The sequence below is a fragment of the Lentimicrobiaceae bacterium genome, assembly GCA_020636745.1.
In the GTDB taxonomy this organism is placed as follows: Bacteria; Bacteroidota; Bacteroidia; order Bacteroidales; family Lentimicrobiaceae; genus Lentimicrobium.
Genome location: JACJXH010000001.1, coordinates 576,715 through 741,509 on the forward strand (window position 1 = coordinate 576,715; position 164,795 = coordinate 741,509).

Here is a 164,795-nt window from a genome sequence, read left to right on the forward strand (position 1 = left end):
GATGTGGTGAGGCTTCAGCCCAAAAAAACTTGCAGTTTGCTGAATGTCTTGGAATTGATAACATCGGTAAAGCTGAAATTAAAATTTTGCCAAATCCCACCAATGGATTATTTAGTGTTGAAATTAGTGGAATGCCTGAATTGCTCAAATTCAGAATATCTGTAACTGATGCCAGAGGTGAAGTAATAGTTGATCAAGCACACCAGAGTAATGGCAGTTTGTTCAAAACCAAACTTGATCTTTCAAATTACGCCAAGGGAATTTATCTGCTTAAGTTATCGGCAGGTGTAGAAGCCACAGTTGTAAAGGTAATTGTTCAATAATTTTTTTTCTATTTATTCAAAACCCCGTTTCACATTCCTGAAGCGGGGTTTTTGTTCATTTAGCCAATGCAGGAAGTGTAATTTATATGAATTCTAAACAAAAGCCTTGTGGTTTGATTATCAGTGCATAATAAATATTCTTTTTTAGATAGTTATTGTGTTGTAATTGTATGTAGTTGATATACAGGCTATTGTGGCATGATCTAAATTATGTTTGTTTCTGGGTGTTTTTTTTAATTGTTGCTACATTTGTCATGCTCTGAAGAATAGCCTTCAGAAAACGGACAAAACGCCATTAAAAAAGGAACAAACCGTGAACGAAACCCTTGTTTTTGCTGTAATTTCATTAAGCGCAATAGGCGTAATTTCTGCCATTATTCTTTACTTCGTCGCTCAGAAATTTAAAGTTATTGAAGATCCTCGCATCGATATTGTTGCAGAATTACTTCCAGGTGCCAACTGCGGAGGATGTGGCCTTGCAGGATGTCGGGCATTTGCTGAAGAATTAGTAAAAACGGCTGATTTATCAGCCCTTAACTGCCCTGTAGGTGGCAGTGACACCATGAAGCAGGTGGCCGCAGCATTAGGTCTTGAAGCTGAGGAAAAGGATCCGATGATTGCAGTGGTTAGATGCAATGGAAGTCGCACAAATGCACCGCAAAAGGTGAAATACGACAGTGCTGCATCCTGTGCTTTTGCTCACTCGCTTTCGGCCGGTGAAAGTGGTTGCCCCAACGGTTGTTTGGGTCTTGGCGATTGTGTGGTATCATGTAAGTTTGACGCCATTTATATTGATCAGGAAACAGGCCTGCCAGTGGTTAGCAATGAAAAGTGCGTGGCTTGCGGGGCTTGTGTTTCGGCATGCCCAAGGCACATTATTGAGTTGCGGCTAAAAGGCAAAAAGGACCGCCGTATTTTCGTTTCGTGTGTGAATGTGGAGAAAGGCGGGCCTGCACGCAAAAATTGCTCAGTAGCCTGCATTGGTTGTGGCAAGTGTGTGAAAGAATGTCCTTACGAAGCCATCACATTAAAGAATAATCTTGCCTACATCGATTATTCAAAATGCAGACTTTGCCGCAAATGCGAACCGGTTTGCCCAACAGGAGCCATTCAAGAGCTTAATTTCCCTGTTCGTAAAGAAAAGCCTGGTCAGCCTGAGGTTGTTTCAGATGCTGCTAAAGAATAAAATTTTCATTCCAACGATTTTTATAAACCAAATCTCTGGAGGATTTATAATTTGAAGACATTTAAACTTGGCGGTGTTCATCCTGAAGAAAATAAACTCTCGGCAGGGGCTGTAGTTGAAACATTGCCTTTGCCCGAAAAAGTTTGTATTCCTGTGTCACAAAGCCTTGGCGCACCCTCAAAAGTAGTGGTTGAAAAGGGTGAACTGGTAAAAACCGGACAACTGATTGCTAAAGGCGAGTCCTTTATTTCGTCAAATGTACACGCATCCGTATCAGGTAAAGTTGTTAAAATTGATGAAGTTATTGATGCTTCAGGTTACAGACGACAAGCTGTTTTTATTGATGTAATTGGAGATGAATGGGTTGAGAATATCGATCGGACTCCTGCTCTTGTGTCAGAAATTACAGCAACCAAAGATGACATTGTAAAGAAAATCAATGAGATGGGCATTGTAGGGCTGGGTGGCGCTACTTTTCCTTCTCACATTAAATTGATGGTTCCTGAAGGGAAAAAAGCTCAATATTTGCTGATAAATGGAGTTGAATGTGAGCCCTATCTTACATCCGATCACAGGCTCATGCTTGAACGTGGGAACGAAATGCTGGTTGGTATCAAAATTCTGATGAAAGGATTGGATGTTACCAAAGCCTATATTGGAATTGAAAGAAATAAACCCGATGCGATTGACCATCTGCGAAATCTTTGTAAGGATTTTCAAGGAATTGAAGTCGTTGAATTAAAGGTGAAATACCCGCAGGGTGGCGAAAAGCAGTTAATCAAAGCTGTTACCGGTCGTGAAGTCCCTTCAGGCAAACTTCCTATTGAAGTTGGCTGTGTGGTGAACAATGTGGGTACTGCTTTAGCGGTGTATGAGGCAGTACAGAAAAATAAACCGTTGATTGACAGGATAGTAACTGTTACAGGCAAGTCTTTGCAAAAACCATCCAATCTTCTTGTAAGAATTGGTACTCCTATTAGCAGTTTAATTGATTTTGCCGGTGGCCTGCCGGAAAATACCGGAAAAGTAATTAATGGCGGACCCATGATGGGAAAAGCCCTGACTTCGCTTGAGGTGCCTGTGGTAAAAGGAACTTCCGGCATTCTTATAATGTCAGAACAGGAGAGTGTAAGGGTACCGGTTTCTAATTGTATCAGATGTGCCCGTTGTATTTCGGTTTGTCCAATGGGGCTTGAGCCGGTTTTACTTGCACAGCTGGCCGAAAATCAAGGGTTTGAACAGGCCGAAAAAGAGCATATTATGGATTGTATTGAATGTGGCTCCTGTCATTTTACCTGTCCGGCAGGAAGACCATTACTCGATTATCTGAGGCTTGGCAAAAATAAAGTTGGATTTATAATCAGAACCAGGGGAAAATAATATGAGCATGTTAACTGTTTCGGGTTCACCCCATGTACATGGCCATCAGAATGTTAAGTCAATTATGTATGGCGTGGTGGTTGCCATGCTTCCGGCAATCTTTGTATCAATTTATTTCTTTGGTTTGGATGCTGCCAGGGTTTTCTTTGTTTCAATCGCAGCCTGCCTGTTTTTTGAATGGTCTATTCAGAAATATTTGTTAAAGGGCCCTCTAACCATTAATGATGGAAGCGCACTTGTAACCGGTGTGCTCTTGGCTTTTAATGTGCCCAGTAGCTTACCCGTTTGGATGATAGTGGTGGGAGCTTTGGTTTCTATCGGAATTGCTAAAATGTCGTTTGGCGGCTTGGGCAAAAATCCTTTTAACCCTGCGCTGGTTGGCCGTGTTTTCTTGTTGATATCTTTTCCTGTACAAATGACTTCGTGGCCGTTGCCCAAAGCTTTGTTTAATTCGGCAGTAACTGATGCCATTACCGGGCCAACTACCCTCGGGATACTCAAAGAAGGAATCAGTGCCGGAAAAACGGTGCAGGAGTTAATGTTATCGCCCAATTTCCCCGGCTATTTAAATGATTTTATCGGAGCTCAAGCCGGTTCAATGGGCGAAATCTCTGCCATTGCTCTTTTATTAGGCGCTGCATATATGTTTCTGCGAAAAATCATTACCTGGCATATTCCGGTTGCATATATTGGTTCAGCCGTTGTTTTTTCCGGAATTCTTTGGCTGGTGGATCCTACGCAGTTTATTGATCCCCTTATGCATTTGCTGGCTGGCGGTATGATCCTGGGCGTGTTTTATATGGCCACTGATATGGTGTCTTCGCCAATGTCGCCCAAAGGACAAATAGTTTTTGGGGTTGGCGCCGGGTTGTTAACGATTATGATAAGGGTATGGGGTGCTTATCCTGAAGGTGTATCTTTTGCTATTCTTATTATGAATGCTTTTACACCTTTGATTAATAAAGCATTCAAACCCGCAAGGTTTGGTGAGAATGTTCCGGTAAAGAAATAAATTTTTAAATCAGGATAACCTGTTGTAATTCAGGTGGTCTTAAAGTATTTCGTGGGTTTATTACTGAAATAAAGAAATTTGAAATGGCAAAAACAGAATCGTCATTCAGAAATATGGTGCTAACGCTACTGGCAATTTCTTTGGTAGCATCACTGTCTCTGGGGGCTGTGTATAATCTTACTAAAGAACCTATTGCCAAAGCGCAGCAACAGAAAAAAGAGAATGCAATCAAGCAGGTTGTTCCGGCTTTTGATAAATTGGAGCAGGTTTCAGTTATCCCGGAGCCTGGTGCTGACCCTATTCTCATCAATAAGGCTATCAAAGGCGATTCATTGGTTGGATATGCTGTTGAAACATATACCGACAAAGGCTTTGGTGGACGCGTCATGCTGATGGTCGGTTTTGATCCGGCCGGTACTATTATCAATACGGCTGTGTTAAAGCATACCGAAACTCCTGGTCTTGGAGATAAGATGGATATTGCTAAGTCTGATTTTTCGGTGCAGTTTAAAAATAAAAACCCCGAACAATTCGTGTTGAAAGTAAAAAAAGATGGCGGACAGGTTGATGCAATTACTGCCGCTACCATTAGCTCGAGGGCTTTTTGCGATGCAGTTCAAAAAGGTGTGGATGCGGTTAAAAAAGAAGGAGGTGCCAAATGAGCCAGTTGAAAAATTTTACAAAGGGACTTCTTGTTAGCAATCCTGTTCTGGTGTTATTGCTGGGGATGTGCCCTACGCTGGGTGTTACTACTTCTGCCATCAACGGTATGGGTATGGGCCTGGCTACCACTTTTGTCCTGGTTGCATCCAATGTAGCCATTTCGTTGGTTAAAGATTTAATTCCTGATAAAGTCAGAATTCCTTCATTTATCGTAATCATTGCCTCTTTTGTAACCATTGTCGACCTAATTATGGCTGGTTACGCTCCTGCACTGCATGCACAATTAGGATTGTTTATTCCTTTAATTGTGGTCAACTGTATTGTGTTAGGTCGTGCAGAAGCTTTTGCCTCAAAAAACGGGGTGTTCTCATCAATGATTGACGGGTTAGGTATGGGCATTGGCTTTACCTTCGCTCTGATGATGCTTGGAAGTATCAGAGAACTTCTGGGATCAGGCGCTGTATTTGGATTTAAGCTTATTGCAGGTGATGCCATTCTGGTGTTTGTTCTAGCTCCAGGTGCCTTTATTGCACTCGGTTATCTGATTGCTCTTATCAATAAGTTGCGCAAAGTCTGAGTCCTGTTTTCTAATTCATCTAAAGAAAAGCTATTATGGAATATATTATTATTGTCATTTCAGCCATTTTTGTTAACAACATCATTTTTGCTCAGTTCCTTGGAATCTGTCCTTTTCTGGGCGTTTCCAATAAATTGTCCACGTCTGTGGGAATGGGCGGAGCGGTTGTTTTTGTGATGACGCTGGCAACCATAGTGACCTACCTGGTTTATCAGTTTATTCTATTACCTCTTGGATTGGGCTTTTTGCAAACAATCAGTTATATTCTGGTGATTGCCGCCCTGGTGCAGATGGTTGAAATCATTCTTAAAAAAGTTAGCCCTGCCATGTATCAGGCCTTAGGTATTTTTCTGCCATTGATCACTACAAACTGCGCCGTTTTAGGTGTGGCTATTCTTGTGATTCAAAAAAAGCTGAACCTGATGGAAAGTGTGGTTTTTGCCGTGGCAACTTCTATTGGCTTTACACTGGCTCTCGTTATTTTTGCCGGTATCCGCGAACATCTCGACCTCATGGGCGTGCCTAAAGGTATGCGCGGTATTCCTATAGCCCTGGTTGTTGCCGGATTGCTTTCCCTTGCATTTATGGGTTTTGCCGGTTTGGTTTAACTGTTTCAAAGTCTTAAAAAAGCCCGGGTATTTATTGTATCCGGGCTTTTTTTAGTTGAGAAAGTCAGTTTTTGGATTTGATAAATGCCTAAGGTTAACTTCAATGCTTTGGTAATGAGTGTAATGCGAAAATGTAACCAGGGTGATGTAGTTGTGATGTAATAAAAATCGGGGCTGGAATTATGATTATATCTATGTTTGTATTGCGACTTTTGATTGGCCAAAGCTGTTGGAAAACTCAACTTTGGTCTGTTTTATTCTTTATACCTTGTTTATATGAAAACATTAATGCTGAAAATCATTTTACCAGTTTGTCTGCTGTTTTATAGTTCAGCAGCTACATTCGCACAAGGCTATCTTCATGCCAATGGGAAGTTTATTGTTGATGCCAATGGAGATGAGGTAATTTTACGTGGAATTGGCACTGGCAACTGGATGCTTCAGGAAGGTTACATGATGAAATCTGCATCATTTGCCGGTACTCAGCATGAATACCGCCAAAAACTTATTGAAACCATAGGAGAAGAAAATACCAATACTTTTTATCAGTCATGGCTCGATAATCATTTTACACGTACCGATGTTGATTCAATGAAAAGATGGGGTTTTAATAGTGTGCGTGTTGCTATGCATTATAAATGGTTTACATTGCCCATTGAAGATGAGCCTGTTGCTGGGCAGGATACCTGGCTGGAAGATGGTTTTGTCAGAATAGATAGCTTGCTCGATTGGTGTGGTGATAACCAGATGTACTTGATTCTGGATTTGCACGGTGCTCCCGGGGGGCAAGGTCATGATGCCAATATTTCTGACTATGACCCTTCAAAACCTTCACTTTGGGAAAGCGCTGAAAACAGAAGAAAAACGGTAGCTCTTTGGGCGCGCCTTGCTCAACGCTATGCTGATAAACCCTGGATGGGTGGTTACGACCTGATAAATGAACCTAACTGGGATTTACCGGGAGGTACCTTACTCAGGCAGCTGTATCAGCAAATTACCACTGCCATTAGAGCTGTTGATGCCCATCATATGATTATTATTGAAGGTAACTGGTTTGCCAATGATTATACAGGACTTACACCACCCTGGGATAATAATATGGTTTATAGCTTTCATAAATACTGGAACTTCAATACACAGGGTTCTATTGACTGGATGAAGACTATCAGAAATACTTATAATGTGCCTATTTGGCTTGGCGAATCGGGCGAAAATTCAAATACCTGGTTTACTGAAGCCATCGGACTTTGCGAGAGTAATAAGATTGGCTGGTCATGGTGGCCGGTTAAAAAAGATGGTATCAACAATGTGCTGGAAGTAACAGCTGGTCGTAATTACGATAATCTTATCAGTTTTTGGGAAACAGGCAGTCCGGTTATGAATTCTGAACAGGCTTTTGCTGCTGTCATGGAATTTTCAAACAACCATCGTATTGAAAATTGCAAGGTGAAATATGATGTGATTGATGCCATGATGCGCCAACCCTTTACCACTGAAACCCTGCCTGTAAAAATTTATCATCCAGGTGAACCGGTGCACGCTGTTAACTATGATATGGGACGCAGCTCAATCGCATACTGGGATGCCGATTCAGCTAACTATTATCTGAGCACAGGCGGCGATCGCGTTAACTGGAACCAGGGTTGGGAATATCGCAACGACGGAGTAGATATTGAAAAATGTACCGATGTGAATGCCGGTAATATCGGTTACAATGTTGCCTACACCTCTGATGGAGAGTGGATGCAATATACTATCCAGGCTGATACTACTGCAGCATACACTGTAACTTATCGTTCGGCATCTTCCGCCACTCCCTCTGTAGTTCATCTGCAAATTGACGGAACTGACGCCGGAAGTTTACACACCCTGCCTTATACCGGTGGCTGGCAAACATGGAGCTCTTCTTCTCAAAATAACATTATTCTTCCGGCCGGAACGCACAAAGTCAGGTTAGTGATTGATAGGGCTGGTTCTAATCTGAGCTTTTTTAGCTTTACAAACCCTGTTTCGGTCAATACTGTGCCTTTTGAGTTTGTATCGGCATGCACTTCAACCGATGGGAATTTAATTTATTTAACTGTAAACAAGGGCGTTACTGAGCTTAATCAACAGCCTGGCGATTTTCAGGTAACTGCTAATGCCATTTCGCTGGGCGTTTCATCTGTTACCATCGACCCTGAAAATAACAGAAAGCTAATACTTGCATTGAATGTTCCTGTTAGGTTTCAACAAGTGGTGAAACTTTCATACAGTGGTACATCTGTTGTTTCTGATGGCGATTTTCTGACCCCATTTTCTGAAAAAGATGTAAAGAATAATCTGTTGCCGCGTTTTACCATTCCCTGTTTGATTCAGGCTGAAGAGTTTTATGTGAACAATGGGTTTCAGCTTGAGAATTGTTCTGATACCGGAGGTGGACAAAATATCGGTTTTGCCAATCCCGGAGATTATCTGGATTACTTAATTTACGTACCTGAAGCCGGCGAGTATAAGCTGGACTTCCGGTATGCAACACAATCAACCACAGGGCGCATTGAAGTGCGGATTGGCGATGGCAGTGAATTTGTTAACCATGGCTCTGTTTATTTTCCGTCGACTGGCGGATGGCAGGTATGGAAAAATCTTTCAGTCAACGTGAACCTGCCTCAGGGAAATCAAACATTGAGGATTTATACCGTTTCGGGCGAATTTAATATCAACTGGTTTAGTCTGGCTACCCCAAATTCAGTGGAAAACTCCAGGCTGAAAGGTTCATTGCAGGTGTATCCGAATCCTGGAAATGGCCTGTTCAGAGTGAATGCTAAACTCGATAAATTTGCCCCGGCTACCATTGAGATACTTGATGTGAGCGGTAGAGAGCTTATGGTGTTTAATTGCAAAAATGCTGATTTTGTTGACGAAACATTGAATATTCAGCATTTTTTACCGGGAATTTATATGGTAAAGATTAAGGCAGGATTTGAGTCAGCTCAAACCAGAATTGTGAAGTACTAAAATGCTAAAAATGCTTTCTGCCTGAAGGAGTTTAATTGTTTATTTCGGGCAGAAACACCCTTGTTTCATGGGGGTCTTCCTTGAATCATAACCTGTTTTGTTCAGCAACGGGAACTGCTTCATTGTTAAACTTTTATAGGAGATTGTTGTTATAACCTTTCCGGGATATTATACTGCTTTTACTGCCTACCCTTTTTGTTGAGTGAGGTTTGTTATCGCCTTATAAATGCCGTAGTGAAAACCTGGTGGTTTTTTCTGCAACTTATCCACCATTTTTGTAAACTTAAATCCTTGAAGCCTATGAAAATTCTCAGGAAAATCTTATTTGTGCTGGGTAGCCTGATTGCCCTGGTGTTGATTGTGGCACTTTTTGTCAAAAGTGAGTATGCGGTAGAGCGTCAGACAGTTATTGACAAGCCGGCTGCTGATGTTTTTAATTATGTAAAATACCTTAAAAATCAGGACAACTACAGTGTATGGGCTTCAATGGATCCTCAAATGAAGAAGGATTATCGTGGCACTGATGCAACGGTCGGCTTTGTTTCTGCATGGGATAGTGAGAATAAAGATGTAGGCAAAGGAGAGCAGGAAATAACTAAAATTACAGAAGGTCAGCGCATTGACTTTGTAATCCGGTTTATCGAGCCATTTGAGAGCACCGATTATGCTTACATGACCACGCAAAGTGAAAACGATAGCACAACTCGCGTTACGTGGGCATTCAACGGTAAAATGAAGTATCCGATGAACATGATGCTGCTTTTTATGGATATGGAAGGGATGCTCGGAGGTGATTTGGAAAAAGGACTGGCCAATCTGAAAGGAATTATGGAGAAATAATACCTTGTAAGTATCTTTCGCTTCATGTAAAATAAGCCTGCCGGGCAATTTCTGGCAGGCTTATTTTTTTATTGGTTCTGGCAGAAGAGCTTGAAACCCAGCTGCAATTTAATTATGGTGCCAAATTTACCTGTCTTCATATTTGCGTTCACCTGAATCAAGCAACATGGACATATTATTGCTGTCAGGCGGTATTATGCTGTAAATGGCGCTGTTATAAGCATTGTAAGGATTAAATGCTAAATTAAAATCAATGACCATGCTCCCGTTTGCTGCTGCTTCAACCGGAACATAACGACCTGTAGCCGATGTTTCTTTGCCTGATGTAAGATCTGTAATTGGGATAAACAGCTGTTGACTTCCACTCTGAAATTCAGGGAGGTTGTTGTTTACAAATACATCCAGAGCGTATGATTTTCCTTCATAATTAAAGGTTGCTGTCCCATATTTAACCAATTCATATTTTCCACCGGCAGTGGTACGCATACTCACTTTTGTTTGGGCCGCAGCAGGCGCAAACTGCGCAATAATACGGTATTTGTATTCAACCGAAAAGTATTTGAGCCCCGTATATTTTTCAATTTGCGATGATGTCAGGGGTGTGGTTGCCGGATTGATTAACTGTTCGTTTCTCATCTCCCTGTAATTTTCAACCTGCTGGCTGTGTTGTTGAATTGTTTGCATATCTGTTTGAGCTTTAAGGTGATTACTTATAAATAGTCCCACCGTCAATGTCAGAATGATTGTTTTCATTTTCATTGGTCAGTTTTTTTGTGGTTAGGCATGGTAATTTGAATGAATGGATTGTAAAACCTTTGATTGATTGTCTTGTTACCTGTGCACCTTTTTGGGGCTTTTGCTCCAGGGTAACCATCTCTCAATTCAGTATTTTTTTGCCCTTTTATTCACAAAGATAGCTTATTATTTAGAAAGATTATAAATAAAGCTTATATTTGTGTTTCAGCCCAAACCCGAAAATGGAATGAGAAGGTTAATGCTTACATTGATTTATTCTGTATTAGTACTGTTCAATTCTGCGATTTGCAGTAGTGCTGATGCACAAAACAATGATATAGATAGCCTTTTCAGGATGTTTGAACTGAACAATGGGAATGCTATAGTTTTTGATAAACTGGATGCTGCCATTACCGGATTATTTCATAACGATACTGATAAAGCCATGAAACTTGCCGGCAAAATGCTTGGTTATGCCCGCAGGTCGAAAAATAATTATGCTGAGGTAAAAACAATGCTAAACATAGGCATTGCCTATGATTTAAAAGGGAATTATAAGTCGGCATTAAAGCAGTACAATGCAGCTTTGATTTTAGCTAAAAGTTACAAGCTTAAGAAGCTTGAGGGAGATATATATAATAACTTCAGCATTACCCAGGCAGTGATCGGAAATATGGAAGAGTCGGTTTCCAATGCGTTAAAGGCTATGGCAATATTTGAAGCAGAGAACGACAGTTCGCGCATGGCTAAAATATACAATAACCTTGGTTCCAGATATTCCGAAATGGGGTATTTGGATGAAGCACTTTCGTACTACCAAAAAGCGGCCTTATTTAACGAAAAACTAAATGATCAAAAGAAGCTCGCTTTTAACTATGGCAATATTGGATTGCTGCTGATTGAAAAGAAACAAAGTGAGAAAGCCCTTGAGTTTTTCAAAAAATCAATGATTCTTCAGGATACAGTAAGTGATAAGTATAATTATGCCATTGTATTGCATTATCTGTCACTCGCTTATCAGCAACTGGCGAAATTTGACCTGGCTTTAAAATATGAAGAACGTTCCTTTGAACTGGCTTCTGAAATTAACGACGATTTGGGGAAAATAACCAGTTTAAACGGATTGGCTTCCATCAATGCTCAAGTGGGGGAAAAGAGACGAGCCCTGCAGTATTATCAGCTATCAGCTAAAATTGCAGAGCAAATTGGCGCACGATATTATCTGATTAATATTTATGAATCTATCGCCGCTATTTATGCTGAGTTAAAATTGTATCGGGAAGCCTTTGTCTTTAATGAAAAATATACCGACCTCAAGGATTCAATTATGACCAGTGAAAAAGATAAGGCTGTTCAAAAAATCAAAGAGTATGAAAATCAGAAAACAAAGCAGGAAATAGAATTGTTAACTAAAGATTCGGAGATTCAGAAACTGAAGATCAGGCGACAGAAAATTTTAAGAAATTCTATTTCAGCGGTTGGAATTTTGATTCTGATGCTTGCTATCGGTTTATTGCACAGGTACAGATATGTGCGCAAAACAAGAAATGAGCTTTCCGAAAAAAATATCATTATCCATAAGGAGAAAGAACGTTCAGACGAATTATTGCTGAATATTTTGCCTGCTGAAACCGCTGAAGAACTAAAGAATAGCGGAAAATCAGCAGCCCGGCATTTTGAACAGGTAACGGTGATGTTTACTGATTTCAAGGGGTTTACATTCATGGCCGAGAAATTGTCTCCTCAGGCCCTGGTTGATGAAATAGATTTTTGTTTTCGGTATTTTGATCAGATTATGTCTAAATATCAGGTCGAAAAGATTAAAACTATTGGCGATGCCTATATGTGTGCAGGCGGGTTGCCAATTCCCAATACGACAAATCCACATGATGTTGTGATGGCGGCCATAGAAATTCAGCAGTTTATGGAAAAGCTAAGGGCGGAGAGAAAAAAAGAGAATAAACTGTTTTTTGAATTAAGAATAGGAATTAATACCGGACCGGTTGTGGCCGGAATTGTTGGGACCAAGAAGTTTCAGTATGATATTTGGGGAGATACAGTAAATGTGGCAGCCCGCATGGAGTCGGGCGGAGAGGTTGGAAAAGTAAATGTTTCACAATCAACTTATGAATTGATTAAGGATAAATTTATTTGCAAGCACAGAGGTGAAGTTGAGGCCAAAAATAAAGGTGCAGTGCATATGTATTTTGTTGATGGTGTCAGAGTTTAAGGTCGCGGGGGATTCTGAAATTTCCGGCTCATGATTGGGTGTTTTTTTTGTTGTGAGTGTATTTTTTTGGTCATTTACAGTGTGCGGTATTTTATTCAAGGCTAAGTCCTATTCTTAAAACGCCCGCCAGCGCATTAGGTAAGTTTGTGTCAAACCCGGCAGGATGAATGATGTATTGCAGGTCAGCCTGTATGAATAGTCGGGGGGTGATGTATTTAATGTAAAACGATTCAATCGTAGTTTCACTCTTTTTGTTATGGGCGCTGAAACCTGCATTTGCTATGGCAATTCCTACGGCATCTTCAGGTTTTCTCCTTGAAAAACCGGAAAATGTGAAACCTGCTCCGGTGTAGCTGTTATGAGCATTTACGCTGGATGTGCTTGTTGCCAGCTGATAAAAGAAATTCAGGGTCCGATGGCTGGTTTTACTTTTCAGTATGGTTAGGTCAGATATTAGGTACAGCCCATAATTCTGATGAGATTTTCTGATATTTATCCCTGAATCTGGTTGAGCTTCTGTTAATCCGGTGTGATAATAATATCCGGTTTTTATGTTTCCCGGTAAGTTCTTGAAATTGGTGCTGAATTGAAATTCTGAAACAAACAGTTTTCCGTCTTCCGGTTGAAGATGCCATCGCAGGTTGAATGTGTTTTGTTCAAATGCAGTCGGGCAGCCATCGTAAACAGCAGCCAGCAGGTTGATGTTGTTGTTTAAGGCAGTTTTTATGGTAATTCCCGGTGCTGTTAATGGGAATAATGGTGCGGGAATGTTATTGGATATAACCGGCGGTATCCCAAATGAGCTATTGATGAATAAACTTCCTGTACTGTTTCCTGCAAATTCTATATTCATATCCTGCAGTCCGATAGTTATCTCAGTTTTCCTGAACGTTTGCTTATACCAGCATTCCTGCAAAAAAAGATGATTGCCGCCATCGATGTTGGAAATTACCTGAAAATCGCCAGTGAGGTTTTCTGAAGGTGATTTGCCATTTATAGCAGCCATATTAACAAATAATTGACCTCCTCTCCATAAACCAGCATGTTGTGTTTCAAGACTTGCATTCAGGTTGAGCATCCAAAGGCAGGTGGTTCCTTGTTTGAGCCCTCCGGCCAGATTGGTGCATGCATCTCCTGTTACTGATGCATACGTTGTAATGATTTTGTGACGAATAGCTTCCCTTGATATGGAGTTTGCAGGCTCATTACTGCTGGTTGAATCATTTGAAATTATGCTGCTGCCAGTGCAGGTTAATGTATAACTGATGCATATAAAAAACAGGAATAGTTGCGCGATTTTCATGCCGTTATTGGTTAATTGCTTTCGTATGCAAATTAACTGCTAACTCAAAAAGGTGGCAATCGCGTGTATTTGTGAATGTGAAGGTGCCTTATCCCCGATAAAGGGGATGCCTGATTATTTTCCTATGTGCGGCAATGTGTCAATACTTACTATCTTATGCGAAATGGCGTAAATAGCCAATCCTGCCTGACTCTTGATTCCGGTTTTCTGAATGATGTTTTTTCGGTGACTAACCACTGTGTGAATACTGATATTTAGTTTGTCTGCAATTTCTTTATTTGAAAGGCCATGCACAAGTTTTATCAATACATCCGTCTCTCTTTCAGTAAGATGCTCGTTATGTTGCGTGTCTTTGATTTCACTGCTGCTTGTAAACAGGTGATAGATAGAAGTAACGATGTTTTCAGGCGAATCATTTATTTGCAGCACTTTGTCGAAAAGCTCAATAACTTCCTTGTCATAATATGAATATACAAGTGCTGCCCAAATAACCCGGCTGTCAGCTCTCTTCATTTGTTTGAAATTCCTGATGTTGTGCTGAATTTGAGAGGGATTGATTAAGACGATGTCTATACTTTGTTTTATCCCCGACTGCTCGTATTCAGCAATGTTTTCGGCGCGTATAATGTGAAAATGATAGGCTGATTTGAGTAAAATAGAGGCAAGTCCCTCAAAAATGATGGAGGAGGGTTCAATAATGGCAATATGAATGGTAGGTTTAACCAATTTTTACTTCTTTTTCACGGTTTATTACCAGGGGGATAAGCACTTCTTCCTCAATTATAGAATGAATATTTAATACATATTCCAGTTCTATAAGGCTGAAGATTAACTTTCTCCTGAGTTCAGGGCTGTTTTTAAGCGAAATATGCTTCAGCAGCAGATTTTTTAAATCTGTTAGTTTCGACTCTATATCAGTATGATGCTCAAGGTATTCCGTGCTTGAAAATTTAAGGCCGATTCCGGCATCTTCCGCAATCTTTGTCTTCAGCAAACTTCTAAAATAGGGAAAAGCCACTTTCTCTTCATAATTTAAATGTTCAGTTACTTCCATAAAGTAATCATTAAAAAAGTAACCAATCATTTTTATTTCCGCCGAAGCGTCTGTTTGAAGTAAATCGCTTATATAGCCTTGAATTTCAGGGTATTTATCGTTTTTAAAATACTGATGGCTATTGTTCAAAAAGTGAATTATGGTTTCGATATGATGATAATCAATTTTTTCGATGCCCGTGGCACTGTAGCCGTTGTATAAATTGGCAAATAATATAAAAGTATTTTCGTCAATTTCGTTCTCACGGCATATTTGCGAAACTGTTTTATCATGCATTACCAAATCCAGGTTGAAGTGCTCCAGCAAAAGGAGCAAATACGGGTTTTCAAATATCAGGTCTGCAATTTTAATTTCGGGCCTGATGAAAGTTCTGATGGTCTGATACATTTGGTTAAATTGTTCTGGTAAAAATAGTATAAAACCTTTAAAGTTTGATTTCTGATGCTGTAATAGCTGCCTTCATTTCAATTCGATAACTAATTAAATCAGGCCGGAATGTGTAAATATTCATGGTTGGCTGCGAGCATGATTTGTATTTTATTTTCTTTTTGAATCCGATTGGCGTACCTGATGTGTGCTGCAATCATTTACTTTTGCATTTGCACAGGGCAGCTAAAACAGGTGATGAATTTAAAAATTACAGGTCTGCATCCTGCCTGTTGTTGTATGAGTTTAATCAAACGATATGATTTGCGATGGAGAGTAAAGTACAGCTGGCCAGGTGTTTTGAGAATCTGAATTATGTTCATAAAATGACCCGTAATGTTGAATTTGAACAATGTACTTTTATTCATTGCGATTTTTCAGACGGAGGCTTTGCTTCCTGTAAGTTCGTGGATTGTACATTTACTCATTGTAATTTTTCAAATGCCGGATTGGGCAACAGTCAGCTGAAAGGCGTTTCATTTGTCGATTGCAAGTTAATGGGCGTGAATTTTGGTGAATGTTCTGATTTTCTCTTTAGTGTTGGATTTAAAGGATGTATGCTTGATTATGCATCATTTACCAGAAAAAAGATGATGAAAACTGTGTTTTCTGATTCGTCATTAAAAGGTGTGGACTTTAGCTTTTGTGATCTCTCAAAATCGAAATTTGATCAGGTTGATTTAATGGATGCCATTTTTGAAAAGGCTATATTGAAGGAAGCTGATTTGAGATATGCCATAAATTTTATCATTGATCCGGAGCAAACAAATTTACGCAAGGCAAAGTTTTCTCAGCAAGGTTTGGCAGGGTTACTCTCTCGATACGATTTAATTATTGAATAGCCGGTACTTATAAATGGCAATAGTTAATAGTGCTCAGCAGCATTCAATCATTAAAAATATCTGTCATTTTCTGCTTACTTCTTATCTTTACACACTCAAATCAAAATTATTATGGCCCTCGACACCATCATCAGGCTTGCCAATCTTAATGTATATCAGCGAAATATTCTTGTTTTGTCGGAAGTTAATCTGACCATTTCAAAAGGAGAGTTTGTTTACCTGATAGGGAAAACAGGTACTGGTAAAAGCAGCCTGCTTAAAACATTATATGCTGATTTGCCTGTAACTGAAGGTGAAGCCGAAGTTGCAGGTTATAATCTGTTATCCATAAAAAGGCGCGAAGTTCCTTTTTTGCGCCGAAAGCTGGGGATTGTATTTCAGGATTTTCAATTGCTGTCAGACAGAAGTGTTAGCGATAATCTGTTGTTTGTGCTTAAAGCTACTGGCTGGGACGATAAGAATGCCATGCAGGAACGGATAAAAGACGTGCTCGAAAAAGTTGGATTGGGCACCAAAGGTTTTAAAATGCCTCATCAATTGTCAGGAGGGGAACAGCAAAGGGTGTCAATTGCCCGCGCGCTTTTAAATGATCCTGAGCTTATTCTGGCCGATGAGCCCACGGGTAATCTTGATCCAGAAACATCAAAAGGTATTATGGAGTTGCTTATCGATATTAGCAAAGCCGGCAGGGCAGTGTTAATGGCTACACATAACTATTCGCTTATGGAAAAATATCCGTCGCGCACGGTTAAATGTGAAGGGGGAAAGGTATCAGCTTCCGAAAATAATTTTGATCAGTTTGTCGGCATTCCTGCTGTTTGAAAAGTTTTGAGAAAGAATTTCAAGTCTGTTTTCGGCATCCTGATGGCTGAAGGGCTGATGTTGCAGCTTTTCGAGAGCAGAACGCAAACCATGGGCTTCTGAAGCTATACAGCACAATTCGTCTAACCCGGTTCCGTTAAGCATAGGTGGATTCACCAGGCAATGCCTTCCGTTGTAGAGTGTATTTAAAAGCTTTAGTTTAAGCCCTGTAGCTTGAAAAGTAACAAGGATGTTCACATGTGCATTCCGGATAAGAGAGAAGAGCGACTCATCGTCAGGGTTGGCTATGATCTCTATATTCGGCTGGCTGGCGGCCATTTGAATAATTCGTTGAGGTGGATTCATGCCGGCAATTATCAATCTGAGTGGAGAGCCGGCAAAAACTTTTGAAATGAGGTATGCGGCTGCGGCTTCATTTTCAGGTACTTCAATGTTGCCGTGGTAAAGTGCATAGTCCCCCGAACCCTCAGCAATTGTAATTTGGTTGTTGGCATGAAAACTTGGCAGAAAATGCACTGACTTGCCAGGGAAATGTTTCTGCAAATATTCCGTGTCCTCTTTTGAAACAACCAACATAGCTCCGGCATGATTTAGAATACGCTGGAAAAGTAAAAGCTTCAAACTTTCAATCAGAAAATATGCTTTTTTCCCTAAGCGATGCTCAGCTTTGAAGAGGTTAAAATAATACTGATGTTCAATATTGCTCTCTCTGTATACCAGTAGCCGGCCTTTCAGTCTGTGATCATTCATATAATAGCACGAATGCAGTCCTTCAAAGAGTATGGGATAATCATCTTTTAAAAGGTTATGCATCATTTCCTCCGAACGTCTGCTTTTTACAATGTAAGGAACGATGCTGAAAGCTGAGATCAGGCCTGTAACACGCGGGTAATAGAATATTTCTTCACACAGGCTTTCCAGTTCCGGCGCCCTCTTCCGGCCCGGATATTCAATAATATGAAGGTGCAGTTTAATGCCTTTGTGATGTAATTCGCGAATCTTATAAAAAACATCAATGACCCCGCCATAGTTAGGAGGGTAGGGGACATCAAATGAAACAATATGGAGGTGACGTTCAGACATATTTTTGATAGATAGCCATTAAGACTTTTTCTTCGTTTTCCCAGGTTAGTTCAGAGGCCGCTTTAGCCAGATTTATCTTCCAATTTGCCACACTTTTCTCATCGCTCAGCATCAAATTTATTATTCGTGCAATTTCAGTTGGTTCATGGCTCTCGGTTATCATGCCAATCTGGTAGCTTTCAATAATCCGGCTGATTTCGGGTAATCGTGATGCTAATACTGGTATTCCGGCATGAATGTAATCAAATAGTTTGTTAGGCAGGCTAAACCTGTAGTTAATATTGGTGTCTTTATCAAGTGTTAGTCCCAAATCGGCCAGCCTTGTGTATTGCATCATTTTCTGATAGGGCATTTTAGGCAAAAACATTACCCTGTCTTTGTATTCAGGGGCAGCAGCTTGTTGTTTGAGTTGTTCTATAACATCTCCTCCACCAATAATCAACAATACAGCATTTTCAATATATCTGATTGCTTCTATGGCTTCTTCGGCACCACGCTGAATATTGATGCCGGCACCCTGCATCAGTACAATTTTTTTATCATCAGGCAGCCCCAGTTCCTGGCGGGTTATAGTTGAATTGCCCTTATAAGCTCTTGGTATATTGCGGACTATATGCAGTGTTTTACCATATTTATTTTGGTAAAGATTTGCAATAGAGGTGTTTACTGTAAAAATATCGTAAAGCCTGGGAAAGATAAATTGTTCAATCTTAAGCCATATCCATTGCACACGGGGCCTGTTAACCAACTCAGGAGTTTCAGTGTAATATTCATGGCTATCGTAAACTATGGGTACTCGCTTGAGAAGGCTGGCAGTATAATTTGCCAGTAAGGTGTCAAGGTCGTTTGCTACCAGTAATTTGCAAGGGTGAGTAAGTAAATAGAAGAGCAGCCTGATGTTGTATTCAGCATAAAAGAGCGGCCCTTTTTTGAAAGCCAGATGCATCCTGTGTGTGGCATAAGGTCGCTGTTCCAAAGGAAGGCTGTCGGGTAAGGCACGCCCAACCAGCAATACCTTGAACCCCATCCTGGTAAGGCTATTGCACACTTTATCAACACGTTGATCGGTGCTTAAATCATTTGTAACAGAAACAATAACTTTAGTCAAGGCCGGAATCTACAATCAAAAATGGTTTACAAAATTATCTGATTTTTTAATACAAGCCTCATAAAGTATGAGAAATCAGTGATGCCGATTCTTATCTTTCAAATGAATGGCTTTCCTTGCTATTTTTCAACAACAGGCTTGTATTAACCAAATTGCAATATCCTTACCTTTGTGTCATGAACACAATCCCATCCTTAACGCTTCAGCATAATGTTAATCTGAAGTCTTTCAATACATTCGGCATGAATGTGAGTGCGCTTGATTTTGTCGAAATCACTGACGAAACCCAACTTCCTGCGCTATTGCGTATGATAAATCAATACCAGGGAAAGGTTCTTTTTATGGGAGGAGGCAGTAATATGCTTTTTACAGGGAATTTCAATGGCCTTGTGGTAAGAATATTAACCAAAGGAATTGAGATTGTGGATCAGGACGATGAATTTGTTTACGTGCGGGCTATGGCAGGTGAAGTATGGGATGATTTTGTCCAGTATTGTGTCAGAATGAATTATGGTGGCCTTGAAAATTTGAGTCTGATTCCTGGTAATGTTGGAAGTAGCCCGCTTCAGAACATCGGAGCCTATGGTGCCGAAATAAAGGATACTTTTTATATGCTCGATGCTGTGTCATTGCGCACCGGCGAGTTTCGTGAGTTTTATACTGATGAATGTGATTTTGGATACCGCAGCAGTGTATTTAAGCATGAGCTCAAAGGGCAATATCTGATACTTTCAGTGACTTTCCGATTGAGAAAAAACCCATTGCTGAATGTTTCCTATGGTGCTATTGCTGCCGAACTTGAGAAAATGGGCGAGAGCCCGTCGGTAAAATCAATAGCCAGGGCAGTGTGTAATATTCGTAGAAGCAAGTTGCCCGACCCCCTTGAGATTGGCAATGCCGGAAGTTTTTTTAAGAATCCGGTGGTAGATAAGGCTATGTTTGAAAAATTAAAACTTGCTTTTCCTGATATGCCTGCTTATCAGGCCCCTGAAGGTTATAAACTGGCTGCCGGATGGCTCATTGAAAAGTGCGGATGGAAGGGGTTTCGCAAAGGAGATGCTGGTGTTCATGCACATCAGGCTTTGGTGCTGGTTAATTATGGAAATGCCGGTGGCATTGAAATTCTGGAACTTTCAAGGCAAATTATCGATTCAGTAAGTCATAAATTTAATGTGATACTCGAACCCGAAGTTAACATTATTTGATTATGATCTTTTTTTTGCACATACAGCATTAGAAGTCCGGCATTGCCGGATTTTTTTTTATCCCGTATATTAGCATTCCGGTTTACGAAAGTCTCACTAAATACTTAAGCCATGAATCCTGCTCTGGTTGGTTTTATTGTTTACTTGCTGGCAATGCTGGCTATCGGATTGATTACATATGCCAGCAATGAGTCTAACCACGATTACTTTTTGGGAGGACGTAAAATGAATCCCTGGGTGGTGGCGCTTTCAGAGCGCACTTCGGGTGAGTCGGCCTGGCTTTTGCTCGGACTTCCGGGTGCTGCGCTCGCTATGGGCATAGTTGAACTTTGGACGGCTCTTGGATGCTTGTTGGGAATTTTCTTTTACTGGTATGCCATAGCCTTCAGGTTGCGAAGACTCTCAGAGAGTTTTAATGCCATAACATTACCTGATGTTTTTGCCAATCATTTTCAACAAGGTGGTTTCATCATTCGCTTTGTTGCTATGGTGATTATTGTTTTCTTCTTTACATTTTATCTTGCTGCTCAATTCAACGGAGCAGGCAAAGTGTTGTTTGTGACATTTGGAATTCCGCCTCTGACCGGAATGATAATAGGAGCATCGGTGATAATTCTTTACACGATGCTGGGCGGTTTTCTGGCGGTTGTGTGGACTGATTTTGCACAAGGTATATTGATGTTTGTTGCACTGGTAATTCTACCTGTGGCAGGTTTGGTTGAAGTTTATTCAGGTGGTCATTCGCTGAACCAGGCTTTAAGTGGTTTCGGAGGACATTATCTGAGTATTACAGGCGGTAAGTCAGGATGGGCAGCGGTTGCAGTAGTAATTGGCGGACTAAGCTGGGCTTTCGGTTATATGGGCCAGCCTCATTTGCTAACGAAGTTTATGTCTATCAAAGATCCCGACAAACTGAAAACAAGCAGAAAAATTGCATTTATCTGGGCTGTGCCCGCATTTTCGGGAGCCATGGTGATTGGCCTTGCTGGTTTGGCTTTATACGGGCAAGGTTATTTTACCGATGTTGAGCAAGTTATGCCTCATCTGGCAACCAGTCTGCTTCCTCATTGGATTGCCGGTATTCTTATTTCAGCAGCTATTGCCGCTATGATGTCAACAGCCGATAGTCAATTGCTGGTCATCTCTTCAACTGTTTCTGAAGATTTTTGCCATCATATTCTTGGGCTCCATCTTTCTTCACGAGTTATGGTCAGACTTAGCAGAGTGGTGACTCTTTCGGTAGGGCTTGTTGCTTTTTTAATTGCCATTACTTCAGATAAACTCATATTTTCAATGGTTTCTTACGCATGGTCGGGCCTGGGAGCTTCTTTTGGGCCTCCCATACTGCTGATGTTGTGGTGGAATAAAATTACCTGGAAAGGGGTGCTGGCCGGAATGCTAACAGGCTCAGTATCAACTGTTGTCTGGTCGGAAATCAGCTGGCTTGATCAATTAATTTCTGTCAGATTTGCATCTTTCATACTGGCACTGGCAGCTGTGGTTCTGGTAAGTTTATTAACAGGTAAAAAATCAAATCTGTCTCATGCATGAGCTATGGTTTTCCTGATGGATTCCCAAAGTCGTTCGGCTGATTTGTCCCAGGTAAATATTTGAGCTCTGACCGAACCAGCCTGAATGAGATTCATGCGTAAAGATTCATCTGTTGAAATTTTTTCCATCGCCATTGCGATGTCTTCAGGGTTAAACGGATCTATCAGCAAGGCTGCATTTCCTGCAATTTCAGGCATGGAGGTCACATTAGACGTAATTACCGGCACTGCACATCGGAAAGCTTCAATGATGGGGATTCCAAAGCCTTCAAAATAAGATACATAGGTGAGTGCTGTAGCCGAACCCATCACATTGCGCATGTCGCTTGATTCTAATCTGCCAGCGAAAATAACGTCATTCTTATATTTCATCTGGTTAAAAACGGAAGCAATCTCGCCTGTCCACCACTTACGGGCACCTCCAATCAAAAGCTTTGTATGACTTCTGTCCTGCTCTCTGAACAAATCATATGCCCTGAAAAGATTAATCAGGTTTTTGCGAGGGTGTAAGGCTCCTATGAAAAAGAAATATGGATGCCCGTTGGTATATTTGTCGCGTGTATGAAGTTTGGTTTCATCACTCACAGGTAAGTAACTTTCATTGGCGCCATTGTATACCACATCAATTTTATCAGCATCAATGCCGTATTGTTGGGAAATGTCTTTTTTTGAGAATTCAGATACGGTTGCAATCCGATTTGCTTTTTTTGCGTATTTTCTGAAAAAATGCCGGTAATACAACCGTTCGGCTAAAGGAACGTCTTTAGGATAATGTTCAAAATTCAAATCGTGAAAAACAGTAAGTGAGGGTATTTTTGAGCCTAAAGAAAGATATCCGTCAGGTGAAAGGAAAATATCAGGCTTTATACGCTTTAAAACAAATCTTACTGAAATCTCAAACCAAATATAATATAAAAACGGATGACGAGCCTGAGGTCCTGTAACAACCGGATGAACATTGTTTCCAAAGATAAACTCCTGATGAAAAGGTCGGTCAAATATGAAATAGAATTCATGCTCAGGATGAGAAATCACCATCCTTTTGAGATTCTCAAATGTAAACCATCCTATCCCTTCAAGCCTGCCGTTCAATAACAAACGCGTGTTAACTGCAATTTTCAAAATGTTCCGTTTTACATCCTTTCAGCATTAATATTGCTGCAAGAGATGAAATGATAAAATAATAATGATATTTTTGCGCAAATTTATAATTAATACGATTCAGATGCAGGGTAATCATTAAAACCTGTATAGTAAAGTTCACGAACTTATTCAGTTCATCATTAAAAGGCATGCAACGTAAGTTTTTTACCAACCTTGGTTTTCTTCTTTTTCTGAATCTGCTGGTTAAGCCATTCTGGATTTTTGGCATTGACAGAACTGTGCAAAACGTGGTTGGTGCCGAGGATTTTGGGTTTTATTTTGTCGTTTTCAATTTCTCCTTTCTTTTTAATATTCTCCTTGATTTTGGAATTACCAATTTCAATAACAGAAATATTGCGCAAAATAGTCAGTTGCTGAATAAGCACTTTTCCAGTATTCTCATTATGAAGATATTACTGGCGGTGGTGTATTTTCTCATTACTTTTGCAGCCGGATTGTTATGGGGATACAGGGGGGCAGAATTGCGCATGCTTGCCTTCCTGGGGTTCAATCAATTTTTGATTTCTTTTGTGTTGTACCTCCGGTCTAATATCTCAGCGCTCTTCCTTTTTAAAACTGATAGCATTATTTCTGTGCTCGACAGGATTATCATGATTGGCATTTGCAGCGTCTTGTTATGGGGCAGAGCAACGGGATCCGTCTTTAAAATCGAATGGTTTGTATATGCCCAAACCTCTGCATATGTATTGACTGCGCTTGTGGCTTTGATCATTGTTGTTAAAAAAGCCTCATTCAGAAGATTAAACTGGAATTTTCCCTTCTTCATGCTTATTATGAAGCAAAGCCTGCCATTTGCTATATTGGTGCTGCTCATGACTTTTTACAATCGCATTGATTCTGTGATGATTGAACGTTTGTTGGGAGGTGTTCAGGGAAAGGAACAGTCCGGAATATATGCGCATGCATATCGTTTGCTCGATGCTTCCAATAATATTGCCTATTTGTTTGCCATTTTACTTCTGCCTTTGTTTGCCAGACAGATAAAGTTGAGGGAGAAAGTTGATAATTTGGTGAAACTTTCCTTTACATTGCTTTTTGTTGTTTCGGTAATTCTGGCCGTGTCTTCCTATTTTTACAGTTTTCAGATTATGGATTTGTTGTACGATCATCTGATAATGGAATCGGCTTCCGTTTTTGCTGTATTAATGGGGTGTTTTGTTGCCATTTCAACCACATATGTTTTTGGAACTCTGCTAACAGCTAACGGAAATCTCAAGCAGTTGAATTTGCTGGCTGGCGGTGGAATGTTGTTAAATCTGGTACTGAATGTTTTGCTTATTCCGCGATATGGCGCACTGGGCTCAGCATGGACCAGCCTCATTACTCAAAGCCTGATGGCTGTTTTGCAGGTTATTCTTGCTGTTGTTTACTTTAAAATGAAACCGAATTTCAGATATTTAACTTCTCTGGTTCTTTTTGTGATAGGGGTCATCGTTATCAACATTTTCTCACTTCAGCTTCATTTAAACTGGGTACATGCATTTTTTCTTATGCTGAGTTTATCGTTTTTACTGGCTGTCAGTCTGCAATTGCTCAATATAAAGAATTTTATAAAAATTGTGGCCGACAATAAGAAATGAGCGGTATTATTGTGAAAAATGGATAACAATTATGAAAAAAAAATCCATACCTTTGGCCCTCTTTAACAAACCAACATTCCAATATGCAGGAGAATAAGTTTGCAGAAATCAGGGATTTTGACTCTTCCAGCCTGGGGATGTTTTTATTCTCTTGGCGTAAACACCTGATCATTGTTAGTATAGCAGCCGCATTACTTGCTCTTATTTTTTCGTCACCGATCTTTATTACGCCGCTGTATAAATCAACCGTAGTATTGTTTCCTGTGTCTAGCAATTCGGTTTCAAAAGCCCTGTTGACTGATCAACCCGCTGCCAAATCCGATATTCTTGAGTTTGGAGAAGATGAGCAGACCGAACAAATGCTGCAGATTCTTAGTTCCAGTCAGATTCGCGATAAAGTCGTGCAAAAGTTTAACCTGATGGAGCATTACCAGATTGATGCTAAATCAAAATATAAATATACCAGTCTATATCATCAATACGACAACAATATTACCTTTCGTCGTACTGAATTTATGGCAGTAAAGATTACGGTGCTTGACCGCGATCCTCAGATGGCTGCCGATATTGCCAACACTATTTCAGAACTGCTGGATTCTACCAAGAACAATATGCAGCGGGAACGTGCATTGAAAGGCTTCAAAATTGTAGAGCAGGAATATAACCGCCTGCAAACTGAAATCAATACCATGGAAGATTCATTGCGCAAAATACGCGAAATTGGTGTTTTTGACTATGAATCGCAGTCTGAAATGATCAATCAGCAGCTTGCTATTGAAATAGCACATGGGAATACCCGTGGTATCAATGCATTAGAAGATAAACTTTCATTGCTGGCCAAATACGGAGGTGCTTATGTGTCTCTCAGAGATATGCTCGAACATGAGAAAAAGCAGCTTAGCTATTTGAAAGCACGTTATGAAGAAGCTAAAGTTGATGCTGAAGAAAATCTGCCTCAGAAATTTATTGTAGAATCAGCCTACAAAGCTGAACGGAAATCATACCCGGTTCGCTGGATTATAGTTTTGGTTTCTACCATATCTGCTTTTCTGTTGTCAATACTGGTAATTATTAGTATTGATAAGTTCGGGAAGCAGAAATCAGTTAAAAAAAAACTCTTGAGTGGAGCAAAGTCAGCCTAAAGCTCAATATAATGGATAATATCAAGCCAACTATGGACAATTATTTCAATAATATCCACCTGATGAGGATATTCATTAAGTGGAAATGGCATCTGCTAAGTATCGTTTTATTTGCAGCAGTGCTTGCTCTGATATTTTCGGGCTCGTTTTTTATTAAGCCTAGGTATAAATCTTTTGCCTTGGTTTACCCGTCCAATATTGCTCCTTATTCTGATGAAAGCGAGTCAGAACAAATGCTGCAATGGCTTCAGTCTTCTGATATCAAGGACAGTATAATCAAAAAATTCAATTTGTCGAAGCATTATAAGATTGACTCTTCTTATAAATACTACTATTCTACAATGAATCACCTTTACAGGCAGAATGTAGAGATTAATAAAACTCAATGGGAGTCTATTGAAATACAGGTAACAGATACTGACCCTGTAATTGCGAATGAAATGGTTCTTTCAATCATCGATTTTTGTAATAAGAAAATCAGAAAGATACACAGAGATAAATATTTTGAGGTTGTGTTAAGCCTCGGCCGCACACTTCAGGAAAAAAAGGCGGAGTTAGACAGTGTTGAAAAGCAACTGGCTGACCTCAGGGTCAATTATGAGTTAATTGATTATGAAGCTCAATCGCGGGAAATTACCAGAGGATATCTTAGAACTGTTGACGGATCAAATTCTACCAACATTAATATGAAGGATGTCCTTCGTATGAAGTCAAATTTTGAGCAAAAGGCCGGTGAAATGGCTATTCTTACACAACGCAGAAATGATATTCTGCATATTTATGCCGAATTTGAACTTAAATACGATCAGGCATTTTATGATGCTCAAAAAGAATTTACTTTTACCAATGTTGTTACGCCTCCTGTGGTCGCCGATAAAAAAACATATCCGGTCAGGTGGTTAATCATGTTGTACTCTGTGGTTGCCTCTCTCTTCTTCGGAGTAGTGGTTATCTCTGTGATTGAGAATCGCCATATCAACGAAGAATTTAAAGCCTCAACCAAGGCTTAATTGATTATCATTATAATCAGCTCAAAGTGTTGGCAAATATTAAAGTCAAGTGGTTTTATATTTTAAGCGGATTATTTGTTCTGCTTAACTCCTTATTGATTATGAAGGAGTTCTATTGGGGAATTATCATTCCACTTGCAATTGTTGTTGCTTTGCTCTATATTTTTTGGCTCGATAAACTGTTGCTTCTTATCGTATTGGTTACTCCGTTATCCATTAATCTGGCTGACTCCGAACTGGGCATTGGCATATCACTGCCTTCTGAGCCTCTGATGGTAGGCGTATTGTTACTATTTCTGCTTAAAACGATGTTTCATGGCCATTATGATAAGAAAATACTGAAACATCCGGTTACTATCGCTATTTTCTTTAATCTGATATGGTTGCTGATTACCAGTATTACCAGCCAAATACCCATTGTTTCATTTAAATTCCTGGCAGCCCGTTTGTGGTTTGTTGTACCCTTTTATTTTCTGGGCATTGTATTGTTTAAAGATGTCAAAAATATCACCCGCTTCAACTGGCTATATGTGGCTTCTTTGATTATTGTTATCATCTATACTACTGTTCAACACGCTTCTTATGGCTTTGCTGAAAAGCAAGGGCATTGGGTAATGAAGCCTTTCTATAACGATCATACCGCTTATGGAGGCATTCTGGCTTTCTTTATTCCTGTTATGATTGGTTTTGCAATGGATAAAGCACGCTCACGTACTTACAGACTATATGCTTTACTTGCTTCTGCAATCATTTTTATAGCTTTGTTTCTCTCCTATAGCAGGGCGGCCTGGGTTAGTTTAGCTGTAGCTTTTATTGTGTTGTTTCTGATTGTTTATAAGATTAAATTCAGATGGATTATTTCAGGACTGTTGGCCCTGGTGGCTTGCTTCTTCATGTTTAAGTCTGAAATCTTATATGTTCTGGAAAAAAATAAACAAGATTCCTCGGCCAATTTTATTGAGCATGTGCAGTCTATTTATAATATTTCCTCCGATGCTTCAAATCTGGAGCGAATCAACCGGTGGCAGTCAGCATTCAGAATGTTTGCCGAGCGGCCTGTCTTAGGCTGGGGGCCTGGTACCTACCAGTTTATTTATGCTCCGTTTCAGCGGTCGAAAGAGCGTACCATTATCAGCACCAATGCAGGCGATTTGGGGAATGCACATAGTGAGTATATCGGGCCGCTTTCTGAACAGGGCTTACCAGGCTTGTTAAGCATTCTTTCCCTGATTGCAGTTATAGTTTGGACAGGTATCAGGGTATATATCAAAGCCCGAAACAGGGAAATTCGCCTATTCAGTATCATACTCGTACTTTCTCTTGTTACCTATTTTATTCATGGACTTTTGAATAATTTTCTGGATACAGACAAAGCTTCGGTTCCATTCTGGGGTTTCTTTGCCATGCTGGTGGCCTTGGATCTTTATCACAAAGACAAGACTGACGACGTGGTTGTTACTACCGATGAACCGTCTGCTGATTTAGAAAAATGATTATTCCTTCCCACACAGGCTATTTATTTTTTCTTTCATTGTAACTCTTGAGCAATTATCCCGTCTAGTTGTTGTCAACAAGTGGCTCTTACGTTTGATTCCGGACAAACCTGTGTACAATTATGGACATCAGTAAAGCGTGATGAAATTGAGAGGAACTGGCTAATAATCAGATTAACAGGTGTTTAATTTGTTGGCACGTAATTTGAAAACAAATATTTTATCCTAAGACATTGAGTTATGAAAATAGAATTAAAGGCAAATGAGGTTGTTGTGAGGGCAACAGATACGTTTCACTGCTCCGGTTCTTCTGAAACGAAAGGGAAGCTGATTATTACCAATCAGCGTATATATTTTAAGTCGCTGGAAAACGAACAGGCGCTGCCCGATTTTGAGTTATTGCCAAAAGAAATTAAGGATATTCTGTTTTACAATATCCTTAAGTTCATTCCGCGTGGTTTAGATGTCATAACAATTGACGGACGTCAATTCAGGTTTAAAGTAAAAAACCGAAATGAATGGTGCCGGCATATTGCCTCGATGTGTTAAAAAATCGAGAATTACTCAACACTATTCAGCGAGCCAATAATAGAGGGCAATTGTCTTAAAGCAGCGATTTCGCGCCATTTTTTTCTGGCTTCATCAGCCGGAATGCCAAAATATGTTTTGCCGCCTTCGAGGCTTTTTCCGACACCGGAAGTGGCCAGTATTATAGCTCCTTTGCCAATAACCAGGTCTTTGTTGATAACAACCTTGCCCCACAGTATTACATCGTCTTCGATACGGGTTACGCCTGCAATAGCGCAATGGGATCCAATGAGGCAATTGTTGCCGATATAGGTGTCATGTCCAACCTGCACATGATTGTCAAATTTGGTACCTTTCCCGATGAATGTATCTCCGGATACGCCTTTATCAATAGTGCAAAGTGCTCCCACTTCAACATTATCGCTGATAACAGTACGTCCACATGATTCAAACTTACGGTAACCTTCGGGTTTCCGTTGAAAATAATAGGCATCGGCTCCAATCACTGAATTGGAATGGATAATGACATTGTCACCCAGCACGCAATGATCATAAATGCTTGCATTAGCATGAATAATGCAATTGCGGCCTATAGTTACATGGTTTCCGATAAACGCATTGGGCTGTATGATGGTTCCTTCTCCAATTACTGCTGAAGGGCTGATAGAAGCTGTTGCTGGTTCAAAAGGTCTGAATCGTTTAACTAACGATACATATGCTGCAAAAGGGTCGGAGTGGAAGATGAGTGCTTTTCCAGCAGGGCAGGGTACCTCTTTGTTGATAATGATAGTTGTCGCCTTAGAGTTCAGGGCTTTATCATAATATTTTGGATGGTCAACAAAGGTGAGGTCGCCAGCTTCGACCATGTGAATTTCATTCAGGCCTGAAATAATGAATTCAGGGTCGCCAGCATATTTGGCGTCAATTAACTGTGAAATTGAACTCAGTGTAAATGCAGGAGAAAGTTTCATTGGATAAATTGTTAAGGTAAAAAAAACCGGGCTGTTGCAAAGCAGGCCCGGTTAAAAGTTTGTGTGTTAAATCAGGATTTTACTCTTTCTGAATACTCACTGGTGCGTGTATCCACTTTAATCCGTTCACCTTCATTGATAAACAAAGGTACGTTAACAATAGCTCCGGTGTCTACTGTAGCTTTTTTCAACGTATTGGTTGCGGTGTCGCCACGAAGTCCGGGTTCGGTATAGGTAACAGTAAGTTCAACAAAAGGAGGAAGGTCGCAATTCAGGGGAGTTTCAGTTTCAGCATGAAACAGAATTTCAACGCTTTGTCCTTCTTTAAGGAATTGCGGGGCATTGATAATAGCTTCTTCAATTGAAACCTGATCATAGGTTTCACTATGCATAAAATTATACCCGTTATCATCTTTATAGAGATACTGATATGGCCTGCGTTCAACACGGGCGATATCAATTTTTACTCCGGCACTAAAAGTATTGGGTATTACTTTGCCTGTTTTAAGATTTCTGAGCTTTGTTCTTACAAATGCAGCGCCTTTGCCTGGTTTAACATGCTGAAATTCTACCAATGAGTATAATTCACCGTTAAATTCAATACAGATGCCGTTTTTAAAATCAGCGGTTGTTGCCATAAATTCTGGTAATTGTTATTTTTGGTACAAAGGTAGCCTTTTTATCCAATTCCGCAATACCTTATGGCTTCATTTTAAAGCAGTCAGCTAAAATGATGCCCGGGTTTGCTTTATTGAAAGATGGTCGAATTTTCAAATTGCCTGGCTTTCTTGTAATCTTCAATGTTTATATTTGATGTGCAAAAAGAGTGCTCAGCAGTAATTGAATTGGAGCTTACAACAATTAAACGATCGCGCATTGTTTTGGAAACCATGTCATTATACCAGTCAATTCCGTTGTGGTCAAGATTGGTAATAGGTTCGTCAAGCAAAAGCACAGGGGTGTCGCTCATTATAGCCAGGGCCAGTTTTAGTCTTTGCTTCATGCCTGATGAAAAGTACTTTAACGGTTTGTCTGAATTCTTTTCGAGCTGGCACATTCTGATAAGTTCCGGGGTCGACATATTACGGACCAGTGGTTTCATTCTGCGGTGAAAGCAAATCATTTCAGTCAGCGAGAATTCCTCAATAAGCTCTATGTAAGGTGCCGCAATTGACATTAGCCTGAAAGCCTGCTCAGGCTTGATTTCAGCCCCTTTGAATAAATAGGTTGCTTTGCCTGTGGTTGGCATAATGGCAGATGCAATGACCTGAAGAAGTGTAGATTTTCCAGAGCCATTTGATCCCAGAATAACGACTGACTCACCTCCGGAGAGCGTGCAGTTCAGTTCGGAGAAAATCCAATCGTTGTTATATTTCTTGCCTGCTTTTTCAAGCGTGATGGTTACCATTTCAAATAGTTGTTCAGAACAGAGTTGGGTGTGTGGCTTGTTTTGCTGTTTGTATGTGCAGTGCGTTGCAGTTAAATTTGTTTGGTGTATCCTTTCATGATACCCCTGCTCGAGTTAGAGATAAACGAAATAATTTCATCACGTTCTGAAGTTGCCGGAAGATTGGCTTCAATATACTCAAGTGCCTGACTTACATTGTTTCCTTTCAGGTAAATATACCTGTAAATATCCTGGATTTCTCTGATTTTTTCAGGTGTGAATCCTCTTCGGCGCAAACCGATGGAATTAATACCAACATATGAAAGTGGTTCCCGCGCAGCTTTGGTAAATGGGGGTACATCTTTACGAACCAATGAGCCTCCTGATATCATTACATGCGACCCAATGTTAACAAACTGATGTACAGCCGATAACCCGCCAATAATTGCCCAGTCGTCAACTGTAATATGTCCTGCAAGAGTTGCTCCATTGGCCAGAATTACATTGTTTCCAACCACACAGTCGTGTGCAACATGCACATAGGCCATAAGCAAACAATTGTTTCCGACTACGGTTTCATAATTGGCTTTTGTTCCGCGGTTAATGGTCACAAATTCGCGAATCACAGTGTTGTCTCCAATTCTGACAATACTGTCTTCGTTGTTGAATTTTAAATCCTGCGGTACTGCTGAAATAACGGCTCCCGGAAATATTTTGCAGTTTTTGCCGATGCGGGCTCCTTCCATAATGGTTACATTTGAACCAATCCAGGTGCCTTCACCAATTTCAACGTTTTTTTCAATATTTACAAAGGGCTCTATTACAGTATTCTTGGCAACAATTGCCTGTGGATGCACGTAGGCTAAAGGTTGATTCATATCAGCATTTGGGTTTTTTGGTGATTTGTGCCATTAGTTCAGCTTCAGTCACAATTTTGTTGCCTACATAAGCTGTTCCACGCATATGGCTGATGCCCCTGCGAAATGGAGAAATTAGTTCGAGATGGAAAATGAGTGTGTCGCCGGGAACTACTTTTTGTCTGAAGCGCACATTTTCTATTTTCAGAAAATACGTAATGTAGTTTTCAGGATCAGGTACTGAACTCAATACAAAAATTCCGCCTGTCTGTGCCATTGCTTCAACAATTAAAACACCAGGCATTACAGGTTCGTCGGGAAAATGTCCCACAAAAAATCCCTCATTCATGGTCACATTTTTTAATCCTACAACATCGTGATCACTCATGTTGAGGATTTTGTCAACCAACAAGAAAGGAGGTCGGTGCGGAAGAATTCTCTTAATGTCGTTGATGTCGTATAAGGGAGCTTTCCTCAAATCGTAAGCCGGAATAACGGGCTGCGCATTTTCGCTTTTGATGTGATGCTTTAATAATTTGGCAAACTCGGTATTGGCATGATGTCCGGGCCTGCTGGCTATTACATGGCCTTTTATGCGGGTTCCGACTAACGAAAGATCGCCGATGACATCCAGCAGTTTATGTCTGGCTGGTTCGTTCGAGAAGTGCAGCTCGAGGTTGTTCAGTATGCCTTCTTTTAATACTTCTACCCTTGGTTTGTTGAAAAATTTGGCTAAGCGATCTAACTCATCCTGTTCTATTAGCCGGTTGACAAAGACAATGGCATTGCTTAAATCGCCACCTTTAATCAGATCGTTCTTTATCAGGTATTCAAGCTCATGTAAAAATACGAATGTGCGGCAGGCGCTTATTTCTGAGGCGAAATCGTTGATATGACTCAAATGGGCATTTTGAGTACCTAAAACTTTGGTGTCATAATCAATCATTACCGAAACCTTGTATGTTTCATCCGGCAGTATCAGCAATTCGATATTCTTTTCAGGATCGGAGTAACGCAGAACTTCTTTGATTTTGAAGTATTGCCTCTCGGCATTTTGCTCAACTATACCTGCTTTTTCAATGGCTTCAACATAAAATCTCGAACTGCCGTCAAGTATTGGTGTCTCGGTACAATCAAGATCTATCAGCACATTGTCCAAATCCATACCAGTGAGGGCAGCTAATACATGCTCAATGGTACTTACTTTAGTGCCGTTATGTTCCAGACTTGTACCGCGCGATGTATCCACTACGTGGTCGGCATCGGCATCAATAACAGGCTGACCAGGCAGATCAATTCTGCGAAATTTAAATCCATGATTTTCCGGAGCAGGTCTGAATGTTAATGTAACATCTTTTCCGGTATGAAGTCCTGCACCTGATATGGTTGCAGCTTCTTTTAACGTTTTTTGTTTTTCTGACATACGGCTGGCAAAATTACAAAATTTTATTATACAGAAACTCTTATTTATTTGGTTGCAAATCAGCGCATAAGGGAGAATAGTGGCAATGAAACCGCTATTTTCCTAGCTTTTTTTCCAGTTCGCTTACCCTGTTGGCAAGTTTGGGGAGGTTCCTGAAGTAGACATATGATTTTTTATATACCGAGATGTCAAATGCAGGGCTGCCCATCATAATCGAATCAGCCGGAACTGTTGACGAAATGCCCGATTGTGCTGCAATTTTTACATTATCACCCACCTCGAGGTGGCCAATTATCCCAACTTGTCCGCCTATCATACAATTTTTGCCCACTTTTGCCGAGCCGGCAACGCCTGATTGTGCAGCTATTACTGTGTTTTCGCCAATTTCAACATTGTGTGCTATCTGAATCAGATTGTCAATTTTTGCTCCTTTGCGGATAATGGTCGAGCCCAGTGTTGCCCTGTCAATGGTGGTGTTGGCTCCAATTTCAACGTTGTCTTCAATGATAACGTTTCCAATTTGGGCTACTTTTTGGTAATGATTGTCGCTTTGAGGGGCAAAACCGAAGCCATCAGCTCCAATCACCACTCCGGCATGAAGAGTGCATGATGCGCCTATCTGGCAATCATGATAAATCTTTACTCCTGCATAAATAATGCTGTCTTTCCCGATTGTCACATTGTCTCCAATTGTGCTGTTGGGGTATATTTTGGCATTGTCGCCAATCACTACATTTTCTCCGATACTGACAAATTCAGCAATGTAACAATTGGCTCCTGCTTTTGCGCTTTCAGCAATGTAAGCATGTTTTGAGATGCCTGTTTTGTTTTGTCTTATCTGATTGTAAGCTTCAAGCATCTGCGCAAATGCATTATAGGCATTTTCAACCCTGATTAATGTGCAGTTAAGAGGGCGCTCGGCCATGAAATCAGTGTTTACAATAACGACTGAAGCTTCAGTGGAATAAATGAAGTGCGTGTATTTGGGGTTTCCTAAAAACGAGATGGAGCCAGGTTCGCCCTGTTCAATTTTTGAAAGTTTATACACTTCGGTTGATGGATTGCCGTCAACTTTTCCGTTGATGAGCGCTGCAATTTCGCTGGCGGTGAATTTCATAATTGGCTTTAAGGTTATGGTGTTTGTGATAGTTGATGGTGCTCGGTTGTTGTTTAATGCCTGATATTAGGTATTTTATCTATCAGACTAAAACATTTTTCAAGACTTTATAGTTTTCGGATAACACACAAAGTGTTTTGTTACGGTGCTGGTAAGCAATGAAATGTTTAATTGGTCTGACGATTCTGCAATATCACTCACCTTACCATCGCGTTGAAGCAGGCTTATTTTATCGCGTTCAGGAACATAGGCATTGTTGGTAATGATTCCGCTTGCAAAAAGGTAAGAGGTTTCTTCAGGAGTGATTTTAGGAAATGCACGGGCAATTGACTGGTTAATGGAAAGAATTTCTGAGCCTGAAAACGCCTGGTTGCGAAGTTCAATTTTAAATAAATGACGGTTAACCAGTGCCTGGCTCAGGTATGACAGGATAAAGTCAGGATGATGCATCCAGACTTTTATGCTTGTAAATACATCATGATCGTCTAACTGTGCAAATTTTTCAAGCAAATGCGCATTCCCGGCAAAATCGTTGTATGTGTAGTGATGTTGCAAAAATTCAGTAAACACAGGTGTTGCAAATAGAGATACGCCTGCTTCGACAAGTTTTTTTGCTCTTTTCAAAAGATTGATCAGTACATTTTCTGCCGCAACAACTGTTTTGTGATAATATACCTGCCAGTACATTAAACGGCGGGCAACAATAAATTTCTCAATGGAATAAATACCCTTGTCTTCAACCATCAGCTCGTCATCGTGTATGGTTAGCATTTTAATAATGCGTTCGGTATTAATCACGCCTTCTGATACGCCTGTATAAAAACTGTCGCGTTTCAGATAATCCAGCCTGTCCATGTCAAGCTGACTGGAAACAAGCTGATGCAAAAAGTGTTTTTTATAGCTGTTGGTAAATATGCTCAGAGCCAATTCAAGCCGGCCGCTAAATTGCTGGTTAAGGCTTTGAATCATAAGTGCCGAAAGTTCCTCATGACTGATTCCTTCCGCAATGCTATGTTCCAGTGCATGTGAGTAAGGGCCATGTCCAATATCATGCAATAAAATAGCAATGAGCGTGGCTTCGGCTTCTTCATCTGTAATTTTAAAACCCTTCAGTTTGAGGGTGTCAATGGCTTCCTGCGTAAGATGCATGGCGCCCAGCGCATGATGAAAACGGGTATGTAAGGCTCCCGGATATACGATTCCGGCCATACCAAGTTGTCTGATTCGGCGTAATCGTTGAAACCATGGGTGTTCAATTAAATCGAACAACAACTCTGGCGAAATGGTGACAAACCCGTGAACGGGGTCGTTGACTATTTTTCTTTTGTTGCGGGAATTCTGGATCACGATTTGCCTTATCTTTGTAGATGCGAAATTATGTTAAATTATATGCCGGTTACATACTAAAAACCAATTATCGGCATTATAATTGAGATCATAAAACGACCGGGCAAATTTACTGATTTTACAAGCCCGAAACTCAAACAATTTACACTTATAATTCTTGACATGGAGAATATAACCATATTATGGGCCGATGATGAAATTGACCTTTTGAAACCACATATCATGTTTCTTAAAGATAAGGGATATGATGTTTATACAAGTAACAATGGTGTTGAGGCTATTGAAATCCTCAAATCCCGGCCTTTTGATATTGTTTTTCTTGATGAACAAATGCCCGGCTTGTCAGGTATTGAAACTCTTCTTCAAATGAAGAATGCTTTTCCCAACTTGCCGGTTGTTATGATTACAAAAAGTGAAGAAGAGTCGATTATGGAGGAAGCCATTGGTTCGAAAATTTCAGATTACCTGATTAAACCGGTAAATCCCAATCAGATATTGCTTAGCCTCAAGAAAAACCTTGATAACAAAAAGTTAATCAGTGAGAAAACTACATTCAACTATCAGCAGCAATTCAGAAATATTGGCATGGAAATCAGTAACCGGCTGAATTTTAATGAATGGATGGATGTTTACCGGAAGCTGATTTATTGGGAACTTGAATTGGAAAAATCAAAAGACAGCGGCATCATTGAAGTGCTAAAAATGCAGAAGGATGAGGCGGGTCAGGTTTTTAGCCGTTATGTTGAACAAAATTATATGGAATGGATACAGGGTAAAACGCAGGATCACCCTGTTATGTCGCATACCTTACTGAAGGAAAAACTGATGCCTTTGGTGGAAGAGAACCAAAGCCTGTTTTTTATCCTTATCGATAATCTGCGTTACGACCAATGGAAGATTTTGCAGCCAATAGTTGAAGAATATTTCAGGGTTGAACGTGATGATATCTATTTCAGCATTCTGCCTACTACCACGCAATATGCACGTAATGCTTTGTTTTCAGGACTCATGCCAACCGAGATTGAGAAAAAGTATCCGCGCTATTGGGTGAATGAGGATGACGAAGGCACTAAAAATCAATTTGAATCTGAATTGTTAGGCGAGCAATTGAAAAGGTACGGACGTGACATAAAGTATTCTTATCATAAAATTCTTAATCTGGCAGCCGGCCGAAAATTGGTTGAAACAATGCCCAACCTGCTGGGGAACAGGCTGAATGTTATTGTTTACAATTTTGTTGATATGCTTTCTCATGCACGTACCGAAATGGAAGTAATACGTGAATTGGCTGATGATGAAGCCGCTTATCGTTCAATTACCGTTTCATGGTTTGAGCATTCACCGCTTCTGGAGATTATCAAATTTTTATCAGACCGGAAAATTACGACAGTTATCACCACTGATCATGGTTCAGTAAAAGTTGATGCCCCTGTTAAAATTATAGGAGATAAAGCCACAAACACAAACCTGCGTTATAAAACGGGAAGGAGTTTAAGCTATAATCGTAAGGAAGTATTTGAAGTGAAGAATCCGGCTGATGTTTATCTGCCAAAAACCAATGTGAGCTCAAATTATGTTTTTTGCCGGAATTCCGATTTCTTTGCATATCCTAACAATTACAACTATTATGTTAACTATTATCGCAATACCTTCCAGCATGGAGGTATTTCGATGGAAGAAATAATGGTGCCTTTTATCACCTTAAAACCCCGATAAAACACAATGAGTACTCATGAATTTCACTGTACTGATCTTCTTCAACTTGACGAAGTAGCCTCCGCCATCATACGGCAATATCCCAATGGCAGAATTTTTACTCTTTCAGGGCCAATGGGAGCCGGAAAAACCACTTTTATACAAGCTGTATGCAAGGTTTTACAGGTTAAAGATATTGTAAACAGTCCTACTTTTTCAATTGTAAATGAATATCTTACTGAAGAGGGAAAAAGTGTTTTCCATTTTGACCTGTACCGCTTACGTAAGCAGGAAGAACTGATGGATATTGGCTATGAGGACTATTTTTATTCAGGAAATATTTGTTTTGTAGAGTGGCCCGAGATGGCTGCCGAACTTATTCCTGAAGATGCTGTACAGATCAGCATCCGTGTAAACGAATCGGATCAGACCAGAATGTTTCTTGTAAATGCTCCTGTCATTAAATAGCGCAATTGTCTCTTTTTTTTGTAAATTAGCCATTGTATCAGGAGGTATTAATCAGGGAAAATGGAAGAACAAAAGCGGGATTTTATTATGTTTCCGGCGCACTCAGCCGGATTGATGCCACAGGAGGAGAGGCTTGAGATTCCGAATAAAGCCTGCAAGCTCAGCATTGGTATTCCCAAAGAAACAGCATTTCTCGAAAATCGCATTTCTTTGGTTCCTGAAGCTGTTGCCTTATTGGTAAACGAAGGGCATAAGGTTATTGTTGAAAATGATGCCGGAGCTGCAGCACATTATTCAAACAATCAATACAGCGATGCAGGGGCTGAAATTGCATACGATTCCTCAACGGTATTTCAGTCAGATGTTTTAATAAAGGTAGCTCCGGCTACTTTAACTGAAATAGAGATGATGAAAGGCAAACAGGTTTTACTTTCGTCGTTGAATCTGGCAGGTTTATCTGATGGATATTTCAGGCAACTGGCAGCAAAAAGAATTACTGCAATTGCTTTTGAGTATATAAAAGACAGGGATAGCAATTATCCGGTCATCAGAGCCATGAGCGAAATTGCCGGAAATACTTCTATTCTGATTGCTGCCGAATACCTGAGCCACCCTGACTATGGCCGTGGACTAATGTTTGGAGGGCTCAGCGGAATCTCTCCAACCGAAGTGGTTATTTTGGGCGCCGGAACTGTTGGTGAATTTGCAACCCGTGCAGCTATGGGTATGGGTGCAATGGTTAAGGTCTTTGACAGCTCTGTTTACCGGCTCCGCAGGTTGCAAAATAATATTGGTACCCGGATTTTTACCAGTGTTATTCAACCTCAGCCTCTTAGCGATGCCTTGCATACTGCTGATGTAGCCATCGGAGCTATCCGCTCGCAGGCAGGTCTTTCTCCTGTGTGTGTGTCGGAAGGAATGGTTCAGCAAATGAGAGCCGGCGCAATAATTATAGATGTGAGTATTGATCAGGGCGGGTGTTTTGAAACTTCAGTACTCACCGATCATAAAAAACCCGTTTTTGAAAAATATGGTGTAACGCATTATTGCGTTCCGAATATTGCATCAAAAGTGCCCCGCACTGCCTCGCGCGCGCTCAGCAACCTGCTTGCTCCCATTATCCTTAAAATTGGTGAAGAAGGAGGTATCAGTAATATTTTACGGGCTGACAGCGGGGTGCGCCATGGAGTTTACCTTTATAACGGGATTTCGACCAATCGTTATATCAGCGAATATTTTCATTTGCCACACAAGGATATTGAATTGCTTATTGCTGCTTTTCACTGATGAAAAGTGCGTTGGGTGCACTTTGATTGCTTCATCGTAAAATATAGAATTAAGAAAGGGTGTGTTGAATTTATTTCAACACACCCTTTCTTATTGTTTTGAATTTTCGCTGCTAAATTGTAAAGTGGCCAATATAGTTGTGAGGGCTTAATGCTCTCAATTCGTTTTTGATTTTATCGTTCACATTAAGACCGTCAATAAAAACAGCGATGGTTTCAGCTGTAATTTTACTGTTGGTACGGGTGAGTTCTTTCAGTGCTTCATATGGTTTGGGGAATCCTTCGCGCCGCAAAATTGTTTGAATGGCTTCTGCAACTACAGCCCAATTGTTTTCAAGATCGCTGTACAATTTCTCTTCATTCAGCACAAGCTTGCTGAGGCCTTTAAGAATTGATTTAATGGCAATAATGCTATGAGCTACAGGAACTCCAATGTTTCTGGTAACAGTTGAATCTGTCAGGTCGCGCTGCAGGCGTGAAATGGGTAATTTAGCTGAAAGATGCTCAAACAGCGCGTTGGCAATACCCAGATTGCCTTCAGCATTCTCAAAATCAATTGGATTTACTTTATGAGGCATGGCCGATGAGCCCACTTCTCCGGCTTTGATTTTTTGTTTAAAGTAATCCATTGATACATATGCCCAAATGTCACGGCTTAAATCAATCAAAATAGTATTGATGCGTTTAAGTGCGTCAAATAAAGCTGCCTGATTGTCATAATGCTCTATCTGGGTAGTTACTTTTTGTCTTTCAAGGCCTAAATGATTGCGGGTGAAATGATCGGCAAAGGCAAACCAGTCAATTTCAGGATATGCAGCATAGTGTGCATTCATATTGCCGGTTGCGCCTCCGAATTTTGCCGTAAAAGGAACCGCTTTTAATTGTTTTATTTGTTGTTTCAGTCGTTCGGCAAATACATAAAATTCTTTTCCAACAGTGGTAGGAGAGGCCGGCTGACCGTGTGTGCGAGCCAGCATGGGTATCTGTTTCCAGCTTTTGGCCTTGATGGTCAGTTTTTTAACCAAATCTTCAAGAACCGGCAGAATTACATCGTCAAGTGCAAGCCTGAGCGCATAAGGGCTGGCTGTGTTGTTAATGTCTTGCGATGTTAACCCGAAATGGAGGAATTCTTTATACTTTCCTAGTCCTATCTTATCGAACTTTTTCTTTAAATAGTATTCTACTGCTTTTACATCATGGTTGGTGATGGCTTCAATTTCTTTAACATCAGCAGCATCCTGAAATGTGAAATCGCGGCACAATGCTCTCAGGTTATCGTAATCAGCAATAGTAATAGCTTTAAGCTGAGGCAAAGGAATATTGCACAGTGCAATAAAGTATTCAACCTCAACAAATACACGATAGTTGATTAATGCAGCTTCTGAAAAAAAATAGGTCAGGCCTTCTACCTGTTTTCTATAACGACCATCAACGGGTGATATCGCATTTAATGTAGTTAATTCCATGGGGTTCTTATTTAAAGCAATGGTCAAAAGTAAGCAAGCAATGTTAACTAATGCAATTTTTTTTGTTTTTTTTTAGCTTAAGCAGCTCTTTATTGCGTTAATGTATTGTTTTTGAGGCTCTCCTATGATGAGCCATGCGCTTTATTTTACTTAAATTGACTATTTGAGGGTGTATATTTTCATTGTATCAGGCATTTTGCTCACATTCCCAAAGGTTCATCTATAATCAGAACCTCAGTTGGTGTATGCACTGGCCTTTTACGGATGATGGTATATGCGCGGCAACCTCTGGCTGCAGATTGGCAATTATGACAAATGCCGTCATGTGTGCAGGGCGTTTCACGTTCAAGCCGTTTCATATTCATGGGTGCTGCCAATTGCTCAATTCTTTCAAAAGCGGCGGCTTCGTCTTTTACAACTTTATTTATGCCTGCTACCACAATTACTTTTCGCGGGCCAAAAATCATAGCGGCCACCCGGTTGCCATAGCCATCAACATTGATTAGGGTTCCTTCTGTTGTGATAGCATTACTGCTGCAGATAAAAATATCACTGGTGAGTTCCTGTCGCATGGTTTCCAGTTTTTCCTCGTCGTTAAGTTCCGGATTTCCATGATCAATCAGTATTGCGCCCAGGGCTCTGGCTTTCTCTCTGATTTCCATTGATCTGATGGTCATGGAACCTCCAAAAGCTATTTTCATTCCGGGTTTTATCTGGTTGCAGATATGTGTGGTGGCATCAGCCAGATGGTCAAAGAATTTTGCATCAAACTGATTGCGGTTCAGGCTTTCAACTGTTCGCTTGCCTATGGTTTTTGTGTGCCATTGATGATAGTGCTCCATCGCTGTTTTTTTTGCAAATATACTCCCCAATTGCCAGAATAAAAAAGAGCCGGCTATTATGCCGGCTCTTTAAAAGATAATATTGAAGATTATGAAATTTTACTGAAAACATCGCGGATAATTTCGCTATAACGGTCGTTGTACAGAATTACACACCATACCTGAAGCAAAATAACCTCTTCCTTTTTAAGCCAATGCAATGATTTGATTAACTCTTTCTTAAAAAGTTCGCGATTGAAACTAACTTTTTGAAGCACTGTTTTTGTGTATTCCAACATCGTTTAGTGTTTTTATAAATGAAACAACTTTCTGAGTGCAATCGTTTGAAATATTAACGCTATCGTTGCTGTCTTGTTGTTTAAAAACCTGATTTTAACATTTTTTTAGCATTGGTCACACATGGCATAAGCCTCGGTCTTTAGTTTAGCGGCTTTGTGCAATGGTATGACTTTTATAGAGCGGGTAAGTAGTAAAAAAACCGATGGCGTCGTGGCTGATGTTGCCTGAAATATTAGATGGAGGACCGCTGAAAAGTGGTGTTTGAAATCCTGATTGCATTTGAAGCTGCATAACAAATGTGTAATATTCTTCAGTAATGCGTGAACTTTCAACACTCATTTGATCGCCTGGCTCCACTTTTTCAAGGGGGTTTGATTGATCCAGAAATCCTACGCCAATACCGTTGGTGTAATTGCCATTGAAAAATCTGTCATCGGTTACCAATACTTTATTCAGCGAATCAGATAATAAAACCCCATTCCTGTAAATCCGGAACATGTAAAAATCTTTGGTAGGAGGATCCTGTGCATAACATTTTATTTCATAATACCCCTTACTGCTGATATCGTCGCGGTAGACAGCTTTTATAGAATCGAGCACGAGGCCGGGGTAGCAATATGATTGAGCTGAATAGTTCTGTTGGCCACTAATAGGTGAGTCCAGGCTGATGTTCAGTTTGTAGGTGCGGCCGGGAATGGCCTTGTAATGCAGTGGCGTTTGATAAACGCCTGGCTCTGATTCGCTTAATGTGATGGTTGATTCGCCGTCATCAATGGTAACAACTGCGTTACTAACTGCCGGTGGTTTTTCTGAATAATAATAGCTGCTGGTTTTGGTGAGCTTAATAAAATGAGGAGTGGAGTCGGTTGTGATAATTCCTTCAACTACCAAACGGGCATAACTGTCGTCCAACTCTATATCAATACGCTCAGTGCAGGAAGCTGCCATAAAGAATAGGGCGGATATCATCAGCAGCACTTTGATCCGTGATTTTATGTTGCGATATTTCATTTTATTGCCAGATTAAAATTTGAAATTGTAAGTGATAGCAGGTATTATGCTGAACAGGTATGTTTTTTCAGCATAGGTTTCGGCAGTATTGCCTTGTTCCTGAACAAAATTTATTGCCCAGGCGTTTTTACGGCCATAGGCATTGTAAACAGAAAAATTCCATTCGCCCTGCCATCTGCGTTCCTTTTTATTTTTTCCTTTAACAGTGAAAGAAAGATCAAGGCGATGGTAATCAGGCAAGCGATAGGCATTGCGGGCACTGTAAACCGGCACAATTACATTTCCTATGACAGCCCGGCCGGTTGGAAAGGTTACCGGAGCTCCTGTTGCATAAACCCAGTTTGCCGACAAAACAGCCCTTTCATTAAATTCATAGTTCAATACAACGGAAATATTGTGAGGCTTCTCATAAGGGGCTCTGTATGAATTCCCGTTGTTAATTGCTGCAATTTTCCTGCGTGTGGCCGACCATGTATAGCTTACCCATCCGTTAAGTTTTCCGCTGTTCTTTTTTGCCATCAATTCCAGACCATAGGCCAGTCCGGTGCCGGTTCGAAGTTCACCCTCTAACTCCGGATTAAGCAAAAGTTCTGCATTGTCTTTAAAATCAATAACATCTGTCATGGTTTTATAATAAATTTCAGCAGAAGTTTCAATCGTATTCTCTTTCAGATTTCTAAAATATCCGATAGCAAACTGATTGGCTTTTTGAGGTTTTACATTAGGGCTGCTTGGAAACCATAAATCAAGCGGGGTGCCGGCTGTTGAGTTTTGTGCAAGGTGAATGTACTGAACTGTACGCGAGTAACTTGCCTTTATTGAGGCCTTGTTTGAAAGCATGTAGTTGATGCCAATTCTGGGTTCAAGAGCTGCGTAAGTGTTAAAAATTTTTCTTTTACCATATGTAGTAGAATCGGTAACGATGTAGTTGTTATAATTGTAAACAGTACCCGGGCCGATATTTTGAAAGGCTGAAAGCCTTACTCCGTATTTGATCAGCAAATTGTCAGTGATTTTTTGTTCATTGCTGGCATACAGGCCGTATTCCAATGCATAGTTGCGTTCAAGTTTAAATTCGGTGTACAAACTCTCACTTCCTGTGCCTTTTGCGTTTCCAGGGTCAAATGTATGTACAATAGCCGAGGCTCCAAAACGAATGGAATTCCGAGGGCTGGCATACCATGAGAAATCAGCTTTTAAACTTTGGTTCTGCATTTTTGATTTCCACAGAAAAGAGTTGGCGTTTCCGTCGGGTGTACCCAGTTGATAATCATACATACTGTGTATGAAGGTAAAATTGGAGAATAGCTTTTGCGAAAAGAGATGGTTCCAGCGCAAAGTACCGGTTTGGTTGCCCAAACTCATGCGTGCAAAATTGTTGCTGAATACGTCGCGACCAAAATAACCTGATAAAAAGATGCGGTTACGGTCGTTAATTTTATGATTTACTTTTGCGTTAAAATCATAGAAATACAATATGTTGTCCCTGATGTCCTTGTTTTTGGCGAAGGGGAGGAAAATATCTACGTAAGTCCTGCGACCTGCTAATAAAAATGAGGTTTGGTCTTTTTCAAGCGGGCCTTCAACGGTTAGCCGGCTCGATATAGTGCCAATTCCGCCAGTTGCAGTGAGTGTTTTTTGATTTCCATCTTTCATGCGGATATCAAGCAGCGATGATAAGCGACCACCGCTTGATGCCGGAATGTCGCCTTTGTAAAGGGTTACATCTTTTATGGCATCGTTATTAAAAACCGAGAAAAATCCAAGCAGATGTGAAGCGTTGTAAACAATTGCTTCGTCGAGCAATATCAGGTTTTGGTCAGGGCCTCCGCCTCGCACACTGAATCCTGATGAACCTTCGGCAGTTGACTGCACTCCTGGAAGCATCTGAATGGCTTTGATAATGTCTACTTCGCCCATCAGTGCCGGAATCCGGTTGATGGTTTTTATATCCATTCTTACAACACTCATTTCCGGTTTGCGAATGTTTTCATCGGGCCGTTCTCCTGTTATAATAACTTCCTTTAACTTTTGTTCTTTTGTTGAAAGTTCAATATTGATAGTTGTATTCTCTTGCAAATCAATTGCTTTCTCAATCGGAGAAAATCCAATAAATGAATAAATAATGGTATATCGACCCGGATTCAGACTAATAGAATAAAACCCGTATACATTGGATGTTGTACCTGTTTTGATTTCTTTGATATAAATTGTTGCTCCGATCAATTCTTCACCGGTTTGTTTTTCTTTTATATTGCCGCTTATGGTAAATCGTTTGCCCCCTGTTTCATCCGGAAAGGTAAAAGCCATTGCTGTGTTAAGCAAAATAAGTTGCAGAGATATTATAATCAGGTATTTGAGTTTCATTTGTAAATAGTGGTATTTAAGCGTGAATTTTACCAGGTTTATTGTTTATTTTCCAAATCCGCCAAAAAGCAAACCTATGGTTGCATGAGGTTGAGAAAAATCGGTATTTTGAAAATATTTTTTTTCCTGCCCCAGCTGGTTTACGTATGTTTTATCCAGGCCGCTGACAAACCTGTATCCTACGCCAATATTAAGTTTAAACCAGCGGTAAAGATTTAACTCAATTTCAGCCTGAGGATTAAAAACAAACACAACATCGTTCATAATGTTGTCATGCCAGTCAATATGATAGTCTCTTTCAGCCAGGCTTATGCTACCCCATCCGATTTTTGTACTTAATCCAAAATGAACCGCATTTTTAGGTTGATGAATGTAACCCAGCCACAAGCCTCCATATCCGAAGTCGGTTCTTACATCATAAAATGTAGAGATGTTGCCAAAATCATTTTCCATCTGAAGCTGTTTTAATCTGTGATCAGAACTCAGCCCTTCACCAAAAATGCCGGCAAAAAAAGTTTGATTAAAAAGTACGGCTCCACCGCCACCTGTAAGAACAGCCGGCTCGTTTGTTATTTGCGAAAAACTTAGGGTAGGCCCTCCAAAACCACTGATTTTGATGTTTTTTCCTGATAGGAGATATTGGGTTTCCTGGTTATTCTGCCCCAAAGCAATTACTGTGTAAAGCAGCAGAAAGAAAAATATCAGAATGGATGCAATGGTGTTGAGTTTTTTTAAGGATATCATCAGTTTTGAGATTAAGTTTACTTGTGCAAAAATAGATCTCAGTAATGATACCCCCTCATCAGAATCGGTAGAAGGGCATTTTGGCAGGATGAATTACTCAATCTGACGGATGAATTGTCAGCGCAGAGTGTATAAAAACGCAAATCAGGCGAGTTTTCTTCGCTTTAATTCGGTTTGAATAAGTAAAAGCTCCCGGCTGGTCTGACCAGCGATGGAGGTGTTTTCTTCGGCCCGGCGAATAAGGTATGGCATCACTGATTTAACGGGCCCATAAGGGACATATTTGGCCACATTAAAACCTGCATTTGCCAGATTGAAGCTGATGTGGTCGCTCATGCCAAATAATTGTGCAAACCAGATGCGCCTGTCATCACGGGGAATGTTTAGCCTGTCCATTTCGTTTGCCAGCAACTGATTGCTGTTTTCATTGTGCGAACCGCAAAAAATTTCAACAACATCAAGGTTGTTCACTGAAATGTTTAATGCTTCATCAAAGGCCTTGTCAGTGGCAGCTTTGTTGGGATGAATTGGAGACGGATAGCCCATTTCTGCCGCCCTGAACCGCTCTTTTTCCATGTAGGCGCCTCTCACAAACTTCACACCAAGAAAATATTTCCCTTCTTTTGCCTTGCTGATGCTTTTTTTCAGAAATGCAATCCTGTCATGCCTGTACATCTGCAGGGTATTAAATACAATGGCTTTTTCTTTGTTGAATTTTTGCATCATGCTTTCAACAACTTCATCAACCAGATGCTGATACCAGCTGTCTTCCGCGTCAATCATAAGCGGCACCCCTGACTGACTGGCTGCACTGCAAAGTATTTCTATTCTGTTTTTAAATTTTTCAAACTCGGCCAACATGATATTGTTCAGTGGCTTATCAGGAGAGGCTTCGTCAAGCAATTTGTGAGAAGCAAATGCCGTGGGCTTGAAAACAGCAAAAGGAATGTGTGGGTTTCCGGCGGCATTTTTTATAGAGCGCAATGTTTCGTCAAGCGTAAGCTGCATGCTTTTTTCATCGTGTTTTCCTTCAACAGAATAATCGAGAATGGAATGTACCCTGTAATTTGCCAAATTATTGACTACAGGTTCACAGTCGCTTAGGGTAAATCCGCCTACAAAATGACTGTAGATGGTTGGTTTTACAGCCCAGTCAACTGGAATGCCGGTTTGAAGTGCGAAATTCATTAATACTTTGCCGGTTTTAACAATCCAGGGCTTCGATAAAGTTTGAAAGAGCAAACGGGCTTTGCGTAAATCATGCCCGGAATAGTGCCTGAAGGCAATCTCAGTGTTGTCGAATCCGGAAATCAGAGGCTCCATAAATGGCTGCTTTTTTTTGCCAAATGTACAAATTCACATTAAATATTATGGGCATGGATAAACGTTTTACATTTTTTACTGTTTAATAGTAAAAACTTGTAAGTTTGCAATATGGCGAAGAAATTGCATACACTTGAGATAGCAGGAAGCCCCGTTTATGTAGGTCAGGGGGTGTTTGAAAAGTTACAGACCAACCTCAGTTCTGAATTGTCGTCAAAAGAAACCTTTTTTCTTTTAGCCGATGACAATACAATGAGAGATTGTTATCCGCTGCTGGTAGAAATGGTACCACAGCTTGAGAAGGCCTATAAAATTATTATTTCACCCGGTGAGGATCAGAAAACTTTGCAAACCTGTGAAAAAATCTGGAATCAGATGGCTGTAGCTGGTGCAAATCGCAATTCGTTGCTTTTTAATCTGGGTGGAGGTGTGATTACTGATATGGGAGGATTTGCTGCTTCTGTGTTTCACAGGGGTATGTCCTTTATCAACATCCCTACAACGCTTATGTCCATGATTGATGCTTCTCACGGTGGAAAAACTGGCGTTGACCTTTATTCATTGAAAAATCAAATAGGCTTGTTTTCGAAATCGGCAGGGGTTTATGTGTGGCCCGGTTTTTTAAATACATTGCCTCACAGGCAGATGCTTTCAGGTTATGCCGAAATGATGAAGCATGCGCTTATTGCTGACGCCAATTTCTGGAAAAGACTTACTCGCCTGCCCATGGCTGTCATCAGCAATTGGGAGGAATTTATTCTGGAGGCCATTCAGATAAAAAGCAAGATTGTGAATCGGGATCCTAACGAAACCGGGGTGCGCAGGCTGCTTAATTTTGGTCATACAATGGGGCACGCTTTTGAAACATATTCATTACGTCATGACGAATCGTCGTTAACTCATGGTGAAGCCGTGGCTATGGGAATGATATGTGAAGCATATATTTCATACAGGATTCTCGGATTTGACCATACACAGCGCGATGAACTTGTTAAACAGATTTTGCTGAATTTTAATCACTATAAAATCCCGACAACGGCCATTGATGAGCTGGTTGAAATAACCAATTATGACAAAAAAAACCGCAAAGGTCGTCTGAATCTTACTTTACTGCGTGATATAGGTAAAGCGGTTGAAGGTCATCATTGTGAGCTGGCTCTTGTTCGCGAATGTCTTTTCAGGTATACCGATTTTAGCCGGCATGTTCCTGTTGAAGGATAAGCTCACTGCTTAAATCCATTGAATTGGTTGTGGATGCAATTGAGAGTAAAATTTATTTCTCCGGGTAGATTCGGCTCTGCGATAGAATGCGTCTGGTAATGAGCGTTCTGAATCTGGAATCATCCTCTTTGATAATGTCAATGTTCATGGCAAATATCCAGGTGTTGTCAGCAGCTTTCACAAAGCCGGTGTACCAGCCAATTTGATGGGCAATTCTGGCTGCCCAGCCGGTTTTGGCATACAAACTGCGCCCTGGAACTGAGTCAACAAACATCATGTTTTTTACCTGTTTTTGCACTGACTTGTCAAATGGCAGCTCTTCCAGATAAAGCGACTTGACAAAGGCTAACTGTTCCATAGCCGAAATGGCAATATCACCTTCCAGCCAGAAATTATCTATCTGAGGCCCGGTTTTCATGTTTCCATATCTGCATTTTGTAAGCCAGTTTTCTATGGCTTCGCGACCTGAGCGGCGGGCCAGCTCCTGATAAACCCATATAGCAGATACCCGGAAAGCCTCCTCTAAGGTAAGATCGTGATTCCAGGCTTCAACACTGCGCTTTGTGCCATCCCATTTGAAAATTTCGTCTTTTCCGTTTACTGCTTTTTCTTGTAACCCAATCAAAGCATTCATTATTTTAAAGGTAGATGCCGGCAAATAAGGCACATTGGCTCTGGATTGATTTAAAATTGTGTATTCCTCAGATTTTACGTTATAAAGCACAAATGTTCCGCTTACACCAAACTCTTTATAAATCATGCCCCATGCAAGTGTGTCTGATGCAGTTGATTGTGCTTTCAGGCCCGAGAATGCAGATAAGAGCATTAATAAAACAGCGAATTTTACGATAGAGTCTTTTTTCATGATTCTGCAATTTCCGGGGTTTTGAGATTATAATCTTTTTATGCCCTAACACAAAAATCCGGGAATTAATTGTTTGTTTCTGAAATTGACTGCTTCAACTCCTGAAAGACAGATGCATTCTTTGCCGGATTCAAATTTTTCAATTTCGTTGATAATTCCGCAAATATAGCGTAGGTTTGTTCTAAAATTGCATATTCATGATTGTTGATATTTTTATCCCCTGCTTTATTGATCAGCTTTACCCTGAAACCGGTTTTAACATGGTAAAAGTGCTTGAAAAAGCGGGCGTTGGCGTTAGGTATAACAAAAACCAGACTTGTTGCGGGCAGATTGCTTTTAACAGTGGTTTTTGGGATCACGCCAAATCGATGGGCGAAAAGTTTATTCATGATTTTAAGGATTGTCAGTATGTGGTGGCTCCCTCAGCTTCCTGTGTGGGCATGGTAAGAAATTACTACGATGAGATGTTTTATAATTCAGCTTTGCACAATGAATACAGATTGCTGAGGAAGAATATATTCGAAATATCTGATTTTCTGGTCAATGTATTGCATGTCAGAGATGTTGGGGCTACTTTTAATCACCGCATTACTTATCACGATAGTTGCGCTGCACTGCGCGAATACGGCCTAAAGGATGAACCACGAATTTTGTTAAGTCACGTGCGTGGTATCGAATTGATTGAAATGGAGGAGACGAATGTTTGCTGTGGTTTCGGAGGCACTTTTTCGGTAAAACATGAGGCTGTTTCAACGGCTATGGGCGATCATAAACTTCAGCAGGCGCTTAAAACTGGTGCTGAGTATATTGTTTCAACTGATGCTTCCTGTCTGATGCATCAGGAAGGAATTATTCAAAAGCAGAATTTACCATTAAAAACCATTCACCTCGTTGATATACTTGCTTCCGGCTGGGACGAATTATAATTCTATTCGTTTTTTCATGTGTATCCATGAACGGATCTGGGATTGAATAATGCCTTGTCTGTCAATTAAAAAAACGATTGGCCCCTCGCCGTTTTTAATCATTTTATGAAGTTTTTTCTTCTCTTTCTCAGTCAGTACTATTCTGGTTGTTGTTGCCGGCATTGAATCACTGGCCAGGATAGAATCCGTTAAGATAAGCATTTGCCAATCAGCTGCAGAAAGACTACTGCCCATTAATACCAACTCAGACTCCATTTTTTTGCCCCATTCGCATGCCGGCAACGAAATCAGCAATGCGGTTTTTTTGTCTTTGCCGGGTATTCTTATTTCCTGCTGGTTGATTTTATACCTTGACACAGGGAATTTCTCTCCAACAAAACTTTCGTGTTGGGTGTACTCAAAAGGTAAGGGCAGGGTTGATATTTCCCTGGCTAATTCGTTGTATCCAAGCTTTTTAAATCCTTCTGACAGGTATTCCCGGATGAATTTATACATGGGTTGGGATGGCTCTGCGGCAGCCAGCAGATTTAATGCAGCATCTCTGAATTTTTCTGAGAGACTGTCAGCATTTTTATTCATGGTAATTACCAGTGACAAATAGGAAATGATTTTGGCAGAAATCGCATTGGTTCGTAATAGTGTCGTATCGTCAAAAGGCCCTTCGTCAAGATAATGGAGGTAAGAGTATGATGTTTTTTTCTGGTTATCCCATAATGGGTCTGGTGTTGGAGTCCGGTCGATGCTGATAAGCTTAGCCGTTAAGGAGGAGGGAAGGGTTTGGATTAAATGCGAAGTAAAATCAAGTTCCTGTTGCTCAAGTGAGAGGATTTCATCACGTAAAGCCCTGCTGTGCTCGTTGTTTACTGGTATTTCAGGAAGCTTTCTTCTTAATATCTGCAGGCGATATTGACTGTTGACTCTGTATTTTAAATATTGATAATAAAGCTTGTTTTCGCCTGATTGCGAAATCTTCATACTGTCAAGCAGATGATTTATATCAGTTGAAAAAGAAATTGCTTCGCCCGTATAAACAAAGTCGAGAAACCGTCGGTTTTCCAGCAGGATTCTGTACAAACCAAAAGGTTTGGGGCCAGCTGAAAGCATATTGAAATGCCCGTGAACATCTGTTACAGCAGAGTCGCAGATTTTTGCATCTGCACCCATGAACGCTTGAAGAAAAACTGTCTTGTCGCTGTAGTTTTTAAGCGATCCATCAATAGATAGTTGCTGCGCTTTAACTTGCCCGGTTAACAAGGCCGTAATGAGGAACAGCAATGGCAACAGGCTGAATCTTGCATGCATTATTCAGGACGTGTGGTGAACTTTCTGATATGTCCCAGGACGTAATTTCCTGAATCATCGCGGGCAGCTATCTGCCAGTAATAGTCGCGGTTGAGCGCAAAATAATCGGTAAGTGTGGTTTCGTATTGAACTTCGCCGTCTAAAAGGTTAAAGGTTGTAATGTTGGAACGCACAACGTGCATTGAACCAATATCAGTGCCAATGAGAATGTCAAAGTGAAGAGCATCTTCTTCGGGATCCGCACATGTCCATTTAAATATTATGGTCGGTTCCATCCAAATCTGATAATCAGGTGGGGTGAGATACGATAAATTATAAGGAGGCAGATTTAAGGTGTCACTAACAACTACAACCAGCTTTTTCAAAGTATCTGTCATCCCTTTGGTGTCGCGTACTTCAAGTTTGGGAAAATATACGCCTTTTGAAGCGTATTGGTGGGTTATTGTTTTCGTAGTGGAGAACTCAGTGTCAAAAATCAGATCATTGTCAAAATCCCATCTGACTTCAAGCTGATTGTAAGGGTCTTCAAAATCAGATACACTGTCTGCATCAAAATAAACGGTAGTGTTAGGCTCAACTCTTACTGGAGTGACCGTAAATTTTGCCTTTGGTAGCCGGTTTTCAGTATTATCGCCTCCTTTTTGACAACCGGTGAACAGCAGGATGCCTGGTAGTAAAATGATGAAGAATATGGCCGGATATTGTCGTTGAAATCTCATGTTTGAGTCTCTGATATAAGATGTTGTATTTTGTATTGTCGTTTGTACTGTGCAAAAATAACGAATATTTGACCACCAAAATTGCCCAGGTAGCCGCTTGTTTGCAAGATCAGTATAAATTTTATCTTCCGGCGTCTTTTTTAAAAAGTCAGTTTACGAAAAAAGGTGTATTATTGCAGGCATTTTGCATAGTTATGAAAAGTGCCGGTATGTTTAATTTCTGAGCTATTTTTCTGATTATTGCTTTTTGTTTTGATTACCTGAGCTGTATGGTATAACTTTCGTTTTTTACGGTAATAGCATACAGTTGTTGCATTTTTTTTCTGTCAATGGTTCGGGGTTCTTTAATTTTTTGTTTTTCTTTTATCCCGCAATTCAAAGCGGTTTTGCCTGTTGGGCGACTTCTTCTGAATAGGGGATAAGTATAATTTGAAAGCCGGAATATAGATTGACTAATTTTTAAATTTTAAAAAGTATTTTTCAGTACAAAACTCATTTACTCTCTCTGCTGCCTTTTTTGTTTGCTAACTTGAACTGAATTTATTTAAGAATAAGAACAGGGTTTAACATTCAACTTGTCACTGAGTAACAGTGGCCTTATTATTTATTTATCCAGGGAGGATATTTATGACTTTCAGATTTAGAGAATTGCTGGCACTTTGTTTGCTTGTGGCACTTGCTTCAACTTTAAAAGCTCAGATATATGCCGGCGAAGATGTAACGATGTGTCAAAGCAGTACTGCAACATTAAATGCCAGTGCCACTGGTGGTTATGGTACAGACAGTTATTCGTTTGAAGTGTACCCTTATCAGCCCGAGTCCTACACTGGCGGAACTCCGGTAACTTTTGCAGGAAATCAGGATGATCAGATTGCCGGTCCTTTTTCAATCGGATTTCAGTTTTGTTTTTTCAATACCTATTACGATCAGTTTTATATTGGAAGCAATGGTTGGGTAGGATTTTCGACAAACACTTCCTGGACAACCTATACCAGTCAGGCAATTCCAAGCACAGCATCAAATGTACCTAAAAACTGCATCATGGCTCCCTGGCAGGATTGGCACCCCGGGTCAACGTCAGCTAACGGACCTCCATACGTTTTTTATAAAACAACAGGTACTGCGCCTAACCGAAAGCTGGTTGTTTACTGGTACCAATGCCCTATGTTCAGTTGTACCAGTAGTTATGGTACTTTTCAAATTGTGTTGAATGAACAAAGCAGTGTTATTGAGAACCATCTGACCCAAAAGCCGAACTGCCCGAACTGGGGTGGGGGTACTGCTACACAAGGTGTTCATAATAACGATGGAACTGTAGCATTTACAGCTACGGGACGTAACTCAACCGCATGGACTGTCAGTAACGAAAGTACGCGGTTTGTGCCCAGTGGTATCAAATGGTATTCAGGTGGATATCCGGGTGGTACTATTGTGGGTTATGGTCCTGAACTGGTTGTTAGCCCTGCTGTTACCACTGTTTATACAGCCGTTGTTAACCTTTGTGGCGGGCAGGTATTTACCGATGATGTGACGGTGAATGTTATCCCTATGGATGACGCATCATTTTCTTATAGTTCGTCTACATTATGTCAAAGTGGATTTTCAGGAGTTCCCAATGCTCCTTTCCCGGGAGGAACATATACAGCCACACCTGCCGGATTGGATATTAATGCAACTGATGGCAATATCAATCTGACCACCAGTGTAGCCGGAACCTATACCATTACACATCTTACCAATGGTCCTTGTCCTGATACTGAATCAATTACTTTAACAGTAGTGTTATCGCCATCGGCCTCGTTCAGTTATCCGGCTAACTCATTTTGTACTACAGCATCCAACCCTTTGCCTGTATTTCCTGTGGGATCTTCTGCTGGTACTTTTTCAGCAACACCTGCCGGTTTGGTTTTCGTCAGCACTTTTACCGGTGAAATTAATCTTCAGGCAACAACGCCGGGTGTTTATAGTGTTACCAACACCATAGCAGCTTCGGCTGATTGTCCGGGTTCAAACTATACAGCTACAGTTGAAGTGCTTGCTCTTCCTGCTGCAGCCAGTGTGCCGCAGGGCGAAACCAATTTGTGTGAAAATCCATCAGATGTACAATATACTACCACGGCGCAACCCAATGCAGTATCTTATACGTGGAGTTTATTGCCTGCCAGCGCAGGTGTTATTTCAGGTACAGGTTTAACTGCGACAGTTAACTGGAACAATCAATATATAGGTGAAGCGGGCATTCAGGTTTCAGCAACCAATCCTTGCGGCGATGGATTGGTATCTCCAACGCTCACTGTAAGAATTAACCCATTGCCCAAAGAAACATCCCGGCCTGGCGGAGCCGAACTGGCTTGTCAGGGCTCTGTAGGTAATGATTATGAAACATCAGGATCTGCCTATGCTACCTCTTACGAGTGGGTTCTTACACCTGCAAATTCAGGTACAATTGTAGGGAGTGGACAACGGATTATAATTAATTGGTCTGCTACATATTTAGGGCCGGCCGAGCTTAAAGTGCGGGGGGTAAATGATTGTGGAACTTCTGCCTGGTCTCCGGTTTTAAATATTCAGATTGTCCCGATGCCGGGGATTGCTACACAGCCTTCAGGACCTTCCAGTAGTTGTTCTGGAGGAGCTGCTGTAACTTATTCCACAAACCCTGTGGCCAATGCAGTTTCTTATGAGTGGAATCTCGCACCTGCCAATGCAGGAATTATTACAGGAAACTCCACCTCGGTTCAGATAGCCTGGAGTCCTGTATTTTCAGGGACTGCAGCTTTAAAAGTCAGGGCTGTGAGCGATTGTGGCCCTTCTGGTTGGTCGCCGGCACTTCAGATTGATATACTACCCATTCCATTACCTCCGGGAATGCCGTTGGGACCTGCTGTTTACTGCTCAGGTGGGGGTAGTACTTCTTATCATATCCCTCCATTGGCCAATGCCAATACTTATGAATGGATACTTACACCTGCCAATGCAGGAACAATAAACGGAAATGCAAATAATATTCAAATTGCCTGGAGTCCTGCTTTTACAGGAATGGCTACGCTTAAAGTCAGAGGTGTAAACGATTGTGGTGCCTCGGCCTGGTCTCCCGTGCTTGAAATTCAGGTTTTGGTTATTCCTGTGCCAGCTTCTAAACCAGCCGGACAGGAAGTTTACTGTAATGCTGGCGGCACCGGAACCTATACTACCACACCTTTAGCCAATGCAACCTCCTATGAATGGGTGTTGACACCTCCCAATGCAGGAAACCTTAATGTGAGTGCTAATTCAGTAAATATCAACTGGCAAGCAGCTTTCACGGGAGAGGCCCATCTGAAGGTGGCCGGAGTGAATGATTGCGGACAGGGCGTTTTCTCGCCGCCGCTTAATATTTTGATTTCCAATGCAGTATTGCCCAATGCCGGTAATGACACCGTTGTTTCAACAGAGGCTGTGATTACCCTTAAAGGGAGTGTTTCAGGTAGTTTACAGGATTTGCAGTTTCATTGGGAACCTGCTGCTTTGCTTAATAATCCTGATGTGCTCAGACCACTCACTGTTGCTTTGCAAAATACAACCAATTTTGTGCTCACAGTAACCAATGTGGCAACGGGTTGTCAGTCGACTGATGAGGTACTGGTTGAGGTTTCGGGCTCTGCTCTTTTTGCTGTGATTTCAGCAACCCCATCGGCTATTTGTACTGGCCAGACCTCACAACTTCATGCCCAGGCTTATGGCGGATTAACCGGAAATTATCAATACACCTGGATGCTGAACGGGGTAGTATTCAGTAATCAGCAAAATCCGGTAGTGAACCCTCAGATAACCACAACTTATCAATTGTCGGTTTTTGATGGAATCAGCAGCTTCAATTCAAGTATTACGATAGAGGTCTGGCCATTGCCTTTCGCAGATGCCGGAGATGATATTTCGGTAAGTTTCAATTCTCAGGCGTTGTTGCATGGTGATGCTTCTCCCGCAGGGACTTATAGTTATCATTGGAGTCCCGATGAACTTCTTGAAAATCCATTGATACAGAATCCAACTACGCTGCCACTGACGGAAAGTTCGTTGTTTATGCTCACTGTTACCGATCAGAATGGTTGTGTAAGTCAATCAGATAATATGACAGTGCTGGTTGAAGGTGGCGAACTTACAGCTAACCCTGTAGCAACCCCTGATACAATTTGCTTTGGCGAAAGTGCAACTTTAAGTGCATTGCCTTCAGGTGGCATGGTGTCGGGCTATACTTTCGGATGGATTGAAGGGAGTAGTTTTATTTCAAATGAGCCTACACTTGTTGTATCGCCTTCAGAAACCACCATTTATAAACTTCAGGTGAACGACGGGTTCTTTACGGTGAATAAGGAAATAAAAGTTACTGTAAATCCTTTGCCTGTAGTCACCTTAATTGGCGAGAACGTTCCTCATAACGGCAATACCATCCTGGCCTGCGTTTATGATACAGTTAGAATTATCCTTAACAATGCAAATTCAACCTTCCTGTGGTCAGATGGATCAACAGGTAAGACATTTGAAATATGGACCAGCGGGCTTAGTTTTGATATGCGGAATATCTGGGTTGAAGTTGCCGATAATACAACCGGATGTGTGACGAGAGCTGAAGCGGGCGTTTATTTCAATTTTGCCAACTGTTCTTATGGCATCAGTGAGAATAACCTGCTGAATAATGTGATTGCCTATCCGAATCCTGCCGGAAATAAAGTTCTTTTGAAACCAGTGCATCCCTTGAACGGAACTTATCGTTTAACTATGTTTGGTATACGGGGAGAATTGGTCATGGAAAATTCGGGTGTTTGGTCTGACGAAGGTATTGAGCTTGATCTGCATCATGTGAGTGAGGGAATGTATTTGCTCCGCTTGATTTCCAATGATGAGATATCTGTTGTTAAGCTGATGGTTTCAAAAGCTATAAATTAATGTCAGAAGTTTAAAATATTTCATTTGAAATGTCCTGGCCTCTTTGAAATTTGACCAGGACATTTTTTTTTGATTGAGCCTTCTTATAGGGCAAAGCGCCAGATGTTGCTTTTTGTTTGCATTTCAGGTGTTTATGGCAAAAAGCTTATTTCTTTAACGGCGTAAAAAGTTTCCCTGACATGTAATGCAGTTTTGGTGTTTGATGGTATTTGTTTGCATTGGGTTGCATGATTTTAATAAAATTCTTTAAGATCTTTCATTATTATTGTCGGGCTAATCAATTAGTTTTTAATTTTGGGAACTTAATCTTCAATTATCCGGGATTTTATTGCTTCCAACGGGAAATTGGCAGCATGTCAATTACATCTATTCTTGTAGTTTGTTTGAATCCATTGCGGGATTGTCTTTTGTTTTGTTTATGCTTTTGCTTTTTAAGAAAGCGGTTTTCAAAGGCCTGTGCCAGTAATAATCATTCCGGGTGATTGTTAAAAAAGGAAAAAAATGCGCTCTTTAACTGTGAATGTAAGGCATTGGTCTGGAATTGCTTTTCTGCTCTTTTTCATGCTTTGCAATTTATTGTCTCTACAGGCTCAACAGGTTGTAAGTGAAAATGACGGAACAAAGTTTATCAGGCTTGATTTAGATGGGCACTCTTATTTCAGCCGGATGTTAATGGTAAATGATTTTAAGAAATTAAGCGATACCAAGGTTGCATTGTCTGATGAAACCGGCATCATTTATTTTTATACAGACAAGGCTAACTTCGATAATTTATTACAAAAGGTAAATCTGATTGTAGCCTCGGCGGAAGCACTGGAGCAAAAGTACGATAAGCAACAGGAGACGGAGGTTATTCAGAATCTGGTTGCTGAAAACGGCAACTGGCTTGAATCCTATGCTCTGTCAGGGCAAAGAAGTACTCCTAATGATTCCTGTCATAAATCGCAACCTTTTTGTACCAATACGATTTATACATTTCCGGCGGGTACCAATACGACATCGCAGGAAGGGCCTGCTTATAACTGCCTGAGTACCCAACCCAATCCTGCATGGTATCATCTGAAAATACTGGATCCCGGGCCTATCAGTATTTACATGTTCAGTACCCCGTCTGTGGATATTGATTATTGTCTGTGGGGGCCTTTTACCGATCCGTTGCTGCCATGCCCTATGTCAAATACGAATGGAGGCCTCACAAACTCCAAAGTTGTTTCCTGCAGTTATTCTGGTAATCCGACTGAAACTGCACAGATATCAAGCGGACAAACGGGTCAGTATTATATTCTGGTTATTACTAACTATTCTAACCAGCCCTGCAATATTACTTTTCAACGAAGTGGTGGTACTGGAACTACGGATTGTACCATTTTGCCGCCGCCAGCTTCAAGTAATTCGCCTGTTTGTGTAAACGGAACCATTCAGTTAACTGCTGCATCGGTTATCAATGCATCATACCAGTGGACAGGCCCTGCCGGTTTTACAAGTACTCTTCAAAACCCGCAGATCCCCAATGCACAATATGGTAATTCAGGGGAGTATTCCATGACTATAACTGTAGATGGTCAAACCAGTGCTCCAACAACTACTCAGGTATCGGTAATTGATCCTCCTACAGCTTCTATCTCAGGAACCGCTTCAATTTGTGCCGGTGATTCAGCGCAAATAACCATCAATGCTACAGGACCCGGGCCATTTCAGGCTGCTGTAAGTGCCGGTTCCGGCATTCCAATGGTTGTTCATTTCCCTCAAAGTCCTTATACCTTTTGGGTAAAACCAACAAATACCACCACTTATACTCTTTCCAATATCAGCAATCCGGGTTGCTCCGGTCAAACAAGCGGAAGTGCCATGGTTACTGTGAGGCCTTCGCCTGTTGCGGCTTTTTCTGCAGCTAACCTTTGTACCCGGCTTCAAACACAGTTTGCCGATATGTCGGCTATCAACTCGGGAAGTATAACCTCCTGGGCCTGGAGCTTTGGCGATGGTGGAACCTCCAACCTTCAGAACCCGCCGCACGTTTATACCAATGCTGGTACTTTTAATGTTGGTTTAACGGTTGTTTCAAATACCGGATGTCCGAAATCAATTACACTTCCGGTAATTGTTAAACCTACTCCTGTGGTGAATGCTGGCCCTGATAAAACCATCCCTTACGGAACATACATCCAACTTGAAGGAAGTGCATCGGGCGGTAGCGGAAATCATACTTACCAATGGACTCCTGCCGATTTGGTTGATAATCCGACCGTTGTTGATCCTACTACTGTGATTTTATCATCATCAACTGATTTTACTTTAACGGCTACCGATAATGAGAATGGTTGTGAGACCAGTGACGGGATGAATGTAACCATAACCGGTGGTCCCCTTTCTGTGACTATTGTAGCTAATCCGGCTCAAATTTGTATTGGATCAAGCACCCAGCTGAATGCTTTGCCTTCAGGAGGATCTTCTGATTATACTTTTACCTGGACTTCTGAACCCGCCGGTTTTAATTCCAACCTTGAAGATGTTACGGTTAGTCCCCTGGTTACAACTACTTATAAGTTAACAGTTTTTGATGGTTTTACCATCACAGAAGCGCAGAAACAGGTGGTTGTTAATTATTTACCGGTTGTTGATTTGGGCGACGATTATGGTATCCCTCACGGAACCAGTACTCCAATCAATGCAACTGTCACTGGCGGTTCATCAGAATATCCAACCTATCACTGGACCCCTGAAGCCTTGTTTGTTGATCCGCATGCTGTTATTGGCCAAACCAATAATTTGTATCAATCTCAAAACTTCAGCCTTCAGGTTACCGACAGCAAAGGATGTGTTGATACAGACGAGATTACCATTACACTCGAAGGCGGCCCCCTGCAGGTAAATCCAATGGCTGAACAGTCTGTGATTTGTCTGAACGAAAGCACCACGCTAAGGGCCGTTCCGGGCGGAGGCTCAAATAATTATGTTTCATATACATGGACTTCTATTCCGGCCGGATTTACTTCAAATCAACCAGAACCAATGGTTAGCCCGGCAACAACAACACAATATAAAGTGGTTGTTAACGATGGATTTAATTCGGAAGAAGGTACAGTCACCGTTTCTGTAAATCCTTTGCCACTGATTGATCTTATTCCTGTTGATCCGCGGGTGCAGTTGATTGACGAGCATACGATTGGTGTTTGCGTGTATGATACAGTATTTCTTAATGCCGGGAATGAGGGTTTCGATTATCTATGGAGCAATGGAGCTGAATCTCAAATCATCCATATTGAAACTTCCGGCGTTAGTTTTGACCAACAGCAGTTTCAGGTGGTGGTTACCAATCCTGAAACCCAGTGCAGCAACAGTGCTGATATCACGGCTAATTTTACATTTGCCAACTGCAGCTACGGGATTGAAGAAAACGGATCAGACAACCGTTTGAAAGTATACCCAAATCCTTCAGCTGATGGCGTTTTTAAAGTTGTGGCTGAAGGTTTAGACGGAGAATTGCAGTTGGATATTTATTCTCCTTCAGGAATGAAACTGGCTTCTCAAACTATGCAAACAATGGGAAATCATCAGCGGGAAATCCAAATTGATTTAAGGCATCTGAGTAATGGCGTTTATTTCCTGAGGCTCTCGGGAGAAAATACTGTGATTCTGAAACGGATGATAATTAGCAAACTTAATAACTAATCAGGATTAAATAAGGGGCTTAACCAAAGCCATTGTTTAATTACGAACTAACATTTCAGTAATTGATGAAGATTTTTTCAGCTGTGGCTCTGCTACTGGCACTAACAGGTGGCATTGCCAATGCACAGGACCTTAAAAATGCAGATTATAATGCGAATCCAAACAGGTGTTCTTATGTTCCGCCTCGTCAGGCTGATAACTGGTTGTTTTATCAGAATGCCGGTTTGAAGTTTTCGGATCAGGGGGTTGCTGTGAATCATCCGGTTGTTGCAAATCTTCCAATTGGTGCCGGTACCGCTTCAATATCTGATGAAGATGGGAATCTGATTTTGTATACCAACGGCTCAAATGTATGGAACAGCAATCATCAGGTAATAGCTACCGGTTTGGCAGGCAACCTGTATTCAAACCAGAATTCAATTATTGTACCCAGGCCGGGGTCTTCCAATCTGTTTTATGTTTTTACCACCGATCTGATTGATTTTTTCAATACTTCCAAAGGTTTGAACTATACCCTTATCGATATGGCACTGAATAACAATGCAGGTGGAGTGGCAGAGGTGAATGTGAACCTGATGGCTAAGTGTACCCAAATGATTTCAGGCGTGCAAAGCGCCAACGGCATGGATACCTGGGTGCTGGCTCATACATTGGATTCCGATGAGTTTTATGCCTATAAAATTGACTCTAATGGGGTGAATCCAAGTCCGGTAATCAGCAGGGTGGGTGCTGTATTCAACAGTAATCCCAACGGTCGTGAGTATTTGGGGACCATCAAATTTTCGCCCAAAGGTGATAAACTTGCCTATGCCTCATTTGGAAAGGGTATTGTAGAGCTGTTTTCATTCAATAACGAAACAGGCGAGGTGGGCTACACAGGTTCTGTTTCTCCCACTGAATCCGGCCCAGCCCAGGGCCCGTATTATGTGGAGTTTTCGCCCGATGGCTCTAAATTATATTATACTGTCCCTAATCTGAACATTTTAACCAATAAACTTTATCAGTATGATATTTCTTCGGCAACTGAAACTGTTTTAAATACGGGTACCATGGATCAGGATGTGTGGGCTTTGCAACTGGGACGTGATGGGAAAATTTATGTGACACACGACCAAAAGTCGACTTTGGGTGTAATTGAAAATCCAAACCGTGCAGGCACTGACTGCAATTACAATGAAGCCGGACCTGAAATGAGTACTGCTACTGCCAAACTTGGTCTTACCAATTTCAACCAGAGCTATTTTGATATTCCGCCCGTTGATTACGATACCAAATGCGAGGGAGATGCAACTGAGTTTTACCTTTTAAATATTTCAAATATTACATCAATTGATTGGGATTTTGGCGACCCGGGCAGTAATGGCAATATAATTACAGGAGCAGATCCAACAGTTGTGCAGTCGCATGTTTATAGCACCACCGGAGTGTTTAATGTTTCAATGACTGAGTATTATTTATCAGGCCCCGCATTGCAAAGAACATTTACTGTTCAGATTAACGCCTTGCCGGCCGAAGCATTCGAAGCTGAAAAAATTTACCTCTTCCCGGGGTCAACCATTCCTTTGTCGGCGCCTGAAAATATGTACAGTTATAACTGGCTTGCCGATGGCAGCAGTAATCAAACATTCAATGCCACAGAGCCTGGCAATTATACGGTGCAATACACCGACATCAAATGTTGCTCAAACGAAGATGCCATTGAAGTGCTTGAACTGGATATAAGGCTTCCGAATGCATTCAGGCCTGTTGGCAGTATTGTTGAAGACAATAAAACCTTTAAGCTGCTGGGTCCGACCGAAGCAAACGATGATGTAATTGAAGATGTGACCTTTTTGATTTACAATCGTTGGGGGCAGCTGATGTGGGAAGCCCGGAATGCTGATGATGCCTGGGACGGTACTTTTAAAGGCCAGATGCAACCCGCCGGTATTTATATATGGGATATGTCGTTCAAAGCCAAAGAAAATGTGATGGCTGTGAGCAAAGCTAAATACAGAGGTGTTGTTACTTTGTTAAGGTAAGCGCTGCATACGTTATGATTTTAAAGGCCGGCTCACCCGGCTTTTTTTATCTTTGCATAAAGCATTAAAGATGAGTTTTATTGACGATCCTCTCCGGTATCTCGGAAGTTTTGCAGGTGAGCAAAGGGTTGATGTTTATAAAAGCCTTGTTGGCCCTGATATTGAAGTGAGCCTTATCAATGGCAGATACCAGCTGAATGCCGGTTGTGTCAATTATTCATATGGCCCTCTGCACGATGCCTTCAGACGATATTTTGCAAAGGATAAACCTCGTTTTGTTGAAACGGATCCAATTTTGATACTGGGATTCGGCGGTGGCAGTGTGGCGGTTATTCTTCGCGAAGAGCTGGGCTTTAACAATCCCGTAACCGGTGTCGAACTGGATGAAGCTGTTTTAAATGCCGCATATGATCATTTTAATATTGACAGACTCAAAAACCTCGAAATTGTCAGGATGGATGCGCATGATTACATAAACACCTGCCAGCAGAAATTTGCTTTGATTGTCATCGATCTTTATGTAGATGAATTTGTTCCTCCGGTTTTTGAATCAACTGGTTTTTTGCAAAGAGTACACAACTGTTTGCTTCCAGGAGGAAAGGTTGTGTTTAATAAACTGGAGTCAGATGAAAAAACCTGCGGGGAAAGAATAGCGCTTGAAACAATCTTTAACAATATATTTGCACGTTGTATCACATTCAAAATTCCGGTAAATAAGCAAAGTCCCAACTATATGATTACCGGATTTGCAGATTGAAAAAGATGAATGATTTGGCCATGAACGAAAACGAAAATATTTTTTCAGAGAAAATTGCCCGCGAATTAAATTTGCAAGCCTGGCAGGTGTTCAATACCATCAAACTGATGGAAGGCGGAGCTACAATTCCCTTTATTGCCCGTTACCGGAAGGAGATGACCGGAAGCCTGGATGAGGTGCAATTGGCCTTAATCCGCGACCGGCATGAAGTGTTGGTTGAAACAGAAAAACGTCGCGCCTATATTCTCAGTTCTATCATTGAGCAGGAGAAATTGACGCCTGAACTGGAACGCCAGATTTCTGAAGCACTCACGCTTACCGAGCTTGAAGATATTTACCTTCCATATAAACCCAAGCGTAAAACCAGGGCTACCATTGCCAGGGAAAAAGGACTCGAACCCCTTGCGCAAATTCTGATGGCTCAGCAACCCATCGATCCGGAACTGAAAGCAGAAGCTTTTATTGATGAAGAAAAATCGGTGACTACTACCGGGGATGCATTGGCCGGAGCCCGTGATATTATTGCGGAGTGGGTGAATGAAAGCAAAACTTCGCGCGAGAGGGTCAGAAATTTATTTACCAGAGAGGCAATGATAGTTTCCAGGCCTGTGAAAGGGAAGGAACTTGATGGAATGCTGTATCAGAATTATTTCGATACCAGAGAAAATATCCTGAAAGCACCTTCTCACAGGGTGCTGGCTATGTTCCGCGGCGAGGCTGAAGGTTTCCTGAGGTTGTCAGTTGAGCCCGAAGAAGAAAAAGCAGTGGAAATGCTCGATCGCATATTTGTAAAGGCTGAAAATGATGCCGCTTTGCAGGTGAAAGCTGCTGTAAAAGATGCTTATAAGCGATTGCTGCAACCCTCAATGGAAACAGAAATACGGCAATTGGCCAAACAAAAAGCCGATGACGAAGCCATTAAAGTTTTTGCCGGAAATCTCAGGCAACTGTTGCTGGCTGCTCCATTGGGACAAAAAAACATCTTGGCCATTGATCCCGGTTTCCGTACCGGGTGCAAGGTAGTGTGCCTCGATCGTCAGGGGCGCCTGTTGCACAATGAAACCATTTATCCGCATCCTCCGCAAAACGAAGTAAAAGAAGCAGTCGCTAAAATCAAAAATCTGGTTTCAGCCTATGGTATTGAAGCCATTGCCATCGGAAATGGAACCGCCGGCCGCGAAACTGATTATTTTATCAGCAAAATACCTTTCGACCGCGAGTTAATCTCCATTATGGTTAACGAAAGCGGAGCTTCGGTTTATTCGGCTTCATCGGTGGCCCGCGAAGAGTTTCCTGAGTACGATGTAACTGTCAGAGGTGCAGTTTCCATTGGTCGCCGCCTGATGGATCCACTGGCCGAACTCGTAAAAATTGATCCCAAATCGATTGGTGTAGGCCAGTATCAGCACGATGTAAGTCAACCTGCCTTGCAGCGCAGTCTCGAAGATACCGTGGTAAACTGTGTGAACCAGGTAGGAGTTGAACTTAACACAGCCAGCAAGCAGTTGTTGAGCTACGTTTCGGGTGTGGGACCGGTTCTGGCTCAGAATATAGTAGACTACCGGAATAAAAACGGGGAATTTAAAACCAGAAATGAACTGCTTAAAGTAAAACGTTTGGGCGACAAGGCGTTTGAGCAGGCCGCAGGCTTCCTCCGGATTAGGAATGCCAAAAACCCACTCGACAGAAGCGCTGTACACCCCGAGAGCTATCCAATTGTTCAGCGAATGGCTCAAAAACTGAATTGCAGTGTAGAGGATTTGATTGAAAAAGAAGAATTGCGCAAAAATATCAATCCGCGGGAGTTTATAACCGATAGTGCCGGTTTGCCCACCATCAGCGATATTCTTCAGGAATTGTCAAAACCCGGCCGCGACCCGCGTGAGCAGTTCGATTTGTTTGAATTTGATAAAAATATCAACAGCATTGCCGACCTGAGGCCTGGGATGGTGCTCAACGGCATTGTTTCAAATATCACTGCGTTTGGCGCTTTTGTCGACATTGGAGTGCATCAGGACGGACTGGTGCATGTGAGCCAGCTGGCCAACCGGTTTGTAAAAGACCCCAACGAGGTGGTTAAGCTTACCCAGCATGTGCGTGTTAAAGTGATGGATGTTGATGTTCAGCGCAAGCGCATTGCATTATCTATCAAAGAGGCCGCCAATCAATAATTTTTATACTAATTTGGCCTTTAACCCGTTGTTGAATACATGACCAATCAAGATTTGCTACTGATGTTTAAAAAACTGATACTACTTGTCCTTCCATTTTTCGTTTTGTCTGTTCATCACACCTATGCCCAGCGTATCATGGGGGCTGTAATTGCCGGTGTAAATGCCACACAGGTTGATGGCGACGAAGTTTTTGGCTACCATAAGTTTGGTTTAAATGCCGGCGCTGCAGCAATTATTCCTTTCAACAACAAGTGGTCGGTAAGTATCGAAAATATATACAGCCAGAAAGGCGCTCATCAGCGCAGCGTTTATCTTGATTCACTGGATGGTTCATATGACTTAAAGCTGAATTATCTGGATGTGCCGGTGCTGGTGCAGTTTACCGACAAAGATATTGTAACCTTCGGGGCTGGCATGTCATGGGGGCGATTGGTGGGTATTGCTGAACAGCGCAATGGATATGATTTGAATGAAACCACGCTCGAAAGCGGAATTTACCGCAGCAGCGACCTTAATCTGCTTATTGATGTTAAATTCAGGTTGATTGACAGGCTACGGTTTAATGTACGGTATGCTTATTCTGTCAGACCCATTGCTACCCGCGAAATCATTGATTCAAAAACCGGCAAACCCAATATCCGCGATCAGTACAACGGAATGTTTACTTTCAGACTCTACTATGTGTTTAACGAAAGATTGAGTCGCGAAAGCCGCAGCCAAACGCCGCAAATCAGATAATCATGAAACCTTCTTCCTATTTTGTTGAACATCTTGGCCTTCAGCGTCATCCGGAAGGAGGCTGGTATAAAGAAGTTTACCGTTCTCCCTTTATTCTGGCAAAACAGGCCATCAATGATTCTTTTTCAGGAGATCGGAACCTCTCAACTTCTATTTATTTTTTGTTGGAAGGTGATGATTTTTCAGCTTTTCATCGCATAAAATCTGACGAAATATGGAATTTTCATGCCGGTAGCTCCCTGGTTATTTATTGGATTGATTTGAATGGTCTTATACAGATGCGCCGACTGGGAGAAGAGTTGCATTCAGGCGATTCGCCTCAGGTGGTAGTGCCGGCCGGATGCTGGTTTGCTGCCAAACCAATCAGTCCCGATACTTATTGCCTTGTTGGCTGTTCTGTGGCGCCTGGTTTCGATTTTGCCGATTTTGAAATGGCCAAACGAAATTTGCTTCTCCGCGAATATCCCGAGCATAAGGATATGATATTTGAATTTACAAGGGATTAGAACAACTGAATTTCTGATTTTTTTGAATTTGCTATGAATTTGATGGCTTTACAGGACGATTAACCGGCTTTTTTCGGTTGTTCTTCTGCTTAATAAACCAAATGAATTTTACTCCTGTTTTTCCAACCGGCATCATATCGGTTTTCAACAAAAAAAATCAATAAGTCAGCATCGTATCTGTTGGCTGCAAACCATATAATTTTGTCGGCATCGTACCGGTTTTTTGCAAAAAACCAACGGCCATCCTTGTCGGCATCATACCTGTTGTCTGTTTTATAAACCAGCAAATCGGCATCATACCGGTTTTCCACAATAAACACTTTAAAATCGGCATCGTATTGGTTTTCGCATGAAAATACAATCTGTGCAAAAAGGCTTGCAGAAAGTCCCAGGCAGAAATACAAAATGATGAGGAATGATTTCATGATTTATGGTTTTTGATATACGCAACAAAAACAATGCCTGTTATTGGTCAGAAATGAAGATAAAAAGCAGCAGTCAGGCTCTTATATTCATCGGTGTATTCGCCTGATTGATGGCGGATTGATAATTGTTGTGCTTGCAAGGGCTGTTGTTGGTTTTTGCCAAATTCAAAAAGAATTCTGTTGGCAGGTTTCCCTTCGCGTGGAATAATATCAAGTCTTCTGTTCAGATGCAGGTGATGGACTTCTGCCTGAGCAAGGAAAATGGCCGCTTCCTTTACTGGCAGCACCATGCTGAGCAAACCTCCTTTGGCAAGCAGGAGTGAAGCACAAAAAGCAAGGGCTTCAAAGGAAAGCAGGTCGTTATGGCGGGCATGGCTCCGCGTTGGTTCCGGCGACTTTAATGAGTTAATGAAATAAGGCGGATTGGTAATAATATGGTTGAAACTGCCGGGGATGGCTTGCCGGCAAAAGTCCTGAAGGCTAATGTGAAAAGTGCTGAACTTATGAGGCCAGGGGCTCGTTTGAAAGTTGCAAACAGCTGTTTTTACGGAAGATTCATCTATTTCAATAGCCGTAATGTTACTTTGGCTCTGCTGGGCAGCCATTAGCGCCAGCAGACCGCTGCCTGTGCCAATGTCCAGTATTTCTGTACTTTGCGAAAAGTCGGCCCATGAGCCAAGCAAAACAGAGTCTGTGCCGACTTTCATCGGGCAAGCTGAATCGTCAATTGTAAATTGCTTAAAACGGAAAGCCATCCGGTAAATGTATAAAAAGCAGGGGAGGGATGTCGCGTATTTTTAATCCAGATAGAGCTCTATCAGTCCTTCTGGTGCGTCGGTATAGACTGTTTTTTTCTCTCTGTCTACATCCAGAATTATCTCATCTGTAATCGGAATCAGAATTTCTTTTCCTTTCAGCATACTTCTCAGCACAGCCTGGTGGGGGTATTCCAATACCTCTTCCACTATTCCGGCTTCTCCAAAATTTTTGTCGAGTACTGTAAAGCCCTTCACCTCGTGATAATAAAACCGGTTGCCGGTTAACGGGGGAAGCATGGAATTGGGCAGATAAAGTTCGCAATTTACCAGAAGGGAGGCCATGGCAACATCATCCACATCCAGAAAGGTAACCACTGCATTGTTATTGTGCCTCAGGTCAATGGATTCAATAAAAAATGGAATCAGCTGGCCGTTCATCTGAACGAAAACTGATTCCATTTTAAGGTAATTTTCAGGATTATCTGTATCGAGATATATCTGGAGAGCTCCTTTGGCTGCAAATAATTTGGTTATTTTGCCGAGGTAAAAATAGCCTTCCATCATTTCCTGTAATACTGTAGAATTATTCTGCAGCAGGTTCTTCAGTGGCTTCGGCTGAGGCTTCGGCGTCTGTTTCAGCTACAGGTTCTTCTGTGGCTTCGTTGGCAGCTTCCGCTTCTTTCTGAAGTTTTTTAGCAATCTCAGCAGCGCGGGCTTCATTTACTTTAATTTCGTCAGCCAGGCGCTTTTTCATTGCCTCTTTTTCGCTCAGTTCAACAGCTTTCTCGGCGCTGGTGATTTTGGCCTGTTTGGCTTCTTTCCATTCGTTGAAACGAACTTCAGCAACTTCTTTGGTAAATGCACCTTTAGCTACACCTTTCATCAGGTGATTGTAGTGCAGGATACCTTGCTCAGAAAGAATTGCTTTTACGGTTGGCGTGGGATCGGCTCCTTTTACAAACCAATCGTAAGCTTTAGCAAAATCAAGATCGATTTCTGCAGGTTTCGCAACAGGGTTATACGTGCCAATCTTTTCGATGAATCTTCCATCCCGGGGTGCACGACCGTCCGCAATTACAATGTGATAGAAAGGCCTGCCCTTTTTACCATGACGTTGTAATCTCATTTTTGTTGGCATAAACTTTAATTTAAGTAGTTAAAATTATGTTTTTAAACAGGGGTGCAAAGTAACGCATTTATTTTGAGATAAAAAAGCGGTTGGAGAGGAATTTTATCAGTCCCAGAAATTCAGAATTACAGAATTACAGGATTTTACTATTACAGGATTTCAGGATTTCAGAATTTCAGAATATTGGATTACAGAATTAGATAATTAAACGTTGCGGGATATCTGAGTTTTATAATTCGGTATAGAAAAAACGCGATGTTCGCGTCTCAGGCGGTTTACCATTGGTTATTATGCTGAATGGAAATATAATTTATCTCTTGTTTACAATAACGAGGGTCGCTATCACGACTTGTATCCACCCTGCAATGGTAAGCGGCACTATATTCACATTCGATTCTAAATCAACGCCATGCTATTTTAAATTTGATTTTGAACAGACGCTTAGAGACTATCTGAAATTTAATTCATGTGAAGAATTCAAATACTGGCATTACCGATATTTTATATTCCCCGATTTCAAGGGAATCCTTCTGGTTTAGTGTCAGGATATAGCCTTCAGCCATCTTAAAAAACTTCATAGCTTCCTGCAATCCCTCCACTTCGCGCTTAAAGGTATCTTGGTCAAGGACTTCACATACCTGAATCAACTGCCTGCACTCTTTCTGCCTGAATACAATAAAATCACATTCACGTTCTTCACGGAAATAGAAAAGATCACTTCCCTGACGTCGTAAATACTGATAGACAGCATTTTCAAGCATCCGTCCGCGATCAGCGCTAAAACTAAGGGTGTTTGCATTCACTAAACCATTGTCTATGGCATATACTTTTCGTGGATTCGCTGCAATGCTTTTAGCCGACCAGCTAAACCGGGGAAGAAAAAACAGCAGGTAGGCATCGGCAAGCCATGAAAGATAATCAGAAACAGTATTGGCTGAACCCACCGAAAAGGTTTTACGAAGGTTGTTGAATGAGATTTCTTTACCAATATTTGACAGCAAATACAGAGTTATGTCCATCAGGCTTGTGGTGTTTCTGATGGCGTACCTTATCGCGATATCCCGGAAAACAATGTCTTTTAGCAGGTTTTGAAGCACTTCCTTTTTGAGTATTTCCAGATATTCCGGAAATCCCCCCTGCAAGAGGTACATGTTTAAGGAATCAAGGTTGTTTTCGATTCCCTTGTAGCTTAAAAACTCTTCGAACGAAAAGGGAAACAATTCATGACGGATATGCCGGCCGGTCAGTCGTGTTCCCAGTTCCTTACTCAATAAGGTTGCATTAGATCCGGTCAGATATACTTTTTCATTTCGGTCATGTAACTGCCTGATGAAGATTTCCCAATCAGTTACATTTTGTATTTCATCAAAAAAGTAAGCCTCTATGTCTTTGCCAATTACCTCATCAAGCTTTTGAAAATCGCTTACTTCAAATCCGTATACCCTTGCATCTTCAAAGTTGAAATAGGCTGTTTTCTGATATCTGGCCTGAATAAGTTGTTTCATCAGGGTGCTTTTACCACATCTTCGAATCCCCGAAATTACCTCAATATGCTTACCGGCCGGGATGAACCTTTGCATAAACTGCCTTTCAATAAACCCATGTTTTGTTTCAACTTGTTCATGCTGCTCATGATAGGCCATTTCTATGTCCCTTTTTAATAGCATCTTGTGAATTCTTTAAGTTTGCATTACAAATATACAATAGTTTATATTGCTAATGCAAACTTATTTCCCGGGTTTAGGCTTGAATATCGTCAAACCACAAAAATTAATTGTAGCTCCGGCGAACTTGTCAGTATAATATAACTTTGAGATTGAGGGTTTATATAAAATCAGCGCTTGTTTACAATAATCAATGCCGCTATCACCCCAGGAATCCATCCGGCAATGGTTAGCAAAAATACAATCAGCACCGAACCACAGCCTTTGTCAACCACAGCCAAAGGCGGAAAAATTATACAGAGCAATACCCGGAGAAGCGACATATGATAGGTTTTGAAACGATAAAGATATAAATTCTAAAGACCCATAAAGCTAAGCGGGGCTGAACTTTCTGTTTCAAAATCCGGCAGATCTTCTACGGGTATTGAATCGGCCGGCAAAACAAGCTCACGCGCCGGACCTTTCAACTCAATTTCAGGTTTTAGCTTGTCAAATTCATCCTGGGTTATCCATTCTTTCCGCAGCATTTTGCCGGAAACCAAACTATAATATGATTGCAGGTTTTCACGCAGTGTTCCATCCTTATTAAATGAATACCTGAACCATTTAGGCTTTGGAATGATGCTGGCCAGATAAATACTCTCTGCCAGACTTAGCTTTGATACATCCTTATTAAAGTAAAAACGGGCAGCTTCGTTTACGCCATAAACCATTGGGCCGGTTTCAATAATATTCAAATATACCTCAAACATTCTGTCTTTATTTACCAGCTGCTGCGATTCAATCAGCCAGGTAATCAGCATCTCTTCCAGCTTTCGGGTAATATTTTTGTTCCGGTTAAGGAATACATTTTTAACCAGCTGCATACTTATTGTGCTGCCGCCCCGGGCAAAGCGCTTCTCTTTGATATTGGTGATGATACTGGCACGGATGGCATCGGGTATAAATCCCCGGTGGAAATAAAAAGAACCATCCTCCGATGTCATGATGGCGTTTTTGAGATAAGCCGGAATCTGTTCAATGGTTCTGAAATCGGGATTTCCGGGCCCTACTTCGAAGGTTCTGACCGGCTGTCCTTTTTCAAACGCCGTGTAAGTAAAAGGTAAATTAATGTAAGTGAAATTTGTATTTCCAAATTGTTCCACCCTGAATCCCTTTGATTTAAGTGCTGCATTAAACAGGAGTGAATCCGGTTGGTTAAAGGTATAGTTAAAGTCAAGATTAAAACTAAGCCTTCCTTTTACCCTGATTCCTTCGAGGTTGGTGAACAAACCTTCCGGCAGCGACCCGAAAAAGTCCTGTGCGCCAAAATCGGGTTTATGAACACTGATTTTGATAGCCTTTTCAGGCATTATTTGGTAGCGGATGTACGGATTGAATTCAATTTTATTAAACGATATAACGGACGAACTGTCGAGTTCAATGGTTGATTTGCCGAAATTTACCAGGTATGCTATTTCGCTTTTTTCAAACTTTACATCTGAAGGCGAAATCTTCGGGTGGTTAAATAGTGCATTGTAAATATTGGTTTTACCTGAAATATGAGCTGTGCCCGAATCAGATAAAGTAAATGCCAGGTTAAGGCTGGCCGAGTCAAAGGCCACCACTGTATTCCAGCGCTGATGAATGTATGGAATCATTAACCTGCCTGAATCCTGCTTTTTTATCTCCATTGCAACCCTTTTTTCAGAGGTGTTCAGAATTCCCGAGAGCAGCCAATGTGCCGATAAGCTGTCGTCGGTAATGGTTGCTGTTGTGCTGAACCGGCTGTTGTTGATATCGAGCCTGGGAAAACTGAATGAAAATGTGTGGTGGTCAATGTCGGCGCTTATGCTAAATTGCTCAACTTTGATTGATGAAGGAATAAAATTGAAAAGCATGCCAAATATTCTGGAAACCCTGCCGGCGTAATCCTTATCACTGTTTTTTGTTGTATTTATTTGGGTGGTGTCACTTGTTTTTCGGTCGAGCAGAAACAGGTAATTGCTTTGATGGCCAAGCCTTTTTAATTGAATGGAAGGATGGGTCATAACTGCATCGCCAAATCTGATTTTTAGCCCCAGCAGGGCCAGCGGTTTGATAGTGATGTTCAAATGTGCAATGCTGAGCAACGTGTCACCACCCGGGGGTATCATACTTAGCGAATCGATATTGATGGTGCTCCATCCCGAGAAATAGGCTTTTTTGTAACTGATTTCTGCACCTGTTTTCAGACTGAAGCCTTCAGTTTTTTTATCAATGGCATACCTGAGCAACGGGTTTCTTACCATGAAAAGCAACAGCAACAATGCCGTTATTAAAGCTCCGGTGTACAGTGCTGTTTTGCGGGTAATCCATATTTTGTTCACTTGCGGATTGTGTAAAGTAAAAAAGTGTCAACTTTTTAAGCGCTGCAAAAGTACAGTATTTTATATATGCCACAGGTTGTTGCTTATACTCCGGTAAACTATTTTAAACTATTCCATGGGAGCAGAAAAGAAGTTTTCAGGAGTTAATTTTGTTAAAACTTATCAACATTCAGGGCTTTCAGCAGGCTTTTGAGTAATTTTACCTCACAGATTTTTTTTGATATTTATTTCTCGATTGTGAAAATCTGAATCATATAATTCACTGATAACATCTGAGTTATAGGTTGGTAACCAACCGGTTTATGGAATCCGGTTTCATTGTTTAATATTACGCATGAGCAAATTTACACACTTACACGTCCACTCAAAGTATTCAATACTTGATGGTGGCGCAGAAATCAGCGACATGTTTTCTAAAGCTGTCAACGATGGTATGCCCGGCATCGCCCTTACCGATCATGGAAATATGTTCGGAGTTTTTAAATTTGTAGCCGAAGCCGGAAAATACAACAAAAAGGGGCAACCTCCTGTTATCAAGCCGATTGTTGGCTGTGAGTTTTACCTGGTACAGGATCGTCACCGCAAACAATTTACCCGCGATCTAAAAGACCAGCGCTTCCATCAGCTATTGCTGGCCAAAAATACTACCGGTTACAACAATATTGTAAAGCTTTGTTCCCTGGGTTATATGGAGGGGTTTTACAGCAAATATCCCCGTATCGACAAGGAACTGCTGCTGCAATACCACGAAGGCCTTATTGCTACCACTTGCTGTCTGGCTGCCGAAGTCCCCAGGGCAATTATGAATGGAAGTGAGGACGAAGCCGAAAAGTTATTCAAGTGGTGGCTCGATTTGTTTGGCGAAGATTACTATGTTGAGCTGCAACGGCACCATATTCCCGACCAGAATACAGTAAATGAGGTTCTGCTGCGGTTTGCCAAAAAGTACAATGTAAAAGTGATTGCAACCAACGATACACACTACGTTGAGCAGGACTTTTACAATGCACACGATATTCTGCTTTGTGTCAATACCGGCGAAAAGCAGAGTACTCCTACCATGAAGGATTACAACGATGATGATACGTCTGTCAAAGGCAAAAGGTTTGCTTTCTACAACGACCAGTTTTATTTTAAAACTACGGCAGAAATGTCGGAACTTTTTTCCGATTTGCCTGAAGCCATTGACAATACCAACGAAATAGTTGATAAGGTTGATTTGCTGAATCTGCATAAGGAGATAATGCTTCCTCACTTTGCCCTGCCTCCCGGTTATCATGATCAGTTTGATTATCTGAAAGATATGACTTACGAAGGGGCCCGGCGTAAATATGGAGATATCACCCCGCAGATTGAAGAACGACTGGCTTTTGAGCTGGGCACCATTCGCGGGATGGGATTTACTGGCTACTTTCTGATTGTTTCCGATTTTATCAAAGCCGGACGTGATATTGGTGTGTTTATTGGCCCGGGCAGAGGCTCGGCAGCTGGCTCGGTGGTAGCATACTGTATAGGCATTACCAATATTGACCCCATGAAATACGGCTTGCTGTTTGAAAGGTTCTTAAATCCCGACCGCAAAAGCATGCCCGATATTGATACTGATTTTGATGACAAGGGACGTCAGAAGGTGATTGATTATGTTGTTGAAAAATATGGCAGAAATCAGGTGGCTCAAATTGTTACTTTTGGTACAATGGCTGCCAAAAGCTCTATTAAAGATGTGGCTCGTGTGCTCGATCTGCCGCTCAACGAATCAAATATGCTTGCCAAGCTGGTGCCCGATAAGCCCGGAATTGAACTCAGGCGGGTGATGCTGGCCCCTATGGAAGGACCCAAAAGCCTCAAAGAGAAGGAACAGCTTACTTCTGAAGACCTTGAGGACGTAAAAAAACTGCGCGAAATTGCCAGGGGTAATGATTTACAAGCCGAAGTCCTTAAAGAAGCCATCTCTCTGGAAGGTTCAGTCAGAAGTACCGGTATTCATGCAGCGGGCATCATTATTGCACCCTGCGATCTTACCGACATTATTCCGGTAAGTACATCCAAAGAAACTGAATTGCTTATTACCCAGTTTGAAGGGAAAGAGATTGAAAGTGCCGGAGTTATCAAGATGGACTTTCTGGGGTTAAAAACCCTTACAATCATTCGCGATGCCTTGCAGATGATTGAAGAAAACCACGGATTGAAATTTGATATTGATGAAATTCCGCTCGACGATAAAAAAACACTTGAACTCTATCAGCGTGGCGAAACCAATGCCACTTTCCAGTTTGAGTCGGCTGGAATGCAAAAACATTTACGTGAGCTGAAACCCGATAAGTTTGAGGATCTCATAGCCATGAATGCCTTGTATCGTCCGGGCCCCATGGAGTACATTCCCAACTTTATCGCCCGAAAGTTCGGACGCGAACCGGTTACTTATGATGTGCCTGAAATGCAGGAATATCTGGAAGAAACCTACGGTATAACCGTGTATCAGGAACAGGTGATGTTGCTCTCGCAGAAGCTGGCCAACTTTACCAAAGGCGATGCCGATACCCTGCGTAAAGCCATGGGTAAAAAGGATATTATTACCCTTAATAATAAGAAAAATCAGTTTATGGAAGGGTGCAAGGCCAATAACCTTGACCTGAAAGTTTGTGAGAAAATATGGGTCGACTGGGAGGCCTTTGCTGCTTATGCCTTTAATAAGTCGCATTCTACCTGTTACGCTTTTGTAGCGTTTCAAACCGCATGGCTTAAGGCGCATTACCCGGCCGAATACATGGCTTCGGTGATGACTCACAACTTAAGCGATATCAAGAAAATAACTTTCTTTATTGACGAAACCAAAAGGATGGGAATTCCTGTTCTCAGTCCTGATGTGAATGAATCGGGGTACCATTTTAAGGTGAACAAAAAGGGCGAAATACGTTTCGGAATTGGTGCGATTAAAGGAGTTGGTGAAAATGCTGTAAACGCACTTATCGAAGAGCGGCAAAACAACGGCCCTTTTGAAAATATCCTGGATCTTACGCGCCGTGTAAATCTTCGTACGGTCAACCGCCGCAGTCTTGAAGCCCTGGCTATGGCCGGAGCTTTCGATACTTTTTCCAATACTCACCGCGCCCAGTATTTTCAAAAGGACAATGGTGATGGCCTCTCTTTTCTTGAAAAAGTGCTGAAACACGCAGCCGATTATCAGGCCCAGGCTTCGGGTATTCAGGCCAGCCTGTTTGGCGGCGATTCAGATGTGGAGATGCCTGAAATTAAAATGCCTGTTTGTGAACCCTGGAGTAATCTTGAACAACTCCGTAACGAAAAGGAAGTAACCGGCTTTTATATGTCGGGTCATCCGCTCGACGATTATAAGGAAGAAATGGCCGCTTTCTGCAAAAATACAATTGCCAACATCAAGGAGGATGAAATTAAAAAGTTCATTGGTCAACAGGTTGTTTTTGCAGGTATTGTCTCATCGGTTAATCATCGTATATCCAAACAAAACAAACCATTTGGCAACTTTGTAATTGAAGATATTGATGACTCTATTCAGTTGACACTCTTTTCGGAAGATTATCTGAAAATGAAATATATGCTGGAAGAAGGTCTGGCATTGCTCGTTACAGGAACTGTTCAAAAGAGATTTCGCGACTCTGATCAAATTGAGCTGAAAATAAGTTCAATGAGCCTACTGGCAGAAGCCATGGAAAAAATGACCAAAAAAATTGTGTTGAGCATCAGTATTTACGATGTGAATACCGAAATGATTGACCGGTTGCAGGGAGCTGTTTACGAATTCAAGGGAAATTGTCCTTTTTCCGTTAATTTGATGGATAATCTGGGCCGTATTTCGGTGGAACTGCCTTCGCGCTTGCGTGTTGATCCGCGCCGTTTTACCGATTGGCTGAAAACCTGCCCTGAAATTGGATTCTCCCTTTTATAGATGAACAGTTTCATATATAGATTGTAATATGGTTTTGTGGCTTTTAAATGGTTTATGTTTTCAATGTATTCATTGTCAGGCACGAAATTCATGATGAAAAATAGGGATAACCCGGCTGATAAGCGAAAAAAAACATTTACCTTTGGGCGCACGCAGATAATGTTAAACCACCAAAAATAAAAATTATGGCACTTGAATTAACCGATGCTAACTTTGAGGAACTTGTCCTTAAATCAGATAAACCTGCAATTGTTGACCTTTGGGCTGAATGGTGCGGTCCTTGTCGTATGGTTGGCCCACTGGTTGAAGAAATCAGTCATGAATACGAAGGACGTGCAGTAATTGGTAAGCTTGATGTTGACAGCAATCCTGGAATCACAGCCAAATATGGTATCAGGAATATTCCTACTATTCTGTTTTTTAAAAATGGTGAAATTGCCGATAAACAGGTGGGAGCTGTTCCCAAATCAGTGCTTGTGGCCAAGCTTGAAAAATTACTTTAATCACTGTTTTTATTCTTTCCGGGATGCATGACCTTGGGCATGTATCCCGGTTTTTTTTAACATTGCCAAAATTCAATACAGTGCCAATCACCATTGAACAGGCTCGTTTTGATGATTTTAGCCCGCTTGAACTTCTTGCACGTCAGGTGGTTGAGGGTTTTATTACCGGCCTGCATAAAAGCCCTTTTCATGGTTTTTCGGTTGAATTTGCCGAACACCGGCTCTATAATCAGGGCGAATCTATTAAGCATATCGATTGGAAGCTTTTCGGCCGTACCGACAGAATGTATGTTAAACGTTACGAAGAAGAAACCAATCTCCGGTGTCAACTGGTAATTGATGGTTCTTCTTCTATGTATTTTCCACGCAGGAAAGAAAACGAAAATAATCAGTCTGATAAAATGACTTTTTCGGTTTATTCTGCTGCTGCTATTATGTACCTGCTTCGCAAACAGCGCGATGCAGCCGGGATAAGTGTATTTGATACAGATGTGAGGTTGCATACACAGGCGCACAGCAATGCTACGCACCAAAAGTATCTCTATTCAGAGTTGGAGAAACTGCTGAATCCTGCTGCTGAAATAAAGGGAAAATATACTTCTGCAGCCAAAGCACTTCACCAGATTGCTGATAACATTCACAAGCGTTCGCTGGTAGTTATTTTCAGCGATATGCTTGATAACAGTGAGGCACAGGATGAACTGTTCCCGGCATTACAGCACTTGAGGCATAATAAACACGAGGTGATACTTTTTCATGTGGCTGATAAGCGACACGAAATTGATTTTGCTTATGATAATAAGCCCTACCGTTTTGTCGACCTTGAATCGGGTGAAGAACTTAAGGTAAAACCGCATGAAATAAGAGCCGGATACATGGAGCGGATGCAATCATTTAAATCAGCGCTGGCTGTGAAATGTGCAGGTTACCATATCGATCTCGTAGAAGCAGATATCAACGAGGGCTACCGGCAGGTGCTGCTGCCATATCTGCTGAAACGGGTAAGGATGCATTGAAATAAATTTTGGATTTAGCTTCGCTGAGCCTGTCTGCCAGGTTGCCCTTACAGTCAGGCAGGCCTGCTGCTATGCACAAGCAGACAAGCTCCCTTCGGTCGGTTTGGATTTCGGTACCGAAAGGCCATCGGGAACGAATTTCTTACTTCGACCTCTGACCTCTGACTACTTAGCCATTTCCACCCACTTTCGCACCAGCCCGATCTCCTTGCGGATAAGGAGCGTTTCCGGCGCCGCCTGCCAGTCCCCCAGTGTAACCAATACCTCCGGTTGTAATTGAGACAGGTCATTCTGACTGAAGTAAAGATACAAAACCATTACTCGTAACCCGTCAAGACGCTGAGCGTTATCGGCGTTGGTTGTGTTTTTGGTAAGGTAATTCTCAAAAATTTGCAACAAGGTATCTTTGGCCGGTAGTGACGGCACCATAATATTGAGCTTGCGTAGGACAACAAAGGTTGGCATACGCGGAATGGTAGTCCGGTGATTAAAGTAGCTATCAGGAATATCAATAGTGATCGATTCTTCCTGAAAATTCACCCAGAGGTAGAGCGAGTCAATGGGTTGTTGGGCATATGAAATGTTGCTCAGTGCGATAAAGAAAATTAGTATGATTGTTTTTTTCATTTTTTAGACAGGATTAACAGGATTAACAGGATTTTTTGCTTATTTGCCTTTGCAACGTGATTTAACCAGCATGTACCGGAGCATATTACTATAGGGACACGACATGACGTGTCCCTAAAGTAATATGCTATTCCACCACAAACTTCGCCTTTCCCATCTGTTTGTTTCCAGAATAAACCACCGCCATATACAATCCTGGCCGCCAACCTGTTATACTGAGCCCGGTTTCGTTTACGCCTGAGTTAACATGCATTTCAGCCAATTGCCGGCCAAATATATCGTAACAGACAACCTGTATATTCTTATGGTATTCTGTATTTTCAAGTAAAAAGCGGATGTAATCCTTTGCCGGATTGGGTGCTGGTATTATGGGTATCAGGCTGATGCGGGCCTCATACTCACTACGGGTAGGAATATCCTCCACATTTACAATTACATCGCAGTCGCTCAGATCAATGGTTTTTGAAACAATCGGATCGGGGCAGAGGTAATCGTACTCCCGTGGGGCGGTGTAAATGCTGTCGTACGCAAGGCTAGTGTTGAATTTCATCAGGATAATGTCCTGATCCAATTCACTGCCAACCACAGCCCCTGCCAAAAGTTTGTTGTCTGACGTAACCATGAGGCCAACCGGAGCATGTGCAGTCCGGTGTATTATTGAATTGTGCCAACCGCCCAGGGAATCTAGCTCATGCAGGCCAAACCAACCGGGATAAGGTGTGTTTTCATCAACAAAGCGGGTACATGCAAATAATTTTCCATCTTCGGTAAAGGATGGATTTACCATAAAACCCTCGGCCCACTTATTATCAATCAACGGAATATCAACAAGTGAATCTGCCAGTAGATTCCCGTTTATATCATACTTAAGTAGCCTTGGCAGTGAACTTGGCCAGATGGACTGATCAACAGCGCCTACATAAAAGCTGCCGCTTTCATGCTGGGTTGCCCAACCGGCTATGGAATAGGCTAAAGTGTCGGTTGCTTTGTAAACACTTACCCATTCCTCCTGGCGGCTGCTGTCGGCAAGGATGGCCATGGCTTTTAACCTGCATCGGTTATTTATCCCGCCCGTAGCTACTGAATCATCGCACCAATAGCACAAGCCGCCGATAAAAAAGTCTTCGTCAGGGGTGACAACCAAATCATAAGGTTCATTATAACTTATAAAGGGATGGTTTGCAGTTAGAGCATAAGGCTCAATCCAAAGCACATCACCCGTAGCGTTTAAACGGAACAGATGTATTCTAGGGTTGTTGCTGTTGGCACTATATCCCATGGTTAGCATTATATAGCCACCATCCTGCAATTGTTGAATTTCAACTCCCCAGTCGGGACTATTATCATCAGTGCGAAATACTTTACACCATTCAAGATCGCCACAGGCATCGTGTTTTGTAATTCCTATATCATTTACTGTCCACCGGTCATGGCTGCCGCAAATGATAAAGCCACCGTCAGATGTTGTAGAAAGAAAGGAAGGATAATTGAGATTTCCCAACCCCGACCCCGGCATTCCAATGGTTAAATCATATAGTACGTTACCATTAATATCTGTTTTTATGATCCATCCACGGGTGTCGGGAAAAAAATCGTAAGACCCAAGAATAATATTGCCTCCATCATAGCTTTCGATTAGGCTACGGAAGTTTTCTCTTCTATTAGACATACCAAATGTGTGTTCCCAACTCTGCGAAATACAAATTTGATTGTAGATTAAAAGAAGTAACAAGAGTATCTTTCTCATAATAATCTGGTATTATGCAGGGAATCCGGATACAAAATCCAGTTTCCCTGCAAAGTTTATTTTAACGAGAAATGATGACATTTGCATTGCCAAAATATTTATCTCCGGATGCTAATCTGACAATGTAACTACCTGATTTAAAATCTCTGGTATCAAGAATAATCTGGTCAAACTGACGATTGAGGTTTCTACTAAATACTTTTCTGCCATACTCATCTATAACCTCAATTACACCCTGAGTTTTATAATTGTAAGTATTATATTCTATGGTGATAAAATCCTTGGCGGGGTTGGGGTAAACCTTCAGGTAAGTTAGCGCAGGAAGTACCGGTTTTACCCGTGGGTTTATTACTTCAGCACTTTTGGTTAAATCCGGTTCAAGATATGGTTCGTAGTATTCAAGCAGGTTGTTGGCAACCAACATCCCTCTTGCACCTGCAGAGACAACCGGGCTGCTATACAGAAGAAAGTTGTTCAATGGCTCCGTATCAAGGGTGTCTATCGGTTGGTTTTCTATAAGCCATTGCATAAATACCTGTTGCTGGCTGAGTTCTGAGAGTTCTGCTTCTGTAAGTAGAATTTCGTTGCTAATAGTATTCCATTTATTTAAGGCTGAAGTGGTATCACCGTTTTCAAGAAGCAGCCAGGCCTGTTTCATAAGTGAAACCGCGCTGCCATCGGCAGCAAGCAGGGCTATGAGCGTATCGGTTGGAACAGGTATGGAATCTGTAAGTGAAACTGAAAGTAAGCGATTGAAACCATAATTGTAAAACTGCATATCCATGTCCCTTTTAGCTTCCATCAACTCTTTGGCAGATAGTAAAAATATCCCTTCAAGGATTTCGTCTTTCATGTAATCGGGCATAGGCTCAAGGCGCATATCCAATTCCTGCATAATGATTTCCGATTTCGCACTATGAGGATTGGCCACCATTATATCTCGGATCATGGCATTGTTGAGCAATTCTTCGCGGTTAATGGATGATTTAAGCACTGTGTCTGAAACAAAAGGAGAATACTCTAATATTGAATTTCTAACCTCCAGCGCTTCTGAGGGTGATGCAAGGTTTACTTCTAGAACTTTATCGGAAGTTTCTCCTTCATCAATGAGTGTAATTAGTGTTTCTGAAGTATTTACAGATTCCGCTTTTGATGTTTTTTTGTTCATGTAATACGAGACCTTCATCATGCGGGTTTTTAAAGTTTATAAAAAAATCGCATCTCAAAGCAGATGCGCTACTTTGTTAATTATTCCCGGTCTGAATGTAATCCCCAACCGTCTGGCAACGGTACATTATAGTCGCAAATGTACTGACTTTTTGTTATCAGGACTTAGTTGAAATCTGATATCTCAAAAAATATTATTAATTTAACATGGCAGGTTTATTGTTTCTTAGTCATAATTGAGGTAACGTTTTGCTTATAAATAAATTAAGTACTCCTTCCGGATGAATTCCGGATTTCGGTTCCATATTTAGCTTCGCTGAGCCTGTTTGCCAGGTTGCCCTTACAGTCAGGCGGGCCTGCTGCTATGCACAAGCAGACAAGCTCCCTTCGGTCGGTTTGGATTTCGGTGCCGAAAGGCCATCGGGAACGAATTTTTGACTTCTGACTTCTGACTACTGACTTTTGCCCTCGACCTATTTGGGAATGTGTTTAAGAAAATTCATAAACAATCTTGTCAGCGACTTTTCTGCTATAGCTGCTGTTGCGATAATCTCTGCGAGCTCAACCGGTTTCAGGTTGTCAGGATCACATTCATCGGTAATCACACTAACGGCTGCGCAGGGAAGCTGCATATGGTTGCAGGCAATGACTTCGGGCACGGTTGACATTCCCACCAAATCGGCGCCTATTGTCCTCAGGTAGCGATATTCTGCAGCTGTTTCAAGGTTAGGGCCTGACACAGCGGCGTACACCCCCTGGTGCAGGTTAATTTGCTCAGCTTTTGCCGATGTCAGCATCCTTTGCAACATTTCGGGATTATAAGCCCTGCTCATATCTGGAAACCGCACACCCAGACTTTCATCATTAGGACCAATCAATGGATTAGTTCCTAAAAGGTTAATATGGTCGGTAATCAGCATCAGGCTTCCTTTTTTAAATGAAAGATTGATGCCACCGGCTGCATTGGAGAGCAAAATCTGTTTTACGCCCAGTAGTTTCATCACACGGATGGGGAACACAATCTGTTGCATTGAGTAGCCTTCGTAATAATGAAACCGCCCCTGCATAGCCAGCACCTGATGGCCATTAAGTCGTCCGTAAATGAGCTTGCCCTTGTGAGTCTCCACTGTTGAAACCGGAAAATGAGGAATGTCGCTATAGTCTATTATTTTATCGGCAACTATCTGATGGGCCAGATCGCCCAATCCTGTGCCCAATACCAGTCCTGTTACCGGTGAGTCAATTCCTTCTTTTCTTAAAAAATCTACAGTTTCTGTCAGCAGTTTCATGTTTATAGTTATTTTGGATGGCTGGTTTTGAGCAAACGGAATAAAGCGGCAAATTAAATAAAATCTGTGTACAAATAAAATTCAGGACGGTGGGAAAACAACAGAATGAGGAATTTTTTATCAGGCTTCATGAGCAATTAAATAAGCATGGCATCTGGCCTTCGGTGTATATGTTCAAATTTATTATTCCTGACAATAACCGCGATTATGCGATGTTACGCAGCCTTTTTGGAGATGAGTCGCGTGTTTTTACCCGACATTCATCGGGGGGCAAATACATTTCAGTTACGGTGAAAGAGTTGATGCTGAATCCGGAAGAAGTGATTGAAAGGTATAGGTTGGCTTCTGATATTGAAGGGATTATATCCTTGTAAATTTTCTAAAATTTCAAGTAGCCTGACCAATAAAAAAGCGCTGCATCAAATGCAGCGCTTTTTTATTGGATATTGCACTGTGTTACTTGGCGAAACTAATGGCTCTGGTTTCGCGGATAACCGTAATTTTAATCTGGCCGGGATAGGTCATTTCGTCCTGAATCTTTTTGGAAAGATCGTAGGAGATTTTGTTGGCCTCTTCGTCAGACACTTTATCGGCACCAACCATTACCCTGAGTTCGCGGCCTGCCTGAATGGCATAAGTTTTAACAACTCCAGGGTAGGAGAGGGCGAGTTCTTCAAGATGGTTAAGGCGTTGAATGTAAGCTTCAACTACTTCGCGGCGTGCTCCCGGGCGTGCTCCGGAAATGGCATCGCACACCTGAACGATAGGAGCAATCAGGCTTTCCATTTCAATTTCATCATGGTGAGCACCAATGGCATTGCAAATATCTGCAGGCTCTTTATACCGTTCGGCAAGTTTCATGCCCAGGATAGCGTGTGGCAATTCCGGTTCATTGTCGGGAACTTTGCCTATGTCATGCAGCAATCCGGCACGTTTGGCTTTTTTGGGGCTGAGGCCAAGTTCGGCTGCCATGGTGGCGCATAGATTGGCTACTTCTTTCGAGTGTTGCAACAGATTCTGACCGTATGATGAGCGGTACTTCATTTTACCAATCATACGTATAAGCTCAGGATGAAGTCCGTGTATGCCCAGGTCGATGCTGGTGCGCTTACCGGTTTCAATAATTTCCTGTTCAATTTGTTTTTTAACCTTGCCAACAACTTCTTCGATACGGGCAGGGTGGATGCGACCATCGGTAACCAGTTTGTGCAGAGACAGGCGGGCGATTTCGCGCCTTACCGGGTCAAATCCCGAAAGGATAATGGCATCTGGTGAATCATCAATCACAATTTCAACTCCGGTGAGTGCTTCAAGGGTACGTATATTGCGGCCTTCGCGACCGATAATGCGGCCTTTAATTTCTTCACTTTCAATGTTGAAAACCGAAACACTGTTTTCAATCGCATGTTCAGCGGCAGTTCGCTGAATGGTTTCAATTACAATTTTTTTGGCTTCATTGTTGGCTGTAAGCTTGGCGTCTTCCACAATGTCTTTGATATGAACCATTGCTTCGGCTTTGGCTTCATCCTTAAGGGTTTCAATCAGCAACGATTTGGCTTCGCTGCCCGACATGCCCGAGATGGTTTCAAGTTGTTCAACCTGCTGCTTTATGGCTTTGTCAAGTTCGGCTTGTTTCTTGTTTAAGAGTTCAAGCTGTGCAGTTAGGTTGTCTTTAACGACGCTGACTTCTTTTTGTTTGCGTTGAATTTCTTCAAATTTTTGAGATACGGATGCTTCTTTCTGTTTGAGTCTGTTTTCGTTTTTTGCAATTTCCTTGTTTTTTTCCTGAAAAGTGTTTTCGTAGTCGGCCTTCAGTTGAAGAAACTTCTCTTTGGCCTGTAGCATTTTATCCTTTTTTATCATTTCGCCTTTTTCTTCGGCGTCTTTAAGGATTTGTTCACTCTTTTTTTCGATGGCTTTTCTTAGCAGAGTGCTGGTTATCAGCCCTCCAACCACAAGACCAACCATGGCGGCAATGATTATAAGTAATGTCTCCATTGGGTAATTTGATTAGTTTGAGATATGATGAATGGAGGAAAAAAGAGACAAAAAAACCCGCAAAGATTCAGTGTTTTGGTAAACCCCAAAACGACATAAATGAGGCTGCCAGGGACATCAAACTTCCAATGCTCTCCTGAGAGAGACCCGGCCGAAACCGGGGTAAGGCCTGTTCTTAATCCTGTACTGAGCTTTGCCCCAAAGTTGAAAATGTTGAGTTTACAAACTTGGTGAATCAATGCGGGATATCGTAAATTTTTTTCAAAGAACTTAGCAAAACTCTGTATTCAATTAAACATCTGTTAATATTTCATCAATTTCTTCCAGCTTTGACAGTAACCCCGAGTCAGAAAACTTTTTCTGGGTTTCCAGATCTATGGCAGTGGTCGAAAACTGCAAAGCCACCATGGCCAAAAGGTCTTGTTTGTCTTTATACTCAAAGTAGCTTGCATACTTTTTTATTTGTTCATCGATAGCTTTGGCTGCTGCTCTCAGTGTTTCTTCTTCGCTCCGGCTAATGGTAAGCTTGTAAGATCTGTCGGCAATCATCACCGTTATCGATATTTCATCCATTTGTTAATTAACAGGTTTTATTTATTTAAGAGTCCGATGCAATGGTCAATTTCCCGCACAAGTTCATTAATTTTTAGTTTTACTTCTGTCCGGCTTTCTTCCTTGTTTAATGTTTTTGCCAGTTTAAGCGTTGTAAGTTTTTCATTCAATTCAAAAATTCTCCGTTCAAGCTTTTCAATGTCGTTTTTCAATCCGGCTACCTCTTCGGCCAATTGCTTGTTTTCCCGATGAAGTGCTCCGTTTTTTTCAATAAGCCTGCGCACTTTGTATGCTATTCCGGCTACGAGTGTTTCGGCATTTTTCATGAAAACCTTAGTTAGAAGCAGCAAATATATGTTAAAGTTTCTTACATACAAACTGCCCGTTGGGCTTTACACGGCCATTTTTCTTCAAATATAATCATTTATTGGGCGCAAAAGGTGATTTTTTATAATTTTAATAAAATTTTCAGTTGTGACCGAAGCCTTTTTACACTACCTCTGGAAGTACAGGCTGCTCAGTTCAGGCCTGTCAACCATCAGTGGCGACCCCATTGAAATTCTCAATCCCGGTTTCCATAACCACCATGCCGGGCCCGATTTTGGCGATGCCCGTCTGCGCATTGCTGATACTATCTGGGCTGGCAATGTCGAAATACATGTGCATACCTCCGATTGGTTTAAACATGGCCACCACAACGACCCGGTTTATGACAATGTGGTGCTGCATGTTGTTCTTCATCATGATATGGATCCTGCCGACGAAAAAATACCGGTTCTTGAACTTCAGCATAAGTTTGATCAACGTATTTATGAAGTTTATAAAGCGTTTATGAACAGTCGCCGTTGGGTGCCCTGTATCAATCTGATTCATACGGTGCCTGAACATGAAATTAACCTGTGGCTCGAACGTATGCTGATTGAAAGACTGGAGCGTAAAGCTGATATTATTCAGGGCTTCCTGGCATTGAATGATAACGATTGGGAAGGTGCTTTTTACTTTTTACTGGCCCGAAGCTTCGGATTCAACCTGAATACGCTGCCTTTTGAAATGATGGCGCGCTCATTGCCCTTTCGCATCCTGGCCAGGCATGCTGAAAACCCGATGCAGGTAGAGGCGCTTATTTTTGGTCAGGCTGGCTTGCTTAGCGATGAATATACCGAACCCTGGCCGCAGCAGCTCTTTGCCGAATATTCATTTTTGCGAAAAAAATATCAGCTGGTGCCCATTGCTGCTCACCTGTGGCGGTTTATGCGGCTACGGCCTGTGAATTTTCCGACCGTGAGACTTGCACAGTTTTCGTCCCTCATTGCCGGAAATGCAGCGCTGTTGTCGCAGGTGCTTGCCTGTGAGACAATCGATGAATTAAAACTTTTGTTTGATGTCAGTGGCTCTGTATTTTGGGATCAGCATTATCATTTTGGCAAATCTTCGGTAAAACGTAAAAAACATCTTGGCGAAAATTCAGTAATGTTGCTCATTATCAATGCGGTGCTTCCTTTTATGTTTGTATATGGAAGATCACTTGCGCAGGATGATTTGTGTAACCGGGCTCTTAGTCTTTATCATGATATTTCAGGTGAGTCAAATACAATTATACAGCATTGGCAAGCAGCAGGTTTAAACGTAAAGGATGCCTTTAATACTCAGGCACTTATTGGTCTTAAAACTGATTATTGTGATAAGAAGCGCTGCCTGGAATGCCGGATTGGCAACATATTGCTGAAAAATCCTGATAACTTTACAAATGCCGGTTAGTAATTTTTTTATAATATTGCATATAGCCATGTATGGTTAAGGGCAATGGATGGAGGTAAGCTGAGAATGGGTCTGCAATAAATCGTTTTTTACTCAAAATATCAAATACTGTTTAAATGACTGCAAATACTGAAACATGGGGCTCGCGTGTGGGTCTTGTACTGGCTATGGCCGGAAATGCTGTAGGATTTGGAAATTTTCTTCGTTTCCCTGTACAGGCTGTTCAGAATGGGGGAGGTGCCTTTATCATTCCTTATCTGGTTTCTTTCCTGGTGATGGGCATTCCCTTGCTCTTTATCGAATGGTCATCGGGGCGTTTCGGTGGTAAATTCGGGCATCATTCCACCCCTTTTATCCTGCAGTCAATGGACAAGCGTTGGATTTGGAAATATGTGGGGGTCTTTGGTATTTTTTCTAATATTGCTATTGCGGCTTATTATTGCTACATCGAAAGCTGGACAATATCTTATATTTTTCATTCCCTTTTCGGTACGTTCAATCATCTTGATCAGCATGCAGTTGCTGCTTTCTTTACAAATTATCTGGATGTAACAACCTCTACCACCGGCATTCCCTATGAAGCCCTTGTCTTTTTTGTGTTCTGTATTGCTCTTAATACCTGGATTCTGAGCAAGGGTTTAAGCGCTGGTATTGAGAAAGTGGCTAAAATCGGGGTACCCATGCTTATTGTTTTTGGCATTTTCCTGGCTGTGAAGGGGATAACACTTAAAGCAGGGCAAAACGGAGCTGTGCACGACGGAACTGTTGGTCTTAATTTTTTGTGGACGCCGGATTTTACTTCGCTGTCAAACCCTAAAGTTTGGCTGGCCGCTGCCGGACAAATATTCTTTACACTTTCGGTTGGCATGGGCTCTATTCAATGCTATGCTTCCTATCTGAAAAAGAAAGACGACGTTGCCCTCAATGCAATGTCGGCCGGCTGGATGAATGAGTTTGTGGAAATAGTTTTGGGTAGTGCTGTAATTATTCCAATAGCCATTGGCTATCTTGGAATTGATAAAGTGGTGGAGTTAACAGGCATTGGTGGCCTTGGTCTCGGCTTTCGTACTATGCCTTTCCTGTTTGAACAATGGGGGCCTGTGCTTTCGGCCGTTGCAGGTACAGCTTTCTTCGGACTCCTGTTTTTTGCTGGCATTACATCCTCGCTGGCCATGGGCACTCCCGGCATGGGCTTTATGATGGATGAGTTTAAGTGGTCGCGCAAAAAGTCGGCTGCGGCTTTTGGCATGGTGGTGCTCATCCTGGGGTTGCCTACTATTTTCTTCTTCAACGACGGAGTGTTTGATGAATATGATTACTGGGCCGGTACAGTTTCATTGGTGGTGTTTGCCTTGCTTGAGTCTATTTTGTTTTCGTGGGTTTTTGGACTTAAAAAGGGCTGGCGCGAAATTACCGATGGCGCTGATATTCAGGTTCCTGTAATTTATCGGTTTGTGATTAAGTACATTACACCTGTTGCGTTAATTCTCGTTTTTACCGGCGCTCTGTTGCGCCCGGTGAATGATGATTGGTCGCGCATTAGTTTAAAAGGCTGGGAACTGCATAAAGAAAGTATTCTTGGTCAATTGCAGCACAAAGGAATCGGTCCCAATAAAGATTGGATAGCACCCGCTTTTTATGCCGAAGCAGCCGGCGTGGTTGACTCCGTTTATCAGGTTAAAAACCGGAGTTATGTCAGGACTTCTGCTTATGACAATCAGGGGAAACTTATATCACAGGTATACCAATACAAAGCCAGTAAACACATTCTTGCAGTTGATACAGGCGAAGTGGTCACTGCCGGCCAGGTGATTTATACGGGTAAAGTTTTAAATAAGGTTCTGTTTGTTGATATGGCCAGGTTGCTGCTATTGCTTGTTTTTCTGCTCATTTCGGTACTGGTTTATATAGCATGGAATAAAAGAAGTAATGAAAGGAGAACTGAAAAATGAATGCAAGTGCACTGATAATGATGATAACGGTTGAAACCATTGTTATCCTGTTTACCGGATGGTTTTTTTATAAAGTTTTGACTACCAAGCCTAAACCTGAGCCTGATTCTTATTCAGAAAATGACGGGACCAACAAAAGCTGATGCGACTTGAAAAAGTTTCTGAAGGAATATTTCAATTTTGGGAAAGCAGAGAGTATGGCCATTTTTTTTATTCTGCTGCTTATTCTGTTTTTGATTTTATTGCCCCGCATCTATTCCAGTCGTGCGCCGGCAGGCCTGACGGATGTTTCTGAATTTCAGCAGGAAATTGCTGAGTTTCGCAAATTGCAGGAAAGCCAGCCAGCCGGCGAGCAGGGTAGTTTTGATTATAATAATCCCGATAAATCTGTGGCCCGTGCTATCTTCAGGCCTTTTTTGTTCGACCCCAATACCCTTGATTCAGATGGATGGGTTAAATTGGGTTTTACTGAAAAACAGGCTGCCGGCATCCTTAAATTCAGGGAAAAAGGGGGGCGTTTCCGCGATAAGGAGGATTTGAAAAAACTCTATGCCGTTACTGAAGAAGTGTATGATTTGCTTGAACCTTACATAGATATTCCTGCTCAGTCTTTGCCCTTAACTGAAACTAAAACCGAAAAAAAAGGAACCTACCCGTCGGAAACTCCTTCAAAGTACAATCCCACGTTAAATAAGGTTGAACTTAACACTGCCGATTCGGCTGCATTGGTAAAAGTTTATGGCATTGGGCCTGCAACAGCCCGGCGCATTATGAAATACAGAGCCAAACTGGGTGGGTTTACCCATGTTGAACAACTGCAGGAAGTGTACAGCATTGATAGCGCCCGGTTTTCAGGAATTCGCAGGCAGGTGTTTGCAGATGCGTCATTGATAACGAAAATCAATATCAATACTACCTCCCTGGAGGAAATGAGGAAACATCCTTACATTGATTATTACATTGCCAAAGCCATTGTTGACAAACGCATCAAAAATGGAGCCTATCATTCGCCTGACGAAATCAGGAGCATAGCTCTGATATATGATGAGTTATATCTTAAACTAAGACCTTACCTGACAACCGACCCTCAATAATGAACACTGCCTGTCAATATATGCTGATACAATTACGAATCCGGATACGGAAATTGCCTGCTGTTACAGGTGTTTTTATACTTGGGTTACTGCTGGTTGCTGTTATTCCTGCTCCCGCACAGGTGTTACCATCGGTTGAAGCCCTGGTGAAGCAAGCCGAAGAAGTGCGCAATACCAATCCTCCTCAGGCGCTTGTTTATGCGACGCAAGCTCTCGAGCTTGCCCGCAAAACCAAGCATAAACCATCTCTGGCAAGAGCGCACCGCTATATTGGCGTAATTTATTTTATGACCGGCAACCTTGATGTGGCAAGGCAGCAGTTCGATTCGTCGTATGCACTGTATACAAAGCTGAAAGATCAGAAGGGGATAGCTGCCTGTCTCAATAATATCGGCGTTATCTATCAGGAAAAAGGCGAATATCCCGAGGCCATCCGCTATTTTGAGCAATCAATTGCCTTAAAAACCAAACTGGGCGATATTGCCGGAGCTACAAGCGGCATGCTTAACACCGGTACTATCTACAGCTATACTGGCGAAAACAGAAAAGCCATTCAGGCATTTGAGAAAGTGATTGAAATTGCAGGAGAAAGCAAGGATACGTCCCGTTTGATTGATGCCCGTATCAACCTTGGTACAGTGTATATCAATATGAAAAGGCTTGAGCAGGCACTTGAACAACTCAATATAGTATTGGAAATGGCAGAAGCTACAGGTGATGACTACAGCAAGGCTTATTGCCTGAACAATATTGGAGGAGTGTATCAAAACGCCGGAAATACTGCCAAAGCTATTGAATATCTGAATCAGGCGCTGGTATTGCGCGACGACCTTGATGATGTGGCCGGCCTGGCAACTACCCTTGACAATTTGGGTAAGCTGTATTCTAAAACCGGAGATGCAGAACTGGCCGTCAGCTATTTTTTTCAGGCTCTTCAATATAGTCAGCAGTTAAATGATAAGAGAAGCGCTGCCATTACGCTTAACTCAATGGGGGAGTTGTTCAGAAAAACCGGCGATTTTGAACAATCAGTTGAGTACTTGAAGAAGGGCGTTGAAATTGCCCGTGAAATAGGCCTTAAACAGGATTTAAGAGGGATGTACGGGAATTTAATTATTTCTTATTCGGCTCAAAAACAGTTTGACAGTGCTGAAGTTTACCTGGCGCTTTACCGTACCATGGCCGATTCTCTTAAAAGAATAAACACTGAACAGCCTGATGATGAACAGATGGAAGATGTGGTTTCGGAAGGAAATAATTTGCTGACTTCATTCGAAGGCAGCTGTCTGTATTGGTTGGTTATGGCCAGCCTTGGAACTGTATTGGTTGTTATTGTTGCCAGATCTTTTTGGAGAAAACGGAAATCCTGATTATTCAGGTGGTTGTTGAGTGATAGTCAGAGCTGTCAGCCACTGTTTTTTTATCAGAGCCGGGCGCGTTCATATATTTCTCATCATCATATGGCAGATCTGTCTCGTCGTCATCATCCCATTGGTATTCTTTGGCTTGTGGTCCCTGGTCGCGGTAATAAACTGCCAGCACAAGTCCGGCCAGAGCTCCCATCAGGTGCGATTCCCATGAAATGTTTTCTTTAGGGAAAAAATCAGGGAAGAATCCCCAGACCATACTGCCATAGAGAAAAATTACCAGCATACTTAAAGCCATAAGCCGGGGCTCGCGCCTGATTACGCCACTGGCAAAGTGGAAAACGGCCAGTGCATAAACTACACCACTGGCACCAATATGATAAGCCTGCCCGCGTGCAAACAACCATACCCATAATCCGGTGAGCAGCCATGATAAGGAGAAAATACTCAGTGCATTTTTAGGGTAATAGTATATAAGAAGTGCTCCCAGAAAAAACAGAGGTGCTGAATTGGCGGTCAGATGCGCCAGATTGGCATGAAGCAACGGGGCGAACAGGATTCCCGGAAGTCCTTTTGCCTGTAAAGGTAATATGCCAAATTGTGCCAGAGAAATGCCGGAAATCATTTCAAAGGCTTTAACAGCCCATAAAACAGCAACAACAGCTGCAAAAATAATGGCAGCTGTTATCAATCTTCTTTTTTCTTCCTGCATGATATACTGGCTTTGAAATTGTATCTGCCAATTATCCTCAAAAACTGTTCCTGATTTTTAAATATAAAATTGAAGGATGTGTTTATTCCTGAAAAGCTGCCGGCTTTTTAAGGGTGAACACCCTGCTGATATTGAATCCAAAATAAATGTCACCATTGGTCCATTTTCCCCTTGTTTCAGTTATAAAACCTCTTTCAAACATAGGTTGGGCATTGCTGAAATGAAGTTGAAATACATGCCCTCCGGTTTCAATGTCAACGCCAATTGATAAGGGATTTTCAAAATTGTCGGCAACAGTACCCGGCATCACATAAAAATATTCGGCATTGAGGCTGAGGCGCGGCGATAACTTTAACCGGCCTCCAATACCTGCTGCATATGTGTCATTGTCATCAACTGCACTGGTTACCATGTTTTTGTGGATATAGGTGGGCGAAAACTGAACAGAGATGCGGTCGTTGAATTTTCTGGCTATCAATAACTGATGCACAAAAGTCATACGTGAAGTAAAGTAGTTTTTGCGCTCGGTATTTTGCCATTTGAGCGAAAAGAGATCCATTGATGAGAACAGCGTAAGGGTAAATGGCATGGTGCGGTCTCCGCTACTTTGCCGCAAAACTTTAGCTTTTATAAAGCCATCGTAGGTTTTTTGATAGGAACTGCGGCCCACGCCCACACTCAAAAAATCGTTTACTCCATATTCCAGCCCCAGCCTGATGGTGGCCTGGTCAAGGCCAAAAAAATCATAAGCACCCGAATTTACTTTGCCAAAATGGTGCGATATCATAAAAAGAAGCACACCGTTGGCTGGATTTTCAACCGAATGTCCGCTTACAACCCTTGTTGTTTTAAATGTGGCATAAGTGTAATTGGTAGTTGGTGGTTCATCCCCGAATACATCCATTAAATCCTGGCTTCGGGCTCCCGTGGATAATAAAATGCAGAGGGAAAACAGCAGACTGATGTATAGTACAGATTTTTTCATCTTCATGTTTTTTAAGTGCTTAATTCTGTGGAGCTCCCTGATTTATCCATGCGTCAATTTTAAGTAACTCACAGGCTGGTAGCTTATTGCCGCCCTGTGGCATGGCTGAAGCACCGGCTTCGTGGTTGATGGCCTTTCTGAACTGGCCACTGTTTACAGCCACTTTTAATCCGTCGTAAGTGCTTGTAATTACGTTGCCCGATGGCGAGGCCTGACTATGACAGCTATTGCAGCTGGATGCCATTATCGGAGCAATTGTTTGTGAGTATGTTACGCCGGTTGTGTCGCACACACCTCCGGGCAATTCGGGGTATAAATACTCCTCATTGTCATAATAGCAGGAGGTTAACATGGTTGCTGCGAAAAACATGGCAACAATCTGCATAAAGTGTTTTTGATTGAGTTTAGTTGTTGGGTGCGCCATTGTCTATCCAGTTTTTAATTTGACTGAGGTTGCATGTTGAGAGTTTATTGCCATCTTTAGGCATGGGAGAGTATCCTGCGTCATGAGATACTGATCCATAAAGGCTTCCGTTGGTGGCCGATATTTTTACCGAAGCATAATCTTCGAGCCGCACTCCTCCATTGGGTTGCGAGCCACTATGACAGCCTTTGCAATTGGTTTCAATAATCGGAAAAATGTCAGCAGCAAATGTGAAAAGTTCCGGATTGCAGGCTTCTGTGCAGTAGTTGTTTTTGGCTCCTTGGTTTATCCACTTGGCTATCAGTGCTTTTTGTTCGGCCGTAAAGCCGTCGTTGGGCGATGGAGGCATTTTTGATTCACCCGAAGCAGAAAGTACCTTGTAAAGCTTGCTGCCCGAAGCATTGCCCGGCTTTACATCCCCGGTTATTTTTATGCGGTAATAGTCGGTCATTATCACTCCATGACTGGCCGAACCGGCGTCGTGGCAGCCTGACCTGGCACACGATGATTGCAACAAAGGCAAAACACTGTTGACAAAATATGCTGTATCAGGGTCGCAACTGGCTGTTGGAATGGGAGGTTCCGGATTGGCCGGAAAATCTGAAAAATCGGTTTCATGTTTGCATTGCAGTGCAATTATAGCCATCATTATAATTGCTGTAAGGAATATGGCTTTTCTGATCATGTTGCTGAAATTATGGTGTCTTACAGATGGGGTGAGTGATTGTTTCTTTTGTGAATATGGGTTTGGAAGTTGATTTAACAGTCAAATACCCGTGAGTTCATTCTCATGCAACTGATAAAGTACTGATTTCAGGCTTAACCCATCTTTATGATTTATCATATCAAAGATAGTATTTTAAGCCGGGTTTCAATTTGTTATTGTGTTGCTTAGCCATCCATTGTCAAAAAGAGTTTAGTTGTCAGCACGTTATTATTTTTTCGAAAATTAGTCGTTCCCGGCTCCATTCTCCATCCATTTTTTTACTTGTGTGATGGCGCAATCGGAGAGCTTGTTTCCGCCTTTGGGCATTGGCGAATAACCCTGCTGATGGCTGATTGCTCCTAAAAGACTGCCGTTGGCAGCGGCCTGATGGATGGAGGTGTAGTCGTCAAGTCTGATGCCGCCGGAGGCTTGACTTGCCTGATGACATCCCTTGCAGTTCGTATTGATTAAAGGTTGAATAGCCTCTGAAAAGGTAAAAATGTTGGTGTCACAGGCCGCGTCGCATCGGTTGTTGCGGGCGCCCTGTTCAATCCATTTTCGGATTTTAAGAATCTGATCGGTTGAAAGGGGAGCATTTGGTGCAGGAGGCATTCTGTCGTCCGGCTCATTGTCAGTTATCACCTCGTATAACTTACTGTTTCCGGGATTTCCGGGTCTGATTTCACCTGTTGTTATAATTGAATTGTATGAAGTTAGCAGAACACCTTCCTGAGCCGTTGCTGCGTCATGACATCCCGACATGGCACATCCCGAAAGAAGGATGGGCAAAATGTCGTTCTCGAAATAAACGGTATCCGGATGGCAACTTACTTCTGTGAGCAAAGAATCGCCCGGTTGATTGTTTGAAGAATTTGGTAAGGATTCCGGTTCATGTTTGCACGAATAAAATGTAAATGCCAATATCCATGAAAGTAAAAGGCCTGATTTGATTTTTGTTATTTTCATGTAATACGGGGTGTTAAATTATCATAAAAAGCATGTGCCGGCTATGCCTTTAACAGAGCCTGGTTGAGGGACAGAAATATCTGATATCCTTGCTAAATCAATTCATACGGGCTTGTTCAAACGCAATAAATTCAGAACTAAACCATAACCGCACATCGATTGTTCACTAATCAGGCAATAAAAATGCTAACTTTGCTATTCATTTAAACTGTGGTTAATTTTTCAATTTTCTAAAGATGACTTATAAAAACGTTCACTGTTTCCGCTCAATCATACTTATTGGTCTGATGCTTTTGGGTGGTTCTGTTCAGCTTCAGGCCCAGCAGAGGGCCGACAGCCGCTCAACAGTTCAGAAATTTGCCTCTCTGCTTCAGTTAATTAACTATTATTATGTTGATTCAACCAATCAGGCTGAATTAACCGAGCAGGCTATTGTGGCCATGTTGAAAGATCTTGATCCCCATTCGGTTTATATTTCCAAGGAGGAAGTTAAAAAAGCAAATGAGCCGCTTGTTGGAAATTTTGACGGAGTAGGCATTCAGTTCCAGATTTATAGCGATACGATACTGGTTGTGGCCGCTGTTCCGGGAGGCCCCTCTGAAAAGCTGGGGATTATGGCCGGTGATAAAATCATTACCATTGATGGTGAGCAGGCCTATGGCCCCAAGATAACCAACAGTTATGTGATGGAACACCTGCGCGGCCCCAAAGGTACAAAGGTTAAAGTTGAAATTTTCCGCAAAGGCCGCAAAGGGCTGATTGATTATACCATCGTAAGGGATAAAATTCCTTTAAACAGTATTGATGCTACTTTTATGGCCACTGAAGATATTGGCTATATCAAACTTACCCGCTTTGCACGCACTTCCATGAGCGAAATGCGTGAATCGATAGCAGCGCTAAAAGCCCGGGGAATGAAAAACCTGATTCTTGATTTGCGCAATAACTCCGGCGGTTTTCTGGATGTAGCCATTGATTTGGCCGATGAATTTTTGCCGTCCGACAAACTCATTGTTTACACACAGGGGTTGCGAAGCCCCAGAATGGATTTTAAGTCAACTTCGCGTGGCGGATTTGAAAAAGGAAAACTGGTCGTAATTGTGAACGAAGGAAGTGCCTCAGCCAGTGAAATTGTTGCTGGTGCTGTGCAGGATTGGGACCGCGGATTGGTGCTTGGGCGCCGGTCATTTGGTAAGGGCTTGGTTCAGCGCCCGTTTGAGCTCCCCGACAGTTCAGTGGTTCGTCTTACAACTGCCCGGTATTATACCCCGTCAGGTCGTTGTATTCAGAAACCATACGAAGAAGGAGCTGAAGATTACTATGCCGACCTTACCCGCAGGTTTAAACATGGCGAATTTGTTTCGGCTGACAGCATAAAATTTCCTGATTCGCTCAGGTATTTTACACCGGCTCACAGGGTGGTTTACGGTGGTGGCGGTATTATGCCTGATGTTTTTATTCCCATCGATACCACCTTTAACTCAAAATATTATACCGATCTATGGCGCAAAGGATTGTTTAATGATTTTGTCATGTCATACATGGAAAATAACCGCAAAATACTGAAAACAACTTATCCTGATATCGCCGGTTTTGTAAAGGACTTTAAGGTTGAAGGTGATTTCTTTGACGAATTTGTTGCTTATGCTGCCTCTAAAGAGGTGCCTGCTGATGAAGAAGGGCTGGCAAAATCAGGGAATGATATCAGGTATATTCTCAAAGGAATGGTTGCCCGCAACCTGTTTGATGTTAGTGCTTATTTTGAAGTGATTAGCCCTATTGATAATGAACTCAACCATGCTATTGATGCCATTCACGACGACCTGTTGTTCCGTAAATTAAGTATTGCGCAATAATTTCTCATTTTTGAAGATGATTTAGCCGTGGTGCCATTGTGCATCACGGCTTTTTTATTTGGTTTATGGCCTGTTGATAAACTGCCCGTTTCAGGCGGGTCAATAGATGGTTCTGTTTTTCAAAATCACTGTGTGCCGGACGAAAAACAGGGAGATATATGTAATGGTTTAAATATCAGGTTTTTCTGTTGGTAAAATAAAATGAACATAGTTTTTAGGTTTTTTAAAATCTATCTTTAAATTTGTTAACCGGATTTTTATTCGTATTTTCATCAGATTCAACCCGTATTCAAGCCTCAGTGATTATGGCAAACATTCAGACAACATACATGGGACTTACACTTGGCAGTCCTGTTATTATTGGTAGTTCAGGGCTTACCAGCTCCATTGACAATATCATTGAATTTGAGCGTCGTGGAGCCGGTGCTGTTGTGCTTAAGTCATTATTTGAAGAGCAGATTCGTTATGAAGCCGCTCACGCAGTTTCAAATCATATTGAATCGAACTATTACCCTGAAGCACAGGATTATATAGCCAATTATAGTCACAACCACAGGGTGGATGAATATCTTCAGCTCATCAGAAAGGCCAAAGAAAAGGTTAGTATTCCCATTATTGCCAGCATCAATTGTGTAACCGCTGATGAATGGGTTTCATTTGCTTCCAAAATTGAAGAAGCCGGTGCCGATGCGCTGGAATTAAATATCTTTATTTTGCCCAGCGATCCGGCAATGGGAGCTGAGCAGAATGAAAAAAGGTATTTCAGTATTCTGGAAGAAGTGAAAAAGCAGGTGAAAATTCCGGTGGCTTTAAAAATTAGCTATTATTTCTCCGGACTTGCCAAAATGGCCTTGAAATTATCGTGGGCAGGAGCTAATGGAATCGTTCTGTTCAACAGGTTTTATTCTCCTGATATCAATATTGATACAATGAAAGTTGTTCCGACCAATGTTTTTAGTACACCAGCCGAAATTTCAACTTCGTTGCGCTGGGTGGCTATGCTGAGCGACAGATTGTATTGCGATGTGTGTGCCTCAACGGGCGTGCATAACAGTGAAGGTTTAATTAAACAGTTGCTTGCCGGAGCCAAAGCTGTTCAGGTAGCCTCTACTTTGTATAAAAACGGATTTGAGCGCATCAATGAAATGAATGATGGATTGAAAACCTGGATGGAAAAACAAGGCTTTGAGAAAACAGAGGATTTTATTGGTAAGATGAGCTTTAAAAAAGCCGAAAACCCCGCTGCTTACGAACGTGTGCAGTTTATGAAACACTTTGCGGGTATTGAGTAAGCTTTTGCTGTTGCTATAATAAAAGGCATTTATCTATTAGGTAAATGCCTTTTTTATTCAGCTTTATTGATAGATTGTGCGGCCAGAAATGCGGTTGAAAAGGCTGCCTGCAGGTTGTAGCCTCCCGTGTCGCCGTCAATATCAAGTACTTCGCCTGCAAAGTAAAGGTGGGGAATAAGTCGTGATTGCATGGTTTTGGGCGAAATTTCTTCAGTTGAAACTCCACCTGCCGTTGCCATCGCTCGTTTATAACCGGCTGTTTTTTCAATCACACATGGAAATTCACTGCATAACTTTACCAGTCGGATTCTGTCGGATTTTGAGATCTCTGCCAGCGGCTTTTCAGCATGTATACCTGCCTGCTCAATTATCGTCAGCATCAGGCTTCTGGGCATACCGGTTTTTTTCAGAAAGGTATGTAGCGGTGTTTTACCGGCTGAGTCAGCCGTTTGTTTAAACAACTGCTCCAAATCAGGGCCATTCATTCCGCATAAGTTTATTTTCAATGTGTCGCCATCTTTAAAATTTCTCGAAAAATCAAGAATTCCCGGTCCGGTCAGGCCATTCAGCGTAAAGCCAATATCTCCCTTATGACTTTTGATTTTCTGATTGTTTCTGTAAATGCTTATTTCTGCTGCATCTATTGATACACCTGAAAGTCCGGCAAAAGAATACTGGTGAATTATAACCGGACACAAAGCCGGACGGGTTTCAATAATCGTGTGGCCCAGTAAGGCTGCAAAACGGTAGCCGTCACCTGTTGAACCTGTTGATGGATAGGAGAGCCCTCCTGTGGTTATGAGCAGGTTTTTTGCCTGATAAATGAAATCCTGCGTTTTTACAATAAATGCATTTTCAGTTTTTTCAACTCCTTGCGCCGGGGTAGCTGTTGCTATCACGACCCCTTTTCTATGGCAAATATTCAGCAATGTGTTAAGAATGTCGCCGGCCTTCAGGCTCGAAGGGAATATTTTGCCATTTTTGTCTTCAACTGCTTTGATGCCATGCTTGCCGAAAAATGCAATCAATTCATGATTGTTAAAAGCCGAAAAAGAGGGCTTTAAAAACCGGTAATTATCGCCATAGTGATCAAGAAACTGATGAATAGGTCCTGCATGGGTGAAATTGCACTGCCCCGTCCCCGAAATCAATAGCTTTTGACCTGGCTGGCGGTTTTTTTCTAATATCAGGCATCGACCTTTATTCAGCATCGCTCCGGCAAACAAACCTGACGGTCCTGCTCCAATAATTATCGTATCGTAAAACTTTGCGCTGTCCATATTCTGCGGCGAAATTAATTCATTTTTACGGTATGCAAACACATATAGGTTGTTTTGGCTTTTGTTGCAATCTTTGATTCAACGTTTAATGTCATTATATTCAGTAAAATAGATGCCAAATCCAGTATATGCAGCATTCCTGAAACTGTTTTCGTCTTTTAATAAAATATGTTATTAAGTTGTTAGTAAAATTAAGCTTGTTGCATCGAAAATATTTTGTTTTTACTTAAATTCCATGCATCTATCATTGGCATGCCATTTTTAAGAAAGTGGCCAACCTGCGCGTTGAAAAAGACGGCTTAAGTACACAATGGTGCATGCTGTAGAGTGATAAAAGTATTGGCTTGTTATATTTTATATTGAACAACTAAGATTTAAAAATCTGAATGTATGCTAACAGATCATTCCCTTCGCGCCAGGGTGGAACAAACCATTCTTCATTATAACCGACCGAATCTGTCCTCAGGTGAAAAGCAATTGTTTGAGCTGGTAAGGGAGTTGTGGTCAGAGCTGAATAAATCTTCATCAGAGGAAGTTCCGGTTGTTGAAAAAGGTAAACAAAATGCTTCACGCGATAGTTGTGTCGAGGAGTATTACGCCATGCTGAATGAAACTTTCAGAATGCTGGGAGCTGATTATCAGGAAAATATAACGCTTTTAACTCAGTTGCTTGGAAAATTGTTTGGCGCTACCTGTGCTCTTTATAATCGTCTTGATGGTGATATTCTCAGTTCAATAGGTCAGTGGTCTGTACCTGAGGGGTATAATCCTGTTGACCGCCCCGAAGGCCATATTTGTTATGATGTTATTCAAAATGCAAAAGATCAGATGCTGGTTATCAGCAATTTACCTGATACTATTTATGCTGTAAGTGACCCGAATGTAAAACAATACGGACTCAAGACTTACATCGGAAAGGCAGTATTCTCCAATGGGAATGCTGTTGGTGCCTTGTGTGCCCTTTACCAGGGTGATATGGTTCCAGGAGATAGTTTTCAAACGTTGATGAATATCATCAGCAATGCCATAGGTGTAGAAGAAACCAGAAGAAAATCAAACCTAAGTCTGATTGAAACAGAAGAAAAACTAGAAGCGTTAATCAATGCTACTCCTGACGTGATTTGTTTCAAAGATGGCAATGGCAGATGGATTCAGGCCAATGACAGTATCCTGAAACTATATCATCTTCAGCACATCGATTACCGGATGAAAAACGATTCGGAGCTTTTGCAGCATACTTCAGGTGTTTTTAAACAAGCCTTTAACGATTGTGCTTCAACCGACGAAATGGCCTGGAAAACTGGTGGCCAGATAAGAGTTGAAGAGCTCGTTTCAGATATTCATGGCAATCACCACCGGTATGATGTGATAAAAGTGCCTTTGTTCAATGACGACAATTCAAGAAAAGGACTGGTGGTCTTTGGTCGTGACATTACTCAACTGAAAGAGGCTCAAGTAAGTGATGAATTTCTGAGTCAGGCTTCGCTGGCATTTCTTGAAATGGACGACAACGAGAATATTTATGATTTTATTGGCTTAAAAATTGCCGAGTTGGCTCAAAACTGCATTGTTCTCGTTACTTCATTCGATGAAAATACACAGGTAATGACTTCACAATCCTTATTTGGCATTCATAAAATGCTGGATAAAGTGTTGAAAGTAATCGGGCAACATCCGGTTGGAATGAGTGTTAAACTCACTCCGGAAAGAAAGCAGGAAGTGCTTCTTCAGAAACTGACTACACGCAAAGATTTATTTGAGTTGTTGTCAGGAGCCTTAAATAAATTTACCTGCAATGCCCTCGAAAAAATATTCGATATCGGAACTATCTATGAAATGGGTTTTGCCAGACGTAATTATCTGCTTGGCGATGTAACCATTATTACTCCAAGCAACTATCAACTCGAAAAAGTTAAAATCATTGAGTCATTCGTAAAAATTGCTTCTGTCGCATTGCACCGCAGACTTGTGATAAAAGACGTGCAAAACAGCGAGGAAAGTTACCGGGGATTATTTAACAGTATTACAAGTGCAGTATATATCATGAACCGCCAGGGAAATTTTCTGGATGTGAACAAAGGTGCTGAAGCTATGTACGGGTATCCCAAAGAACGCTTTATCGGACATACTCCTGCATTTCTGTCAGCGCCCGGAAAAAACGATTTGGTTGATGTTCCGGGAAGGCTGATGCGGACTTTTGAAGGTAAATCTCAGGTTTTTGAATTTTGGGGACTAAGAAGCAATGGTGAAATATTTCCTAAAGAAGTTCGGTTTTATCCGGGTAAATATTTTGGACAGGAGGCTGTTATTGTGGTTGCCAATGATATTACAGAGCAATATCAGATGATCTCTCAATTAGTCAAATCCAAAGAAATAGCTTTAGAGAATCTTCAGAAAACCAACAGTATTATTAAAGCCTTCCCTGATTCGGTTTTTATTTTTAATAGTAAAGGAGAGTTACTTGAGTCGTTTTCCGATGACGAAAAGAACAAGACGCTTACTCAGGCCATGAACTTTTATTCCGCTCCTCATGCTGACATCCGTTTGCAGGAAGTGGTTGCTCTTACTTTGTTAAATATCAGTCAGGTATTAAAAACCGGCCAGCTTCATAAGTATGAATTTACGCTTGAAGAAAATCATACCCTGAAGTACTTTGGAGCAACTATGGTTAAGTTAAATGATGAAAAAGTGCTTTCGGTAGTGAGCAACACAACCGAAAAAATGGAGCTCATTGATGCATTGTTTAAAGCAAAGGAAAAAGCAGAAGAGAGCGACCGTCTTAAAACAGCTTTCCTGCATAATATTTCTCATGAAATAAGAACTCCAATGAACGGAATTGTGGGTTTTTCAAACCTGATTACACAACCAGGAATCAATGAAAACGATTTACATGAGTACAATGCCGTAATCAATAGTTGTAGCAATCAGTTGTTGTCTATCATTACAGATATAGTGAATATTGCCACCCTTGAAGCCGGACAGGAAAAAGTGAGTGAAAGCGTGGTGAACCTGAATGAAATGCTTCATCTTATTTATTATCAGCTCATTGCAAAAGCTTCGGAGAAAAATATTCAACTGGCTTATTCAACGGCACTCAAAGATGCAGATGCTCTTGTTATTACAGACGAAACCAAACTAACCCAGATATTGTCTAACCTGATTAACAACGCAATTAAATTCACCGATAAGGGAAATATTAAGTATGGTTACGTGAAGGATGGCGACTTTTTAAAATTTACCATTGAGGATAATGGAATTGGCATACCTGAGGATATGCATGAGGCTGTTTTTGAACGTTTCAGGCAAGCCACCAATAATCTTGCCGGTAATTTTGGAGGAACAGGTCTTGGTCTTTCAATTTCTAAATCCTATGTCGAACTGCTGGGCGGAAAAATCTGGCTCGAAAGTGAGCTCAATAAAGGAACTGTCTTTTATTTTACCATTCCTTACAAATCAGCGACTCATGCGGTCTATCATAATGAGGAAACCAATGATTCAGCCATGAACAATATTCCGTCTGGTGTGACCATTCTGATTGCTGAAGATGAAATCTTTAATTTCAGACTGCTTGAAGCTATGCTTAGCCCCTTTGAATTTCAAATTCTGCATGCTGTGGATGGAACAGAAGCCGTACAAATGTGCCGTGAGAATGATGCAATAGCACTTGTACTGATGGATTTGAAAATGCCGGGTATCAGTGGTTTTGAAGCCACAAGGCAAATCAGAAGGATAAAACCCGGTTTAACTATAATTGCGCAGTCAGCGCTTACCCTTCAAGGTGACAAAGAGAGTGCTTTAACGGCAGGGTGCAACGATTATATTGCCAAACCTATAAATCAGGATGTGCTTATTTCTTTACTTGGCAAGTATCTGAAATAGAATATTGTCTGCTGGCCGGTTAGCCGTATATGCGCAAAAATGCCCTGAAAAGTTTAAAAATCAGTTTAACTTTTTAACTTTGCTGAATACAACCCGTAGTTTCAGTTAAGAATGAGAAAAGTATTAATAGTTGATGATGATGTGACTTTCTGCCTGATGCTGGAGACCTTTCTGCGTAAGAATGGTTTTGATGTCGAGCAGTCGTTTTCATTTTCTGATGCAGTTAAGAAAATTAAATCATTTGTTCCTGATATCATTCTTACCGATTTGAGGTTACCTGATCATGACGGGCTGGAAGTGCTTCATTTATCCAACCGTGAAGCACCAAATACGCCGGTGATATTGATGACGGGTTATGCCGATATCAAAACAGCTGTGCAGGCCATAAAATTAGGCGCTTTTGATTACGTAGCCAAGCCGGTAAATCCTGATGAAATTCTGCTAACCATTAAACGCGCACTGAAATCGCCTGGTAATGAGGCTAATCAGGAAGAGCCTGCTGCCGATGACAATCTTTATGTAGAAGGTACAAGCCAGGCAGCCCTTAAAATTGCCGAGTATGCAGCTCTTGTAGCCCCTACGGGTATGTCGGTTTTGATTCTGGGCGAAAGCGGAACCGGCAAGGAGTTTATAGCCCGCAAAATTCATCAGCTTAGCGCACGAAACGATAAACCTTTTGTGGCCATTGATTGTGGTGCTTTGCCCCGCGATTTGGCCGGCAGCGAATTTTTTGGCCATCTCAAGGGTGCATTTACCGGAGCCTTCAATGATAAACAGGGCCAGTTTGAAGCAGCCAATGGGGGTACCATCTTTCTCGATGAAATTGGTAACCTTAGTTATGAAATTCAGGTACAGCTGCTCAGGGCTATTCAGGAACGCAAAATCAGACGCATTGGCTCAACGGTTGAAATCCCGGTGGATGTCAGAATTATTACAGCTACCAATGAAGATCTGAAACAAGCTGTTGCAAAAGGTGAGTTTCGCGAAGACTTATACCATCGCATCAATGAATTTGCCGTGCAGGTGGCTCCCTTGCGCGACAGACCGGAAGACCTCATCCTGTTTGCCCGTTATTTTCTGAATCAGGCAAACAAAGAGCTCAATAAACAAGTGGCTGATTTCTCGTCCGAAGTGGAGCATATTTTTCTGCATTATTCGTGGCCGGGAAATTTCAGAGAATTGCGAAATATTATCAAAAGGGCTGTGCTCTTGTCGAAGGGAAATGTAATTGAAGCCGAAACACTCCCCGACGAACTCGCTGCTAATCAGATTCAACCAGCAACAGGCCAGCCATTCCAAACGTATGAAGCTGGCGTCGAAGAGGATAATGCAACAATCCTTCCTGAGCAGGCTTTGGATCTTAGCCTGAAAGATACTTCGCAGCGGAGCGAAAGAGAATTGATTGTGGCTACACTCGAAAAGGTGAGATTTAACAAATCAAAAGCTGCCAGGCTTTTGAATGTGGATCGCAAAACTTTATATAATAAAATGAAACAATACGGAATCCCGCTTTAAGCTGATGTCCTTTCTCTGAGTATGGTTTCAATTTCTTTCATCCCCAATCTGAGTTGATGCAGCTTTGTGCCAATGTTTTCTATATTGGGATTGCTTTGAGTTCTGAGCGATTCAAGTTCTTTAAGCAGGCTTACTTCTTTCATTGCTCCCAGGTTTCTCACATTGGGCAACATGCGGTGTGCCAGCAATGCCAGTTCGTTTATCTGCTCTTTTTCAAAAGCTTCCTGCATGGCAGCCGATGTTTGCTGAAGGCTGTCTGCCAATGAGTGAAGAATGCGGTTTAATGCCTGGGTGTCATTCCCGGCAAACTGCATGAATGTGTCATAATTCAGAGTGTCCTTATGCTCGTTTTTACTCATTATCGGTGCCGTTTTTACGATAGAGTTTGTTTCAATCAGCTGATTAATTATATCCTCAAGCTGCGCAACCCTGAATGGCTTGATTAGTACGGCATCAATTCCGCTCGCTTTAAAAAACTGAAGATCTTCCTGTAAAGCATGTGCTGTTAGTCCCATTACAGGCGGCCTTGCAATGCCTGTTTCTTTTGCCTGTTTGTCAATAAGCGAAGCAAGTTCAGGGCCGCTTATCTGCGGCATCTGAATGTCAGTCATCACCAGTTGGTACCCCTCTTTCCTTGCCAGGTAATACTTCCAGGCTTGTTCTCCGTCAATGGCTACATCAACAGAGGCGCCATACGATACCAGTGAATCATTCAACAGAATCCGGGTAGTAGGATCGTCTTCTGCCAGCAGGATGTTTACTCCGGTAAGTTCAGGCTTTGCAACCTTGTGATGGTATTGTTCGGGTATATATTCGCCCTGATATCTTTCCAGTGGAATGGCCACAGTTACGCAAGTGCCTTCTCCTGTGTTGCTTTTCAGCTGAATATTGCCATTCATAAGTTCGGTGAGCTTCCTGCATATGGCAAGGCCCAATCCAGAGCCTCCGTATTTTCTTGTTATCCCTGCATCAACCTGTGTAAATTCCTCGAAAATCTCTTGCTGTTTTTCAGCTGGAATGCCTATTCCTGTATCGGTTACTGAGAATGATAGCCTGGTTGTGTTGTGGCCTTCGGATTCAGCTGTTGCTTTTAAAATGATACTGCCTTTTTCAGTGAACTTGAGGCTGTTGTTCAGCAGATTGTAAATAATTTGCCTCAGCCTTAACGGGTCTCCTGATAAGACCAGTGATTTGTTGATGTTTGATTCGAAAATCATGGTCAGCCCTTTGGTTTCTCCTTTGTGACGCAAGGTTTCAAATGCATGAGTCAGCAGGTCGGCAGGGGCAAAGGGAATAGATTCGAGGTTGAATTTGCCGCTTTCTATCCTCGAATAATCCAGCAAATCGTCGACCAGGCCAAGCAAATGTTCTGATGAGGTGTTGATATAATTCAGGTAGTTGCTTTGCTCTTTTGACAAACGGGTAACCGAAAGCCTTTCGGTAAATCCGATGATGGAGGTGATAGGCGTTCTGATTTCATGGCTCATGTTGGCCAGGAACTGTTCCTTTACTTTAAGCAATTGCTCGGCCAGTTGTCTGGCTTTTTCGAGTTGTTTCCGGTAAAAAGCCGAACGGGCCAAATCTTTCCATATCAGGATGACAAAAACAAGCATCGTAAACAAACCTGCAGAGGTAAGTGCCAGGGCAGTGTACCAAAGCCTTTTTAGTACAACTTTACTGTTTTCAGCACCTTCAATGGCCCGGCTTATTTCTTCTTTTTCGAACAAAAACAGTACTTTTCTGATTTCATCCATAATCACCTGGTTGGTCTTTAATAAAAGAAGTTCACGTTCTACATTCATCTGCCTTTCAAGTCTCTCCTTCGCACCCATACGTTGAAGCTGCGATTTAACCATTTCAAGTGTTGTGTCATTTTTTGCGGTGAATACACCAATGGTGTCGCGCAGGGGAGGGACTAATACCGGTTGGCTTTGTAAGGAATCCTGCTTGCTTTTTTTGCCGGTTATATTGTTCCATAATTTCTTGAAGATATTGCCTGAGCCCTCTTTTTGCCCTTTTTCTACCCCTTGTTTTGTTGTAACCGGCTGAGGAATTGAAGTGGGTTTTACTTTGACTGAATCAGAGATGCCCGAAGGGCTTTTGTGTATGACCGGTTTTATACTGCTTATGGTGTCGGGTACAATGCGCGTTCTGAAGAAATTCTCCATGGTGGTTTTCTTCAGCTTTAGCAAACTGTCAACAGCCAGCATTCTTTTGTATTGCTCGGGTTGTAATGTGCTTGAGTATTTAAGAGAGTCGGCCAGCTTTTTTATTTCCACAAATTGCTTGCGATACCGGTATAGATAGCGTTTTTCACCAGTAGTAATATACGCCCGCGCCTGTCCGTCAGCTTCAATTTGTTTCGATAGCATATTGCTTACCAGCGTAAGCTTAATGACCGATTGTGATATTCCTGAGTCAGGAGGCGTTAGTTGGCTGGCCAGTTGTATAACAGCCAGAACGGCTCCCAATGCTATAATCAGCAACAGAAAGAAGCCTGATAATACTTTCCCTTTAACCCCCTCTGATTGTCCTTGCTTTTTCATCTACTGCAAAGTTAAGTGCATTTGTTTAATTATAAATGACTCTGCTTTACGTTCTGCTGCTTTTGCTGCCATTAAGTTGGTTTTTGCTTTCAATCAGGATGAATAATATCATTGAAAGTCCAAAAAAAAAGCTCCCCGGCACAAGTTGCGTGAGGGAGCTTTATATTATTTCCTGTCCTGCCGGAATTCTTTATTTTGATTTAAATCTCGGTGGAGATAACCAGCATACGCGATTTCTGCCAGAAAAGTGCAGGGTCTTTAATGATAAGCTCTTCCACTTTTTTGTTATTCATCACCAACTCGTATGAACCTGCAGGATGAACCGAAATAAGATTGGCTTTTTTAACTCCCAAAGGAATGTTTTTCAACTGACGGATGTCAACTTGAGTGAAATCAGAAAGATTTACATCGCCTGATAATTTCTGCGTTTTTCCTAATCCAAGAAATCCACCTTGTTTGTTCAGTATTTTTTTCTCAATCAGCTCTTTGCGAGGGCCAACTACAAAGTAGGCAGTGTTTATTTCATTGGTTTTATCAAGCACAACTCCCTGAAGGGTTTTGTTCTGGTTTCTGATATTCGAAATGGTATCATTCAGCATAGCCACCGAAAAATTGAGGTTAGCCAATTCTTCTTTAAGTCCTGCAATTTGCTGATCGCGTTCGGCCAATTGCTGGTTGGTTAATTCAATCATGTTTTTAAGCTCAGTTTCAAGCTCGGTAATTTTGGCTTTTGAACTCTTGAGTTTTGAATTGAGAGATGCAATTTTTTGCTTGTTTTCTTGCATCAATTCGTTGATGAGCTTGATGTTTTCGTTTATGCGCTCGCGGGCAGGTTTGTTTAGCTCGGTGCCTGAGGCTGTTTCCTGGCTGATGAGTTTTTCTTTGGTTTTGATTTCGGCCAGATTACTTTCTATCTGGTTCAGGGTTTCCAAAAAATCGTTGATCAATGAATCCTTTGCTGATGTCTGACTCATCTGTTTCATTAAATCCTGTTCTAATTCAGCTATTTTGGCGGTTTGTTTTTTGTTTTCACAGGAAGTAAACAGCAAGGGAAGCGCAATAAGGATTAAAATCAGTTTTTTCATGGTGATATTGGTTTAAATTTTACACTTGATTGGCAAAATATAAGCCATTGTTCCAATAAATTTACAAGTGATTGATATATAGAGATATAGATGCTATTGTGTATTTTTAGATGTGTGTATGAATGACCCCATTTTGGGCAATGTTTTAATCTTATCGGGTTGTTTTATCACAAAAAAAATCAATTACGTGATTAGAAATCCTTATCAATAAAGGGTTTTTCCCAAAACAAAAGCGCATTTACTCCTGGAAGCGTGCTGCTGGATTTTTAAGGGTAAAAACAGGTGCAGATGTTAAACTTTGGCCATTGCCCTTCTGGCCATCAGATTCTGTTTTAACAAAACAAGCGACCGCGGAGCTCCATGCGAAGGTAAGAGCAGGGTGCATTTGAACTTTATTAATTTTCTCCAGCTTTTTATCAGTTCCTCAACATTGTCGGCAAAAGGAGGGAAGCATTTGTTGGGGAGAACTCCGATAAGCGTGTCACCGACCAGAGCTATTTCGTTGTCAATCAATATGCTTACCGAGCCGGGTGAATGTCCGGGAGTGTGAATAACCCGTGCGTCAATGCCACACACAGAAAGGTCAACCTCTTCATGAACATGAATGTCAACGGGGCAGGGTTTATATCTGGCCATTTTTCGAACCGGATTACTGAAGGTTTTTATCAATTGCCGGGTAAAAGTATTGGTGCCTGCAGGCAATGGACTGTCGCCCGATAGCAAAAAAGCGGCCTCTGAATCGTGCACAATAACTTTGGGGTTAAACTTATCTTTTATCGCACTGGCATTGGCTGCATGATCAAAATGCGTGTGTGTAAGAATAAGATATTGCAGGTTCTCAATTTTCATTTCGTCAAGCCTTCTGATAAGTTTCCGTCGCATAAAATCCATGCCCGTATCTACCAGTATATGGGCTCCTGCTTTTGATATCAGAAATATGTTACACCGGCCTCCGCATACTTTTCTGACGAGAGTACCGTCCGAAGTCAGCCATTGGTTATTCGCCTTTTTTATTTCTGAAGTATTCATGATGCTGGCCGTTTGTGTTTCTTTTTTCGCTGAGGGTTTAAGTGCTCATTGTTAGAAAAAAGAATCTTATGATGAGCAATGTGAGCAGGTGTGTTTGAAACAAAGCTAGTTTTTTATTTGGACAATCATGCAGAATGAAAGAACAAAGATAGTGATTTGAGATTTTAACCCAGACCTGAAAGTTATTCTTTTTTAATTGATTACAGATGTCAAAAATAAGAACTTATGCGAGTCAATGTGGAAATTATGAATAATCGGGATACTTTTTACAGTACTGAAGTTTAGCAAGATGTTTTATGGTCCTCCTCTTTCCCATGTTTGTGAGGGGGAGCGCCAACATTGGCAAAGTTGAATACTCGTCTGAAGGTTGTTTGTGACAATCAAATTTAATTTTCGAAACCATCGAAAACGCTTTGCTCCGTCATAAATCATTTTACACGATGTCAGAAATACTATGCTTTTTGCGGGTTAGTGAGTTGAATCTGGCAAACAACCGTAATCTAAAATCTTAAATCTATCATTCTGAATCTGCAATCCAATAGCTTTTTTCTATCTTTGCCCCATGCAGGAAACCATTCTTATTCTAGATTTCGGGTCGCAGTACACCCAACTCATCGCCCGTAGGGTCAGGGAGTTAAATGTATATTGTGAAATATATCCATACAATAAAATTCCGGAAATTACACCGTGGATCAAAGGCGTTATCCTCTCCGGAAGTCCATTTTCGGTCAGAGATATGGATGCTCCATATCCTGATTTAAGCGCTATTCGCGGAAAAGTTCCCTTACTGGCCGTGTGCTACGGTGCGCAATACCTGGCTCAAACTTCAGGAGGCGAGGTTATGCCTTCAAAAATAAGGGAATATGGCAGGGCCAATCTGGGGTTTATTGATATTACTAATCAGCTGATGGCCGGAATGAGTAATGGCAGTCAGGTGTGGATGTCGCATGGCGATACCATTCTGAGTAAACCCGATAATTTTAAAATCATAGCCAGCACCGCCGATGTGGAAATTGCCGGGTTTCAGGTGGACAATGAAAAAACCTGGGGCATTCAGTTTCATCCTGAGGTTCATCACTCATCCGAAGGCGCCATTCTGCTCAGGAATTTTGTTGTCGGTATTTGTGGCTGTCAGCAGCTTTGGACTCCGGCTTCGTTCGTTGAATCAACCATTGCAGAGCTCAGGCAAAAGCTGGGCAACGATAAAGTGGTGCTTGGCCTTTCAGGAGGAGTGGATTCATCGGTGGCCGCTGTGCTGCTTCATAAAGCCATAGGCCAAAATCTTCACTGCATTTTTGTTGACAATGGGCTGTTGCGCAAGGATGAGTTTGCCAAAGTGCTCGATTCGTACAAGCATATGGGCCTCAACGTAAAAGGGGTGGATGCCGGCGATAGCTTTTTGGCCGCACTGGAAGGCTTAAGCGATCCGGAACAAAAACGTAAAGCCATTGGCAAAACTTTTATTGAGGTTTTTGACCACGAAGCTCACTTAATCAGTGATGTAAAATGGCTGGCACAGGGGACTATCTATCCTGATGTGATTGAATCAGTTTCTGTAAATGGCGGCCCGTCTGCTACTATCAAATCGCATCATAATGTGGGTGGTTTGCCCGACTATATGAAGCTAAGCATTGTTGAACCTCTCAAGAGCCTTTTTAAAGACGAAGTGCGCAGGGTGGGCAAAAGCCTTGATATTGATCCCGATATCCTCAGCAGGCATCCATTCCCGGGTCCTGGTTTGGGAATTCGTATCTTAGGCGAAATTACACGCGAAAAAATCAGGATTTTGCAGGAAGCCGATGCTATCTTTATTGATGGATTAAAGTCAACAGGCTTATATCATGATGTTTGGCAGGCTGGTGTGATGTTGCTGCCTGTAAAATCAGTTGGGGTCATGGGCGATGAGCGTACTTATGAATACGTTGTTGCCTTGCGCGCTGTTGGATCTACTGATGGAATGACTGCTGATTGGTCGCATTTGCCATATGAGTTTCTTGCCCGTGTGTCAAACGATATCATTAACAGGGTAAAAGGAGTAAACCGCGTGGTTTACGATATCAGCTCCAAACCTCCTGCAACTATCGAATGGGAATAGGCAGGTTTTGAAGTGTTTGTTCAATATAATTCCGATGACGTGAAAAGATTAACCCTACTGATTACCGGCTGTCTGCTTTTTGTTTTTTTGCTCACTGCGCAGGCTCAAAAAATTACGAAATCTGATATTATAGAGACATATAAAGGTGTGCCCTGTTATATCCATTTTGTTCGCGACGGAGAAACCCTTGCTGAAATTTCACGTGTGTATAACGTTACAGATGCTGAAATCGTTGGCCTGAACCCATATATCAAAGACGGGCTTCAACCTAATCAGGTTATCAAGATTCCGGTAAAGTCGGGAATGCCAACCCGGGATAAGGCAGAAACCAGTGCTCTGGATTCTGCTGAACCTGTTGCCCCGAAAGCTACCCACGCCGGCAACCGTTTACATACCATCGAGCCCAAAGAAACATGGTATGGGCTTTCCAGAATTTATGAAGTACCGGTGAAGGAGTTGCTGGCTGCCAATCCTGGTGTTGATACCCTTCGAATTGGTATGCAGGTTATAATTCCTGAAAAAGCTGCCTCTGCCAACGAAACAATTGCTCCGCTTGCTGATAATTCAATCACTGTAAAATCAGCAAAGGAAGGATATGCTTTGCATAAAGTACTGGCGCATGAAACCCTTTACAGTTTATCCAGAACATTCGGCATTACAGTTGAAGAGCTTCAGCGCTTAAATCCTGAACTGGCCGGCGGATTAAAAGCTGAACAATTGATTTATGTTCCGCTGCAGAAAGAACAGACGCAGGCTGTTGTGCCGATTCCTCAAAAACAACCGCAAGCTACTTATAAAGAGCATAAAGTTGAACGTAAAGAGACATTGTACAGTATTTCAAAAAAGTACGAAATAAGCATCAGCGATTTGCTTAAAGCCAATCCGGGGCTGGGTGGCAGTCTGCGAAAAGGGGATATTGTGAAGATTCCTCAGCAAAATCAAGTAGAAGAGGCGAAGCCTGAAGTGGTGCAACAAAATGAAATACCGGCTGTTGAAAGTACAAAGGTTAAACCCGCAGGTCAGCCATGCAGTCCTTCAGCCGATCAGGATAAGGAACTTCGTATTGCATTGCTTATTCCTTTCCAGCTTGAAGAAACAGATAGTATCGCTATTGTTGACCCTGTTGAACTGAAGTTGCCTTCTGCTTATGAATCGCTTGATTTTATTCAGTTTTATGAAGGAGCCATGCTGGCTGTTGATTCCCTCAAAAATGCGGGTCTGCATTGTAAATTGTATGTGTATGATGCTGATGCCGGAGAGCATGTTTCTAAAATGCGCAGAATTATTTCAAACGATGGATTGAGCACAATGGATTTGATTATTGGCCCTTTTTTCTCGAAAAGTTTTGAAATGGCTGCCGATTATGCCGCAAGCCACTCCATCCCCATTGTCAACCCGCTGTCGCAAAGAAGCGAAATCCTGAAAGACAATCCTTATGTTTTTAAAGCTCAGCCATCTTTATGGACTCAATACAATGAAACGGCAAGGTATATTGCCGATAAATATGCCGATGCCAATGTGATTATTTTGCGTCGCAATAGTGAAGAAAACAAGAGTATGGCTGCTGTATTGCACACGGCTATTGGAAAACACAGTAGTGGAGCCGTAAATCCAAAGGATTTGATTTACAGCGAATCGCATGATGCCGGCCTGATGAAAAGCATGGTTGCCGGACGTAAAAATGTAATTTTTATGCTTACTGCCGATAAGGCCTTGTTGCCTGCTTTGCTGCGAAACCTGAACGACGACAGGGAAAAGTATGATATAACTGTTTTTGGTTTGCCTGAGTGGGAAAATATGGATTTGGACGTTTCCTATATGCTGAATCTCGATACGCACTTGTTTAGTCCATGGTTTGTCGATTACACCAAACCTGATGTTTGCCGCTTTGTTGAGCGTTTCAGAGAAAACTATAAAACAGAGCCCGGCCAGACAGAATTGGCTTATTTGGGTTATGACCTCAGTTTTTTCTTTATTCGGAGCCTGATGAATTATGGAAGAGACTTTCAGGAGTGCCTCAGTCACGCTGCCCACAATGGTCTTAGCACTGGTTTCAGGTTTTGGAAAACTGAAAGTGGCGGATATGAAAATACTGCAACCTCAGTCTACAGACTCAAGGATTATAAAAGATATCTGGTCAACAGGTAGTTTCCTTCTTTTTTATTTTTGCCTTCAATGGGCATCGTCGCAGTTGTATTGGTCAGCTGCTTCACCGTTCAAGTTTCTTGAAGCGCAATATTCTTCATCTGTCAATCGGGGATGATGAAGTTCATCGGTAAGCGGTCAAATGTTTAGGCCGGCCATGTTTACTGTCTTTATACATTAGCTTTTTACCTGCCTTTTAATCGACAATTTTACCGTAAGGGTCTTAAATAATTTGGAAAGGCCAAATATAAGCACGAAGGCAAAAATGATGGTTGCCCCGGAAGGAATGTTCAGATAGTAGGAAGCCAGCAACCCGGAAACAGACCCCAGTATGCCTATGAGAATGGAAAGAAAAATGATTTTACTGAAATTGTGGGTAAATAAATTAGCTGTTGACTGAGGAATGGTAAGAAACGAAATCACGAGGATAATTCCTGCTATCCTGATATTGAGCACAATTGTAATGGCTACCAGGCTGATGAGCAGGTATTTAAATAGTTGAACCGGTGCCCGGTGCGAGCGGGCATATTCTTCATCAAAAGCAATAAAAAGAATAAGGTGATAGAATTTAGTAAAAAATAAAGCCAGAAAAGCAGCCAGTGCAGCCATTAACCATAAATCGGTTGTGCCTACCGTGAGTATACTGCCAAACAGATATGACATAAGATTGGGCGCATAGCCGGGTGTCATAAAAATAAAAATAATGCCAACAGCCATGCCCAGCGACCAAAGGATACCAATGGCTGAGTCTTCGCGGATGTTTGTCCGGCTGGCTGTGAGTTCAATGCCAATGGCCGATAAAACGCTGAACACTGCAGCCCCAAGCACTGGATTGAGCCCCAGAAACCAGGCAATGCCTATTCCTCCGAAAGAGGCATGGGTTATGCCTCCGCTTATAAATACCATTCGCCTGGCAACAATATAAGAACCGGCAATTCCGCAGCTGATACTTGCCAGCAGTGCTGCCAACAATGAATTGGTGAAAAAACTGTAATTGAACAGATGAAAAATGCTGTTATTCATGTATATGCGTATGAATGTGTTCGCCCAATACCGTATGTGGCACTTCGCCATGGGTAATCAGTTGTATGGGGCAGTTATAGGATGCCAGCTGGCTTTCAGTGATGATATTTGACCGGTGATAATGAAGGTTGCGGTTAACACAGGCAATGGTTTTTACATAACTGGTGATGGTTCCCACATCGTGTGAGACCATCAGTATGGCCATTTTTTGGTTAAGCTCATTCAATAATTCATACAAATCATGCTCAAATTTATTGTCAACAAAGGTATTGGGTTCGTCCAATATCAAGAGGCGGGGCTCGGCTACAATTGCCCTGCCCAGATATACCCGCTGCATCTGCCCCCCCGACAATTCACCTATGCTTTTCGACCTCAGGTCAACAATGCCCATCAAATCTAACGTTTCTAATGCTGTAAGCTTGTCGTTGTAGGTGTACGAGCCAAACCGCCCTTTTGCTGACATCAATCCTGAAAGTACCACTTCAAGCACCGTAATCGGAAATCTTTTGTCAATCTGACTAACCTGAGGCAGGTAACCAATCAGGTTTCCGTTGTCTTGGTTGTAAAATTCAACACTTCCCTGTATGGGTTTGATAAGGCCGAGAATAAGTTTCACCAGGGTGGTTTTACCGCCACCATTGGGGCCAATCACCCCTATATAATCCAAATCTTCAATGCTCAGGTTAATGTTTCGGAGGATCAACTCGTCGGCATAACCCGCACTGGCATTTTTTATATTGAGTATCTCAGCCATAATACAGAAACTTATTTTGTTTCATGCGTTGATTCTGCCAGTTTCCCTGCTATTGACTTCATGTTATTTATCCAGTCAGGCGCTGTAGGGTTAAACTCTTCTACTTTTGCGTGTATCTGTTCTGCAATAGTTAACGCACTTTGTTTGCTGAATTGCGATGAAATAAAAATTGTGCTGATATTTTTTGCCTCAGCCAAATCAATCAGGTTTTTCATATAGGCAGGGCTGGGATCCTTTCCTTCCTGCTCAATGGCAATTTGCTCCAGTTGATAGTCGCGGGCAAAATAACCTAATGACGGATGATATATCATAAAACTCCGCGATGGAATAGATTCAAACAAACGGTGAATTTCAGCATCCAGCGAATCAAGGGTAAGCATAAACTTTTGGTAGTTGGCCTCATAATATTTGCCGTTAACCGAATCAATTACCTTTAGCCCTTCCAGTATATTTTCGGCCTGTATCCTGACCGCTGATACCGATAGCCAAATGTGGGGGTCAATGCCGCTTTGGTGCGTATGGTCGCCGTGTTCATGTTCTTCTGCTGCAATTAAATCAATGCCGGTTGAAGTGTCAAAAATTTTCATTTCAGGATTGCTCTGATGCAGCTTGTTCAACCAGCTGTTTTCAAAATCGAGATGCCCCAGTGAAAAATAGGCCTGCGAATTTCCAACTTCAACCATCTGTGCAGCCGTTGGCTCATAGGTTTCATGGTTGGCGTCTTCAGGAACCAATACATTGATTTTTACCTGTTCACCTGATATTTGCGTTACAATAAACTTTTGAGGTAATATGCTTACAGTTATTGTTTTAATGTCTTTATTGATGTTGCTACTCTGCTGGCATGATAAAAAGCCTATGGTGAAAATCAGGGAAAATAAATAAAGAGAACGGCGCATAAAATTGTCTTATTTTTCTGGTGAGATTCCATTCACAGCGTGTTTTGAACCTCTTTGCAAAATTACAAAAATTACAAGGATACTTAACAATTGGCATTCACGTTTGTTTAAGAGCCGAAGCCTGTTGAATGAAACCCCCGATTTGACTGATGATTTGAACATTTTCGGTGATAATTTATCAGGTGTAAGTATTTTGTTTCATAGAAAAGGCAGAAGAGCAAATGTTATTTTTTGTTAATTCATTAACAATGAGTAAAATTGTTTAATTAAAAGTGAATCAGTAATATGGCTGTATTTCAATTTGTAATTTAATTGTTGTTCCGGAGCAAATATATTTTCAGGATTGAAAATATCTATTATTTTTGCTTCACAAATTTTGATAACAAATCTCCAATATGGAAAATAAACTTCAGGAGCTTACCCGTAAAATTTACAACGAAGGAGTTGAGAAAGCAAACCAGGAAGCTGCCTTAATTATTGAGAGTGCACAAAAACAGGCTGAAGAGATTATGCGCCATGCCCGTCGCGAAGCTGACGAATTGCTCAAACAGGCTCAAAACAGTGCTGCCGACATGCAACGCAATGCCCAGTCAGAGGTGCGGATGTCGTCAAAACAAGCTATCAGCGCTATCAGGCAGCAAATAGCTGCGCTGATTACAGCCAGAGTGGTAGATGCTCCGGTAAAAGAAATTACAGGAGATAAAGCATTTATCGGAAGTCTTATTCAGAAAGCCATCGAGAATTTTAACAGTGACGCTTCGCTTGTATTGCCGGCTGCAGATGAAAAGCAGCTTGAACAGTATTTTGGCAACCGCCTTCAGCAGGTGATGAGCGCAGGTCTTGAAGTTACCTTTGATGACAAAGTTAAAGGTGGATTTAAAATCGGGCCTAAAGATCACAGCTATGTTATCAGTTTTACTGATGATGATTTTGTGAGTTTCTTCAGGTCGTTTATGCGTCCCCGTACCATTAACCTCATATTCGGGGCCGAATAATGGGAAGACAAAATTATTATTTCCTCGTTGCAGGTTTGCCCGATATTACTATTGAGCAAGGGAAATTGCAAACAGGTGTTGCTGATTTTATTGAACAGCTCCGGCAGGGGCTCAGTAAAAATGACGCCGCTTTGCTTGAACCCTTCCTGCTGCCTGTCGATAACCTCAACCTGCTTGCGCTTTTGCAAAAGCAGGAGGCAGAGCTGTTAAATCAGGGCTTGTACCCACCTGCATTCCTGACAGAAGAAGTGAAGGAACCATTAAATCTGAAGCCCTATATGCTCAGGTTTATCGAAAGTTTCAGAGCTGAAACACGGCTTTACCCTCAGCTGAGTCCCGAAAACGAACTCGCAACACTTTTCTATGCCGAAATGCTCGAGTCAAAAGCTGAGTTTATCCGGCATTGGTTTGAGTTTGAATTAAATCTAAAGAACGTACTGCTTGTTCTTGCTGCACGCAAAAACAATATCCCTTACGAAAATCAGGTAATCGGGTCTCATCCGGTAGCGGAAATCATCCGCAAAAGCAACGCGCGCGATTTGGGCATTTCTGCTGAATGGCCCTGGATTGAAAAAGTATTACAGATTGCCGATACCGAAAATATTCTTGCCCGCGAAAAAGCCATAGACCAACTCAGGTGGACTTACCTCGATGAGTTGAATACCTTCAACTACTTTTCAGTTGAAGTACTGATTGCATACCTTATCAAACTGGGCATTATTGAACGCTGGCTCAAACTGGATCAACCCACCGGCGAAGAAATGTTTAAACGCCTGCTCGGCGATTTGCTCAACAGCTATGAATTTCCTAACGAGTTTTCAGTAAAAGATGGAAAAAAATAAATTGACCACCGGAAAAGTTGCCGGTATTATCGCCAACCTGGTTATCGTTGAAGCCGACGGTCCGGTTTCTCAGAATGAAATCTGTTTTATCAACCTGAGTGGTGTTAACCTCATGGCTGAGGTTATCAAAGTGATTGGTAACAAGGCTTACACACAGGTGTTTGAAAGCACACGCGGCCTTAAAGTAGGTGAACCGGTTGAATTTATGGGCCATATGCTTGAGGTTACGCTGGGCCCTGGTATTCTCTCGCGTAACTTCGACGGGTTGCAGAACGACCTCGACAAAATGGAAGGTACCTTCCTGAAACGTGGTGAATATACAGCACCCATCGACCTGGATAAAAGCTGGGACTTTACACCGCTTGCCAAAGTTGGCGATGTTGTTGAAGCCGGCGATTGGCTGGGTGAAGTAAAAGAAAACTGGATTGGCCATAAAATTATGGTGCCATTTAAGTTTGAAGGAAAATTTACGGTTAAAAGTGTGAATGCTTCCGGATCATATAAAGCATCGGATACTATTGCTGTGCTTGCCGATGCCGATGGCCGCCAGGTGAATGTGAGTATGGTGCAGAAATGGCCCGTTAAAGTTCCCATTAAAGCTTATACGGATAAACCACGGCCTTACAGGCTGATGGAAACAGGAGTTCGTATCATCGATACCATGAATCCCATCGTTGAAGGCGGAACAGGTTTTGTGCCCGGCCCCTTTGGTTCAGGCAAAACAGTTCTTCAGCATGCACTGTCAAAACAGGCCGAAGCCGACCTGATTATTGTAGCTGCCTGCGGTGAGCGTGCCAATGAGGTGGTTGAAATTTTTACTGAATTTCCCGAACTGGACGACCCTCGCACCGGCCGAAAGCTGATGGAACGTACGACCATTATTGCCAATACATCCAACATGCCGGTTGCCGCCCGCGAAGCTTCCGTTTATACTGCCATGACCCTGGGCGAATATTACCGCTCAATGGGCTTAAAAGTACTGTTGCTGGCCGACTCTACTTCTCGTTGGGCGCAGGCTTTGCGCGAAATGTCAAACCGCATGGAAGAATTGCCCGGCCCTGATGCCTTCCCGATGGACCTCCCGGCTATTATTTCCAGCTTTTATGCCCGTTCAGGTTACGTATTTCTGAATAATGGAAGCACTGGCTCCATTACCTTTATCGGTACCGTGTCCCCGGCCGGTGGTAACCTCAAGGAACCTGTAACTGAATCAACCAAAAAAGCTGCCCGCTGCTTCTTTGCGCTTTCGCAACAGCGTGCTGATAGCAAGCGTTATCCGGCAGTTGATCCTATCGATAGCTACTCAAAGTATCTTGAATATCCTGAACTTCAGGAATATCTGGCCGAAAATATTGCTCCGGACTGGCTGGCTAAGGTGCTTGAAGCTAAAAATATTCTGCTCCGTGGTAAAGAGGCCTATGAGCAAATCAATATCCTCGGCGATGATGGTGTGCCCATTGATTATCATCTTCGCTACTGGAAATCAGAAGTCATTGACTTTGTGATTCTGCAGCAGGATGCCTTTGATAAAATTGACAGCTCAACACCCATCGCCCGTCAGGAAGAGATGCTTGGCAAAGTGCTCGAAGTTTGCAATACCAACTTTGACTTCGATGGTTTCGAAGCTGTAAACCCATACTTCAAGCAGGTGATTAATATTTTCAAACAGATGAACTATTCTGTTTATCAGTCTGATGACTACAAAAAATACGAGTCAGAACTTGCAGCTATTATTAAAGAAAGGAAAATTGCATAATGGAAACCCAGGCATTTCAGAAAATATATACAAAGATTACCCAGATAACCAAAGCCACCTGCACTTTGCAGGCGCAGGGTATTGGATATGAGGAGATGGCCATTGTGAATGGTCGTTTGGCTCAGGTGGTAAAAATCAATGGCGATATGGTTACCCTGCAGATTTTCTCAGGCACCGAGGGCATTCCAACCAATGCCGAAGTGGTATTTCTGGGTCGCCCGCCCGTACTGAAGGTGGGTGAAGAACTGGCCGGCCGGTTTTTTAATGCCTATGGTGAACCTATCGACGGCGGTCCGCAAGTGGAAGGTGAAGTACGCGAAATCGGCGGCCCTTCGGTAAATCCGGTGCGCCGCATGCAGCCTTCAGAACTTATTGCCACCGGTATTGCCGGCATCGACCTTAACAATACCCTAGTAACCGGACAAAAAATACCTTTCTTTGCCGATCCTGATCAACCTTTTAACCAGGTGATGGCTATGGTGGCGCTACGTGCTAAAGCTGACAAGATTATTCTTGGCGGCATGGGGCTGACGAATGACGATTATCTTTATTACAAGCATGTATTTGATAATGCCGGTGCACTCGACCGTATCATCAGTTTTGTAAATACTACTGAAAATCCGCCGGTTGAGCGATTGCTGGTGCCTGATATGGCGCTTACCGCTGCCGAATACTTTGCCTTCGATAAAAAAGAAACTGTTTTGGTGCTGCTCACCGACATGACCCTTTATGCCGATGCGCTTAGTATTGTTTCCAACCGTATGGACCAGATTCCTTCAAAGGATAGCATGCCGGGATCTCTCTACAGCGATTTGGCAAAGATTTACGAAAAAGCCGTACAATTCCCTGACGGGGGATCTATTACCATTATTGCCGTAACAACCCTTTCCAGTGGCGATATTACCCATGCTATTCCCGATAATACAGGGTATATTACTGAAGGTCAGTTGTTTTTGCGCCGCGATTCGGACATCGGCAAAGTTATTGTTGACCCGTTCAGGTCGCTTTCAAGGCTCAAGCAACTCGTTATCGGTAAGCAAACCCGCAAGGATCATCCTCAGGTAATGAATGCAGCCGTGCGCCTTTATGCCGATGCTGCCAACGCCAAAACCAAACTGGAAAACGGTTTTGACCTTACCAATTACGACGAACGTACGATGAATTTTGCCAAAGAATATTCCAATGATTTGCTGGCTATTGACGTGAATATTGACACCGATATGATGCTCGACAAAGCATGGGAATTGTTTGGCAAAAACTTTTCAAAGGCCGAGGTAGGTATCAAACAGGAATTTGTGGATTTGTACTGGCCAGCTTCCTGATTGGACAAGAATGCGTTTGAATAATTTAAATTTTTGTTTGCTAACGCAATTGATGAATATTAACAGATGGCCATAAAATTTCAATATAACAAAACCTCGTTACAGGATCTAAGCAAACAGCTGAAGGTGCGTGTACGGGCTTTGCCTACCATCAAGAATAAAGAGTCGGCGCTGCGTATGGAGGTGAAGAAGGCTAAGGATATGGCCGGGGCACTCAGCCAGAAGCTTGATGCAGCCATTGAAAGCTACAGCGCAATGGTAAGAATGTGGGGTGAATTTGACCTCAGCCTGGTAAAAGTAGAGGATGTGGACCTGAGTGTTCGCAAAATTGCCGGTGTTAGAATTCCTGTTCTTGAAGAGGTTAAATTTTCTACCGCTGAGTTTAGTCTGTTTAACCGGCCTGCATGGTTTGCCGATGGTATTGGTATTGTGCGGCAACTCGCCAGCATTGGCATCGAAAGTGAATTTTATAATCGTAAAATGCACCTGCTCGATCACGCCCGCCGCAAAACAACCCAAAAAGTGAACCTTTACGAAAAGGTGCAGATTCCCGGCTACGAAGATGCCATCCTTAAAATCAAACGGTTTATGGAAGACGAAGAGAATCTCTCCAAGTCGGCTCAGAAAATTGTAAAAGACCGTCAGCAAAGAATGGAGGAAGAAGGATGATAGTTCCCATGAAAAAATATGCCTTCCTGGTTTACCACAAGGAGTATGATGCTTTTCTCAGGAAACTTCGTGAACTTGGCGTTGTGCATATTGTGGAAAAGGAAGGCGTGGTTACCGAAAGTATCCGGCAGCAGTTTCAGTTGGCCGATCAGCTCGATAAAGCTATTCGCCTGCTTACAGGTCGTGTGGCCGAAACCGCCACTCCGCTTCAGGATGCTGATGGTGAAATGCTGTTTGATGAAGTCAATGACATTCAGAATCAACTGTCAGCTTTGGTACAACAAAAGGCTGCCCTTCGCAAAGAAACAGCTGAAGTTACACCATGGGGCGATTTTTCACCTGAACAGTTGCAATTACTCGCCGATAAAAATATCCGAATCAGGCTCTTTACTTGTCCGGTCAGAATCTGGAATCCTGAATGGACTGAAAAGTACTATATTTTTGAAATCAATCAGTTGGCTGGTCAGGTTTACTTTGCTCTGGCCGATACCGGAGAAGGACTGCCCGATATAGATGCTGATGAAGTAAGAATGCCAACAGAATCTATTGCCTCACTCCTGAAAAAGGCCGAAAACCTGCAACAGGAAGAGGCACGGCTGAATGCCCGGCTTGACGAGATTGCCCGCACTGCTGTTCCTGCACTGAAACAGTTTAAACAGCAGCTGATTCAGGATGCTGAATATGATAAAGCAGTGGTAACTACCTCACGTGAAGCCGACGAAAACCTGATGATTCTGGAGGGATGGATTCCTGCGGAGGCTGGCGAGGTGCTTAATCGTTTTCTGGATGCCGAAGGTGTATTTTACCTGTCCGATTCACCAACCCCGGGCGATCAGGTGCCCGTATTGCTTAAAAATAAAGGGTTTGCCAGTAAATTTGAAGTGTTGGGCGAGCTTTACTCATTGCCCGGCTACTCCGAACTCGACCTTACTCCGTTTTTTGCACCGTTTTATACCATCTTTTTTGGATTCTGCCTGGGTGATACCGGTTATGGGGTCTTGATTGCCTTGGCAGCCTTGTTTGCCAAACGCAAAGTTGGTAAAGAACTTAAACCCATTGCATCGTTGGTTGCCTATCTTGGACTTTCAACTATTGTGTTCGGGCTAATCAGTGGTACTGCTTTCGGTATCAATTTATATGAAACCAACCTGCCTGTTTACAGTCAGTTGCAGCAGATGTTCAAGGCCAACAATACCGACATTAACAACCTGCTCTTTGTACTTGCACTGGTGCTTGGGGGAATTCAGATTTTGTTTGGAATGGGTATCAAAGCGGCCAACGAAGCCATTCAGTTCGGCTTTAAGTATGCGCTTGGCACCATTGGCTGGATTGTTATTCTGTTGGGTGTTTCCATCGTTATGGGCATTAGTAAACTGGGAGGTGTTCCGATGGTAACCATTCAGCCTTTACTTTATGCAGTGCTTGCCATCGGTGGTATTTTGGTGCTCTTCTTCAATTCACCGGGTAAGGGTATTCTCCTTAACTTCGGACTGGGACTGTGGAACAGTTACAATATGGTGACTGGTGTGCTGGGCGATTTGCTCTCTTATATCCGTCTTTTTGCTCTCGGAATATCAAGTGCCATTCTCGGATTTGTTTTCAATAGTCTGGCATTGTCGCTTGGAGGTAGTGTCATTGGCATTTTCTTCATGGTTATCATTCTGGTGATAGGCCATGGTATCAATATTTTTATGGCAAGTTTGGGTTCTTTTGTACATCCAATGCGTCTGACTTTTGTTGAGTTTTACAAAAATGCCGGTTTTGCAGGCGGCGGCAAAAAATACAAGCCTTTCAGAAAATTAATTTAAATCAATTTTAATACTAAATAACATCACTATGGAACCGATTATTTTAGCTTACATTGGCGTTGGACTGATGATTGGATTGGCCGGTATCGGCAGTGCTTTAGGCGTATCTATTGGTGGCAATGCCTCGTTGGGCGCCCTGAAGAAAAACCCTGATGCTTTTGGTAATTATCTTGTGTTGAGTGCGCTGCCCGGTACCCAGGGTCTTTATGGATTTATGGGCTACTTTATTCTGCAGGGCTTTCTTACCCCACAGGTATCATGGCTGCAGGCCGGTGCTATTTTCGGAGCCGGACTCGCGCTGGGCTTTGTTGCCCTGATTTCTGCCATTAAACAGGGACAGGTGTGTGCCAATGGTATAGCTTCAATCGGCGCAGGTTACAACGTTTTCGGAAATACCCTCATTCTGGCCGTATTCCCCGAATTGTACGCCATTATCGCTTTTGCTGCTACTTTCCTTATCAGCTCCAGTCTCTGATAAACTGCGCAAAAGCCGATGTTCAAAATTTAGCATTGCCGGTGTGTAACCGGCAGTGCTTTTTTGCGTTTAATAAGTAAGGTTCGGTGGGCTTCCTTCCTTTGGTGACAATAGAGCCGGTTTTGGGGTAAAGCCGTTAATTTGATAATGGTACTCCTTTCACTGCATACAAATGAAATAAATCATGGAAACAAGAAACGAATTTAAGGTTAAAGGCGAAGAGTTACTTGCCAAAATTAAAGAGCTAATTCATCAGGGTAATATTTCGCGCATTATCGTGAAAAACGATGAAGGCAAAGTGTACCTTGAAATTCCTGTTACAATTGGTCTTATTGGCGCTTTGGTTGTGCCTGTTTTGGCTGCAATTGGTGCCCTCGCTGCTCTGGCCGCTGATTTTACCATCGAAGTAGTCCGAAAAGAGGATTAATCTGTCATGCTTCTATAACCCGGGATTCTCCCGGCCAAACCGGATAATAAATATGCTTGTCGGTTCAGTGGGGAATCCTGCTACTGCTTATGTATTAAGTAAATATTGTTGTTTAAAATTGCTGGGTTCATATACATTCTATCTGTTTATTTTGTATTTTAGATCATATTTTTAGTTGGGCTGAATTGATGAGCAATCTGCTCATAATGTTCTTTACTAACGCTCTTGGTTAAATTACTGGTTGGTTAGCCCATAATTTTATAAACCAATTAAATGATAATACTATGAGATGTTATTCCATATTTTCTTTATTGCTGTTCTGGTTTTTATGTAACAACCTGATTCTGGCCCAGCAACTAACATCCGGTAAGGCCCGGGGCGTGGAACTTGACAAATATGCAAGGATTACAAAATCTGCTGACGGTCAATTGCTAAACTACAATCATGAGTTAAGTATCAGTCCTGATGCCAGTCAGTATCTGTTCAGAAATCAGACAAATAACTCTCCCGCTTATACTGAAACGGATTGTCAGCCGCTATGGAAGCAGGGTATTATGGGTACCTGCATTGGCAGCAATTCATTGACTTCAAAAGATATAGACAACGACGGGCTAACGGAAATCATCTGTTCGGGCGGTGCATATTTTGGCTCCGGTAATTTTTGGTATGTACTCAGGTATAATCCTGAAACACAGCAGTATGATCAGGTGTGGATAAGCCCGTGGTATGATAGCTATTCAGCCAAAATTTCTGTGATTTCAGTGCTGGATATAAATAACGACCAGATTTCTGAAATTTTTGTAGGGTTTACCAACGGCAACATCGAAGTGTATAATGGTGAATCTATGGCGCTGATGCAGCTCATCTCAGGCATATCATCATCACCTGTTTTTCAGATATTGCTGGCTGATGCTGATAATGACAATCAGCAAGAACTGGTTTATTGTTCAGAAGGGGAGACCTGGCTGCTTAACAGTACTGACTTTTCGCTTAAAAGCTATTTTTATTACGGTGCAACCAGCATGCGGTGTGGCAATGTTGACGCAGAACCCTCCAATGAATTGGTGTATTCGGGTGGCCAGGTCGTGCGTATTTCCGGTCAGTCGGCCAGTATTATCTGGACTTTTTATGAAAATTTATGGGGTGGCGGGCTCGTTGAATTAACTGACCTTGACGGAGATTTAATTCAGGAAATTGTATTCGCCCAGGCCTGGAATTCTATTGAGGTTTTTGATGCCGATATTCAGTTGTTAAAATATCAGATTTCTACCGACCTTGATATTGATGCTTTGTCGCTGGCCGATGTGGATAATGATGGTTTGAATGAAATTCTTTATGGTGACGGGCAGTGGGGGAGTATATACTGCCATAATGCCGCCAGTGGCCAGTTAATGTGGTCGGTTAATAATCCGGAGCATGGTACAACAGCCATCAATGTTGCAGATACCGACAATGACGGAATACCTGAACTCGTCTGGGGTGCAGGCTGCTCTTCATCAGGTTCCGACTACTTGTTTGTGCATGCTATTCCTTCCCTGGCAGCCGAATGGAAAAGCAAACACATCGACGGGCCTTTTAATGCCATCAGGGTGGCTGATGTAGACAACGATGGCCGCCAGGAAATTATTACTTTGTCGTATGAAAGCGAAAGTAGTTATGAAAGTGGTATCATGTCTGTTTTTGACGCCCAAACGCACCTGCTGGAGTGGCAGTCGGATGGCGGCTTTTTTTATGGATGCTGGACTGGAATGTATGCTTTTGAAGTGATGGATATTGACAGCGATGGTACAATGGAGATAGTAGTTGCTGCAGGCGAAACTTACGATGGAAAAATATGGGTGGTCAATGGTTTAACGCACGAAATTGAATCTGAATATGAGTATTATAACGAAGACATAGACGCGTTTCAGGCATTCGATATTGCTGATGTGGATGGCGATGGCCAGCCTGATTATATCGCTGGTAACAGCGAAGCGATATACATTATCAATCCGGTTGATTATGCAGTAAAGTGGAGTGTTGAATCCAATACCTTCTCTGAATTATCGCGGATAAAAGCCGGCAATGTCGATCTTGATTCCAATGTCGAAATAGTCAGTTGCCAGGGGAAAATTTCAGTTACTGATGGTCTGACACATCAGAAATGGGAAACACTTCAATCAGGCTTTACCTCTTTTGATTTGTATGACTATAACAATGATGGTGTCAAGGATATTGTTGCTTCCACCATAAATGGTGGCATTGGTGTAATCGACAGTCAGTCGGCTGAAATTACATGGCTACTGACCGGTTTTGAGGCACGCATTGATGGTGTGCGTATGGCCAATATCCACGGCGATGATACACCTGAAATTATTTTCACTTCCGCAGGCTCAGTCTTCTTTAGCAATATGGCCGGCAATATAATTAAAACAACTTCTTTTGGAACCATTGCAGGTGCTTTTAATAATATAGAGGTTTCTGATGCTGACAATAATGGCCTGAAAGAAATCCTTATCGGAACAAACTATCAGGTAGTTGAGTTGAGCGACGATTGCTTCCGTTGTATTGATTTTGCGGTACAAACAGGCGGTGAAAACCTCTCCTGTGGTGGAGGCAATGACGGATCTGCATGGGCGGAAGCTCAGGGCGGCGTTCTGCCATATGCTTTTAGCTGGAGTACAGGTGATACAACTGCAGGCTTGCAGAATCTGGCGCCGGGAAGCTATACAGTGACCGTGACCGATAATCAGGGTTGCTCCAGGCAGGATGAAGTGACCATTATTCAATCAGCTCTGATAGCTTCTGTTAACCCTACGGATGTTGGCTGTAGTGGTATGGATAATGGTTCTGTATCAACACATATTGAATTTGGAAGCCCTCCTTATTCCTACCTGTGGAATACGGGTGCTACCCAGGCATCGCTTGAAAACCTTTCAGTGGGTACCTACTCGGTAGTGATAACTGATAGTAAAAACTGCAGCGCTGAATTTACGGTGCCTGTTGCTCAGGATACGGTGATGGTAAATGTTATCCCGCACAATGTAAGCTGCTCGTCAGAAAACGATGGCTATATTGAATCATGGGTTACACATGGTGTTCCTCCTTTTACGTTCCTGTGGTCAGATGGTTCAGTAAATCCTGCGATTTACGGACTTGTTCCCGGTTTTTATTCCTTGCTGGTTGAGGATAGCCTGCAGTGCAGCTCAAGTGTTACAGTTGAAATTATTAAACCCGAAGGCATCAGTGCTACTTCTGCCACAACCACCGATAATCCTGACACAGGCATTCCTGAGGGAACAGCCACCATTTATCCCGCCGGAGGTCAGCCTCCCTATTTTATTCAATGGTTTGATCCTTTTTACCAGACAAGCCCTACGGCTGTTAATCTTATATCCGGCGAATATCTGGTACGCGTTCGCGACATAAATAACTGTGAAGCTTATTTTACTGTTTTCGTTGGCGAAACCAATGATATTCCTGAACAGGCGCATAGTAAGGCTTTCAGTCTTTATCCTGTACCTGCCTCTTCCTTTGTTACCCTGGAGCTTTCAGGCAACAACAGTCCCATTGACGGAAAAGTAATTATTTGCAGTCTGCCCGGACAAAAAGTGCTGGAAAGCAAGCTTACCGGGCTGAAAACTGAGATTAACATCAGTGCTCTCAAGCCGGGTATTTATTTGCTCCGGCTAAGCAGCGGCCTGCTTTCAGGAAATCAATACTTTATCAAAAAATAGGGAATGGAGTGTGTCTTCATGTTGTAAAAATTAAACCTGTAGCTCAATTTTGGTTGCAGGTTTATTTTTTTTATCTGATTTAAATTGAGTTTAAATAATCCTGAATATTTTTGACATTCAGGGTGTTATGTTTGGGCTTCAGGTTGATTGAGCATATGGGCAGTTCTTTTTTTTTAAGCTTTGCGGATTTTGGTATGCTGTTTGCTTATGTTTTGGCACAGATAAAAACAAAAACATGAACCTGAGGTAGTTGCAAATGCCTTTTAAAAACCAAACACCATGAAAACGCTAAAAACCATCTCCGCCCTTCTTCTTGTTCTTTCCATGAGCTTTGGTATAAAAGCCATGAACTACGAAGATGAAAAGCTAAACCTTCCGGGTGATAACCTGAATCTTTACGCTGTTATGAAACTTTTTCAGGAGTCAGAGACACTTGAAGGCTTCGAGCGTAGCCTCAATGCCGAGGATTCTCGTATCAACAACCTCGATTTGAATGGCAACAACCTTATCGACTACATTAAAGTGATTGATTATGTTGATGGTGGAACGCATACCATCGTGCTGCAGGTTGCCATTAACGAAAGAGAGAATCAGGATGTGGCTGTTTTTACAGTCTACAAAGATAAACGCGACCAGGTGCATATTCAGCTTGTGGGTGATGAGTATCTGTACGGAAAAGATTATATTATTGAGCCAAACGATGGCTACGCCGAAACACCTAATCCCGGTTATACCGGCAACACAACAGTGGTAACCCGTACCACTTACGTTGAGGTAAGAACCTGGCCTGTTGTTCGCTACATTTACACTCCTACCTATGTAGTATGGCGCTCACCCTGGTACTGGAATTACTACCCCACCTACTGGAATCCATGGCGGCCTTATTACTGGGATTATTACTATGGTTACCATTCACACTGGCACAACCACTATTACAGCCACTACCGTCACTGCAACCATTACAGATACTCATACTACGCCGATAACTACTATCACAGGCATCGTGCCTACTCCAGCACCGTACGCAGTTACCGCGACAACGGACGATACAGGGATACTTACTCACGTCCTGATTTACGCTCAGCAGGCTCCGATGACTATAAAAGACAGTATGCCAGCACCAACCGCTCTTCAGCCCGTCCTGACGACAACAGCCGCAGCCGCGCCAACCAGGATATAAGGCAGGGGAGTTCTTCTCCCCGGGTTAATCCGGCTCCGGGCAGGACATCAGGGCGTACTTCCGGAAATTCAACAATGGAAACTAAAGCCGGAAGATCTGATAACCGTCAGGGAGTAGCTGTACCTGCTACAAGACAGGATGTGAGTAAACCTAAAGCCCGGTCAGAGGAAAGACGTGCTGTAAAGCCTGAGACCCGTACAACTGAAACCCGCCAGCGGTCAGCTGCTTCACCTGCCAGACAGGATGTAAGCAGGACTCAGGCCCGGACACAGGAAAGATCAAGTACTAAACCTGAAGCCCGTTCAACTGAAAACCGCCAGCGGTCAGCCGCTTCACCTGCCAGGCAGGATGTAAGCAAACCCAAAATGCAAACCCAAGAGCGTTCATCAGCCAGACAGTCTATGAAAGTATCTGAAAATCGTTCCTCAGGGCCAGCCCGCTCAGTCAAGCCTTCGGGCAATTCAGCCCCCAAAGCCGCAGCCCGTACTTCCGCTCAGCCACGAAAATCAGGTAGCAGCGAAAAAAGCAGTAAAAGCGGCAGATAAAAGTCTCCCTTGTTTATGATTAAAACACCAGAATCCCTGCGAAAGCGGGGATTTTGGTTTGTTTTAAATCCGCCATTGAATTCTAACATATAATCAGGTTACCGGTGTTGGTAAAAACAACAATGCTTGTATTCTGAAACATTTTTTTTAATTTCTGCGTCAGGACTTTCCTGAATTCCGCTCTTCCTTATGCACTAATTACTGATTGTTAAACTTTATCCTCTCTGTTAACTCCGCTTTAAGTCCGTATCAGCTCCGGGCTTAAACCAATGTTAAACCAATTATAATTGGTTTAACATTGGTTTAACTATGGATTTGGTATATTTGTAATACGGAATTAAAACGTAGAAAGCATGGCTATATTAAATAACGGTCCATTGGGAAATCTGAGCGGAAAGCTTGGCAATGTGGTAATATACACCCTTAATGGCAAAGTGGTAATGCGGAGCCTGCCTTCAAAAAAGCGGGCTAAATCAAAAGGTAAGCAAAAAGCTTCGCAGGATTTATTTACACAGGTGATGAAACCCATGCAGTTTGCACGTGAGTTTCTTCGGATTAGTTTTGCCGGTGTTCAGGGGCGTTCGCCCTATCATAGCGCATTGTCGCTCAATGCCAGGCTTATGGCCGAATATGGCTCATTCAGCTACAGCAAGTTGCTGTTTAGTCAGGGGAAACTGGCCGGTGCCACAGAAGTGAGCCTGTGTTTGCATGGTGATCAAACAATTGATGTTACCTGGACTGGCTCCGAAGCTGGCAAGCCTGCGGCAGAGACTGATGGCGCTGTTCTGCTGGTGCTCAACCCGGGCCAAAAAGGTGCTGAATTTAATATGTCAGCTGGTAAAAGGAGGGAGGGGCATGCTGCTTTTAAACTTACGGCTGCCCAACCCGGCGATAAATTGGAAGTTTATCTGTTGTTTATGGAAGTAGATAAAAGCCTGGCCGGATTAAAATATATGATGTCTGACAGTCAGTGGCTGGGCAGTGCAGAGGTTGAATTACCTAAGACTTAAAGCCGCCACCGGCTGATGCTTCTTATGTTTTGCCGCCTTAGCCCGGGCTATTGCTCTTTTGATATCTGTTCCCGAAAAGAATTCACCGCAATTTTGTGACTTGAAATTAAAGAATATATTTGCGGAAAGAATTTTGTGTATGTCTGATTTGCTGACTTCCTATGAAGGTATACTGCTGAAAAAGCTTATGAGCGGTGATAAGTCGGCGTTTACCATTATTTTCACAAAGTACTATCAGTCACTGGTAAAGTTCTCATTCAGTTTTATGCATGATGCTGATGCGGCAGAGGAAATTGTGCAGGAGGTGTTTTACAGATTGTGGGAAAACCGCGAACATATAGCTGTCAGCAGTTCACTTAAGTCTTATTTACTTAAATCGGTTCAGAACAGAAGTCTTGATAGTTTACGTCATACTGATGTTACCGGCCGGTATGCCTCTTTTGTGCTGGCGCATCCCATTCTTTCTCATAACGATACTGAAAACTATGTGCTTTTTTCTGAATTGGAGGATAAGCTAAGCAGTGCCATGGATAAGATGCCTGTTCAGTTCTCGGAAGCATTCAGGTTGAGCCGGTTTGAAAAGTTGAGTTATGAGGAAATTTCAACCAGGCTGGGTGTGTCGGTGAGAACAATTGAAGTAAGGATATCCAGGGCTCTTGATTTATTGCGCAGGGAGCTGAAGGATTATCTGATTGCACTTTTTTGGATGTGGCTGACTTTTTTTGATTAGCGGTGACCCCATATTTTTCTTTCTGCGTGTATTGATGATAAAGTATATTTGAGAAGGATGGTGCAGTTGAAGAAAGTATGGCGAAAAATAATCCTCATTATTGCTGATGCTTTAACAGGCGTAAAATCAGGCAGATGTAATGTTTTTTTTCAAAAAAAGTAAAAAAAAGAAGTGCATTGATGTGGGTTTTGGATTTTGAAACGTCTTTAAGATAATGGAAGGAAATATGGAAAACCGGGATTTCGAAACTGCAGACCAGCTAATAGCCGGCGTTTTGGGCGGAACTGCTTCAGAAGATGAGGTGAGGCAGCTGGAATTATGGGTTCAGGAGTCGGACGAAAACCTGCACTATTACAGGCAGGTTAAGAATATCTGGGATTCATCGGTTGAATTGCCGGTTTCCACCGATAAAGCGCTTGCCCGAACACTGAAACGCATGGAGAGCCGGAAAGCTAACCTGAGTTTTATGCAACTGATGCAAAAACTTGCAGCCATTCTTTTTATCCCTTTGCTGGTGGGTTCTGTCTGGCTGCTTTCCGCTAAATACATGAAGCACGATCAGGCCATAGTTGCCTACAACGAAACAGTAGCTGCTTTTGGAACATATTCGCGTATTGATTTGCCTGATGGCTCAAAGGTATGGCTCAACTCAGGAAGCCGTTTGCGTTATCCGGCCAGGTTTAATGAAAATGAACGCCATGTTTACCTGAAGGGTGAAGCATATTTTGAAGTTCATTCCGATAAATCTTCGCCGTTTCTTGTGAATACCCCCTATTTTTCGGTAAAGGCTACAGGTACGCGTTTTAATGTGATGGCCAATGCGAAAAGCCGCACGCCTTCGGTTACACTGGTTGAAGGAAAAGTGGATGTTAACAGACTGAAAAATGGTAAGGAGGAGGTTTTGTTGTCGCAGATGAAACCCAATCAGCATCTGGTTTTTGATACATTGAGCGGGCGTGTTGTGGTTGAAAACGAAGACCCATACAAGTATTTTGCCTGGAAAGATGGTAAACTGGTATTCCGAAACGACAATATCAGCGAAGTCGCACGGCGCATAAGTCTGCAGTATAACGTCGATATAGAGATAAAGGGAAATGAAATCAGGCAGTATCGTTACAGGGCCACCTTTGAGAATGAGCCGCTTGATGAGTTGCTAAGGCTGCTTAAGTTATCATCACCCATTGATTATGCTGAAATTCAGCCAAAACTGCTGCCGGATGGTTCTTTTTCGCGAAGAAAAGTCATTATATATTCTACCACTACTCAAAAATAAAATTACTGATGCCTATGTCCATAAAAAAGGAAAACACACCTTAAAGTAACGACACTAAGGGCGCAGGTTTTGCTTCCTGTGGCAGAAATTTTTAACATGTTTTTTTTACCTTGATTTTTTTGAGGGTATTTGTGCTTTACCGCTGAATACTGTCAGGTTGAATGCTATTGTCTTATTCACACTAAAACCAAACTCCAATGAGATTATTTTACCTTACCAGCTTGCTACTGGTTCTTGTTCTGGGCCCTGTCGGGCTGCAGGCACAGTCAACGCGTATATCGCTGAAACTGGCCAATGCAACAGTGAACGAAGTGCTGAATGAAATTGAAAAGAAGAGCGATTACACCTTTTTGGTTAATCAGGAATTTGTTGATGTGAACCGAAAAGTAGATGTTGTAGCCAACAATGAAAAAGTGAGTGATATTCTGAAGCGTATTTTTGCCGGTACTGATGCGGGATTTTCACTGTCGGGACGCCAGATTGTACTTACATCGCGCAAAATACTGGATGCGGCTTCGGGGCAGAAAGAACCCGGAAAGGTTTCCGGCACAGTTAAGGACAACAACGGTAAGGTGCTGCCGTATGTTACGGTGCTGGTAAAAGGTACCGATATTGGTGCCGTAACCGACATCAATGGCGCTTATACCATCAGTAATCTGCCTGAAAATGCAACCCTGGTGTTTTCTTTTGTGGGTTTTCAGAGTCAGGAAATTCAGGTGAATAAGCAGGCTGTACTCAACGTTATCATGAGTGAAAGTATAACTGGCCTGAATGAAGTTGTAGTAATCGGATATGGCAGTGTGCAGAAAAAAGATCTTACTACAGCTGTTTCGGTGGTAAAGATTGATGACATTGACAAGAAAAACATGTCGAACCTGACGCAGGCTATCGAAGGCAAAGTTGCCGGAGTAAGGGTAACACAGGCTTCGGGCGATCCGAGCGGCAATTTTTCAATTCAGGTAAGGGGTGCAACCTCCATCACTTCGAGCAATAATCCGCTGTATGTGGTTGATGGGATGGCTACCGACGATATTCATTTTTTGAATCCTGCAGATATAGAATCCATGCAGATTTTGAAAGATGCTTCGAGTTGTGCCATTTACGGGGCCAGAGCAGCCAATGGTGTAGTATTGATTACCACCAAAAGAGGAAAATCGGGCAAACCCCTGGTTACCCTGAATACCACCTTCGGCATCAGCCATGTGAACAAAAAACTTGATTTGTTGAATACCAGGCAATTGGTGAGCCTTATCAATGACGAGCGGCTCAATGCCGGGCTTCCATCTGCTGCCAGCCTCGATACCATAACCACCGATAACGACTGGCAGGATATTATTTACGGTCAGGCAGTGTCGAGCAATATTCAACTGGCATTTTCGGGTGGAAATGATAAAACACGCTTCTATACTTCAGTCAACCGCTTTAACAATGATGGTGTTATTGACCCCTCAACCTATCAGCGGTATACTTTTAAGTTAAACCTTGACCATGAGATGTATAGCTGGCTTTCATTTGGGACCAATGTAAACATCAGCAGAAGTAAATCAAAAAATATTAAAGACAACGCCACTATCAATGAAGGAGGTACAGTTTTGGGCGCGTTAAGCACGCCTTCATTTGTTGAACAGTACACAGCAGAAGGGTATTTTGGATACAATCCTTTTGATGGGCAGGCCAACCCGCTTTCATCGATGTATGGCAGCAATTCGGCCAGCCGGTCGAGTAACCTGCTGGGAAATTTGTTTGCCAAAATTAAAATCACCCCTTATCTCTCATTTAAATCATCGGTAGGAGTTGATGCCGATTTTACCAATTACGATAACTTTACTTATGTTGAAAAGAGTGCATATGCTGTTTCAACAGGGGGTGGCGCTGATGCCAACAGCGGACAGGGAGTTACAACGCTCTTTGAAAACATTCTGGATTACAGCCAGCATTTTGGGAAACATGCAATTTCGTCGGTGTTAGGTATGACTGCCCAGAAATATGAAGGCGAAAATGCATGGCTTTCGGTCAGGGGATTTCCTAACTCATCGGTGCAAACACTCAATGCCGCTTCAACGGCCACATCGTTTGGTACCCAGAAGTATGAATCAGCTTTGTTGTCTTATCTGGGAAGGGTAAGTTATGCATTTGATGATAAATATCTGTTGTCGGTCAACTTCCGTCGCGATGGTTCATCCAAATTCGGCGCCAATCAGAAATATGGTAATTTTCCTTCTGTATCAGCCGGCTGGCGTATGTCAAGCGAGTCGTTTATGCGCAACCTTACAGCCATCACCGACATGAAATTGCGCGTGAGCTATGGTCTTACCGGAAACCAGAATGGTATAGATAATTATGCCCATATCAGTAAAGTTGGCTTGGGTGCCTTGTATCCATTCAGTGGAAGCGTTATATCGGGCTATTACCCCTTGTCGTTGGGCAACGAATCGCTCAAATGGGAATCAACCAGGCAAACCGATATAGGAATTGACCTCACCATGTTTGATTCAAGACTTACAGTGATAGTAGATGCTTATATGAAACGGACATCTGATGCGCTGCTGAATGTAAACCTGCCTTTGTCTACCGGTTTCCCTTCGGGTATTCAGAATTTTGCCAAGATTGAAAATAAAGGTCTTGAAATTGAAGTGATTACACATAACACAACCGGTGATTTCAAATGGACCACCGATGCCAATATTTCATTCAACCGCAATAAGGTTATTCAGATTGCAGGTGGCAGCAGTGCCATTATATATACGGGCGATATCGTTCGTGAACGTGGCTATGTGACTACCATACGCGAAGGCCATCCGATGAGTGAATTTTACGGATTTCAGGCTGCTGGTGTGAATCCTGAAACTGGTGACCTCGATTATATGAAAGCAGATGGCACACTGGGCAGCTACCTTGATATGGATGCTGATGCTGACAGGGTGGTAATTGGAGATCCTAATCCTGATTTTATTTATGGTATCACCAATAATTTCTCCTATAAAGGATTTAACCTTTCTGTTTTATTGCAGGGTGTTTATGGTAACGAGATTTTTAACGCCACCCGCTTAGAGCTTGAGGCAATGGAAGGCTACAAAAATGCAGCAGTTTCGGTACTCAACAGATGGCAGAATCCTGGCGATATTACTGATATGCCACGCGCTGTATTTGCCAGCTCTATCAATTCTGAGGTTTCTACCCGGTTTGTTGAGGATGGAACTTACCTCAGGGTGAAGAATGTAACTTTATCGTATGACTTTAAAAACGATGTGCTCAGGAAAATGCAGATTAATAATCTCAATGTTTTTGTTTCAGCTCAAAACCTGTTGACTTTTACGAAATATACCGGTTATGATCCGGAGGTCAGTGTTTCAACAAATCCCACCTCTTTGGGTGTAGACGCAGGAACATATCCCAATGTACGGGGATTTACCTTTGGATTAAACGTGGCTTTTTAGGTATCGGAAATGATATCAGAAGTATCTCAACAGAAACCATAAATGTTTAAAACTACTCAAATGAAAACCAGGATAAAATTGTTATCAGCAGCTGTTGCACTGCTCATTACATTCACCCAATGCAGCAAGGATTTTCTTGATTTGGAGCCTCAGTCAGAGCTGGCTATCTCCAATGCCTATAACAATGCCACCGATGCCGAAAGTGCACTGGTAGGTGTGTACAGTTGTCTGGCCGATGGTCATCAAAACTGGCTCAGGATGTGTTTGGTCGATAATTTTGATGATAATGTTTATGCAGGCGGCGATGACCCAAGCTTGTTCAGAATCAGGGCTTTTCAGCTTTCAGCCTCGAATGACGATTATATCATTGATTTGTGGGCTGCTTGTTATAATATGATCAACTGTGCCAACAATGTGCTGAAATATGTGCCTGAAATCAAAGACCCAAAATTAGATTTGAAAGTTGACGGACAAATTACCCGCCGCCAGCAGATTCTGGGAGAAGCAACCTATCTGAGGGCCATGAAATATTTTGACCTGGTGCGTATGTTTGATGGTGTTCCCATGCCTTTGACTCCAACCGAAAGCACTGACCCGGAAAGTGTTAATCTTGCCCGTACCCCGGGTGATCAGGTGTATGCACAACTCATCAGGGATCTGGAATATTGCCTTACCGTTTTACCCGACAGGTATAGCGACGAAACGCAAACCCGCGGCCGTGCTACCAAAGGTGCCGCCAGCGCCATGCTTGCCCAGATTTATGCTACCATGGTGCCTGCTGATTGGGCCAAAGTGGAGCAATATACCACCAACGTTATTTCAAATGTGGGTGTTTATTCTTTGCACCCTAGTTTCGAAGAGTTGTTCGACGGCTTTCATTACAACAATTCGGAATCAATCATCGAAATTCAGTTTCAGAGTCCCAATGTTACAGCATGGCAGTATCATTTGTTGCTGCCGACCTCTATTACCGGTGATAACTGGCGTAAATTTATGACACCCACCATCGACCTCGTTACCGGCATGCGCAGTGCCGGCGATTCAGTGAGGCTGCACTCATCCATCGTTTTTGAACAATCAGACTGGATTGATGAGTACTGGGGCAACAATGTTCCGTTTATTTTTAAATGGAAACACGATGAAGGCTGGGCCAGTGAAGATCATTGGTATATACAACGGTTGGCTGAAACTATATTGCTCAGGGCAGAAGCCAGGGCCGAACTGAACAATATACCGGGAGCGCTTGAAGATCTGAAATCTGTTCGCGATCGTGTGGGTTTGCCCGATCTTACCGACGAGCTTTCCGGTTTGTCGAAAGAAGCCGTTCATGATGCCATTCTGAGCGAAAGAAGATTTGAACTGGCATTTGAAGGCTTCCGCTGGATGGATTTGAAACGCACCGGAAAAGCGGTGTCAACACTTACCCGTTTGGGATATACCCTGGATGAGCATTTGTTGCTGCTGCCCATTCCTTTAACCGAGCGAAATGTAAATCCGAATCTGACTCAGAATCCCGGCTACTAATACCTGAAAAACTGTGAGGTTGTTATGAAAGATAAAACGGTTCTGTCCTTTACTTTGCAAAAAACGACTTGTGCGTGATTTCAGCTTGTCGTACCCTGCATGGCTTTGGTGTCCTTTACTTTTGTAGCAACCTCCCTTTTTAAACATTCATATCTGTAATTTTAATGATTGCCATGATTCTGATGAATAAACACTTGAAAACAATACTTAATTGCCTTTTGGGTTTAGCTGTCTGTACAGTTTCGTCACAGAACCTTTCTGCGCAAAACGATTACTGTGCACAAAGCAAAGCCGAAGCACTTATTCCGGTAAGGCCGGGCATTCCCGGTAAACAAGCCTTTTGGAACGGATCATCTGTTATGTTTAAATACGCACCTTCGTTTCAAAACGACCAGTCAAGCTGGATTATTCCTCATCCGGCCTTTTACCGGTATTCAGCTTTTTCATTTACTGATAAACAAACATATACATTCAACGCCGCAACACCTTACGAAGCATTGTCTCCCATATGGGGGCAACTGCCTGACGGAGAGGTGTATCTGAAGGTAGAGGCGGTGAGTGATGATGGAAAGGATACGTATATGGCCGGAAGCAGATTGTTCTATAAAACCGCTGCATTCTGCCCGCCTTATCCGCCTGCAAAGTATAGTTACAGCGAGGCCCTGAAAAAAGGTTTGTCATTTATGTATCATCAGCCTCATATCCTAAATTGGCTCAAAACCGGCACTCCTGACCACGAAAGCCATAAAATTTATTGCTATTCGGCCGTGGAGGTGGGAAGCGTAGTTAACGGCATGTTACAGTATAACAAATATTACCCCGGTAATGATTCTTCCTTGCTGATTGCAAAAAAGGCAGCTGATTACATCATTGCCAATGCAGAACCCAAAGATGCGCCTCTGGCTTATTTCCCAAGAGTTTATGAAGGGACAGATATGTTTGCAGGCAATTACAAGGGAGAGGTAATTATGCATGAGCCGGCCTCCACCGGTATGAGTTTTATCGCACTCTATGAAAGGACCGGCGAAAAGAAATATCTGGAAGCAGCGCTCCACTTGGCTGATTCATACCTTAGAAACCAGCTGCCTTCAGGCACCTGGTACATTAGAATTAACAAGGAAACCGGAAAACCAGCATCAGATGAACTTTGTGTGCCGATAAATATCATTAATTTCCTCAGTTTACTTGTTGAAAAGTACCATTATGAGGCCGGTCAGCCGGCGGTTGATGCGGCCCTTGCCTGGATATGGGATAACCCAATGAAAACCTATAACTGGACCGGCCAGTTTGAAGATGTGGCCGCACACAAGCCTTACCAGAATTTATCAAAGTATGAAGCCTCATGGTTTGCGCAGTATTTGCTCAACCATGCTGATAAGCATGATGACTATATTTCTTTAGCTCTTGAGCTCATTGCTTTTTGCGAAGATCAGTTTGTTGTGTGGGAAAAACCTGGAATTTATGATAACTGGGGCAATGCATCAGACAGATGGCATACTCCGGCTGTGCTGGAACAGTATATGTGCTATGTGCCCATTGATGCCAGCGCTGTGCAGATGATCAATACTTTTATGCTGGCCTATGACAAAACGCACTCTGCCATTTACCGTGAAAAAGCACGGGCACTTGCCAATAGCCTTGTAAATACCCAATTGGATAACGGGATGATTCCAACTTTCTGGGTGCCGGGTTTTACAGAATTCTGGAACAATTGTATGGTGAGCAGCCTCAGTATGCTTGAGACTATGAGTAATGATATGGACAATGAATAAAATGTGAACTGATATGAGGGACACATACGGGATGATAGCCGGGAAACGACCACTGGGAGGTCGTTAAAAAGTGGAGGTGGATTATTTGGTGTGTTTTTGAGGAGGGCATTTCTGTAAAAGGAGATGCCCTTTCCTTTTGCCTGTGATTCAAATTGTTTCATCCGCATTAAAAGGTGCTATACCTTTCACCGGAAAACTAATTACAGGTTTAGTCAAGAGATACTTCTTTAAAAACAGCCTGAATACCTGAAAGCATCAGTCGCTGCTCTTCGCTGCTTTTACGCTTCAGTATGTTGTATGTTAACGGAGATGTTAGCATTCGCGAAAACATATCAGCGGCGGCCAGTACCCGTATTTTATTGAATTTGCACATAACAGGATCAAAAGCTCCCATATTTTGGCGTGTAGCATAATTCAGCCCGTAACAGGGTGAACAGTATGAAAATATAAAGCAGTTGCGGCATCCGTCTGAAAGGAACAGGCCGTTGTTACTGCCGAGTAAGTCAAATACATGCCCTATGCCATCTGCATCGTATGGCTGGTTGGGGTCGCCAATAAAAGCATGGCAGGGGAAACGGTTGCCTTTGACATCGTAAGCTACAATATTGTCGCCTGCGCCGCATGCCCGGTTGTGAGGCACATTTACTGCCGGCGAAAAATTTTGCATGGGAATATTGATCAGTTCGCAGGGGAGACTCTCAGGATGTTCTACAAAGTAGTCGGCAAGCTTTTTCATTTCCCTGGCAAAAACAGGCAGGTCTCTTTCTGCTTCCCATCCAACTTCTTTGGCAAGACTTGGGTTTACGATGAACCCATCCTGAGTCAGGGCTATGAAATTGTCAAACATGCTGGCCAGTACATTGGGCGCAATAGTCATTTTTACAGGTTGAAATGGCCATGTTTCACGAAAAAAGCGGCGGTCAATCAGGTCGAACGAATTGGACCTGTTCAGGTTGTGAGAAGCCCTGCTGCCATCGATGCTCAGAATTGGCACAAAACGCTGTTTGTTGATGGTGAGCCACGTTTTGATTTCGGGAGAGATCAGTGTTCCGTTGGTGGTTACCATGCATATGATTTTCAATTCGGGGAAGGTTGCCCATGCCCATTCCGAGATTTCCTTCATTTCGTTAAAAGCAAGAAAAGGCTCTCCCCCGTGAAAAATCAGAAAATATTCATGTGTATGGGCCCTGCTGCCTTCAATGTCGGCAGTAATTACTTTTTTGGCGAGTTCGGGTATGATAACCTGCCTGTTTTTAACCGACTCATAGCAATAGGTGCATGCCAGATTGCATTGGTTGGTCACCATCACAAATATTTCCCTGGTTTTCTTTGATTCGCCTCTCATGATGATTATTTAAAATGGGATATCAGGGTTTAAATCTTTCAATATAGTGCGCGCTCCTAAAAGCATCTTTTTTCTCTGATTGGCATCTCTTTTACTGAAAAATATATGTTCGGGGCATTCAGTAAGCAGGCGCAAGTGAAAAAGGGCATTGGCATAGAAAAACAGCTTTGATAAGCGGCAGCTCATCTCGCTCTGGATTCGGTTGTTTCTGACAGAAGCTATGCTGGCCGGGCAGGTGTTGCATATGTCTCTGACACAACAACTGATACATGCCTCGTTCAGAAATTCAATGCCCGTGAGGTCAATGTCCTGGGCAGGTATTTCCCATTTGCCGTTGTTGTAAAAGCTGCTGCACCGGTGGCAGGCGTATGTTTTGCCTTCAGTACTGACTGAGTTGGAATGAATTCCTGGTTTACATTTGGGAAGATGATCGTCGCCCGTAACACAATATGTGGCCAGTGAGAGCAGATTAAAGGGATATGTCTGAGGGTGTTTCAGGTAATACTCCATCAGCAGCATCAGCTGTTGGGCCAGTGTTTCTGTATGTCTGTTTATTGTCCAGTCAGCGCCATCAGCTGTAACTGCTTTTACCTTAAACCCCAGCTCCGTTAGAAATATGATGTTATCAGCAAGAGATTCAAGTGTTTCGGGGATAATTACAGTGCTGACAACGGGGTTTGACAGCTTTTGGGTAAAGAATGGCACATCGATACTGCCAAATGAGTTGCTTCTGTATTTATTCTGATTTGCTTCAATGCCGTCAAGGCTCAATTCAACCCGAAAAATATCCTGATGCCCTACAATCCAATTTTGTATCTCATGGTGCACCAGCGTGCCGTTGGTAACAGCTTTAAAAAGAATGGGGTAGCCTGCATATTTCGTTTGAACATACGCCACCAATTGTTTGATTAATTCAAATTCAAGGAATGGCTCACCTCCCATCAGTAAAATGTGCAGGGCTCCGTTGGGCTGAAGATGCTGAACTACTGCTTTGTCAATTTCATGACAGGCAGTGGCAAATGGCATACTGCGTCCATAGCTTTTATCGCAAAAGCAATAAGAGCAGCGCAAATTGCACTTTTCGGTAATGATGAGGCAAAGTTGATAGGTGCCGGAAAGGTGAAACGTAGTGTTGTCAGTCATAGTAAGCCAGGCGAATATCAGGCATTACAGCGTTGATCTTTAATTGCAGAATGTTTAAGATTTTGTTGAAGCAGAACTGAAAGAAATTAAAAAAAGCAAGGACATTCATATTTTATCATCCCGACTTAGTGTCTTAAGCTTTTAAAAACAAGAATGTCCATGCCCGATTGTTACAGGACTTATCCGGTAATGCCATTGGCACAAGTACCACCCCAGCATCCGGTGCAGTCTTCTTTCCGTAAGTCAGCATCCTGTGAACCAGCGTCATCTCCCTGAAGTGAATCAAGCAGTTGATTCATTTTTTCCAATACTTCTTCATTGGGTTTGAAGAAATCCTTTAATTCCATATGCATAATATTAAAGGTAAGAAGTTCTGTGAGGGTTTATTCTGTTTTAAAAAAGCACCAGAACTCTATAAATGCTTTCTTAAAATTGCCTTTTTCGCTTTGAATTCTGCTTTCTGATGCCTGTTAAAATGGCTTCAGATGCTGAAATTTTTTGCGATACTAACAATCTTCTTCATTGATTCAACACATACAAAGTTAAGAATTTTATTGTGTTGCCAGTGTTTGCTGACAAAATTTAATTGCATTTAGCTCTGTTTTAAAAATGCCTTGAGAAACAGCATTTTATAAATACGAAAAGTGGGTTGTTGGGGGCAGAAACGGATTGTTTGTTGAAAATGGTTTCTTGCCGAAGGCGTGGAGTGGAAGGAGGTGTGCAGGCAAGCAGGGTTTTTACCGAATGCTATTTTCTGAAGATGATTGTGGGGGCATGTCAAACAACTAAGCTGAAAAACTGTTGTATAGCCTGAAAATGTTGATTTGTGCAGTTGACAACAAAATTATTCATGCTCATAAAAAACATCAGAAATGAACAAAGCAGAACTTATTGATGCGGTTGCCAAAGGCACCGGAATGACAAAAGCACAGGCCAAAGAGGCCATTGATTGCTATCATGAAGTAGTTGCAGGAGCTTTAAAAGGAGGCAACAGTGTAGATATTGCAGGTTTTGGATCTTTTTCTGTATCAGAAAGGGCTGCAAGAACCGGCCGCAATCCGAAAACCGGTGAAGTTCTTCAGATTAAAGCTTCCCGTGTGCCCAAGTTTCGTCCCGGAAAAGGGCTCAGAGATGCTTTATAAGTGACTTTAATCTATTGTTTTAATTAAGGCCAGGTGTTTTAACCGGGCCTTTTTTGTTTTTTGCAAAAGTTGACATTCAGTTAATAGTTTGTAAAAAAAAACAAACTGTGCCGCTGTTTCTGACTTTTCATGTCAGGCCAGCTGCACAGTTTATCATATCCGTATTGGAATCAATATTAAATTCCGGATACCGGTGAGGTTAGTTCATTTTAAGTGAAAAGTACCATTTTCCATCCACTTTTACCAGATCGGTATCACTGGTGTCTTCTGTACCGTCTTTGTAAACTATTTTTTGTTTAACAACAGCTGTATTGCCATCATCGCTTATTTTCTCTTCCAGAATCGAGATTTCTTTGATTCCACCGTTTTCTTCATACTGTTTCGAAGCCATGGCAAGCATTCCCTGCAGTTTCTGACTTTCTTCCTCGGTAAGGGGCTTGTTTTCACCTGAAACATACAAACTGGCAGCGCCCTTGAAATCTTTGGCTGCTATGTAGTCAAATGCTTTGTTTACGGTTGCTGCCGGTGAGTTGTTTGAACTGCCACCTCCACAGGAAGGTAAAATGGCTGCTACCATCATGATGAACAAGGCAATCAGTGTGTTTTTTTTCATGCGTAATTAGATTTAAGAGTGATTAAATTATTGATTCAGTATCCTGAAAAAGGATTTACTTTTAATAATAGTGCCGGGTAAAATGATGTTTTTTTCTCCCAGCAAATAACGAAATCTTGAGGGTGTGATATCATCAAAGAAGATACCTGCATTGTTGTAGGCTTTAATAATCAGTTCAGTACAATATAACGAACGCTCTGTTGTTAAATCATAGTCGTTGTCGAATACATAGTGTTTTTGATAAAAGAGATAGGCTTGCCTGGCAGCTTCAGCAGCGGCTGAATCGCCGGCAAGGGTGCGGTAAAGTCCGAAGTGGGAGGCCTTGGCCGGCGACAGGAAATCTGCCACAGGTTCGAGCCTGATAAATTCCTTTGCTTGCCCAGCCTCACCGGGTACCGAATGTATAACATAAGGTTTTTGATGAATCCGCATGATCATGCCAACATGTGAATATGTGCTTTCTTTTTCGGCCAGGCAAACAAGGTCACTTTCAATTGACAGGCCACGCCTGAATATCAAATCACCGTTCTTTAGCATTTGCTCAAAAGCTGAAATATTTGCCAAAGAGGCATTTTTATTCTTTGCATTGGGGATAGCTGATAATAAAAGAACAGACAATATCAGCAACAGGTGTTGAATGAACTGCATTTGGGCTGTGCCTGTTTTATGTGTATTAATCAGCATTTAAACAGATTTCAATAGGGGTTATGTTTATTCTGGTTTTCAGTTTTCTGAATTGGCATCGTGTTGTAAAACAGCGTAATACGTTAAATTCAAGATTTAAATAACAATATTGTTTTTTAATATCCTGATTTATTTGTCGGGTTTCTATCGCGCTATTTATTTTATCAACTGCAAAAAAAATATTTGGGCAATGAAGCCTGTATGTAATTACGCTATTCGATTTTCAAACATATGAAAATAAATATTGAATAGCAAAAGAAATATGATAAATTTTGCACTTGTGCATGGTATGTTTTTTGAGAGTTGCTGAAAATCAGAGATATGTCTTGCCTGATTGGTGTGTTTTCTTTTTCTCGCAAAATTCCGAAAGGCCGATTTTTTGAATAGTCAATGTGACGTATACCTGAATGGTATGTAGCGGACAGGTTTGCCTTTATGCAATTAAGCATTGAGGTTGTCGAATTCGGGATTTTGGCCTGGTTTTGAAGTTTCTGCCAGGTTTATGGGTTAATTAAAACAGAGGCTCTTATGTGCCTGCCTGTTTGCTGAAAATTCTTTGCTGATCGATCTATAATTCCTTCATTTTCCGCGCTGTTATTCAAAAAAAACTCCTACCTTTGCACCCTCTGGATAAAATCGGGTATTTTTAGGTATATTTTCCTGAAAATGAATTATCAGCAACATTAATAACCATACATTTTTACAATGAATATTGAATTGCAGCACACCGGTGATCTGACCGCAACCGTAAAAATTGATTTGTCGCCAGCCGACTATGAAGAAAAAGTAATGAAAGTGCTGAGAGACTATCAGCGCAAAGCACAAATGCCAGGTTTCAGACCAGGTAAAGTGCCTTTTGGTCTTACCAAAAAGATGTATGGCCAGGCTGTTACTGCAGATGAGATCAATAAGTTGCTGGGCGAATCGCTCGAAAACTTTATTAAAGAGCAGAATCTGAATATCCTTGGCAACCCGCTTGCCAATATGGAAAAAACACCTCAGGTAGATTTTACCGAGGCTGCCGATCTGACTTTTTATTTCGACCTGGGTTTAAGTCCTGAGTTTGAACTGAAAGTTGACGCAAACGCAGGTGTGGTTTATCATAAAATTGAAGTTTCTGACGAAATTGCAAAAAACTACCTCGAAGATATGCGCCGTCGTAATGGCGAGCTGGCTGAGGTTGAAGTCTCAGAAAAGGGAGACCTCGTGAAAGGCGATTTTGCTGAACTTGATGCCGATGGCAATGTTATGGCCGAAGGTATTACCAGTACTGGCTCTGTAAATCCTGAATTGTTTAAGGATGAGACTATTGCTGCTTTGTTTGTTGGTAAAAAAATTGGAGATATCATTCGCTTTAATCCTATGCAGGCTTCGGGCAACGTTACTGACGTGGCAGCCATGCTGGGTATTGACAAGGAAAGAGCTGAGGGCTTAAATGCTGAATTTAATTTTACTGTTACCAGCATTAGCCATATGGTTCCTGCTGAGGTAAATGCCGATTTCTTTGAGAAAGTTTACCCCGGTACAGAAATTAAAGATGAAGCCGAATTGCTTGAGCAGATTAAGAAAGACGCTGCACAGTCATTTGTTGGTGAGAGCGAAAAGAAATTTTTCAACGATGCCGTAAAAGTGTTGATGGAGCAATCTGATATTCAATTGCCTGATGAGTTTCTGAAAAAATGGCTGATTGATGTAAATCAGGATAAACTGACTCCTGAGCATATTGAAGAGCATTATGAAGATTATGCCAAATCAATGCGTTGGCAATTGCTTGAAAACAGAATGATTCATGAATACGGAATCTCTGTTTCAGAAGAGGAAATTAAGGATGTTTTCCGCAACTATTTCCGTCGTCCGGGCAGCAGCGAAATGGACGAAGATACCAAAATGCGCATCGACAGCATCGTTGATTCATTTATGAAAAACAAAGAGGATGTTCGCCGTATCAACGATCAGTTGTTTGAACAAAAACTGCTGAGTTTACTGAAAGAAAAAATGGAACCGAAAGAAGTGTCTGTTTCTTATGAAGAGTTTGCCAAACTGGCTGCTGAGAAATAGCATTTATCTGAATAAATAAGAAAAGGGACACATAAATATGTGTCCCTTTTCTATTGGTGTATGGCTGTTTATGGAAGTATTTCCCCTTTTTTGAGGGCATTTTTGCGTATGGTTTTATAAGCTTTCCATCCTCCCCATGCAGCTCCCATTGCAAGCAAAAGTATGATTCCTCCTTCGATGGGTGCATTACCGCCTTCGGGTTCATTTCCGGTGCTGCCATGGCCTGATGCAGGAGGCAAGGGTGGCCCCTGGGCCTGTAGTTGATGAGATATGCCTGTTATCAAAAGTAGCAGAAGCAAGAGATACCGAATTTTGGTACAGACAAACCTGAGTGGTACATTTTTAGATGACTGATTGTTTTTATTTGATTTTTCAGTTGATTTCATGATTTCTTGTTTTTTTATGAAGTTGCGTTACCTGATGAATAATTTCTGATTATAAACCTGCTTTACTCCATTCATTCGGATGAGGTAGATTCCTGATGGCAGCTGAAGCGGCAGTGTTCGCACCACGGTGTGATTCAGGTTGATTTTTTTTAGTAAACGTCCCTGAAGATCAAGTATTTCTAATTGATTGTAGTTTTCGGCTGAAGATATGAGCAAGCCATCTTTTGTTAAGCTGATAACCGGCAGATGATTGTTGTTCTCCGGATTGTCAATTCCTACCTGGCCAAAGTGTAAAACAAACCGGTTGATGAGATCGCCTGAGCCACTAAAGAAATGATAGATTGGTTGGGTTGTGAGATTCAGCGTTGTGCCAGTTTGAAGGTCGGTAAGGTAAATCGGCATACCTGTGATTGATTTTTCAGGAATGAACTGCAATTCATACTCATTTGAATTGTTTTTTTCAAAACCGAAAATGATTTCCTGACTTTGTGTAATGTCTTTGACTGCATAAGCAGAGAGTTTTTCACCGTTTTTAATGGAGTAAAACTGAGGGGCATAGCCAGGCAGAAACTTCGAATCGCATTGAATACTGAAAGAGGAGGAGGCCACTTCGTTTTGCAAAACAGCACTCTCCTGTGATGAATGGTTTTCAGTATCGCGAACCCGCAGGAAAATCCCCTTATTTAAATTTCCTGATTTGTAGAATGGTACTGAGCTGATAACGCGTGCATTGGATGGGATGGACATCTGTAAATTTACCAGTGTACCTATGGCTTCGCCAAACGCCATAAAACCATTGGTGGCAGGAATAATGCCATATGGCAGGATGTCGTCATAACTCATGTTGGCTCTGTTCCAAACCTTTACAATGCTGGCATACCCATCGAGCATATACCACGAAGTGTTCCAACGCAATGCACAAGGGTATGGATTGCCTAATGGTATCCAGCTATCTACAGTTATGGGGATGTTGGAGCTGTGGTTGCCAATAAAAAGTTCACCTCTGAAGGCCTGTGTTTTGTTTTGCTGATAAGCAACACAATAGCCTACGGCCCGTTCAAAAATGGTGATATTGTTTACAGGATCTTTCTGATTTAACCAGGTGGCATTTCCCGAATCCCATAAATAGAAGTCATAATTGTCATTTTCGCCCACTGGTGTCCATTCATATGCAATAGGGGCATTAATGACAGGTGAAGAAATGTGATGCCATCCGTCTTGTGGGTTGTTCCAGTCAGCTGCAGCTAAATAGCGTTCAAATGTTGCCTTTACCCCCGTGTTGGGATGCCATAACGAACCAGTGCCGGTGGCGTCGCTGCGAATAATTAATCCGGGCTCTTCGCTGTAATTGCGCAGTAGGTTTAATACAGTCAGGGTTTTCGTCGGATCTATACTTACCCTTCCCCCGCTTTGGATGGTTAACTTGCGGCATATAGCATGTGGGAGGTCGACAATAAGGTTTTTAGGATTGGGTACCACAACCGATGTGTTGGAGTTGGGAATTGTTCCGTTTGACCAGTTATCGGGATTGCTCCAGTAGGCGTCAGTTAAGCCGGTAAATTCACTCTCATCCATCCCCTGGCAGTCAGAAGTGAAGGTGAATAAGGTGTCTCCGATTTCAAATTCGGTTTCATATCCGAGCGTGTAAATCAGGTTATTTTCTGTATCGAAAATTTCGAGATGGATTTCACCAGGGGCTGAACCTGTTTCAGTTACAATCAGGCTACTTGTGACGCCATTACAAACCGGCACATATATGGGGCCGTATGCAGAGCCGTCAACAAAACCGGCTCCAAAGTCATTGACGACATATCCGTTTTGTATCAATAACAAATGGGCTCCATTCCAGCCATCGCCTTGTGCATCTTCAAGCTGAACCATATAATTACAGCGATTCTCCAATTCGCAGATTTCTGTGGTGAAAATGGCCGACTCGCGCCAGGTGCTGTATCCGTCTTCATCACAGTTGGCTCTTACATAGAACCTGTAATCCGTAGCAGAAAATAGCCCGCTGACTGTATACGGAGCGCTTACTCCTGTTGCGGTGGGAACGCCTGTCGGATCTTGAGTTGCAGGAATAACCTCAATATCGAAAATTTCCTGTGGGCTGTCCCAGCTTAAATCGGCAGAAACATCTGTAATATTTGCTATTTCAAGAGAGTGGGGCGCAGGGCAGGCGGCCGGTTCCTCCAGAATAAGACGGATATTGGCTATGCCACTCTCCAGGTAGTCAGCTGTGCCGGGCGAAGAGGGATCCGGGTTTGAATAGTCATCATAAATCTGGAGGCTTCTGTTGGATGTGACTTCGCTTCCAAAGAAATAGATGCCGGAAGCCCAGTCGTCCGTATTCTCATCGACAGCAATCACCAGGTTGAGGGTGTTGTCGTAGGGGAAAGGATAATCCAGTATGATTTCAACCCATCCCGGGGTTTCAGGCAGGGTAACCTCGCCGTTGAATACCTCGATCATGTTTTCATAAGGTAGCCAGTCTGTTTTGCTGCTAAAAGAGGTTTTGCTGGTAAGCCCCATGTAAATAATCCAGTCTTTGCATATGTCACCTCCATTGCCACCGCTCCATTGATAATATATCCGGGTAATGTCTTTATCTGGTATGTTAATTTCAGATTGCAGGTAAATTACCTGGGAATAGTTGTAGCTGTATTCGGGGTTAATGGGCAGGTCGTAATTGATGTCCTCGCTGCCAATCTGAATGCCGCCTTCAGGAGATGTACTGAAACTCCAGATGGGGCAGTTTTCGGCATCTCCAACTGTATTTGTTGGTACAATTTGCCAGTAGTAGGTGGTGTTTTCCGAAAGACTGGGAGGGTTAAAGGATAAGGTGGATACGAGTGTTCCATTAACCAGATTGGTTGGTCTTGATATTCCGTTTCCGTCAGTACCCATAAAAACGCTGTAGCCCGTGGGTATGCCACCATCAGTTCCTGGTTGCCAGCTGAGTTGTGTTGAAACCGGCATCCAGTCAGTTGCATCGGTAGGGGAGGGCGTGTTGGCGTGGCCTGGTGCAAGTGGAATGATTTCGGGTCCGGTGATATGATCGAGATAAACAAAGGCACTGCTTCCTCCTGGTTCGTAATAGGCCCCAAGTGCAAAATATAGGTTGTTGCCATCAAGGGTTGATACATCGACAATGTACTGATTCCACGATGCAGGAATGATTTGTATGGCACTGCCAAGAGGTGTCCAGTTGACTTTATCGGTGGAATAACTGAGTTGAATTCTCTGATCGGTTGATGTGCCTGTTCCGGCAAAGAAACATATTTGATCTCCGGAATTTACAGAAAGCAATGGGGTAATAAGTTGGGATTGTGCCAGCCCTGTTACACATCTGGCTGCCTGAATTCCATGGAAACTGGAGTTGCTGCTGGCATACCAGTTGTGGTTTGTCCAGCCAATGGGAGGGAACCAGGCATCCTCAAAACTGGTCGCCAGTTGTGTTGCGTTAACCGTGCGAAAATTCCACCCGGGTACATTTGTAGCCTGCCCGTTGATGTTTTCGGGTATCACCTTCCAGTTATAGGATTGGTTGTAGTCGAGGGCAGGGGCGGCTACCGATGTAAGCGGGCCGTCATAAATCAATGATTGTGAGCCTGACTCAGGCCCCAGATACACATGATAGTTAAGTTCAAAAGATGATGCAGGGGCCTGCCACGAGAGGGTTTGATCTGTGGGAAACGTGAGCAGGTTGTTTATAGGTGCAACCAATGATGCCTGGCCTGGTATCAGGGTTTCTACCAGAATGTCATCAATGACAAAAGTAGCATATTGCGAAACCGTAGAGTACTGATAAAAAGCAATATGCACTGTTTGACCCTTGTATGCATTTAAACCGGTCGTGCGCAAAATCCAGTCTTCTGAATTGCAGGTGTAGTCGCCCAGTTCGATAGTGAAATCCTCTGTTTCCTTGCCTGTTGTCGATAATAAAACTTTGTATCTGGTTGTGTTAGATGAGGTTGAAACCCGGTCGTACCAGCTTAATTGTAAGTCGGCATCAGGTAAAACAATGGGAGGTGAAATAAGGTAGTCGTCACAGGTGCCATTGCCCAACCCCTGAACACTGTAAGGTAAGGAGCGTCTCAAACCTGAATTTTTTATCCAGGTAAAGCTGCCCGAGCCATTGTTGTCAATAACTTCCCAATCCTGCGGCGCTTCAGGGTTGTGACTCCATGTGCCATCAAAATTCTGAAGATAAGGTATATTTACCACCGGATGGGCATAGGTAATGGCGTTGGTCCATGTTCCGGCTGAATAGTAGTTGAATTCATCTGCCGACCAGCATTTGTAATAATATTGCGACCAGGCAGATAATCCGGTATGTAAAAAATTATCTGCGGGCCCTTTGTAGATGATTGTACCTCCATTTGTGATGGCATCGCCAACTTCATAAACAATTCCATCTTCAGGATTTCCGCTCATATAGGCATTGCTGGCTGATACAATTACGTCATGACCGGCTGCATTTTTAGTCCATTCCAGATTCATGGAGGTTTGGTCAATGGCCGTTGCAGTCAGGTTGGTTGCCGGTTCAACACCGGGTGTTGCATTGGCTGTAAGACCGTTAGAAAAGCTTGTTCCGTTCCATGAGAATATCTTATAATAATAGGTAGTGCCCTGAATAAGCCCGCTGTGTAAAAAAGGAGAGGTGTTGCCGATGAAGGCAACTGCTCCGTTGGCCAGCGGCTGACCAGTCTCAGGAGTGCCTGAAGGGGTGGTAAATACCCCGTTGGTATTCCATACAATGACTACATCGTTGTTGGATGAGTTGAGTGTAAAGGAGAGCGTGTTGTGCTGTGAACTTCCCGTATTTGCCGAGAATTCAGCAGGATTCTGAACGAATGCTGAAATGCCAGTAAACTCGTCAGCACCGATATCTGGCGATGGAAGTCTGGGCTGTTCATCAAAATCTTCGCTGATTGTCAGAGGAGATGTCATATTTTGTGCTGAGCTTTCGGCCAGCGTGGCAGTCCCATCGGGTATATGCAAATCATAAGGTGAAGTGCTTGTATTGGTGAAAGGTGTGTCTTCGGTAAATGAATTGGCTTCACGTGGTGCTACATGAGCCTGATATGCCTCGAGTGTCTGATAGGCAATATTGCTATAATAGATATTGTTCCAGGCTCCAGGCAAGCCTGCATAGAGGATATTGTGGTCTGAGCTCAGGGCAAAATTATCGAGCGATGAATTGCTTCGCCGAAGCGCCACAACCCTGCCACTACCTTTTTGTATTGAATTGTTAATAAGTATGTTGTTTCGGAGGTCAAGTACTGCTGTTGTGGTGTTGCTTTGGGAAACATGATAAACAGCTGTGGTGCCGAAAGTACTAGCCGATGATGAGGCATCAAGATATACGGTGTTGTAATATAAACCAATGGTTGAATTGGCTTGTGTGCTGGTTAATGAAATGGCTCTGATGGCATCAGCACTTGAAGCAGCAGGTGTTTTGAGTTCGGAAATAAAGTTATTGTAAATATAAACTTCTGTTCCATAGCCAATCAGTATTCCATTGAGGAGGGGCTGGATTGTAGCATTTGAACTGCTGCTGATATTGGTAATCAGATTTTTATAAATATGGCAGATAGTACTTCCGTTTCCGTTTTTTATTACATCAACTGTTCCGCCCGAAGCTATATTTTGAATGGTATTGCCGTATATATATCTGTCAGATGAAATGGACAAATCAATCATTGACAAAGGCCCCGAGCCACTGGTAATGCTGGATATTGTATTGTGGTGTACCTGGTGGGTATGTGCTGCATTGGTGTAGGAATAAATACCATAGAAGTAGGATGTTCCGCTTTGATTGATATTGGAAAAGTTGTTGCCCGATATGATTTCAGTGCCTGTAGGCGCCCCATTGTTGTAATACAAATAGAAATATCCGGTAGTTGTGGATGTCCGGTTCAGTGTTCCTGAGGTTGTATTGTTCAGGATACTGGCAGTCGCAGGGCTTAACTGCGAGTTATTGTTATATATCAGATAGATGTTACCCGTATGGTTGTATTCGCCGGTAAAAGTATTGTTGCTGATGCTGATGTTGTTGGCTGATGCTGAATAGGGCTCATTGTGAATATAGGAATAAGTTCCCGACGATGCTGCGGAGTTGGTTAATGCTATCATATTATCATCAATAAAAACTTCGCCGTCAACCCGGTTGCGGATGCCGTATAGGGCGTGCGTTGCTCCCTGCGATGACAGACTAATGGAATTGTGGTTTGCAGAGAAAGGAATGGTACCTGCGCCATTGTTGAAAATACCATATCCTATGGCGGTAAAGCCGTTTCCTCCGGCGGCTGTGTTGTTTATGGTGTTGTAGCTTATTGTTGCATTGCTGATATTTTCCAGATAAATGCCATAGGCTTCATACGTTGCATTCCCGGCGTAATTCTGAACGGTGTTGCCGGCTGCTGACGTTCCAATGGTAAAGTTTTCATCCACAAATGTTGTGTGCCCTTTCAGGAATATGCCATGAAATGTGTTGGTAATTGTATTGCCGTTGAATGTCAGATTCAGGTGTTTTCCGGCGGGATTGGCTATGGTGATGTTGTTTGCAGATGCACTGTTATTGGCAGCGCAGAATCCCGTTACATAGCGGCTGGTTCCTTTGAACATGGTAATACTGCAATTTTTGATGGTTACATTCATGCAGCCATTGGTAGTAGATGCTTTTCGCACGTAATAACCATACTCAATTCCCTGGTCGGAGGCTGAAACATCAATGCCATCAAAAGTTACATAATCAGAACCCTCAATGATGATTATCCCGTCCCCATTATAACCCGGCGTGGTGGTGTTAACATTGCCTGCGTCGGTTCTTGAAACCAGAGGGTTGTTGCCTGTGCCGCTTTTGTGAAATACAATAGGGCCGGCAGCTGAACCGGTTGCCGTGAGGACAATAGCCGCTTCACTACTTTCGGTATGTCCGGCAGCTACCTCATAGGTTATTCCTTCACTGCCGAGCGCCCCTGAATTCAGGGCATTTACCGCTTCAGCAATGGTTGCATAGTCGCCGGGTATGGTTTTTGTACCACTAAGACCGGCTCCGATTTTTCTGACACCGGCTGGATTTGTTGTAGTTGGGGTTTTGGTTGTTCCTGATTCGGATGTTATAAGCTGCGTGCATTGTGCATCTGTGTTGTTCCCTGCAGTGGCTGTTGGTTTTATGTCGTATGCCAGCCAGAAATAATTGTTACCGGTAACTAATTCCTGTATTCCGGTAATGCTGAATGTGCCCGCGGGATTGCTGAGCGTTGAGCCAAATTGCGTGGCAGTTGAAAATTCAGGGCCAGTGGTATAAAATACTTTGGCTGCTGCAATATCACCGGCAGCATTTGAAGATCCGGTAGTATTAAATGTAATGGAAGTAAGTGAAAGCGGATTGTTTTCTTTTTGTGTAAGCACGTTCAGACGGAGAATGTCGTTGTTGGTGCTGCCAATGGCGACATTGGAAGTGTTGGGCTGTTCGGTTGTGGAGCCGGCATAAACCATATTGTTGTCTTCTTCAATTCTGATGTTGTCCAAATCCACATAGTAATCACCTGCCGACCAGTTACATAGAAACCTGATTTTGATAAAAGCCGCAGTATAGGCCGAGAGGCTGATTCCTACACTGGTAAATTCTAACCCTGTGTTATGATTACTCTGGTTAATCGTATGAATGGTGGTAAATGTAGCGCCATCGTCAGTCGAAATCTGAACCTGCATGTTGTCTCCTGTACCCAAGGTTGTTGCCGTATAAGGGTAAGCCAGATAATCAATAATGCGGTAATTAAAACTCAGGTAGGTGTTGGATGTTATGGTTCCAGTAAGTAAACTAACTGCATAAACCGGTGTAGCGTTATTGAGACGGGCTGCCAGTCCATAACTTCCACAGGTGCCATGCCTTGGACTGGAAGGAATACTCATATTCGCGCTGAGTGACCACCCCGGAGGTACAGCCGTACTGGTGAATTCCTGAATGTAGGGCAATGCAGTTGCTGTGCGCCCATTGGTTGTGAGGCCTGAAGAGTAAGTGTTTGTGCTGTTATATGACCATATTTTGTAATAATAGTTAGTGCCCTGGTTGAGGCCGGTGTGATTAAAACCTTCAGCACTGCCGGCATAGATAACCGTACCTCCGCCTGCAATGACATTGCCTGCAATGTATGACGTACCGTTCACCGGAGTTCCGAACGATGTTGTGGTATTGTATGCCACTATCACCGGAAAGCCGGACGAATTTAAATTCCAGTTCAGATCTATTTCAGAAAAATTGATGGCCGTTGCCTGAAATCCGGAAGGGTTATGGAGCGATTCCCAACTGAAAGTAAGCCCGTTGGCCGGATAAATCAGGTTGTTGAACCTGCATGATGCTGAATAGTTGGTTCCGGCTGTTGTGGCTGACCAGTCAGCAACGGTAGTTCTGTTGTTATAGTCGGCCCTTTCCTGTCCTCTAAGGCCAACTTGTAAGGCATACGATGTGGACGAATAGGTAGTCGTTGCATGTCCGTAAATAATCCTGATTTTTCCAGTCAAAGGTGTTAGCCTTATTTGAAAGCTCACATCATCTCCATCGGTTGACTGTCTGGTCATGTTTAGCCATTGAACAACAATATCGCCATTATCATTGGTGTTATAGGAGATTTTTGGTGTTCCTGAATAAGATTGTTCGAGGTTCTGACCGAATGCAGAAATACATCCTTCATAGGTTTCAGTACTTGAAACAGGGGTGTAATTGGTGGGTGAAGGTGCCGTTGTGCCAAAGGTTATAAAGCCGTTGCTTGAAATGGCGAGGCTGGTATAGGCTGTTTCATTGAAGGTGAATGTAGGAATGTTAATTGTCGCAATCTCATTGTCGAATACGACTGACCATAAAACTGTTTCGGAGGTCAGAGCTGTAAATGTTCCGTTTTGTTGCGAAAACACATAGCCTGTTACCTGTGCCTCAGATGTGATATTTATCAAAAGGAATAACAATAAAAAGGTGATGAGTTTTTTCATAATTCATATGTATTTAGGGTTTTGCATGTTTATAGAATGAGAAATCTGTCGAAAAAAATGAGGGGTTTTTCAGAAACTTCAAGGGTAATGGCAATTTTATAGTCAAGCCCTTTTCTGCAGCGTTCCACAAATGCCTCAATGTTTGCTTCTTCGCCTTCGGCTTCAATCCGCAGGCTGTCGCTCAATTCGGCTACCCAGCCACTGATATTGTATTGATGGGCTTCGCGCAGGGCCTGAAAACGCAGTCCCTTATTTAGTACGTCGCCTTTCATCCTGATTTGAATATGCTTTCTCATCTGCTTGATTTTGAATGCTAAAATTATTTACCACAAATCGCAATGGCAAATTTCAGGCATAGACATTATATGAACATGGTGATAAAATATCGTAATCTAATGTGCAGATTTACAGTGTTGTATGCAGGTTTTGCAGATAAACCGTCAGGAACAGGATACCGGGTGGCATGATAAGCAACTTCAGGCCGGCAATCACCGGCTTTCGGGGGGGGAGGGCTTATGCCGGATACGAAAAAGGAAGAGCGTGCCTGTTTTAAAACTCAGCAATAAAAGCAGAGAGATTTTCTTCGCTGCTGAGCATCAGTTTTTTGCGAAGCCGGTATCGTTTGGTGGTTGCCGATTCAATACTTATGTTGAGCATCTGGGCTATCTCTTTTGATGTCAGATTCATGCGCAGATAGGCGCAAAGTTTAAGCTCATTCTGGGTGAGTGCAGGATAATGTTCCATCAGCCTTGCAAAAAAACCGGTATGAACTGATTCAAAATGAAGTTTAAACTGTTCCCATTGTTCATCCAGGTTGATATTACTGTCTATTTCTCTGATGACTTTTTTGATCAATTGAGGTGCGTTGGCCGATTCACCATTGAGTAGTTTTGCAGCCAGCTGCCTGATATTGCCCAGGAATTCATTTTTGTTGATAATATGCATCGCTGAAGCACTAAGTTCTCTGCTTTTTTCCTGAAGTTGTATTTTCTGAAGCTTGTTAATTTGCTCTTCGGCAAAAAGAACTTCCTGAAGGTGCTTGTTTTCTTTTTCGCTTTTTTCGCGTTCAAGGCTATATAGTTTCTGTTCCTGTGCACGAAGTTTCAGGTTTTGTTCAAGCGATTTACGTTTGAGGCTGTATAAAAAGATGAACAATACAGCCAGAATGGCAATCGCAACAACAGAAATCAACAGCAGGAGATTGCGCAGCTTTAAAATGCTGGCCTTGCTGCGCAAAATCTGATTTTCCTTTTCCTTCATTTCAGTGTCATATCTGGTTTGCAGTTCAATAATGGTGGCTGCATTTTCTTCGTTCAGCACCGAATCGGCCAGTGCCTGGTATAACATGGCGTACGAACAGGCCTCTTTGTAATTTTCTTTATCGATGAAATAGTCACGCAGATTTCCATAATTTATCAATATGAGCTTTTTTAACCCTGCTTTTTTTGATTTTTCAAGACTTTCGCGCAGCAGGCTGAGCGATGCGGCATTTGCCTGGTCGAGCTGAAGTGAGCCCAGGTTGTTAAGGGCAGTAGCTTCCCCCTGTTTATCTCCGGTCTTTCTTGAAAGCCTGAGCGATTTCATGTAATAGTTGATGGCCTTTACTGTGTCGCCTTCGTGTTTGGCAATGACCCCCAGGTTGTTATAGATTTTTATCATACCGGGGTCGTCATTTTTCAGCTCTGTTTTTATAACCATGGTTTTCTCAAAATACTTTTTAGCCTCTTTCAGGTTGCCATTTTCGAAATATGAAATGCCCAGGTTCATCAGGGCATTGGATTCGCCTTTGCGGTTTTTAAGTTCTTTGTAAAGCTCAATGGCCTGCAACAGATACTCATGGGATTTGTCGAAATTTTTTAGCCTGGTGTGTATGTTGCTCAGATTGCTGAGGCAAATAGCCTTCAGGTTATTGTTGCGGATATTTCCTGCAATGCGCAGTGCTCTGTAAAAATCATCACTGGCTTCGGTCAATTGCCCCATCTGGTAATACATGCCTGCAAGGTTTATCAGGTTATTGGCCATGCCCAAACTGTCATTTGCTTTTTCCCTGAGATAAAAAGAAGATTTGAAATCTTCGACAGCCTCCTGATATCTGTGTTCTGCCATAAGTGTTTGCCCCATAAATGTATAACATTTGGCTGCTGCCAGACTTTCTCCTGCTTTGGTGTATTGTGCAATCGCGATCTTCAGGTTGTCGAGCAAGCTGTTTATATCGCCCGCTGAACGATTTATCAATGCGTAATTCAGGTAACAGTCTCCGGTTTTTTTTATCATGCTGTGGTGGTTGGCTATATTTAGTATTGAGTCAATAGTCAACCGTGCTTCGTTATGCTTTTTATTATCGAGCAAATCGCCAAACCGTTTGCTCATCTTCATAATTCTTAACGAATCGTTCACATAGCTTTCAGATACTTTTTGTGCTGATACCAGAGAGGTGTTGTTGCCAAGAAAAAGAATTGAAAATAACAAAAACGACTTGCAGAGAATGGTCTGGACAGGATAATAAATATACTTCCTCATATGTGTAAGTGTGTGGATATTACTGGCTTAAAGATAATAAAATATTTATCTGAATTATATGGTATGCAAAGTATTTTATTTGAAAATGACGCCGGATATTTCTTGAAACACGGCTGCAAGCACGCTGACGCTTTAGGGTGACGCGCTGACGCTTTAGGGTGACGCGCTGACGCTTTAGGGTGACGCGCTGACGCTTTGGGGTGACGCGCTGACACTTTAGGGTGACACTGTCAGATGGATGGTTTTAATTCAATATGAATCCTGTTTAAAAGCCTTTTAAATGTCATTTAAATCGTGTAAAGGGGAGTTTTTGTTTAAACAGATGATTTACTGGCTCTGACAAACAGGGATAGGAGCAGCGTGTAATTCTGTTAGCTATCTGAACCGGCAAATATGGGCCTGCGCTGAGAGCCTGATTTTGTTATTGGTTACACACAAAAAGCTGTGGCAAACCTTTGCAACACACCTCCCCAAAAACGGGCTTCGCCTTCGTTACATCCAAAGCTTGACGGGACATTCATGCGATAAACCTTCAGAAATATTTATCCGTGACGCAATAAAAGTTTTAATAGCATTATAAATCCGATGGATAGTTTGGATATTTAAATTAATACTATATTTGTGGTGAAAGACCGATTTTAATACGCAATGGTGATGGTTGGGGACAAGTCGGATATATGCGCAAGACTGCGGGTATTTATTCGTTATGGGGCAGCTTAAAAGACGATACAGCAAATAATTAATAACATGGAATTAGGAATATTAAAAACAGTAACACCAAGACAAAAATGGAATAATGAGGCAAGAGATTTTACACCTTGGCTTGCGAATAACATTTCAGAATTGAACAAAGCTCTTGGACTTGAACTTGAAGTTGAAAATACAGAGGTTAGTGTTGGCCCTTATTCCGCAGATATTTTGGCAAAGGATACTGGCACAGATAATTATGTTGTGATTGAGAATCAATTAGAAAAAACAAATCATGACCATTTAGGTAAAGCAATTACATACGCTTCTGTGTTAGATGCTTCAATGATTATTTGGATAGCTACTGAATTTACAGAAGAACATAAAAAATCATTGGATTGGCTTAATGACCATACAAACGATGAAATTTCATTTTATGGAGTGCAATTAGAATTGTGGCAAATTGACGAAAGCAAAGCTGCTTTGAGATTCAATGTGATTAGTAAACCAAATCAGGCTGTTAGACAAGCAGCAAGGTCGAAAGCAAATGAGGACTTATCTGATAAGCGAAAATTACAATTTGACTTTTGGAGTAAGTTCAAAGAAAAATTAGCGAAGACAAAAAAGATTCCTTCGCTTCAAACTCCAAGACCTCAATATTGGTTTGACGTGACTTTAGGTAAATCATATATTCATATTTCAAATACTTGTAACACTGACGACAATACTGTTGGTGTGCGGATTTATATAGGAAATAAGATTGCAGATACAATGTTGCCATTTTTGGAGAGTAAAAAAGACGAAATAGAATCCTCAATCGGACAAAAACTAATGTGGAATCCAAATCCAGATAATAGAGATAAAGTAATTATCTTGCAACATACGACTGATTTTGAGGATGAAAAGAAACTGGATGAGTCTTTGAATTGGCTTGTTGATTATACCCTAAAATTTAGAGAAACATTTTCAAAGATTATAAAGCAAGCACCATGAAAACAAAAGCCGAACCGCTAACATCGTATATAAAACATTTGGCAGTCAGTGGGTTATCGAGTGTTTCTGCCCGTGTCAAAGGTGCTTGTAAATTGACAGGAAAGTGCTTCGAAATGCCAAACGTTTCATATACCCATCCGTTGGGCAAAATTGAAAAAGAAACATACTACATAAAATGAGCATAGAAAATGTAAGACAATTTATTAAGGACAAAGCAGTTGAATTTGGTGCAAAACCTGACACGGAATTCAACAAACCTTATGTCGAGAGAAACAATACCGGACAAGAAGCTTTGAAAGACAATGGTGCTTATTTTGGATTCATACATCCAGAGGAAGAAACATCCGGCCCATTTCATGACTTTTCATTAACCATCTTTCCAAATGAGACTGATAAGCCTTGGCTTGTTTGTCTTGGGATTGGGTCAAGTGGATTTAAAAATGATTATGAATTATCAACTTTTCCCGGTCTTCGTAGATTATTTTCTAAGCTAATAGATGAAAACGGATTTTGTAAATCTGACCTTTCCGACATTGAAACAAGTTTGCCAAAATCGATTACAGGAAATTCAAAGTTGCAACATATTAAGAATACAATTAAAACTTATTCAAAGGTTTTACCAGTTTGTCAAATCGTCGATGACCCAGAGAGTGAAGACGGTCAAAACATTATTGCGGCATTTGTTGCTGGATATGCAAAATTGAGAGACTGGCCAACAAATAATGACCATAGAAAAGCTATATCGGGAGCTTTAGAACCTTTCATAAAATCGGAAGAAGTAAATGACGAAGAAGTTATTCGAAATTTACTTGAAGAAAGAAAATATATTGTTTTACAAGGCCCTCCAGGAACGGGTAAAACAAGAATTTCAAAAATATTAGCTAGTCAACTAAATGCTAAAGTGTTCTTTACTCAGTTTCATGCTGAAACTTCATATTCAGACTTTATTTATGGAATTCTCCCAAATGTGAAAAGTTCTGAGCTGAGCTATTCCGATAGATTAGGAGTATTTTCTCAAACAGTGAAGTATGCAATTGAAAATCCTTCGAAAAAGACTTTTCTTATAATTGATGAAATAAACCGTGCTAATTTATCAAACGTATTAGGCCCAATATTCTATTTGTTTGAGCACAAAATGGAAGCTTCTGATATTGCAATTCAAATTTGTCCAGGAATTGAAATAAATAAGTTGCCGGAAAATTTATATGTGATTTCTACAATGAATACAGCTGATAGAAGTCTTGCTGTTGTTGACTTTGCTTTAAGAAGAAGATTTGCATGGTACACATTGAAACCAAAATCAATTAAATTAAAAACATTCTATAAAGATGACTTTGGTAAAATTGAAGAAATTTTTGAATGGTATGCATCAAGTAACGAACTAAATCTTCAACCTGGTCAAGGATACTTCATCGCCGATTCTGATGAAGAAATGACTAACAGAATCGAATATGAGATATTCCCATTGATAAAAGAGTACTTACAGGAAGGTTTAATCCAATCAGCAAAAGAAGAATTCAATAATTATTTTTCAAATAGAATTAATAAATCTCTTTTTGAATGACAAAGCCTTTTGACATATTTTGTGAGGTGCCTTGTCTTACAGAAAAGTCTCCCATGTTAGGAGGTCTTTATCTTCAAAAAAAATGGTTTAAATCAGCTGACAAGAGAGTTATTGGTCAATATCTTCAAAAGTTTATTGATTATAATTCTTCCATGTTTAGTTTTCTAGGAGTTATTCCTTCCATAACCGGAACAGATTTAAATACCTCATTATTTTTTAGGACCTCCGAATTTATTGGCTCAATTCCTTTAAGAGCTTCTGATAATGGAAAGCAAATTGGTGATTTTGTTGTTAGTCCTAGATTTTCGGGAAACGACAGATTTGAAGACTATATAGAAATCTTAAATCTTCTTGGGGAGGAAATAAGTCCTAAAATTACTTATAGTTTGCCACTTGCTTCTGGAAAAAACTTTAGGCCGCCTTTATATTTAGAAGCTGTGAAATTTATTGCTTCGTTAGAAAATCTAATTAAAACATCGTGGCGTAAGTTTGACAACAAAGAAGAAATTAAAAACATACCACAAGGCCAGATTAATTGGAAAAAGTATGTAAACAACGAATCAAAAATTGAGAATCGAGTAAAGTTCCCAACAAATAAAAATTATTTGACCCAATTACACCCTGAATATTCTGAAATCAAATATGTTTTTGAAATTTGTAAAAGGGAATTATTATCTTCAAAAACTCCAATTAGCATAAAAAATACATTCCGAAAGCGTATTCAGTTTATTGAGGACAAATTGTATTTTTTATCATCTAAACCAACTTCAAACATTGTCTTAAGATTTTCCGATTCACCAGCTGTAAAAAATTGTAAAATAAATGCTAATAAAATTCTAAAAAAGGATTTTATTGAAAGTACAGCTTGGCGTGTTGACTTTTCAGATGTTTTCGAAAAGTTTGTTCAGCATATTTTTAAGGAAGCATCTAAAGAAACCGGAGGTAAATTATTTGCAAACTTTAAATTTTACTCTAGAACAAATAGACGTTATTCATGGGAGCTAAAGCATCTTGAACCAGACGCAATTTATCAAAAAGAGGATTTATTAGTTGTCATTGACGCAAAATATAAATCTAACCTTTACAATAAATATGATTTAAGTGAAAAACTTAAAGAGGAACATAGACATGATTTGCACCAAATATTAGCTTATTCAGCATTTAGCAAAACGAATAACAAGTTTGGAATTTTATGTTATCCGTCTGATAAACTAGAAATTAAAAGAACAATTTTTAAAAATGGAATCAACGAGATTGATAATGTCATTTTGATTTTAGGAATTCCATTGAAACGAGAAATAATAAATGATTCAAAAAGATTATTGATTCAAGAATTATATGATATTGAAACGACAACTTTGCCCAACACGCGGTATAGTTAATAAGGGTTTCAGTGGTTTTCGG

The 164,795-nt window shown here is 42.0% G+C and carries 125 protein-coding genes (1 of these 125 running past the window's edge); 66 read left to right on the forward strand and 59 right to left on the reverse strand.

All coding sequences use genetic code 11. From position 1 onward, the window contains the following. From H6541_02270 to H6541_02310, 9 genes are all read left to right on the forward strand, one after another. Positions 1 to 323 carry the final stretch of a T9SS type A sorting domain-containing protein gene (locus H6541_02270; GenBank protein MCB9014591.1) on the forward strand. It extends 2,815 nt beyond the left edge of the window, so only the last 323 of its 3,138 coding nucleotides appear in the window; the start codon falls outside the window, past its left edge; it ends in the stop codon at positions 321 to 323. 313 nt (positions 324 to 636) lie between these two features. After that, positions 637 to 1,509, forward strand: coding sequence for an RnfABCDGE type electron transport complex subunit B (locus H6541_02275; protein MCB9014592.1), 873 nt, complete (start codon positions 637 to 639; stop codon positions 1,507 to 1,509). A 51-nt stretch (positions 1,510 to 1,560) separates the two neighbouring features. Then, positions 1,561 to 2,889 carry an electron transport complex subunit RsxC gene (gene rsxC, locus H6541_02280; GenBank protein MCB9014593.1) on the forward strand — a complete coding sequence of 443 codons (1,329 nt, stop codon included), beginning with the start codon at positions 1,561 to 1,563 and terminating at the stop codon, positions 2,887 to 2,889. 1 nt (position 2,890) lies between these two features. Next, positions 2,891 to 3,901: an RnfABCDGE type electron transport complex subunit D gene (locus H6541_02285; GenBank protein MCB9014594.1), complete on the forward strand. Its 1,011-nt coding sequence runs from the start codon at positions 2,891 to 2,893 to the stop codon at positions 3,899 to 3,901. Positions 3,902 to 3,984: 83 nt separating this feature from the next. After that, a complete protein-coding gene (locus H6541_02290; GenBank protein ID MCB9014595.1) occupies positions 3,985 to 4,563 on the forward strand; it encodes an RnfABCDGE type electron transport complex subunit G in 579 nt (192 codons plus the stop codon). Further along, positions 4,560 to 5,141 (forward strand): electron transport complex subunit E, encoded by a 582-nt coding sequence (locus H6541_02295; protein MCB9014596.1) that lies wholly within the window; start codon positions 4,560 to 4,562, stop codon positions 5,139 to 5,141. The genes H6541_02290 and H6541_02295 overlap by 4 nt, the downstream gene beginning before the upstream one ends. A gap of 35 nt (positions 5,142 to 5,176) precedes the next feature. Beyond that, positions 5,177 to 5,749 (forward strand): electron transport complex subunit RsxA, encoded by a 573-nt coding sequence (rsxA, locus tag H6541_02300; protein MCB9014597.1) that lies wholly within the window; start codon positions 5,177 to 5,179, stop codon positions 5,747 to 5,749. Between the two features lie 276 nt (positions 5,750 to 6,025). Beyond that, positions 6,026 to 8,746 carry a carbohydrate-binding protein gene (locus tag H6541_02305; protein MCB9014598.1) on the forward strand — a complete coding sequence of 907 codons (2,721 nt, stop codon included), beginning with the start codon at positions 6,026 to 6,028 and terminating at the stop codon, positions 8,744 to 8,746. A gap of 300 nt (positions 8,747 to 9,046) precedes the next feature. After that, positions 9,047 to 9,586, forward strand: coding sequence for an SRPBCC family protein (locus H6541_02310; GenBank protein ID MCB9014599.1), 540 nt, complete (start codon positions 9,047 to 9,049; stop codon positions 9,584 to 9,586). Between the two features lie 126 nt (positions 9,587 to 9,712). On the opposite strand, the gene H6541_02315 is transcribed toward H6541_02310, so the two are convergent. Then, positions 9,713 to 10,339, reverse strand: a complete 627-nt coding sequence (locus tag H6541_02315; GenBank protein ID MCB9014600.1) for a DUF1684 domain-containing protein — start codon at positions 10,337 to 10,339, stop codon at positions 9,713 to 9,715. A gap of 229 nt (positions 10,340 to 10,568) precedes the next feature. On the opposite strand from H6541_02315, the gene H6541_02320 reads away from it, so the two are divergent. Next, positions 10,569 to 12,551: a tetratricopeptide repeat protein gene (locus tag H6541_02320; protein ID MCB9014601.1), complete on the forward strand. Its 1,983-nt coding sequence runs from the start codon at positions 10,569 to 10,571 to the stop codon at positions 12,549 to 12,551. A gap of 91 nt (positions 12,552 to 12,642) precedes the next feature. On the opposite strand, the gene H6541_02325 is transcribed toward H6541_02320, so the two are convergent. The 3 genes from H6541_02325 to H6541_02335 all read right to left on the reverse strand — a co-directional run bounded on the left by H6541_02325 (position 12,643) and on the right by H6541_02335 (position 15,295). After that, positions 12,643 to 13,854 (reverse strand): carbohydrate porin, encoded by a 1,212-nt coding sequence (locus H6541_02325; GenBank protein ID MCB9014602.1) that lies wholly within the window; start codon positions 13,852 to 13,854, stop codon positions 12,643 to 12,645. Positions 13,855 to 13,968: 114 nt separating this feature from the next. Further along, complete coding sequence (locus H6541_02330; GenBank protein ID MCB9014603.1) at positions 13,969 to 14,580, reverse strand: response regulator transcription factor; 612 nt, start codon at positions 14,578 to 14,580, stop codon at positions 13,969 to 13,971. Continuing rightward, positions 14,573 to 15,295: a hypothetical protein gene (locus tag H6541_02335; GenBank protein ID MCB9014604.1), complete on the reverse strand. Its 723-nt coding sequence runs from the start codon at positions 15,293 to 15,295 to the stop codon at positions 14,573 to 14,575. The genes H6541_02330 and H6541_02335 overlap by 8 nt, the downstream gene beginning before the upstream one ends. A gap of 308 nt (positions 15,296 to 15,603) precedes the next feature. On the opposite strand from H6541_02335, the gene H6541_02340 reads away from it, so the two are divergent. Both H6541_02340 and H6541_02345 read left to right on the forward strand, forming a co-directional pair. Beyond that, a complete protein-coding gene (locus H6541_02340; protein ID MCB9014605.1) occupies positions 15,604 to 16,176 on the forward strand; it encodes a pentapeptide repeat-containing protein in 573 nt (190 codons plus the stop codon). Positions 16,177 to 16,287: 111 nt separating this feature from the next. After that, complete coding sequence (locus tag H6541_02345; GenBank protein ID MCB9014606.1) at positions 16,288 to 16,998, forward strand: ATP-binding cassette domain-containing protein; 711 nt, start codon at positions 16,288 to 16,290, stop codon at positions 16,996 to 16,998. Here the strand turns inward: H6541_02345 and H6541_02350 are convergent. Both H6541_02350 and H6541_02355 read right to left on the reverse strand, forming a co-directional pair. Continuing rightward, the gene (locus H6541_02350; GenBank protein MCB9014607.1) at positions 16,948 to 18,081 is read right to left on the reverse strand and encodes a glycosyltransferase; all 1,134 of its coding nucleotides are present in this window, start codon (positions 18,079 to 18,081) and stop codon (positions 16,948 to 16,950) included. The genes H6541_02345 and H6541_02350 overlap by 51 nt on opposite strands. Further along, positions 18,074 to 19,189 carry a glycosyltransferase gene (locus H6541_02355; GenBank protein MCB9014608.1) on the reverse strand — a complete coding sequence of 372 codons (1,116 nt, stop codon included), beginning with the start codon at positions 19,187 to 19,189 and terminating at the stop codon, positions 18,074 to 18,076. Before H6541_02355 ends, H6541_02350 begins: the two co-directional genes overlap by 8 nt. Before the next feature lie 176 nt (positions 19,190 to 19,365). On the opposite strand from H6541_02355, the gene murB reads away from it, so the two are divergent. Both murB and H6541_02365 read left to right on the forward strand, forming a co-directional pair. Further along, positions 19,366 to 20,394: a UDP-N-acetylmuramate dehydrogenase gene (murB, locus tag H6541_02360; protein MCB9014609.1), complete on the forward strand. Its 1,029-nt coding sequence runs from the start codon at positions 19,366 to 19,368 to the stop codon at positions 20,392 to 20,394. 111 nt (positions 20,395 to 20,505) lie between these two features. Continuing rightward, positions 20,506 to 21,945, forward strand: a complete 1,440-nt coding sequence (locus H6541_02365) for a sodium/proline symporter (protein MCB9014610.1) — start codon at positions 20,506 to 20,508, stop codon at positions 21,943 to 21,945. Here the strand turns inward: H6541_02365 and H6541_02370 are convergent. Beyond that, positions 21,936 to 23,066: a glycosyltransferase family 4 protein gene (locus H6541_02370; GenBank protein MCB9014611.1), complete on the reverse strand. Its 1,131-nt coding sequence runs from the start codon at positions 23,064 to 23,066 to the stop codon at positions 21,936 to 21,938. The genes H6541_02365 and H6541_02370 overlap by 10 nt on opposite strands. A 170-nt stretch (positions 23,067 to 23,236) precedes the next feature. Here H6541_02370 and H6541_02375 point away from each other — a divergent pair, with 170 nt between their 5' ends. The 5 genes from H6541_02375 to H6541_02395 all read left to right on the forward strand — a co-directional run bounded on the left by H6541_02375 (position 23,237) and on the right by H6541_02395 (position 28,882). After that, positions 23,237 to 24,688, forward strand: a complete 1,452-nt coding sequence (locus tag H6541_02375) for an oligosaccharide flippase family protein (protein ID MCB9014612.1) — start codon at positions 23,237 to 23,239, stop codon at positions 24,686 to 24,688. 83 nt (positions 24,689 to 24,771) lie between these two features. Next, positions 24,772 to 25,830 carry a hypothetical protein gene (locus H6541_02380; protein MCB9014613.1) on the forward strand — a complete coding sequence of 353 codons (1,059 nt, stop codon included), beginning with the start codon at positions 24,772 to 24,774 and terminating at the stop codon, positions 25,828 to 25,830. A gap of 11 nt (positions 25,831 to 25,841) precedes the next feature. Next, entirely contained in the window at positions 25,842 to 26,840 is a 999-nt protein-coding gene (locus H6541_02385) for a hypothetical protein (GenBank protein ID MCB9014614.1), read from the forward strand. Positions 26,841 to 26,941: 101 nt separating this feature from the next. Beyond that, positions 26,942 to 28,333, forward strand: coding sequence for an O-antigen ligase family protein (locus H6541_02390; protein ID MCB9014615.1), 1,392 nt, complete (start codon positions 26,942 to 26,944; stop codon positions 28,331 to 28,333). Positions 28,334 to 28,573: 240 nt separating this feature from the next. Then, a complete protein-coding gene (locus H6541_02395) occupies positions 28,574 to 28,882 on the forward strand; it encodes a hypothetical protein (protein ID MCB9014616.1) in 309 nt (102 codons plus the stop codon). 11 nt (positions 28,883 to 28,893) lie between these two features. Here H6541_02395 and H6541_02400 read toward each other — a convergent pair whose 3' ends face one another. The 7 genes from H6541_02400 to H6541_02430 form a co-directional block, all read right to left on the reverse strand. Then, on the reverse strand, positions 28,894 to 29,832 hold the full coding sequence (locus H6541_02400) for a UDP-3-O-(3-hydroxymyristoyl)glucosamine N-acyltransferase (GenBank protein ID MCB9014617.1): 939 nt from the start codon (positions 29,830 to 29,832) through the stop codon (positions 28,894 to 28,896). 71 nt (positions 29,833 to 29,903) lie between these two features. Continuing rightward, complete coding sequence (efp, locus tag H6541_02405) at positions 29,904 to 30,470, reverse strand: elongation factor P (protein ID MCB9014618.1); 567 nt, start codon at positions 30,468 to 30,470, stop codon at positions 29,904 to 29,906. Between the two features lie 110 nt (positions 30,471 to 30,580). Next, positions 30,581 to 31,240 (reverse strand): ATP-binding cassette domain-containing protein, encoded by a 660-nt coding sequence (locus tag H6541_02410; GenBank protein ID MCB9014619.1) that lies wholly within the window; start codon positions 31,238 to 31,240, stop codon positions 30,581 to 30,583. Positions 31,241 to 31,311: 71 nt separating this feature from the next. Beyond that, complete coding sequence (gene lpxA / locus H6541_02415) at positions 31,312 to 32,097, reverse strand: acyl-ACP--UDP-N-acetylglucosamine O-acyltransferase (protein ID MCB9014620.1); 786 nt, start codon at positions 32,095 to 32,097, stop codon at positions 31,312 to 31,314. A 1-nt stretch (position 32,098) separates the two neighbouring features. After that, positions 32,099 to 33,499 (reverse strand): bifunctional UDP-3-O-[3-hydroxymyristoyl] N-acetylglucosamine deacetylase/3-hydroxyacyl-ACP dehydratase, encoded by a 1,401-nt coding sequence (locus H6541_02420; protein MCB9014621.1) that lies wholly within the window; start codon positions 33,497 to 33,499, stop codon positions 32,099 to 32,101. Between the two features lie 94 nt (positions 33,500 to 33,593). Continuing rightward, positions 33,594 to 34,616 carry a UDP-3-O-(3-hydroxymyristoyl)glucosamine N-acyltransferase gene (gene lpxD / locus H6541_02425; GenBank protein ID MCB9014622.1) on the reverse strand — a complete coding sequence of 341 codons (1,023 nt, stop codon included), beginning with the start codon at positions 34,614 to 34,616 and terminating at the stop codon, positions 33,594 to 33,596. A gap of 99 nt (positions 34,617 to 34,715) precedes the next feature. Then, positions 34,716 to 35,960: an HD domain-containing protein gene (locus tag H6541_02430; protein ID MCB9014623.1), complete on the reverse strand. Its 1,245-nt coding sequence runs from the start codon at positions 35,958 to 35,960 to the stop codon at positions 34,716 to 34,718. A 165-nt stretch (positions 35,961 to 36,125) separates the two neighbouring features. Between H6541_02430 and H6541_02435 the strand changes: the two genes are divergently transcribed. The 3 genes from H6541_02435 to H6541_02445 are packed head-to-tail and all read left to right on the forward strand — an operon-like array spanning position 36,126 to position 39,413. Beyond that, positions 36,126 to 37,679: a bifunctional response regulator/alkaline phosphatase family protein gene (locus tag H6541_02435; GenBank protein ID MCB9014624.1), complete on the forward strand. Its 1,554-nt coding sequence runs from the start codon at positions 36,126 to 36,128 to the stop codon at positions 37,677 to 37,679. Between the two features lie 6 nt (positions 37,680 to 37,685). Continuing rightward, positions 37,686 to 38,126 carry a tRNA (adenosine(37)-N6)-threonylcarbamoyltransferase complex ATPase subunit type 1 TsaE gene (gene tsaE, locus H6541_02440; GenBank protein MCB9014625.1) on the forward strand — a complete coding sequence of 147 codons (441 nt, stop codon included), beginning with the start codon at positions 37,686 to 37,688 and terminating at the stop codon, positions 38,124 to 38,126. Between the two features lie 60 nt (positions 38,127 to 38,186). Next, the gene (locus tag H6541_02445; protein MCB9014626.1) at positions 38,187 to 39,413 is read left to right on the forward strand and encodes an alanine dehydrogenase; all 1,227 of its coding nucleotides are present in this window, start codon (positions 38,187 to 38,189) and stop codon (positions 39,411 to 39,413) included. A gap of 112 nt (positions 39,414 to 39,525) precedes the next feature. On the opposite strand, the gene purB is transcribed toward H6541_02445, so the two are convergent. The 7 genes from purB to H6541_02480 all read right to left on the reverse strand — a co-directional run bounded on the left by purB (position 39,526) and on the right by H6541_02480 (position 47,432). Beyond that, on the reverse strand, positions 39,526 to 40,878 hold the full coding sequence (gene purB, locus H6541_02450; GenBank protein ID MCB9014627.1) for an adenylosuccinate lyase: 1,353 nt from the start codon (positions 40,876 to 40,878) through the stop codon (positions 39,526 to 39,528). A 200-nt stretch (positions 40,879 to 41,078) separates the two neighbouring features. Further along, entirely contained in the window at positions 41,079 to 41,720 is a 642-nt protein-coding gene (locus H6541_02455) for a lactate utilization protein (GenBank protein ID MCB9014628.1), read from the reverse strand. Positions 41,721 to 41,809: 89 nt separating this feature from the next. Further along, the gene (locus tag H6541_02460; GenBank protein MCB9014629.1) at positions 41,810 to 41,998 is read right to left on the reverse strand and encodes a hypothetical protein; all 189 of its coding nucleotides are present in this window, start codon (positions 41,996 to 41,998) and stop codon (positions 41,810 to 41,812) included. A gap of 145 nt (positions 41,999 to 42,143) precedes the next feature. Further along, entirely contained in the window at positions 42,144 to 42,968 is an 825-nt protein-coding gene (locus H6541_02465; GenBank protein ID MCB9014630.1) for a DUF4249 domain-containing protein, read from the reverse strand. 54 nt (positions 42,969 to 43,022) lie between these two features. Then, positions 43,023 to 45,320 carry a TonB-dependent receptor gene (locus tag H6541_02470; protein MCB9014631.1) on the reverse strand — a complete coding sequence of 766 codons (2,298 nt, stop codon included), beginning with the start codon at positions 45,318 to 45,320 and terminating at the stop codon, positions 43,023 to 43,025. Between the two features lie 102 nt (positions 45,321 to 45,422). Then, positions 45,423 to 46,121 carry a hypothetical protein gene (locus H6541_02475; GenBank protein MCB9014632.1) on the reverse strand — a complete coding sequence of 233 codons (699 nt, stop codon included), beginning with the start codon at positions 46,119 to 46,121 and terminating at the stop codon, positions 45,423 to 45,425. A gap of 144 nt (positions 46,122 to 46,265) precedes the next feature. Next, positions 46,266 to 47,432 carry a proline dehydrogenase family protein gene (locus H6541_02480; protein MCB9014633.1) on the reverse strand — a complete coding sequence of 389 codons (1,167 nt, stop codon included), beginning with the start codon at positions 47,430 to 47,432 and terminating at the stop codon, positions 46,266 to 46,268. Between the two features lie 123 nt (positions 47,433 to 47,555). Between H6541_02480 and aroB the strand changes: the two genes are divergently transcribed. Next, positions 47,556 to 48,665 (forward strand): 3-dehydroquinate synthase, encoded by a 1,110-nt coding sequence (aroB, locus tag H6541_02485; GenBank protein MCB9014634.1) that lies wholly within the window; start codon positions 47,556 to 47,558, stop codon positions 48,663 to 48,665. Between the two features lie 52 nt (positions 48,666 to 48,717). Here the strand turns inward: aroB and blaOXA are convergent, their stop codons facing one another. Then, complete coding sequence (gene blaOXA, locus H6541_02490) at positions 48,718 to 49,530, reverse strand: class D beta-lactamase (GenBank protein MCB9014635.1); 813 nt, start codon at positions 49,528 to 49,530, stop codon at positions 48,718 to 48,720. 197 nt (positions 49,531 to 49,727) lie between these two features. Between blaOXA and H6541_02495 the strand changes: the two genes are divergently transcribed. Next, the gene (locus H6541_02495; GenBank protein MCB9014636.1) at positions 49,728 to 50,456 is read left to right on the forward strand and encodes a (Fe-S)-binding protein; all 729 of its coding nucleotides are present in this window, start codon (positions 49,728 to 49,730) and stop codon (positions 50,454 to 50,456) included. On the opposite strand, the gene H6541_02500 is transcribed toward H6541_02495, so the two are convergent. Further along, entirely contained in the window at positions 50,451 to 51,758 is a 1,308-nt protein-coding gene (locus tag H6541_02500) for a hypothetical protein (GenBank protein MCB9014637.1), read from the reverse strand. The two genes, H6541_02495 and H6541_02500, sit on opposite strands and share 6 nt — an antisense overlap. After that, the gene (locus tag H6541_02505; GenBank protein ID MCB9014638.1) at positions 51,758 to 52,477 is read right to left on the reverse strand and encodes a PKD domain-containing protein; all 720 of its coding nucleotides are present in this window, start codon (positions 52,475 to 52,477) and stop codon (positions 51,758 to 51,760) included. Before H6541_02505 ends, H6541_02500 begins: the two co-directional genes overlap by 1 nt. Before the next feature lie 627 nt (positions 52,478 to 53,104). Between H6541_02505 and H6541_02510 the strand changes: the two genes are divergently transcribed. The 7 genes from H6541_02510 (at position 53,105) to H6541_02540 (ending at position 67,271) form a co-directional block, all read left to right on the forward strand. After that, on the forward strand, positions 53,105 to 57,403 hold the full coding sequence (locus tag H6541_02510) for a T9SS type A sorting domain-containing protein (protein MCB9014639.1): 4,299 nt from the start codon (positions 53,105 to 53,107) through the stop codon (positions 57,401 to 57,403). Between the two features lie 501 nt (positions 57,404 to 57,904). Next, positions 57,905 to 61,075, forward strand: coding sequence for a T9SS type A sorting domain-containing protein (locus H6541_02515; GenBank protein MCB9014640.1), 3,171 nt, complete (start codon positions 57,905 to 57,907; stop codon positions 61,073 to 61,075). Between the two features lie 65 nt (positions 61,076 to 61,140). Then, a complete protein-coding gene (locus H6541_02520; GenBank protein ID MCB9014641.1) occupies positions 61,141 to 63,096 on the forward strand; it encodes a gliding motility-associated C-terminal domain-containing protein in 1,956 nt (651 codons plus the stop codon). Between the two features lie 70 nt (positions 63,097 to 63,166). Continuing rightward, a complete protein-coding gene (locus H6541_02525) occupies positions 63,167 to 63,853 on the forward strand; it encodes a methyltransferase domain-containing protein (GenBank protein MCB9014642.1) in 687 nt (228 codons plus the stop codon). 20 nt (positions 63,854 to 63,873) lie between these two features. Further along, positions 63,874 to 66,024: an RNA-binding transcriptional accessory protein gene (locus tag H6541_02530; protein MCB9014643.1), complete on the forward strand. Its 2,151-nt coding sequence runs from the start codon at positions 63,874 to 63,876 to the stop codon at positions 66,022 to 66,024. 39 nt (positions 66,025 to 66,063) lie between these two features. After that, entirely contained in the window at positions 66,064 to 66,765 is a 702-nt protein-coding gene (locus H6541_02535) for a PorT family protein (protein ID MCB9014644.1), read from the forward strand. Positions 66,766 to 66,767: 2 nt separating this feature from the next. Beyond that, positions 66,768 to 67,271, forward strand: coding sequence for a cupin domain-containing protein (locus H6541_02540; protein MCB9014645.1), 504 nt, complete (start codon positions 66,768 to 66,770; stop codon positions 67,269 to 67,271). A gap of 89 nt (positions 67,272 to 67,360) precedes the next feature. Here H6541_02540 and H6541_02545 read toward each other — a convergent pair whose 3' ends face one another. The 7 genes from H6541_02545 to H6541_02575 form a co-directional block, all read right to left on the reverse strand. Beyond that, positions 67,361 to 67,696 carry a hypothetical protein gene (locus H6541_02545; GenBank protein MCB9014646.1) on the reverse strand — a complete coding sequence of 112 codons (336 nt, stop codon included), beginning with the start codon at positions 67,694 to 67,696 and terminating at the stop codon, positions 67,361 to 67,363. A gap of 47 nt (positions 67,697 to 67,743) precedes the next feature. Beyond that, complete coding sequence (locus H6541_02550; protein MCB9014647.1) at positions 67,744 to 68,451, reverse strand: methyltransferase; 708 nt, start codon at positions 68,449 to 68,451, stop codon at positions 67,744 to 67,746. Between the two features lie 42 nt (positions 68,452 to 68,493). After that, a complete protein-coding gene (rimM, locus tag H6541_02555) occupies positions 68,494 to 69,018 on the reverse strand; it encodes a 16S rRNA processing protein RimM (GenBank protein ID MCB9014648.1) in 525 nt (174 codons plus the stop codon). Between the two features lie 19 nt (positions 69,019 to 69,037). Continuing rightward, the gene (locus tag H6541_02560; GenBank protein MCB9014649.1) at positions 69,038 to 69,592 is read right to left on the reverse strand and encodes a 30S ribosomal protein S16; all 555 of its coding nucleotides are present in this window, start codon (positions 69,590 to 69,592) and stop codon (positions 69,038 to 69,040) included. Between the two features lie 455 nt (positions 69,593 to 70,047). Continuing rightward, positions 70,048 to 71,250 (reverse strand): ATP-binding protein, encoded by a 1,203-nt coding sequence (locus tag H6541_02565; protein MCB9014650.1) that lies wholly within the window; start codon positions 71,248 to 71,250, stop codon positions 70,048 to 70,050. A gap of 167 nt (positions 71,251 to 71,417) precedes the next feature. After that, positions 71,418 to 71,570 carry a YqaE/Pmp3 family membrane protein gene (locus H6541_02570; GenBank protein MCB9014651.1) on the reverse strand — a complete coding sequence of 51 codons (153 nt, stop codon included), beginning with the start codon at positions 71,568 to 71,570 and terminating at the stop codon, positions 71,418 to 71,420. A 33-nt stretch (positions 71,571 to 71,603) separates the two neighbouring features. Then, on the reverse strand, positions 71,604 to 73,595 hold the full coding sequence (locus tag H6541_02575; protein ID MCB9014652.1) for a transglycosylase domain-containing protein: 1,992 nt from the start codon (positions 73,593 to 73,595) through the stop codon (positions 71,604 to 71,606). A gap of 334 nt (positions 73,596 to 73,929) precedes the next feature. Between H6541_02575 and dnaE the strand changes: the two genes are divergently transcribed. From dnaE to H6541_02590, 3 genes are all read left to right on the forward strand, one after another. Next, a complete protein-coding gene (gene dnaE / locus H6541_02580; GenBank protein MCB9014653.1) occupies positions 73,930 to 77,520 on the forward strand; it encodes a DNA polymerase III subunit alpha in 3,591 nt (1,196 codons plus the stop codon). A gap of 185 nt (positions 77,521 to 77,705) precedes the next feature. After that, entirely contained in the window at positions 77,706 to 78,023 is a 318-nt protein-coding gene (gene trxA, locus H6541_02585; GenBank protein ID MCB9014654.1) for a thioredoxin, read from the forward strand. 23 nt (positions 78,024 to 78,046) lie between these two features. After that, positions 78,047 to 79,039: a DUF58 domain-containing protein gene (locus H6541_02590; protein ID MCB9014655.1), complete on the forward strand. Its 993-nt coding sequence runs from the start codon at positions 78,047 to 78,049 to the stop codon at positions 79,037 to 79,039. A 165-nt stretch (positions 79,040 to 79,204) separates the two neighbouring features. Here the strand turns inward: H6541_02590 and H6541_02595 are convergent, their stop codons facing one another. The 4 genes from H6541_02595 to H6541_02610 form a co-directional block, all read right to left on the reverse strand. Beyond that, positions 79,205 to 79,666, reverse strand: coding sequence for a hypothetical protein (locus tag H6541_02595; protein ID MCB9014656.1), 462 nt, complete (start codon positions 79,664 to 79,666; stop codon positions 79,205 to 79,207). A 127-nt stretch (positions 79,667 to 79,793) separates the two neighbouring features. Beyond that, a complete protein-coding gene (locus H6541_02600) occupies positions 79,794 to 81,335 on the reverse strand; it encodes a T9SS type A sorting domain-containing protein (GenBank protein MCB9014657.1) in 1,542 nt (513 codons plus the stop codon). A gap of 139 nt (positions 81,336 to 81,474) precedes the next feature. Then, positions 81,475 to 82,602 (reverse strand): T9SS type A sorting domain-containing protein, encoded by a 1,128-nt coding sequence (locus tag H6541_02605; protein MCB9014658.1) that lies wholly within the window; start codon positions 82,600 to 82,602, stop codon positions 81,475 to 81,477. Positions 82,603 to 83,053: 451 nt separating this feature from the next. Continuing rightward, positions 83,054 to 83,869 (reverse strand): purine-nucleoside phosphorylase, encoded by an 816-nt coding sequence (locus H6541_02610; GenBank protein ID MCB9014659.1) that lies wholly within the window; start codon positions 83,867 to 83,869, stop codon positions 83,054 to 83,056. Between the two features lie 89 nt (positions 83,870 to 83,958). Between H6541_02610 and H6541_02615 the strand changes: the two genes are divergently transcribed. Then, a complete protein-coding gene (locus tag H6541_02615) occupies positions 83,959 to 84,243 on the forward strand; it encodes a DUF493 domain-containing protein (protein MCB9014660.1) in 285 nt (94 codons plus the stop codon). A gap of 82 nt (positions 84,244 to 84,325) precedes the next feature. Here the strand turns inward: H6541_02615 and rny are convergent, their stop codons facing one another. The 3 genes from rny to H6541_02630 form a co-directional block, all read right to left on the reverse strand. Beyond that, positions 84,326 to 85,867, reverse strand: coding sequence for a ribonuclease Y (gene rny, locus H6541_02620; GenBank protein ID MCB9014661.1), 1,542 nt, complete (start codon positions 85,865 to 85,867; stop codon positions 84,326 to 84,328). A gap of 291 nt (positions 85,868 to 86,158) precedes the next feature. Continuing rightward, positions 86,159 to 86,440: a cell division protein ZapA gene (locus tag H6541_02625; GenBank protein MCB9014662.1), complete on the reverse strand. Its 282-nt coding sequence runs from the start codon at positions 86,438 to 86,440 to the stop codon at positions 86,159 to 86,161. Positions 86,441 to 86,457: 17 nt separating this feature from the next. Continuing rightward, entirely contained in the window at positions 86,458 to 86,745 is a 288-nt protein-coding gene (locus tag H6541_02630) for a hypothetical protein (GenBank protein ID MCB9014663.1), read from the reverse strand. Positions 86,746 to 86,893: 148 nt separating this feature from the next. Here H6541_02630 and H6541_02635 point away from each other — a divergent pair, with 148 nt between their 5' ends. The 4 genes from H6541_02635 (at position 86,894) to H6541_02650 (ending at position 92,593) form a co-directional block, all read left to right on the forward strand. Beyond that, the gene (locus tag H6541_02635) at positions 86,894 to 88,177 is read left to right on the forward strand and encodes a DUF2851 family protein (protein ID MCB9014664.1); all 1,284 of its coding nucleotides are present in this window, start codon (positions 86,894 to 86,896) and stop codon (positions 88,175 to 88,177) included. Between the two features lie 116 nt (positions 88,178 to 88,293). Further along, positions 88,294 to 90,129 carry a sodium-dependent transporter gene (locus tag H6541_02640; GenBank protein ID MCB9014665.1) on the forward strand — a complete coding sequence of 612 codons (1,836 nt, stop codon included), beginning with the start codon at positions 88,294 to 88,296 and terminating at the stop codon, positions 90,127 to 90,129. 149 nt (positions 90,130 to 90,278) lie between these two features. Continuing rightward, positions 90,279 to 91,223, forward strand: coding sequence for a helix-hairpin-helix domain-containing protein (locus H6541_02645; GenBank protein ID MCB9014666.1), 945 nt, complete (start codon positions 90,279 to 90,281; stop codon positions 91,221 to 91,223). Between the two features lie 20 nt (positions 91,224 to 91,243). Beyond that, on the forward strand, positions 91,244 to 92,593 hold the full coding sequence (locus H6541_02650) for a tetratricopeptide repeat protein (GenBank protein ID MCB9014667.1): 1,350 nt from the start codon (positions 91,244 to 91,246) through the stop codon (positions 92,591 to 92,593). A gap of 4 nt (positions 92,594 to 92,597) precedes the next feature. Here the strand turns inward: H6541_02650 and H6541_02655 are convergent, their stop codons facing one another. From H6541_02655 to H6541_02675, 5 genes are all read right to left on the reverse strand, one after another. Next, the gene (locus H6541_02655) at positions 92,598 to 93,302 is read right to left on the reverse strand and encodes a rhomboid family intramembrane serine protease (protein MCB9014668.1); all 705 of its coding nucleotides are present in this window, start codon (positions 93,300 to 93,302) and stop codon (positions 92,598 to 92,600) included. Positions 93,303 to 93,384: 82 nt separating this feature from the next. Continuing rightward, positions 93,385 to 94,287, reverse strand: coding sequence for a hypothetical protein (locus H6541_02660; GenBank protein MCB9014669.1), 903 nt, complete (start codon positions 94,285 to 94,287; stop codon positions 93,385 to 93,387). 19 nt (positions 94,288 to 94,306) lie between these two features. Continuing rightward, on the reverse strand, positions 94,307 to 94,711 hold the full coding sequence (locus H6541_02665; protein MCB9014670.1) for a hypothetical protein: 405 nt from the start codon (positions 94,709 to 94,711) through the stop codon (positions 94,307 to 94,309). Then, positions 94,692 to 95,396, reverse strand: coding sequence for a hypothetical protein (locus H6541_02670; protein MCB9014671.1), 705 nt, complete (start codon positions 95,394 to 95,396; stop codon positions 94,692 to 94,694). The genes H6541_02665 and H6541_02670 overlap by 20 nt, the downstream gene beginning before the upstream one ends. Positions 95,397 to 95,660: 264 nt before the next feature. Further along, positions 95,661 to 96,383 carry a hypothetical protein gene (locus H6541_02675; protein MCB9014672.1) on the reverse strand — a complete coding sequence of 241 codons (723 nt, stop codon included), beginning with the start codon at positions 96,381 to 96,383 and terminating at the stop codon, positions 95,661 to 95,663. 236 nt (positions 96,384 to 96,619) lie between these two features. Between H6541_02675 and H6541_02680 the strand changes: the two genes are divergently transcribed. Further along, the gene (locus tag H6541_02680) at positions 96,620 to 98,239 is read left to right on the forward strand and encodes a S41 family peptidase (GenBank protein ID MCB9014673.1); all 1,620 of its coding nucleotides are present in this window, start codon (positions 96,620 to 96,622) and stop codon (positions 98,237 to 98,239) included. Between the two features lie 305 nt (positions 98,240 to 98,544). Further along, complete coding sequence (locus tag H6541_02685; GenBank protein ID MCB9014674.1) at positions 98,545 to 99,531, forward strand: dihydroorotate dehydrogenase-like protein; 987 nt, start codon at positions 98,545 to 98,547, stop codon at positions 99,529 to 99,531. A 53-nt stretch (positions 99,532 to 99,584) separates the two neighbouring features. Here the strand turns inward: H6541_02685 and H6541_02690 are convergent, their stop codons facing one another. Continuing rightward, positions 99,585 to 100,811 carry an NAD(P)/FAD-dependent oxidoreductase gene (locus H6541_02690; GenBank protein ID MCB9014675.1) on the reverse strand — a complete coding sequence of 409 codons (1,227 nt, stop codon included), beginning with the start codon at positions 100,809 to 100,811 and terminating at the stop codon, positions 99,585 to 99,587. Between the two features lie 390 nt (positions 100,812 to 101,201). Here H6541_02690 and H6541_02695 point away from each other — a divergent pair, with 390 nt between their 5' ends. Beyond that, the gene (locus H6541_02695) at positions 101,202 to 104,690 is read left to right on the forward strand and encodes a PAS domain S-box protein (GenBank protein ID MCB9014676.1); all 3,489 of its coding nucleotides are present in this window, start codon (positions 101,202 to 101,204) and stop codon (positions 104,688 to 104,690) included. Between the two features lie 111 nt (positions 104,691 to 104,801). Next, a complete protein-coding gene (locus H6541_02700; GenBank protein MCB9014677.1) occupies positions 104,802 to 106,205 on the forward strand; it encodes a sigma-54-dependent Fis family transcriptional regulator in 1,404 nt (467 codons plus the stop codon). Here the strand turns inward: H6541_02700 and H6541_02705 are convergent. The 3 genes from H6541_02705 to H6541_02715 form a co-directional block, all read right to left on the reverse strand. Then, positions 106,202 to 108,751, reverse strand: a complete 2,550-nt coding sequence (locus tag H6541_02705; GenBank protein ID MCB9014678.1) for a response regulator — start codon at positions 108,749 to 108,751, stop codon at positions 106,202 to 106,204. The two genes, H6541_02700 and H6541_02705, sit on opposite strands and share 4 nt — an antisense overlap. A gap of 200 nt (positions 108,752 to 108,951) precedes the next feature. Next, complete coding sequence (locus H6541_02710; GenBank protein ID MCB9014679.1) at positions 108,952 to 109,836, reverse strand: hypothetical protein; 885 nt, start codon at positions 109,834 to 109,836, stop codon at positions 108,952 to 108,954. 291 nt (positions 109,837 to 110,127) lie between these two features. Further along, positions 110,128 to 110,865, reverse strand: a complete 738-nt coding sequence (locus H6541_02715) for an MBL fold metallo-hydrolase (protein MCB9014680.1) — start codon at positions 110,863 to 110,865, stop codon at positions 110,128 to 110,130. A gap of 562 nt (positions 110,866 to 111,427) precedes the next feature. Here H6541_02715 and guaA point away from each other — a divergent pair. Both guaA and H6541_02725 read left to right on the forward strand, forming a co-directional pair. Further along, the gene (gene guaA, locus H6541_02720) at positions 111,428 to 112,960 is read left to right on the forward strand and encodes a glutamine-hydrolyzing GMP synthase (GenBank protein MCB9014681.1); all 1,533 of its coding nucleotides are present in this window, start codon (positions 111,428 to 111,430) and stop codon (positions 112,958 to 112,960) included. Between the two features lie 39 nt (positions 112,961 to 112,999). After that, positions 113,000 to 115,108, forward strand: a complete 2,109-nt coding sequence (locus tag H6541_02725) for a LysM peptidoglycan-binding domain-containing protein (protein MCB9014682.1) — start codon at positions 113,000 to 113,002, stop codon at positions 115,106 to 115,108. Between the two features lie 174 nt (positions 115,109 to 115,282). Here H6541_02725 and H6541_02730 read toward each other — a convergent pair whose 3' ends face one another. From H6541_02730 to H6541_02740, 3 genes are read right to left on the reverse strand one after another with little or no spacing between them, the layout of a single operon-like run. After that, positions 115,283 to 116,128: a metal ABC transporter permease gene (locus H6541_02730; protein ID MCB9014683.1), complete on the reverse strand. Its 846-nt coding sequence runs from the start codon at positions 116,126 to 116,128 to the stop codon at positions 115,283 to 115,285. Continuing rightward, complete coding sequence (locus H6541_02735; GenBank protein ID MCB9014684.1) at positions 116,121 to 116,882, reverse strand: ABC transporter ATP-binding protein; 762 nt, start codon at positions 116,880 to 116,882, stop codon at positions 116,121 to 116,123. Before H6541_02735 ends, H6541_02730 begins: the two co-directional genes overlap by 8 nt. An 11-nt stretch (positions 116,883 to 116,893) precedes the next feature. Then, entirely contained in the window at positions 116,894 to 117,781 is an 888-nt protein-coding gene (locus tag H6541_02740; protein MCB9014685.1) for a zinc ABC transporter substrate-binding protein, read from the reverse strand. Positions 117,782 to 118,176: 395 nt separating this feature from the next. Between H6541_02740 and H6541_02745 the strand changes: the two genes are divergently transcribed. From H6541_02745 to H6541_02820, 16 genes are all read left to right on the forward strand, one after another. Continuing rightward, positions 118,177 to 118,776, forward strand: a complete 600-nt coding sequence (locus tag H6541_02745; protein MCB9014686.1) for a V-type ATP synthase subunit E — start codon at positions 118,177 to 118,179, stop codon at positions 118,774 to 118,776. Further along, positions 118,776 to 119,618: a DUF2764 family protein gene (locus H6541_02750; GenBank protein ID MCB9014687.1), complete on the forward strand. Its 843-nt coding sequence runs from the start codon at positions 118,776 to 118,778 to the stop codon at positions 119,616 to 119,618. The genes H6541_02745 and H6541_02750 overlap by 1 nt, the downstream gene beginning before the upstream one ends. After that, positions 119,605 to 121,374 (forward strand): V-type ATP synthase subunit A, encoded by a 1,770-nt coding sequence (locus H6541_02755; GenBank protein MCB9014688.1) that lies wholly within the window; start codon positions 119,605 to 119,607, stop codon positions 121,372 to 121,374. Before H6541_02750 ends, H6541_02755 begins: the two co-directional genes overlap by 14 nt. Then, the gene (locus H6541_02760; protein ID MCB9014689.1) at positions 121,374 to 122,696 is read left to right on the forward strand and encodes a V-type ATP synthase subunit B; all 1,323 of its coding nucleotides are present in this window, start codon (positions 121,374 to 121,376) and stop codon (positions 122,694 to 122,696) included. The genes H6541_02755 and H6541_02760 overlap by 1 nt, the downstream gene beginning before the upstream one ends. A gap of 66 nt (positions 122,697 to 122,762) precedes the next feature. Further along, positions 122,763 to 123,365 (forward strand): V-type ATP synthase subunit D, encoded by a 603-nt coding sequence (locus tag H6541_02765; protein MCB9014690.1) that lies wholly within the window; start codon positions 122,763 to 122,765, stop codon positions 123,363 to 123,365. An 8-nt stretch (positions 123,366 to 123,373) separates the two neighbouring features. Then, positions 123,374 to 125,173 carry a V-type ATP synthase subunit I gene (locus tag H6541_02770; protein MCB9014691.1) on the forward strand — a complete coding sequence of 600 codons (1,800 nt, stop codon included), beginning with the start codon at positions 123,374 to 123,376 and terminating at the stop codon, positions 125,171 to 125,173. A gap of 28 nt (positions 125,174 to 125,201) precedes the next feature. Then, positions 125,202 to 125,648 (forward strand): V-type ATP synthase subunit K, encoded by a 447-nt coding sequence (locus H6541_02775; protein ID MCB9014692.1) that lies wholly within the window; start codon positions 125,202 to 125,204, stop codon positions 125,646 to 125,648. Between the two features lie 184 nt (positions 125,649 to 125,832). Beyond that, a complete protein-coding gene (locus tag H6541_02780) occupies positions 125,833 to 126,075 on the forward strand; it encodes a DUF4342 domain-containing protein (protein MCB9014693.1) in 243 nt (80 codons plus the stop codon). 284 nt (positions 126,076 to 126,359) lie between these two features. Then, positions 126,360 to 129,791, forward strand: a complete 3,432-nt coding sequence (locus tag H6541_02785; GenBank protein MCB9014694.1) for a T9SS type A sorting domain-containing protein — start codon at positions 126,360 to 126,362, stop codon at positions 129,789 to 129,791. Between the two features lie 279 nt (positions 129,792 to 130,070). Further along, the gene (locus H6541_02790) at positions 130,071 to 131,516 is read left to right on the forward strand and encodes a hypothetical protein (protein ID MCB9014695.1); all 1,446 of its coding nucleotides are present in this window, start codon (positions 130,071 to 130,073) and stop codon (positions 131,514 to 131,516) included. Between the two features lie 353 nt (positions 131,517 to 131,869). Continuing rightward, positions 131,870 to 132,526 (forward strand): hypothetical protein, encoded by a 657-nt coding sequence (locus tag H6541_02795; protein MCB9014696.1) that lies wholly within the window; start codon positions 131,870 to 131,872, stop codon positions 132,524 to 132,526. Positions 132,527 to 132,665: 139 nt separating this feature from the next. Next, complete coding sequence (locus H6541_02800) at positions 132,666 to 133,256, forward strand: RNA polymerase sigma-70 factor (GenBank protein ID MCB9014697.1); 591 nt, start codon at positions 132,666 to 132,668, stop codon at positions 133,254 to 133,256. Between the two features lie 214 nt (positions 133,257 to 133,470). After that, entirely contained in the window at positions 133,471 to 134,529 is a 1,059-nt protein-coding gene (locus tag H6541_02805) for a FecR domain-containing protein (GenBank protein ID MCB9014698.1), read from the forward strand. Between the two features lie 197 nt (positions 134,530 to 134,726). Further along, positions 134,727 to 137,966 (forward strand): TonB-dependent receptor, encoded by a 3,240-nt coding sequence (locus H6541_02810; GenBank protein ID MCB9014699.1) that lies wholly within the window; start codon positions 134,727 to 134,729, stop codon positions 137,964 to 137,966. Positions 137,967 to 138,026: 60 nt separating this feature from the next. Continuing rightward, a complete protein-coding gene (locus H6541_02815) occupies positions 138,027 to 139,490 on the forward strand; it encodes a RagB/SusD family nutrient uptake outer membrane protein (GenBank protein MCB9014700.1) in 1,464 nt (487 codons plus the stop codon). Between the two features lie 194 nt (positions 139,491 to 139,684). Next, positions 139,685 to 141,262, forward strand: a complete 1,578-nt coding sequence (locus tag H6541_02820; GenBank protein MCB9014701.1) for a hypothetical protein — start codon at positions 139,685 to 139,687, stop codon at positions 141,260 to 141,262. Between the two features lie 208 nt (positions 141,263 to 141,470). Here H6541_02820 and H6541_02825 read toward each other — a convergent pair whose 3' ends face one another. The 3 genes from H6541_02825 to H6541_02835 all read right to left on the reverse strand — a co-directional run bounded on the left by H6541_02825 (position 141,471) and on the right by H6541_02835 (position 144,097). Next, the gene (locus H6541_02825) at positions 141,471 to 142,607 is read right to left on the reverse strand and encodes a 4Fe-4S cluster-binding domain-containing protein (protein ID MCB9014702.1); all 1,137 of its coding nucleotides are present in this window, start codon (positions 142,605 to 142,607) and stop codon (positions 141,471 to 141,473) included. A gap of 9 nt (positions 142,608 to 142,616) precedes the next feature. Further along, positions 142,617 to 143,750: a radical SAM protein gene (locus H6541_02830; GenBank protein MCB9014703.1), complete on the reverse strand. Its 1,134-nt coding sequence runs from the start codon at positions 143,748 to 143,750 to the stop codon at positions 142,617 to 142,619. 179 nt (positions 143,751 to 143,929) lie between these two features. Then, positions 143,930 to 144,097, reverse strand: a complete 168-nt coding sequence (locus H6541_02835; protein MCB9014704.1) for a hypothetical protein — start codon at positions 144,095 to 144,097, stop codon at positions 143,930 to 143,932. 525 nt (positions 144,098 to 144,622) lie between these two features. Here H6541_02835 and H6541_02840 point away from each other — a divergent pair. Then, a complete protein-coding gene (locus H6541_02840; protein MCB9014705.1) occupies positions 144,623 to 144,892 on the forward strand; it encodes an HU family DNA-binding protein in 270 nt (89 codons plus the stop codon). Positions 144,893 to 145,091: 199 nt separating this feature from the next. Here the strand turns inward: H6541_02840 and H6541_02845 are convergent, their stop codons facing one another. Both H6541_02845 and H6541_02850 read right to left on the reverse strand, forming a co-directional pair. Further along, a complete protein-coding gene (locus H6541_02845) occupies positions 145,092 to 145,505 on the reverse strand; it encodes a DUF4878 domain-containing protein (protein MCB9014706.1) in 414 nt (137 codons plus the stop codon). A gap of 27 nt (positions 145,506 to 145,532) precedes the next feature. Then, positions 145,533 to 146,189, reverse strand: coding sequence for a hypothetical protein (locus tag H6541_02850; protein ID MCB9014707.1), 657 nt, complete (start codon positions 146,187 to 146,189; stop codon positions 145,533 to 145,535). A 705-nt stretch (positions 146,190 to 146,894) separates the two neighbouring features. Between H6541_02850 and tig the strand changes: the two genes are divergently transcribed. After that, positions 146,895 to 148,247 (forward strand): trigger factor, encoded by a 1,353-nt coding sequence (gene tig / locus H6541_02855; protein ID MCB9014708.1) that lies wholly within the window; start codon positions 146,895 to 146,897, stop codon positions 148,245 to 148,247. 68 nt (positions 148,248 to 148,315) lie between these two features. On the opposite strand, the gene H6541_02860 is transcribed toward tig, so the two are convergent. From H6541_02860 to H6541_02875, 4 genes are all read right to left on the reverse strand, one after another. Next, complete coding sequence (locus tag H6541_02860) at positions 148,316 to 148,633, reverse strand: hypothetical protein (protein ID MCB9014709.1); 318 nt, start codon at positions 148,631 to 148,633, stop codon at positions 148,316 to 148,318. Between the two features lie 27 nt (positions 148,634 to 148,660). Further along, positions 148,661 to 157,627 carry a choice-of-anchor J domain-containing protein gene (locus H6541_02865; protein MCB9014710.1) on the reverse strand — a complete coding sequence of 2,989 codons (8,967 nt, stop codon included), beginning with the start codon at positions 157,625 to 157,627 and terminating at the stop codon, positions 148,661 to 148,663. Between the two features lie 29 nt (positions 157,628 to 157,656). Further along, entirely contained in the window at positions 157,657 to 157,923 is a 267-nt protein-coding gene (locus H6541_02870; GenBank protein MCB9014711.1) for an acylphosphatase, read from the reverse strand. Between the two features lie 253 nt (positions 157,924 to 158,176). Further along, complete coding sequence (locus H6541_02875; protein MCB9014712.1) at positions 158,177 to 160,147, reverse strand: tetratricopeptide repeat protein; 1,971 nt, start codon at positions 160,145 to 160,147, stop codon at positions 158,177 to 158,179. 747 nt (positions 160,148 to 160,894) lie between these two features. On the opposite strand from H6541_02875, the gene H6541_02880 reads away from it, so the two are divergent. From H6541_02880 to H6541_02890, 3 genes are all read left to right on the forward strand, one after another. Continuing rightward, positions 160,895 to 161,827, forward strand: a complete 933-nt coding sequence (locus H6541_02880) for a DUF4268 domain-containing protein (GenBank protein MCB9014713.1) — start codon at positions 160,895 to 160,897, stop codon at positions 161,825 to 161,827. A gap of 175 nt (positions 161,828 to 162,002) precedes the next feature. Then, entirely contained in the window at positions 162,003 to 163,391 is a 1,389-nt protein-coding gene (locus H6541_02885) for an AAA family ATPase (protein MCB9014714.1), read from the forward strand. Beyond that, positions 163,388 to 164,773, forward strand: coding sequence for a hypothetical protein (locus H6541_02890; protein MCB9014715.1), 1,386 nt, complete (start codon positions 163,388 to 163,390; stop codon positions 164,771 to 164,773). The genes H6541_02885 and H6541_02890 overlap by 4 nt, the downstream gene beginning before the upstream one ends. Positions 164,774 to 164,795 lie beyond the last annotated feature (22 nt).

Excerpts from the sequence above, each read along its gene's own strand:
- H6541_02285 (MCB9014594.1), top strand. The coding sequence starts at position 2,891 with ATGAGCATGTTAACTGTTTCGGGTTCACCCCATGTACATGGCCATCAG.
- H6541_02290 (MCB9014595.1), top strand. The coding sequence starts at position 3,985 with ATGGCAAAAACAGAATCGTCATTCAGAAATATGGTGCTAACGCTACTG.
- H6541_02295 (MCB9014596.1), top strand. The coding sequence starts at position 4,560 with ATGAGCCAGTTGAAAAATTTTACAAAGGGACTTCTTGTTAGCAATCCT.
- rsxA (MCB9014597.1), top strand. The coding sequence starts at position 5,177 with ATGGAATATATTATTATTGTCATTTCAGCCATTTTTGTTAACAACATC.
- H6541_02305 (MCB9014598.1), top strand. The coding sequence starts at position 6,026 with ATGAAAACATTAATGCTGAAAATCATTTTACCAGTTTGTCTGCTGTTT.
- H6541_02310 (MCB9014599.1), top strand. The coding sequence starts at position 9,047 with ATGAAAATTCTCAGGAAAATCTTATTTGTGCTGGGTAGCCTGATTGCC.
- H6541_02315 (MCB9014600.1), bottom strand. The coding sequence starts at position 10,339 with ATGAAAACAATCATTCTGACATTGACGGTGGGACTATTTATAAGTAAT.
- H6541_02320 (MCB9014601.1), top strand. The coding sequence starts at position 10,569 with ATGAGAAGGTTAATGCTTACATTGATTTATTCTGTATTAGTACTGTTC.
- H6541_02325 (MCB9014602.1), bottom strand. The coding sequence starts at position 13,854 with ATGAAAATCGCGCAACTATTCCTGTTTTTTATATGCATCAGTTATACA.
- H6541_02335 (MCB9014604.1), bottom strand. The coding sequence starts at position 15,295 with ATGTATCAGACCATCAGAACTTTCATCAGGCCCGAAATTAAAATTGCA.
- H6541_02340 (MCB9014605.1), top strand. The coding sequence starts at position 15,604 with ATGGAGAGTAAAGTACAGCTGGCCAGGTGTTTTGAGAATCTGAATTAT.
- H6541_02345 (MCB9014606.1), top strand. The coding sequence starts at position 16,288 with ATGGCCCTCGACACCATCATCAGGCTTGCCAATCTTAATGTATATCAG.
- H6541_02350 (MCB9014607.1), bottom strand. The coding sequence starts at position 18,081 with ATGTCTGAACGTCACCTCCATATTGTTTCATTTGATGTCCCCTACCCT.
- murB (MCB9014609.1), top strand. The coding sequence starts at position 19,366 with ATGAACACAATCCCATCCTTAACGCTTCAGCATAATGTTAATCTGAAG.
- H6541_02365 (MCB9014610.1), top strand. The coding sequence starts at position 20,506 with ATGAATCCTGCTCTGGTTGGTTTTATTGTTTACTTGCTGGCAATGCTG.
- H6541_02375 (MCB9014612.1), top strand. The coding sequence starts at position 23,237 with ATGCAACGTAAGTTTTTTACCAACCTTGGTTTTCTTCTTTTTCTGAAT.
- H6541_02380 (MCB9014613.1), top strand. The coding sequence starts at position 24,772 with ATGCAGGAGAATAAGTTTGCAGAAATCAGGGATTTTGACTCTTCCAGC.
- H6541_02385 (MCB9014614.1), top strand. The coding sequence starts at position 25,842 with ATGGATAATATCAAGCCAACTATGGACAATTATTTCAATAATATCCAC.
- H6541_02390 (MCB9014615.1), top strand. The coding sequence starts at position 26,942 with ATGAAGGAGTTCTATTGGGGAATTATCATTCCACTTGCAATTGTTGTT.
- H6541_02395 (MCB9014616.1), top strand. The coding sequence starts at position 28,574 with ATGAAAATAGAATTAAAGGCAAATGAGGTTGTTGTGAGGGCAACAGAT.
- H6541_02400 (MCB9014617.1), bottom strand. The coding sequence starts at position 29,832 with ATGAAACTTTCTCCTGCATTTACACTGAGTTCAATTTCACAGTTAATT.
- efp (MCB9014618.1), bottom strand. The coding sequence starts at position 30,470 with ATGGCAACAACCGCTGATTTTAAAAACGGCATCTGTATTGAATTTAAC.
- H6541_02410 (MCB9014619.1), bottom strand. The coding sequence starts at position 31,240 with ATGGTAACCATCACGCTTGAAAAAGCAGGCAAGAAATATAACAACGAT.
- lpxA (MCB9014620.1), bottom strand. The coding sequence starts at position 32,097 with ATGAATCAACCTTTAGCCTACGTGCATCCACAGGCAATTGTTGCCAAG.
- H6541_02420 (MCB9014621.1), bottom strand. The coding sequence starts at position 33,499 with ATGTCAGAAAAACAAAAAACGTTAAAAGAAGCTGCAACCATATCAGGT.
- lpxD (MCB9014622.1), bottom strand. The coding sequence starts at position 34,616 with ATGAAATTCACCGCCAGCGAAATTGCAGCGCTCATCAACGGAAAAGTT.
- H6541_02435 (MCB9014624.1), top strand. The coding sequence starts at position 36,126 with ATGGAGAATATAACCATATTATGGGCCGATGATGAAATTGACCTTTTG.
- tsaE (MCB9014625.1), top strand. The coding sequence starts at position 37,686 with ATGAGTACTCATGAATTTCACTGTACTGATCTTCTTCAACTTGACGAA.
- H6541_02445 (MCB9014626.1), top strand. The coding sequence starts at position 38,187 with ATGGAAGAACAAAAGCGGGATTTTATTATGTTTCCGGCGCACTCAGCC.
- purB (MCB9014627.1), bottom strand. The coding sequence starts at position 40,878 with ATGGAATTAACTACATTAAATGCGATATCACCCGTTGATGGTCGTTAT.
- H6541_02455 (MCB9014628.1), bottom strand. The coding sequence starts at position 41,720 with ATGGAGCACTATCATCAATGGCACACAAAAACCATAGGCAAGCGAACA.
- H6541_02460 (MCB9014629.1), bottom strand. The coding sequence starts at position 41,998 with ATGTTGGAATACACAAAAACAGTGCTTCAAAAAGTTAGTTTCAATCGC.
- H6541_02465 (MCB9014630.1), bottom strand. The coding sequence starts at position 42,968 with ATGATATCCGCCCTATTCTTTATGGCAGCTTCCTGCACTGAGCGTATT.
- H6541_02470 (MCB9014631.1), bottom strand. The coding sequence starts at position 45,320 with ATGGCTTTTACCTTTCCGGATGAAACAGGGGGCAAACGATTTACCATA.
- H6541_02475 (MCB9014632.1), bottom strand. The coding sequence starts at position 46,121 with ATGATATCCTTAAAAAAACTCAACACCATTGCATCCATTCTGATATTT.
- aroB (MCB9014634.1), top strand. The coding sequence starts at position 47,556 with ATGGCGAAGAAATTGCATACACTTGAGATAGCAGGAAGCCCCGTTTAT.
- blaOXA (MCB9014635.1), bottom strand. The coding sequence starts at position 49,530 with ATGAAAAAAGACTCTATCGTAAAATTCGCTGTTTTATTAATGCTCTTA.
- H6541_02495 (MCB9014636.1), top strand. The coding sequence starts at position 49,728 with ATGATTGTTGATATTTTTATCCCCTGCTTTATTGATCAGCTTTACCCT.
- H6541_02500 (MCB9014637.1), bottom strand. The coding sequence starts at position 51,758 with ATGCATGCAAGATTCAGCCTGTTGCCATTGCTGTTCCTCATTACGGCC.
- H6541_02505 (MCB9014638.1), bottom strand. The coding sequence starts at position 52,477 with ATGAGATTTCAACGACAATATCCGGCCATATTCTTCATCATTTTACTA.
- H6541_02510 (MCB9014639.1), top strand. The coding sequence starts at position 53,105 with ATGACTTTCAGATTTAGAGAATTGCTGGCACTTTGTTTGCTTGTGGCA.
- H6541_02515 (MCB9014640.1), top strand. The coding sequence starts at position 57,905 with ATGCGCTCTTTAACTGTGAATGTAAGGCATTGGTCTGGAATTGCTTTT.
- H6541_02520 (MCB9014641.1), top strand. The coding sequence starts at position 61,141 with ATGAAGATTTTTTCAGCTGTGGCTCTGCTACTGGCACTAACAGGTGGC.
- H6541_02525 (MCB9014642.1), top strand. The coding sequence starts at position 63,167 with ATGAGTTTTATTGACGATCCTCTCCGGTATCTCGGAAGTTTTGCAGGT.
- H6541_02530 (MCB9014643.1), top strand. The coding sequence starts at position 63,874 with ATGAACGAAAACGAAAATATTTTTTCAGAGAAAATTGCCCGCGAATTA.
- H6541_02535 (MCB9014644.1), top strand. The coding sequence starts at position 66,064 with ATGACCAATCAAGATTTGCTACTGATGTTTAAAAAACTGATACTACTT.
- H6541_02540 (MCB9014645.1), top strand. The coding sequence starts at position 66,768 with ATGAAACCTTCTTCCTATTTTGTTGAACATCTTGGCCTTCAGCGTCAT.
- H6541_02545 (MCB9014646.1), bottom strand. The coding sequence starts at position 67,696 with ATGAAATCATTCCTCATCATTTTGTATTTCTGCCTGGGACTTTCTGCA.
- H6541_02550 (MCB9014647.1), bottom strand. The coding sequence starts at position 68,451 with ATGGCTTTCCGTTTTAAGCAATTTACAATTGACGATTCAGCTTGCCCG.
- rimM (MCB9014648.1), bottom strand. The coding sequence starts at position 69,018 with ATGATGGAAGGCTATTTTTACCTCGGCAAAATAACCAAATTATTTGCA.
- H6541_02560 (MCB9014649.1), bottom strand. The coding sequence starts at position 69,592 with ATGCCAACAAAAATGAGATTACAACGTCATGGTAAAAAGGGCAGGCCT.
- H6541_02565 (MCB9014650.1), bottom strand. The coding sequence starts at position 71,250 with ATGCTATTAAAAAGGGACATAGAAATGGCCTATCATGAGCAGCATGAA.
- H6541_02570 (MCB9014651.1), bottom strand. The coding sequence starts at position 71,570 with ATGTCGCTTCTCCGGGTATTGCTCTGTATAATTTTTCCGCCTTTGGCT.
- dnaE (MCB9014653.1), top strand. The coding sequence starts at position 73,930 with ATGAGCAAATTTACACACTTACACGTCCACTCAAAGTATTCAATACTT.
- trxA (MCB9014654.1), top strand. The coding sequence starts at position 77,706 with ATGGCACTTGAATTAACCGATGCTAACTTTGAGGAACTTGTCCTTAAA.
- H6541_02590 (MCB9014655.1), top strand. The coding sequence starts at position 78,047 with ATGCATGACCTTGGGCATGTATCCCGGTTTTTTTTAACATTGCCAAAA.
- H6541_02595 (MCB9014656.1), bottom strand. The coding sequence starts at position 79,666 with ATGAAAAAAACAATCATACTAATTTTCTTTATCGCACTGAGCAACATT.
- H6541_02600 (MCB9014657.1), bottom strand. The coding sequence starts at position 81,335 with ATGTCTAATAGAAGAGAAAACTTCCGTAGCCTAATCGAAAGCTATGAT.
- H6541_02605 (MCB9014658.1), bottom strand. The coding sequence starts at position 82,602 with ATGATGAAGGTCTCGTATTACATGAACAAAAAAACATCAAAAGCGGAA.
- H6541_02610 (MCB9014659.1), bottom strand. The coding sequence starts at position 83,869 with ATGAAACTGCTGACAGAAACTGTAGATTTTTTAAGAAAAGAAGGAATT.
- rny (MCB9014661.1), bottom strand. The coding sequence starts at position 85,867 with ATGGAGACATTACTTATAATCATTGCCGCCATGGTTGGTCTTGTGGTT.
- H6541_02625 (MCB9014662.1), bottom strand. The coding sequence starts at position 86,440 with ATGGATGAAATATCGATAACGGTGATGATTGCCGACAGATCTTACAAG.
- H6541_02630 (MCB9014663.1), bottom strand. The coding sequence starts at position 86,745 with ATGAAAAATGCCGAAACACTCGTAGCCGGAATAGCATACAAAGTGCGC.
- H6541_02640 (MCB9014665.1), top strand. The coding sequence starts at position 88,294 with ATGACTGCAAATACTGAAACATGGGGCTCGCGTGTGGGTCTTGTACTG.
- H6541_02650 (MCB9014667.1), top strand. The coding sequence starts at position 91,244 with ATGCTGATACAATTACGAATCCGGATACGGAAATTGCCTGCTGTTACA.
- H6541_02655 (MCB9014668.1), bottom strand. The coding sequence starts at position 93,302 with ATGCAGGAAGAAAAAAGAAGATTGATAACAGCTGCCATTATTTTTGCA.
- H6541_02660 (MCB9014669.1), bottom strand. The coding sequence starts at position 94,287 with ATGAAAAAATCTGTACTATACATCAGTCTGCTGTTTTCCCTCTGCATT.
- H6541_02665 (MCB9014670.1), bottom strand. The coding sequence starts at position 94,711 with ATGGCGCACCCAACAACTAAACTCAATCAAAAACACTTTATGCAGATT.
- H6541_02670 (MCB9014671.1), bottom strand. The coding sequence starts at position 95,396 with ATGATCAGAAAAGCCATATTCCTTACAGCAATTATAATGATGGCTATA.
- H6541_02675 (MCB9014672.1), bottom strand. The coding sequence starts at position 96,383 with ATGAAAATAACAAAAATCAAATCAGGCCTTTTACTTTCATGGATATTG.
- H6541_02680 (MCB9014673.1), top strand. The coding sequence starts at position 96,620 with ATGACTTATAAAAACGTTCACTGTTTCCGCTCAATCATACTTATTGGT.
- H6541_02685 (MCB9014674.1), top strand. The coding sequence starts at position 98,545 with ATGGCAAACATTCAGACAACATACATGGGACTTACACTTGGCAGTCCT.
- H6541_02690 (MCB9014675.1), bottom strand. The coding sequence starts at position 100,811 with ATGGACAGCGCAAAGTTTTACGATACGATAATTATTGGAGCAGGACCG.
- H6541_02695 (MCB9014676.1), top strand. The coding sequence starts at position 101,202 with ATGCTAACAGATCATTCCCTTCGCGCCAGGGTGGAACAAACCATTCTT.
- H6541_02700 (MCB9014677.1), top strand. The coding sequence starts at position 104,802 with ATGAGAAAAGTATTAATAGTTGATGATGATGTGACTTTCTGCCTGATG.
- H6541_02705 (MCB9014678.1), bottom strand. The coding sequence starts at position 108,751 with ATGAAAAAGCAAGGACAATCAGAGGGGGTTAAAGGGAAAGTATTATCA.
- H6541_02710 (MCB9014679.1), bottom strand. The coding sequence starts at position 109,836 with ATGAAAAAACTGATTTTAATCCTTATTGCGCTTCCCTTGCTGTTTACT.
- H6541_02715 (MCB9014680.1), bottom strand. The coding sequence starts at position 110,865 with ATGAATACTTCAGAAATAAAAAAGGCGAATAACCAATGGCTGACTTCG.
- guaA (MCB9014681.1), top strand. The coding sequence starts at position 111,428 with ATGCAGGAAACCATTCTTATTCTAGATTTCGGGTCGCAGTACACCCAA.
- H6541_02730 (MCB9014683.1), bottom strand. The coding sequence starts at position 116,128 with ATGAATAACAGCATTTTTCATCTGTTCAATTACAGTTTTTTCACCAAT.
- H6541_02735 (MCB9014684.1), bottom strand. The coding sequence starts at position 116,882 with ATGGCTGAGATACTCAATATAAAAAATGCCAGTGCGGGTTATGCCGAC.
- H6541_02740 (MCB9014685.1), bottom strand. The coding sequence starts at position 117,781 with ATGCGCCGTTCTCTTTATTTATTTTCCCTGATTTTCACCATAGGCTTT.
- H6541_02745 (MCB9014686.1), top strand. The coding sequence starts at position 118,177 with ATGGAAAATAAACTTCAGGAGCTTACCCGTAAAATTTACAACGAAGGA.
- H6541_02750 (MCB9014687.1), top strand. The coding sequence starts at position 118,776 with ATGGGAAGACAAAATTATTATTTCCTCGTTGCAGGTTTGCCCGATATT.
- H6541_02755 (MCB9014688.1), top strand. The coding sequence starts at position 119,605 with ATGGAAAAAAATAAATTGACCACCGGAAAAGTTGCCGGTATTATCGCC.
- H6541_02760 (MCB9014689.1), top strand. The coding sequence starts at position 121,374 with ATGGAAACCCAGGCATTTCAGAAAATATATACAAAGATTACCCAGATA.
- H6541_02765 (MCB9014690.1), top strand. The coding sequence starts at position 122,763 with ATGGCCATAAAATTTCAATATAACAAAACCTCGTTACAGGATCTAAGC.
- H6541_02770 (MCB9014691.1), top strand. The coding sequence starts at position 123,374 with ATGAAAAAATATGCCTTCCTGGTTTACCACAAGGAGTATGATGCTTTT.
- H6541_02775 (MCB9014692.1), top strand. The coding sequence starts at position 125,202 with ATGGAACCGATTATTTTAGCTTACATTGGCGTTGGACTGATGATTGGA.
- H6541_02780 (MCB9014693.1), top strand. The coding sequence starts at position 125,833 with ATGGAAACAAGAAACGAATTTAAGGTTAAAGGCGAAGAGTTACTTGCC.
- H6541_02785 (MCB9014694.1), top strand. The coding sequence starts at position 126,360 with ATGAGATGTTATTCCATATTTTCTTTATTGCTGTTCTGGTTTTTATGT.
- H6541_02790 (MCB9014695.1), top strand. The coding sequence starts at position 130,071 with ATGAAAACGCTAAAAACCATCTCCGCCCTTCTTCTTGTTCTTTCCATG.
- H6541_02795 (MCB9014696.1), top strand. The coding sequence starts at position 131,870 with ATGGCTATATTAAATAACGGTCCATTGGGAAATCTGAGCGGAAAGCTT.
- H6541_02800 (MCB9014697.1), top strand. The coding sequence starts at position 132,666 with ATGTCTGATTTGCTGACTTCCTATGAAGGTATACTGCTGAAAAAGCTT.
- H6541_02805 (MCB9014698.1), top strand. The coding sequence starts at position 133,471 with ATGGAAGGAAATATGGAAAACCGGGATTTCGAAACTGCAGACCAGCTA.
- H6541_02810 (MCB9014699.1), top strand. The coding sequence starts at position 134,727 with ATGAGATTATTTTACCTTACCAGCTTGCTACTGGTTCTTGTTCTGGGC.
- H6541_02815 (MCB9014700.1), top strand. The coding sequence starts at position 138,027 with ATGAAAACCAGGATAAAATTGTTATCAGCAGCTGTTGCACTGCTCATT.
- H6541_02825 (MCB9014702.1), bottom strand. The coding sequence starts at position 142,607 with ATGAGAGGCGAATCAAAGAAAACCAGGGAAATATTTGTGATGGTGACC.
- H6541_02830 (MCB9014703.1), bottom strand. The coding sequence starts at position 143,750 with ATGACTGACAACACTACGTTTCACCTTTCCGGCACCTATCAACTTTGC.
- H6541_02835 (MCB9014704.1), bottom strand. The coding sequence starts at position 144,097 with ATGGAATTAAAGGATTTCTTCAAACCCAATGAAGAAGTATTGGAAAAA.
- H6541_02840 (MCB9014705.1), top strand. The coding sequence starts at position 144,623 with ATGAACAAAGCAGAACTTATTGATGCGGTTGCCAAAGGCACCGGAATG.
- H6541_02845 (MCB9014706.1), bottom strand. The coding sequence starts at position 145,505 with ATGAAAAAAAACACACTGATTGCCTTGTTCATCATGATGGTAGCAGCC.
- H6541_02850 (MCB9014707.1), bottom strand. The coding sequence starts at position 146,189 with ATGCTGATTAATACACATAAAACAGGCACAGCCCAAATGCAGTTCATT.
- tig (MCB9014708.1), top strand. The coding sequence starts at position 146,895 with ATGAATATTGAATTGCAGCACACCGGTGATCTGACCGCAACCGTAAAA.
- H6541_02860 (MCB9014709.1), bottom strand. The coding sequence starts at position 148,633 with ATGAAATCAACTGAAAAATCAAATAAAAACAATCAGTCATCTAAAAAT.
- H6541_02865 (MCB9014710.1), bottom strand. The coding sequence starts at position 157,627 with ATGAAAAAACTCATCACCTTTTTATTGTTATTCCTTTTGATAAATATC.
- H6541_02870 (MCB9014711.1), bottom strand. The coding sequence starts at position 157,923 with ATGAGAAAGCATATTCAAATCAGGATGAAAGGCGACGTACTAAATAAG.
- H6541_02875 (MCB9014712.1), bottom strand. The coding sequence starts at position 160,147 with ATGAGGAAGTATATTTATTATCCTGTCCAGACCATTCTCTGCAAGTCG.
- H6541_02880 (MCB9014713.1), top strand. The coding sequence starts at position 160,895 with ATGGAATTAGGAATATTAAAAACAGTAACACCAAGACAAAAATGGAAT.
- H6541_02885 (MCB9014714.1), top strand. The coding sequence starts at position 162,003 with ATGAGCATAGAAAATGTAAGACAATTTATTAAGGACAAAGCAGTTGAA.
- H6541_02890 (MCB9014715.1), top strand. The coding sequence starts at position 163,388 with ATGACAAAGCCTTTTGACATATTTTGTGAGGTGCCTTGTCTTACAGAA.